The organism is Streptomyces sp. 5-10 (genome assembly GCF_014712245.1).
GTDB lineage: Bacteria > Actinomycetota > Actinomycetes > Streptomycetales > Streptomycetaceae > Streptomyces > Streptomyces violaceusniger.
This window is the reverse complement of the sequence record NZ_JACVYG010000006.1, coordinates 111,543-290,929: the sequence shown is the minus strand read 5'-3', so window position 1 is coordinate 290,929 and position 179,387 is coordinate 111,543. Positions and strand designations below refer to the sequence as shown.

Sequence of the window (179,387 nt, the reverse complement as noted above, 5' to 3'; positions counted from 1 at the left end):
CTCGCCCCGCCCGCCCCGGCCGGGCCGCCCGCGCCCGGACGCCGCCGCCCGCCGGACGACCGGGGCACGGACTCCGTACGGGGGTTACGACGGGGGTTGCGCGGGCCGATGACCGTGGGCGCCGTGTCGTTGTCGTTGTCGTCGTCGAAGGCGATCCGCGGCAGCACCTGCGTGGCGCCCACGTCCTCGGCGCCCTCGCCCGGCCGGGAACGGCCCAAACCATCGCTCAGGCCATCGGACAGATGGTCGGTCAGACCCTCGGAGGAGTACCGCACGGCCTGCAGCAGCCGGGTCGCCGCGGTGTCCCCGCCGGGGCGGGTGCGGCCGCTCCACACCACCGGCGGCCGACGCCGGCCGGGGGCCGGGACGCGGGCGAGCCGGGCCGTGTCCGTCAGCGTGCTGCTGACGACCGGAACGCTGAGCTGCACCCGGAAGCTCGGGGCATTGACGGCGACCTGCGCCGGATCGCACGGCACCTTGGCCATGGTCAGCTGTGGTTCGTCGTCGAATCCCCCCGCGCGTCCCGCCAGGGGCGAAGGCATGCGGGCTTTTCTGGTCTCCACGCCCAACTAACCGAGTGACGGACGGGAAAGACACTGCCGGGGACGTCCCGATCTGTCCGAGGCCCGTCAAGATCATCGGCCGGAGGGCACGTCACGGACCCGGACACGTCCAACCAACCCGGTCCACGCCCGACCCACCCCCGGGTCAGGCCCGGTCAGGCGCGGTCAGACCCGGTCAGGCCCGAGTCAAGCCCGCCCAACGGGCCCTACCGGGCCCGCATCCCGGCCGGATCAGGCCAGATCCCGGCCGGATCAGGCCCGCATCGCGGCGGCGCTACCGAGCCCGCACCACAGCCCCACCCGGCCCGCATCACGCCCGTGGCCAGCCCCGCCCACACCCGGCGACGAACCGCCCACACCCGTCGGCGTACCGCCCACACCCGATCCACGCCCGGCGACGAACCGCCCACGCCCGATCTACGCCCGGCGCCGAACCGCCCACACCCGGCGACGAACCGCCCACGCCCAGCGGCGTACCGCCCACGCCCGCCGACGAACCGCCTACGCCCGTCGGCGAGACGCCTCGTAGAGGACGACGCCCGCCGCCACGCCCGCGTTCAGCGACTCCGCGCCGCCCGGCATCGGAATCCGCACCCGCAGATCGCAGGTCTCGCCGACCAGCCGCGACAGCCCCTTGCCCTCGCTGCCGACGACGATCACGACCGGGCCGTCCAGCACCTCGAGGTCCTGCAGCTCGACGTCGCCGTCCGCCGCGAGCCCGACCACCGTCAGGCCCGCCTTCTGGTAGGCCTCCAGGGTCCGGGTGAGGTTGGTCGCGCGGGCGACCGGGGTGCGGGCGGCGGTGCCCGCGGAGGTCTTCCAGGCGCCCGCGGTCATCCCGGCCGCGCGCCGCTCCGGTACGACCACGCCATGGCCGCCGAAGGCCGACACCGAGCGGACCACCGCGCCCAGGTTGCGCGGATCCGTGACGCCGTCGAGGGCGACGATCAGCGGGTCCTCGCCCTCGTCGAAGGCGGCCGCGCTCAGGTCCTCGGGGTGGGCGTACTCGTACGGCGGCACCTGGAGCACCAGGCCCTGGTGGTTGAGCCCGTTCGTCATCCGGTCCAGCTCGGCCTTGGGCGCCTCCATGAGGTGGATGCCGCCGCGGTCGGCCGCGACCTTCAGCGCCTCGCGCACCCGGTCGTCGCTGTCGATGAACTGCTGCACATACAGCGTGTTCGCCGGAACGCCCTCGCGCAGCGCCTCGACCACCGGGTTACGGCCCACCACCAGCTCGTTCGTGCCCTTGCCGCCGCGCCGCGGCACGGGGCGCTTGGCGGCCTGGCGGGCGCGGGCGTTGGCGATCCGCTGCTTGGCGTGTCCCTTGCGCATCTCGGCGGGCGGGGTGGGTCCCTTGCCCTCGAGGGCGCGGCGCCGCTTACCGCCACTGCCGACCGTCGCGCCCTTCTTGTTGCTGGTACGGCGGTTCCTGCGCTGGCTGTTGCCGGCCATGAATGTCACCTGTCTCTTCACTGCTCAGCGCTGCTCGGCAAACGGCAACGGAAGAACGTCGAACGTCACATGCGTCTACGGTCGTACGTTCGTGTTCGTACGGTCGTATGTACGGTCACAAGTGTGCCGCCCGACCCGGCGGGTGGCACAAACAGCGAGGTCAGCGGGTGCCCAGCTCCCAGCGCGGCCCGGACGGGGTGTCCTCGATCACCAGACCCGACTGCTGGAGCTGGTCGCGGATCGCGTCCGCCGTCGCGTAGTCCTTACGGGCCCGCGCGGCCTGCCGCTGCTCCAGGACCAGCCGGACGAGGGAATCGACCACGCCGTGCAGATCCTCACCGCGGTCCGAACCGCCCGCCCAGTGCTCAGCGAGCGGATCGAGGCCCAGCACGCCCAGCATGGCCCGCACCTCGGCGAGCCGGGCGACCGCCGCCTCCTTGTCGTCGGCGGTCAGGGCGGAGTTCCCCTGGCGGACGGTGGTGTGGACGACCGCGAGCGCCTGCGGCACCCCGAGGTCGTCGTCCATCGCCTCGGCGAAGGCGGGCGGCACCTCGGCCGCGGGCTCCACGCTCCCGGCCTTCTCCACCACTCGCTGGACGAAGCCCTCGATCCGCGCGAACGCCGACTCGGCCTCGCGCAGGGCCTCCTCGCTGTACTCGATCATCGACCGGTAGTGCGGGGTGCCCAGGTAGTAGCGGAGCACGATCGGACGCCAGCGCTTGACCATCTCGGAGACCAGCACCGAGTTGCCGAGCGACTTGCTCATCTTCTCGCCGCTCATGGTCACCCAGGCGTTGTGCGCCCAGTAGGCGGCGAAGTCGTCGCCGAACGCCTTGGCCTGCGCGATCTCGTTCTCATGGTGCGGGAAGATCAGGTCGACGCCGCCGCCGTGGATGTCGAAGGCGCGCCCGAGGTACTTGTGGGCCATCGCCGAGCACTCCAGGTGCCAGCCCGGACGGCCGCGCCCCCACGGTGTCTCCCAGCTGGGCTCCCCCGGCTTCGCCGCCTTCCACATGGCGAAGTCGCGCGGGTCGCGCTTGCCGGTCTCGCCCTCGCCGGAGGGCTGGCGGAGTCCGTCCAGATCCTGGTTGGAGAGCTTCAGATACTCGGGGAACGAGCGCACGTCGAAGTAGACATTGCCCTCGGCGGCATACGCATGACCCCGGTCGATCAGCTCCCGCATCATCTCGATCATCTCGGGGACATGACCGGTCGCCCGCGGTTCATAGGTCACGGGCAGGCAGCCGAGGATGTCGTACGCCTGGTTGAAGGCGCGCTCGTTCTCGTACCCGATCGCCCACCAGGGGCGCTTCTGCTCCGCCGACTTCGCGATGATCTTGTCGTCGATGTCCGTGACATTGCGGATGAACGTCACGTCATAGCCGCGGTGGGCGAACCAGCGGCGCATGATGTCGAAGTTCAGCCCCGACCTGATGTGCCCGATGTGCGGGGCGGCCTGCACGGTCGCGCCACACAGGTAGATCGAGACGCGGCCCGGCCTGAGCGGGGTGAAGTCACGGATCTGCCGGGCGCTGGTGTCGTACAGGCGAATAGTCACGCGTCAAGGGTAGTGGGAAGCGAACGGTGCCTCGTGCGCCTTCCACCACGGGGACACAGAAGCGTGACACTCGGGACGCGGGTGACACTCCGGACGCGCCCGCGCGCCCCCGGACCACGCGCCACCGCCGGAGCACCGGAGCACCGAGGCCACCGCACGGAGCACCGGCGCGCCCCGCGCGGAGCACCGGTCGCCCCTACCGCCTACCCCCTACCGCCGGAACACCAGCGCCGTCGCGATCGCCGCGAGCCCCTCGGCGCGGCCGGTCAGGCCCAGCCCGTCCGTGGTGGTACCGGACACCGAGACGGGGGCGCCCACGGCCGCCGTCAGCGCCTTCGTCGCCTCGTCGCGCCGTTTGCCGATCTTCGGACGTACGCCGATCACCTGGATCGCCACATTGCCGATCTCGAACCCCGCGTCCCGGACGATCCGGGCCGCCTCGGCGAGCAGCGTGGTGCCGGCCGCGCCGGACCACTCGGGGCGGTCGGTGCCGAAGTGGGCGCCGAGATCGCCGAGCCCGGCGGCGGAGAACAGCGCGTCACAGGCGGCGTGCGCGGCCACATCCCCGTCGGAGTGCCCGGCGAGTCCGTACTCCTCGCCCTCCCACAGCAGCCCGGCGCACCACAGCTCACGGCCCTTCTCGAAGGCGTGCACATCCGTGCCGATGCCGACCAGGGGGAGCATCGCCGCGTCAGAAGCCATCGTTCGCCCTCCTGCGGGCCAGGACCGCCTCGGCCAGCACCAGGTCCAGCGGCCGGGTCACCTTGAACGCCTCCTCGTGGCCGGGGACGACCACGACCTCCACGCCGAGCCGCTCCACCATGCCCGCGTCGTCCGTGGCGCCCTCGCCCTCCAGGGCGATCTTCTCGTGGGCGGCCAGGAGCGTGGCGCGGTCGAAGCCCTGCGGGGTCTGGACGGCGCGCAGCAGGGCGCGCTCGGGAGTGCCGACCACCGGCTCGGGCTCCCCGGCCCGCTCGCCGGTGCGCGGCTCGACCTGCTTCACGGTGTCGGCCAGCGGCAGCGCCGGGACGACGGCGGGCGCCCCGTCCCGTACGGCGGCGGCGACCGCGTCCACCGTGTCCACGGGCACCAGCGGGCGCGCCGCGTCGTGCACCAGCACGGTGGTGACGGTCTCGGGGACGGCGGCCAGCCCCTTGCGCACCGACTCCTGGCGGGTCTCGCCGCCGGGCACGACGACCACCTCGGTGGTGTCGCCCAGACTGCCGCTCAGCGGATACGCGTCGAGCAGCCGCCGCACCTCGTCGGCGCCGTCCGGCGGGGCGACCACGACGACGAGGGAGACGGAGCGGGATCCGGCCATCGCCCGTACGGCGTGGACGAGCATGGGCGTGCCGCTCAGCGGGCGCAGCGCCTTGGGGGCGCCCGGGCCCAGCCGCACTCCGCGGCCCGCGGCGGGGATCACGGCGGCGGTGCGGACGGTTCGCCCGGACGCGCCGGAGCCGCCGTGATCCGGTGTTGCGGACATTGAGTTGGCGTTCAGGTTTGCTTCCTCAGCCGAGATGGGTATGGCCACAGCGTGCCGGGCGCGATGCCCCGACCGGCCCCTTCCGTGACGACTGGTCGAGCCAGCTGCCCGGGCCCGGCACACCTGAGACCGCGCACCGTGCGCGCGGTGGCGCATCGGCACCAGGTGCGGGGGACCGGGGGTTCGGAAGATCGCTCGGGGGATCAGCGAGATCGCTCAGATCAGCTGGATCGCTCGGGGGATCAACGACGTCCGGCGCGTACGCATGCCGCAGCGCCCGGCGACAGACGATTGAGCGGGAATTCACGTCTGAGTCACTCGGGCACCACGGCATTGATGTGTCAGGACGCGAGAACCTCGTCGAGCAGGGCCTCGGCCTTGTCCTCGTTGGTGCTCTCGGCGAGGGCGAGTTCGCTCACCAGGATCTGGCGGGCCTTGGCGAGCATGCGCTTCTCACCGGCGGAGAGTCCGCGCTCACGCTCTCGGCGCCACAGGTCACGCACGACCTCGGCAACCTTGATCACATCGCCGGAGGCGAGCTTCTCGAGATTTGCCTTGTAGCGACGGGACCAGTTCGTCGGCTCTTCGGCATACGGTGCACGCAGCACCTCGAAGACCCGGTCCAGCCCGTCCTGGCCGACCACATCACGCACACCGACGAACTCCGCATTGTCCGCCGGCACACGAACCGTCAGGTCACCCTGAGCGACCTTCAGCACCAAGTAGGTCTTGTCCACGCCTTTGATCTGACGAGTTTCGATGGCCTCGATCAGCGCGGCCCCGTGATGGGGATAGACCACGGTGTCGCCAACCTTGAACGTCATGTGACAGGTACCCCTTCCGTGGCTATCCAGGGTAACACGGGAACGCCTTCTTCTGAATGGCGTTTTCGCAGGTCAGGGCATATCTCGGGGCTTGACAAGTGCGGCAGGGACGTGCTGCACGAGGTCGACGGAACTGGGTATTCGCAGGTGGGAGCGGCTGTCCGGGCACCCCGAAACCCACCCGTTACGCGCCAGAAGAAGCCCGGACGAGTGGCCGTACGTCCCGTTTTGCCGGAGTCCAGTCGATGGACTTCCGCTACTCCGTTCGGATCAGGAGCGACGGATCCGGCCCCGATTCGCGAATTGATCACAGAGTTGATCACGCACAGCGGATCATCTCTGTGATCAATTCACGGACATGCATGGATTCCTTACCGATAATCTCCCGCGCGACCGGTCGAGCCGATATTCGGGACTTCGGGACGGCGCCGTACGGACCGCGTAACGCACGCCGTAACCGCGCCGGAACCACACCCGAACCGCGCCCGCACCGCGCCCGCACCGGCAGCGTACGGGCGTGCCGCCCCGGGGCCGATCGCCTTGGGGCGGGTCGGGTGCGGCCCGAAGAGGGTGGATCGGTAATCTAAGCGGGCTGATCCAACCTTTACCTCGTCCTAGGAGATGCCGCCGCCGTGAGCAGCAGCCTTCGACGCGGCGCCCTCGCCGCAGCCGCCATCGTGGTCTCGGTCGCCCCGCTCTCCGCCTGCGGAGCCGGGAACGACGCGCAGACGCTGGGGGTCAAGCCCGACAACGCCGCGACGTCCGTCGGGGACATCAAGATCCAGAACGCCACCGTGGTGACCCAGCCGGACCGCACGGCCGAGGGCCCGGCCGTCGTCACCGGCCGGATCTTCAACAACGGCAAGAACGACCAGACCGTCAAGGCCATCACCCTCCCCGGCACCAGCGCCCGGGTGAAGCTCTCCCCGGCCAAGGGCAAGGGCCCGGTCGTGGTCCCGCACGGCGGCTCGGTGGCCTTCGGCGGCGAGGGCAACGCCTCCGCCGTCATCAGCAACGGGCGCGAGGCCGCCCGGGACGGCAACGCGCAGCGGGTCGTCTTCGACCTCAGCTCGACCGGCAACGTCCCGATCACCGCGTTCGTGGTCCCGGCGAAGAGCTACTTCAAGGGCTGGGGCCCGTCCGAGCTGCCGACCGCCAAGCCGTCGGGCTCGGCGACGCCCAGCGGCAAGCCGAGCGGTACGCCCACCGGCACCGCCACCGGTAAGCCCAGCGGCACTCCGACCGGCACGGCGAGCGGCCAGCCCGGCGGCGAGGAGAGCAGCGGCACCCCGAACGGCATCGCCTCCGGCGAGCCCACCCCGAACGGCGGCGGTCACTGAGACGGTCACCGAGACCCGCACAAGCATGCGCGAGGGCGGCCCTGAACCTCTCCAGGGCCGCCCTCGCGCATGAGCCGGTTGCCTTGCTACGGCTCGTCTGAGCCGGTGGTTCACGGCTCACATGAGCCAGCCTTACGGCTCGAACTTGTACCCCAGACCCCGCACCGTCACCAAGTACCGAGGCGCGCCCGGGTCGGGCTCAATCTTGGCCCGGAGGCGCTTGACGTGGACGTCGAGGGTCTTGGTGTCGCCCACGTAGTCCGCGCCCCAGACGCGGTCGATCAGCTGCATACGGGTCAGCACCCGGCCCGCGTTGCGCAGCAACATCTCCAGCAGGTCGAACTCCTTCAGCGGGAGGTCCACCTTGCCGCCGCCGACCGTGACCACGTGCCGGTCGACGTCCATCCGGACCGGCCCGGCCTCCAGGGCGGCCGGGGTGACCTCCTCCGGCTCGCCGCGGCGGCGCAGCACGGCTCTGATCCGGGCGACCAGCTCGCGCGAGGAGAAGGGCTTGGTCACGTAGTCGTCGGCGCCTATTTCCAGCCCGACCACCTTGTCGATCTCGCTGTCCTTGGCGGTCACCATGATCACCGGGACATTGGACCGGCCGCGCAGCTGGCGGCAGACCTCCGTACCGGGCAGGCCCGGCAGCATCAGGTCGAGCAGCACCAGGTCGGCGCCGTTCCGCTCGAACTCATCGAGGCCCTCGGGGCCCGTAGTCGCGATGGCGACCTCGAATCCCTCCTTGCGAAGCATGTACGACAGCGCGTCGCTGAACGATTCCTCGTCCTCGACGACCAGAACTCGGGTCACGGAAGGACCTCCGGGGCAGAGAGTGGTTCATTGGTGAAGGTCTCGTACGGCCGGCCGTGGTCCTCGCCATCGAGGTCTCCGGTGTCGTACGACTCGCTCGATTCGCCCGTCTGGCTCCGCGAGCGGTCCCGGTCCCGCGCCGCACCGGCTTCCGGGAGTCTCAGGGTGAAGGTGGAGCCCTGTCCCTCGGCGCTCCACACGGTGACCTCCCCGCCGTGCGAGGCGGCCACATGTTTGACGATGGCGAGCCCGAGCCCGGTCCCGCCGGTCTGCCGCGAGCGGGCCGGGTCGACCCGGTAGAAGCGCTCGAAGATCCGCTCGCGGTCCTTCTCGGAGATGCCTATGCCCTGGTCGGTCACGGCGATCTCGATCAGGTCCCCGCCGGTCGCGGGGATGCGGCGGGCGGCGATGCCGACGCGGGTGCGGGCCGGGCTGTAGTTGACCGCGTTCTCGACGAGATTGCCGAGCGCGGCGGCCAGCTGGCCGCGGTTGCCCCAGACGTGCAGATCGGCGGTGCCGCCCGTGGCCATCGTGATCTGTTTGGTGCCCGCCTGGTGGCGGCACCGGTCGATGGCCTCGGCGACGAGCTCGTCCACCCGGACCGGCTCGGCGTCCTCCAGCGGGTCGTCGTTCTGCACCCGGGAGAGGTCGATGAGCTCCTGGACCAGGCTGGTCAGGCGGGTGGCCTCGACCTGCATCCGCCCGGCGAAGCGGGTGACCGCCTCGGGGTCGTCGGACGCGTCCATCACGGCCTCGGACAGCAGGGACAGCGCGCCGACCGGGGTCTTGAGCTCATGGCTGACGTTGGCGACGAAGTCGCGTCGTACGGCCTCGATCCGGCGGGCCTCGGTGAGGTCCTCCACGAGCAGCAGGACCAGCCGGGAGCCGAGCGGGGCCACTCTGGCGGAGACCGCGAGCGCGTCGCCGCCCCGGCCGGTGCCGCGGCGCGGCAGATCGAGCTCGATCTGCCGGATCTCGCCGTCCCGCCGGGTGTCACGGGCCATCGCCAGCATCGGCTCGACGGCCAGCTTGCCGCCGCGCACCAGGCCCAGCGCGTACGCGGCCGAGCTCGCCTTGACGACGGCGTCCGCTTCGTCGAGGACGACGGCCGAGGAACGCAGTACCGACAGCACTGTGTCCACGCCGGGCGGCAGCACGGCGTCGGTATGCAGCGAGGAGCGCGTAGGCTTCGCCTGTTCACGCTCGCTCCAGCGGAACGCCAGCATGGCGATGACGCCGGTGCACAACCCGGCGAGCGCCGCCACTGCGGCGATCGCCGCGTTCACGTTCATGCGTCCAGGTTATGCGGGCGGCGAGACCCCTCCACAGCCCCGTGACGATCCCCTCGGTCAGACGTTGCCGAGAGTTCACCGGGGAGTCGGTATCGGTTCACTCCGGACGTTTCGTCGAGCGGGTGTCACACGGGGTGGCCTGGGCCGCGTTGCCGAGAGTTCACCTGGGGCTCAGGTGTGATTAACGCCCGATGCCGGAAGCGGACGCGTTTCGGCCGGAGCGTGGAAGTGTGGGGCCCCGGGGCAAGAGCCACGGAGAACTGTCAGAAATCTGTCAGAGCCTGTCAAAGATCGTCACCAGAGTCGTGAAAGAGGTCAGTGATGCGGGACGCGTACCACGAGGAGCTTGATTCGATCGGGGACGGCCTGGTCGATATGGCCCGGCTCGTCGGTTCGGCCATCGGCCGTGCCACCACTGCCATTCTCGACGCGGACCTCAAGCTCGCCGAGAGCGTCATCGCCGCCGATGAGAAGGTCGATGATCTGCAGCGGGACCTGGAGGGACGGGCGATAGCCCTGCTCGCCCGGCAACAGCCGGTCGCCACCGATCTGCGGATCGTGGTGACCAGCCTCCGGATGAGCGCCGACCTGGAACGCTCCGGCGACCTCGCGCAGCACGTCGCCAAGCTGGCCCGGCTCCGCTTCCCGGGTACGGCCGTGCCGCACGACCTGCACGCCACGATCCTGGAGATGGGCCAGCTCGCCCAGCGGCTGATGGCGAAGGCCGCCGAGGTCATCATCACCAAGGACGTCGACCTCGCGCTCCAGCTGGAGCAGGACGACGACGCGATGGACCTGCTGCACCGCACCCTCTTCCAGCACCTGATGGACGACCGCTGGAAGCACGGCATCGAGACGGCCGTGGATGTCACGCTGCTGGGCCGCTACTACGAGCGGTTCGCGGACCACGCGGTCTCGGTCGCCAAGCGCGTGGTCTACCTGGTCACCGGTGAGCACGCCGACGAGATGTCCCCGCAGGAGGACGTCGAAGGGGCGTGACCGTCGAAGGGGCGTGACCGTCGAAGGGGCATGACCGCCGAGGGGGCGTGAGCGGTGACGGAGGCGTGAGCGGCGAGGAGGGGCGTGAGCGGCTACGCGATGTGAGCGTCTGCGGCGGTGTGCTTCGAAGCGCCGTCGACGCGCCCCTGCGCTCGGCCGCCGGGTCGTCGGCACCATGAGCAGCAGGTGACGTGACCCCTCCCGAGGAGGAGACGCATGGCGGACCTCTCCAAGCCCGAACCCGCTCCGACCCACCCCGTCGGCGCATGCGGCTGCGGCTCGGGCTGCGGCTGCGGCTGTCAGTCCGGCGGCCCGTGCCAGTGCGGCGGCAACTGCGGCTGACCGGCGCGACCCGTTCGAACGATACGACCCGTATGGCAGAGGGCCCGGGACCGGTGACCGGTCCCGGGCCCTCTCGCGTCGGCCACGGTGTCGTCGGCACGTCCCGCCCGAGGTGCGGTCGGCGCCGGAAGCGGCGAGCCTGGACCTATGGAGGACAAGACCCCGGCCCCGCCTCGCGTCGTGGTGGACGAACCGCTGGACGGCCGCCGCCGTGTGCTGATCGACGGCGCTGACGTCGGAGTGGTGGTGAGCCCGGACGAGCTCCGGCGGCTCCTGCACCGCGCGGGTGTGATGGAAGCGGACGCGCCCCTCGACAACCCCGAGCTGATCGAATGGAACGGCGGCGGCCCCGACGACTGGCCCGCCGCGCCCAGATGACGCACGCTGACCGGTTTGTGTACGCGCCATGCTGACGCACGCCGTCCGGCTTGCGTACGGGCCCTGCTGACGCACCCGCTCAGATGACGTAGCAGAGACGACGGAACCGCCACAACGTCCGGCGCCGGTCCCTCCCCTCGTGGGGACCGGTGCCGAACGCTGGAGCGGTGCCGATCCGCGTCCTACCGGGGCGGATCAGCGGGCCGGATCCGTGGTCGATGCGACCGCCGTCCCCGAGGGGACCGGCTTCACGAATCTCCGGGGCTCATGCGACGGGCTCACGCGACGCGCCCGTGACCACCGTCTCGTGACCGCGGTGAAAGCTGGCCGAGAACATGCGGTGCCATGGGGTTGTCTCTCCGTGCGCTGAGCTGATGGCCTGGCTGGACGGCTCGTGGTGGGTGCGCTAACGCGTCATGATCCTGCCAGCTGCGTCTCCCACCGAGGAGGTTCCGGTATCACGCCGCCGGTTTCTCCGCTGGTCAGGCGTATAAAGTGAGTTTTCCGGTCCGGATGTCCAGCGCGGGGGAAGTAAGGAGTAGAGACCTTGAGTTCCGACTCGGGGGCACGCATAGCCTTCGCGGAACGCCTCGCGCTGCTGTACAAGGAGGCCGGCAATCCTCCCCTCAAGAGCGTGGCCGAGGCGGTCGTCCGACTCCAACGGACCGATGAGCGGGGGCGTCCCGTACGGGTCTCCGCCCAGCGGATCAGCGACTGGCGACGAGCAAAGAACGTACCCGCCCAGTTCGCCGCCCTCGCCGCTGTCCTGCACGTCCTGATCCCCGACGCACGGCGCTCGCGGCCCGTACCGGTGTCCCCGGGCCTGTACGACATGGCCCGCTGGCAGCGGCTGTGGGAGCGCGCGGTGGCGGACCCGGTCGGCGAACGCCCCGCGCCGGCCGCGGAAGAGGAGGAAGGGCCCCCGGCCGAGGGCGGCCCGGCGGTCCCCGGTGGCGTATGCCCGTACCGGGGCCTGGCCTCGTACCGCCAGCAGGACGCCCGGTGGTTCTTCGGCCGGGAGCGGAGCACGGACGCCCTCGTCGCCCAGTTGCACGCGGCGGAGAAGACGGGCGGCCTGGTCGTGCTCGTGGGCGCCTCGGGGGCGGGGAAGTCCTCGCTGCTGAACGCCGGTCTGGTGCCCGCGCTGCGCACGGGGGCGCCGGGCGACGGGGACGGCCGGGCGAGGGGCGTAACTCAACTCGTGCCGGGCGCCGACCCGCTCGCGGAGCTGGCCCGCCACATCCCCGAACTCGCGCGCGTGATCCCCACGGCGGAGGAAACGGATGAACCGGAGCCGGACGTACCGGAGCCGGACGTACCGGAAGCGGACGCGGACGAACGCCCGGCTGACGGCCCACCAGCAGACGCGCCGACGGCGGACGCACCGACAGCGGCCATCCCCACACTGGACAAACCGACAGCACACCAACCAACCGCACACGAACCCGCGGCCGAGCCCGGCACCCCACAATTCGCCCACGCGGTCCGCGAGGCCATCAGCGCATGGGCGGACCGCGAGACGCCGTCCTCCGACGCCCGCCCCGTCGTGATCGTGGATCAGTTCGAGGAGGCGTTCACCCTCGGCTCCGACGAGGCCGACCGGCGCACCTTCATCCAGCTCCTCCACGCCGCCTGCACCCCCGCCGGCCCCGGCGAACCGCCCCCCGTGCTCGTCGTCCTCGGCATCCGCGCCGACTTCTACGAGCTGTGCCTGGGCTACCCCGAACTGGCCGACGCGCTCCAGCACCGGCACATGGTGCTCGGGCCGCTGACCACCGCCGAGTTGCGCGAGGCGGTGACCGGCCCGGCCAAGGCCGTGGGCCTGGAACTCGAACCGGGGCTCGCGGAGCTGATCGTCCGGGAGGTGAGCGCCGACGGCCCCCGAGGGTCCCATGACGCGGGCGTACTGCCGCTCCTCTCCCACGCCCTGCTCGCCACCTGGCAGCGGCGGAAGGCCGGACGGCTGACGCTGGCCGGTTACCGCGCGGCGGGCGGCATCCAGGGAGCGGTGGCGGCGACCGCCGAGCGGGCCTGGTCCAGCCTCGACTCCGAGGCGCGCACGGCGGCGAGGCTGCTGCTCCTCCGGCTGGTCCGGCTGGGCGAGGACACCCAGGCCACCCGCAGGCGGGGGACGCGGCACCAGCTGGCCAGGGAGTCGACGGATCCGGGCAAGACGGAGGAATCGCTCGAAACGCTGGTCCGTGCCCGCCTGGTGACGCTCGACGCCGAAACCGTGGAGATCACCCATGAGGCGCTGCTCCACGCCTGGCCACGGCTGCGCGACTGGATCGACGAGGACCGCAACGACCATCTGGTGCGCCAGCGGCTGGAGGAGGACGGCCGGTCCTGGGAGGGCTCGAACCGCGACTCGTCCCTGCTCTACCGGGGCTCCCGGCTGGAGCAGGCCCACACCTGGGCGAAGACCGCCGGCGGCACCTATCTGACCCGTAGCGCGGTGGAGTTCCTGGCCGCTTCGATGAGGCTGCGCAGGCGCACGGTGTGGCTCCGCCGTGGCGCGGTGTCGGCTCTGGTCGCCCTGGCGGTGCTGGCCGCCGGTACGGCGGTGGTCGCGTGGCAGCAGCGGGACGACGCGGTGTTCGAGCAGGTGGTCACCGAGGCCGATCGCTTCCAGAACACGGATCCGTCGCTGTCCGCCCAGCTCGCCCTGGTGGCGCACGACTTGCGGCCGCACGACGAGGGCGCGCGGAACCGGCTGCTCTCGATGGTGAACGCGCCGCTGGCCACGCCGCTGCACGGCCACACCGGCGCCGTCTACCTCACCTCGTTCAGCCCGAACGGGCGGCTGCTGGCCACCGCCAGCTACGACCGGACCGTCCGGCTGTGGGACGTGAAGGACCGGAGCCGCCCCAAACCGCTGGGCAAGCCCCTCACCGGCCATACGAGCTGGGTGAGCAGTGCGGTCTTCAGCCCGGACGGCCGCACCCTCGCCAGCGCGGGCGACGACGGCACGATCCGCCTGTGGGACGTACGCGATCCCCGCCATCCGCGCCCGCTCGGCGCCCCCCTCTCCCACCACGACGGCACGATCTATCTGGTCGCCTTCAGCCCGGACGGGCGCACCCTGGCCGCCGCCACGGAGGGTCGCGTGGTGCGCCTGTGGGACATGGGGCGCCCGGGCCGGCCGAAGGCGATCGGCGCGCTGACCGGCGCCACCGCCGCCGTGCGCTCCGTGGCGTTCAGCCCCGACGGGCGGACGCTGGCGGCCGGGGGCGACGACGCCTCGATCAGGCTGTGGAACATGGCAGAGCCGCGCCGTCCGAAACGGATCGGCAAGGCGCTGACCGGCCACAAGGATCTGATCCACTCCGTGGCGTTCAGCCCGGACGGCCGGACCCTCGCCAGCGGCAGCGCGGACAACACCATCCGGCTGTGGGACGTCGGCGATCCGCGTCGGGCGGAGCCGCTGGGCTCGCCGCTCACCGGCCATATCGGCCCCATATGGTCGGTGTCCTTCAGCCCGGACGGATCCATGCTCGCGGCCGCCAGCCAGGACAGTACGGCGAGCCTGTGGAACGTCAGCGATCCGGCGTATCCGTCCCAGGTCGGCGAGCCGCTCGCGGGGAGCAGCGGCGAGATGTACGCCCTGGGCTTCAGCCCCGACGGGCGGACCCTCGCCACCGGGAGCGGCGACAACACGGTCCGGCTGTGGTCGATCCCGACGTCGGACATGGTCGGCCGGATGGGGGTGTTCCGCCCGGACGGGCGGGTGCTCGCCACGGCCGGGCGCGACGAGAAGGTCCGGCTGTGGAACGTGGAGGATCCCCACCGGCCGGTGCCGCTGGGCAAGCCGTTCGTCCCCGGGAAGGGCTCGGTGCGGGAGCTGACGTTCGCCCCCGACGGCCACACCCTCGCGATGATGACCGGAGGCCGCCAGGTGCGGCTGTGGAACGTCACCGATCCGACCCGGCCCGTCCCGTACAAACCGCCCCTCCCCCTGCGGACCCGGTTCGCGGGCGCGCTGGCCTTCACGCCGGACGGGCGCATGATGGCGACCGCGTACAGCGACAACACCATCCAGCTGTGGAACGTCAGCGCCCCGTCGCATGTCCGCCGCCTCGGCAAACCGCTCACCGGCCACGGGGGCTACGTCAACAGCCTCGTCTTCAGCCCGGACGGCCGCACGCTGGCCAGCGGCAGCGCGGACAACACCATCCGGCTGTGGAAGGTGACCGACCCGCGCCACGCCACCCCGCGGGGCAGGCCGGTCACGGGCCACCTGGGCCCCATCAACGCGCTCGTCTTCACCCCGGACGGCCATACGCTGGCCAGCGGCGGCGACGACAACACGGTCCGGCTCTGGGACGTCACCGACCCCGGCAAGGTGACCCGGCTGCGGTCCCCGCTCACCGGCCACACCGACGCGATCGTGTCGCTGACCTTCAGCCAGGACGGCAGGACGCTCGCGAGCGGCGGCAACGACAACGCCGTCCGGCTGTGGGACGTCACCGTCCCGTCCAAGGCCACGTCCATCGGTCAGTCGCTCAGCCCCAACGCCAAGACCGGCAATTTCCTGTCGTTCAGCCCCCACAGCCGGATGCTCGGGGTGTCCAGCGGCGCGGACACGGTCCGGCTGTGGAGCCTGGACGTGGACGAGGCGGTGCGTCGCATCTGCTCGATGACGCGGGGCGTGCTGACCCCGGAGAAATGGGATGAATACCTCTCCCGGCTCTCGTATGCGCCCCCGTGCGGTCGGTGAGACGTTGCGCGAACGTTGCGTGATCGCGGTCACAACTGCTCACCAGGAGGGAGGAGTCGGCTCCTCCACCCCGGTGGCCGCGTTACTCTTAGGTACAGCCCGACCGCTGGTGCATCCCCCGTCGCCAGCGGTCGGGCGCTTCCATGTCCGGGGGCGTGTCCGGGAGACACTGGGCACCGGTGCGGCGCGACAGCGAACGACCCGCACGCCGTGCGCAAGACGACACCTCCCCCACCTGGAGACCCCGTGATCCGCAGGCTCGTCGACCAGGCCGCTCTCGACCTCGGCCGCGAGTACGTCCGCCACGCGCCCTGGAGCGCCGGAAAGCGGGCCCTGGTCGAGCGCCACCTCAACGCCGCCCTGCGGGACCGCCCCCTGCACCGCCTGGCCCGTACGCGCTTCGGCGCCACCTTCGCCGTCGACACCCAGGACCTCATCCAGCGGTACCTCTACCTCTTCGGCGTCTGGGAGCCCCATATGACGCGGTGGCTCCAGCGCCGGCTGAAGCCCGGGGACGTCTTCGTGGACGTCGGGGCCAACATCGGCTACTACAGCGTTCTCGCCTCCCGCCTGGTCGGGCGGAGTGGGACGGTGGTGGCGATCGAGGCCTCACCGACGTTCCACCAGCTCCTCCAGCGCCATGCCCGGCGCAACGACCGCACCAACATCCGCGCCCTCAACGCGGCCGTCTCCGACCGCGACGAGCTGCTGACCTTCATCCTCGCCAGCTCCCGCAACATGGGCGCCAACAGCGTCGTCCCCTACGACGGCCCCGCCGAGTCCACCTTCGAGATCGCGGCCCAGCCCCTGCCCGACCTGCTCACCGACGACGAGATCGCCAACGCCCGGGTCATCAAGATCGACGTGGAGGGCGCGGAGGGCAGCGTGGTCCGCGGCCTCCTCCCCCTCCTCGGCCAACTGCGCCCCGAGGCCGAACTGACCGTCGAGGTGACCCCCCAGCGCATGTCCGATCTGGGCGACTCCGTCGACGACCTGCTGACCGCCCTCAAGGACCACGGCTTCCACGTCTACCGCCTGCCCAACGACTACGCGGCGGGCAGCTACCCGGACGCCCTGCGGCGCCCGCCGGAGGTTCCGGTCCGCTGGCGGGGGCCGGTCACGGAGGAGAGCGACCTGGTCTTCTCGCGGGTCGACGCGGAGACGCTGCCGTGAGTGCTGGGGGCGGCTACTGGTCGTCCTGGGGCAGGTGGGTCTTGGCGTCCTCGTAGGTGGCGTCGGCGGCGGGCTCGGCCGGGGCGTAGACGAGGTGCAGCACACCGGTGCTGAAGGTGGCGGAGGAGAGCAGCTTCAGCGGGATCGTGGTCTCGCCCTCGTCGAACAGCCGCATGCCCCTGCGGACGGCGATCGGGTGGACCAGCAGGTGCAGCTCGTCCAGCAGGCCGTGCGCGATGAGCTGGCGGACGACGGAGACCGAGCCGCTGAGCGCGATATCCCCGCCCGGTTCGTTCTTCAGCGCGGTGACGGCTTCGGCGAAGTCGCCCTTGAGCTGCTCGGAGTTCCGCCAGGTGAAGCTGAGGTTCTGGCGGGACAGGACGATCTTGCGGGCGTCGCCGAGCTTCTTGGCGAAGTGGGCGTCCTCACCGCCCGCCGCCTCGCGGTCCGGCCAGGCTCCGGCGAAGCTGTCGTAGGTCTTGCGGCCGATGAGGAGGGTGTCGGCCGCGCCGAGGCTCGCGTCGACGGCGGCGCCCATCTCGTCGTTGAAGTAGGGGAAGTGCCACTGGTCGGGCGCCTCCACGACCCCGTCGAGCGAGATGAACAGGCTGGCGGTGATCTTCCTCATGATGCCCCTCCGGGGGATGCGGTCGGTGAGCGGTCGGTGCGCTCTTCCTCCTCTCAGACCGGGGAGGCCGCACAAACTCATCGGTGGCGGCGAGCGGGTTTTCAGCGGGTGTCTTCGTAGCGCCGGCCGCCGCACAAACCCATCGTGACGAACCGCCTCGGTTCTCAGCGTGTGCCGTAGCGCCAGCCGTCCATGGCGGCCAGGACCCGAGCCCGTGCCTCGACCACCGCGAACCGTGCCGCGCGCTCGGCCGCGTCGGTGTGCGCGGACTGGCTGGTGACCTGGCCGGGCCACTTGCGGTAGAGCAGACCGGTCTCGGCGGTGAACCAGCCGCGGCTGACCGCGTTGAGGGCCATGAGCAGGCCGGTGTCCTCGGAGGCGGGGAGGGCCATCCAGCCGCCGAGGGCGAGGAGCAGGTCCCGGCGTACGAAGAGGGTCGCGGGGTGGACCTGGGCGCGGTGGTCGTTCGCCCGCCAGAATTCGAGGACCGCGCCGCGTGCGAGGGGCCCCTGCGGCGGGTCGCCCTCGAAGCCGACGGTGGAGCCGTCGGGCAGCAGGTCCAGGGCGCGGGAGGTGGCCCAGCCGAGATCGGGGTGGTCCATGAGCGCGCGGAGGTCGCGGGCGAGGGCACCGGGGGTGAGCATGTCGTCGGCGTCCAGCACCTTGACGTACGCGCCCTCGGCGCGCGAGAGCCCCATCGTGCGCGCCATCGCGGCCCGGCCGGCCCGGCCCTGCCCGAAGCTGACGCGGGCGTCATCGGGGACGTAGGGGCGTACGGCGTCCGACTCGCCGTCCTCCTGGATGACCCACTGCCAGTCCCAGCCGTCCGGCAGCCGCTGCTCGCGCAGCGACTTGTAGGCGTCCGGGAGGTGCACGGCGCCCGGGGCGTGGACCGCCGTGATGACGGTGATGGTGTTCGGCATGGTCACCACCTCTTCAGGGGCGTGGTGAAGACGAGTTCCGTACGGTCGCCGCACAGCGTCACATCGGAGACCTCGACGACCCGATCGTCGGTGTCCGTGCAGATCTTCCGGAGAACGATCACCGAAACCCCCTTCTTGAGGCCGAGCGCTTCGGCCTCCTCCACCGTCGGCGGCCGGGCCGTGATCCGTTCCTCTATGCGGTCCAGCTCGACGCCGATCGTGTACAGCTGATTCTGCGTGCCGCCGGGCCAGGGCTCATGGGCGGCGTCGAGCAGGTCGGGGTTGGCGGCCACGACGTCGTGGACCAGGTAGGAGTGCACGAGCGCGAACGGCGCGTCCTCCTCGCGGCAGTTGGTGCGGTAGATCCGCTCCAGCAGCCGCGTGCCCACGGGGACCCCGAAGACGGACGCCAGGTCCTCATCGGCCTCGGCCTCGCGATACTCGGCGTGAAAGGCGAGGTCCGACGCCTCCAGCCCGGTGTCGTGCTCGGTCGACCCGGTCCGCGACCGCTCGGCCTCGGACCGCCGCACCCGGTCCTTCTCCCACTGGTGCCGCTCGTTGCTCCGCTCGACCCGCCGGCGCGGGGTCCGTACGAACGTCCCCACCCCGTGCCGCCTGTCGATCAGCCCCTCGGCCACCAGCTCCGACAGCGCCCGCTGCAACGTCGGCACGCTCGTCCGATACCGCGCCGCAAGCTTGTCCTCGGCCGGAAGCCGCTCCCCGGGCCCAAGCTGACCTGCGCGGATGCTCTGGCGCAGGGCATCCGCGATCTGCTCGTACTTGGCCATGCTCAGCTCACCCGTCCCAGGTTGCGCAGATACTTTCAGCCTAAGTCCTCAAGACCTCTTGACGTCTTAAGGACCGGAGCCGGGGCCGGGGCCGCCTGGGTCATCACCCGCACCCTCGGAGACGAGGCCGCGAAAAGCCCCCTACTCGCGGTGAGACCGCAGGTAGGGGGCTTGGACGCGTGGGGCCTACTTCTTCTTGCCCTGGTTCTTCACTGCCTCGATGGCGGCCTTCGCGGCGTCCGGGTCGAGGTAGGTGCCGCCCGGGTTGACCGGCTTGAAGTCGGTGTCCAGTTCGTAGGAGAGGGGGATGCCCGTCGGGATGTTCAGGCCCGCGATGTCGGCGTCGGAGATGCCGTCGAGGTGCTTGACCAGGGCGCGGAGGGAGTTGCCGTGGGCCGCGACCAGGACCGTCTTGCCCGTGAGCAGGTCCGGGACGATGCCGTCGAACCAGTACGGGAGCATGCGGACGACGACGTCCTTGAGGCACTCCGTCTGCGGGCGCAGCTCCGGCGGGAGGGTCGCGTAGCGCGGGTCCTCGAACTGGGAGTACTCGGCGTCGCGGTCCAGCGGGGGCGGCGGGGTGTCGTACGAGCGGCGCCAGAGCATGAACTGCTCCTCGCCGAACTCGGCGAGGGTCTGGGCCTTGTCCTTGCCCTGGAGCGCGCCGTAGTGGCGCTCGTTGAGGCGCCAGGAGCGGCGGACCGGGATCCAGAGGCGGTCGGCGGCCTCCAGCGCGAGCTGCGAGGTGCGGATGGCGCGCCTGAGGAGGGACGTGTGGAGCACGTCGGGGAGCAGGCCGGCGTCCCTCAGCAGCTCACCGCCGCGGACAGCCTCCTTCTCGCCCTTCTCGTTCAGGTTGACGTCCACCCAGCCGGTGAACAGGTTCTTCGCGTTCCACTCGCTCTCGCCGTGGCGGAGGAGGATCAGCTTGTACGGTGCGTCGGCCATGCCGTCGAGCCTACTGGACCGGTCTGAGGGGGTCGGTTGACGGACCCCGTCAATTGACTGGCGGGGCCACGTCAACATCGGTAAGTTGCGGATGCAGGTTGTGCCACTTACAGGGGGGGAGTCGTCCGGTGTCCGTCGTCCGACTGAGGCAGGCCGCGAAGGAGAGTGTCTCGGGGTTGCCCCGGGAGTTCTGGTGGCTGTGGACCTCCACGCTGGTCAATCGGCTGGGCGGGTTCGTGGCCACGTTTCTTGCCATGTACCTGACCGTGGACCGCGGCTATTCGGCGATGTTCGCCGGGCTGGTCGGCGCGCTGCACGGGCTGGGCGGGGCCGTGTCGGCGGTCGTCGCCGGGGTGCTGACCGACCGGCTGGGGCGGCGGCCCACACTGCTGGTCTCGCAGCTGTCGACCGCGGTCACCGTCGCCGTGCTGGGCTTCGTCCAGAACCCGGTCGCCATCGCCGTCGTGGCCTGTCTGGTGGGGATGACCAGCAACGCGTCACGGCCCGCGGTGCAAGCGATGATCGCCGACATCGTCGCGCCCGGGGATCGGGTGCGGGCCTTCGCGCTCAACTACTGGGCCATCAACCTCGGCTTCGCCGTCTCCGCGGCGGCGGCCGGGCTGATCGCGCGCCATGGCTATCTCACGCTCTTCCTGGCGGATGCCGGGATGACGCTGCTGTGTGCGGTCATTGTCTTCGGGAAGGTTCCGGAGTCGCGGCCCGAGCGGGAGCGTGCCGCCGAGGGCGTGGTGGCGGATGCGCCGGAGCGCGAGGTCGGGTTGGGTACGGTGCTGCGGGACGGGCGGTTCATGGCCGTGGTCGCGCTGTCGTTCCTGGTCGCGACCCTCATCCAGCAGGCGTTCGTGGCGCTGCCCGTGGCCATGGGGGCGGACGGGCTGTCCAGTACGGACTTCGGCGTCGCGATCGCGACGAACGGCGTACTGATCGTGGCCGTACAGATCCCGGTGACGCGGTTCCTCGAGCATCGCGACCCGGCGCCGCTGCTGACGGTGTCCGCGCTGCTGACCGGCGCCGGCTTCGGGCTGACCGCCTTCGCCGGGTCGGTCGGGATGTACGCGCTGGCCGTGATGGTCTGGACGGTCGGCGAGATCATCAACTCTCCGACGCAGATGGGGCTGGTCGCCCGGCTCTCCCCGACCCATGGGCGCGGCCGCTACCAGGGGATGTACACCCTGTCGTGGTCCCTCGCCTCGCTCATCGCCCCGCTCGCGGGCGGCGCCGTCATGGACCGCTTCGGCGCGGATGCCCTGTGGGCGGCCAGCGCCGTGGTGGGCCTCGTGGCGGCCGGGGGGTATGTGGCGCTGGGGCGCGCCCTGCGGAGCCGGCCTGCGGCCGGGGAGTCCGGGGGTGGAGTGGGTGTGGGTGTGGGTGTGGGTGCGGCTCCAGATGCGGCTGCGGCTGGTGGGGCTGGTGCCGCCTCGGGTGGTGGCGTGCCTGCGGTGGGGGCGGGCTCCTCGTAACGGGGCCGGGGGCCGCTCCAGTGGGGGCGGTGGACACCGGATTCCGGGGGATCAAGGTGTGGGTCTCGGGATGACCGGCTCGATGTGGATGGTCGGCTCGATGTGGAGGGTCGGCTCGATACGGAGGGTCGGCACTGGGCGCGGGGGCAGGCGGTACGCCGGGGGCGTCGGCCATGCCGGGAAGGTGGGCTGTTGGTAGGTCGGGTACGGACCGGGCTCCGTACCCGTGCCGCCGCCCGGCTGGTAGCGGTCGTTCCAGCGGGTCACCGGTGTTCCGGGGTAGCTCGGCTCGTCCCGGTTCGCCCATAGGACGAACGTCAGCCCCGTCATCCCCACCAGCACGGTGAGCGCCAGCGCCCGTACGGCGGTGATGCGCCGGCGTGCGGGACCGGTGGCCCCGGGGGCGATGCTGATCCGTCGCGCCCGCTCCCCCGGCGTCGGCCCGTCCGCCGTGCCCCCGGCCCTACCGGTGATGGGCAGCGGTGCGCGTTCGTCCACGCCAAGGGCGGCCAGGTGCAGCCCCAGCCGCTGGGTCTGGCCGGGGAGCCGTACGGCGGTGTCGGCCCAGGTGCGGATGGTCTCGGGGGCGATGCCGTCGGGCGGTACGAGGAGGCTGGGGCCGGTCCAGTTCATGGCCCAGTACGCGGTCCCCCGCGCGACCAGCTGCGCACCGATCAGTACGGCCAGGGCCTCGGCCAGGGGGGCGAGTGGGTCCTGTTCGGTCTGATCGCCACGGGGCGTTCGCTCGGCCTCGGGCAGCCGGGTGTTGAGTGCGCGCGCCAGTGGCATGCGACGACCGCCGTCCAGCAGTCGCAGCACTCGGTGGATGGTCAGCCGCTCCGGCTTCCCGTCCGGCTCCGCCTCCGGTCGGCCCAACCCCTCCGTCTCCTCCACCCCGCGCACCGCCTCCGCCAGCGGGATCAGGATCCGTGTCGCGCGGTGCTCCGCCAGCTCGGTGAGCCAGTCCCGCCAGGGCACCCTCGTGCCCGCGTCCGGGCCGGACAGCAGGACGCGGCCCAGCGCGACCGCGTACCGCGGCTGTACGGAGAGCTGTGCCGAGAGCTGTGCCGAGAGAGGTTCCAGGGTGGCGGAGGGTTCGGCTCCGGGCTGCTGCGCGGGCAGACGCGCCAGCCGTTCCAGCCGGACGGCCAGGGCCGGATGCGCGTCGTCGGGGGCGGCGGGCCGCTCGACGGCGCGGGCGCGCAACGCGGCCATCGGCTCCCGGAGTTCGGGCGCCTCGACCATATGGGCGAAGGCGCGGAACGGATCGTCGGGGACCCGGCCCGTCGCCCGGCGCATCGGGGCGAGGAAGTCCGCGAGGAACTCCTGCCACGCCGCCTCCAGCACCGCCGTGGAGCACAGCGCGTCGGCGACGGCGCCCGGACCGGCCACCCGCGCCGCCTCGCGATCGGCCTCCAGCTCCTGCCGCCGCCGGACCGGGCGGGTGAGCCAGCGGAAGACGTGGGTGTAGAGGCCGAGCAGCAGCAGCGGCACGCCCGCGTACAGCCGCACCAGGTCGTTCGCGGCCGACGCGTCCTGGATCGCCTGCCGGGCGGCGACCAGGCCCGCCGCGCCCCGGTGGGCGACCGCGCCGAAGCGGCTGTGGCGGCCGGAGAAGTGGCCCAGCTCATGCGCGAGGACGGCGCGCAGTTCGGCGGGCGACAGACCGGCCAGCAGGGGCAGTCCGAGGTAGAGGACGCGTCGGCCGGGGGCGAGCCCGAGGAGCGGAGCGTCCTCGGTGACGGAGGCGTTGACCTCGGCGGTCAGCTTGATGTGGCCGGGCGGCCGGGTGCCGACGTCGAGGGCCAGCTCCTCGACCGTGCGCCATAATTCCGGGGCCCCGCGCCGGGTCACCGTCACCGCGTCCTCGCGCGGGGCGGCGGGGCGGGCGGTGCGGATCACCGCCCACACCATGCCGAAGACGATCGGGGCGAACGCCGCGCAGGCGGTGACGACGGTGGTGGGCGGTGTCGTGGCCTCCGGCGTTCCCGCGGTCCATAAGGCCGCCGCGAGGAAGGCCGCCCAGAGCAGCACCATGGCCGCTACCAGCGCGTAGAAGACGGCGAGCAGCGCGAGGGCGAGGAGCGCGCGGGAAGTGGCGAGGAGTGCGCGGGCGGCGGCGATCATCGACGCCCCCGGATGCCGTCGCGGGCGCGGTTCGGGACGTCGTCGCGCACCGCATTCCGGGCGTCGCCGCGGGCGCGGTCCGGGGCGATGTTCCGGGCGCCGCCGCAGGCACGGTCCGCGTCACCGCCGCCGCAGGCACGGTCCGCGTCACCGCCGCCGCTGCGGGCAAGGTTCGCGTCGCCGTCTCGCGGCTTCGCTCGACGGACGCCGTCCCCCTGCGCGTCATGGCCGACGTCGCGGGCGTCACCCGAGACGTCGTCGCGGGCCCCGCCCCGAGCCTCGTCGCGAGCGGCGCTCCGCCCGGTGTCGCGGGCCCCGCCGCGGCCTCCGCCCCCGCCCCGCAACGCCCGGCCCTCGTCCCTGAACCCGGCCGACAGCCACTCCGCGGCCCCGTACAGGGCCACGCTCAGCGGGTCCTTCGGGGTGCGGGTCAGGAGGCGGTCGGTCGCGCGGCCCAGCTCCGGGGAGACGTCGAGCAGCAGGCTCAGCCGGGCGCGGGCCTTGTGGAGGTTGCTGCCGACGCTGCCGACGGAGATGCCCAGCTCAGCCGAGATCGCCTGATAGCTCATGCCCTCGAGCGAGTGCATGACGACCACCTGGCGCTGGCGCGGCGGCAGCGTGCCGAGGGCGCGCAGGGCGGCCAGTGCCTCGGCGGTCTCCTCCACGCTCGCGGTCGTGGCGGCCGGGACGCTCATCTCGACCGGCTTCCAGCGGAACCACCAACGCCGCCCGTCCCGCGAGAGCTTGCGCCGCATGGTGGTGGTCACCCATGCCTCGGGCGAGGCGCACGCCCTGACCTCGGGCCAGCGGCGCATCGCCTCGATGTACGCCTCCTGCACGGCGTCCTCGGCGTTCTGCCGGTTGTCGCTGAGCATCACCGCGCGGGCGGCCAGCCAGGGGTAGGTGCGGGCGTAGAAGGCGTCGAACTCCTCCTCGGGCCGCCCGCCGCGCGTGGTCTCCTCGACGGTGTCACTCACCTCGATCGCCCCCGCTCCGCCCGTCCCGGTCGCCCCGGTAGCCTGGCTCGCCCAGCCCGTTCCGCTCTCCCCGGTCGCCCCGCCCGTTCCGCTCGCCCCACTCCTCCCGATCCTCCGGCCGCCGCCGTATGGTCAGCGCCGCGCCGTCGGGGCGGCGGTCGGTGAGGACCGTGCCCGGCTCCGTTCTGTTCACCAACTCGGCCAGCGTGCGCGCCCGGAGCCGTTCGCCCGAGCGCGCCGCCAGCCAGCGGATGACGTCCCCCATCAGCCGTAGCACCCCCACCGTCACGACCGTTGCCACCGTGAGCCACGGATTGTCCATGAGCACCGTTGTGTCTCCTCTTCATGGTTCCCGGCCGCCGGAGCCGGTTCACCATGAAGAGCCCTCATGGACGGTATTTCTTCACCGCGTTCCTCACGATGTTTCAGGGGAGGTGTCAGCGAAGTGCGCGCTGCGCCTCGTACAGGTTGCGGGGGTGGACCGCCTCCGGGTGTCCGTAGGACTCGATACGGGAGTGGAGCGGACCGGTGAAGTCCGGGACGTCGATCTGGCCGAACTGCCGGACCTCGCTGATCCCGACCGTCGCGCTGTACGGCGCGATGTCGTCGATCTTGACGCACCCGGCCCGCTGATTGGTGACCGTGACGTTCCAGTGGGCGAACCGCGCACCGTAGAGCGGACCGGCGCTCGCGTCGCCGCCGTGCGACCCCGTGTTGTCCACGGTGATCTCCGTACGGACGTTGGCGAAGGGCATCCCGCGGTGGGTGTCGAAGGTGCCCATCTCCATCCGGCCGCGCGACCAGACGTTGTAGCTGGACAGCCCCTCCACGTTGATCCCGTGCAGCTGTGTCCCCGCCGGGGCCGGGACGGTGCGCTGGGCCAGGACGAAGTCCTCCACGAGGTTGTCGTGCGAGCCCTCGCGGCAGCAGTAAGGATGGTGGCTGCCACGGCCGGTCACCCGGGTGCGGCGCAGGGTGCACGCTTTGGCGGCGACGAGCAGGAAGCCGTTGTCGACGTTGTTGACGGTCACGTCGTCCACCCAGCAGTCCCACGCGCACTGCAGCGCGACGCCGTTGTACCCCTTGTCCAGCAGGTGCTGCGCCTGCGGGGTCTCGACGACGTCGAGGGTGATGCCCTCGACCCCGGAGCCGGTGACCGGGCGCACCAGCGTGGTGAACCGGGGCTTCCAGACGGACCGGGCGTCGAGCGGCAGCGGACGGTCGAGGGTCACCCGGCGGCGCCGCCGGTCGACGGCGACGACGCGGCACGGCCACTCGTAGGGGACGTACGAGGTGAGCTTGGTCTTGTCGGTCCAGACGTAGTCGGCGGCGCCCTCGACATCACCGGCCATATGGGCCAGCAGCGAGTGGCCGTCGTCGTCGGTGAGTTGGAGCAGCACGCGGTCGCCGCGGCGCAGGGCGGACGGGTCCCCGACGGTCACCGTCCAGTCGCCGCGGCGGGCGGGGGCGGCGAAGTCGGTGAGGGTGTGCCACTCGTCGCGCCGGTTGCCGGTCCAGCCCTCGAACGGCCACGCCTGGGCCCGGATCGCGTCGGTGAGGGAGCGCCAGCGGGCGTCCGGGCAGACCCAGATGAGCCCGCCGGCCCAGGACCAGGACGACTTGTTGCCGCCGTAGCGGCTGCCGTACGGGCCGATCAGCTCGGTGAGGTTACGGGTCGCGTGCAGGGTGGTGCGGCCGCTGCCGGCACCGCGCAGTACGACGTTGTCGTAGCCGAGGCGGATGACGTCGTCCACGCGGTACGTCCCGGGCGGCACCAGCACCGTGCCGCCGCCGCGGCGACCGGCGGCGGCGATGGCGCGGTTGATCGCGGGGGCGGCGTCCGCGGAGCCGTCGGGCCGGGCGCCGAAGGCGCGGACGTCCGCGACGACGGGCAGGCGGGGAAAGCTCGTGCGGCCACCGAGGTATCCGGCGCGGCCGACGTAGGGGATCTGGGGGTGGGTGTACGGCTGGGCGCGGAACTCACGCCAGAGGGCGGAGGTGCCCGGCCCGCCGGACGTGCCCGTCCCGCCCGGCGTACGGGTCCCGCCCGGCATACCCGGTGCGGCGGCCGCCGCCGCGTCCGTGGCGGTCAGGAGCGGGGCCCCCGCCCCCAGGAGCGTGGCGCCCGCCGCCAGGCCCATCGCACCGCCGAGCAACTGCCTTCTGCCGATCTCCGTGCCCATGAGCCAGCCCCGCCTTCCATGGATGTGAACGCAGTTCAGGTGAGAGACGGCGTGAGAATGCCATGGGGCAGGGGTGCGCGGAAGGGGTCGCGTCAGGATGGGCGAAGGTCAACAGGAGAAGTCGACAGGATGGGCGGAGGTCAAACAGAAAGGCGGGCGTCGGACGAAGACCGGGCCGGGGCCCGGTCGTTCACTTCGCCGCATCCCGAGTCAGATTGCTGAACGCCTCAAGATTCCGGGTCGATTCGCCCCGCGAGGTACGCCACGCGTACTCCTTGCGAATGGCCGTGGCGAACCCCATCTCCAGCAGCGTGTTGAAGCTGCCGTCCGCGTTCTCCAGCACCGTGCCGAGCAGCCGGTCCACCTCCTCCGGGGTGACGGCCACGAGCGGCAGCTTGCCAACCAGATAGATGTCGCCGAGCTGGTCGATCGCGTAACTCACCCCGTACAGCCGGGTGTTGCGCTCCAGCAGCCAGCGGTGGACCGCCTCGTGGTTCTCGTCCGGGTGGCGGACGACGAAGGCGTTGACCGAGAGGGAGTGCCGGCCGACCCGCAGCGAGCAGGTGGTCGACAGCTTGCGGGTGCCCGGGAGCGTGACGACATAGGTGCCGTCCTCCGGGCTCTCCCACTCCAGTTCGGCGTCGTTCAGCGTCCGCTCGATGACGGCCCGGGGGTCGGCCTCGCGGGCCGTGTCGGCCTTACGGTCGGCCTCGGGGGCCGCGTCGGCCTTACGGTCGGCCTCGGGGGCCGCGTCGGCCTTACGGTCGGCCTCGGCCACGGGGTCAGCCTTACGGTCGGCCTGGGGCTCGGCCATGGGGTCAGCCTTGGGGTCAGCCATGGGCCGATCGTAGGCGACGCCGCTCCCGCATCGCCTCCGTGTACACGTCCGCCGTGGCCGCGGCGGCCGTGTCCCACCCGAAGGACTGGGCGTGCCGGGCCGCCGCCGCACCCATCCGGTCCGCCCGCCCCGGGTCCTGGACGAAGGCGCTCAGGGCACGGGCGTAGTCGGCGGGGTCGTGGCCGTCGATCAGCGTGCCGCTGACCCCGTCCCGTACGGCCACCGGAAGGCCGCCCACCGAGGCCGCCACGACCGGGGTGCCGCACGCCTGCGCCTCGATGGCCACCAGCCCGAACGACTCGCTGTACGACGGCATGACCAGCACGGACGCCGCCCGGTACCAGTCCGCGAGCTCGTCCTGCGCACAGGGCGGCCGGAACCGGACCACATCGCAGATCCCCAGCCGCGCCGCCAGCTTGTGCAGCCCCTCGGGCTTGGCCAGGCCGCTGCCGCTGGGGCCGCCCACCACGGGCACGACCATGCGCTCGCGCAGCGAGGGGTCCTCCTCCAGGAGGTGGGCGACGGCGTGCAGCAGGATGTCGGGGGCCTTCAGCGGCTGTATGCGCCCGGCGAAGAGGGGTATGAGCGCGTCGGCCGGGAGCCCCAGCCGGGCCCGGGCGGCGGCCCGGCCGTCGGCGGGCCGGAAGCGGTCGAGGTTCACCCCGGGGTGGACGACCGCCACCAGCTCGCGCGCCGCCTCGTAGTGGCGCACCAGCTCCTCCGCCTCCTCGGCGGTGTTGGCGATCAGCCGGTCGGCGGCGCGGACGATCTGCTGCTCGCCGATGACGCGGGCCGCGGGCTCGGGAGTGTCGCCCGCCGCCAGCGCGGCGTTCTTGACCTTGGCCATGGTGTGCATGGCGTGCACCAGCGGCACTCCCCAGCGCTCGGCGGCCAGCCAGCCGACGTGGCCGGAGAGCCAGTAGTGGGAGTGGACGAGGTCGTAATGGCCCGGCCGGTGCCCGGCCCACGCCTGCATGACGCCGTGGGTGAACGCGCACAGCTGCGCCGGGAGGTCCTCCTTGGCCAGACCCTCGTAGGGCCCGGCGTCCACATGCCGGACGAGCACCCCGGGGGCGAGCTCGACGGCCGGGGGCAGCGCGGCGGTGGTGGCCCGGGTGAAGATCTCCACCTCAATGTCGATGGCGGCGAGGCGCCTGGCCAGCTCCACGATGTAGACGTTCATGCCGCCGGCGTCGCCGGTGCCGGGCTGGTGCAGCGGCGAGGTGTGGACGCTGAGCATCGCGATCCGCCGCGGCCGCCGTGACGTACGGCGAATCCGCTGGTGGGACGGGGCGCCGAACGGTATGTGGGACCGGCCTCGCAGGCCGCCGAGCCGGGACGCGTGCTGGCTCACCGCGCGTTACCTCCTTGCCGGGGCGGGCTCCCTCCAGGGCGTCAACACCGGAACGTGTAGTTCCCATTTCCGCTTTGCCAAAGCGTGACGTTCTGATGTCCGACGGCCACTCCCCGTCCGCCCCGCCATGGGCTCCTCCGCCGCCCCGGCATAGGCTCAGCGCCATGCCCGCCCGCGTTCCCCCGCCGTCCCGCCCGATCGGTTCGGCGACCCGCGGGACCACCAACCCCAACCGCCTGCGCCGCATGGACCGGTGGATCGCGGCGGCGCACGGGCCCACGCTGCGGCGGGCCGGGGAGGCGCCGGTGGCGGTGGACCTGGGGTACGGGGCGGCCCCGTGGACCGCCGTCGAGCTGCTGGACCGGCTGCGGACCGTACGGGCCGGGGCCCGCGTCGTGGGGGTCGAGATCGACCCCGGGCGCGTGCTCGCCGCCCGGCCCTACGAGCGCGAGGGGCTCACCTTCGCGCACGGCGGCTTCGAGGTGCCGCTGCCCGGCGGGGCCCGCCCGGCGCTCATCCGGGCGGCCAACGTGCTACGGCAGTACCAGGAGGGCGAGGTCGCCGCCGTGTGGCGGCGGCTGTGCGCCCGGCTGGCGCCCGGCGGGCTGCTGGTGGAGGGCACCTGCGATGAGATCGGGCGGCGGCACGTATGGGTCGCGCTCGACGCGTCGGGCCCGCGCACCGTGACCTTCGCGGCCCGCCTCGGCTCCTTGGAACGCCCCTCCGACCTGGCCGAACGGCTCCCCAAGGCGCTGATCCACCGCAATGTGCCGGGCGAGCCGGTGCACACCTTCCTGCGCGACTTCGACCGCGCCTGGGCTGCCGCCGCCCCGTACGCCCCGCTCAGCGCGCGTCAGCGCTGGATACGCAGCGCCCAGACGCTGCGCGCGGAGGGCTGGCCGCTCACCGACGGCCCGCGGCGCTGGCGCCAGGGCGAGGTCACGGTGCGGTGGGAGGCGGTGGCGCCCCGGGGCTGACGGCGCCGCCCGGGCCGTCTCCCGTGGTGCCCAGGGCGTTCGCCGCGTCCCCGCCCAGGGCGTTCGCCGCGTCCCCGCCCAGGGCGTTCGTCGCGTCCCCGGTGCCACCCGCCGTATCGGGGTCACCGCCCGCCGCGTACTCCTCGCTGATCTCCTTCGGGCCGAACGGCCACACCTTCTCCATCCGCGCCCACAGCACGAACGCCACGCACCCCGCCGCGACCCAGGCGAGCGACCACTCGATGGGGTGCCGCCCGGGGGAGTTCTTGTCCGCGTAGCCGTAGATCACCAGCCAGCCCACCAGCGCCACCACGCTCGGCAGCGGATAGAGCCACATCCGGTACGGCCGCCGCAGGCCGGGCTGGCGGCGGCGCAGCACCGTGACGGCGACGACCTGCGCCAGGGCCTGCACGATCACCATGACCGTGGTCAGCAGCTGGATGAGCGTGGCCAGATCGGTGTGGCGGCCGATGAGGAAGCCGACCGCCGTCACGACACCCATCGTGGCCAGGCCCAGCACGGGGAAGCGATGGCGCGGGTGGAGCGTGCCGTACGGCCGGAAGAAGACCCGGTCGCGGGCGGCGTCGTACGGCACCCGGGAGCCGCCCAGCAGCCCGGCGAAGACGGACGCGAAGGCCGTGATGAGGATGAGCACGGTGACGACGTCGGCCGCGCCCTTCCCCCAGGTCTCCTCCAGCACCGCCGAGGCGACGGACTGGGCGGCCACCGAGTCGGGGTCGGTCATCTCGTGCCAGTCGACGACGCCGAGGGTGCCGATCTGGAGCAGCAGGTAGATCCCCATGATCCCGGCGATCGAGGTGACGATCGCCCGCGGCAGGGTGCGCCCGGGGTCCTTGATCTCGGCGCCCATGTACGCGGCGGTGTTGTAGCCGAGGTAGTCGTAGATGCCGATGGTCAGGCCCGCGGCGAAACCGGTCCAGAAGTGACCGCTGGTCAGCTCGAAGGCGTGGTCCGGATAGGTGAACGCCTGCCCCGCGTCGAAGTGGCTGAAGGCCGCCACGATGACCAGGACCACGGAGGCGATCATCACGCACCACATGACGGCCGTGATCCGGGCGATGTGCTCGACGCCCCGCCACAGCAGCCCGATGACGAGGACGATGACGCCGAGGCCGACCAGATCGCCCTGAGTCTGGGTCATGTCCGGCCACAGATAGCCCAAATACTGCACCAGACCGACCACACCCGTGGACATGATCAGCGGGATGAACAGCATCGCCGTCCAGACGAACAGGAACGGCATCAGCTTGCCGCTGCGGTACTGGAACGCCTGGCGCAGATACACATAGCTGCCCCCGGCCCCGGGCAGTGAGGCGCCCAGTTCGGCCCAGATCAGCCCGTCGGCGAGCGCGAGCACCGCGCCCGCGACGAAGCCGATGACGGCCTGTGGCCCGCCGAAGGCGGCGACCATGAGGGGGATGGTGACGAACGGCCCGATGCCGCACATCTGGCTCATGTTGATGGCGGTCGACTGGAACAGGCCGATACGGCGGACGAATCCGCCCTCGGTGCCGGACATCCGGACCTCCATTGCCCTCTCGCGCCACTGGCGCCACCGTGGGAGGGAATGAAAGTAAGGAAAGTTTCCAGTCGCGTCAAGGAGGTGGGCCGCGGCAAAACGCGGCCCGGGGCATCAGGGAACCACCCGGCGCCCGGACCATCACAGGCACTACCCGGCGCCCGGCCGGGTCCGGGCGGTCAGGCCACCGCCGCCGCGCCCGCCAGCACCTTCAGCGCCTCCGCCGTCGCCGACCCCTCGTCGGCCGTGTACGTGCACAGCATCTGCCCGGGGTCCGCGGGCAGCACGAACGCCTCGAACCGCAGCACCAGCTCCCCCATCTCCGGATGGCGGAACCGCTTGACGCCCCGCGTCCGCTCCAGCACCGCCTGCGCCTCCCACCGCCGCCGGAACTCCTCGCTCCGCTCCAGCAGTTCATGGGTCACCCGGCACACCCGCGAACTGCCCGGGTGGCGCCCGACCTCCGCGCGCAGCCCGGCCACCGTGTCATCGGCGACCTCGTCCCAGTTCGGATGGATCTCCTTGAGCCGGGGGTCGAGGAAGACCAGCAGCGGGCCGTTGCGCCGCTCATCGGGGATCGCGGAGTAGTCGACGCAAATCCGGGTGCCGAGGGTGTTCCAGGCCAGGATGTCCATCGCCGGTCCGTAGACATAGGCCGGAACGGTGCCGTCCATCGCGTTCAGCAGCTGCTGGATCTCCGGCCGCACCCGGGGCCGCGGGTCGGGGTCGGGCTCACCGGCGCGCCGCCGGGGCAGCGTGATGTTGCGCAGATAGGTGTGCTCGGACGGGGTCAGCCGCAGCGCCCGCGCCAGTCCGTCGACCACCGAGTCCGAGACGGCCGGGGCCCGGCCCTGCTCGATACGGGTGTAGTAGTCGACGCTGATCCCGGCCCGCTGGGCGACCTCCTCACGGCGCAGCCCGCGCACCCGGCGCCGGGCGACCCCGTCCGGCAGCCCCAGCTCGGCCGGGTCGAGCGCGGCGCGGCGCGACGTGAGGAACCCCTTGATCTCCGGTTCGGATTGGCCCATTCGTTCATTATCCGCGCGCCGCCGGATTCCGGGCCGGAAAGGTGGTTCTGGCAGACCCAGGTTGAGCCGGGCCTGGTGAGGTCCCCGCCCGGAGCCGAGGCTGAAGGCGCAGGACGCCAGGGAAGCAAAGGCGAAGACACACGCAAAGGCCCGGGACACAAAGGCCCGGAACGCAAAGGCCCGGAAGGCAAAGGAAGGCAGCTGCCATGAAGCGCAGGATCCTGGGCGGGACCGGCATCTCGGTGAGCGAGTACGCCCTCGGCGCGATGATGTTCGGCGCCGTGGGCAACCCCGACCACGAGGACTCGGTACGGATCATCCACCGCGCCCTCGACGCGGGCATCAACGTCGTCGACACCGCCGACATCTACTCGGCGGGCGAGTCCGAGGAGATCGTCGGCAAGGCCCTCAAGGGCCGCCGCGACGACATCGTCCTCGCGACCAAGGCCCATTTCCCGATGGGCGACGACCCCAACCACGGCGGCAATTCACGGCGCTGGATCACCCATGAGGTGGAGAACAGCTTGCGCCGCCTGGACACGGATTACATCGACCTCTACCAGATCCACCGGCCGGACCCGACGACGGACGTCGACGAGACGCTGTCGGTCCTGTCCGACCTGGTCAGGGCGGGCAAGGTGCGCGCCGTCGGCTCCTCCACCTTCCCGGCCGAGCAGATCGTGGAGGCCCAGTGGGTCTCCGACCGGCGCGGCCACGTACGGTTCCGCAGCGAGCAGCCGCCGTACTCGATCCTGGCGCGCGGCGTGGAGGCGGCGGTGCTGCCGACCGCGCGGAAGTACGGGATGGGCGTGCTGAGCTGGGGTCCGCTCTCGGCGGGCTGGCTCACGGGCCGCTACACCAAGGCGTCCGACATCGATCTCTCCGGCGGCCGGGCGGCCGTGGAGAAGCACAAGTTCGACCCGTCGCTGCCGGACAACGCGCGCAAGCTGGAGGCGGTCGGCGCGCTGGCCGAGCTGGCCTCCGACGCCGGGCTCTCGCTGCCGCACATGGCCATCGCCTTCGTACGGGCGCATCCGGCCATCACCTCGGTGATCATCGGCCCGCGCACCATGGAGCAGTTGGAGGATCTGCTCGCCGGGTCCGAGGTGGAGCTGAGCGAGGACGTCCTGGACCGTATCGACGAGATCGTCCCGCCGGGCACCGACCTCAACCGGGCGGACAGCTACTACGTGCCGCCTGCGCTCGAGGACAAGAGCCTGCGCCGCCGCTGACGGTCAGCCACCCGTCAGCCGCTGACCAGATGCCGAGGGCGGTTCAGGACGGCCGCAGGGCGTGCAGCAGCGCGTCGATGAGGGTGCGGTCGTGGTCGTAGGTGAGGCGGCGGCGGGCCGCGTCCGGGGGCAGCCAGAGCAGACGGTCGACCTCGCGGTTGGGCACGAAGACCTCGTCGTGGTCGACCGCCTCCGCCGCCCAGTAGCGGACCTGTTTGGGGCGGCCCTTGGCGGTGTAGTGGAGGGTGGGCAGCACCGCCCCCGGGACGCAGCCCATACCGGTCTCCTCGGCGACCTCGCGCACCGCGCCGTGCAGCGCTTCCTCGCCGTGCTTCAGCTTGCCCTTGGGATGGGACCAGTCGTCGTAACGGGGGCGGTGGACGAGGGCGACCTCGAGCCCGCCGCCGCGCGGGGACCGCCGCCACAGCACACAGCCCGCCGCCAGGACCGTCCCGGTGTCCGTTCCGGTGTCCGTCCCGGTGTCCGTCCCGGCCAGCCCGTCATCACGGGAATTCCGCCGGTTCATCCGCCGTCTCTCCCTCCCTGGTGCTCCGCGTTCTGCCCCTCGGATCCGTCGTCCGGCGTCAGGAGGCTCTGGTGGCGGACAGGCGCCGCCAGATCCGGCCGAACGCGAAGCGGGCCGCCTCGACCTCATGCCGCTGATCGGCGTGGAGCACGCCCAGCGCGTACGCCGTCGCCGGGGCGATCCGGGGCGTACGGGCGGCCGCCGCCGCGGCGGCGGCCGCCTCGGCCGCGTCGCGGTGGCGCTCCAGCGCCTGCCCGGCGGCCAGCAGCCGCACCGACAGCGGCGGCTCGGCGTCCACGGGTCCGGAGCCGCCGGGCCCGGAACTCCCTGGCCCCGAACCGCCGGGCCCGGATCCGTTGGGCCCGCTCGCCCCGTCCGGCTGCTGCCACGCCTGGTCGAGCACCTCCAGCGCGTACCGCCGCAGCCGCAGCAGATGGCGCACCTGATGCCAGGGGGCGTCCTGACGCTCGCTGGCGGGCGGGGCGTCCGCCGCCGGGGTGGCCGCCAGGCCGTGGACCAGCGCCTCCGCGTTGTACGGATGCCCGGCGCGGACCAGCGGCAGCGCCTCCACCGCCTCGGCCAGCCGCCGGTTCGTCAGCTCGGCGAGCGGCGGCAGCACCTGCCCCGCGGGGCGGGCGGCGTTGGCCTCGTCGAGCGGGACGTCGGAGGCGAGCAGGGCGACGGTGTCGGCGACCGCGTGGAAGCGGGAGGAGCCGAGCGCCTCCAGGGCGGCGGTGTGGGACCGGGTCCGGGCCAGCGTGAGCTGGCGCTCCAGCAGCGCTCCGGCGCGGGCCGCGCCCACGGTCAGCGCCCCGCCGCGGGCCTCCTCCTCGGCGCCGGCCCGCTGATGGGTCGCGCCCGGCTGGCTGGACCGCTCGCCCTTCTCGCCCTTGGCGCCCCGGCCGCTCTTGTCGCCGCGCTCACCGCGCTCACCGCGTTCACCGCGCTCGCCACGGCGCCGTCCGGCCGCCCGGCCCTCGTCCCTCTCCCGGTCTCTGTCCCTGGCCGTCCCGGCCGCGCCCTCGGCGCCACCGCCCGCGTCGGCCGGACCGGGCCGCGCACCCTGCCCCCCGACAGGGTCCGCGGCCCCGCCTCCCGGCGCACCGGCGGCCAGGGAGACGCTGCGGCGGGAGGCACGGGTGGAGCGGATCGGGCCCGTTGTGCCGGAGGGACCGCCCGCGCCGTCGACCGCGACCGTGACCCCGCCGCGCGCGGTGCGCGCCGCGCTCGCGGCGTGCGCCGCGTTCACCGGCTGTGTGTCGGAGGAGCGCTCACCCGGGCTCGCGGCCTCGGCGGCCGTTCCCTCGCCCTGCGATGACCGGTCCGAGGGGACGCCCGCGCCCGAGAGCCGGTGCAGGGCGCCGCGCAGCCGGTCCAGCCGCTCCGCGTAGGCGTGCTCCCGCGCCAGCGTGCCGGACAGCCAGGCCAGCTCGGTCCGCAGTTCGTCGGACCAGGCCGTGTCGGTGATCGGGCGGTAGACGTAGAGCGCGCCGCTGATCCGCCGCGCGGCGCGGCGCAGCAGCCGGGCGGCCTCGGCCGCCTCCTGGACGTCGGAGCCGCTCTCGCGGTGCAGCCGCAGGCTGCGCAGGAAGTCCCCGGCCTGGGCGTGCAGATACGCCGACAGCACCTCCCCGGCCGTCGCCGCCTCCCACGAAGCCGCCGCCGGAGCCGCCGCGGAGGACGCCGAGGCCGCGGAGGACGCCGAAGCCGCCGAAGCCGCGGAGGGTGCCGCCGCGGCCTCCGCCGCCCGGTCCGTCACGCCGTCGGTCCCCCGGCGGGACGGGTCGGCGGCCGGGTCCGCGGCGTCCGTCATCCCGGCCGGCGGCAGGTCATGTCGTTGAACCACGCCGTCGCCTCCGGGCGTCGATGAGCATCTCCTGAACGTTCCGCAGCGGCTGGCCGTCCGCGTCCGTGGCATGCCGGGTCCACTCGCCGTCCGGGCCCAGGTGCCAGGAGGAGGTGGAGTCGGACATCCCGGTCTCCAGCAGCCGGTTGAGGGCGGCGCGGTGGCCGGGGTCGGTGACCCGCACCAGCGCCTCGATCCGGCGGTCGAGGTTGCGGTGCATCATGTCGGCGCTGCCGATCCACACCTCCGGCTCGCCGCCGTTCCCGAACGCGAACACGCGCGAATGCTCCAGGAACCGTCCGAGGACCGAGCGGACCCGGATGTGCTCCGAGAGCCCGGGGACGCCCGGCCGCAGCGCGCAGATGCCGCGCACCCACACATCCACCGGCACCCCGGCCTGCGAGGCCCGGTAGAGGGCGTCGACGACGGCCTCGTCGACCATCGAGTTGACCTTGATCTTGACGTAGGCCGGGCGCCCCGCCCGATGGTGGGTGATCTCCTTGTTGATCCGGGTGATCAGCCCGCCGCGCAGCGACTTGGGGGCGACCAGCAGCCGCCGGTAGTTCTCCCGCCGGGAGTAGCCGCTCAGCCGGTTGAAGAGGTCGGAGAGGTCCGCGCCGACCTGCGAGTTCGCCGTCAGCAACCCCAGGTCCTCGTACAGCCGGGCGGTCTTGGGGTGGTAGTTGCCGGTGCCCACGTGCGAGTAGCGGGTGAGGGTGTCGCCCTCCTGGCGGACCACCAGCGACAGCTTGCAGTGGGTCTTCAGGCCCAGCAGGCCGTAGACCACGTGGCAGCCGGCCTCCTCCAGCTTGCGCGCCCACTTGATGTTGGCGTGCTCGTCGAAGCGGGCCTTGATCTCGACCAGCACCAGCACCTGTTTGCCGGACTCGGCGGCGTCTATGAGCGCGTCGACGATCGGCGACTTGCCGGAGGTGCGGTACAGCGTCTGCTTGATCGCCAGCACGTCCGGATCGGCCGCCGCCTGCTCCAGGAACGCCTGCACGGAGGTGGAGAAGGAGTCGTACGGGTGGTGGAGCAGGACGTCCCGCTCGCGCAGTGCCGCGAAGATGTCCGGCGGGGAGGCGGACTCCACCTCGGCGAGGTCCCGGTGGGTGCCCGCCACGAACTTGGGGTACTTCAGCTCCGGCCGGTCCAGCGCGGCTATGCCGAAAAGGCCGGTGAGGTCGAGCGGTCCGGGCAGCGGGTAGACCTCGGCGTCCGAGACCTTCAGCTCGCGCACCAGCAGGTCCAGCACGTACGGGTCGATGGACTCCTCGACCTCCAGCCGCACCGGGGGCCCGAAGCGGCGGCGCAGCAGCTCCTTCTCCAGGGCCTGGAGGAGGTTCTCGGCGTCGTCCTCCTCGACCTCGAGGTCCTCGTTGCGGGTCACCCGGAACATGTGGTGCGCGAGCACCTCCATCCCCGGGAACAGCGCCTCCAGATGCGCCGCGATCACGTCCTCCAGCGGCACGTACCGCTGCGGCGACGCCTCCAGGAACCGGGAGAGCGACGGCGGGACCTTCACACGTGCGAAGTGATCATGCCCGCTCACGGGGTTGCGCACCACGACCGCGAGGTTGAGCGACAGCCCCGAGATGTACGGGAAGGGGTGTGCCGGGTCCACCGCGAGCGGCGTCAGCACGGGGAAGATCTGCTGCCGGAAGAGGGTGAAGAGGCGGGACTGCTCCTTCTCGGTGAGATCCGGCCAGCGGACCAGATGGATGCCCTCCTCCGCGAGCGCGGGGGCGACGTCCTGCTGGTAGCAGGCGGCGTGCCGGGCCATGAGCTCACGGGACCGGTTCCAGATCAGCTCCAGCACCTCGCGCGGCTGCAGCCCGGAGGCCGAGCGGGTGGCGACCCCGGTGGCGATGCGCCGCTTGAGGCCGGCGACCCGCACCATGAAGAACTCGTCCAGATTGCTGGCGAAGATCGCCAGGAAGTTGGCCCGCTCCAGCAGCGGGGTGGACGGGTCCTCGGCCAGCTCCAGCACCCGCTCGTTGAACGCGAGCCAGCTGCGCTCCCGATCCAGGAACCGCCCCTGCGGCAGCTCAGCGCCCTCCGTGCCGGGCCCGATGACCTCCTCGTACGAGTCCAGGTCGGCGTCGAGGTCGGGGTCGAGCGACCGCACCGGCGCGGCGACAGCATGCGGCCGGTGGGCCGCGATGGACCCGACCGAAGGCTGGGGGTGGGGCTGGGGCTGCGGGGAAACCGATGCCTGACCGCTTGTGTGGCTCATGAACTCATTGTTCCGCGCCGGAGGTGAATACGGCGTGGCGGAAGCGGGTGCGGAAACGGCACGGAGCCTCCGGTTCGACGAATTCGGCACAGCGGGCTGCATTCAGTGATGCTCGCAACCAAGGTTGAATCGCCGGTAACGGACACATGGCGCGTAGGAAATCGGGACCCATCCCCCAGGGGTCCCGCCCTCTTCACGCCCCCGGGGTCCCCTTCGCGCCCCCGGGCTCAGCTCCCGCTCAGGTCTCGGTCCGGTACATCAGATCCGTCTCATGGGTGACGAAGCCGAGCCGCTCGTAGACCGCGACCGCGGCGAAGTTGTCGGCGTCCACATAGAGCATCGCGGTCGGCATCCCCTGAGCCGCCAGATGCCGCAGCCCGATCGAGGTCAGCGCCTTGCCGAGGCCGCCACCCTGCGCGTCCGGCCGCACCCCCACGACATAGACCTCCCCCAGCCGCTCCTCGGCATGCACCTTCGTCCAGTGGAACCCGACGATCTCCCCGCCCCGCTCGGCCAGGAAGAACCCCTCCGGGTCGAACCACGGCTCACCCTTGCGGTCGTCCAGGTCACGCTGGGTGAGCGAGCCCTGCTCGGGGTGGTGGGCGAAGGCCGCCGCGTTCGCCGCCAGCCACGCGGCGTCGTCCTCACCCGGCCGGAAGGTCCGTACGGTCACGCCCTCCGGGAAGGTGGGCTCCGGCAGACCCAGCTCAGCGAGCGACCCCAGGGGCCGCCGCATCTGGCGCAGCTCCCGGAACAGGGTCAGCCCCAGCACCTGCGCGAGATGGCGCGCCGAGGCATGGCCCCCGTGCGCCCAGATCCGCAGCCGCTTGCCCGACTCCCTCAGCAGCCTCACCCCCAGCGCCCGGCCGTGCCCCTTGCCGCGGTGCCCCGGATGCACGACCAGCTCGGCGGCCGGCGCCTCCACCGGGTCGGTGTCCTCCAGCTGCGCGTACCCCACCAGCTCGCCGCTGGGCTCCCGCACCACCAGATGCCGCACCCCCTCCCGCCGCCCCCGCAGCTGCAGCCGCCCCTGCTCGGACACCGCCTGCTGCCCATCGGCCCGCGCGGACTCCGCGATCAGCCGCAGCACATCCTCCACCTCGGCCGCCGTCAACTCCTCCAGCACATCGAGCCGCCGGGCCCCGGATGTCTCGTTCACCACGTCATTCATAGGGCCGAGCCTACGGCGGCCCAATTGGCCAGCAAGCTGCTGGCCAATTTGTTACCGGCGAGTCACCCGGCTGCTCCATCCCCGTCGAGGATGTCGTCGGCGATACGCGAGAGATCCTCGGCGCTGGGCATCAGCTCCCGCACATGGGGCGGCAGCGCGGCATAGGTGCTCACGGCGAGCGGCGCGTTGTTGCTCCGCAGGGCGTACTCGATCGTCCCCTTGTCGCGGCTCTTCGCGATCAGGATCCCGAGGGTCGGATCGTCGCGCTCCTTGTCCCGGACCAGGTCGTCGACGACGGTGACGTAGAAGCCGAGCTGGCCGAGGTGGGCGGGGCGGGCCTTGTCGGTCTTCAGCTCGATGACGACGAAGCGGTGCAGCTTGTAGTGGTAGAAGAGCAGATCGATCCGGAACTCCTCGTCACCGACCTTGATGGGGTACTGACGCCCGACGAAGGCGAAGCCCACCCCGAGTTCGGTCAGGAATCGGACGAGCTGCTGCACCAGCGCGTCCTCAAGGTCGCGCTCCGCCACCTTGCCGGAGAGCCGAGTGAAGTCGACTCGGTACGGATCCCTGACAACCTCGTTGACGACATCGGAGTCCTCCGGGACCGTGGCGTGGAAGTTGTTGAGCGCGGCGCCCTGGGTGAGGTGCAGCTGGGCGTCGATCCAGTGGTCGAGCATGACGCGGGACCAGCCTTGCTGCACGGCCTGCTGGGCGTAGAAGTCCAGCTCAGGGCGAGTCTTGCAGCGGCCCATCAGCAGGGTGATGTGGCCCCAGGGCAATTGGGCAACAGCTTGTTGCCCAATTTGTTCGGGCCATGTTCGAGCCATCTGCTGCATGTACTTGAGATTCCGCGCACCGAAACTCCGCTGGTTCGGGAAGGCCGTACGCAACTCCGTCGCCACCCGCTCAAGGACCTTTGATCCCCACCTCTCCCGCTCTATCCGATCGAGGATCGTCCGGCCGATCTCCCAGTACATCTTGATCATCTCGGTGTTGACCTTGAGCTGAGCACGCACGCTCGCCTGCGTGACGATCGCCTTGAGGTCATCGACCAGTTCGAAGAAGCCCGGCGGGAGCTCGGACCCCTGTGCGGGGATGGGCGTCTGCTTCGCGAGTTCGTTCTGCATGATCCGCACGCTCACATAACGAACCACCACTCAAACCCCTCATCAGGACTTTTCCGCCGAACGGGCGAAGTCGTCCCGCACCGTTGACCACCGGCCATCAGCTCTTCACCTCACCCCCCTGCCCCGCTACGCGCGTTGACCGTAAGCTGCGCTCCACCATCCATCACGGGGCACACAAGGGGACGACATGCCAGCGAGACCTCAACGGCGCGGGGCGGGACGCCGGTTGGCCACGGGAGTCGCGGTGCTGGCCGCCGCGGCCGGGGTGCTGACCGCCGTGAGCCCGGCGGGTGCGGACACCGGCGCCACCGCCTCGGACCAGCACCGGCCCGGGCGCACCGTCGACGTGCAGCTGCTGTCCTTCAACGATCTGCACGGAAACCTGGAGCCCCCGCAGGGCTCCTCGGGCACCGTCACCGAGACCCAGGCGGACGGCACCACCAAGACCATTCCGGCGGGTGGCGCCGAATACCTCGCCACCTCCCTCCGTAACGCCCGTAAGGGCCACGAGTACTCGGTCACCGCCGCCGGCGGCGACATGATCGGCGCCAGCCCGCTGCTGTCCGGCCTCTTCCACGACGAGCCGACCATCGAGGCGCTCAACAAGCTGGACCTCGACGTCACCGCGGTCGGCAACCACGAGTTCGACGAGGGCCGGGCCGAGCTGAGCCGGATCCAGAACGGCGGCTGCCACCCCAAGGAGGGCTGCTACGAGAAGGGCAAGACCTTCCCGGGCGCCGACTTCCCCTACCTCGCCGCGAACGTGACCGACGAGAAGACCGGCAAGCCCATCCTCAAGCCCTACACCGTGTGGCAGCGCAACGGCGTGAAGATCGGCTTCATCGGGGTCACCCTCGAGGGCACCCCGGACATCGTCACCGCCGAGGGCGTCAAGGGCCTGAAGTTCCACGACGAGGTCGAGACGATCAACAAGTACGCCAAGGAGCTCCAGCGCAAGGGCGTGAAGTCGATCGTCGCGCTCATCCACGAGGGCGGGCTGCCCGCCTCCCCCTCGTACAACGACGACTGCGACAACGGCGGCGCGGGCAAGGGCATCTCCGGCCCCATCACCGACATCGCCAAGAACATCACGCCCCAGGTCGACGCCCTGGTCACCGGCCACACCCACCAGGCGTACACCTGCACCATCCCGGACCCGTCCGGCACCCCGCGCACGGTCACCTCCGCGGCCTCCTTCGGCCGCCTCTACACCGACACCACGCTCACCTACGACCGCCGCACCGGCGACATCGTGCGGACGAGCGTGAAGGGCGCCCACGCGGCGAACCACGTCGTGAACCGCGAGCAGCCCAAGGCCCCCGACATGACCTCGCTCATCGGGCGCTGGAACAAGCTGGCCGCCCCGATCGCCAACAAGCCGGTCGGCTACATCTCCGCCGACGTCAACGGCCGCGGCTCCACCGCCTACGAGACGCCCCTGGGCGACGTCATCGCCGACGGCCAGCTCGAAGGTCTCTCCCCGGCCGACAAGGGCGGCGCCCAGATCGCCTTCATGAATCCCGGCGGCATCCGCTCCGACCTCGCCTACAAGGCGTCGGGCAGCGAGGGGGACGGGGTCGTCACCTACGGCGAGGCGTTCACGGTCCAGCCGTTCACCAACATGATGAACGTGATCGACCTGACCGGCTCCCAGCTGATCACCGCACTCCAGCAGCAGGTCAGCGGCTCGAACGAGGCTTCCCCGAAGATCCTCCAGGTCTCCAAGGGCCTCACCTACACCCTGGATCTGACCAAGTCCGGCAAGGACCGGATCGTCACCGACTCGGTGAAGCTGAACGGTGAGGCGATCGACCCCGCCAAGACCTACCGCGTCGCGATGAACGAGTTCCTCGCGGGCGGCGGCGACGGCTTCCCCGCCTTCAAGGACGGCAAGAACAAGCTCGTCGGCGCCTCCGACCTGGACGCGTTCACGGCCTACCTGGGCGCGCACTCGTCGCAGTCCACGCCCCTGGACCCGCCGAAGGCGGACCGCATCACCGTCGTGAAGTAACCGCCCGACGCCCACCGATGGCCCGGCCGCCACAAGCGGCCGGGCCATCGTCGTGTCACCGCAGCGCTTCCTCGATCAGATCGGCGGCCCGCGCGGCGCCACCCTCCGCCCGGGCCTCGGCCTTCAGCCGCGCCGCCCGCCGTGCCACCTCCGGATCCGTGGTGAGTTCGATGAGCGCCGCCCGCAGCGCCCCGGCGGTGGCGTCCGCCGTGTCCAGACGACGGGCCACGCCCAGCTCCACGAGCCGGTCGGCGTTCATCGGCTGCTCGGCGCCCTGCGGTACGGCGATCATCGGCACCCCGCAGTACAGTCCCTCACTGCTGCCGCCCATCCCCGCATGGGTGATGAACGCGTCGGCCCGCTCCAGGATCGCCAGCTGCGGCACCCAGCTGTGCACCTCGACATTGGCCGGAATCTCCCCCAGCTCCCCCGGGTCGACGTACTTGCCGATCTGCAGCACCACATGCCATCCGGGCAGATCCCCGAAGGCCGCGACGCACTCGCGATAGAAGGCGGCCTGCCGGGTGTACGCCGAACCCAGCGAGACCAGCAGCACCTTCTCCGCCCCCGCGGGCCGTTCCCAGCCGCCCTGGCCGGCCCGGTCCCCGAGACACGGCCCGACGAACGTCACGACCTCGGTGTTCACCCGGTCGGCGTTCGGCTGCATCGCGCGGGGAATGAGCGCGACACAGCGCGGCGGCAGGCCGGAGAAGGCGTTCGGATCCGTGGTGGCGGCACCGGACTCCACGAGCCAGGTCGCGAACTTCTCCTGATACGCGTCCGCCCCGGGCAGACTCATGATCTGCGCCCCGACCTCGTCGTGGTAGCCCTCCCAGCCCACGATCGTCGGCGACAGCTGGACCAGCGGGCGCCCCTGCGTCTCGGCGAGCACCCGGGCGGGGTACGCGCCGATGTCGTACAGATACAGATCGGCCGGGTCGCGGTCGTACACGGCGCGCAGCTGCGGCAGGACGTGGACGGCGTCGTCCAGGAACACGGTCATCGCACCGATCGGATCCTCCGGCCAGTCGTTGTCGGCGACCGGCAGGGTGGAGCGGTACGGCACCAGCTGGGCCCCGGTCGACTTGATGACGTCCGCCATGCGGGGATCGTTGGCGTACGTCACCCGGTGCCCCCGGGCCACGACTTCGCGGATGATCTCGAGGCTGGGCAGGGTGTGGCTGATGGCGGGGATGCCGACCATGGCGATATGGGCACGGCGACGGGACAAGAGGAATCACTCGTTTCAGGTCTACGGCGAGATGGACACGACGGCCCGGCGCAGCGGCGGTGTCGCCGGTGCGCGGGGCGGAACGGCGTGTCAGCCGTAGATCTGAAGGAACGAATCCATGTGGGGACGGTACCCCGGTCGGCAACCGGTCCGCCTCCCGATTTTCCGGCCTCAGCAATCGGTAAGCGACGGCTCAGCGCGTCGGCCTAGGGTCGCGAACGCGACGGGCCGTCTGTTCTCCCTCCCTCTCCCGACGGACCGTCGCGCCTAACCTTCCTGGATGCGGTCGAAGTCCCCGGCCTTGGCCCCACGTATGAAGGCGCGCAGGACTGCGGGTGTGGTGGTCAGGACGACGTCGGGGTCGTCGCTCTCGCGCATTGCGATGACGCCGTTAGCGGCGGCGACGTTCACGCAGTTGGATGCGTCCGCGCTGTAGGAAGACTTACGCCACTGATACGTGGGCACGTTTCTCACCTTTCACATGCTGCGCATGATGCCGTGGATGAAGTCCCGCGACTGAGCCGGCTTGAGGGCGGTCGCCTCCATCCGTTCGAGGAGGGCTCGGTACTTGGCCAACTCAGCCACCGCGTCAATGAACTGACACCCGTGAGCTGAGTCGAGCTGTACCGTGTCGAGCTGCGGCACAGGGCCAGACACATAATCGAACGATTGCCCTGTCCCAGGGAAGGTCCCACCGCCACTGAACGGGATTACCCGAACATTGATGTTGTCCAGCTCGCCCATCGCGATGACGTGTTCGAGCTGTGCGCGGACCGTACGCACCCCGCCGAACTCCATCCGCAGGGCAGCCTCATGGATGATCGCGGTGTACGACACCGATCTGCCCTCATGGAGAATCGCCTGGCGCTTCATGCGGTGCGACAGCCGGTGCTCCACCTCGTAAGCCCTCAGCGGCGGAGCCGCTTCCCGCAACACTGCCCGGGCGTGATCGACGGTCTGCAACAGCGCGGGGATATGGATGACCACCGCGACGCGGATCTCCCGGGCATGGTGCTCCAGCTCCGCCAGATCGGCGAAACTGGCTGGTAGATGCTCCCGGCACTCGTCCCACCAGCCTCGTGTGCGCCCGCCTGTCATCTCCGCCATCGCGTCCACCAGATCGTCCTCCGCGCAGCTGTAGTTGCGTGCGAAGAGCCGCACACGATCCGCGCTCACCGGATATCGACCGGCCTCGATACTGCTCAGACGAGCCTGAATGATCCCGTGCCTCGCGGCGGCAGCGGTTGAGGACAAGCCCGCTCGTTCACGAAGCTTCCGCAGCTCCGCGCCAAGGCGGCGCTGCGTCAACGTCGGAGTACTACTCGGCGGCATCGGCTCTCCCTTGTCACCCACACGAAGTCATTTAGCAGCGCTGCTGCCGATTTCGTAGCAGGTCTACCACTCGCTGCTCTACGGTGTGGGCCGAACCCACTGAACTCCACCCGACCGAGGGAGACTCCATGGCCAACGTACCGCCGTCCTCTGAACCCTGGACGTACTCCCTCCGCCTCCCCAACGACCCACGAGCCGCACGCATCTCACGCGCCACCCTCCGGGCGGTCCTCGCCTCCCACGGCATGGCCGAGCTGACCGACACGGCGGAACTCCTGACCTGCGAGCTGGTCACCAATGCCGTCCGCCACTCCGACGGCCCGGCCCAACTCCGCATCCGCCACCTCTGCGAGAACCGCCTCCGCGTCAGCATCTGGGACACCAACCCCACCATCCCCGCGCCCTTCGACGCCCCGCCCAGCCCCCTCGACCGCTTCACCGCCCTCACCGAAGCCGCCGCCAACATGGACGCCACGTCCGGCCGTGGCCTGCTCATCGTCCGGCTGTGCGCCGACAACTGGGGCGGCTACCCCCTCGCCGACGACCTCTTCGGCATCAGCGGCAAGCTCCTCTGGTTCGAGCTCACCCCTCAGCAGAACGCCTACGAGATCGCAGCCTGACCGGCTTCCCCTCAGCCCTGACTCATGGGCACGACCCAACCACTCCGGCCGCGCTGAAGGCCCTGGCCCCTGCCATCGGAGCGGCCGACCCGCGGCTTGCCCGCTACTACTCGGAATTGCTGGACATCGGCTTGGGGGAGACCCCAGCGAGAGACATTTGGAGGAACGAGATGAGTGTGGGCACCTACTTCCCCGGCCGGGGAACCCTCATCGAGCAGACCTTCCTCAAGGGCCAGGCTCACGGGGAGGCAGCAGGGCTTGCCGAGGGAGTCCTGCGCATCCTCGAACATCGGGGGATCGCCGTCCGGTCCGAGACACGCCGCCGCATCAGCGAATGCACCTACCGCGACACCCTGCGGCACTGGCTCGACCGCGCTTTCACCGTCTCCCAGGCGGACGAGCTCCTGGACGAGCTCTTCGCGGTGGAGGAGCCGGACCGTTAGTCACCGCGCGAGGGCCCCGGGGCCGGACCGGAAGCCGTGCCACCGGGGCACGGTCGCCGACGCGGCGGGAGGGGGCGGGGTCGGAGGGGTGGTGTCCTGGACGCTCACGCATATTTGTGGCGCCAATCCCCGGCCCACCCCACGCCCCCGGGCACCGGCGCCGTAAATATGCGGTCCAGGGCGCCGCCCCGGAGGCCCCGCCCCCGGCACCCACCACCCAACCGACCGCGCACCCCACCGCGCACCCCAGCAACCACCGCCCACCGCACCGCGCCCCCGCCCCGTGCCACCGGCCGCCCCCGGAACCCACGCCGAACCCCCACCCATCCGGCACAGACCGTGCCTACCCTGGTGGCTTCTGAACGGCGAACAACAGTCACCGGGGGGACGGGGCCTCATGGATCCCGCAGACGCAGCCGCAGCCGCAGACGCAGCCGCACCCATAGCCACACTGGTCCAGGAACTCTTCGTCGCCGACGGACCGGTGGACCGACCCGTCCGCATCGCCTCCCTCGTCGCCTTCCAGGGCGACCACCGCACGCTCACCGAACGCGACCTGCCCCGGATCGCCTCCGCGCTCGTCGAAGACATCGCCGAAGAGACAGCCGATGAGATCAGCGATCAGTCGCGCCCCGCGCTCACCGACGCGCTCGCCCGCACCCTCCACTCCCTCGGCACCGTCGACCTGGACGACCTACGGGCCGTCCGCCTCGGCCCCGAAGCCTTCGCCCGCCACCTCGCCATCGCCGCCCCCGACGCCGACGAGGAACTGGACCCGGCGGACGCCCATACGCACGCCTCCCTGCGGGAGGCCGTCTGCGCGCACATCCTGCGCTTCCTCACCCTCCGCTCCCCCTTCGTCGCGGCCGCCGAGGACGCCGCGTTCGAGGAGCGCTACGCCCAGGACATCATCGCCGCCCACGACCACCTCACCATCTACGGCATCGATCTGGCCCACTCCCCCGACAGCTGGCCGCTGGACGCCGCCTATCTCAGCCTGGAGACCGAGACCGACGGCGGCGGCCCCAGCGCCCCCGCCGAGCAGGCCCTCGCCGGGCGCACCCGGGTGCTGCTGTGGGGCGTGGCGGGGTCGGGCAAGACCACGCTGGTGCAGCGGCTCGCGGTGTCCGTGGCGCGCGGCGACCTCCCGGCCCCGCTGGAGGGGCTGCGCGGACGGGTGCCGTTCGTGCTCCCGGTGCGCCGGTTCCGCCGCGCCGAGCCGAACCGCGACGGCTTCCCGGGACCGGGCGCTTCCCCGGAACCGGGCGCTTCCCCGGAACCGGGCGCCTTCCCGGAGCCGGACGCCTTCCTGTCCGCCGTCCGCTATCCGCACGCCGCCGCACAGCCCCCCGGCTGGGCCGAACGGGTGCTGTCGCACGGGCGCGGGCTGCTGCTCGTGGACGGCGTGGACGAGGCCCCGGAGGAGGAGCGCGAACGGCTCCGCGAAGCGCTCCGCGAGCTCCCCACCCGCTATCCGGGAAATGTCTGGCTGGTCACCTCGCGCCCCTCGGCCGTACGGGAGAACTGGCTCGCCTCGGAGCGCTTCACCGAGCTGAAACTCTCCCCGCTCAGCCGCGAGGGCGTCACCGCGTTCATCCGGCGCTGGCATGCGGCGGCCCGCCAGGACATCACCGACCGGGCCGATCTGGACCGGCTCAGCGGTTACGAGGAAACGCTGCTGGACGCCGTAAGGATTACCCGGGACCTCGGGCGGCTGGCCACCAATCCACTGATGTGCGGTCTGCTGTGCGCACTCCACCGGGACCGCCGCGGCTATCTGCCGCGCGGCCGGAAAGCCCTCTATGACGCGGCCCTTTCCATGCTCCTGGAACGGCGCGACCGCGAGCGCGCCATGCTGCCGCCGGATGGAATCGACCTCCCCCAGGAACCGAAGATCCAGCTGCTGCAGAAGCTGGCGCACTGGATGCTCGTCAACGGCCGGTCCGAAATGGACCGGGCCACCGCCCTCGAGACGCTCGGCCGGCACCTCCCCGCCATTCCGCACGCGGCGCTGCAGGGCGGGCCGGAGGAGATCTACCGCCATCTGCTCAACCGGACCGGTCTATTGCGCGAGCCCACACCCGGTTCGGTCGATTTCGTGCACCGAACGTTCCAGGACTATCTCAGCGCGAGAGCGGTCGTCGAACGGCACGATTTTGACTTCCTGATCGACCACGCACACCTGGACGACTGGGAAGAAGTGATCAGAATGTCCGTGGCTCTCGCCCGTCCCGATGAATGCGCCTACCTCCTCGAGGGGCTGCTGGCGGCCCGTAAAGACGCCCGCCCGGTCCATGCCCGCCATCGCAAACTCCTGGCGGCCGCATGTCTGGAACACGCGACGGAGCTGGACCCCGAGGTGCGTTCCCGGGTGCATCGCTATACCCGTGATCTGGTACGCCCGACCTCGCTGGAAGGGGCCCGAGCGCTGGGCTGGATCGGGCCTATCGTGCTGGAAATGCTGCCCGATCCCACGGGGGTATCCGATGAGGAAGCCCACCGGCTGGCCGTCACCGCCACCTCGATAGCCGACGACCGCGCGATCGACTATCTGGTCCGGCTGCGGGACCGCGCCTCCTGGGCGGTACGGGCGCAGCTCGCGGGCGCCTGGCGGCGATATGACACCGACCGTTACGCCGAGGAAATCATCGCCCATCTCGATGAGCGGGAACTCGACTTTCCGGTGTCGGACCTGGAGGAGCTGCGGGCGCTGCGCCGGCTCGGCGGCCGGCCCTGCGTCCAGGTGGCCGGGGCGTTGACCCCGGAGCAGCTGGCCGAGGGCCTGGTGGCCGAGCGGCTGACCGAGCTGTGGCTCGCGTACGACCTGGGCGCGGATCTGGACCTGAGCTGGCTGGCCGTCTTCCCGCGGCTGGAGATCCTGCGGCTGAGCCACCGCAACGCGGAGGTGACCGGCGTCCCGGAGGGCGTCCAGGTCATCGTGGCGGGCCCGTAAGGCGAGCGCCGGAGGGCCGCCGGAGGGAAGGATCGCCGTACCGGCCTCCTGGGACTTCAGAGGGCGTCACAGGGCCTCCCAGGGGCGCCTGCCCAGCCCCTGGGCAGCCGCGCCAGCGCAGCCCCTACGCAGCCCGCGCCTGCCCAGCCCTTAGGCAGCTGCGCCTGCCCAGCCCCTAGGCAGCCACGCCAGCGCAGCCCCTACGCAGCCCCCACACAAAAGGCAGCCCCCGCAGGCCCCACACAAAAGGGCCCCGCAGCCCCGCACAAAAGGGGGCCGCCCCGGACCGGGAAACGGTCCGGGGCGGCCCCAAGGCGATCGGCGAAGCTCAAGCTCCGCGTCACGCCTCCTTGCTCAGGTTCGGGCCCGCGCCACCGGCGGCGGACTCGATCGGCGGGGTGTCCGGCAGCGCCGACTTCTCCTCGCCGCGGAAGGTGAACTTCTTCTCCTCACCCTCGCCCTCGGTGTCCACGACCACGATGTGGCCCGGACGCAGCTCGCCGAAGAGGATCTTCTCCGAGAGCACGTCCTCGACCTCGCGCTGGATCGTCCGGCGCAGCGGCCGGGCGCCCAGGACCGGGTCGTAGCCCCGCTTGGCCAGCAGCTTCTTGGCGTCACCGCTGAGCTCGATGCCCATGTCGCGGTCCTTCAGCCGCTCGTCCACCTTGGCGATCATGAGGTCGACGATCTGGATGATGTCGTCCTCGGTGAGCTGGTGGAAGACCACGGTGTCATCGACACGGTTCAGGAACTCGGGGCGGAAGTGCTGCTTCAGCTCCTCGTTGACCTTGGCCTTCATCCGCTCGTAGCCGGTCTTCACATCGCCCTGGGCGGCGAAGCCCAGGTTGAAGCCCTTGGAGATGTCCCGGGTGCCGAGGTTGGTGGTCATGATGATCACCGTGTTCTTGAAGTCCACGACCCGGCCCTGGGAGTCGGTCAGCCGACCGTCCTCCAGGATCTGCAGCAGCGAGTTGAAGATGTCCGGGTGGGCCTTCTCGACCTCGTCGAAGAGGACCACGGAGAACGGCTTGCGGCGCACCTTCTCGGTGAGCTGGCCGCCCTCCTCGTAGCCCACGTATCCGGGCGGGGAGCCGAAGAGCCGCGAGACGGTGTGCTTCTCGCTGAACTCCGACATGTCGAGCGAGATCATCGCGTCCTCGTCGCCGAAGAGGAACTCGGCGAGGGTCTTGCTGAGCTCGGTCTTACCGACACCGGACGGGCCCGCGAAGATGAACGAGCCACCGGGGCGCTTGGGGTCCTTGAGGCCCGCACGCGTGCGCCGGATGGCCTGGGAGAGCGCCTTGATGGCGTCCTTCTGGCCGATGACGCGCTTGTGCAGCTCGTCCTCCATGCGCAGCAGCCGGGAGGACTCCTCCTCGGTGAGCTTGAAGACCGGGATGCCGGTGGCCGTGGCCAGGACCTCGGCGATCAGCTCCTCGTCGACCTCGGCGACGACGTCCATGTCGCCGGCCTTCCACTCCTTCTCCCGCTTCGCCTTGGCGGCCAGGAGCTGCTTCTCCTTGTCGCGCAGGCCCGCGGCCATCTCGAAGTCCTGCGAGTCGATCGCGGACTCCTTCTCCCGGCGCACATCGGCGATCTTCTCGTCGAATTCGCGCAGGTCCGGCGGTGCGGTCATCCGGCGGATCCGCATCCGGGAACCGGCCTCGTCGATCAGGTCGATCGCCTTGTCCGGTAGGAAGCGGTCCGAGATGTAGCGGTCGGCCAGGGTGGCGGCCGCGACCAGGGCCGAGTCCGTGATCGAGACGCGGTGGTGCGCCTCGTAGCGGTCCCGCAGGCCCTTGAGGATCTCGATGGTGTGCGGCAGCGACGGCTCGGCGACCTGGATGGGCTGGAAGCGGCGCTCCAGGGCCGCGTCCTTCTCCAGGTACTTGCGGTACTCGTCGAGCGTGGTCGCGCCGATGGTCTGGAGCTCGCCCCGCGCCAGCATCGGCTTCAGGATGCTCGCGGCGTCGATCGCGCCCTCGGCGGCACCCGCACCCACCAGGGTGTGGAGCTCGTCGATGAACAGGATGATGTCGCCGCGGGTGCGGATCTCCTTGAGCACCTTCTTCAGGCGCTCCTCGAAGTCACCGCGGTAGCGGGAGCCGGCGACCAGGGCGCCCAGGTCCAGGGTGTAGAGGTGCTTGTCCTTGAGGGTCTCGGGCACCTCGCCCTTGACGATGGCCTGGGCCAGTCCCTCGACGACCGCCGTCTTGCCGACGCCGGGCTCGCCGATGAGGACCGGGTTGTTCTTGGTGCGGCGCGAGAGCACCTGCATGACCCGCTCGATCTCCTTCTCGCGCCCGATGACCGGGTCGAGCTTGGATTCGCGGGCGGCCTGGGTGAGATTGCGGCCGAACTGGTCCAGGACGAGCGAGGTGGAGGGAGTGCCCTCCGCCGGGCCGCCGGCGGTGGCGGCCTCCTTGCCCTGGTAGCCGGAGAGCAGCTGGATGACCTGCTGCCGGACCCGGTTCAGATCGGCGCCCAGCTTCACGAGGACCTGGGCGGCGACGCCCTCGCCCTCGCGGATCAGGCCGAGCAGGATGTGCTCCGTACCGATGTAGTTGTGGCCGAGCTGAAGGGCCTCGCGGAGCGACAGCTCCAGGACCTTCTTGGCACGGGGGGTGAAGGGGATGTGCCCGGACGGGGCCTGCTGCCCCTGCCCGATGATCTCCTCCACCTGCTGGCGGACCGCCTCGAGCGAAATCCCGAGGCTCTCCAGGGCCTTAGCGGCGACACCCTCACCCTCGTGGATCAGGCCCAGGAGGATGTGTTCGGTGCCGATGTAGTTGTGGTTGAGCATCCGGGCCTCTTCCTGAGCCAGGACGACAACCCGCCGCGCGCGGTCGGTGAACCTCTCGAACATCGTTAATCGCTCCTCAGAGCGGTCAGAAAGATCGGGGACGATCCCCTCCCTGTCCTTCCGCATGCTAGTCCCGCAACCCGGGACAGCTCATTCCAACTGCCGACAACCGTCCGGATCACCCCCGCTCGCACGGGGCAAAAAGCTACTTGCCTCCTGCCCGAACAGCCGACAACTGCTTCAACCCGATGGTGCGAGACGATGTTCCCGCAGGCCAGGCATCTACGCCCACCGCCAGTACGCCGATGGCGAACGCCGCTTCCTCCTGACATGCGGACCGCCCCTCCCCACTAGGGATGTCTTACCCGCAAGCACAGATACTCCATGCCGTGAGGGCCGGTTCCATCCGCTACGGGCGAACAACCTTGCGCCCGTTCACCGGCCCTGCGGGGGCCCTTTTGGGTACGGAGCGCACACGGATCGATACGGAGCGTCATCGCGTACGGAGATCGTCGCGTCCGAACGTCACCGCCCGCGTAACCAAGCGGGCGGGCCGGGAGTTCTGCTGGGCATGATCCTCAGGGCCCACGGCGCGGAGCCGTCCGCACCGGCCGCCCGGTCACGCTGGTACGAGCGGGAGCTGGGCTGGCCGACGGCCGGCAGCGATCCCGTCGAATTGCTCACGGGGGTGGCCTTCGACGTCATCGAACTGCCGGCCGTGGCCGGTTTCGCGATGCTGCGGCGCGTACCGCGGACCGGTCCGGTCGCGGTGGAGGGCGCCTGGATGCGGCTCCTGGTGGCCGCTGGTAGCGCGGACGAGCTTCCGGGGCTGCTCGACTGGCTGGAGTGGGGCGGTGTGGCCCTGGACCTGGGCGCGATCGGCGCCGGAGGCCGGATCACCGCGCCATGCCCCGCCCGCTCCTGGCCACCGTCCCTGGGCGCCGGGACGCCCGGTGAGCGGTGCCCGCAGGAGGCCGCCGTATGGCTGCGACCTCCCGACGCGAAGGGCGGGGTGGAGCCGACGCTGCCGAGGGCAGGCTTCGGGGGCGATGGGGGCGCCCCCGATCTCGTGCGGCTCGTGAGCGCGGCGGCCACGGAGTGCCACCGAGCCCGGTTGGTGCGCGCCCTGCCGCTGCCCAGGCAGCGGCGAGCCGGGGAAGGGTGACGCGCTCAGCCGTTGGCCTTCTCGTACGCCTCACGGACGGTCGCCGGAACACGGCCGCGGTCGTTGACCTCGTAGCCGTTCTCCTTCGCCCAGGCGCGGATCTTCGCGGTGTCCTGACCGCCGCCACCCGCCGCCGCGCGCGCCTTGCCCCGGCCGCCGGAGGCCCGGCCACCGGTGCGCCGGCCGCCCTTGGTGTACGGCTCCAGGGCGTCACGGAGCTTGTCCGCGTTGGCAGTGGTGAGGTCGATCTCGTAGCTCTTGCCGTCCAGAGCGAACGTCACGGTCTCGTCCGCCTCGCCGCCGTCGAGGTCGTCGACAAGAAGGACCTGAACCTTCTGTGCCATGGGGTTCCTTTCAGGGAAAACCGGGGGGCTCGGGGGCGCGGCGTTAGCCGCTGATGACTCACCCCCCAGGTAATTACACTACGAGAGAATAGGAAACCGCTTTTCCCGGAAAAACACAAACCCCCCGGGAAGGTTCGAGCGATCGGCCAAGCGGGAAGCCTCGTGGAAGGCGATGTTCCGGAGCTATGTGATAGGGGAGCGATTCGGACATAGGGCCCGCGATCACAGTTGCAGAAGCATCCGGCTGTTGCCAAGGGTGTTCGGCTTCACCCGTTCGAGACCAAGGAACTCGGCGACGCCCTCGTCATAGGAACGCAGGAGCTCGCTGTACACATCGCCGTCGACCGGCGTCTCGCCGATCTCCACGAAGCCGTGCTTGGTGAAGAAGTCGACTTCGAAGGTGAGGCAGAAAATGCGCCGCACGCCCAGCCAGCGCGCGGTCTGCAGCAGCTTGTCAAGCACCAGATGCCCTACACCGGTGCCCTTGAGAGTCCGATCGACGGCGAGAGTGCGGACCTCCGCGAGGTCTTCCCACATGACGTGCAGCGCTCCGCAGCCAATGACCTCAGCGTCCTCGTCGCGCTCGGCGACCCAGAACTCCTGGATGTCCTCGTAAAGCGTCACGGTGGCTTTGTCGAGCAGGATGCGATCGTCCACGTACGAGTCGATGAGGCGACGCACCGCCCGAACATCGCTGGTCCGGGCACGGCGGACGGTGACTACTTTTGATAGTGGGGAGGACATGAGCGGACGCTATCGCCCCGGGTCATCGCCCCGACTCACCGGGGCTCTCCCCCGGCTCCCCCAGTTGTGCGACGCGCATGGCATCCCGTAGTGCGTCGCGCTGCTCTTCGGACATCATCCCGAAGAACGCGACGAGTGCCGCCGCCGGGTTGTCACTGGTCGACCACGCTTCGTTCATCAGTGCGGCCGAGTAGGCGGCGCGCGTGGAGACCGCGGCATATCGATAGGCGCGGCCTTCCACCTCACGGCGCAGCCAGCCCTTGTGATGCAGGTTGTCCATTACGGTCATGACCGTGGTGTAGGCGATCGAGCGTTCCCGCTGAAGGTCTTCCAGGACTTCCCGGACCGTGACCGGGCGGTTCCACTTCCACACCCGCGTCATGACCGCGTCTTCGAGATCTCCCAATGGCCGAGGCACACCGAGAATAATAGTGGGAGATGTCTCGAATGTCCGGAGGGTGGGGATCGAAAAGCCACACGCCCCGGGACGCGACGCGTCCGCGGGGCGTGGTCCGGCGTGATCGATCCGCTCAGGAGGTCTCGCGCTCCGGCGCCGGGCGCTCGGCCTCGGCGCGGGCCGCCAGCGCGGCATCCACCGCGGCGTCCTCCTTGGACTTGTTGGCGCCGCCCTGGCTCTTCACCATCGTCACGATGAGCGCGGTGAAGGCCACGGCCATCACGACGGGCGGGACCAGCGCGGAGACGTAATCCATGGCTCTCGGCCTCCTTGTTGCTCGAGACCACCAGATTACGCGGCGCGCCGCGGCCGCCCGGAGCCGGGCACCGGAGCCGGGCACCGGTCCCGGGCGGGGCGCCATGGGGGGCGGCCGGGTCAGGCGGAGCGGGCCCCGGCGCCGGGCGCGAGCCCTCCGGCACCGGTCCCGGACGGGGCGGGGCACCCCCGAAGGCAGCCCGTCAGGCGGAGCGGGCCCCGGCGCCGGGCGCGAGCCTCGACTCGTGCTCCGGGGGCGGCGAGGGGCGGCGGCGCTTGGGTGGGAAGACCTCCGCCGGCGTGGGCACCGGGCGCCCCGGGCGCGGCGCCCGGCGGCCCGGCTCCCTCCGCTTCGGCTCCTCGCGGTCGCCATGCTCCGGCGGCGTGGGCTTCTTATGGGGCTCACGCTTGGGCTCGTCGGCCTTCTGCACGGCCTCCCGCGCGGTCTCGGGCCCCCTCCGGGCGGCCCCCCGCGCGGCCGTCCCGGAGCCCGCCGAGACCCCGCCGGGCAGGGCGCGCAGCCGGGGCGCCACGGGGCGCGTACGGGGCTCCACGACGGCGCCGGCGCGCTCCGCGAGCCGGGCGCGTACGCCCCGCTCGGCGAGGTATTCACACTGGCTCAGCAGCGCGCGCCGGCGCGTGGCCTCATCGCCCCCGGCGGCCGACCCGCACAGCGCGCGGAGCGCGGCCAGATCCTCGGCCAGCGGCTCGTAACCGGCCGCCAGGGCGCCCTGGAGCTGCTCGAGATAGCCGACGGCGGCGCCGGGCAGGGCGGCGCGGTAGCGGGCGAGCTCGTCGAGCAGGAACGCTCGCAGCCGCCCGCCCTCGCGGACCGCTTCGTCCACGGCCTCGGCGAGCCGGAGACAGTCCTGGACCTCCTCCGCCCGGTCCGGGCCGAGGGGGCCGGCGGAGGGGGTGACGGGGTCGGGTTGGAGGGCGATGGCGAGGGCGCGTCGGAGCACACGCAGCTCATCCGCACTGAACGCCATTCCGCCGCGGGATCCATATGGCGTGGGCATGGGGCGACTTTAAGTGCTAAGCGGACAAATTTCGCTGAGCGCCGGACGGTGCGGCGCGTTGCGGACGCCGAGCGGCCATACGGGGGAAGCGCCGGACGGGACCGCGCCGAGGCGGTCCCGTCCGGACCCGGCACCCGGGGGCGGACCGTCGCATCCGGGTGCCGGTGCACATGGTCGACGGCCGTTCCGCTTGTCAATACGGAATTCGATGTGCCGTCTTTCCCTCGACCGCCCCTTGACCCATTGGCGAAGAGCGATCAGTTGCGCATGACGAATCCCGAGTGCGGGAATTCGTTTCGGAATGCCGTCAATGCGGTCGAGCGCCCGGGTGAAGAGCAGGTGAAGAGCCGATCGCCGGTGCTCAGCCGCGCGAGACGTTCCGTTCGTAGACCAGTCTGAGGCCGATCAGGGTCAACCAGGGCTCATGCTCATCGATCACTGAGGATTCTCCTAGCACCATGGGCGCCAGCCCGCCGGTGGCGATCACGGTGACGTCCTCCGGGTCCTGGGCGAGCTCGCGCGCCATACGGCGGACGATTCCGTCCACCTGGCCCGCGAAGCCGTAGAGGATGCCGGACTGCATGGCCTCCACCGTGTTCTTCCCGATCACGCTGCGTGGGCGGGCCAGTTCGATCTTGCGCAATTGCGCCCCGCGTACGCCCAGCGCCTCGACCGAGATCTCGATGCCCGGCGCGATCACCCCACCCACGTACTCCCCGCGCGCGCTGACCGCGTCGAAGGTCGTCGCGGTGCCGAAGTCGACCACCACGCACGGACCCTCGTAGAGCTCCACGGCGGCCAGCGCGTTGATGATCCGGTCGGCGCCGACCTCCTTGGGGTTGTCCACCAGGATCGGGACACCGGTCTTCACGCCGGGCTCGACCAGGACGGACGGCACATCGCCGTAGTAGCGGCGGGTCACCTCGCGCAGCTCGTGGAGGACGGAGGGGACGGTGGAGCAGATGGAGATGCCCGCGATGCCGTCGCCCAGCTCCTCGCCGAGCAGCGGATGCATGCCCATCAGGCCCTGGAGGAGGACGGCGAGTTCATCGGCGGTGCGGCGGGCGTCGGTGGAGATCCGCCAGTGCTCGACGATCTCGTCGCCGTCGAAGAGGCCGAGCACGGTATGGGTGTTGCCGACGTCGATGGTCAGGAGCATGGGCGGCACCGCTTCCGGTCGGGCTCACGGCCGGGGGCGAGCCCTGGGGTGGGGGGTGGGGCGACGGGCGGGCGGGTGTTGCCGACGTCGATGGTCAGGAGCATCGCTTACTTCTCCTCGGCCTCGCGCAGGTCCAAGCCGATGTCCAGGATCGGGGAGGAGTGGGTGAGCGCGCCGACCGCCAGATAGTCGACGCCCGTCTCGGCGTACGTACGGGCGTTGGCCAGCGTCAGCCGTCCCGAGGACTCCAGCGCGGCGCGCCCGGCGACCAGCTCGACGGCCTCGCGGGTCCGCTCCGGGGTGAAGTTGTCCAGCAGGATGAGATCCGCGCCCGCCTCCAGGACCGGCGGGATCTGCTCCAGGGTGTCGACCTCCACCTCGATCGGCACATCCGGGAACTCGGCCCGTACGGCGCCGAACGCCTCCGCGACACCGCCCGCCGCGATCACGTGGTTGTCCTTGACCAGCGCGGCGTCCGAGAGCGACATCCGGTGGTTGACCCCGCCGCCGCAGCGCACCGCGTACTTCTCCAGGGCGCGCAGCCCCGGAGTGGTCTTACGGGTGTCACGGACCTTGGTCTTCGTCCCCTCGAGGGCGTCGGCCCACGCACGGGTCGCCGTCGCGATGCCGGAGAGCCGGCACAGCAGGTTGAGCGCGCTGCGCTCGCCGGTGAGCAGGTCGCGGGTGCGGGTGCGGACGCTGAGCAGCTTCTGGCCGGGCTCCACCCGGTCGCCGTCCTCCACATGCCGCTCGACCTCGAACTCGTCCGTGCAGACCACGGACAGGATCGCCTCGGCGATCCGCAGCCCCGCGACGGTGCCCGTCTCACGGGCCGTGAAGTCGCCGGTGGCGAAGGCGTCCTCGGGGACGGTGGCCACCGTGGTGACGTCCACGCCCTGGTCGAGGTCCTCCTCGATGGCCATGTGGGCGATGTCCTCGACCTGGATGGGGTCGAGTCCCGCGCGGATCAGCAGCTCGGCGAGATCGGGGTCCAGACCGCACTCCATCGGGTCGAGTGCACCGTCGTCACCGCCGCAGCCGCAGCCATCGCCGCAGCCGCCCCCCTCACCGGGGCCGCCGATCTGCAGCAGCGGCAGGGACACGGGTGGCCGGCGGTCTTCGGATGTGCTGCTGCTCACGGGCGGGACTCCGTCTCGGCTCGGGGGGTGGTCGTTGGGGGGAACGCTTCGGAGTCCGTGGAACGGACATCGAGGGTGCCGTCCGGGCGGAGGGTGACCAGCAGGTGGCGGCGCCAGGCGGCGTCGTCCCGCTCGGGGCGGTCCTCGCGCCAGTGGCAGCCGCGGGTCTCCTCGCGGCGGAGCGCGGCGGCCACCAGGACCCGGGCCACGAGATGGAGGTTGGTGGCCTCCCAGGTCTCGACCCCGGGCTCGGCCGTCTTGCCGTCCCGCCGCAGCTGCGCCGCGGCCTCGTCCTGGACGCGCTCCAGCCGGTCGGCGGCGCGGGCCAGGCTCTCGGCGGAGCGGAGCACCCCGGCGCCGTGGGTCATGATGTGCTGGATCTCGTAGCGGGCCTCGGAGGCGAGCAGGGGCGCGTCGCCGGAAGCGGCGGGAGCCGATGGCCTGGTCCGCTCCGCGCGGCGCTCGCGTCCCGCGGACTCCGCCCGGGCGGTGATGTCCTCCGCGATGCGCTCCGCGAAGACCAGGCCCTCCAGAAGGGAGTTGGAGGCCAGTCGGTTGGCGCCGTGGACGCCGGTGCAGGCGACCTCCCCACAGGCGTAGAGGCCGGGGACGGTGGTGCGGCCGCGCAGGTCGGTGCGGACCCCGCCGCTCGCGTAGTGCGCGGCCGGGGCGACCGGGATGGGCTCGGTCACCGGGTCGATGCCGTGGGCGCGGCAGGCGGCGAGGATGGTCGGGAAGCGCCGCGCCCACATCTCGGCCCCGAAGTGGCGGGCGTCCAGGTACATGTGCTCGGCGCCGCGCTCCCGCATCCGCCGCATGATGCCCTTGGCGACGATGTCACGGGGCGCCAGCTCGGCCAGTTCGTGCTGCCCCCGCATGAACCGCACCCCGTCGGCGTCCACGAGATGGGCGCCCTCGCCACGCACCGCCTCCGAGACCAGCGGCTGCTGGCCCTCCGCCTCCGGGCCCAGCCACAGCACCGTGGGATGGAACTGCACGAACTCCAGATCGCTGACCTGGGCCCCGGCGCGCAGCGCGAGCGCGACCCCGTCGCCGGTGGAGACGGCGGGGTTGGTGGTGGCGGAGTAGATCTGGCCCATGCCGCCCGTGGCGAGCACGACCGCGTCCGCAAGCACCGCGCCCACGCCGTCCCGCCGGCCCTCGCCCATGACGTGCAGGGTGACCCCGGCCGCCCGGCCGGAGCCGTCCTTGAGCAGGTCGAGCACCAGGGCGTTCTCCACGGTGTCGATACCGGCCGCGCGGACCGCCTCGACCAGGGCCCGGGAGATCTCCGCGCCGGTCGCGTCGCCGCCCGCGTGGGCGATCCGGCGGCGGTGGTGGCCGCCCTCGCGGGTCAGCAGGATCTCGCCCGTGGCGTCGTCGGCGTCGAAGCGGGCGCCGGTGTCGATGAGCCGGCGCACCGCGTCGGGCCCCTCGGTGACCAGCGCCCGCACCGCCCGCTCGTCGCAGAGCCCGGCACCGGCCACCAGGGTGTCGTCCAGGTGCTGCCCGGGGGTGTCGCCCTCGCCGAGGGCGGCGGCTATGCCGCCCTGGGCCCAGCGCGTGGAGCCGTCGTCCAGCCGGGCCTTGGTGACCACGGTGACCTTGGCCCCGGCCGCGGCGCAGCGCAGCGCCGCCGTCAGCCCGGCGACCCCGGAGCCGACGACCACGACATCGGCCTCGGTGGCCCAGCCGGGGGCGGGGGCGCGCAGGGCGGTGGCGGGGACGGCGGTCTCGGCCGCCGGGCGCCCGGTCGGACGGGTCATCGGGCGGCTCCGATCCGCAGGCGGATGTTGTCTATCAGGCGGGTGGCGCCGACCTTGGCGGCCACGGCCAGCACGGCCTCGCCCGTGTGTCCGTCGGGGACCTCGGTGAAGTCGGCGGGGTCGACCAGGGCCAGATAGTCCAGGACGAGCGGCGGCTCGAGACCCGCCGCCTCGTCGAGCACCGCCCGCGCCGCGGACCGCACCGCGGCGGGCGACGCGACCCGTATGAGCTCGTGCTCCTCGGACCCGGCCGGGCCCTCACCGGCCGCCAGCAGCCCCGCGTCGCGCCCCGCGAACAGCGCCCGGGACAGGGCCAGCGCGGTGTCCCGCTCCTGGGCGCTCAGATAGCGGTTACGGCTGGAGAGGGCGAGCCCGTCACCCTCCCGGACGGTGGGGACGCCGACGATCTCCACGGGGAAGTTCAGGTCGCGGACCATCCGGCGGACCAGCGACAGCTGCTGGGCGTCCTTCTCGCCGAAGAAGGCGATGTCGGGGCGGGTGAGGTGGAGCAGCTTGGCGACGACGGTGAGCATCCCGTCGAAGTGGCCGGGGCGCGAGGCGCCCTCATAGCGCTCGCCCAGGGTCCCGGCGGTCATCCGGACGCCCGGCTCGCCGCCCGGATAGACCTCCTCGGCGGTGGGGGCGAAGACGATGTCCGCGCCCGCCGCGGCCGCGACCTTGAGGTCGGCGTCGAGGGTGCGCGGATAGCGGTCGAGGTCCTCGCCCGCGCCGAACTGCAGCGGATTGACGAAGACGGTGACGGTCACCAGGCCCTTGGCGCCCACCCGGGCGCGGGCGGCGCGGATGAGCGAGGCGTGCCCGTCGTGCAGCGCGCCCATGGTCATCACGACGGCCGTGCGCCCCGGCACGGCGAAGTGGGCGAGCGCCGCGTCCAGCTCCGGGCGATGACGGAACAGCTCCACATCCGGCTCCCCAGGAAGCGCCTTGGTCCACAGCTTCGGGCTCATCCCTCACTACCTCCCCGGCCCCGCGCGTCGGTCACGTCCGAGAGCACGCCCAGCAGGTCCTCGGCGAGCTCCGGCTTGAGCAGGCCGTGAGCGAGCGCCCGGTCCGCGGTCGTACGGGCCATGGCCAGATAGCCGGCGACGGCATGCGGGGCGTGCCGCCGCAACTCGGCGACATGGGCGGCGACCGTGCCCGCGTCGCCGCGCGCGACCGGACCGGTGAGCGCGGCGTCGCCGCTGCGCAGCGCGTTGTCCAGCGCGGCGCCGAGGAGGGGGCCGAGCATCCGGTCGGGGGCCTCGACCCCGGACGCGCGCAGCAGCTCCAGGGACTGGGCGACCAGCGTGGTGAGGTGGTTGGCGCCGATGGCGAGGGCGGCGTGATAGAGCGGACGGGACTCCTCCGCGATCCACTCGGGCTCCCCGCCCATCTCGATGACCAGCGCCTCGGCCGCAAGCCGCAGCTCCTCGGGCGCGGTGACGCCGAAGGAGCAGCCGGCCAGCCGCTGGATGTCCACCGAAGTGCCGGTGAAGGTCATGACGGGGTGCAGCGCGAGCGGCAGCGCACCGGCCCGCAGCGCGGGCTCCAGCACGCTGACGCCGTACCGCCCGGAGGTGTGCACCAGCAGCTGGCCGGGGCGCACCGCGCCGGTCTCGGCCAGGCCGGCGACCAGCTCGGGCAGCGCGTCGTCGGGGACGGTGAGCAGCACCAGCTCGGCCCGCGCCAGCACCTCGGAGGGCGGCACGACGGGGACTTCGGGAAGCAGGGCGGCGGCCCGGCGCACGGAGGCGTCGGAGACACCGGACGCGGCGACCGGGCGGTGCCCGGCCAGCCTCAGCGAGGCAGCGAGGGCCGGGCCGACGCGGCCGGCGCCGACGACCCCGACGGTGAGCCGGGCAGGTCGGTCCTGCGGCTCAGGCAGTGGTTGAGCATTCACGCGGCAACGGCCTTCCGTTCCAGTCCTCAGGGGGTACCGGACGATTCCCCGCCATGCTACGCGAGTGTTTCCGGGGGGTTTGGCCGCACGCCCGAGCCCTGTGGACAACTCTGTGGTCCGATGGACAGGCGTGCGACATGATCAACCCATGACGGACGGGACGGACGGGACGGACGAGGCAGCCGAGGCAGCCGAGATGGACGGCACGGGCGGCGGGACGGAGCGGGCCGCGCGGGCGCGCCGCCTCGCGGCCTGGCACGGCGCCGAACGAACGCTCGCGCGCGGGCCCGCGGAGGTGCGGATCGCCGAGCGGCTGGCCGCCCTCACGACCGCCCTTGACGCCGACACCGCGCCGTACGACGGGGACGGCTGGGTGGACATCTACGGCGACGGCATCGTCGAGGAGCTCGAGCGGCGGGTCGCCGAACTGCTCGGCATGGAGGCCGCGGCGTTCTTCCCCACCGGCACCATGGCGCAGCAGGTCGCGCTGCGCTGCTGGGCGGGGCGCACCGGCAGTCCGGTGGTGGCGCTGCACCCGCTGGCCCATCTGGACATGCACGAACGGGACGCGTATCTGACGGTCAGCGGGCTGCGCGCGGTGCGTCCGACGAGCGAGCCGCGGCCGCCCACGGCCGAGGAGATCCGGGGCCTGGACGAGCCGTTCGGCACCCTCGCCCTCGAACTCCCGCTGCGCGACGCCGGATTCGTGCTGCCCGAGTGGGACGAGCTGGTCGCGGCCGTGTAGGCGGCCCGGGAGCGGGACGCGGTGGTGCACTTCGACGGGGCGCGGCTGTGGGAGTGCACGGCGCACTTCGGCCGGGAGCTGCCGGAGATCGCCGCCCTGGCGGACTCCGTCTACGTGTCGTTCTACAAGTCGCTCGGCGGCCTCTCGGGAGCGGCGCTGGCCGGGCCCGAGACCCTGGTGACCGAGGCCAGGGCGTGGCGCCACCGGTACGGCGGGCAGCTCTTCCAGCAGTGGCCGGCGGCGCTGGCCGCGCTGGACGGCCTGGACCGCGAGCTGCCGAGGCTGCCGTCGTACGTGGCGCACGCGCGGGTCGTGGCCACGGCGCTGCGGACGGCGTTCACGGCCGCGGGGGTGGGCTGGTCCCGGGTGCACCCGGAGGTGCCGCACACCCACCAGTTCCAGGTGTGGCTGCCGTATCCGGCGGCGGTGCTGGACGAGGCGGGGGTGCGGCTGGCGGAGGAGACCCGGACGGTGCTGTTCCGTCGCTGGCGGGAGCCGGGGCCGCCCGGTCTGGCCATGACCGAGCTGACGGTCGCCTCATCCGCACTCGAGTGGACGGCCGACGACGTCACGGCCGCGGCCGACGCCTTCCTCGCCCGGATCCGGGAGCTCACGGAGGCCCGGGGACTCACGGAGGCCCGGGGACTCACGGAGGCCCGGGAGCTCACGGAGGGCCGGGAGCCTACGGAGGGCTGAGCGGCGCCGCGCGAACACCTCCCCGACCGCCCTTACGGCGCGCACGGCGTCCATAAGGCGGCCACGGCGGCCGCGGCGGCGGACCGGGCGCCCGGCCATCACGGCCCGGAAGTCGCGGTACTCCCGCAGCTCCCGCAGGGTGCGCCAGTCGTGCGGGCCCGGTGCGGGCGGGGTGGGCTCGCCGCGCTGGGCGGCCCGGTACAGATCGAGTGCGTACTGCTCGGTGAGGGACATGGCTCGACGGTCCGCCCGGCCCCGGGCGCCGGTCACGCCGTTTGACGATCGGTGTCAAACGAGGGCGGCGCCGGGTCCGGGCTCCCGCACCATGGGTTCATGGCCAATGTCATCGACATCGCCGGGCTGCCGCCCGAGCGCATCGTCTTCAGCCCGTCCCCGCTCGCCGAGCTGGGCGCCGCGCTCCATGTGCTGTCCGAGCCCGGCCACCACCCCGGGCTGCACGGCTGGGCCACCGCCACCGCCTCGGCGCTCAAACCGGACCTCGCGGACCGGCTCTGCGAGGCGGACTTCCTGTGGCGCACCGCCCGCTCCGACCTGCTGCTCCCGGCCGTCCCCGGGGCGACGCTCGCCGAGGAGCTGGACGCGCTGGACCGGATCGACGACGAGACGCTCGTGGCGGCCGCCTTCGAGATCGCCTGCTCCCCCTCGTACACCCGGCACACCCCCTCGCCGCTGGTCGACGCGGACGAGCGGGCCCGGGTCCGCGAGATGGCCGCCGCCCGGGGACCGCGGCAGGCGGCCTTCACCGACCGCATGCTGGAGGACCCGGACGGGCTGCGGGTCTGGCTGCGGCGGCTGCTGGAGGACTGCGACCAGGCGTTCTTCGCCGACACCTGGCGGCGGACGCGGATCCAGCTGGCCGCCGACGCCCGCCACAAGGCGGAGCTGCTGCGGCACAAGGGGCTCGCGGAGGCGCTGGCGTCGACCTCGACCGCGCTGTCGCTGTCCGAGGACGGGCACAGCATCGTGGTCGACAAGCTGGCGGGCGGCCGTACGACGGCGGTCGGCGACGGCATCACCTTCATCCCGACCGCCTTCGGCTGGCCGCATCTCGTCGTCCTCCACGCCCCCGGCTGGCGCCCGGTGATCCAGTACCCGGTCGCCACCCCCGAGCTCCCCCCGCCCGCCGCCCTGGAGCTCGTCCAGCGCCGCCTCGAGGCCCTGGCCCACCCGATGCGGATGCGGCTGTGCCGCACCCTGGCCCGCGGCCCGCACACCACCGGTGAGCTCTCCGAGTCGTACGGCATCACGCCCCCGGAGGTCTCCCGCCACATCGCCGTGCTGAAGAAGGCCGGTCTGCTCACCACCCGCCGCCGCGGCCGCTATGTGCTGCACCAGCTCGACCTGCCGTCGGTGGCCCGGCTGGGCAGCGACTTCCTGGAGAGCGTTCTGCGGTAGGGGGCCGGGCCCGCCTAAAATGTTCACCGCACGGTGAACGCGGTCGGAACGGCGAGCGGCGGAGGAGCGGCGATGAGCAACCGAAGCCACCGGTCCGCACCGCACCACACCCACCCCGACGACGTCCCCGTGCGGACCGCGCTCGCGGCGCTCGCCGACCCCGTGCGGCTCCAGCTGGTCCGCGAGCTCGCCACGGCGGCCGACTGGGAGCACACCTGCGGCACCTTCGACGTCCCCGTGGGCAAGGCGGCCCTCAGCCACCACTTCTCGGTGCTGCGCGCGGCCGGGCTGATCGAGCAGCGCGACCTGGGCCCCAAGCGGGTCAACCGGCTGCGCCGCCCCGAGTTCGACCAGCGCTTCCCCGGACTGCTCGACCTGGTGCTCCGCGAGCGGCCGTACGAGCCATAAGGACGCCGTGCCAACCGTAAGGACGCCACCTCAACCGTAAGGACGCCACCTCAGCCGTAAGGCCGTCGCCCCAACCGTAAGGCCGCCGCCTCAGCGGGCCGGTCCGGCCGACCCCCCGGCCCGGACCAGCCCGGTCTCGTAGGCCATCACCACCACCTGCACCCGGTCCCGCAGCTCCAACTTGGTGAGAATGCGGCCGACATGGGTCTTCACGGTCGCCTCGGACAGCACCAGCCGCGCCGCGATCTCGCCGTTCGACAGCCCCTGCGCGACCAGCAGCACCACCTCGCGCTCCCGGTCGGTGAGCCGGTCCAGCTCCGGACGGGCCCGGCCCCCGGGGCCACCGGCTCCGCCGCCCGGCAGCATCGGCGCGAACCGGTCCAGCAGCCGGCGCGTCGTGCTGGGCGCGACCACCGCGTCGCCGCTGTGCACCGCGCGGATCGCCGCGAGCAGCTCGCCCGGCGGCACGTCCTTGAGCATGAAGCCGCCCGCCCCGGCCTTGAGCGCGGAGAAGGCGTACTCGTCCAGGTCGAACGTGGTCAGGATGATGACCTTCGGCGCCCCGTCCCGCTCACATATCCGCCGGGTCGCCTCCACCCCGTCCAGCTTGGGCATCCGGACGTCCATGAGGACGACATCCACCTCCGTGGAGCGCAGCACCTGGAGCGCCTCCACCCCGTCGCCCGCCTCGGCGACGACCTCCATATCGGGCTGGGCCGCGAGCACCATCCGGAAGCCGGTGCGCAGCAGCACTTGGTCATCGACGAGCATGACGCGGATCGACATCCCGGACGGGTCCCTTCCCTCAGGCCTGACAGCCGGCCTACGCACCTATCGGATGGCTCAACGAACCGGCTTCAGCGGCAGCAGCGCGCTGATCCGGAAGCCGCCGCCCGGCCGAGGGCCCGCGTCGAGCGTGCCGCCCACCATGCCGACGCGCTCCCGCATCCCGATCAGACCATGGCCGCTGCCGTCGGCGCCGCCGTCCTCGTACATCTCGTGCTGCGCGCCCCGCCCGTCGTCCTCGACCAGCAGCCCGAGCCCGTCGTCGAAGTAGGTGAGGCGGACGCTCGCGCCCACGTCCGGGCCGCCGTGCTTACGGGTGTTGGTGAGCGCTTCCTGCACGATGCGGTAGGCGGTCAGCTCGACCCCGCTGGGGAGCTGGCGCGGGCTGCCCACGACCTTGAAGTCCACCGGGAGCCCGGCGCCGCGCACCTGCTCCACGAGCTCGTCGATCTGCTCGACGTCCGGCTGCGGGACATAAGTGTTCTCCTCGCCCGGCTCGCCGGTGCGCAACACGCCCAGCAGCCGCCGCATCTCGGCGAGCGCCTGGCGGCCGGTGCCGGAGATCGTCTCCAGCGCCTGCCGGGTCTGTTCGGGCGAGGAGTCCAGGACGTACGCGGCGCCGTCCGCCTGCACCACCATCACCGACACGTTGTGCGCCACGACGTCGTGCAGTTCCCGTGCGATCCGGGCGCGCTCGGCGGCCACCGCGACCTTCGACTGCGCCTCGCGCTCCTTCTCCAGCCGGGCGGCCCGCTCCTCCAGCTGCGCGTAGTAGGCGCGGCGGGTGCGGATCGAGTCGCCGAGCACCCAGGCCAGAACGAAGGGGATGGAGACGAAGACCGCCGAGACCACGTCCTCCCACCAGCCCTGCTGGGTGGGCTGCCAGCGGAGCGCCCCGAGGGGGGACGCGCTGATCGCCACGCCCAGCGCGAAGCGGGAGGCCGGGCGCGAGGAGCTGACCGCCACCGTGTAGACGATCACCAGCATGGCGAAGTCGGTCGGATTGGGCCTGATGTCCGTGGCCATCTGGGCGAGACCGCACAGAATGGCCAGCACCAGCATCTTCTCGGGGGCGCGGCGGCGCAGCGCGATCGTCGTGCCCAGCGCCAGGGCGATCGGGACGCCCGCGATGTGGGCGTCCCGGCCCACCGGCTCCTCCACCAGCCACAGGAACCCGAAACCGACGAGGAGGACGGCCCAGAAGGTGTCCACCCCTGTCGGATGCCTGCGGAGAAATTCGTAGAGGCGCTGCACGTCACCCAGCGTAGGCATCGTCAGACCCCTCCCGGGTCAGCCCGAGGGGCGATCCGCGACGCCCGGCCCTACTCCCCAAGGTGGAGACCACTCCGCATAGCGTGGCGGTGTGGCGAGTGAGAAGCATGAGTGGAGCGGATGGCGTACGGCGGCCGAACGCGCGCTGTACGGAACGGGCGGCTTCTTCCGGCGCCCGGAGGGCCCGGCAGGGCACTTCCGCACGTCGGTGCATGCCTCACCGCTGTTCGCACGGGCGGTCGCGGAGCTGCTGTCCCGGGTGGACGGGGCGCTGGGGCGCCCGGCCGAGGTGGCGCTGGTGGACCTGGGCGCCGGGCGCGGCGAGCTGCTCACGCGGGTGCTCGCCCTGGCCCCCGGCCTGCCGCACGGGCTGGGCCGGCGGCTGCGTCCGTACGCGGTGGAGCGGGCGGAACGGCCGACGGGCCTGGACGGGCGGATCGCCTGGCTCGACGCCCCGCCGGAGGGGTGCACGGGGCTGCTGTTCGCCAATGAGTGGCTCGACAACGTGCCCGTGGACGTGGCCGAGACCGACGCGGACGGCGTGCCCCGCCGGGTCGAGGTGGACCTCGCCTCGCCGGACGGCACCGAGCGGCTGGGCGACCCGGTGGACGGCGAGGACGCCGCGTGGCTGGACCGCTGGTGGCCCCTGGCGGGCGCCGAACCGGGGCTGCGCGCCGAGATCGGCCATCCGCGCGAGGCGGCCTGGGCGCGGGCCGTCGGCTCCCTGCGGGCGGGCCTCGCGGTCGCCGTCGACTACGCCCACGAACGCGCTGCCCGGCCCCCGTTCGGCACCCTGACCGGCTTCCGCGAGGGGCGCGAGGTCCGGCCCGTCCCCGACGGCACCTGCGATCTGACGGCGCATGTCGCGATGGACGCGTGCGCCGCCGCGATGGACGCGTCCGGGCCTGCGATGGACGCGTCCGGCACCGCGCCGACCGCGTCCAGTCCCGCGATGGACGCGTCCGGCACCGCGATGGACCCGTCCGCCACCGCGCCCGGGCCCGGCTCCCGGCTGTTGACCCAGCGCGAGGCGCTGCGCGCCCTGGGCCTCGACACCCGCCGTCCCCCGCTCGCCCTGGCCTCCACCGACCCCACCGCCTACGTCCGCGCCCTGAGCGCGGTGGGCGAGGCCGCGGAGCTGACCGACCCCGCGGGGCTCGGCGCCTTCACCTGGCTCCTGCACCCGGTGAACCTGCCCCAGGACGTGCTCCGGCCGTAGGGGGTGTCCGGCGAAGCTTGGCGCCTGCGGCGGGCTGCTTTCCCCTCCCCGCCCCTTCCCACAACTGGGGCTCCGCCCCAGCCCCCGGCCCCGCCACGCAGCGCATCGATACGCGGCTCCGCACCGGACGCGGCACCCCCACCGGACGCGGCACCGCCACCGGACGGGACACCACCACCAGGCGCGGCACCCCCACCGGACGCGGCACCCCCACCGGACGCGGCACCCCCACCGGACGCGGCACCCCCACCGGACGCGGCACCCCCACCGGACGCGGCACCCCCACCGGACGCGGCACCCCCACCGGACGCGGCACCCCCACCGGACGCGGCACCCCCACCGGACGCGGCACCCCCACCGGACGCGGCACCGCCACCGGACGGGGCACCACCACCAGGCGCGGCACCCCCACCGGACGCGACTCCACCGCCAGGCGCGGCACCCCCACCGGACGGGACACCACCACCGGGCACGGCACCACCACCGGACGCGGCACCACCACCGGACGGGACACCACCACCAGGCGCGACACCCCCACCGGACGGGACACCACCACCAGGCGCGGCACCCCCACCGGACGCGACTCCACCGCCAGGCGCGGCACCCCCACCGGACGGGACACCACCACCGGGCACGGCACCACCACCGGACGCGGCACCACCACCGGACGGGACACCACCACCAGGCGCGGCACCCCCACCGGACGCGGCACCACCGCCAGGCGCGGCACCACCCCCGGACGGGACACCACCCCCGGGCACGGCACCACCACCAGGCGCGACACCACCACCAGGCACGGCACCACCACCGGACGGGACCCCACCCCCAGGCGCGGCACCACCACCGGGCACGGCTCCACCACCGGGCACGGCTCCACCACCAGGCGCGACTCCACCCCCGGACGGGACACCACCCCCGGACGGGACACCACCCCCGGACGGGGCACCGCCCCCAGGCCCCAGGGGCCAGGGGTGGAGTCCCTGGTACGGGAAGGGGCGGGTAGGGGGAAGTGTCGATATGCGGCTCCGCCGCGTGGCCCGCCGGGCAGCTGAGAGACTGGTACGCATGACGGAGACGACAGTCGGCATCGGCGGCGCCGCCGAGAGCACGGACATGGTGCTCAACATCGGCCCACAGCACCCCTCCACCCATGGAGTGCTTCGACTGCGGCTGGTCCTCGACGGGGAGCGGATCCAGAGCGCCGAGCCGGTGATCGGCTATATGCACCGGGGCGCGGAGAAGCTGTTCGAGGCGCGCGACTACCGCCAGATCATCATGCTCGCCAACCGCCACGACTGGCTCTCCGCCTTCTCCAACGAACTCGGCGTCGTGCTCGCCGTCGAGCGGATGCTGGGCATGGAGGTCCCGGAGCGCGCGGTGTGGACCCGTACGCTGCTCGCCGAGCTCAACCGGGTCCTGAACCACCTGATGTTCCTCGGCTCCTACCCCCTGGAGCTGGGCGGGATCACGCCGATCTTCTACGCGTTCCGGGAGCGCGAGGACCTTCAGCACGTCATGGAGGAGATCTCCGGCGGCCGGATGCACTACATGTTCAACCGGGTCGGCGGCCTCAAGGAGGACCTCCCGGCGGGCTGGCTGGGCCGGGCCCGGCAGGCCGTGGCCGAGGTGCGCTCGCGGATGGGCGTGTACGACGACCTGGTGCTCGGCAACGAGATCTTCCGGGGCCGCACCCGCGGCGTCGGCGTCCTGGCCCGCGAGACGGTGCACGCGTACGGGGTCAGCGGCCCCATCGCCCGGGCCTCGGGCGTCGACTTCGATCTGCGGCGCGACGAGCCGTATCTGGCCTATCCGGAACTCCAGGACGTCCTTGAGGTCGCCGTCCGCCAGGAGGGCGACTGCCTCGCCCGGTTCGAATGCCTGCTGGAGCAGACGCACGCCTCGCTGGCGCTGGCCGACGCCTGCCTGGACCGGCTGGACGAGCTCCCGCCGGGGCCGATCAACCAGCGGCTGCCGAAGGTGCTCAAGGCGCCCGAGGGCCACACCTACGCCTGGACCGAGAACCCGCTCGGCCTCAACGGCTACTACCTCGTCTCCAAGGGCGAGAAGACGCCGTACCGGCTGAAGCTCCGCTCGGCGTCGTACAACAACATCCAGGCGCTCACCGAGCTGCTGCCGGGCACGCTCGTCGCCGACATGGTGGCGATCCTGGGGTCGCTCTTCTTCGTCGTCGGCGACATCGACAAGTAGTGCAACGACAAGGAGGCCAACGAGGCCGGCGAGCGGGCGAGCCGCACGGGCGATCCCTCACGAGATCGCGCTGCGCAGCTCCCCGAGGTCGATCTGCTCCGTCTCGTCGTGCGCGGTCAGGTCGATGACCTCGCCCACCGCGCCCTTCTGGGACTCCGCCTTCTGGGACTCCGCCTTCTTGGTCTCCGCCAGGGTCTCGTCGCCGATCACATCGGCGAGGTCCTCCTCGGCGGCCGGTTCGGGCTCCCGCTTCTGCTTCTTCGACTGCTTCTTCTGGGTGCCGAAGTAGTCGAAGCCGCTCTCCGAACGGGAGGCGGCCCGGCGCGCCGCGGCATACGGCACCACCGCCGAGGCGGCCGTACGGGCGTGGGCGCGCGGCTCCTGCGGGCCGTCGCCGTCCTGCCCGCCGGCCGCCGGGGGCTTCCCCAGCGTGGCGGCACCGTCCTTGCCCCGGCTCTCGCGCGGGCCCTCACGGTCGTCGTGCTCCGCGTCCTGCTCCGCGTCCTGCTCCGGGGCCTGCTCCGAAGCCTCGGCCTTGGCGGCCGCGGCGGCGGCCTGCTCCCGCCGCTCCTTCTGCCGCCGGGCGCTCTCCCTGAGCCGGCTCAGCGCCTCGTCGGCCTTGGCGTACGCGGCGGCCGACGGCAGCCCGGTGGGGAGCTCGTCCGGCTCGTCCCCGGAGTCGACGGCTTCGGCGGACCCGGCGGCCTCCAGCGCCTTCGCCGGGGACGCGGCCTCCAGCGCGAGCCGGCGGCGGCCCTCCAGGGCGCTGGCCCGCTCGGTCTCGGCCGTGGCGTAGCGGCGCAGCAGCTCGGCGTGTTCGTTGCGGAGCCGGGCGAGTTCGGCGCGCTTGGCGCGCAGCCGGGTGTTGAGCGCGGCGCGGAGCTCGCTCGCCTTGTCGGCGTCCGCCTCGAGCTCCGCGATCCGCTCCTCGTACTTCATCTCCTGGCGCGCGGTCTCGCTCGTGGCCTCCGCGACCCGGCGGCCGGCCGAGCGGTCCCAACGGCGCATCAGGACGGCGCCGACGACGGCGGCGCCGGCCGCGGTCGCGGCAAGCCCACGGATCACGACCGTGTCGCCGACCAGCCAGGCACCGGCGGCGCAGGTTATTGACGCGACTGCGACCGAAGCGGAAGGGAGGAGCCTGTGCAGGGGTGGGGATTGGCGGTGGCGTCCACGTGGCATGGCCCGAAACTTACCGTGCTAAGGGGTCGCTTGGGTGCCCGCCGGGCCAGATCTGTTGTCAATCCGTTGGCAAATGCGGCGATCGCGCGGCCGGGATCCCTTGCCGAGCCCTTGCCAAGTCCTCCCGAGCGGGGATTTGATCCTACTTCACCAGCCCCTTGTCCCGCAGGTAGTCGTCGGCGACATCCCCCGGCTTGAGCCGCTCGGCGTCAACTTTCTTGTTGAGTTCCCTCAGATCGGCGGTCGTCAGCACCTTGGTGAGCTTGTTCAGCGAGTCCGCGATCTTCTGCGAGCCGGCGGACTTCGCATTCACCACGGGAAGTACGTTGTCGGCATTCTGCAGATTTTTGTCGTCGCGGAGCAGCACGAGCCCGAACTGGTCCAGCGTGCTGTCCGTGGTCGTGGTCAGGACCATCTGGTCCTTGCCGTCCTTGACCGCCTGCTTGGCCTGGACGCTGCCGATGTCCAGCGGGTCGATCCCGGCGATGTCGATGCCGTACTTCTTCTCCAGACCCGGCTGGCAGAAGGGCCGCTTGGGGCATTCGTCGCCCGCCGCCAGGGTGATCTTCTGCTTCGACTTCCCGAGGTCGGAGAGCGTCTTGAGGCCGTGTTTCTTCGCGAAGTCGGCGCTGACCGCGAAGGCGTTCTGGTCCACGGCCTTGCCGGGCTCCAGCACCTTCAGCCCGCGCGGTTCGGCGAGCTTCTTCAGCGCCGCGACCGTCTTGGTCACGTCCGAGGAGGCCACCGGGGCGGCATTCGACCCGTTCTTCTTCTGGTTGAGGAATTCGGCCAGCGTCGCCGCGTACTCCGGCACGACATCCATCTGGCCCTTCTCCAGGGCCGGTTCATACAGCTCACGGGCGTCCACCGTCTTGATCGAGGTGGAATAGCCGGCGTCCTTCAGAACCCCCGCGTACAGCTCCGCGAGGATCTTCGACTCGGAGAAGGAGGCGGATCCGATCACCAGCGAGCCCTTGCCCGGTTCACCTGAGCTGTCGCCGCCGTTCGACTTCTCCAGGCTGTCTCCGCCGCAGGCGGTCAGCCCGACCGCCAGCGCCGCGACCCCCGCCACGGCGGCCGCCGCCCGATTGATCTTGTCCATGGTTCCCCATCCTTCGTTGTGGCCGCGGTTGTGTGGCCGCGTTGTCGGCGCATTCCGCTTCCTCCGCGCTTCCCGCGTCATCCGCGCTTTCCGCGTCGTCCGCGATCTATGCGTCATCCGCGCTCTCCGCGCTCTCCGCGCTGTCCGCCCTGGGTGTCCGCACGCCTTCGCGCCCGGTCGCGGGAGGGCTCGGCCCGCGGGTTCTACGTCGTGAGCGCCGGTGAGGCCGGCGCCTGGTCGGCGGGCGGGCGCCGGGCCGCGGTCGACCGCCGCCCCGTCCTGCGCCGCATCGGGTCGAGCGCCAGGCCCAGCAGCACGAAGACGCCCTCGACCACCAGCGCGAGGGCCGCGACCAGCACCGCACCGGCCACCACCTGCGGGGTGTCGGTGAGCCGGAAGCCCGCCGTGATGATCCGCCCGAGACCGCCGCCGCCCGGCAGCGCGGCCAGCGTCGCGGTGGCCACGACCTGCACCGCGGCCGTCCGTACGCCCGTCATGATGAGCGGGAACGCCAGCGGCAGCTCGACCCGGCGGATCAGCTGGCCACCGGTCATCCCCATGCCGCGGGCCGCCTCCACGACCTCCCGGTCCGCCTCGTGCACCCCGACATAGGCGTTGGTGAGCAGCGGCGGGATGGCGAACAGCACCAGCGCGATGATCGTGGGCCACTGGCCGTGCGTCCCCAGCGGGCTGAGCAGCAGCAGCACCAGTACGGCGAAGGTGGGCACGGCGCGCCCCGCGTTGGAGATGTTCACCGCGAGCGCGCCGCCCCTGCCGATGTGGCCGAGGGCCACGGCGATCGGCAGCGCCACCGCGCAGGAGATCGCCAGGCAGACGAAGGTCAGGAACAGATGCTGGCCCAGCCGGTGCCACACCCCGTCGGGGCCCGCCCAGTGCGCCCCGGTGGCCAGCCAGGTCCACGCCTTGGCGACGACGTCCATCAGGTGGTGCCCTTCCGACTCTTGCGTGCCCACGGCGTCAGCAGCCGCTGGAGGCCGAGCAGCAGCAGATCCGCCACCACCGCCAGCGCCACGCACAGCACCGAGGCGGTGAGCACCTCGGCCTTGAAGAAGCTGCGCATGCCCTCGTAGATGAGGTTGCCGAGACCGCCGTATCCGATGATCGCGCCCACCGTGGTGAGCGAGACCGTGGAGACGGTGGTGATCCGCAGCCCGGCCATCAGCGCGGGCAGCGCGAGGGGCAGCTCCACGCCGAAGAGCAGCCGCAGCGGGCCGTACCCCATGCCCCGGGCCGCCTCCCGCGCCTCCTCGGGCACCGAGGCGAGACCGGCCATGATGTTGCGCACCAGGATCGTGAGCGAATAGAGCACCAGACCGGTGATCACCACCGCGGCCGACACTCCGAACACGGGCAGCAGCAGCGAGAACATCGCCAGCGACGGCACCGTGTAGAGGATCGTGGTCAGCCCCAGCACCGGCCCCGCCACCGACCGCCAGCGGCGGGCCAGCAGCGCCAGCGGAAAGGCGACCAGAAGGCCGATCGCCACCGAGGCGAGCGTGATCCCTACGTGCTCGAGCGTCGCGTCCGTCAGCTCTTGACCGCGTGTGCGTACATACTCACCGCATATCCACTCGTTACTGATCAGACAGTTTCCGTCGGCCATACGCTCACCTCCCCCGTCGGGTCGCGGGCCGGTTGCTCATCACAATTCCAGGTGACCCTAACCCCGGGAGATGACAATCTCGTCCGATCGCCACACAACAGCAACAATGTCTGCCACGAATGCGGCAACAATGGGGAGCCATGATCCGTTTCGAGCATGTCACCAAGCGCTACGCCGATGGCACGACGGCCGTGGACGACCTCTCCTTCGAGGTGTCGGAGGGCGAGCTGGTCACCCTCGTCGGCCCCTCGGGCTGCGGCAAGACGACGACGATGAAGATGGTGAACCGGCTCATCGAGCCGACATCGGGGCGGATCCTGGTGGACGGCGAGGACATCGCCGAGGCGGATCCGGTCGCGCTGCGCCGCCGTATCGGCTATGTCATCCAGCAGGTCGGGCTCTTCCCGCACAAGACCGTGCTGGAGAACACCTCCACCGTGCCGCATCTGCTGGGCTGGCAGCGGAAGAAGGGGCGGGAGCGCGCCGCCGAGCTGCTGGACCTGGTCGGCCTCGACCCGTCCGTCTACGGCGACCGCTACCCCGACCAGCTCTCCGGCGGTCAGCGGCAGCGCGTCGGCGTGGCCCGCGCGCTGGCCGCGGATCCGCCGGTGCTGCTGATGGACGAGCCGTTCGGCGCGGTCGACCCGGTCGTCCGCGAACATCTGCAGACCGAATTCCTGCGACTTCAGTCACAGGTGCGCAAGACCGTGCTCTTCGTCACCCATGACATCGAGGAGGCGGTCCGGCTCGGGGACCGCATCGCGGTCTACGGCTCGGGGCGGATCGAGCAGTTCGACACCCCGGCCACGGTGCTGGGCGCACCCGCCACCCCGTACGTGGCCGACTTCGTCGGCGCGGACCGCGGGCTGAAGCGGCTGTCGGTCACCCCCATCGAGCCCGGCGACCTGACCCAGCCGCCCGTGGTCCACCTGGACGACCCGCTCCCCAAGGCGGCCGCCAAGCTGGCCGCGGACGGGGCGCGCTGGGCCGTCGTCCTGGACGACGCGGAGCGGCTGCACGGCTGGATCCCGGCGGAGGCGGCCGACGGCGCGCGGGGGACCGTACGGGACCACGCGCGCCGGATGGAGGCGTGGCTGCCGGTGGGGGCGCCGCTCAAGCAGGCGTTCAGCACGATGCTCCAGCACGACGCGGGCTGGATCGCGGTGCTGGACGAGGACCGCTTCCTCGGCGTCCTCACCCCGGCCCGGCTCCACGAGGCCCTTCGCCGCTCGATCGACGCCGACGCGGGCGGCATCGCCCGCGGCGAGGTCCAGCTCCAGACCGTCGCCGACGCGTAGGGGGCTTCGCCCCCATTGACCGGGGCCCGCTCCTCGGCCGTCCCCCCGATCAGGAGGCGCCCCGAAGGGGCGCGGGGCCGTGTCGATGTGCGGCTCCGCCGCGTGGGCGCGACCAGCCACGACGGCGCCGCAGCCGATCGACGGCGGCAGCTCAGCGCACCTTCCAGCGGAACGCTCAGCGGTCGGCGAGACGGCCGCCGAGCCATTCCAGCGCGGCGGGGACCTCCCGCTTCCAGGTGTTGAAGTTGTGGCCGCCGGTGTTCAGGATGATCGACGAGATCCGGGTCGGCTCCCCGCGCCGGTTGAGCCGCTTCACCTTGTTCACGAACCGCACGGTGTCCCGGTAGTTCCGCTCCCCGTGCTCGCTGCTGGACACCAGCAGCGAGACCGGCGGCGCCGGCTTGTGGTCCAGCCGCCACATCAGGTCGTTCTCCCGCTCCAGCCGCTCGCTGCCGCCGAAGAGATCGCCCGTGGTCGCGTCGATCGGGGCCTTGTACGAGGGGGAGAGCCCGGCCGCCGCCGAGAACGCGTCCGGGTGGCGCATCGCCATCTTCAGCGCGCAGTAGCCGCCGGTGGAATTTCCGATGACGCCCCAGTTACGGGCCCGCTTGCCCACGCGGTAGTGGTCGGCCACCGCCTTCGGCAGGTCCTTGGTGAAGAACGTCTCGGTCCGCGGCCCGCCGGGCACGTCCACGCACTCGGTGTCGCGCGGCGGCGCGACCGTCGGCCGCATCATCACCAGGACGAGGGGCTGCATCCGCCCCGCCTTGACCAGCTTGTGCGAGTGCTGTGGATATCTCAGGCCATTGATGAGCGCCTCGGTGGTACCCGGATACCCGGTCAGCACCAGCGCGGCGGGGAAGGTCCGCCGGGCGTACTCGGGCCGGAAGTACTCCGGCGGCAGATAGATGTACGCCGGGCTCGCGATCCCGGAGACCGGCCCCTGGATGTTCACCTTCTCGACGCGCCCGGCGACCCTGGGCGAGGAGCCGCCGTCCATGGCCAGGTGGCGGGTCTCGGTGACCCGCACCCGGGTACCCGGGATGTCGTGGTCCACCACGACACCCGGCTCGTCCTGCGTACCGAAGAGGTCGGACCAGGATCCGTAGAATCCGAAGGACTGGTTGGCGAACAGTCCGAACGCCATGAAGACGGTCAGCTGCGTCCCCAGTAGCATGCCGACCCGGCCGAGCACGGGAGCCACGCCGCGCCCGGCCAGCCGGGGCCACAGCCATATCGTGGCCGCGAACAGCAGCAACGCCGCGACGGCTGCCGCGATCACGATGTTGTTGCTCGTGAGACCCATCACTATCTTTCTGCCGGGCGGCCGGCCCCCCCGTGCCGCCGGGGGAACCTCCCAGCCGTTGGCTGGGGAGTGAACCCCGCTCCTTCAAACGCCGTCTTACTGGGCGCAAATCGTGCGGATGGCGCGCAACAGAACCGAAGATCCTCTTGACCGAAGCGACGGGAATACAGATGTCTGACAGTCAAGATGCCGAAACATCCGGGAAGGTTCCCACCCGGATACGGCGCCTGCCACGCGGCCCCAGGCCTGAGGCGGTACCCACCGCCGTCGGTACCGCGTGCACGCTGATCGGGCTGATGGACATCGTCTTCCCCCGGCTGCGGCACAGCAGGGTGCACGCGCTGGCCGAGCTGCTGCCGGGCGCCGTCAGCTCCCTGGCGGCCGCCGCCTCGATCGTGGTCGGTCTGCTGCTGCTGATGCTGGCCCACGGCCTCAAACGGCGTAAGCGGCGGGCCTGGGTCGCGGCCGTGGGGCTGCTGCCGGTCGGCGCGGCCGCACAGCTGCTCTACCGGCACTCGGTCATCGGCATGGTCCTCTCCCTCGTCCTGATGGGGGTGCTGATCCGCTACCGCGCCGAGTTCGCGGCGCTGCCGGATCCGCGCAGCCGCTGGATGGCGCTGGCCAACTTCGTGGCCATGGGCGCGGTCAGCGTCACCGTGGGACTGCTCATCGTCCGGTCCCATCCGGACGCCATCGAAGGAGCGCCGTCGCTCGGCGAGCAGCTGGAGCACGTGCTGTGGGGTCTGTTCGGCTTCGAGGGGCCGGTGGGCTACCGCCACGGCGCGGACTACACCGTCGGCTACTCCCTCGGCGCGCTGGGCCTGCTGACCGTGGCCACCACGGCCTATCTCGCCTTCCGCCCCGAGCACCCCGCCGCCCGCCTCACCGCCGAGGACGAGGAGCGGCTGCGGGGCCTGCTCACCGCCCACGGGCACCGCGACTCGCTCGGCCACTTCGCGCTCCGCCGCGACAAGGCCGTGGTCTTCTCCCCCAGCGGCAAGGCCGCGGTCTGCTACCGCGTGGTCTCCGGGGTGATGCTCGCCAGCGGCGACCCGGTCGGCGACGTGGAGGCGTGGCCCGGTGCGATCGCCCGCTTCATGGAGGAGGCCCGGGCCCACTCCTGGACCCCGGCGGTGATGGGCTGCAGCGAGACCGGCGGCGAGGTGTGGACCCGCGAGACCGGCCTGGACGCGCTGGAGCTCGGCGACGAGGCCATCGTCGATGTGGCGGACTTCACCCTCTCCGGGCGCGCCATGCGCAATGTGCGCCAGATGGTCAAGCGGATCGAGCGGGCGGGCTACCGGACCCGGGTGCGGCGCGCCGACGAGCTGAGCCCCGAGGAGCTGGAGGCCATCCGGCGCGCCGCCGCCGACTGGCGGGGCACCGACACCGAGCGCGGCTTCTCGATGGCGCTGGGCCGGATCGGTGACCCGGCGGACGGGGACGCGGTCATCGCCACCGCCCACAAGGCCGCCGACGAGGGCGCCGAGGAGGGCCCGTACGGGGACCTCAAGGCCGTGCTGCACTTCGTGCCGTGGGGCCGGGACGGGATGTCGCTGGAGCTGATGCGGCGCGACCGGAGCGCCGACCCGGGCATGAACGAGCTGCTGATCGTGGCCGCGCTGCGGGCCGCCCCCGAGCTGGGCGTGGAGCGGGTGTCGCTGAACTTCGCGATGTTCCGCTCGGCGCTGGCGCGCGGCGAGAAGCTGGGCGCGGGTCCGGTGCTGCGCGGCTGGCGGGCGCTGCTGGTGTTCCTCTCCCGCTGGTTCCAGATCGAGTCGCTGTACAAGTTCAACGCGAAGTTCCAGCCGCGCTGGGAGCCGCGCTTCGTGGTCTTCCGCAACACCCGCGACCTGCCCCGGATCGGCCTGGCCGCGATGCAGGCCGAGGGGTTCGTCTCGCTCGCCCTGCCCCGGCTGCTGCGCCGCGGCCGCCGCCCCGAGCCCCGGCCCTGCGCCCATCGGCAGCGAAGCGAGAGCCGGGAGCTCCAGCAGGCGGCCTGATCCAGAACGCACCCCCAGGCCCTGTCGGGCGGATCTTCGCGGGCCCGCGTAGATCCGCCCGACAGGGCCTACGCCTAGGCTGGGCACATGAGCACGTTGCGTGGGCGGGGCCGGGTGGCCGGACTGCCGGAGTGGGACCGGTGCGCGGTGATGGGCGTGGTGAACGTCACACCCGACTCCTTCTCCGACGGCGGGAAGTGGTTCGACACCGATCTGGCCGTCAAGCACGGCCTCGATCTGGTCGCGGCCGGGGCGGACCTGGTGGACGTCGGCGGCGAGTCGACCCGGCCCGGCGCGGCGCGCGTCGACGAGGCCGAGGAGCTGCGCCGGGTGATCCCCGTGGTCCGGGAGCTGGCCGCCGCCGGGGCCCTGATCAGCGTGGACACCATGCGGGCCGCGGTGGCCGAGCGGGCCGTGGCGGCCGGGGCCCGGCTGGTCAACGACGTCAGCGGCGGCGGCGCCGACCCCGCGATGGTGCCCATGGTGGCCGCGGCGGGAGTGCCGTTCGTGGTGATGCACTGGCGCGGCCAGTCGATCGACATGAACAACCGAGCGGTGTACGCGGACGTGGTCGGCGAGGTCGTCGCCGAGCTGCGCGCCGGCCTGGAGCGGGCGGTCGCGGGCGGTATCGACCCGGAGCGGATCGTGGTCGACCCGGGCCTGGGCTTCGCCAAGGACGCCGGGCACGACCTGGCGCTGGTGGCCCGTCTGTCCGCGCTGCGGGAGCTGGGCCGGCCGCTGCTGGTGGCGGCCTCCCGCAAGCGGTTCCTGGGGCGCGTCCTGGCCGGTGACGGGGGCAGCCCGCCGCCCGCCCGGGAGCGGGACGCCGCCACGGCGGCGGTCACCGCGATCGCGGCGCGCGAGGGCGCCTGGGCCGTCCGGGTGCACGAGGTACGGGCCAGCGCGGACGCGGTACGCGTGGCGCGGGCCATCGAAGCGGCCGAGACCACGGCGGGAGCGCTGTGACTTCCCTTACGGACAGCGAGCGTGTGGCGCTGGTGAACACCGCGCTGTACGACGCCATGGAGCAGGGCGACCACGCCACGCTGCAGCGGCTCTGGCTGGACTCCCCCGACACCGAGGTGTCCTGTGTCCACCCGGGCTGGCCGGTGCTGCGCGGCCGGGGCGAGGTGCTCCGCTCCTACGCGCTGATCATGGCCAACACGGACTACATCCAGTTCTTCCTGACGGATGTCGAGGTGTCGGTGATGGCCGACACCGCCCTGGTGACCTGCACCGAGAACATCCTCAGCGGCGCCCCGGCGGAGGAGGAGGGCCAGCTCGGCCCGCTGGTGGGCCAGCTGGTCGTGGCCACGAACGTGTTCCGCCGGACGGAGGACGGCTGGAAGGTCTGGGCGCACCACGGCTCCCCGGTGCTGGCGGAGAGCGACGACGAGGAGCCGGGCGGCCCCGAAGGGCCCGCCGACGACGGACTGCTGCCGGGCTGAGTTCATCCCGTTCGAGCCCCGCGAGGTGGGGGTAGGAGGCTGTGGCGCGGAGCGTCGGCAGCGTGCGCCGCCCACCCCATGGGCGGGTGCCGCCGGAGCTCGCAGGTAGATTCGAGGCAGGTACCCCCGCATACGGCAGGGGACGGGTGGTGCGTTCCGGCTGGGACGTGCCCGCGTACCGACGACCAGCAGGAGTGGTTCAGGTGGATCGTGTCGCGCTGCGCGGCCTGAGGGCTCGCGGGCACCACGGTGTGCTGCCCCATGAGCGCGAGGAGGGCCAGGACTTCGTCGTGGACCTCGTGCTCGGCCTGGACACTCGGCCGGCCGCGGCCGACGACGACCTTGGCAAGACCGTCCACTACGGCGTGGTGGCGGAGGAGGTCGTGGACGTGGTACGGGGTGAGCCGGTCGATCTGATCGAGACGCTGGCCGAACGGATCGCGGACCGGTGCCTCGAGCACGACGTGGTGCGGGAGGTCGAGGTCGTGGTGCACAAGCCGCAGGCCCCGATCACCGTGCCCTTCGACGACGTGACCATCACCATCACCCGGAGCCGAGTATGAGCAGCAGCGACCCGACCGTGCAGCCCGTTCCCACCTCCGTGGTGGAGCAGGTGGACGCCGCCGACGTGACGTTGAGCAACCCCAAACGGGCGGTGATCTCGCTCGGCAGCAACCTGGGCAACCGCCTGGAGACCCTCCAGGGCGCGATCGACGCGCTGGAGGACACCCCGGGCCTGCGGGTCAAGGCCGTGTCGCCGGTGTACGAGACGGATCCGTGGGGCGTGGAGCCCGGCACCCAGGCCACGTACTTCAACGCGGTGGTGCTGATCAAGACGACGCTGCCGCCGTCCTCGCTGCTGGAGCGCGGCCACGCCATCGAGGAGGCGTTCGAGCGGGTGCGGGACGAGCGCTGGGGCCCGCGCACCATCGACGTGGACATCGTGGCGTACCAGGACGTGGTCTCCGACGACCCGCAGCTGACCCTGCCGCATCCGCGCGCCCATGAGCGCGCCTTCGTCCTGGTGCCGTGGAACGACGTGGATCCGCAGGCCGAGGTCCCCGGGCGCGGGACGGTCGCGGGGCTGCTGGCGACGGTGGGCCGGGGCGGGGTCCGGGTCCGCGCCGATCTGGAACTGCGACTGCCCGAGTAGACGTTGATCCGGATAGGTTCCGGGAGACGCTGGTACGTACTGGATTGAGGGGCGACCGCTCGGTGAAGCAACTTCGGATCGGCGTGCTGGTCGGGCTGTTCGCCGTGGCCGGTGTGGTGTCGTGGGCGGGGGCCCGGCTGTGGGACACCTTCGGGTCGCTGCCGAGCGTCCCGGTGGCCGCGCCGATCGTGCTGGCCCTGATCGCGGTCGTGCTGGCCGCCACCGCGCTGTCGCTGCGGTCCCGGCTGCGCGCCCAGCGGGAGCGGCAGCCCGACGCCAAGGGCGTGGACCCGATGGTGGCCGCCCGTGCGGTGGTCTTCGGGCAGGCCAGCGCGCTGGTGGCGGCGCTGGTCGCGGGGATGTACGGCGGAGTGGGCGTCTTCCTGGCCATGGAGCAGCTCGATGTGCCCGCCCGCCGCGATCAGGCGCTCTACGCCGGGGGCTCGGTCCTGGCGGGCGCGGGGGTGGTGGCGGCCGCGTTCTTCCTGGAGCGGGTGCTCAAGCTCCCCGAGGACGACGACAACGACGGCAACGGCCCGAGCGCGGCGGCCCGCGCCTGAGGGGCCCGCTCAGCGGGCCATGATGAGGCTCATCGCCTCCGCCCGGGTGGCCGGGTCGCGCAGCTGGCCGCGGACGGCCGAGGTGAGGGTCTTGGCGCCGGGCTTGCGCACCCCGCGCATGGTCATGCACATGTGCTCGCACTCGACCACCACGATCACCCCGCGCGGCTCCAGTATCCGCATCAGGGAGTCGGCGATCTGGGTGGTCAGCCGCTCCTGGACCTGGGGGCGGCGGGCGTAGACATCGACCAGCCGGGCCAGCTTGGACAGCCCGGTGATCTTGCCGTCGTGGGACGGGATATAGCCCACATGGGCCACGCCCACGAAGGGCACCAGGTGGTGCTCGCAGGAGGACATCACCTCGATGTCCTTCACCAGCACCATCTCGTCGTGGCCCAGGTCGAAGGTGGTGGTCAGGACGTCCTCGGGCACCTGGCGCAGCCCCGCGAAGATCTCCTTGTACGCGCGGGCCACCCGGCCCGGGGTCTCGCGCAGCCCCTCCCGGTCGGGGTCCTCACCGACGGCGATCAGCAGCTCGCGGATCGCGTTCTCGGCGCGCTTCTCGTCGAACACGCCAATGGGGCTCTCGCCGTCCAGCGTCACCGGGTCGGTCATGGAGCTGCCTCGTTCCTCACATACGCACACGAACGCGAAAATGCCGCGTCCAACAGGCTAGAACCTGATGGACGCGGCATTCATTCCGGGTCACCGGGAGCGGAGGCCGCCCCCGGTGGCGGGGATCAGTTCTCCGAGCCGGAGCCCGAGCCCTCAGGACGCTCGACGCTGTCCTCCGGGGCGGTGCTCTTGGTCAGCGAGGCCGCCGAGGTGGGCTGGGCGCCGTTGGCCGGGGCCAGCTCCTTGGGGGAGAGCACCGGCGGACGGGTGGAGGGCGTACGCCGCGAGGAGCCGGTCCACGCCGGGCGGGCCGGCCGCTTGACGACCGGGGCGAAGATCTCGGCGATCTCCTCCTTGTTCAGCGTCTCCTTCTCCAGCAGCGCCAGCACCAGGTTGTCCAGGACGTCCCGGTTCTCGACGAGGATCTCCCACGCCTCGTTGTGCGCGGCCTCGATGAGCTTCTTGACCTCCTCGTCCACCAGCGCGGCGACCTCTTCGGAGTAGTCGCGCTGGTGAGCCATCTCACGGCCGAGGAACGGCTCGGAGTTGTCGGAGCCGAACTTGATCGCGCCGAGCCGCTCGGTCATGCCGTACTGCGTGACCATCGCGCGGGCCGTGGCGGTGGCCTTCTCGATGTCGTTGGACGCGCCCGTGGTCGGGTCGTGGAAGACGAGCTCCTCCGCCGCCCGGCCGCCCATCATGTAGGCGAGCTGGTCCAGCATCTCGTTGCGCGTGGTCGAGTACTTGTCCTCGTCGGGCAGGACCATGGTGTAGCCCAGGGCCCGGCCTCTGGAGAGGATCGTGACCTTGTGCACCGGATCGCTGTTCGGAGACGCCGCCGCGACCAGGGCGTGACCGCCCTCGTGGTACGCGGTGATCTTCTTCTCCTTGTCGCTCATGATCCGGGTCCGCTTCTGCGGACCAGCCACGACGCGGTCGATCGCCTCGTCCAGGAAGTGGTTGTCGATCAGCTTCTTGTCACTGCGGGCCGTCAGCAGGGCGGCCTCGTTCAGCACGTTCGACAGATCGGCACCGGTGAAGCCGGGGGTGCGGCGGGCGACGGCCGACAGGTCGACGTCCGGGGCGACCGGCTTGCCCTTCTGGTGGACCTTGAGGATCTCCAGCCGGCCCTGCATGTCCGGGCGGTCGACGGCGATCTGCCGGTCGAAGCGGCCCGGGCGCAGCAGCGCCGGGTCGAGGATGTCGGGCCGGTTGGTGGCGGCGATCAGGATGACCCCGCCCTTCACATCGAAACCGTCCATCTCGACGAGCAGCTGGTTCAGCGTCTGCTCGCGCTCGTCGTGGCCGCCGCCCATGCCCGCGCCGCGGTGCCGGCCGACGGCGTCGATCTCGTCGACGAAGACGATGGCCGGGGCGTTGGCCTTGGCCTGCTCGAACAGGTCGCGGACCCGGGAGGCACCCACACCCACGAACATCTCGACGAAGTCGGAGCCGGAGATCGAGTAGAAGGGGACACCCGCCTCGCCCGCGACGGCGCGCGCGAGCAGCGTCTTACCCGTACCGGGCGGGCCGTAGAGCAGCACACCCTTGGGGATCTTGGCGCCCACGGCCTGGAACTTCGCCGGCTCCTGGAGGAACTCCTTGATCTCCTGGAGCTCCTCGACCGCCTCGTCGGCCCCCGCCACATCGGTGAAGGTCGTCTTCGGCGTGTCCTTGGTGATGAGCTTGGCCTTCGACTTGCCGAAGTTCATCACCCGGGAGCCGCCGCCCTGCATCTGGTTCATCAGGAACAGGAAGACCACGACGATCAGCACGAACGGGAGCAGCGAGAGCAGGATCCCGACGAAGGGGTTCTGCTTCGACGTCGAGACGTTGTACCCATCGGGGATCCCATTGGGCTTCTGAGCGTTGGCCTGCAGAGTCTTGGCGAGATCAACGCCCTGGTCACCGATGTAGGTGGCCTGGAGCTTGTTGCTGCCCGAGATCTTGGCGACGTTGTCCTTGAGCTCGATCTTTACCTTGTGCTCGTCGCCGGTCGTCAGTTCGGCGGACTGGACCTGGTTCTGGTTGATCGCCTTGACGACCTGACTGGTGTCCACCGACTTGTAGCCGCCGGACGAGCCGACGACCTGCATCAACACGACCACGGCGAGGACGGCCAGCACGATCCACATGACCGGCCCACGGAAGTAGCGCTTCACGTCCATCCATACGGGGCGAAGTCGCCCCGTCCCTCCTGCCACAGTGAGGCACGGCAGCCCTGGAGGGGCGCCTGTGCGTGCGGTGTATTGCGGTGTATTTGCGGTGTATGAGCTGTGTAATCCTCAGTCTCGAAAAAGACTGACCTTCGGACGGTACCCCAGCATTGTCACCCGACGCCGCCGTGGACTGTTAACGAAACCGCCTTCCCCTGCTCCAACGGCGGAAAACCCCGCCGGGTTCCCAGGGGGCGGCCGCGCCCGTCAGCCGCCGTAGACGTGAGGGGCCAGGGTGCCGACGAACCGCAGGTTCCGGTACTTCTCGGCGTAGTCCAGGCCGTAGCCGACGACGAACTCATTGGGGATGTCGAAGCCGACCCACTTCACCTCGATGGCGACCTTGGCCGCCTCCGGCTTGCGCAGCAGGGTGCAGACGTTCAGCGAGGCCGGCTCGCGCGAGCCCAGGTTCGACAGCAGCCACGACAGCGTCAGTCCGGAGTCGATGATGTCCTCGACGATCAGGACGTGCTTGCCCTTGATGTCGGTGTCCAAGTCCTTCAGGATACGCACCACGCCGGAGGACTGGGTGCCCGCGCCGTAGGACGATACGGCCATCCAGTCCATGGTGACGGGCGTGGAGAGGGCACGCGCCAGATCCGCCATCACCATGACCGCGCCCTTGAGCACGCCGATGATCAGCAGATCCTTGCCCGCGTACTCCTCGTCGATGGCGGCGGCCAGCTCGGCCAGCTTCGCGTTGATCTCTTGCTCGGTGATGAGGACCGACTTGAGGTCGGTGCCCATGTCCTTGTCGTCCACCCGCGCCACTCTCGTTCGACTACCGGCTCGTCTGGCTCGGGCGGATCAGCCCTGCCGGATGACCAGTCTGCCACCCTCCCGGCGGACCTCGACGCGGCCGGGGAGGTTGATGGCCCGCTGCCCGCGCCAGCCGGTGATCAGCCGGTCCACCTCTTCGATGTGGCGGGCGAAGAGCGAACCGGCGGGCGCGCCCGCGGCGATGGCGGCCCGGCGCAGCACCCGGCGGCGGACGGCGGTGGGCAGTCCGTGCAGGCCGACGGTGTCGAGGTGCACGGCCTGCGCGCCACCGGCCGCCGCCGGTGCGGTGGTCATCACATCGGCCTCGGCGCGCGCGGCCCAGGCGTCGAGGGCGTCGGCGTCGTCACGGGAGAGCTGGGCGGTGCGGGCGAGCGCCTCGACGACGCCCTTGCCCAGCGCCTTCTCCAGGATGGGCAGCGCCTCGTGGCGGACCCGGGAGCGGGTGTAGGAGGGGTCCACGTTGTGCGGGTCGTCCCAGACGGGCAGCGACTGGGCCAGGCACGCCTCGCGCACGGTGTGCCGGTCCAGCTGGAGGAAGGGGCGGCGGTAGCGGCCGCCGGTGCCGGAGACCCAGGCCATGCCGGACAGCGAGCGGGTGCCGGAGCCGCGGGCGAGGCCCAGCAGAACCGTCTCGGCCTGGTCGTCACGGGTGTGGCCGAGCAGCACCGCGGCGGCGCCGTGGCGCTCGGCGGCGGCGTCCAGCGCGGCATAGCGGGCGTCCCGCGCGGCGGCCTCGGGGCCGCCGCTCCGGCCGACGGACACGGCGATCGCCTCGACCGGCGCCAGGCCCAGGGCCCGCATCCGGTCGGCGACCTCGGCGGCGCGGGCGTCGGACCCCTGCTGGAGGCCGTGGTCGACGGTGACCCCGCCGGCGCGCAGCCCGGCCCGCGGGGCCTCGAAGGCGAGGGCGGAGGCGAGCGCCATGGAGTCGGCGCCGCCCGAGCAGGCGGCGAGCACGAGCGGTGCGTCGTCCCGCGGGGCGGAGCCGCGGGGGCCGGGGGCCGGAGCCGACGAGGAGGGAGAGGAGGGAGCGGAGGGCGACGAGGCGGCCGGGGGCGCGGCCGATTGGGCGACGAGGATGTCGTGGAGGACGCGGCGGACCGCGAGGCGTATCGCGGCGACCGCTGGATGGGGACCCATGTCCGTTTCCCATCTGTCATTCGAGGGGGTGCCTCGGGGGGTGCGAGGAGTACGAGCGGTACGAGCTTTTCGTCACGCTGCGTATGTCGATGGTGACAGAAGCGAGCTGTTCCCCGAGCATCGCACGCCTACCCGTCGCCAACGGTCCCTCGGACGAGTGATTAAAGGGGGCGTTCGTCCGTTTCCGTGTGTGCCGGGTGTGTGCCGGTTCTAGGACTCCGCCTTGCGGTGCACCCGCGCGACCCACTCGGCGGGTTTGCTGATCTCCGCCTTGGTCGGCAGCGTGTTGGGCGAGGTCCAGACCCGGTTGAAGCCGTCCATGCCGACCTGGTTCACCACCGCCCGTACGAACCGCTCCCCGTCACGGTACTGCCGCAGCTTGGCGTCGAGCCCCAGCAGCTTGCGCAGCGCCTGGTCCAGCCGGCCCGCGCCGCTCGCCCGGCGCTTCTGGAACTTCTCCCGGATCTCCGCGACGGACGGCACGACCTCCGGCCCCACCCCGTCCATGACGTAGTCGGCGTGCCCCTCCAGCAGCGACATCACCGCGGTCAGACGGGCCAGGATCTCCCGCTGGACCGGGGTCTGGACCAGCTCGATGATGCTGGGCGCGCCGCGCCCGTCCGCCTCGTCCCCCTCGTCGGCGGGACGGCCGCCGCTCAGCGACTGGACGGCCTCGCGGACCCGCTCCAGCAGGGTGGCCGGGTCCACGTCGGTCTCGCCGAGGAACGCCTGGATCTCGGACTCGATGTGGTCACGCAGCCAGGGCACGGCGGTGAACTGGGTGCGGTGGGTCTCCTCGTGCAGCGCGACCCACAGCCGGAAGTCGTGCGGGGCCACGTCGAGTTCGCGCTCCACGTGGACGATGTTGGGCGCCACCAGCAGCAGCCGGCCGCCGCCCGGGGAGCCGGGCAGCTCGCGGGTCGCGGGCGCGAACGTCTCGTATTGGCCGAGCACCCGGGAGGCCAGGAAGGACAGCAGCATCCCCAGCTCGACCCCGGTCACCTTGCCGCCGACCGCGCCCAGCACGGCCCCGCCGGGCAGTCCGCCGCGCCGGTCCTGCACCTTGCCGAGCAGCGGTTTGAGGATCTGCCGGAAGCCCGCCACGTTCGCCCTGATCCAGCCCGCGCGGTCCACCACGAGGACGGGGGTGTCGGAGGCCGGGCCGCCGGAGACGGCCATCCGGGTGAAGGCGCGGACGTGCTCCTCCGAGGACTTGGCGTGCCGGCGCAGCTCCGCGACGACCGCGCGCGCCTCCTCGCGGCTCACCTCGGGCCCTGGGCGCACCAGCCGGGTCGCGGTCGCGACCGCGAGGTTCCAGTCGACCATCTCCACACCACCGATGCTCGTCATGGCTTCACGGTACGTGGCCCGCGCCCCATCCGGGAGGACACCGGGGGTCCGCACAGGCGGCCACCCCGCGTCCTGGGCACCCCTCGGCTCAGCGGCAGCCGCAGTTGGCGAGGGCCGAGGCCATCCGGTCCAGGGCGCGCTGGGCGCCGGTGGCATCGGTGGTGCCGTTGGTCAGATACGCGAAGACCAGCAGCCGGCCGTCCGCGTCCACGACCGAGCCCGCGAGGCTGTTGACCCCGGTGAGGGTGCCGGTCTTGGCGCGGACCACGCCCCGGCCGACCGCGTCCTGGGCGTAGCGGGTGCGCAGGGTGCCGGTGAATCCGGCCACCGGCAGCCCGGTGAGCAGCGGCCGCAACTCGGGGTGGTCGCGGTCGGCGGCGCGCACCAGCACCTGGGCGAGCAGCCCGGCGGAGACGTGGTCGGCGCGGTCGAGCCCGCTGCCGTCCGCGATCCGGGCACCGCCCAGCGGCAGCTCGAGCTTGCGCAGCCGCTGGGTCACGGCCTTCGCGCCGCCCGCGAAGCTGGCGGGCTCGCCCGCGGCGAGGGCGGTCTGCCGGGAAAGGGCCTCGGCGATGTCGTTGTCGCTGGTGGTCAGCATCCGCTCGACGAGCGAGGACAGCGGCTGGGAGCGGACGGAGGCCACCGTACGGGCGCCCTTGGCGGCCCCGCGGGCCCGGGGCTCGCCCTTCACCTCGACCCCGCGGTCGCGCAGCATCGCGGCGAAGGCGCCGGCCGCGTCGGCGGCCGGGTCCTCGCCGCGCGGGGCCGGGCCGTGGTCGCTGTCGTCCTTACGGCCCTCATCGGCCATCAGGGGGACGACGGGCGAGAGGTTCTCGTTGGGGCCGATGGGGTGGAGCTTCGGCCCGGAGTAGAGCGAGGTGTCGTAGCCGAGCCGGTAGGGGCCCGCGCCGCGCTTCTTCAGGGCGCGGGCGGTGGCATCGGCCAACTGGCGGAGCGCGGCGGGGTGGTCGTTCCCCTTGACGGCCCGCGCGGTGAGCGTGGGGTCGCCGCCGCCGACCAGCACGATGTCGTCCCGGCCCGCGCCCGCCACGACGCTGGTCCTGATGCGGTGGTCCGGGCCGAGGGCGGAGAGGGCCGCGGCGCCGGTCGCGAGCTTGATCGTGGAGGCGGGGACGATGGCCGTGCCCGCCTTGGCGCCGAACACCTGCTGACCGGTGGTCACGTCCATCACCGCCACCGAGCGCTCACCGCCCAACGCGGAGTCCTTCAGCAGCGGTTCGAGCGTGTCGGCGAGCCCCGCCCCGGTGGGCGGCGGCACGGCGTCGCCGCCGCTGTCCGACGACCGGGGCGCGGGCTGCGCGCCGAGCGCCGCCAGGACGGGCGGGGCGCTGGGCGCGGGCCGCCCCGGGCCGCCGTGCCGCTCGCCCGGGACGCCGTCCTCGGTGGCGCGGGCGCGTTCGGCCGTCCGCTGACCGCCGTCCCAGGGCCCGGCCACCAGCACCGACACCACGGCGACCACCAGGCCGGTCGCGGCGGAGACCGCGACCAGTTGCCATGTCCGCTGCTGTTCGCGGGGCGTATGACGCCATTCGCGCCGAACACGGGCGCGCACGCGGTGCCACTCGCGCAGCCCACGCCCGCGCATCCGGTCCAACTCGCGCAGCCCACGCCCGCGCATCCGGTCCAACTCGCGTCGCCCACGGCTCAGCCGGTGGCTCAGCCACTCCCTGACCTGCCACGATCGGGCTTCAGGCACGACCGACCAGCCCCTTTCGCCACCACACACCTGCGTGGGGGACACTTAATCACCAGACGTATGTGTTGATCATGGAGGAGCCACCCGTGGAGTTCGACGTCACCATCGAGATCCCGAAGGGTTCGCGGAACAAGTACGAGGTGGACCACGAGACGGGTCGCATCCGCCTTGACCGGCGACTCTTCACGTCGACCAGCTACCCCGCGGACTACGGCTTCGTCGAGAACACCCTCGGCGAGGACGGTGACCCGCTGGACGCACTGGTCATTCTCGACGAGCCGACGTTCCCCGGCTGCCTGATCAAGTGCCGCGCCATCGGCATGTTCAGGATGACCGACGAGGCGGGCGGCGATGACAAGCTGCTTTGCGTACCGGCCTCGGACCCCCGGGTGGAGCATCTGCGTGATATTCACCACGTTTCAGAGTTCGACCGCCTGGAAATCCAGCACTTCTTCGAGGTCTACAAGGACCTGGAGCCGGGGAAGTCGGTCGAGGGGGCCAACTGGGTGGGCCGCGCCGAGGCCGAGGCCGAGGTGGAGGCGTCCATCAAGCGTCTCGAGGCCGCCGGCGGCCACTGAGTTCTGATCACTCTGATCACGCCGGGAGGGCGGGGCACCGTGCGGGTGCCCCGCCCTCCCGCGTTTCCGGGTCCTGAGGCCCGGGACGGCGGCGGTCTCCGGGACCGGGGTGGCGGTGGTCTCCGGGGCCGGGCCGACAGCGGTCCCCCGGCCCGGGACGACGGCCCGGGGTCCCGGTCAGAAGCCCCGCGTGCGCTTGGCGGCGCGACGGCCGGAGGGGTCGGTGTCCCCGCCGGGGATCTTCAGGAAGAGGCGCGCGGCCTCGCCTCCCAGGTTCACCCCTATGGCGATCGCCAGGGCCAGTGCCGCCGCCTGGGTGAGGTGCGGAATGCCGCGGTCCAGGTTGCCCTGGGCCAGCGCGAGCAGCCCGAAGTAGGTCGCGCTACCGGGCAGTAGGGGCCCTATCGCCGCCGTGACGTACGGCAGCGCCGAGGCGTATCGATACCGCGAGAGCAGCTGACCGAAGAGGCCGACCAGCCCGGCGGCCACGGTCGTGGCGGCCACCGGCGGGACGTTGGCGGTGTCGGCCAGCGCGCCGTAGACCACCCAGGCGACCCCGCCGTTGAGCGTGGCGAACAGCACGGTGTGGCGTTCCTGCTGGAGCAGGATGCAGAAGGTCAGCGCGAGCAGCATCGCCGCCAGGATCTGGATGTACGGCCGCTCCACATGGCGCAGCGCCGCCTCCGGGTTGAGCTTGGCGTCGAGCTGGAGACCCCCGTAGAGCACCGTGAGCACCCCGCAGACGATGCCGACGATCAGATAGCCGACCTCCAGCAGGCGCGCCGCCGCGGTGATGTAGTAGCCGGTCAGCCCGTCCTGGACGCCCGCGACCAGCGCCCGCCCGGGGATCAGCGCGAACAGCCCACCGGTGATCACGGCGGACGCCTGGAGCCCGGAGTTGGCGAGGCTGAGCGCCACCCCGATCGCGGCGGGCGGCATCGCCGCGGCCACGAACTGGTAGAACTCCGGAAGCCCGCGCCCGGAGGCCAGCCACGCCAGCCGGTCGCCGAGCATCGCGCCGAGGGCCGCCGCGAAGAAGACCGGCCAGTCACCGCCGACCAGCATGCTCGCCGCGCCGGCCAGCCCGCCGCCGGCCACGGTGAGCGCCCAGCCGGGGTAGGGGTGGCGGTTACGGCGTATCTCGGCGAGCCGCCGGTACGCCTCCTCCAGCGTGAAGTCGTCCCGCGAGGTGATGTCGTCCACGAGCCGGAAGACCGCGGACAGCCGGGTGTAGTCGGTGCCCCGGCGCCGTACGGTCCGGCTGGCGGTGACCGGGTCGTCGACCAGCGAGGGCTGGTAGCTGACCGACAGCAGGGTGAAGGTGACGGTCGGCTCGCAGCGGTCGAGCCCGTACGCGTGCGCCACGCCGAGCATCGCCGCCTCGACGTCCTCGGCCCCCTCGCCGCCCGCGAGCAGCAGCTCGGCGATGCGGAGGGTGAGGTCGAGCACACGCGGCACGGCCGGGCCCGTCTCGTCCTGCCGCTCGACGCGCTCGGGCGTCGGCCGCTCGCTGATCGGCATGCGCAGCATCGTGCGCATCCGGTCCTGCCAGGGGGCGTCCTTGGTCAGCCGGACGATGGGCACGCCGTTCGGCGGGGTGATGACGGGGAAGCCGCCGGTGGTCTGGTTGCTCGAGGGGGTCTTCACCCCGGGGGGCGGTACGAACGCCGAACCCTCGGGCTCGGCGGGGGCCTCCGCCGTCAGCCCGTCGGGGACGGCGAACTCCGACGTCGGGTGCTCGTCCTCGGGCGGCGGCGGCAGGGGTATGCCCAGGGGCGGGGTGAAGGCGCTGTGCGCCTCGTCGGACAGCGGCTTCTGCTGCTCCCCCGTGTCCGTCTCCGCCGCGCTCACGGCACGCGGCGTCTGCTGACGGTCCGACCTCACGTGTCCTCGCTCCTCACCAGCCCTCCCCGTACGGTTCCCAGCAGCCAAGGATGCAACATCGGCGGCCACCGGAGCCCATTGTGCGGTGCGGTGACCGCCGCAGGGGAGGTGGGGCGGTGTGTAACGCGTGTGACGCCCGGCGAAAGAGGTGGAGGAGAGGCGAGGGGAAGAACGGAGGAAACGGGGGAGGCGAGGGAAACAGGGGGCGGGGGAAACGGGGGGCGGGGGAAACGGGGGGCGGGGGATCACCGAGGGCGGCCGACGCCCGCCCCGCGGCTCAGCGCTTGGCGTGGCGCCCGCGCGGCCCCTGGGAGGGCGGCCCCGCGGCCGGTCCCTGCGGCTCCGGCCGCGCGGCGGCCTCCTTCTTCGCCTTGCCGCGGGCCCGCAGGTACTCGATCACGATCGGGATGATCGACAGCAGCACGATCGCGATCAGTATCAGCTCGATGTGCTGATGCACGAAGTCGACCTTGCCGAGCGCCGAGCCGAGCAGGGTGACGCCGGTGCCCCACAACACACCGCCGATGATGTTGAAGATGATGAACGAGCGGTAGTTCATCCGGCTCACGCCCGCGATGATCGGCGTGAACGTCCGCACGATGGGCACGAAGCGGGCGAGGATCAGCGACTTCGGCCCGTGCTTCTCGAAGAACTCATGCGCCTTCTCCACGTTCTCCTGTTTGAAGAGCTTGGAGTCGGGGCGCCGGAACAGCGACGGACCCACCTTCCGGCCGAAGAGATATCCGGCCTGGTCACCGAGGATCGCGGCGACCGCAACGGCGACGCACACCAGCCACAGATCCTGCTTGATCACATTGGTGGTCACCAGCAGGCCGGTGGTGAACAGCAGCGAGTCGCCCGGCAGGAAGAAGCCGATGAGCAGGCCGGACTCCGCGAAAACGATGGCCAGAACGCCGAGCAGACCGAAGGTCTGGATCAGATAGTCCGGGTCCAGCCACTGAGGGCCGAGCGCGAGGGTGGTCACGGGTGAGGCTCCTGGGTCGAGGAATGCAGGCTCGTGCGAGGCCCGGCCGCAGGGTTGGGGCGGACTGAGTGTTCTTCGCAGTGTGCCGCCCAAAGCTATCAACGCCGTGTGCGTCCCCTTGGTTCCCACCGCAAAACCCCGGGGTTGAGGGGCGGAGCCCCGCACGCGGCGGAGCCGCATATCGTCAGGTGCTGGGAAGGGGCGGGGAGGGGGAACGAGCCCGCCGCAGGCGTCACGATCCCTCGGCCCCCCAGCCGTGCCGCTCCGCGTTCGCGAGGATCGCGTCCCGGAGGTAGCCGGCCAGCCCCGGCCTCACCGTGTCGAAGTTCTCCGTGAAGCGGTGGTCCGAGACGTACATCCGGCCCAGGCAGGTGTGCATCTCATGGCCGCACTCGTAGTGGTTGCGGCTGATCCACTGCCGGTGCTCCTCGGCGAGGTCCATCGCCGCCTCGGACTCCGGCGGGGTGCCCGCGCCCATCAGCGCGACGAAGCGGTTGTTGATGTCGTCCCCCTCCTCCAGGATCCGCTTCCAGTCCTCCTTGGTGTACGTGGCCGCCCTGCGCTGGGACTCCTTGTACGCCTCGGTGTTCCCCCAGCGCTGCTCGACCTCCTCCTGGTACTGGTCCGGGTCGACGTCCCCGAAGACCTCGAACTTCTCCTCGGGGGTCAGGTTGATGCCCATCTTCCGCGCCTCCATGGCTCGTTCGACGGCGGCGGCCATCTTCCGCAGCCGCTCGATCCCTTCGGTCAGCAGCTGGTGCTGACGCCGCAGGTGGGCCTGCGGATCGATGTCCGGGTCGTCGAGCAGCACCGCCACCTCCTCGAGCGGAAAGCCGAGCTCCCGGTAGAACAGGATCCGCTGCAGCCGGTCGAGGTCGGCGTCGTCGTAACGCCGGTGTCCCGCCGCGCTGCGGGCGCCGGGGCGCAGCAGCCCGATCTCGTCGTAGTGGTGCAGCGTGCGCACCGTGACGCCGGCGAAGCCCGCCACCTGTCCCACGGAATAGCTCATGGCCGAATCCGCTCTCCTTCTGTTCGGTACGGGTTCCACGGTGCTCCCTCACGTCGCGTGAGGTGCAAGTCCGGATGGCGAAATCGACTGGGCGGCGCGGCGGACCACTGTCATCCTGCCGATCGTGCTGGGGATAACCGATCTTTCGACGTATCTGGCCGGTCTGGCGCTGATCATCCTGCTGCCGGGCCCCAATTCGCTGTATGTGGTGTCGGTCGCGGCCCGCCGTGGCCCCCGTACCGGCTATCGGGCGGCGGCCGGGGTGCTGTGCGGCGACGCCGTGCTGATGGCGCTGTCGGCGGGCGGGGTGGCCTCGCTGCTGCACGCCAGCCCGGTGCTCTTCGCGGTGGTCAAGTTCGCGGGCGCGGGCTATCTGACCTGGCTCGCGGTGGGCATGCTGCGCGGGGCGCGGGCCGTGTGGCGCCGCCGCCCGGGGACCGCGGAGGCGGCCCGGAGCGCGGCGGAGGCGCGGGGCGCGGCCGGGGCCGGGGCCGGGGCCGGGGCCGGGGCAGCCGAGGATACGGCCATGGGGTCCGCCGAGGGCGAGCGTCCGTACCGCCGAGCGCTGGTCATCAGCCTGCTGAACCCGAAGGCGATCCTCTTCTTCATCTCCTTCTTCGTGCAGTTCGTGGATCCGGACTACGCCCATCCCGCGCTGTCCTTCGTGGCGCTGGGCGCCTGGGCGCAGCTGTTCAGCATCACCTATCTGTCGGTGCTGATCTTCAGCGGTACGTATCTGGCGGCCACCTTCCGGCGGCGCCGGCGGCTGCGGGCGGGGCTCTCGGCGGCCGCGGGCACGGCGTTCCTCGGCTTCGCGGCGAAGCTGTCGCTCAGCAGCGCGGGGTAGCCGTGACGCGGTAGCCGCTCCTCAGCGGGCAGGGCGCGGGACGCGGCGCGGGATCGGGGTTTATCTCCGATATGCGCCTAATTTAACGAAGATGGCACTTCACCAAGGCACTCCCGGACGACGCGCCCTCGACGAACGCCCCGAGTTCTCCGTCAATCCGCTCTACGGCGAGGCCAATCCGGCCAGCGGAATGGCCGGCAGGCCCCCGCGCCACCGCCTCCCGGACGAGCCGATGGCGCCCACGACGGCGTATCAGTTCGTCCATGACGAGCTGATGCTGGACGGCAACGCCCGCCAGAATCTCGCCACGTTCGTCACCACGTGGATGGAGCCGCAGGCGGGCACGCTGATGTCCGACTGCCTCGCCAAGAACATGATCGACAAGGATGAGTACCCGCGCACCGCCGAACTGGAGCGGCGGTGCGTGGCGATGCTCGGCCATCTGTGGCACGCGCCCGATCCGGACGCGGTCGTGGGCTGCTCCACCACGGGGTCGAGCGAGGCGTGCATGCTGGCCGGAATGGCCTTCAAACGGCGCTGGGCCAAGCGGAACCCGGTGAGCTATCCGGCCACCGCCCGCCCCAATCTGGTCATGGGCACCAATGTCCAGGTGTGCTGGGAGAAGTTCTGCGCCTTCTGGGAGGTGGAGGCGCGGCAGGTGCCCATGGAGGGCGACCGGTTCCACCTCGATCCCCAGGCCGCCGCCGGGCTGTGCGACGAGAACACCATCGGGGTCGTCGCGGTCCTCGGCTCCACCTTCGACGGCTCCTACGAACCCGTCGCCGAGGTGTGCCGGGCGCTGGACGACCTCCAGGAGCGCACGGGCCTGGACATCCCGGTGCACGTGGACGGCGCCTCGGGCGCGATGGTCGCGCCGTTCCTCGACCCGGACCTGGTGTGGGACTTCCAGCTGCCGCGGGTCGCCTCCATCAACACCTCGGGCCACAAGTACGGCCTGGTCTACCCCGGGGTGGGGTGGGCGCTGTGGCGTTCGCCGGACGCGCTGCCCGAGGAGCTGGTCTTCCGCGTCGACTACCTCGGTGGCGACATGCCCACGTTCTCGCTCAACTTCTCCCGGCCCGGCTCGCAGGTGGCCGCCCAGTACTACACCTTCGTCCGGCTGGGCCGGGAGGGCTATCGCGCCGTTCAGCAGCGGACCCGCGATGTGGCGCGCTCGCTCGCCGAGCGGATCGAGGCGTTCGGGGACTTCACCATGCTCAGCCGCGGCGATCAGCTGCCGGTGTTCGCGTTCACCACGGCGGAGGGGATCCGCGACTTCGACGTCTACGACGTCTCCCGGCGGCTGCGCGAACGCGGCTGGCTGGTGCCCGCGTACACCTTCCCGCCCAACTGGGAGGACCTGTCCGTCCTGCGGGTGGTGTGCCGCAACGGCTTCTCGGAGGACCTCGCCGATCTCTTCCTGGACGACCTGGGCTCGCTGCTGCCCGAGCTGCGATCACAGCCCGCGCCCACGGGGAAGGCCGTCAAGGCGTTCCACCACTGAGCCCGGTGTCTCCGGTCCCGGGGGCGACGGCGGTCGGGACGTCCGGGCCGGGGGTGACCGTGGTCAGAACGTCCGGGCCGGGGGCGACGGCGGTCGGGACGTCCGGGCCGGGGGTGACCGTGGTCAGAACGTCCGGGCCGGGGGCGACGGCGGTCAGAACGTCCGGGCCGGAGGCGACCGTGGTCAGCACGTCCGGGCCGGAGGTGACCGTGGTCAGCACGTCCGGGCCGGAGGTGACCGTGGTCAGCACGTCCGGGCCGGAGGTGACCGTGGTCAGCACGTCCGGGCCGGAGGTGACCGTGGTCAGCACGTCCGGGCCGGAGGTGACCGTGGTCAGCACGTCCGGGCCGGAGGTGACCGTGGTCAGCACGTCCGGGCCGGAGGTGACCGTGGTCAGCACGTCCGGGCCGGAGGTGACCGTGGTCAGCACGTCCGGGCCGGAGGTGACCGTGGTCAGCACGTCCGGGCCGGAGGTGACCGTGGTCAGCACGTCCGGGCCGGAGGTGACCGTGGTCAGCACGTCCGGGCCGGAGGTGACCGTGGTCAGCACGTCCGGGCCGGAGGTGACCGTGGTCAGCACGTCCGGGCCGGAGGTGACCGTGGTCAGCACGTCCGGGCCGGAGGTGACCGTGGTCAGCACGTCCGGGCCGGAGGTGACCGTGGTCAGCACGTCCGGGCCGGAGGTGACCGTGGTCAGCACGTCCGGGCCGGAGGTGACCGTGGTCAGCACGTCCGGGCCGGAGGTGACCGTGGTCAGCACGTCCGGGCCGGGGCCCGGAGCAGCTCGGCCCGGCGCCGGACCGCCTCCAGCGCACCGGGTCTGCGGCCGGGCACCCGGCCCCGCAGCTCGATCAACAGCGGCGCGAGGGCACCGGCCCTGGCCCGGTCCGCCACGAACTGCCACTGGTGGTGCGCCCGGTCCACGGCCCCCTCGACCTCGGGGTGCTCGGCCGGTTCCCCGTTGCCCAGCCGCGCGTCGGCCACCGCGAGCCACAGCTCGCAGGCGCGGGCCGGGTCTCCGGCGATACGGGAGAGATCGGCGCGGACCTCCAGCCAGTGGATCGCCTCGTCGGACCGGGGACCGGCCGTCCGGAGCGCCTCCTGCTCCCAGGCGGCCGCCATCGAGGCCGCCTCGCTGTGCCGCCCCGCGTTGGCCGCCTCGAATATCGCCGCGTGCGTCGAGGCGAGCGGATCGGCCACGGGCGCCCACCCGGGCGGCGGGGGCGCGGGGGCGTGCGTCGGCTGGGGCGGGTGCAGTGATGGGGGCGCCGGTAGGGGGTCGGCGGGGCGGAACGATTCGGGAGGGCCCGGCGGCATGGGCGGCGGCGTAACCGCCACCGGCCCGGCCGCCCCGGCCTCCCCAGCCCATACGGCCTGCCCGGCCTGCCCACTCGATCCGGTCGCCCCGGTCGCCCCGGCCTGCTCGATCGGTCCGCTCAGTCCGGCTGCCCCGGTCGGCCCGGGATGCCCGGCTGCCCGAGTCTGCCCCGTTGCCCCGACTTGCCCGGCTGCCCCGGTCGGCCGGATCTCTCCAGTCTGCCCAGCCGATATGGCCCGCCCACTCGATCCGGCTGCCCCGGTCACCCCGGCCTGCTCGATCGGTCCGCTCAGTCCGGCTGCCCCGGTCGGCCCGGTCGGCCGGATCTCCCCGGCCTGCCCAGCCAATATGGCCCGCCCACTCGCCCCGGCCTGCTCGGGCGGCCCACTCGGTCCGGCTGCCCCGGCCGGCCCCGCCTGCCCAACCGGCCCCGCCTGCCTAGCCAGCCCCGCCTGCTCAACCGGCCCCGCCTGCCCAGTCAGCCCAGCCGGTTCGGCCGCTGGCCCCGCCTGCCAGGTCGCCCCGCGCGGTGTGCTCTGCCCGGGCCATGGGGTGGCCTCCGGGCCAGGAGCGGCGTCCGGGGTTGGGTATGGCTCGCCCGACTCGGCGCCGTCCAGGAGCAGTTCGGGGCCGGTGCCCAGCCCGGCCTCCAGCACGGCGCGCTGGTGCAGTAGCACGAGTGGCGGGCGTTCGGCGACGGCCCGCAGCAGTCCGGCGAACGCGCGGCTGTAGTCCGGCGTGGCCGTCTGCCGCTTGGGCGGGGCGGGTGCCACCGTGCCGTAGAGGGTCAGCCCCGCCGCGAGGGCGGACGGGCCGGCGGTTCGCAGCGGTGGCCAGGCCGTCTCGTCGGCCACCAGGTCGGCGACCACGACGGTGCTGCCCGGCGGGCGCCGGCCGAGCTCGGCGGCCAGCCAGTGCCAGGGCAGCGCCGTGTAGCGGGCGGTCCTCGGCGTCGTACGGGCCAACGCCAGGTGCGGCAGCCGCTGTTTGGCGTCGAGGGTGAGCTGACCCGCGAGATGGACCAGCACCGGGCCCGGGTGCGCGGCGGCGGTCCGCAGATGCGTCAGCACGGTCTGCGGGTCGACCGGGTCCACGAGTTGGACGACGCTGGCGCCGCCGGGCGTGCCCAGCAGCGCCGCCGGTGGCACGGCGGCGAGCTGGGGCAACGCGGCGGCCGCGTCCATCAGTCGCTGTTTGCCGGCCGGACCGGCGGCGAGCAGCAGGGCGTATCCGGGCCCGCTCACCGTCTCCGCCCCCGTGCCCGACCTGTCGTTCCCCATACCTGCACCGTATCCGCAACCGGCGACGACCGGTGGAGGTGTGACCGGTGCGGCATGTGGAGGTGTGACCGGCGCGGCATCCGGATCCGGGGGCCGCCGTCAGCGGCTGAGCCTCCCGTAACGCCGCACCGCGATCGGAAGGAAGACCGCGATCAGCGCCAGCGGCCAGCAGACGGCGAGAAGTTGGGCGTGGTCCGCGGCCCAGGAGTCGCCACCGCCGCCGGGACCGCCGAACAGCTCGCGGATCGCGGTGGCCGTCGCCGACATCGGGTTCCAGACCGCGAGGGCGCCGAGCCAGCCGGGCATGGTCTCGGGCGAGGAGAAGACGTTGGAGAGGAAGCCCACCGGCCAGACCAGGATCTGTACGGCCTGCACCATCTCCGGGCGTCCGGCGGCCATGCCCAGGAAGATGCCGAGCCACAGCATCGCGAAGCGCAGCCACAGCAGCAGCCCGACGGCGAGCAGCGCGTCGCCGGGCCCGCCGTGCCAGCGCCAGCCCATCGCGAGTCCGGCCCCGAGGAGGACGAGCAGCCCGAGCGCCGACTGGAGCATGTCCAGCACACTGCGCCCGACCAGGACCGCCGAGCGGGCCATCGGCATCGAGCGGAAGCGGTCGATGACGCCCTTGTTGAGGTCCTGGGTGATGGCGAGCATCGTCCCCTCGAGCCCGAACACCATGGTGAGCGCGAACGTGCCCGGCACCAGGTACTCCTTGTAGTCGCCGCCGCCCGGGACGGTCATCCCGCCGCCGAGGAAGTAGGCGAACATCACCAGCATCATCACCGGGAAGACCAGCTGGACGGCCACCTGGACGGGCTGCCGGGCCCAGTGCGCGAGTCCGCGGCGGGTCATGGTCCAGGAGTCGATGAGGGTCGCGGTCGTCATACGAGGGTCTCCTCCTCGGCCGTGTCAGCCGACGCCGTATCCGCCGACGCCGTGTCCGCCGACGCCGGTTCCCCGGTGAGGTGTAGAAAGACCTCGTCGAGCGTGGGGCGGCGCAGCACGATGTCCTCCGCCTCGATCCCGGCCGCCGCCAGCGCCCGTACGGTCTCCGTCAGCGCGGCCACCCGGTCGGTGACCCGCGCGCCGAGCCGCCGCCGGTCGGGGTCGGTCTCGACCTCGGCGGCGCCGGTCGCCCTGCCCACGACCGAGGCGGCGGCGGTCAGTTGGCCCGCGTCGCGCAGCACCACCTCGATACGGTCCCCGCCGAGCCGGGCCTTGAGCTCGTCGGCGGTCCCGTCGGCGATGGCCCGCCCTTCGTCGATCACGCAGACGCGGTCCGCGAGTTGGTCCGCCTCCTCCAGGTACTGCGTGGTGAGCAGCACGGTCGTACCGCCGTCCACCAGCGAGCGGACCGCGTTCCACACCTCCGTACGGCCCCGGGGGTCGAGCCCGGTGGTCGGCTCGTCCAGGAAGAGGATCCGCGGCCGCATGATGAGGCTGGCCGCGAGGTCCAGCCTGCGCCGCATGCCGCCGCTGTACCCGCTGACGGCCTTGGTGCCGGTGCCGGCGAGGCCGAACCGCTCCAGCAGCTCGTCCGCGCGGGCCGCCGCCCGGCGTCCGCCCAGGTGGTAGAGGCGGCCGAACATCTCCAGGTTCTGCCGTCCGCTCAGCTCCTCGTCCACCGCGGCGTGCTGGCCGACGAGGCCGATGCGGTAGCGGACCTCGTCGGGTTCGCGCAGCACGTCGTACCCGGCGACCTCGGCCCGGCCGCCGTCGTGCCGCAGCAGGGTGGCCAGAATCCGTACGCAGGTGGTCTTGCCCGCGCCGTTGGGGCCGAGCACGGCGTGCACGGTGCCCTGCGGGACGGTCAGGTCGAGTCCGGCGAGCGCCGGTTTGTCCCGGTAGGTCTTCCGCAGCCCCTCGACGACGATCGCGGGATCGCTGTCGGCCAAGGTCTTCCCCTCTCCCTCGTGACTCTTCTCCGCACCACGTAGTCAAGTTTGACTACGCACGCGGAAACGTACTGCCCGAACCCCAGCTAGTCAAACTTGATTAACGCAGCCGCCCGCCGTCAGCCGTCCTCAGTCGGCAGGGTGGTGGCTCAGTCCGCGCCGGGCGCGGCGTACGGATTGGTGACGCCTTCCGGCAGCACATCCACCGAGCGCTCCCCCTCGCCCGCCATCACATACGCCCCGCCCTCGAGCCGCTCGATCAGCCCACGGGTCCACTCCGCCCCGCTGTCCGCGGAGTGCACCCAGAACTTCATGATCTCGCCGATATGGCCCCACTCCTCGGGGGTGCCGTCCGGTGGCGTCCAGTGCCGGGTCACCTCGGCCCGCCACTCCTCCAGCGCCGCCACCCGCCGCTTGAGCAGGGCGATCGCCTCGTCCCGTGGCAGGTCCACGATGAAACCCACCCCGGCCGTCAGCTCGTCGATCTTCTGGTCATGGCGCAGCAGCGCCTCCCGCAGCAGCCGGAAGTACTCCTCCTCGCCCGCCTCGGTCAGCTCGTACTCGGTCCGCGGCGGCCCGCCGACCGTGCTCGGCGCGACGTCGTGAGCGCGCATCAGCCCCTGCTTCGCCATCTGCTTGAGCGCGTGGTAGATGGACCCGGGTTTGGCGTTGGACCACTCGTGCGCGCCCCAGAACTCCAGGTCGTTACGGACCTGATAGCCGTGCGCCCGCCCGTGCTGGCGCACGGCCCCCAACACCAGCAGCCGGATCGCTGACATCGCCCGCTCGTCTCCATCCTGGTCCCGCACCCCGCGATGACCAGGCTAGGGGGTCGGCGGGCCGGGCGGATCACCGCTCCAGGACCGACCAGTCGGGCTCCGGCATCGCCCCCGTCTCGAAGACGAGGTCGAAGGCGCCCTTGCCGTCGATCGTCTCGCGGATGACGTCGGCGTGGCCGGCGTGCCGGGCGACTTCCTCGATCAGGTGGAGGACCGCCCAGCGCCAGGTGCGGGTACCGCCCTCGTCCCAGGGGAGCCGGAGCGCCTCGAACGTCTCGTCCAGCGACGGCAGGGCCCGTACGGCTTCCTCGGTCTCGCGCGCCACCTCGTCGTACAGGGCGAGCAGCGCCTCCACCGTCTCGTCCTCGGTGGGCTCGAAGGTGTGCTCCCACTCGGCCATCTGGTCCTTGGGGTTCCCCGCCTTGCCCTGGAGGACGCGCAGCCAGCCACGCTCGCCCGTGACCACGTGCTTGAGCACCCCGGCCAGCGAGAGCGCGCTCGCGCTGGGAGCGGAGCGGGCCTGCTCCTCGGTGAGGCCGTACACGGCACGCCGGATGGCGCCGCGCTGCGCGTCCATGTACGCGAGCAGCGCGTCGCGCTCGGTGCCGCACGCTTCGGGGTTCACGACTACGGGCATGGCCGCCACCTCTCATCTGGAGGGCGCCCGGGTCCGGCGCCCTTCGATGAACCCCACGCTAGGAAGGCTTGCGGTCAGCTTCTGTCCGCGAGCCCGCCGGGCGACGCATCAGCCCGCCGGACGGCGCATCAGCCCGCCGGGCGACGCATCAGAACGGGAACTGGCTCCGGCCGTGCTGGATGGAGATCCACTTGGTGGTGGTGAAGTCCTCGATCATCGACTCCCCGTTGAGCCGCCCGAGGCCGGAGTGCTTCTCCCCGCCGAACGGCACGATCGGCTCGTCGTGGACCGTGCTGTCGTTCACATGGATCATGCCGGTGTGGATCCGCCGGGCGAACCGCACCCCGCGCTCGATGTCGGCGGTGTGCACGGCCCCGCTGAGCCCGTAGTCGGTGTCATTGGCGATCCGTACGGCCTCGTCGTCGCCGTCGAACGGAATCAGCGTCACCACCGGGCCGAAGACCTCCTGGCCGAGGATCGCCGAGCCCTCCGGGACCCCGGTGAGCACGGTCGGCCCCATCAGGGTGCCCTCGGTCCGCCCGCGCACCAGCGCGGTGGCGCCATCGGCGATCGTCTGGTCGACGAGCTGGGTGATCGCCTCGGCCTGGCCCTCGTTGATCAGCGGGCCGATGTGGGTGGTGGGGTCGACCGGATCGCCCACCTTCAGCGTCTCCACCTTGGCCACGAACTTCCTCGTGAACTCCCGCTCGACCGCCCGGTCCACCAGCACCCGGTTGGCCGCCATGCAGACCTGCCCCTGGTGGACGAAGCGGCTGAAGACGGCCGCGTCCACCGCGTAGTCCAGGTCGGCGTCGTCCAGCACGACCAGCGCGCTGTTGCCGCCCAGCTCCAGGACCGTGCGCTTGAAGTGGGAGGCGGCCACGGTGGCGACGTGCCGGCCGACCTTGTCCGAGCCGGTGAAGGAGATCACCTTCGGTATGGGGTGCTCGATCAGGGCGTCGCCGATCTCCGCGATGTCGGTGACCACGACATTGAGCAGCCCGGCGGGCAGCCCCGCCTCCTCGAAGATCTTGGCGACCAGACCGCCGCCGCAGACCGGGGTGTTCTGGTGCGGCTTGAGGACGACGGCGTTGCCGAGGGCCAGCGCGGGGGCGACCGACTTCAGCGACAGCAGGAAGGGGAAGTTGAACGGGCTGATGACGCCGACCACGCCCACCGGCAGCCGGTAGAGGCGGTTCTCCTTGCCGTCCACCGGCGACGGCAGGATGCGGCCCTCGGGCCGCAGCGCCAGCTGGATCGCCTCGCGCAGGAACTCCTTGGCGAGGTGCAGCTCGAAGCCCGCCTTCACATGGGTGCCGCCGCACTCCGCGATGATCGTCTCGGTGAGCTCCTTCTCGCGGTCCTCGATGATCCGCAGCGCCCGCTCGAACACCGCCCGCCGGGCGTAGGGGTTGGTGGCGCCCCACTCCGGCTGCGCCCGCTCGGCCGCCCGGTAGGCCAGGTCCACCTCCTCGACGGTCGCCACGGTGATGGAGGCCAGCTTCTCCCCGTTGTAGGGGTTGAAGTCGACGATGTCCCAGGAACCGCTTCCGCCGCGCCACTCACCGTCGATGAACTGAAGGGCCAATTCGGAGAAGTAGGACATGCCATCCCTATCTGCAGGACGCGGTGCCGGTCCCCGACAGCCGCGCACGTGTGGGGGGTATCCCTGACAGAACGTCATCCTACTGACGGGTCAGGCATCGCGGAGGAGGCCCCGGAGCAGATCCCGGCTCCCCTCGGGGGAGAGGCTGTCCGCGCCGAGCCGCTCCAACACCCGCTCGTAGTGGGAGACTTCATCACGCTTGTCCAGGTAGAGCGCGCTGGTGAGCTGCTCCAGGTAGACGATGTCGGGGAGGTCCGACTCCGGGAAGCGCAGCCGGGTGAACGCCCCGCTCTCCCCCGCGTGCCCGCCGAAGGAGAATGGCATCACCTGCAGCGTCACGTGTCGATACTCGGAGACCGTGATCAGATGGCGCAGCTGGGCGGTCATCACGCCGCGCCCGCCGTACGGGCGGTGCAGCGCGGCCTCGTCCAGGATCACGTGGAATTCCGGGGCGCGCTCGGAGACCAGCAGCTTCTGCCGCTCCAGCCGCAGCGCCACCCTCCGGTCCACCTCGTCGGAGCAGGCCTGCGGCTGACCGCGGGTGACCACGGCGTGGGCGTAGCCCTCGGTCTGGAGCAGACCGTGGATGAACTGGACCTCGTAGCAGGCGATATCGGAGGCGGCGCCCTCCAGCCCGACATAGGTCTGGAACCAGCCGGGAAGCACATCGCCGTAGCTGTGCCACCACCCGGCGACATTGGCCTCGCGGGCGAGCCCGAGCAGTGCCGCGCGCTCCGCGTCGTCGGTGACTCCGTACAGCGTCAGCAGATCCTCGATGTCCCGCGCCTTGAAGCTCACCCGGCCCAACTCCATCCGGCTGATCTTGGATTCGGAGGCCCGGATCGAATAGCCCGCCGCCTCGCGGGTGATGCCGCGGTCCTCGCGCAACCGCCTGAGTTGAGAGCCCAGGAGGATGCGGCGTACCACCGATCCACTCGACTCGCCTGCGGCCATTTCCGCGATCCTCCCTGTACGGAAAGCATCCTTGCGAACGGCGCCCCCGCAGCCCCTGAGGGCGAAGTCTGCCACTGTTCGGGCTTCACGCCGTAGGCGCGTCGTTACTCAACCCGATGATGTACGCCAGTGTACGGAGTCAGAAATCACAGTAAAACCGACCGGATCGGACCAACTGGTCCGCGTGCACGTGCATTTGCCCTTGCATCTGACGTGCGCATTCGGAACCATAGGGTGTGCGCACGTGCTAGCTCGTACGAAATCTGGCCAGAGTTCGTCACGGCCACGGATGCAGGAGTGCTCGCATGGGGAGCGAAGGTTCGACCCTGCTGGAACCCTTGTGGCAAGGGCTTGCCGCGATCGATCCCTCCGCCGTCTCCGGAGCCGTCTCCTGCGCCCTGCCCGCCCGCTATGAAGCGGTCAAGGGGGCCCGGCAGTTCACCGGCTCCACCCTGCGGCAGTGGAACATCCCCGAACTCCTCGACGAAGTGGCGCTCGTCGTCTCCGAACTGGTCACCAACGCCCTCCGGCACGCCCTGTCCGGCACCGGTGCGGCCGGTGAGCCGGAGCGGCCGGTGCGGCTCCATCTGATGCGCGGCCCCTCACGGCTGGTGTGCGCCGTACGCGACCCCAGCGAGGTGGGGCCGGTGGCCGGCGAGGCGGGCTGCGGCGAGGAGTCCGGGCGCGGGCTCCATCTGGTGGAGTCCTTCACGGACGGCTGGGGCTGGCAGCCGCTGGTGGGCACCCCGCGCGGCAAGATCGTCTGGGCCGTCTTCCGTCTCCCCGAGGCGTAGGGATACGACACGACGCGTAGAGGTACGCCACGACGCGTCGGGATCCGCCACCACCGTCACAGGGATACCGCCACGACGCATCGGGGATACGCCACCATCGTCACGGGGATACGCCACCGCCGTCACGGGCGGGTGGACTCCGGCGGGGCCGTGGTGATGCCCAGGCCGTGCAGCTGGAAGAGCCGGTTCACATCGTGCATCGTGACGATCCCCTCCAGCCGCCCGTGGTCCACCACCAGCACCGGCAGCCCGCCGCCACCCGGACGCGCCCGCTCCAGCACCTCGCTCAGCAGCTCATGCGGTTCGGCCACCGTGCACCGCGCCAGCGGTACCGCCACATCGCGCACCCGCCGCTCCTCCCGGGCCTCGGCCGGCACCGCCGCGAGCGCGCGCAGCTGGACGATCCCGCTGGGCCGTCCCTCGAAGTCCAGCAGCGGCATCACCGAATGCCGGGCGTGGGCCGCCACCTCGTCGATGAACCGCTCCACGGTCAGCCAGTCGGCCCCGGCGGCCACCGGCGCCGACATCGCGTCCACCACCCGCACCCCGCGCAGCGCCGTGTTGACCCCGGCCCGCTGCCGCTCCGCGTTGGCGATGATCACCATGAAGAGACCGATGAGCGAGAGCCACAGCCCGCCGTTGTTCCCGCGCAGGAAGGAGATCCAGCCGGCGGCGATGAGCACCACACCGAGGATCTGGCCGCTGCGCCCCGCCGCCCGCTCGGCGCGGTCCCGGTCCCCGGTGCGCCACCAGATCACCGCCTGCACCACCCGTCCGCCGTCCAGCGGCGCGGCGGGCAGCAGGTTGAAGACGCCCAGCAGCAGATTGGCCCAGCCCAGCCAGATCAGCACGGCCGTGGGCACTCCCCATCCGGTGAGCGCGTGCACCCCGACCCCGACGCCGACCGCGATACCGCCGATGACCAGGCTGGTGAGCGGCCCGATGACGGCCACCCAGAACGCGACCCCGGCGGTGCGGGGCCGTCCCATCTTGGTCATGCCGCCAAGCGCCCACAGCGTCACGTCCTCCACCGAGACGCCCCTTCTGCGGGCAGCGACCGCGTGCGCGGTCTCGTGCAGCAGCAGGCTGCCCATCAGCAGCACGGCGCCGACGACGCTGGCGGCGGCGTAGACGGCACCGGTCCGGCCGGGGGTCCACGCGGGCAGCGTCTCGTGGCCGAGCCCGTAAGCGAGCAGCACGATCAGCACCGGGACGCTCCAGTGCATCCGCAGTGGTACCCCGAGTACACGTCCGACGCGGACCGAGCCGTTCATCGCCGTCTCACATGGGTCGGGTCCCCCCGCTCGCCACTACCAGTGTCGCGCGTCCGCGGCGATCAGCCCAGACCTGCCGGATCGTGCGCCAGGTGGTCGAACTCGCCGTCCTTGGCCCCGCGCAGCATCGCCTCGACCTCGGCCGGGGTGTAGATCAGCGCCGGTCCGTCGGGGAACCGGGAGTTGCGGACGGCCACGTTCCCACCGGGCAGCTTGGCGAACTCGACACACGACCCCTGGGAGTTGCTGTGTCTGCTCTTCTGCCAGACGACTCCCCGGAGGTCCGCGGCCGCCATGCCGTTGTAGGGGTGGTCGCGCACAGGGCTTCTCCACTGTTCGTGCATACGTGCAGCTGTCAACTGTCCGGGATCATAGCTGCGTTCCTTTGCGAATGCATGGGAAAATGCACCTGCGTATGTGCATGCAGATGCACAAGCAGATGCACGTGCACCATGCGTATCGGCATGATCACCCGACACTCGGGATCTTCTGCCCTGAGTGAAGAAGAGCAGTCGTCATGAATGACGTCCGGGTCCCCCTCCGGGTTGAGCGGGCCTCGGACACCGGAGCGTTGTCAGACCCCCCTGCCAGAATCCCGGGCATGAGATGGGCGGCGGCGGAGACGGACCACGGGGGTGTTCGTCTCTGCCCGCTCGACCCCGGGGGAAAGGCGGCCGGACCGGTCGTCGAGGTCACGGCGGAGCAGGGCGGGATGGCCGAGGCCGTGCGGTCCCGCCCCGAGGCCGACCGGTGGGTGTGGCGGTCCACCGCCGAGGTCTATCCACGGCTGTTGGCCGCCGGGGTCCGGGTCGAGCGGGCCTATGACATCGAGGCGGCCGAGGCGCTGCTCCTCGGCCATGAGGGGCGTTCGGGCGCACCGCGTTCGCTCGCCGCCGCCTGGGCGCGGCTGCGCGGGCTGCCCGTCCCCGAGGACCCGCCGCCCCGGGCGGCCGGGGACCAGCCGTCGCTGTTCGAGCCCGGTCCGCCGCCGCTGCCGCCGGGCGCCGATCCGCTGGAGGCGCTGCTCGAGGTGTACGCGGGCCAGCTGGTCCGTACGGACGCGGCCGAGCACCCGGACCGGATGCGGCTGCTGACCACCGCCGAGTCGGCCGGGATGCTGATCGCCGCCGAGATGCGGCGCGCCGGGGTGCCCTGGCGCGCCGACCGCCACCGGGAGCTGCTGGACGAGCTGCTCGGCGAGCGCTATCCGGGCGGTCTGGAGCCGCGGCGCCTGGCCGAGCTGGCCGACGAGGTCTCGCGCGCCTTCGGCACCCGGGTGCGGCCCGATCTGCCCGCCGAGGTCGTCAAGGCGTTCGCCCGCGCGGGCATCGCGCTCGGCTCCACCCGCGCCTGGGAGCTGGAGCGGATCGACCACCCCGCCGTGGAGCCCCTGCTGCGCTACAAGAAGCTCTACCGGCTGCACACCGCCCACGGCTGGGCCTGGCTCCAGTCCTGGGTACGCGAGGGCCGCTTCCGCCCCGAGTACCTGCCCGGCGGCACCGTCTCCGGCCGCTGGACCACCAACGGCGGCGGGGCGCTGCAGATCCCCAAGGTGGTGCGGCGCGCGGTGGTGGCCGATCCGGGGTGGCGGCTGGTGGTGGCCGACGCCGACCAGATGGAGCCCCGGGTGCTCGCCGCGATCTCCCGCGACCCCGGGCTGATGGAGGTCGCGGGCAGCGGCCGGGACCTGTACGCGACGCTGTCCGACCGCGCCTTCTCCGGCCGGCGCGACCAGGCCAAGCTGGCGCTGCTGGGCGCGGTCTACGGCCAGACCTCCGGCGACGGCCTGAAGCACCTCGCGGCCCTGCGGCGGCGCTTCCCGGCGGCGGTGGCGTATGTGGACGAGGCGGCCCGCGCGGGCGAGGAGGGCCGGCTGGTGCGCACCTGGCTGGGCCGCACCTGCCCGCCCGCGGGCGGCGCCGCCGAGGAGACGGCCGACGAGGCGGGGCTGCCGCGGGACCAGGAGGAGCCGTCGTACGGCAGCACGGCGAGCGCCCGCGCCCGGGGCCGCTTCACTCGGAACTTCGTGGTGCAGGGCAGCGCCGCCGACTGGGCCCTGCTGATGCTCGCCGCGCTGCGGCGGTCGCTGACCGGGGCGGGGCTGCGCGCGGAGATCGTCTTCTTCCAGCACGACGAGGTGATCGTGCACTGCCCCGAGGCGGAGGCCGACGCGGTCCGGGAGGCGATCGCCGAGGCGGGCGAGACGGCCGGCCGGATCGCCTTCGGACCGACCCCGGTGCGGTTCCCCTTCACCATGGCGTCGGTGGAGTGCTACGCGGACGCGAAGTAGGCGGCCCAGGTCCGGTCCGGTGGACCGTCGCGCCCGCGACATCGGCGGATGACGCCCGGAGCCCAGGGGACAGCCCCTCCCCCGACCGGCTCAGCCCCACGGGCAGCGGGCCTGATGGTCCCCACACGATGAGAGCGGAGGGCCGCCGGGCGGCGGCCCGCCACGCCGCCCACAGGGAGACCTGCCATGACCATCAGCCTCGAGGCACTGCGCCGCTGCTCCATCGCCGTCGACCTCGGCGCGGCCAGGACGCGCGTCTACCTCAGGCGCACCGGGCTCATCGTCGACGAGCCGACCGTGGCCGCCGTGAACACCCACACCGGCGGGCTGATCGCGGTCGGCACGCTGGCGCAGCGGATGACCGGGCGGACGCCCGCGCACATCCGCGTCGTCCGACCGGTCTCCAACGGCACCGTCGTCGACATCGAGATGGCCCAGCGAATGCTGCGGCTGCTGCTGGGCAACAAGCTGCGCCGCGCCTGGCGGCGCCGCCCGCTGGTGAGCGCCGCCGTCTGCGTCCAGCACGACGCCGACCCGCTCGCCCAGCGCGCCGCCGTGGAGACGCTCACCGGGATCGGCGCCAAGCGGGTCGAGCTGGTGGACACCCTCATCGCCGCCGCCGTGGGCTGCGGTCTGCCGGTGGAACGGCCCGAGGCGACGATGATCGTGGTGTGCGGCGCGGCCACCACCCAGGTCGCGGTCCTGTCGCTGGGCTCGATCGTGGCCGCCGAGCGGGTGCCGGTGGGCGGCGAGACCGTGGACCACGCCGTCATCCAGCACCTGCGCAACGAGCACGCGCTGATGCTGCCCAGCCAGGCCGTCCACCCGCTGCACCTGATGGTCAAGGACAGCGCGGGCGGCGCCGACGGCGCCCAGGCCGTACAGAGCGCCGAGGTGCACGGCCGGGACGTGGCCACGGGGCTCGCCCGGACCGTACGGATCGATGTCGAGGGCGTACGGACCGCCATCCGCACCCCGCTCACCGGGGTGCTGGACGCCATCGGCACGGTGCTGCGCCGCTGTCCGCCCGATCTGGTGGCCGACCTCGCCGACCGCGGCATCATGCTGGCGGGCGGCAGCGCGGTGCTGCCCGGGTTCGACACGATGCTGCGCGAGGCCACCGGTATGCCGCTGACCATCGCCGACCACCCCGACGTCTGCGCGGTCGAGGGGCTCGGCGCGATGCTCGACGGCAAGGTGCAGCCCCTGCTGCTGGACGCGATGGTCTCCTGACCCCTTCCGCGCCCGCACCTCGCTTCTGACACCTGATCGGAAATTCTTCGCGACGCGTTGAGCGGCCGCCTCCCCCCGTGCGTAGTGAAGGGGGAAGAGGCCGACATGGCCGCCGATCCCCCCCGGGGCTCAGACCGGGAGTCGTCCGTTGATGTTGTCCAACTCAGGTCAGGTCCTGGAGGTTCAGGTGCACGACGACGCCGCCGTGGCCGATGAGCGTCCGTCAAGATCCGGGCGTGGTACGCCGGACGAGCGACTCATGCGCGCGCTCTACGAGGAGCACGCCGGGCCGTTGCTCGCGTTCGTGCTGCGCCTGGTCGCGGGCGACCGGCACCGCGCGGAGGACGTCGTCCAGGAGACCCTGGTGCGGGCCTGGCGGAACGCCGATCAGCTGTCCCGGGCCACCGGCTCCATCCGGCCCTGGCTGGTCACCGTCGCCCGGCGGATCGTGATCGACGGACACCGCAGCCGGCAGGCCCGGCCGCAGGAGGTCGACCCCTCCCCGTTGGAACTCATGCCCGCGGAGGACGAGATCGACCGTGCACTGCGGCTCATGACCCTGACCGACGCGATGCAGGACCTCAGCGACGCCCATCGCGAGGTGCTGGTCGAGACCTACTTCAAGGGGCGGACCGTCAACGAGGCGGCCCAGACCCTCGGCATACCCAGCGGGACGGTACGGTCCCGGGTCTTCTACGCGCTGCGCTCGATGAAGCTCGCGCTCGAGGAGAGAGGAGTGACGGCATGACAGCGCAGACGCACCACCCGGGACATGACGCCGTTGGCGCGTATGTGCTCGGCGTGCTCGACGAGGCGGACGCCACCTATTTCGAGGAGCATCTGGCCGGCTGCGACCAGTGCGGACGGCAGCTGGACGAGCTGACCGGACTGGAACCGCTGCTGGCCGATCTGGCCGCCGACGTCCCCGGGATCCACGGCGCCCCCGGGCGGACCCAGCTCACGGGCCACACTCCGCATGCCTTCAGCGCGACTCCCAACGCCATCGAAACCCTCACCGCGCGCCCCGGTCCGGCCCTGCTCACCCGCATGGTCGGCGAGGTCGCCGCGTCCCGCGCCAAGCGGCGGCGGCGCGGTCTCTACCTGGTCGCGGCGGCGGCCGTGCTGATCGTCGGCGGCCCGGTCGGCACGATCGCGGTCACCTCCGGCGGCTCGGACAGCTCCGTCACGGCCAGCCCCACGGAGAGCCAGCTCTTCAAGGGGATGCCGAACAAGGTGGAAGGTACCGACCCGGACACCAAGGTGAACGCGGCGGTCGCGATGGAGGACAAGATGTGGGGCACCGACACCCTCCTCCGGCTGAAGAACGTCAAGGGCCCCCTGGACTGCAGCCTGATCGCGGTCTCCAAGGACGGTCATGAGCAGACGCTGATGACCTGGTCCGTGCCCGAGTGGGGCTACGGCATCGCGGACAGCCCCAAGGCGGAGGCGAGAGATCCGCTGTGGGCGCACGGCGGCGCCGGCATGAAGCGCTCCGACATCGAACGCTTCGAGGTCCGTACGGCCGACGGAAAGCGCCTGGTCTCCCTGAACGTCTGACCTGCCACCGAGACGGCCGACCTGCCACCGAGACGTCTGACCTGCCACTCGGATCGCCGATCAACCCATGCGGCGTGGTGAGCGAGATGTTACACAGAGTGTGATATGTCGTGCTCCGCGTCCCGGGGGGTCCGGATCCGAGGAGGCACCCCGTGGCTGACCCGGACGCCCATCAGCAGCGCATGTTCGCTCAGTATGTGCTGCCCGAGGTCGAGGTGCTGCTGCGCGTGGCCATGTCACTGACCACCCAGCGAGCCGACGCCGAGGATCTCGTGCAGGACACGTTACTACGGGCGTACCGGGCAGTCGGCCGTTTTGACGGGAGACATCCACGGGCCTGGCTGCTGACGATCATGCGGCATGCGGAGGTCAGCCGGCGCCGCCAGCGCCGGCCCCGGCTGCTCGACGATCCGGACACGGAGCTGGAGCGGCTGGTCCCGGCCCGGGACGCGACGCCGGAGGAGCTGGTGGTGGACACGACGTTCGACGAGGCCGTGGACGCCGCGTTCACGGCGCTTCCGCTGCGGGACCAGCAGGTGGTGCGGCTGGTGCACGTGGACGGGCTGTCGTACGCGGAGGCCGCACAGGTGCTGGACGTCCCCAAGGGGACGGTGATGAGCAGGCTGCACCGGGCCCGCAAGCGGATCCGGAACCAGCTGCTGGCCGCGGGAGTGGAATCGGAGCGAGGTGGCGCATGAGCAGATGGACATGGTGGCGGACCACGCGCACCACGGGGACCACGCAGACCACCGGACGGCTCCTGACCACACGATGTCCCCTGGGCGCGCCGATGCTCCAGTCGTATCTGGACGGGGAGCTGGACGCCCCGGCCGCGGCCCGGGTGCGCACCCATGTGGCCGAGTGCCACCGCTGCGCCCGTGAGCTCGCCGTCTATCAGCGGATCAGCGAGGCGCTGGCCGCCCGCGGGACGGTCGACGAGGCGGTGCTGGACCGGCTCAGGGACTTCGCGGAGTCCCTCGCGGAGCGGGAGAGCCGGGAGCCGGGGACGGAGGGGGCGCCGCAGGAGCCGATCCCGGGGACGGAGACGGTGCCGCCGGAGGCGATGCCGAACGAGGCGATGCCGACCGAGGCGATGCCGTCGGACGCGATGCCGAACGAGGTGATGCCGAACGGGGCGATGCCGTCGGACGCCATGCCGGACGAGACGATGCCGACCGAGGCGATGCCGACGGAGACGGTTCCCGGGACGGCGCCGGGGGCGGATCGGGACGCCGATCAGGGCGCGGTGCACAAGGCGGGAGGCTGACGGCCACCGGATCGGGCCCCGCGCCCGGTCCGCCCGGTCCGCCTGGTCCGCCCGGTCCGCCCGGTCCGCTCGCGCCCGGTCCGCCCGCGCTCGGGCCGCCCGCGCTCGGGCCACTCATGCCCGGTCCGCTCGTACCCAAGCCGCTCGCGCCCGGGCCGGGCAGCGCGACGGCCCGCTCGCGTGCCCGCGCGGGTCTGCGCAGCAGCAGGGCCGCGGTGAGCAGGGTCCCGCTGATCAGGGCCACATCGGCGAGGTTGAAGACCGGCCCGCGGGCGTCCAGCGTGATCCAGTCGATGACGGCGCCGCGCAGCGGGCCCGGCGACCGGATCATCCGGTCGGCGCCGTTGCCCATCGCTCCCCCGGCGATCAGCCCCAGGCCCAGCGCCGCGCCCCGGCCGCGGACCCGCAGCCCGGCACCGGCCGCGCCCAGCGTGGCCACCGCGCCCGCGAGCGTGATCACCACGATCAGCGCGGGGCGGCTCTGGCCCAGGCCGAAGGCCACCCCGGTGTTGCGCACCAGCAGCGCGCAGAACGGCCCGAACCGGGCCTGCGGCCCCGCGGTGCCGCTCCAGGCGGCCAGCGCCATCGCCTTGCTCAGCTGATCGGCCACGATCACGGCGAGCGCGACCAGGGGGAAGAGCAGCCGGCCGGTCGCCGGGTGGGGCTTCATCATCGGCCTCCCTGGGGGTGGGGGGGCCGGTCCGCGGGCGCGGTCCGCGGCCCGGGAAGGAAACCCGCCGGGCGGCCGCCCCGCTTCCCTTCCGGCGAAAAACTCCCTTCCGGCGAAAAACCCAAGACGAGGGCCCGCAGGCGGCACTGCCTGCGGGCCCTCGCTGCTTGCCAACGCCGTGATCAGCTATGTGGTCATCGGCGGTGTACCGAAGGGGTTACTCCGACTTACTTCCCCTTCTTCGCCTCCAGGAGCGGCGTCTGGTACTTGGCCAGCATCTTCATCTTGTTCTTGTCGATCGTCTTCCAGTCGTTCTTCAGCACACCGCCGGTGTCACCCGAGTCCGGGTTCCAGGTCCAGTAGGTGTAGCTGATCTGGTGCTTCTTGAGGTAGTCCATCAGGGCGTTCTGCCAGACGGCCTCGGAGCTCTTACCGGCGGTCTTCTTACCGCCGAACTCACCGAGCAGCAGCGGGGCGATGTTCTGCTTCTTGATGTACGCCCAGTGCTTCTCCCAGATGGCCGGCATGTTCTTCGGGAAGTCCTTCGCCATGAACCAGTTCTGGTTGTAGACGCCCGGACCGTAGTCGTGGGCCGAGTAGACGACCTTGTTCGGCTCCTTGAGCTTCACCGGGTGCTTCTTCACACCCTGCAGGTCACCGCCCCACCAGAACTGCTCGTTCTTGTGGCGGTCCGTACCCTCGACGAAGATCAGCCAGTTCTTGTTGACCTTGTGGATGGCGTCACCGGCCTTGGTGGCGGCCAGCTGCCAGTCGGTCTTCGGGTTGCCGTCGCCCCACGTGGCCTGGCCACGCGGCTCATTGTGCAGGTCGGCGCCGATCACCCGGTCGTTGTTCTTGTAGCGCTTGGCCAGCTTGACCCAGTCGTCCATCCACTGCTTCTCGGTGAGGCTCTGGGAGTACCACAGCTCACTCTGGCCGTACTGGTCCGGACGGTGCTGGTCCAGGATCACCCGGATACCACGGTCGGTGGCACCCTTGACGATCTTGTCCATGATCTGCTGGGGGGTGAGGCCCTTCAGATCGGGGTTCTTGTGCCAGTCGATGCCGTTGGGCTTGGCCGACGACTTGAACATGTCGTTCGCGTACGGCAGGCGCAGGGTGTTGAAGCCCTGCTTGGCCATCTGGTCCAGCATCGACTCCCAGTTACGGGTCCACAGGCCGTGCGGCGCGTAGGTGCCGGTCTCGAAACCGAACCAGTTCACACCGGTCAGGACGACCTTCTTACCGTCGGCGTCGACGATGTCGCCCTTCTTGGTGGACAGGGGACCCTCGGCACCCGCGCCGGTGGCCTTGGCGCCGGCGGCGGCGGAGGTCGTGGTGGTGGCCGACTGGCCATCGGTGTTGTTCACCGCGAAGGCGGTGACGGTGCCACCCACGGCAGCAGCAGCGACGACGGCCGCGGCGATACCGAAGCGGAGACGCTGCGAGCGCGGCGCACGCTTGGTCTCGGTGGTCGGGGCGTTGTTCTGGTCCATGGGGGAATTCATTCGGTGAGGCTCCTGAGCAATTCGGGTACTGCGGTTTTCAGGACGCTGGGGTTGTTCGTCGGAGATTCCAGACATTCCATCTGCGGGTCGGAGACTGCGGTCAGCCGGACAATCCGCGCGGACGGTAGGAGTTCGCCGATCAGGCGGACCAACCGCTGCGTTTGCCAGCTGGGCTCATCCACGTCGATCAGCACCACATCCGGCTGCACGTGATGGACCAGAGAAATTGCTTCTCGGGCCGATCCTGCAATTCCGGATAGCTCCAGTCCGGGCTCCTCGACAACGAGATCGGCGAGAGCACTCAACACCAGTGGGTGGTGCTCCACGACGAGAACTCTGTGCATCGATGGGAGCTCCTTCGGGGCTTGTCCTTTCGCTGCACGACATTAGGGAGTGACCGCAGCGGGAATCGCCGTACGCCTGGCTGAAATCTGCGTACCTCAATTGCAGGAATTCCGGACACACCAAACGGCCGAATTCCGCCTACCTCAATTGAGGTAGAGGAATTCGGCCGCTTTATACGGGTTATGTCCGATTTGAGGGGTGGTTTGGGAGGCTCAGGAGGAGCTCAGGAGGGGCTCAAGTGGTGCTCGGAGGCCGCCCAGGGACCCTCCGGACATGCAAAAGGCGCCGGTCACGGGGTGACCGGCGCCTATGGATCTTTCCCCTCCCCGCCCCTTCCCGATCCAGGGGCTTCGCCCCTGGACCCCTGGGTCTGGGGCGGAGCCCGGATCCGGGGCCTGGGGCGGAGCCCGGGGCAGAGCCCCGAACCAGGGCCCGGGGCAGAACCCGGAACAGGGCCTGGGGCGGAGCCCCGAACGGGGCCTGGGGCAGAGCCCGGAACAGGGCCCGGGGCGCACCCCGGATCCGGGGCCCAGGGCAGAACCCGGAACAGGGCCCGGGGCACACCCCGGATCCGGGGCCCAGGGCAGAACCCGGAACCGGAGCCCGGAGCGGAGCCCCGAACCGGGGCCCGGAACAGGGCCCGGGGCGCAGCCCGGAACCGGGGCCCACGGCAGAACCCGGAACCGGAGCCCTGGGCAGAGCCCCAACCGGAGCCCGGAACAGGGCCTGCGGCCAGCCCCGAAAGGGGTCTGGGGCGCAGCCCCGGAACGGGGTCTGGGGCGCAGCCCAGAACAGGGCCCGGGCCACAGCCCCGAACAGGGCCCAGGGCAGAACCCGGAACAGGGCCCGGGGCACACCCCGGATCCGGGGCCCAGGGCAGAACCCGGAACAGGGCCCGGGGCACACCCCGGATCCGGGGCCCAGGGCAGAACCCGGAACAGGGCCCGGGGCACACCCCGGATCCGGGGCCCAGGGCAGAACCCGGAACCGGAGCCCGGAGCGGAGCCCCGAACCGGGGCCCGGAACAGGGCCCGGGGCGCAGCCCGGAACCGGGGCCCACGGCAGAACCCGGAACCGGAGCCCTGGGCAGAGCCCCAACCGGAGCCCGGAACAGGGCCTGCGGCCAGCCCCGAAAGGGGTCTGGGGCGCAGCCCCGGAACGGGGTCTGGGGCGCAGCCCAGAACAGGGCCCGGGCCACAGCCCCGAACAGGGCCCAGGGCGCAGCCCCGAAAGGGGTCTGGGGCGGGGCCCCGGGCCGGGGGCTGGGGCGGGGCCCCAGTTTCGGGGAGGGGCGGGGTGGGGAACGGCACGCCGCAGGCGCCGAGCTCGGCCGCGTACGCCCCAGGACGAGGCCGGAGGACGCCGGAGCGTCAGCGCGTCAGCCGATACGCGTAGCCGGGGACGAACATCCCCGCACCGGCGGCACAGCCGTCCGCCTGGCCCGGCTGCTTGACCCACAGGAAGGCATCGACCCCAGGGATGCCCGTGGCGGCGGTGGGAGGCCTGCCCAGCTTGCGGCCCGGCGGATCGCAGAAGCGGTGACGACGCGTGGGCCCCGCCCCGTTACGGCTGGTGTCCACCACCACCCCCAGCCGGGGCCGGCGCAGCTCCCGGATCACGGACAGCCCGTAGCGCACCTCGTCGGCGGTGGCGTTGAAGTTGGAGACGTTGACCGCTATCCCGTCCCCGTACCGCTCGATACCGGCGCGCCGCAGCCGCTCGGCCATGGTCCGCGCGGGCTGCCATCCGGAGTTCCCGGCGTCGTAGTAGACCCGGGCGCGGGGCGCGCCCCGCTGGAGCGCCCGCGCCGCGTACGCCAGCGCCGCGAACCGATCCGCCTGCTGCCGCCGCTTGAGACAGCTCATATGGGCCAGCGCGTCCGGTTCGAGGATGACGATGGCGCGCCCGTCCCCTATCCCCCGGGTGAGGGCGTCGCTCCAGCGCCGGTAGGCGGCCGTGTCCCCGGCGCCGCCGGAGCTCAGCTGCTGGCAGTCGCGCTGGGGGATGGTATAGGTGACCAGCACCGGCAGCCGTCGCTGGGCTGCGGCGGTGCGGACGAGGTCGCGGGCCCGCTGCTCGATCAGGGACTCATTGGTCTCGGTGAGCCAGGCGGCCTGGGGCTCGGCGGCGATCCGCCGGGCGATGGCCGCCGCCCGCCGGTCGTGCGGATGGTCCCGCACCCAGGTCGCGGCCGGGTTGTGGGGGTCGACGTAGAAGCGGGTCGTGGCCGGGAAGAACGGCTTGGCCACGGGGAGCGACGGCCTGGTGGCGGGCGCCCGCACCGGGCCCACGAACAGGGCCTGGACGGTGGTCGCCGCCATCACCACCTCGACCACCAGCACCATCACGATCAGCTGGGCGATGCCCCGCCCCGCCCACCGGGAGGTGCGGGCGCGCACCGGCGGGCGGGGGCGGCGGTCGCGGCCGCACAGTTTCGTGATCATGACGACTCCTGCCCGGCCTCAGCCGCGGTGGGAGTTGTCGGGCGGCCTGCGGCGGCTGATGAGGACCACCGCCAGGATCGCGAGCACCACCAGGACTCCGGCCACCACACCTATCGTGACCAGGGCGGATTCATCATCCTCGGTTCTGGGGGCGGCGGCGTCCGGGGTGGCGGACGGATGGCGGCGGGGCGCGGAGAGCTCGGCGGAGGCGGGGGGCGCGGCCCGGTCCGCCAGCGCCTTGGCCGGGGCGATCACCCCGTACCCATAGCGCGGGTCATGGCCCGCCGAGCCCTTGCGGTCGGCGGTGTCGATCAGTTTCTGGACCACCTGGTTGGCGTTCCAGCGTGGGTGCTCCGAGCGCAGCAGCGCGGCGCCCGCCGCGACCCAGGGCGCCGCGAAGCCGGTGCCGTCGCCGGTCCAGTAGTCGTTGTTGCCGGAGGTGGTGAGGATGGCGACGCCGGGGGCGGCCAGGAGGGTCTTCCCGCCGTGGTGGGAGGAGGTCCAGACGGCGCCCTTCTTGTCGGTGGCCACCACGGCGACCACTCCGGGGAGGGCGGCCGGGTAGGTGGGCCGGTTGCCGATCTTGCCGTTGTCGCCCGCGCCGGCCACGATCACGGCGTCCTTGCCGACGGCGTACTTCACCGCGGACCGCAGTGCGGGGGTCGGCCGCAGAGAGGTGACGGCCAGGTCGATGACGCGCGCGCCATGGGCCACCGCGTGCCGGATGGCCTTCGCGGTGGGGTCGGCCAGGGGCTTTCCGTCGCGGTAGACGCCGAGCGGCATCACCTTGGCCTTGGGCGCGAGGCCGTACACCCCGTCGCCTCGGTAATTGCGGCCGGTGCCGACGATGATTCCGGCGGCATGGGTGGACTGCTCGGCCGCCTTGCCGCCGTCCCGGGTGCCGTAGCCGCCGGTGCCGCCCGCGAAATCCTTTCCGCGGACCACGCGGCCGCGCAGATCCGGATGGGAGGCGTCGACCCCGGTGCCGATGACCGCCACGGTCACTCCGGCGCCTTTGCTGAATTTCCAGGCGCGCTCCGCCTTGAGGGCCGTCAGCGCCCATTCGGAATCGTGCAGCCCTCCGGAATCGCGCAGCCCACTGGAATCGCGCAGCCGTCCGGAATCGAAATCACTTGCCGCGGCCGGCGTGGCCAGTGCGAGTGTCATCACGGCGATGACCGCTCCGGCCCGGCCGGCGAATGGATGGCGTGACATCACGTGACCTGACATTACGTCACCTACTCTCCTCGCACGGGACGCAAGGCCGTCCGGCCCATTTCATCTTTGGGCATCCCCCGCAGGTACTGGCACCCGCGAGAGGGTGAGCGTCCCGTCCCTTCTTTGGGGGACCGGTCCGGATACCCGGGCCCTGGCTCTCCCCAATACGGGGGAGAGGAGGGATCCGCCGAAGGTGTACCACCCGCTCCCCCGGGCGCGGGTACTACCTCCTTTTCGGGTGACGCACTCTTGGGTCAACGGCGATAAGAGCCTCCTGCCGAGGGAGTCGCGATGCAGCGTTTCCGAACGTTCAGCGAGCGCACCGGAGAGCCGGGCGAAGAGGCGGACAGCACCGACCGCAATGCCCGCAGGCGGGCCGGAATACTGTCCCGAGCCCGCCGGATCCGGAACCCGATGGCGGGCATGCCCGGTCTGGCACTGCGTTTCGCGGTGGTCGGCGGGGGCGGTGTGGTCGTGAACACGGTGGTCCTCTTCGTCCTCTATCACTGGGTCGGACTGCCGCTGCTGGCGGCCTCGTCGATAGCGGTGGAAATCGCCGTCGTTCACAACTACCTGCTGAACGACCGGTGGACCTTCGCGGTGGCCACTCCTTCCCTCGGACGATTCCTCAAGTTCAATGTCTCGGTCCTGGGCGGACTCGGGGTCAATGTGCTCATCGTCTGGTCACTGGTCCGCACCGGAATGCATCTGCTGCTGGCGAATTGCCTCGGCATCGCGGCGGCTTTCGCGGTCAACTTCGCGTCGAGTACCGGCTGGGTCTGGGGGAGGCGGAGCCGATGATTGTCGCCATCATCTACCTGGTGCTGATCGTGGTCTCGATCCTGCTCACCGTGCAGTCGGCCCATGTCCTCTATCTCATGCTCTACACCTGGGACCGGGCGGATGCCGAACGGCAGGCCCGGGCGCCGGATGAATTCCTGCCGCCCCAGATCTCCTTCAGTGTCCTGCTGCCCGCCCGGCATGAGGAAGACGTCATCCAGAGCACCATCGAGCGCGTGGTCCGGGCCAACTATCCGGCCGAACTGCTGGAGGTCTTCGTGATCTGCTCACAGGACGACGACGGCACGATCAAAAAGGCCGAGGAGAAGATCGACGACCTGAAGCGGAAAGGGCTGCACAACGTGCGGGTCGTGGTGTTCGACGACAAGCCGATCAACAAGCCGCACGGCCTCAACACGGCCCTTCCGCACACCGCCAACCAAGTGGTGACGATCTTCGACGCGGAGGACGACATCCACCCGGAGATCTTCTCCCTGGTGAACACCGTGATGGTCCAGGAGAAGGTCAAGGTGGTCCAGGCCGGGGTGCAGCTGATGAACTTCGAGTCCAACTGGTACTCGACGCTCAACGTCCTGGAGTACTTCTTCTGGTTCAAGAGCCGGCTGCACTACCACGCCCACTACGGCTCGATCCCGCTCGGCGGCAACACCGTCTTCTTCGCCCGTGAGCTGCTGCTGCGGCTCGGCGGCTGGGACGACCGCAACCTCACCGAGGACGCCGACATGGGGCTGCGGATATCCGCCATGGGCGAGCGGGTGCGGGTGGTCTACGACGACCGGTATGTGACCAAGGAGGAGACCCCGCCGACCCTCGGCCACTTCATCCGCCAGCGCACCCGCTGGAGCCAGGGCTTCATGCAGACCCTGAAGAAGGGCACGTGGAAGAAGATGCCGACGCGCAAACAGCGCTGGCTGGCCTTCTACGTCCTGGCGTTCCCGCGCGGACAGGCGCTGTTGGGCATCTATCTGCCGATCTCGCTCGGCATGATCCTGATCCTCAAGGTGCCGGTGCTGATCGCACTCTGCTCCTATCTGCCCGTTCTGCTGCTGGCCGCGCACTTTCTGGTCCAGGCGGTCGGCCTGTACGAGTTCACCGGCGCCCACGGCCTCGAAGCCTCGCCGAAGGCCATCGCGCGCATGGCCATCGCCTGGTTCCCCTTCCAGATGGTGCTGGCGTACGCCGCGCTGCGGGCCATGCGGCGGGAGATGCTCGGCCGCCACGACTGGGAGAAGACACAGCACGTAGGCGCCCACCGGGCCACCACCGAGGAGGCGGAGTCGCGTGTCGGATAACCCCACGCCCTCGCGGCCGGCGGCCGTCGACGCGGAAGGCCGGAACACCCCGGCGGACAAGAACACCGCCGCGGGCAAGGGCACCGCGCCCGACAACGGCACCACGGCCGAGAACGGCACCACGGCCGAGAACGGCATCGCGCCCGACAACGGCACCGCGGCCGGCAACGGCACCGCCGCGGGCAAGGGCACCGAGGCCCCCGCCCGGCGTCCGCGCCGCCGCCGCCCGCGGTTCTCCGTGGAGCGCGGCTGGTTCCCGCCGCTGGGGACCAAGGGCAAGATCGCCCTGGTCGTCTCCCTGCTGACCGGGCTGCTCACCCACGGCTACCACCTGTTCCGCTACCCCCTCTACCTCACCGACGAGGGCATCTACATGCAGCGGGCGTGGTCGCTGGTGCGGGAGACCAGCCTGTCCCCGTACACCTACGACTACGACCACGCCCCGCTGGGCTGGATCACCCTGGCCGGATGGGTCTACCCGCTGCCGAAGCAGTTCGAGACCTTCGGGAACGCGATCAACACCGGACGGTTCCTGATGCTGCTGGTGCACGTCGCCAGCGTCTATCTGCTGTTCGAGATCGCCCGGCGGCTGTCCGGCAGCGTGCTGGCCGCCACCGTCACCTCGTTCCTCTTCAACGTCTCGCCGATCGCGGTCTACTTCCAGCGGCAGGTCCTGCTGGACAACCTGATGATCCTCTGGCTGCTGCTGAGCCTGTTCATGCTGCTCAGACGGGAAATCACGATCAGATCCGTGTTCGGCGGCGGACTGGCGCTGGGGATCGCCCTGATCACCAAGGAGAACGCGATCTTCTTCGTGCCCAGCTTCATGTATCTGCTCTACCGAAGGGTCAAGGGGTCGGCCAGCAGCCGGTTCACCAGCACCCTCTGGCCGTTCGCCGCGGCCACCCCGATCGGCGCCTATGTGACCTACGCACTGCTCAAGAACGAGCTGCTGCCGAGCGGTTTCGACTTCGACCTGAACAACCCGCCCGCGGACCACGTCTCGCTGCTCTACACCCTGTGGTGGCAGCTCAACCGCAACCAGGGCACCCTCTTCAGCCACACCGGTCTGCTGCAGACCAGCTGGCTGGTCCGGGACAAGTTCCTGCTGATCGCCGGGGTGTGCGCGATGGTGATGTGCCTGTGGATCGGCACCCGGGACCGCAGGCGCAATCTGGGCTTCCTGATCGCCGGGACGCTGGCCTTCGGATACGCCTTCTACCTGGTGCGCGGCAGCGTGGTGCTGGACTTCTACGTCACCCCGCTGATCCCGATGTTCGCGCTCAATATCGGCATGATCACCGACCGGCTGCTCAAGGGCTCGTTCGCCAATCGGTTCATGCGCGGCGCGCATTCCCTGACCCGGGTCGCCGTACCGTCGTTCGTCGCGATTCTGCTCCTGGTGTCACCGGCCTCCGGATATCTCGTCCACACCAATACCGAGGGCCGTACGCAGATCGCCGACCAATACCAGTCCAAGATCAATCTCACCGGAATGCAGCATGCCCAGATCGCCTGGGTGCGCAAGCACGTACCGCCGAATTCGCGCATCATCATGGACGACGACCTGTGGGGTGAACTGCACGATGTGCGCCCGTTCTACCCGTACGCGCATTCCCACTGGAACGCCTCGTCCGACCCGGATGTGCGCGACAAGCTCTTCAGGAAGAGATGGCAGAACGTCGACTACATCATCATGTCGAACAAGATGCGCAAATCGATGATGACCAACAATTCCGACGGCCGGGAGAACTGGATTCTCCAGGCGCTGCGTAATTCCACCCGCGTCTGGTCGGATACCCAGGGCAATATCAAGCTGGAAATCTACCGTGTGCAGTAGCCATGGGAAGAGGAGGTGAAGGCCATGCCTGAGTACGACGACGACTGGGATGTTCCGGAGGACAGGGATGATCCCGAGAACGAGGAGCACACCCCCGACGGTGAGAAGAAGAAAAAGCTCACCTGGAAGACCGTCCTGCTCGCACTCGTGGTCTTCGCGATCGTCGGATCGCTCGTCCAGGTGGTCGCGCGCGGCGGCTTCGGAGGCGCCCTGAACACCACCGGCAGCGGAGGCGGCGGCGCCCCGAAGAAGGAGCACCACTCCCGGCAGGAGCAGGAGATACGCCCGCCCAAGCAGCCCAAGACCATCAAGCTGGGCAACCAGCGGGTCCCCCAGGCATCCGGCCCGATCATCGTGATCAACCCGGGCCTGGTCACCCCCGGCGGCAGCGCCGCGGTCGAGGGCGGCGGCTTCGACAAGAAGGCCACGGTGGACATCCTGCTCAAGGCCCGGAAGACGGACACCAAGGGCCGCGCCATCGGCAGCGTGCGCTCGGACCGGTTCGGGTCGATCTACGCCCGGTTCACCATGCCCGAGACCGCGGGCAACCGGCCCGCCACCCTGGTCGCCCAGCAGCGCGGCAGCAGCAAGGCGGCGGAGGCCAAGGTGATCACCGGTGGCGCCGTCGGCACCGCCAAGATCAACAAGATGGTGGGCCGGCCCGGCGACGTGGTGACGGTCACCGCCCGCGGCTTCCGCCCGGGTGAGCCGATCGACGTCTTCTGGGGCCGGACCACCGGCATCCCCGTCACCACGCTGCACACCGACAGCAGCGGTGGCGTGGGCCAGGCGGCGATCAAGGTGGGCGTGGCCCCGACCGGCTCCAGCACCCTGGTCCTGGTGGGCAAGCGCAGCAAGACCACGGCCACCGCGCCCTTCCAGATGCTGGCCATGTACCCCTCGATGAAGTCCAAGCCGTACGCGCTCAAGGCCGGTCAGCGGATCACGCTGTCCGCCAACAAGTTCGCGCCCGGCGAGCGGGTGCTGGTCTACATCAACTCCACCGGCGGTCTGCCGGCCTTCACCGCCCAGGCGAACGGCATGGGCCAGATCCGCGACGTGGCGTTCAACGTGCCGTTCGGCCTCAAGGGGCGGCAGACGCTGATGGCGATCGGCGACCAGAGCCGGGCCGTGGTCCGCTCGGGCTTCACCGTGCTGCCGTACACCCCGTCCGCCGAGCCCAGCGCCTTCGGCGGCAGGGCGGGCACCACCCTCAGCTTCTACGTCGCGGGGTTCGCCCCGGGCGAGACGGTGGACGCCTATGCCGGTTCGGGCTCGAAGGGCCAGCGCAAGATCGGGACCTTCCAGGTGGACAGCCGGGGCAAGGCGTCGGCCGTGGGCTCGTACAAGATCACGAAGGCGGATGAGAGCGGTGTGTCCTTCCAGCTCATCGGCCAGAAGAGCGGTGGCGTCGCCAGGGCCAGCATCAACATGTCCCAGGGCCGTGGGGATTAGGGACCGCGCGTGGCGCCGAGGGAGAGCGTGGGCCGGGTCGTGCCGTCCGCCGGGAAGCGCCGAGAGGCGGCGGGAAGCGGCGGGAAGCGCCGAGAGGCGGCGGAAAGCGCCGGGAAGCGCCGGGAAGCCGCGGACACGGCGGGGAAACAGGCCCACGTTCCAGGGAGCGACCGGCCGCCGGCGGCCATGGGGCGGCTCACCCGGGCGGCTCACCAGTTCCGTAGATGTACCATGCGTCCTGGAGTGTCCTATGAGCGTAATTTTCGGCCCTAACTCACGAAGAGTCCTACAATTCCTGACCCATATCGAAGACCTCTCCCCGGAGGAAATCGACCGGGTGGCCGATCTGTGGAAGCAGACGTCCAGCCAGACCCGCGCCGAGGGCTGGGCGGTGGTCCACCGCACCACCACGCCCGAGGAGCGGTACCGGATCCTGGTCGCCGCCTCGGTGGCGCGCCGGGCCGCCCTGGACGCCGCGCGGAACCACCACCGACACGACTGGGCCTTCTGGGCCGCGGTCTGGGACGCCGCGACCGCGGTGGCCGTCTGCGACCGCATCGGAGGCCACTACAACGTGCTGGTCGCGCCGCTGGCCGCGGTCATGCCGTCGCTGGCGCACTGCCGGCGCGATGAACTCGAACCCCGCGAGCTGCGGGGTGCCGTCCTCAAGGGAGGTGGGTAGCGATGGGCGACAACCGGATCGGCGTTGTGGTGGCCGATGACGACCCGGCCGTCCGTGAGGCGCTCGCCGACCTCATCGACTCCCACCCGGACCTGGAGCTGGTGGGCCTGGCCATCAACCATGAGCAGGCCGTGCGCGCGGCGGTGGACCACCGCCCCCAGGTCGTGATCATGGATGTGCACATGCCCCGGGGCGACGCCCCCGGCAGCGTCCGGGCCATCCGCGACCAGGTCCCCGAGGCCCGGGTGGTGGCCCTGTCCGCCCACGGCGAACGCGAGACGGTGCTGAACATGCTCGCCGTCGGGGCCAGCGGCTATCTGGTCAAGGGCACCCCCGCCGAGGAGATCCTCGAGGCGATCATCCGGGCCGCCCGCGATCAGTTCAGCATGTCAGCGGAGCTGCTCGCCGACTGCGCCGAGCCGCTGCGCCGGGCCGAGCGCGCCTCCTGGCGGTTCGAGGACCTGGTCGGCAACCGCCTGGAGGACTCGTACCTGGAGCTGCTCGGCCACGCGCCCTGCGGAGTGCTCGTGGTCGGCCCGCGCGGCCGGATCGAGTACGCCAACGCCCACGTCCGGCACATGTTCGGCTACAGCTCGGCCGAGCTGCGCGACAAGCGGCTGCGGGACCTCGTCCCCGAGCGCTACCGCACCGCCTCCGAGCAGCTGATCGGCCGGGTCTTGACCACGCCGTCCGCGATGAGCGGCCGCCGCCGCGACGGCAGCGAGTTCCCCGCCCAGTTCAGCGGCGGCCATCTGCAGGGCCGGCAGCCCCGCGGGGTGGTCTTCGTCGCCGACCTCAGCCAGCTGCGGGCGGCCGAGAGCCGGTTCCGCCAGCTCATCGAGTCCTCCCCGGACGCGATGCTGATCGTGGACACCAGCGGCCGGATCCAGGCGGCCAACCACCGCACCGAGGCGCTCTTCGGCTACGACCGCGACCATCTGATCGGCCGGGCCGTGGAGGCGCTGCTGCCCGACCAGCCGCTCACCATCTCGCTGCGCGAATGGGACGACAGCCTGGAGGAGCCGGTCGGCCACAGCATGGAGCTGGTCGGGCGGCGCAGCGACGCCAAGCAGTTCCCCGCCGACGTCAGCATCAGCCCGCTGCGTACGGAGGAGGGCCTGCTCACCGTCCTGACCATCCGCGACATCACCGAGGTGCAGCGCGCCCAGTTCGTCCTGGAGCGCAGCCTGGAGCTGCTGGAGGTCACCGACCGCGACCGCCAGGCGCTGCTCAGCCATCTGGTCCACGCCCAGGAGGCCGAGCGCGGCCGGATAGCCGCCGACATCCATGACGACACCATCCAGGTGATCACCGCCGCCAGCCTCCGCCTCCAGCAGCTGCGCCGGCGGCTGCGGGACCCGGACGAGCAGCGGGTGATGGACAAGCTGGACGAGACCCTGAAGCTCTCGCTCAGCCGGCTGCGCCAGCTGATCTTCGACCTGCGGCCGTCCAGCCTGGAGCACGGCTGCCTGGCCGGGGCGCTGCGCGGCCTGCTGGAGCAGATGCGCACCGAGACCGGCGTCACCTACCGGCTGGAGGACCGGCTCACCGCCCATCCCCCGGCCGAGACGATGGCGCTGATCTACCGGACCGCCCAGGAAGCGCTGGTGAACGTGCGCAAGCACGCCCACGCCAAGACGGTCCATGTGCAGCTGCTCGGGCTCGACGACGGCTGCCTGGTGCGGATCGTCGACGACGGCGAGGGCTACAACCCGCTCGAGGTGGAGTCCCGCCCCGGCCACCTCGGGCTCTCCCTGATCCAGGAGCGGGCCCAGATCGCGGGCGGCTGGTGCCGGATCGAGAGCGAACCCGGCTCCGGCACCACCGTGGAGTTCTGGGTGCCGCTGGGCACTCCCCCGGACGCGCCGCTCGCCACCCCCGACTCCACCGACTCCACCGACTCCCCCGAAGGGGACCCGCAGCCGTGACCGCACCTCCCGAACTGACGAAGGTGCTGATCGTCGAGGACCACCGGGTGGTGGCCGAGGGGCTGTGGGCCCTGCTGGCCGAGTACGCGGACCTGACGGTGGTCGGCTGGGCCGACTCGGTCGCCGAGACCGTGCCCATGGCCAAGGAGCTGAAGCCCGATGTGGCGCTGGTCGACTTCCGGCTGCCCGACGGCACCGGGGCCGACGCGGCCGGCGGCATCCGGGCCCATGACCCGTCCGTCGCCATCGTGATCCTCAGCGCCGACGCCAGCGACTCGGCCCTGCTGGCCGCCGTGGAGGCGGGCGCCTGCGGCTATCTGCTGAAGTCGGCGAGCGGCGACGAGATCGCGTCGGCCATCCGCTCGGCCGCCGAGGGCGAGACCCTCATCCCGGCCAGCACGCTGGTGGAGGTGCTGGCACGGCACCGCGAGGACGCGCGGTCCACCGCCGAGCAGACCGAGCGCCTGGAGAGCCTGACCCCACGCGAGCAGGAGATCCTCACGCTGATGAGCCAGGGCCTGGACAACCGGGCCGTCGCGGAGCGGCTGAGCATCAGCTACGCCACCGTGCGCACGCATGTGCGCAGGATCCTGGAGAAGCTGGAGGCGCGCTCGCAGCTGGAGGCGGTCGCGAAGGCCGCCGAATTCGGCTTCAAGCCCGCGCAGCCGGAGGGGCCGGAGGAGTGAGTGACGGGCTGATCCGGCCCGTGTCCTGCCTCGTGCCCTGACCCGTGTCCTGACCCGTGTCCTGACCCGTGCCCGCCGTCGGTGTGCGGCGGTGGCCCCCTCTGGTGCGGGGGGCCGTTTGGCGTTTCGCCGTACGGGTTCACCCGGATGAGCCCGTACGGATGGGGACGGGACCACCTGGCGGGGGCGGGGTGACAGGGGGCGAGACCACCTGGGGCGGGGCGACCGGGGCCACATGGGGCAAAAAGTCCCCCTTCGGATGGAATCGCGGAGCTACCGGGACGGGTTCCCTCCTCATGCGAGTCCCTGGACGGATCCGATGCCCGCTGAGCCGCGGGCACGCGATCGCCCTCCTGGTGGCCGCCGCCTGCTACGCGGCGGTCCTCACGGCCGTCCTCACCGGCTCGCAGCTGGTCCGGCTCGACTGGCAGGTGGCCCTGTTCAAGCCGTACGCACAGTGGCCGCGGCTCCGGCCGGTGCTGGACGCCTTCGTCATCGCGGGCCAGCGCGGGCCCACCGCCGTGGCCGCCCTGGCCTGGGCCGTCTGGCGCGGCGGCCGGACCCGAAGCCCGCGTCCGCCGCTGGTCCTGGGCGTGGCGCTGGTGCTGCTCAACGCGAGCGTCGGCGCCGTCAAGATCCTCACCGGTCGGCTGGGCCCGTACGACGCCCGGACCCCCGGATCCGCCGAGCTCTTCCACGGCGGCATGGTCTTCCCCTCCGGTCACACCGCCAACGCCGTCGTCGTCTGGGGCACCCTCGCCTATCTCGCCGGTCACCACCGGCGGACGGGCGCGCTGGCCGCCTGCGTGATGGCCGTCGGCGTCGGTCTGACCACCGTCTATCTGGGCACCCACTGGGTGAGTGACGTCCTGGGCGGATGGGCGACGGGCGTCCTCGTCCTGCTGGCACTCCCCCTCTTCGAACCGCTGATCGCGACCGTTTCCGCGTATGTCTCCGCCCGTGCGGCGGGGTACTCCATGGGCAGGTGAACCAAGTGGCGCTTCGCGTGCTGATCGCAGACGACCATGCGGTGGTCCGGCAGGGCCTGCGCATGATCCTTGGCCTCGACAACGACATCAAGGTGGTCGGCGAGACGACCAACGGCCGGGAAGCCGTGCGGCTGGCCCGGGAGCTGTGCCCCGACGTCGTCCTGATGGACCTGCTGATGCCGGTGATGGACGGCGTATCCGCCACGGCGGAGATCCGCCAGGACCTCCCCGAGGTCGAGGTGGTGGCGCTGACCAGCTCACTCGACGACGCCATGGTCATGGGCGCGGTCCGGGCGGGGGCCATCGGCTTCCTGCTGAAGAACGCCGAGGCCGACGACCTGCGCAACGCGGTGAAGGCCGCGGCCGCGGGCCAGATCCATGTCTCCCCCGCCGCGATCTCCCGGCTGATGGGCCAGGTCAGGGAGCCCAGCGGCCCGGAGCAGCTCACCGAGCGGGAGACCGAGGTGCTGACCATGCTCGCGCGCGGCAAGGCCAACAAGGAGATCGCCCACGATCTGCGGATCGGCCAGCAGACGGTGAAGACGTATGTGAGCCACATCCTGACCAAGCTGGGGGTGCACAGCCGGACCCAGGCGGCGATCTACGCGGTGCAGTCCGGCCTGGTGCCCGCGGGTGAGCTCACCCCTCCGGAAGCAGCGGAGTCGACGACGAGGGAGCAGTGGTGGTCGGCGTGATCAGTAGACGGTGGACCCCGACCCGGCGGAGGCGGAGCGCCACCGCGCTCGCCGAGGTCACCCAGCACATCCTGGCGGGCGAGACCGCCGACGCCACGCTCCGGCTGATCGCCCGCCGGGTGCGGGAGCTCCTGGGCGCCGACATGGCCCGGGTGATGGTGCTGGAGCCGGGCGACGTCCTGACGATACGGGCCACCGACGGCGCCCCGTGGACCGCGCCGAGCGGACCGCTGACGCCCGGCGGCTCCTCCCCCGCCCGCCAGGCGATCCGCGCCGGACGGCCCACGGTCTCCGGCGGCGAACGGCCCACGGTCTCCGGCGGCGAACGGCGGCCGCGCCGGCGCGGCCGGGAGCCCCGGCACGCGGTCCCGGCCTCGGTGCTGGACGCGCCGCTGCTGGTGCGCGGCCACCCCGTGGGGGTGATCGAGGTGGCGAACCGCGGCGGCGGGCGCCGGCTCACCCACGCCGATGTGAGCACCGTGGGGCTGTTCGCGGCGGCCGCGGGCCACGCGGTCGCCCAGATCCGGCACCGGGAGCATCTGCGGCGGCTGGCGTCGGCGGCGGCCGGGCCGGGCACCAACGGTTCCGGTGGCTCGTCCGACCCCTCGGTGTCCCCCCGTTCCTCCGGCCCCTGCGTACGGCGGACCCTGGACTCCCTGGCCGCGGGCGCGGTGGCCCGTACCGGCGCCGCGAGCTGCACCGTCTATCTGCTGGAGCCCGGACCGTCGGCGAATCTGCGCCTGGTCGGCGGCGGCCACGGCCACACCCCGCCGTCGCGCAAACCGGCGCTGGAGGCGATCGGCGGGGCCGCGCCCGTCATCCACGGCGGCGGCCGTACCGGCGCGGACGGCGAGGGCCCGGCGCGGGGCGCGGTGGCCGCCTGGCCGCTGCTGCGCGAATCCACCGCGATCGGCGCGATGTGCTGCCACTTCCCGCCCGGACGCGACCCCGGCGAGGCGGACATCACCCTCCTGGAAGTGATCGCGGGACATGCGTCCTGCGCGGTGGAGAACGACCGGCAGCGGGCGGCCACCCAGGAGAAGGCCGTCCATGAGGAGCGGCATCGCATCTCGCGCGAGCTGCACGACTCGGTCTCACAGGCTCTCTACGGCATCGCGCTGGGCGCCCGTACGGCCCGCGAGATGCTGGAGCGCGACATCGACAGTGCGGAGCCGGTGGAAGGCCGGACCGGGACGGCGAGCCGAGGGGAAGGCCGGACCGAGCCGGCGAGCGGAGGGGAAGCGCCGGGCCGCCGGGCCGGGCCGGCGGCGGGGCACGAGACCGCCGGGGAGGTCGTGGACCTCGCCGAGCTGGCCGAACTCGCCGAGCCCATCGAGTACATACGGCGGCTCGCGGACGCCGCGATCGCCGAGACCCGGACCCTGCTGTGCCGGCTGCGGCCCGAATCACTGGAGGCCGAGGGCCTGGTCGCCGCGCTCACCCAGCACGTCGAGGCGCTCCGCGCCCGGTACGGGATCGCCACCGAGGCGGAGCTGGACGCCGAACCGGAGACCACACCGGAGGCCAAGCACGCCCTGTACCGGATCGCCCAGGAGTCGCTGCACAACGTCGCCAAGCATGCGCGGGCCCGGAACGTACGGCTCCATCTGCTCAACGAACCGGGCGCGGTGACCCTGACGGTCGCCGACGACGGTGTGGGCTTCGACTGCAAGGGCTCCTTCCCCGGCCATCTCGGGCTGCTCTCCATGCGGGAGCGGGCCCGCGAGGTGGGCGGCACGCTCAACGTGGACAGCCGCCCCGGGCAGGGAAGTCGCATCCGGGCCAGGGTCCCGGCCGCGCCGGACTCCTGATCCGCCGCCCCGGGACCACTGACCGACGACGTACTGAACCAGCCGCCGATGACACGCCCTCACGCCCGCCACTGACGACATATGAGACATTTCTGTCCATGCAGCCGACCGTGCGGGACCACGCGCTGGTGGACGGCCTCCGGGCCGGTCAAGCGGCGGTGGAAGAGGGGCTGATGCGGGCCACCAAGAGCGATGTGCCGTTCATCACCGAGGCCGCGCGGGAGCTGACGCGCACGGCAGGGCGACGGCTCCGGCCGCTGCTGGTGCTGCTGGCGGCGCGGTTCGGCGACCCCGGTGCCCCGGGTGTGGTGCCCGCCGCCGTGGTCGTCGAGCTGACCCATCTGGCCACCCACTACCACGACGACGTCCGGGACGAGGCGGCCGTACGGCGTGACGCCCCGCGCCCGGACGCCAACTGGGACAACACGGTGGCGGTGCTCACCGGCGACTTCCTCTTCGCCCGCGCCTCGCACATCCTGGCCGACCTGGGGCCGCGGGCCGTACGGATCCAGGCGCAGGCGTTCCGGCGGCAGGTCACCGGCCAGATCCTGGAGACGACCGGACCGCGCGAGGGCCACGACCCCGTCGAGCACCACCTGGACGTGCTGGCGAGCCGGACCGGCTCGCTGACCGCCGTCTCCGGACGGCTGGGCGCGCTGGCCTCGGGCGCGGACCCGAGCGTCGCGGACGCCCTCGCGCGGTACGGCGAACGGCTGGGCGTGGCCGGCCACCTCGCCGACGAGGTGGCGACCCCCACCGCCCGCCGCCCCACTCTGCCCGCCCTGCTGCTGGCGCGGGCCGCGGACCCCGCGGACCGGGAGCTGTACGAACTACTCACCGGGGCCGCCGAGCGTGCGGGGCAGGCGGAGGCGGTGGCGCGGCTGCGCGCCCATCCGGTGCTGGACCTGGCCCGCGAGGAGACCGCCCGTCAGGCCGACGCCGCCCGCGCGGCCCTGTCGGCGCTGCCCGACTGCCCGGCCCGGGACGCCCTGGAGTCGCTGTGCGAGACGGTGGTCGCGCCTACGGACACCGGGCGGCCACCCAGGAGTTGTGACTGACCGCCGGCATCGACGGGAGCCGCACCCCCGCCGCGTAGGCGCGGAAGGCGGCGGGGACGCGGGCCTCGGCGCGTCCCGTCATCGCACCCGGTGCCGCCGGGACCTCCGCACCAGCCGCACCAGGCCGAGGACGATGTCGACCACCAGCACCACCACGCCGATGATCAGCAGATAGCCCAGCCCGTGCACCACCCAGCCGATGAGGCCGAGCACGATGGCCACGATCACCAGGAACAGGAAGAGCGCCACGGCCGACACCTCTCCTCGATCGTCAAGCGTCCTCGGCCATCAGCGGCGCGCGAGCTGCCGCCCGCCGCCCGGGCCCGACCGGTACGTCTTCCCGTAGTGCTGGAAGATCGCCCCCTCCTGCTCCGCGGGCAGCACATCGTCCATGCCGAGCGAGGGTGCCTTCTTCACCAGCGACCGCGTGTAGGAGACCTTCACATAGCCCGGCCCGACCACCGCGTCGTCCACGGGGACGAACACCAGACGGTGGCGGGTGGGCAGCCCGGTGCGGACGGTGGCCATGGCGGGTTCGTCGGTGGACGTGGCCACGTAGATCGCCTCGAGCACCCCGATCTTGCGGCCCTGCTCATCGACGACATCCTGGTCGCGCCACTCACGGATATCGGCTGGCTGGATCATGACGTATCACCCTCTGACCTCTGCCCTTCCAGCCTGCCTCCGCTCACCGTGGGACGCCACGCCACCCGGCCACCAGGGGTAACGGAGTGTTCGAAAGAGCATGAATTGATCAGGTGTGCCGGATTCCCGAAGGGGTACCCGCCGCGGCGAGGAGGTTGGTATTCATGGTCCCCCTGCTTGTCGTTCTTCTTCTCGCCCTGCTGCTCTTCGGCGCCGGATTCGCGCTGAAGGCCCTGTGGTGGATCGCGGTCATCGTGCTCGCCGTCTGGCTGATCGGCTTCATCGCCCGGCCGACAGTCGGCGGGCGGCGAGGACGGTGGTACCGCTGGTAGCCCGAAGACGGCACAGATAAACCGCGACGCGAGACCGAAGGGGCCCGGCCGGAGATTTCTCCGGCCGGGCCCCTTCGGTCGTGTTCCGCTGTGACCGTTGTGGTCAGCAGCGCGGCGGTAGCACCCCGTCGTACCCGGGCCTACTCCTCGGTGAGCATTCCGCGCCGCAGCCTGCCGAGCGAACGGCTGAGCAGCCGGGAGACATGCATCTGGGAGACGCCCAGCTCGGCGCCGATCTCCGACTGCGTCATCTCCTCGCCGAACCGCATCTGCAGAATGCGGCGGTCCCGCTCGCCGAGCTGCTCCACCAGCGGCTTGAGCGCGTGCAGGTTCTCCACGGCCTCCATGGCCGGGTCGACGTCGCCGAACCGGTCCGCGTACGTGGTCACGCGCGTGGCACCGCTCTCCTGGTCCGCGGGCGCGTCCAGCGAGGTGGTGAGATAGCCGTTGCTGGCCACCAGTCCGTCGACGACCTCGTCCTCGCTCAGCCGCAGATGCTCCGCGAGCTCGGCCGTGGTGGGCGACCGGTCCAGCCGCTGGAACAGCTCCTCGTTGGCCTTGGCGAGGTCGATCCGCAACTCCTGGAGCCGGCGGGGGACATGCACCGCCCAGCTGGTGTCGCGGAAGAACCGCTTGATCTCGCCGACGATGTACGGAACGGCGAAGGTCGTGAACTCCACCTCACGGCTCAGGTCGAACCGGTCGATCGCCTTGATCAGCCCGATGGTGCCGACCTGGACGATGTCCTCCATCTCCACCGAGCGGTTGTGGAACCGCCGGGCGGCGTACCGGACCAGCGACAGATTGAGCTCGATGAGGGTGTTCCGCACGTACTGGTACTCGTGCGTCCCCTCCTCCAGCTCCGTCAGCCGGTCCAGGAACGTCTTGGTCAGCGCCCGCGCGTCCTTGGGCGCCACCTTCGCCGGATCGTCCACCGTGGGCAGATCGACGGGGTCGGCGGTCTCAACTCCATTCAGTGCTATGTCACTTACCCGAACGTCCTGTGCCTGCTCAGCTTCCGCTGCTGTCAGCATCGACATCGTCGCGGGTGCCGTGTGATTCACCGTCGCACTCCCTGTATCGGCTGCATGCATAGGCTGATTGGGGTCCCGTCTACCCACCCTCCATGCCCTCATGCCTCTTTCCTTCGGGCGCGCGGCGGGCCGGCGAGGACCACCGGGCCCCGCCCGACTGGACCTCGCCGGAGCGGTGACGGCGGGCGTTAGCCGGGCGTTAGCGGATCGGCAGCGACCGTTAAGGGAACGCCAGCGGCGGCCGACACCATGGATGGTGCGTGAGCAGGAACCGCACAAACCAGAAGCCCATGGGGGTCGTCATGTCGCACCACATCCTCAACCGCCGTATCCGTAAGGCCGGTGCGGCCGCGCTGATCGCCGCCGCCTCGGCCGTCGCCCTCACCGCCTGCGGGAGCAACGACTCGTCCTCCGACGCCAAGGGGAGCTCCTCCTCCCACGCGTCGTCCGCGGCGAAGTCGCCGCGGTCGGACGCCTCGATCCACAACCAGGCGGGCAACCAGACCGGCAAGCGGGCAGCGGCCCTGGGCTCGGGCACCAACAAGGCCCAGGCGACCTCCGAATGCCAGCCGGGCACGCTGCGGGCGACCCTGGACTCCGCCGGCACCTCCCAGGCCGAGATGAACCACCGGGGCACCTTCCTGCGGGTGACGAACACCGGCGACGAGACCTGCGTGATCAGCGGCTACGCCGGGGTCGCCCTGGAGGGCGCCGGCCACACCGCCATCAAGACCACCGCCCGCCACGGCAGCACCTACTTCGCCACCGACCCGGGCACCCACCCGATCACCCTCGCCCCGGGCAGGAGCGCCTGGGCCGACCTCGTGTGGACCACCACCGGCGCCGGGACCGCACACGCGAAGTACCTGCAGATCTCCCCGACGGGCAGCAACTCCCACAGCACGGTCGCCTTCAACCACGACCTCGACAACAGCACGCTGTCCCTGACCGCCTGGTCCGCCAAGCCCCCCATCAACGGCTGACCCCCCCCGAAAACCCGAAGAACCCCAGCTCGGACATGGTCCGGGCTGGGGTTCTCACTGAGCCGCCTAAGGGAATCGAACCCTTGACCTACGCATTACGAGTGCGTCGCTCTGGCCGACTGAGCTAAGGCGGCATGCTGCGGAGCCAGATTGGCAGCAGCAGCGTCGCCAAGTCTACACAGTTTCGAGGGGTGCTCCGTACGGGGCCGGGCGGGGCCGGGTGGGGCCTGGGCTGGGGCGGGGCGGGGCCCGGGCCGGTCAGTGGCAGCGGGTGTGGGGGGCGGGTGGGCGGCCGGTGAGGAGGTAGGTGTTGATCGCCTTGTCGATGCAGCCGCTGCCGCGGCCGTAGGCCGTATGGCCGTCGCCGTCGTAGGTGAGGAGGGTGGCGGAGGAGAGCTGGGTGGCGAGGGCGCGGGCCCAGGGGTAGGGGGTGGCGGGGTCGCGGGTGGTGCCGACGACGACGATGGGGGCGGCGCCCTTGGCGTGCAGGGCGTGGGCCGTGCCGGTCGGGCGGACGGGCCAGTAGGCGCAGTTCAGGGCCGCCCAGGCGAGGGCCTTGCCGAAGACGGGGGATGCCTGTCGGAAGTCGGGGACGGACTTCCTGACCTCGGCGGGGGTGCGGAAGGCGGGTGGCAGGTCGAGGCAGTTGACGGCGGGGTTGGCGTACATGAGGTTGGCGTACGAGCCGTCGGCGTCGCGTTCGTAGTAGAGGTCGGCCAGGTTGAGCAGACCTCCGCCGTGACCGCGCATCGCGGAGCGGAGGGCGGTGCGCAGCTGGGGCCAGGCGGTCTCGTCGTACATGGCGGAGATCACGCCGATCGTGGCGAGGGACTCGCTCAGGGCGCGGGACTCGCCGGTGCGGACCGGGTGGGAGTCGAGGCGGGCGAAGAAGGCGCCGAGCCGGTCCCGGGCGGTGGCCACGGAGCCGGTGCCGAGGGGGCAGCCGGTGCGGCGCACGCAGTCCCTGGCGAAGGCGGTGAAGGCGGTTTCGAAACCGGCGGTCTGGTCGCGGTTGACGCGCCGGGCGGACAGCGTCGGGTCGAGCGCGCCGTCGAGGACGAGACGGCCGACGCGGTGGGGGTAGAGGTCGGCGTAGGTCGCGCCGAGGAAGGTGCCGTAGGAGGCGCCGACGTACGTCAGCTTCCGGTCGCCCAGCGCGGCGCGCAGCACATCCATGTCCCGGGCCGCCTCGACCGTCGAGACATGGCCGAGGATGCGGCCGGAGCGGGTCGCGCAGCCGCGGGCGAACTTCTTGTAGGCGGCGACGAGGCGGTCGGTCTCGCCGCGGCCGTCGGGCGTCTGGTCGGTCTGGGTGAAGGCGTCCATCTGCTTGTCGCTCAGACAGGTGACGGGCTCGCTGGCGGCCACGCCGCGCGGGTCCATCGCCACCATGTCGTAGCGGGCGCGCACCCGGGCCGGGTAGCCGACCGCCGCGAAGCTCTGCAGATAGCCGATCGCGGAGCCGCCGGGGCCGCCGGGGTTCACCAGGAGCGAACCGAGGCGGCGGCCGGTGCCGGTGGCCTTCTTACGGGAGACCGCGAGTTTCAGGTCCCGGCCGGTGCCGGGTCTCGCGTAGTCGAGCGGGGCCTTGAGCGTGGCGCATTCGAAGTCCGCGCCGCCGCAGGGGCGCCAGCTCAGCGTCTGCGCGTAGTACGGCTTGAGGGCGGCGGGAACGGCCTTCTTCGACAGCGACGCGGCGCGCGGAGCGGAGGCGTCGGCCGAGCAGCCGGAGGACAGCAGGGCGGCGGTCGTGAGGGCGACGCCGAGGGTCCGGAGCGGGCGGCTGCTGAGTCGGGTGTGCATGGGCTGATCCCTCGGTTCGCGGTCGAGTCGCGGGATCGCGCCGGCCGGATCACATGGATCGCCCTGTACTGGTTCCTCCGGGACAGGACCGGTTCGCCCCCTTACGGAGAGTATCCACTCGGACACGCTCCATGCGTCCAGCGGCTAACCCGTATGGGTGACTCAGCCCGCCCGCAGCGCCATGGTCATCGCCTCGACCGCCAGCAGCGGCGCCACATTGCTGTCCAGCGCCTGGCGGCAGGCCGTGATCGCCTCTATCCGGCGCAGCGTCCGCTCGGGCTTCGAGCCCGACGCGATCCGCTCCAGCGCGTCCCGTACGTCGGTGTTGGCGAGCGCGACCTGGGAGCCGAGCTGGAGGGCCAGCACATCCCGGTAGAAGGCGGTCAGATCGGTGAGCGCGAGGTCGAGGCTGTCGCGCTGGGTCCGGGTGGCGCGGCGCTTCTGGCGGTCCTGGAGATCCTTCATGGCCCCGGCCGTGCCGCGCGGCAGCCGCCCGCCCGTACCGGCGGCGGCGCCCAGGGCGGCGCGCAACTCCTCGGTCTCCTTGGCGTCGATCTCCTCCGCCACCTGCTTGGCGTCCTCGGCCGCCGCGTCGATCAGCTCCTGGGCCGCCTTGAGGCAGCCGCCCACGTCGTCGACGCGCAGCGGGAGCTTCAGGACGGCGGCGCGGCGGGCGCGGGCCCGCTCGTCGGTGGCCAGGCGGCGGGCACGGCCGATGTGGCCCTGGGTAGCGCGGGCGGCGGAGGCGGCGAGCTCGGGTTCGATGCCGTCGCGCCGGACGAGGATGTCCGCCACGGCGTCCACCGGGGGCGTGCGGAGGGTGAGGAGGCGGCAGCGGGAGCGGATCGTGGGCAGCACGTCCTCCAGCGAGGGCGCGCACAGCAGCCATACGGTGCGCGGCGCGGGCTCCTCGACGGCCTTGAGGAGCACGTTGCCCGCGCCCTCGGTCAGACGGTCGGCGTCCTCCATGACGATCACCTGCCACCGGCCTCCGGCGGGCGAGAGCTGGGCGCGGCGGACGAGCTCACGGGTCTCCTTGACGCCGATGGTGAGCATGTCCGTACGGACCACCTCCACATCGGCGTGGGTGCCGACCAGGGCGGTGTGACAGCCCTCGCAGAAGCCGCAGCCGGGAGCGCCGCCGAGCGCCCGGTCCGGGCTGACGCACTGCAGCGCGGCGGCGAAGGCGCGGGCGGCGGTGGCCCGGCCGGAACCGGGCGGGCCGGTGAACAGCCAGGCGTGGGTCATCTTGGACGACGCCATGGGCTCCTCAACGGGGCCGTCGGCCGCCTCACCGGCGGCCGTGACCAGGGCGTCCGCATCCCGCGCGGCAGCCGACAGCTGGGCCGCCACTCGGTCCTGCCCGACCAGGTCGTCCCACACCGCCATGGCTGCCTCCACCACTCGTCCCTACGGCACCCCATTGTGGTCCACCCCACCGACAGCCGAACGCGTCACCCACCGCTGACGCCGCCCGGCACCGGCGGGCCTCCGGCGGTCACCCGCCGTCGGCGCCCTGACACCGCCGTCCCGCCGACGGCCGGACACGGCCATCGGCCGCGACGCGGGGACGGTCGGTCCTTCCCACCCCGCCCCTTCCCGAACCGGGGCGCCGCCCCGGCCCCCCGCCGGAGCTCCGCCCCTGGCCCCGCTCCTCGAACTCCCCCAGCTACCGCGGGGAGGTGCCCCTGGAGGGGCCGGAGGGTGCCGCTCCGCTCCGGGGCTCCTCAGACGCCGAAGGGCACGGCTGCCCCAAGGACTCCACCGAACGCTGGAAGGCACCGCCGACGTCCCCTTCGCCGTCCCGCCGACAGCCGGGCGCGGCCGACGGCGGCGACGCCCGCTCCATCAGCGAGCCTGCGCCAGCGCACTGCCACCTGCCGGACACGGCCATCAACGGCGGGACCGAGCCGAACGATCAGGGAGCCTCCATCCCCCGCTCACCGCAGCGGCCCACCGCCTGCAGGACGCGGCCGTCGCCGACGGCACCCAGTCGGACCATGAGCGGCCGTTCGCCGACTCACCGCCGTCAGTGGCCCACCGTCGGCGCCCCGCCCGACAGCCGGGGGCGGCCATCCGCGACGGCACCCCGCCATACCGTCAGCGGCGGCGGCCGTCCTCGTCGTCGCGGGGGCCGAGCAGTTCGTCGGCCAGGGACGGGAGGTCGTCCAGGGGGGTCTCCTCGGCCCACTCGGGGCGGCGACGTCGGCGCGGCGGTTCGGCGCCGCCCCGCGCCTGGCTCTGGTCATAGCCGTGGCCCTGGCCCTGGTCATAGCCGTGACCCTGGCCCTGGTCCTGGCCGTACCGCGGCATCTCGCGCGTGCGCTCGTTGCCCTGGCCGTGCTCCTGACCCTGGCCCTGGCCCTCGTCCGGGCGGAACAGCCACGGCGGGACCCGATCCGCCGGGTCGGCGGAGCGCTCGTCCCGTACGGGCGGCAGGACGGCCGTCTCGTCGGCCGCGTTCGTGGGCGGCTCGGCGGGCGGCTGGGGCAGGACGGCCGTCTCCTCGGCGTCCGGGCCGCCCCGGCGCTCCGGGCCGTCCTGGGGCCGTACGGGCGGCAGCACGGCGGTCTCGTCGGCGTCCGGGCCGCTCTGGGGCGGTACGGGCGGCGCGGGCGGCACCGGTGGCAGCACCGTGGTCTCATCGGCCGCCGGCCCCGTACCGGACTCGCCGCCGTACCCCGCTCGCGGGTCGAACCGCGGCGTCTGGACGGTCTCCGTCGTATCCGGGTGCGGGTCGTCCGGGCTGTCCGCGCCGGAGCCCGCGGCGCCCCGGGCGCCGCCGGTGCCCCGGGGGCCGTCCTCGTCCTCGGGCGGCGGGGTCGGGGCCTCGGTCTCCACGGTCGGCGCGTCCGCCCCGGAGGACGCCGCGTCCGCCGCCAGCCGTGCCTGCTCCGCCCGCAGCAGCGCCTCTTCGGCCTTGCGCTGCTCCTCCTGGCGGCGCGCCTCGGCCTCGGCCTGCCGCAGCGCCTCCGCCTCCGCCTGGAGGCGGCGCCGCTCCTCCTCGGCGGCGCGGGCGCGGTCCTCGGCCTCGATGCGCTTGCGGTCCTCCTCGGCCCTGCGGCGCGCGTCCTCGGCCCGCTGACGGGCCGCCTCCGCCTGCCGCTCGGCCTCGCGCTGGCGGGCCTCCTCCAGCTCGCGCCGCTTGCGCTCCTCCTCCTCGGCGCGCGCCTTGGCGAGCGCCTCCTGGCGCTCGCGCTCCAGCCGCTCCTCCTCGGCCTTGCGGGCGGCCTCTTCCTCCGCGCGCCGACGGGCCTCCTCCTCGGCGGCCTTACGGGCCTCCTCCTGGGCCTTCACCTCCGCCTCGGACAGCGGCAGCATCTGGTCCAGGCGGTGGCGCACCACGGAGGTGACCGCCTCCGGCAGCTGCCCGGCGTCGACGACGATGTAGCGGGCCGGGTCGGCGGCGGCAAGGGCCAGGAATCCGGCCCGTACGCGCTGGTGGAACTCGGCGGGCTCGGACTCCAGCCGGTCCGGGGCCTCGGTGAAGCGTTCGCGCGCGGTCTCCGGCGAGACGTCCAGGAGCACCGTCAGATGCGGCACCAGGCCGTTCGTCGCCCAGCGCGAGATCCGGGCGATCTCGGTCGCGGCGAGGTCGCGCCCCGCGCCCTGGTAGGCGACGGACGAGTCGATGTAGCGGTCGGAGATGACGACCGCGCCGCGCTCGAGCGCCGGGCGGACGACGGTGTCGACGTGCTCGGCGCGGTCCGCCGCGTACAGCAGCGCCTCGGCGCGGTGCGAGATCCCGGCGGACGAGACGTCGAGCAGGATCGAGCGCAGCCGCTTGCCGATCGCGGTCGCGCCCGGCTCACGGGTCACCACGACCTCGTGCCCCTTGGCCCTGATCCACTCGGCCAGCGCCTCCACCTGCGTGGACTTGCCCGAGCCATCGCCGCCCTCGACGGCGATGAAGAAGCCGGTGGCGGCCGGGCCCTCGTCCGTGCCGCCCCCGCCGAGCAGCGCCTCGCGCAGATCGCGCCGCAGCGGCACGCCCTGCCGGTCGTCGGTCCGGCCGAGGACCAGCGCGGCGACGGGCAGCAGCAGCGCGCCCACCAGCATCAGGGTGAAGGCCGCGCCGCCGTGGGCGAAGACGAAGTCGCCGCTGCCGAGCCGGTGCGGTCCGATGACGGCGGCGAGCAGCGGCGCGGCGACCGCGCCGAGCCCGACGCCGACCCGGACGACGGCCTGCAAGTGCTCGGTCATCCGGGGCCGGCGGGTCTCCTCGGACTCCTGGTCCAGGAGGGAGTGGCCGGTGTGGGCGGCGACGCCCGCCGACACGCCCGCGATCAGGGCGATCAGCACGACGGTGGTGGTGTCGTGCACCAGGCCCACCGCGAGCAGCGCGAGCCCGGTCAGCGCGACGGACAGCGCCAGCAGCCGGCGCCGCGACAGACCCGGGAGGACCTTCGGGGCCCAGCGGATGCCCATCGCCGGACCGCCGGTCAGGACGAGGACGAGCAGCGCGAAGCCGACCGGCCCGCCACCGAGGTCCATGGCCTGCAGCGGGGCGACGCCCACGGCCGCGGCGATCGCGCCCGCCACCCCGGCGCAGGCGAGCACCATCAGCGGAACGGCTCCGGTGCGGCCCTTGTCGGCGCCGGTCCCGGAGGCGGCGCGGGGGCGGCGCAGCCCCTCCAGGGGGGAGCGGGTGCGGCTGGTCTGCGCGCCGGGCAGTTCGATGAAGGCGAGGATCGAGATCGACGCGGCGAAGAGCCCGGCGCCGACGTACGAGCCGAGGGCGGCCTGGTGGGTGTGGAACCACTCCACGCCGGTGCCCAGCAGCCTGCCGATGAGCGTGACGACGAGCAGCGCGGCGGCCGCGATCGGCAGCGTCAGGAAGTTCGTACGGAGCGAGAGCCGGCGCAGCGCGTCCAGGTGGTCGGGCAGCGGCCGCACGGCGGCGCCCTCGGCGGGCGGTGCCGGGAGCAGCGAGGGGGCCGCGCCGTCCTTGGCGACGGTCCAGAAGCGCTCCACGACGCCGACGACGAAGGTCGTGATGAGCAGCCAGGCGACGGCGTCGGCCGGGGCCCAGTCGATCCACAGCGGCGCGATGAGGAGCAGCGCCAGCCGCAGACCGTCCGCGCCGACCATGGTCCAGCGGCGGTCCAGCGGCCCGGAGGGGCCGATCAGCGCGGCGAGCGGCCCGAGGAGCACCGCGCCGAACAGCACGGTCGCGAAGAGCCGTACGCCGAGCACCACCGCCACCGAGAAGGCCGCGCCGCGATACCCGCCGCCGAAGGAGCCGGCCGCCACGGACGCCTGGAGCGTCAGCAGCACCAGCACCAGCACGGCGAGCACGTCCCCGGCACCGCCGACGAGTTGAGCGCTCCACAGCCGTCGCAGCGGCTGATAGCGCAGCAGGGCTCGTACGGCCCGCTCGCGGGAGTCCGCGGCAAGGGCACCGGAAGTGGCGGTCACGTCCGTTGGCTGCTCTCGCGTCATCCCGCCAGCCTATCCGGATCACGTGAATCCACGGCCCCCCGGCCGAACAAACGGGCGGTGAGCCGTGGATGGCGTGCGAATTGCTCCGCCTTGCTCCGCTTCCCGCCGGCCGCCCGCCGTCGGCCGGCTCCTCCGGTTACTCGGCGTTGGCCGACGACCTCTCGGCCGCCGTCTTCTTGGCCGCGGTCTTCGCGGTCGTCTTCTTGGCGGCCGTCTTCTTCGTGGTCGTCTTCTTCGCGGTCGTCTTCGCCGCCGCGGTCTTCTTGGCGGCCGTCTTCTTCGTGGTCGTCTTCTTCGCGGTCGTCTTCGCCGCCGCGGTCTTCTTGGCGGCCGTCTTCTTCGTGGTCGTCTTCTTCGCGGTCGTCTTCGCCGCCGCGGTCTTCTTGGCGGCCGTCTTCTTCGTGGTCGTCTTCTTCGCGGTCGTCTTCGCCGCCGCGGTCTTCTTGGCGGCCGCCTTCTTGGCGGTCTTCTTGGCCGGGCCCTTGGCCCGCTTCTCGGCGAGCAGCTCGTAGCCGCGCTCGGGCGTGATGGTCTCCACGTCGTCGTCGCGGCGCAGCGTCGCGTTGGTCTCGCCGTCCGTGACGTACGGACCGAAGCGACCGTCCTTGACCACCACGGGCCGCTCGCTGACCGGGTCGGTGCCCAGCTCCTTCAGCGGCGGCTTGGCCGCGGCCCGGCCCCGCTGCTTGGGCTGGGCGTAGATCGCCAACGCCTGCTCGAGCGTGATGGTGAAGATCTGCTCCTCGGTCTCGAGCGACCGCGAGTCCGTGCCCTTCTTCAGGTACGGGCCGTAGCGGCCGTTCTGCGCGGTGATCTCCACGCCCTCGGGGTCGGTGCCGACCACACGCGGCAGCGACATCAGCTTGAGCGCGTCCTCCAGGGTCACCGTGTCCAGGGACATCGACTTCAGCAGGGAGGCCGTGCGCGGCTTGATGGCGTTCTTACCGCTCTTGGGGGTGTCCTCGGGAAGCACCTCGGTGACGTACGGGCCGTAGCGGCCGTCCTTGGCGACGATCATGCGACCGGTCTCGGGGTCAGGACCCAGCTCGAACTCACCGCTCGGCTTGGCGAGCAGTTCCTCCGCGAGCTCCACGGTCAGCTCGTCCGGCGGCAGGTCGTCGGGGACATCGGCGCGGCGGCCGGTGCCGCCCTCGACCTCCGTCGGGCGCTCGACGTACGGCCCGTAGCGGCCGACGCGCAGCACGATGCCGTCGCCCACGGGGAAGGACGAGATCTCCCGGGCGTCGATCGCGCCCAGGTCGGTGACCAGCTCCTTGAGGCCGCCGAGGTGGTCGCCGTCGCCGTTCCCGGCCTCGGCGGCGCCGGCCTGCGCGCCCTCGCCGAAGTAGAAGCGCTTCAGCCACGGCACGGCCTCGGCCTCACCGCGCGCGATGCGGTCGAGGTCGTCCTCCATCTTGGCGGTGAAGTCGTAGTCGACCAGCCGGCCGAAGTGCTTCTCCAGCAGGTTGACCACGGCGAAGCTCAGGAAGGAGGGCACGAGCGCGGTGCCCTTCTTGAAGACGTAGCCGCGGTCGAGGATGGTGCCCAGGATCGTGGCGTAGGTCGACGGGCGGCCGATCTCGCGCTCTTCGAGCTCCTTGACCAGCGACGCCTCGGTGTAGCGGGCCGGGGGCTTGGTCGCGTGGCCGTCGGCGGTGATCTCCTCGGCGGTGAGCCGGTCGCCCTCGGCGACCTGCGGCAGCCGGCGCTCGCGGTCGTCGAGCTCGGCGTTCGGGTCGTCGGCGCCTTCCACGTACGCCTTCATGAAGCCGTGGAAGGTGATCGTCTTACCGGAGGCGGAGAACTCGGCGTCCCGGCCGTCGCTCGCCTGCCCGCCGATCTTGACGGTGACCGAGTTGCCGACCGCGTCCTTCATCTGGGAGGCGACGGTCCGCTTCCAGATCAGCTCGTAGAGCCGGAACTGGTCGCCCGTGAGGCCGGTCTCCGCCGGGGTGCGGAAACGGTCTCCCGAGGGGCGGATGGCCTCGTGCGCCTCCTGGGCGTTCTTGACCTTGCCCGCGTAGGTGCGCGGCTTGTCGGGCAGGTAGTCGGCCCCGTACAGCTGGGTGACCTGCGCCCGGGCCGCCGTCACCGCCGTGTCCGACAGGACGGTGGAGTCCGTACGCATATAGGTGATGTAGCCGTTTTCGTACAGCTTCTGCGCGATCTGCATGGTGGCCTTGGCACCGAAGCCCAGCTTGCGGCTGGCCTCCTGCTGCAGCGTCGTCGTGCGGAACGGCGCGTACGGCGAGCGGCGGTACGGCTTGGACTCGACCGAGCGCACCGTGAAGGCGGTGCCGACGAGGGCCGTGGCCAGCGAGCGGGCGCCCGCCTCGTCCAGGTGGAGGACGTTGAGGCCGTCCTTGAGTAGCCCGAGCGACGTGAAATCGCGCCCCTGGGCGACCCGGAGGCCGTCGACGGCCGTAAGGCGGGCACCGAAGGTGCCGGGGTCGCTGATGTCACCGGCCCGGCCGGTGGAAAAGGTGCCGGTGAGGTCCCAGTACTCGGCGGAGCGGAAGGCGATGCGATCGCGCTCGCGCTCGACGACGAGACGGGTGGCGACCGACTGGACCCGGCCCGCGGACAGGCCGCGCATGACCTTCTTCCACAGGACCGGCGAGACCTCGTAGCCGTAGAGGCGGTCGAGGATGCGGCGGGTCTCCTGGGCGTCGACGAGGCGCTGGTTCAGCTCGCGCGGATTGGCCACGGCGGCCCGGATGGCGTCCTTGGTGATCTCGTGGAAGACCATCCGGCGGACCGGGACCTTGGGCTTGAGGACCTCCTGGAGGTGCCAGGCGATGGCCTCGCCCTCGCGGTCCTCATCGGTGGCCAGGAAGAGCTCGTCGGAGTCGGCGAGCAGCTCCTTGAGCTTCTTGACCTGGCTCTTCTTATCAGCGTTGACCACATAGACGGGCTGGAAGTCGTGCTCGACGTCCACGCCGAGGCGCCGGACCTCGCCGGTGTACTTGTCGGGGACCTCGGCCGCACCGTTCGGCAGGTCCCGGATGTGCCCGACGCTGGCCTCGACCACGTATCCCGGACCGAGGTAGCCCTTGATCGTCTTCGCCTTGGCAGGCGACTCGACGATGACGAGTCGGCGGCCGCCCTGTGCGGTCTCGCTGGTGGTCGGGGACAACTTGGCTCTTCTCTCCGGTCGACTCTCGGTGAACGGGCAGTGCCGCGCGGGTAACGCTCACGGCCTCCCTCTACGGTGACGCTGCGGAGTGTGACGGTACATCCCGCCCCCGTGTCAAACGGAAAAAGCCCGCAACGCCACTCGAACGGTAACCCGACAACCGTCCTGTCTGCCGCCCGGACCGGCACGAGGCAGCGCGGAAGGCCCTGTCAGGCGTAACCCAGGCACCAGATTCCGCCGCCGAGCGCGGCGACGCCGAAGAGAAGGGAGAGCACCGCGGAAGCGACAGGACTCACACCGTGCGCGACCGGCACACGCAGCCTCAGGCGCGCCGCCGTCCACAGCAGCAGCGCGGCGCCGAACAACACGAATGCCGTTCCGGCGAAGATCGCAGGTCCGCTCTCCATGGCGGGAGCGTGGCACGCACGGGAGGCGTGAGCGCGAACCCCGGGTGAACAGCGCGCGTCGCCTCACCGGGCCCCGTCCGTACCCGCCCCGGGGCGGCCCCTTCGGCGCCCCGGCGGCAGCTTCCTGCCATACGGGGGCGCGTTCCAGAGCGCTGTACCACCGGCGCACGCCCCCCGGCGCACATGCGGCGCGTTTCGTGTTGTGGCGTTCCTATGCCGTCATGCCTGCGCCGTCATGCCCTGTGCCGTCATGACATCTCCATGCCGTCGTCGGCCGGCCGCAGAAAGCCCTGCTCGACCAGGAGCCGGATGGACTCCGGGGTGCGGTCGCGCAGCACCACCGGATCCTCCCCGAGCAGCTGGGCGATGGCGTCCAGGATCCGGCCGGCGCTGAGTGTGCCGTCGCACACCCCCGCGAAGCCCGCCCCGACCGTGTCCACCTTCGTCGCGCGCCGCATCCCCCGGTGCTGCCTGAGCACCACATGCTCGGGGTCCTCGGCCCCGGGCGGGCCCACCTGCTCCTGGACGACCTCGTCGGCCAGCCGGAAGCGGGTGGTCAGCAGCGCGGCGTCGTCATGCGTGCGCAGGAAGTCCTGCCGGTCGAAGTGGGCCATGACCTCGGCACCCAGCGGCTGCTCGACCGGATGGGGCCACTCCTCCACGGTCACCGAGGGCCGGTCGGCGCCGGACTTGCGCAGGGTGATCCAGCCGAAGCCGACGGCCGTGGTCTTCCGCGCCTCGAACTCGTCCAGCCACGCCTCGTAGCGCGCCGCGTACGCCTCGGGACCGGCCAGGTGCTCACCGGCGTCGCGCAGCCACAGCTCGGCGTACTGGGTGACGTCCTGCACCTCGCGCTGCACGATCCACGCGTCACAGCCGGGCGGGACCCAGGAGGCCAGCCGCTCGCGCCAGTCCTCCCCCTCGACGTGCTGCCAGTTCGCCAGCAGCTGACACCAGCCGCCGTCGGCGAGGTGCCCGGCGGACCGCTGGACGAGGGTGCGGCACAGGTCGTCCCCGGACATCCCGCCCTCCCGGTAGACCAGCTCCCCGCCCTCCGGGGCGCGCGGGGAGATCACGAAGGGCGGGTTGGAGACGATCAGGTCGTACGTCTCGTCCCGGACCGGCTCGAACAGCGACCCCTCCCGCAGATCCGGCTCCGGCGCCCCGGACAGGGCGAGGGTCAGCCGGGCGATGGCCAGGGCGCGCGGATTGCGGTCCGTGGCGGTCACGCGGGCGGCGTGGCGGCCCGCGTGCAGCGCCTGGATGCCGGAGCCGGTGCCGAGGTCGAGGACCCGGTCCACCGGCGCGGGCACGGTGAGACCGGCGAGCGTGGTGGACGCGCCGCCGACCCCGAGCACGAGCCGGGAGCGGTCCTCACGGCCACGGGCGCCGCCCGGGCCACCGATCCCTGCCGCGCCGCCGACCGCGCAGCCCAGGTCGGAGACGATCCACCAGTCCTGGCCCTCGGGCCCGCCGTAAGGCCGCACGTCCACGCTCGCGCGCACCTCGTCGCCCTCGCGCACCAGCCAGCCGTCGGCGAGGCAGTCCTCGACGGGAAGGGCCGCGGCCGCCCGCCCGTACGCCACCGGGCGCTGCAGCAGGAAGAGCCGCACCAGGGTCTCCAGCGGGCCGCTCCCGCCCCGGGTGGCGCGCAGCGCCGGGACGGTCTCCCCGCGCGCCAGGGCCGCGTACGCGGACGGGCCGAACAGGTCCAGCAGACCGTCGGCGGTGAAGGAGGCGGCCGACAGCGCCTCGCGAAGGCGGGCGGTGCGCTCGGGGTCGGCGGTGGGGAGGCGGGACGAGGGCTGGTGCGTACTCACGCCCCCATTGTCGGGGCAACCACCGACAGCGGGCGACGGCAGTCGGCATCGGGACGACGTCGCCCGCGCCGACCGGGGTGACAGGCCGACAAAGGGCGCGCCGGAGGGCGGCGTTGCCCCTGGCGGCAGAACTTCCCCGGCGGTCCGCGTAAGGGGCTACGGGGACCGCTGGGAGGAGTACGAGGGCTCTGAGGGCCGGCGAGGACCGGCTAGGACTGCGTCGTGGCGCCGCCGGCCGTCTTCGGCTTCTGGCAGCCGGGCTGCTTGGCCATCGCCGAGCCGACCTTGCCCTCCTGGAGCTTCTGCAGGGCCTGGTCACCCGACTTGCTGAGCTTGTCGAGCTCATCGGCGACGCCCTTGAGCCCCTGGGCGAACTTGGACTTGTCCGAGGTGTCCAGCTTGTCGACGGCCGACTTCAGCTTCGTGTACGACGCCGAGGTGGCGTTGAGCTCCTTGACCGCCTGCTTCTGGGTCTTGTCGCCGTTGTCCACGGGCGGCGGGCCCGCCTTGTTCACGGCCTTGGCGAGTGCCCCGTAGGACTCGGAGATCTCCTGGAACGCCTTGGAGTCGGTCTGCTGCAGTTTCTTGGAGTCCTGCTCGTCGGCGGCGCCCTGGATCGCGGTGTTGGCACCCTGGATCTTCGTCAGCTGAGGCTGCACCTCGTCACAGACCGACTTGGCCCAGTCGTTGACCTTCTTGTCCTCGTCGCCGCCCCCGCAGCCGGTCAGCGCCAGTACGAGTGCCGCACCGCCGGACAGTGCAGCCACAAGCTTCTTGTTCACCGGATTGGTCCCTTCCATGGCTCTCGGCCCCGGAACATACACGTCCATCCGGCGAAGCCCACGGGGAGAGCGTCCCGTATGGATATCTTTAGGATCATTTGCACCACGCTCATTGTGGACATGGCCTCATCGAGCGGATGGCGCACCGCGGACAGGGAAGCGGGCGGACGATGTGCCGTCGCACACCGCCCGCCCGCATGTCGCGGGGGCATTCCCGGCCCCCCGGCCCCTTCCGGGGCTAGGACACCACCGCCGCGTCGGCTGACTTCGCCACGTGCTCGGAGTTGCCTTCGTCACCTACGGCGATTCCGCGCCGCTTGGAGATGTAGACGGCGGTCACGATGATCACGACGGCGATCACCGCGACGACCGCGCGCAGCCCCGGGCTGGCGTTGTCCCCGTAGGAGAACTTGACCACCGCGGGGGCGATCAGCAGCGCCACCAGGTTCATCACCTTCAACAGCGGGTTGATCGCGGGACCGGCGGTGTCCTTGAAGGGATCACCGACCGTGTCGCCGATCACCGTCGCGGCATGGGCCTCGCTCCCCTTGCCGCCGTGGTGACCGTCCTCGACCAGCTTCTTGGCGTTGTCCCAGGCGCCGCCGGAGTTGGCGAGGAAGACGGCCATCAGCGTGCCGGTACCGATCGCGCCCGCCAGGAAGGAGCCGAGCGCGCCGACTCCGAAGGTGAAGCCGACGGCGATCGGCGCCATGACGGCGAGCAGACCCGGGGTGGCCAGCTCGCGCAGGGCGTCCTTGGTGCAGATGTCGACGACCCGGCCGTATTCGGGCTTCTCGCTGTAGTTCATGATCCCGGGCTTCTCGCGGAACTGCCGCCGCACCTCGAAGACCACCGCACCGGCCGACCGCGACACCGCGTTGATCGCCAGCCCGGAGAAGAGGAAGACGACGGCGGCGCCGAGGACGAGGCCCACGAGGTTGTTGGGCTGCGAGATATCCAGGTTCAGGTTCATCTCCCCGGACACGGAGGTGTGCACGTCCTTCACCGCCTCGGCGATGGCATCGCGGTACGAGCCGAAGAGCGCGGCCGCGGCGAGCACCGCCGTCGCGATGGCGATGCCCTTGGTGATCGCCTTGGTGGTGTTGCCGACCGCGTCCAGGTCGGTGAGCACCTGCGCGCCCGCGCCCTCGACGTCGCCGGACATCTCGGCGATGCCCTGGGCGTTGTCGGAGACCGGGCCGAAGGTGTCCATGGCGACGATCACGCCGACCGTGGTGAGCAGACCGGTACCGGCGAGCGCCACGGCGAACAGCGCCAGCATGATCGAACTGCCGCCGAGCAGGAAGGCGCCGTAGACGCTCAGCCCGATCAGCGCCGCCGAGTAGACGGCGGACTCCAGACCCAGCGAGATACCGGAGAGCACCACCGTGGCCGGGCCGGTCAGCGAGGTCTTGCCGACGTCCCGCACGGGACGCCGGGTGGTCTCGGTGAAGTAGCCCGTGAGCTGCTGGATGAGCGCGGCCAGCACGATGCCGACGGCGACGGCGACGAGCGCGAGCACCCGCGGGTCACCGCTGTGGCCGAGGATCTCGCGGTTGGTGACGCCGTCGAGATCCGCGTAGCTGGACGGCAGATAGGCGAAGACCGCGATCGCCACCAGCGCCATCGAGATCAGGGCGGAGATGAAGAAGCCCCGGTTGATGGCGCTCATCCCGCTGCGGTCGGCGCGGCGCGGGGCCACGGCGAAGATCCCGATCATGGCGGTGACCACGCCGATGGCCGGGACGAGCAGCGGGAAGGCCAGCCCGGAGTCGCCGAAGGCCGCCTTGCCGAGGATCAGCGCGGCCACCAGGGTGACGGCGTACGACTCGAAGAGGTCGGCGGCCATCCCGGCGCAGTCCCCGACGTTGTCGCCGACGTTGTCCGCGATGGTCGCGGCGTTGCGCGGGTCGTCCTCGGGGATGCCCTTCTCGACCTTGCCGACGAGGTCGGCGCCGACGTCGGCGGCCTTGGTGAAGATGCCGCCGCCGACCCTCATGAACATCGCGATCAGCGCGGCGCCCAGCCCGAAGCCTTCGAGCACCTTGGGCGCGTCGGCCGCGTAGACCAGCACCACGCAGGAGGCGCCCAGCAGTCCGAGGCCCACGGTGAACATGCCCACCACACCGCCAGTACGGAATGCGATCTTCATTGCCTTGTGCGAGACGGCCGTGAGATCCACGCTCGGCTTACCGGGCGCGGAAGCGGCCGAATCGCCATTGACGGGTGTGGTGGGGGGCTCGGGGGTGGCCTCACGAGCGGCGGCGGCGACGCGCACATTGCTGCGCACCGCGAGCCACATCCCGATATAGCCGGTGGCCGCCGAGAATGCCGCACCGATCAGAAAGAACACCGAACGCCCGATGCGCTGCGCCCAGTCGTCCGCCGGCAACAGCATGAGCAGGAAGAACACCACCACGGCGAATCCGCCGAGGGTGCGCAACTGCCGGGCCAGATAGGCATTGGCGCCTTCCTGAACGGCTTCGGCGATCTTCTTCATACTGTCCGTGCCCTCGCCGGCCGCGAGGACTTGTCGTACCAGCACCACCGCGACCGCGAGCGCCGCGATCGCGACGGCGGCGATCGCCAGCACGATCACACGGTTGTCATCGGTCAGCTCTGCGGCGGCCAGGGTTGGGGTGAGGTCCAGCTGATGAGGGGTGAGAGGCCCCGCCATTCGTCCTCCTTGACGTTTGGCACATGGGCGCGCAGCAGTTCTGCGACCGCAGAAGAGCCGCCACGCTCAGGCGTCCTGAGCTCGAGATGTGGACGGATTGTAGGGAGCGTCACACGATCAAAACAGGGCGCCGGAATGGGAATTCCCCCGCACCAGCGAAGATCAATAGGTTTGGCGGTACGAATTCCTTCGGAAGAAGGAAGGTCGACAATTCGATGACGGATGTAAAGTGATCTCTATAAATGATCTATATAGATGATCTCAATGGCGATCTTGCAGCGGTTGCGCCGCACTGAGAAAAGCGCTGTTCAAAGCGTACGCCCGAGATCGAAAAAGCGCGCGCCGAATGATGCGCCGGGGGTGCGCCCGGGATGCGCCGGGACGATGCCGCCGAGCGGGCGCGGGCACGCCGACGGCCGGACCGGCGATCTTGAAACACCCGGCCCGGTGGTCCGGAAGATCGGGCGAGGGATGACGGGCAGATGCCCCTCGGGGGGCCCGAATTGGCGGATTCGGCGGCCAGGGCAGCTCAGACCCGCGCTGGGGGCCTCGGGGCTCAGGCCCGCGCCGGGCCTCGGGGCGAGGCAAGAGGCCCGGCCCGCCGGGGCACGGCCCGAACCGGCGATGACAGGGCCCCACCCAATACGGGCGGAACCCGAACCGGCGAGGACAGGCCCAACCCGGTACCGGCGGAACACGAACCGGTGGATCAGGACTTCAGAAGCTCCGGCTTGGGCTAGGACACCAGAGCCTGGGGCGAGGTCGGCCAGCTCATCCGGATCACTCCACCGGTCTCGCTGGTCGTCACCTCGACGTCGTCGACGAGCCCGCTGATGACGGCGAGACCCATCTCGTCCTCGCCCTCGGCCTCGTCGTCCACCTCCGGATGGGAACCTGGCGCCAGGGCGGCCGAGGTCGGGGATTCGTCACCGACCTCGATGGAGAACTTCTTCTCCTCCTCGGTCAGGATCACCCGCACCGGTGCCTCCACCCCATTGCTCAGGTGGAGCCCGACCGCACGTGTGCAGGCTTCGCCGACCGCGAGCCGCACTTCGTCGAGCACGGCCTCATCCACCCCCGCCCGGCGCGCCACGGCCGCCGCGACAAGACGAGCGGTCCTGACGTGCTCGGGCAGCGCGCTGAAGCGGAGTTCGACGGTGGCCATGCCATCCCCCTCGGGCGTATGGGCGTGCGTATGGGGAGGGCCGGGCGAGCGCCGCCCGGAACCCCCTTCTGTGTCTTCCTTCGGCGATCTTGTCAGTCGGTCGCCGCGACAGCGTCCTCGACCGAGGTGTGGATCGGGAACACCTTGGTCAGGCCGGTGATGCGGAAGATCTTCAGAATGCGCTCCTGGTTGCAGACCAGGCGCAGCGAGCCCTCGTGGGCCCGCACTCGCTTGAGCCCGCCGACGAGCACGCCGAGTCCGGTGGAGTCGAGAAAGTCGACGCCCTCCATGTCGACGACCAGGTGGTAGTTGCCGTCGTTGACAAGCTCGACCAGCTGCTCGCGCAGCTTGGGCGCGGTGTATACATCAATCTCGCCACCGACCTCGACGACCGTGCGGTCATCGACGGTCCGAGTCGACAGGGACAGGTCCACGGATCCTCCAGCACCTTGCATCGAGCGGTCGCCCCCCATGGATCGGCAGCCGCGATGGCATTCAATCACTTACCAGCAGGCGTGCACGACGCCTTGAGACCATTGTCCGTCAGACCAGTGACACACTCGGTGTCGATGGCCGACAACCAAATCCCGCGGCAGGCGGGCATACGCCCCTCACCCCGGGCCGTCCTCGGTCGGCTGAGCACCGGGGCGAGCCGGAGCACGCGCATCACTCATACGGAGCACTTGCCCCCACGCCCGGGAACCCATGCCGACTGGCCCTCGGCGATCCGGCCAGAGGTGATCAACGCCATTCGCGCGGTCGGCATCGAGCGCCCCTGGGCCCACCAGGCGCGCACGGCCGAACACGCGCTGCGCGGCGAATCCGTGGTCGTGGCCACCGGAACCGCCTCCGGCAAGTCCCTCGCCTATCTGGCCCCCGTCCTCAGCACCCTGCTGGACGGCTCGGAGGAGCCCAGCGGCCGGGGGGCGACCGCCCTGTACCTCTCCCCCACCAAGGCGCTGGCGGCCGACCAGCGCCGCGCGGTGGCCGGCCTCACCGCCCCGCTGGGCACCGGCATCCGGGCGGCGGTCTACGACGGCGACACGCCCGTCGAGGAGCGCGAGTGGGTCCGGCAGTACGCGAACTACGTGCTCACCAACCCCGACATGCTCCACCGGGGCATCCTCCCCGGCCACCCCAGGTGGTCCTCCTTCCTGCGCGCGCTGCGCTATGTGGTGATCGACGAGTGCCACACCTACCGGGGTGTCTTCGGCTCTCATGTGGCCCAGGTGCTGCGCAGGCTGCGCCGCGTCTGCGCCCGCTACGGCTCCTCGCCGGTGTTCCTGCTCGCCTCGGCCACCGCCTCCGATCCGGCGGTCGCCGCGTGCCGACTGACCGGCGTGCCCGTGGTGGAGATCACCGAGGACGGCTCGCCCCGCGGCGAGGTCGTCTTCGCCCTCTGGGAGCCGCCGCTGACCGAGCTCCACGGCGAGCAGGGCGCCCCGGTGCGCCGCACGGCCACGGCCGAGTCCGCCGACCTGCTCACCGACCTGGCCGTCCAGGGGGTCCGTACGGTCACCTTCGTGCGCTCCCGGCGGGGCGCGGAGCTCATCGCGCTCATCGCCCAGGAGCGGCTCGCGGAAGTGGACCGCTCGCTGCCGGACCGGATCGCCGCCTATCGGGGCGGCTATCTCCCCGAGGAGCGCCGCGCCCTGGAGAAGGCCTTGCACTCCGGTGAGTTGCTGGGGCTCGCCGCCACCACCGCCCTCGAGCTGGGGATGGACATCGCCGGGCTGGACGCCGTGGTCGTGGCGGGCTATCCCGGCACCCGCGCCTCCCTGTGGCAGCAGGCGGGGCGGGCCGGGCGCACCGGCGAAGGGGCCCTCGCGATCCTGGTCGCCCGGGACGACCCGCTGGACACCTATCTCGTCCACCACCCGGACGCCCTCTTCCGGCAGCCGGTGGAGTCCACCGTCCTGGACCCGGACAACCCGTACGTCCTCGCGCCCCACCTGTGCGCGGCCGCGGCCGAGCTTCCGCTCACCGAGCCCGACCTGGAGCTCTTCGGGCCCGCCACCGAGGAGCTGATGCCGCAGCTGGAGCAGCGCAAGCTGCTGCGCCGCCGGGCGAGGGCCTGGCACTGGACCCGCCGCGAGCGCGCCGCCGACCTCACCGACATCCGTGGGACGGGCGGCAGTCCGGTCCAGGTCGTGGAGGCGGCGACCGGGCGGCTGCTGGGCACCGTGGACGCCGCGGCGGCCCACACCACCGTCCACGAGGGCGCCGTCCACCTCCACCAGGGCCGGAGCTATCTCGTCAAGCAGCTCGACCTCGACGATTCGGTCGCCCTGGTGGAGGAGGCCACTCCGCCCTACTCGACCACGGCCCGCGACACCACGGCGATCTCCATCCTGGAGACCACCACCGAGATCCCCTGGGGGGACGCGCGGCTGTGCTTCGGCTCGGTCGAGGTCACCAACCAGGTGGTCTCCTTCCTGCGCCGCAAGCTGATCACCGGTGAGGTCCTCGGCGAGTCCAAGCTGGACCTTCCGCCGCGCACCCTGCGCACCCGGGCGGTGTGGTGGACGGTGACCGACGACCAGCTGGAGGAGGCCCGGGTGCACCCCCAGGCCCTCGGTGGCGCCCTGCACGCCGCCGAGCACGCCTCGATCGGCATCCTGCCGCTCTTCGCCACCTGTGACCGCTGGGACATCGGCGGGGTGTCCATCCCGCTGCACCCCGACACGCTGCTGCCGACCGTCTTCGTCTACGACGGACACCCGGGCGGTGCGGGCTTCGCCGAGCGCGCCTTCCACACCGCCGCCCGCTGGCTGGCGGCCACCCGCGAGGCGATCGCGGTCTGCGAGTGCGAGGCGGGATGCCCGTCCTGCATCCAATCGCCCAAGTGCGGGAACGGCAACGACCCGCTGGACAAGAAGGCCGCCATCCGCCTGCTGACGACTCTGCTCGCCGGCGCCCCCGAGCAGCCGCCGACCGCCGAGTGACCGCTCCCCGCCGTCCGGTGGGGACGGCGGTCGGGTGACCGGAGTGTCCCCGGGCCCCGCCCGCGCCCGGGCCCGGAGGGTGAACGGGCCGGTGCGCACCTCCACGGTGAGATCCGCGATCTCACTGCTCAGAGCGCACCGCACCACGCGCGCCCCCTGGGCGGAGGCCACCCGCCGGGCCAGACCGCACGCCGTACGAGCCCCCTCCAGCCCGTGGTCCGCCGCCGCGAGCGCCGCCAGGTCGGCGGCTCCGCCCGCCCGATGTCGCGCCACCATGGCCTGTCCGGCCGCCAGCACGGCCGCGAACACCACGCACAGCGCCGTCGCGGCCAGCGCGGTCCAGACGGTGGCCGACCCCCGGTCGTCCGCACTTCTCACGGGACCGCCTCCCGGGCCGCACCGCCCGCACCGCCCGCACCGCCCGCACCGCCCGCGCGGACCCCGCCCATCGCGTCGTCCGCGCCCACCGTGTCCTCGGCGAGCGCGGCGGCCTCGCCGCGCAGATTCACCGCCAGCGGACCGGGACCGGCGGCATGGGTCCGGACCCGCACCCGCACCAGGTCCCCCTCCCGCCACAGCTCGACCCGAGCCCCATCAGGGGCGGCCGAGCGGGCGGCGGCCATCGCGTCCGCCTTCGGCTCCGAACGCGCCGCCGCCCTCGCCCCCGCTCTGGCCGCGTCCACGCACTGAAGCTGGGCGCACGCGGCCATCAGCCCCCAGATCAGCATCAGAGCGAACAGCGCCAGCACCGGCAGCGCGACGGCCGCCTCCGCCGTGACGTAGCCGCTGTCCCGCGCAGGGCCCCGGCGGGCCCCCGGGGCGCCCGTCCTGGGCACGCTGCGGGCCCTCGGGACGCCGCCGCGGCCCGTCCGGGCGCCACTGGCCCTCCGGCCGTCACTGGGCCCCGGAACGCCCCACACACCGCTCCTGGCGCGCGAACTCGTCCGCTCCCCCGTCACCGGCGATTCAGAAATGCGCATCGAGCGCCCGTCCGATGACCGACTGCAGCGCACCGCTGACGGTCCCGCTGGTCACCACCTTGTAGAGCACCGCGGCGAAACCGCATGCCGCGATCGTTCCCATCGCGTACTCGGCGGTGGTCATGCCTGCCTCGGCCTTCGCCCGCGCCGCCGCGTACCGCCGTACCCACCACTGCTTCACCATCTCGGCCCCCTTGTCCCGTCCGCGGTGCCACCGACCGCGGTGTCGTCGTTCGTCGTGCTGCCGCTCGTGCGGCTGCCGCTCGTGCCGGTGCCGTTGGCGCCGGTGCCGTTGCCGTGCTGTCGTCGTGGTCCCGCCCGTGCTCAGGGGCCGTCGCCCGCCAGGCCGCGGGCCAGCCCGATCATCACCGGGACCAGACCGACCAGCAGGAACGCGGGGAGAAAGCAGCCCGCGAGCGGTGCGTTGACCAGCACACCGGTGCGGTCGGCCCGTCGCAGCGCATCCCGCCCCTGCTCGGCCCGGCATTCGGCCGCCAGCCGGGACACCGACTCCACCGCCGGAGCCCCCGTCGTCCCGGCGCGTTCCATGGCGCGCGCCAGCCCCTGCGCTCCGGGCAGGGCGCCGATGCGCCCCCAGGCGTGGGCCGGTTCGCCGCCCAGCCGCAGCTCTGCCGCGGTCTGGGCAAGCCGCTCGCCGACCGGGCCGCCGAGCGAACCTCCCACCGCCTCCGCCGCCTTCCGCGGGCCCGCGCCGGCCGCCAGGCAGGCGGTCAGCAGATCGGCGGCCAGCGGGATCTGGCCCGCGGCGAGGGCCTCCAGCTGCCGGTCACGGCCGCGCCGCCCGGCCGTGACCCGGCGGTGCCGCTGCCACCGCCAGAGGCCGCAGGCCGCGGCGAGCCCCAGCGCCCACCCCGGCGGCCCTCCGACGAGGACGACGGCGATCGTCAGCGCGCCGCCCGGCGCGGCCCAGGCGGGCAGAGCGCCCGCACCGGACCCGGCGCGCCACCGCCGCCACGGCCGGGCCCGCCTCGGTCGCCCGTCCTCCGTGCCCGGAAGCAGCGCCGCCAGCCGTCGTCGGGCGCATCGCTCCCGCCGGGCCTCGACCATCGCCATCGCCGTACACAGGACCGCCGCCAGGAAGGACAGCGAAATCCCCAGGCTGTGGACAACCTCGGCGCTCTCGGCGCTCATCGGCCACCCCGGCGATCCACAGGGCCTCGACCCAGGTGCGGATCCCCTCGCCGCCGCCCCGGCTCACGCGCGGCACGCACCATCCGGCCGGTCCAGACCAGGCCCGCCCACTCCAGCAGGCCGCCCACCAGCAGACAGCTCAACCCGGCCGGGGTGTGCAGCAGCACATGCAGCGGATCGGAGCCCAACAGGCCGCCCAGCACCAGCCCGACGACGGGCAGCACGGCCAGCCCGAGGGCGGTGGCCTTGGCTCCCGCCAGCTTGGCGTCCAAGCTCTCCCGCTGGTCCCGCTCGGCGCGCAGCGCCGCCGCCACCCGGTCGAGACCCGCCGCCAGCCCCGCCCCCTCGTCGACCGCCACCTGCCAGCAGGCGGCGACCCCGGTCAGCCCCTCGGCGCCCGGTAGCCGGGCCACCCTCCGCAGCGCGTCCGGCACATCCCCACCGAACCGCGCCGCGGCCGTCACCAACCCCCAACGCTCCCTCAGATGCCCCGGATCCACCGCCAGCAGCGCCTCGCCGGGATGCCGCCCGGCCCGCAGCTCACCCGCCACGGTGGCACAGAGCTCGATCACCCCGGTGGCGCGCCGCACACGGTCCCGCTCGCCCCGCCGGGACCGCAGCCAGCGGCCGACGACCGGTGTGGCCAACACCGCCCCGAGCAGCGGCAGAACCGACGCGCCCAGCATCGCGATCGCACATCCGACCGGCAGGCACAGCAGCTCACGACCCATCCGCCCGCCGTACTTGACCCGCCAGCGCTCCCGCAGCCAGGCGGTGGTCTCGGACAGCCGCCGCGCCGGGTCGGCCCCCGCGGGCTCGACGGGTCCGCCGCCGGCCAACAGCAGCCTGGCCCGGCGCAGCTCCCGGTTCCGCCCGGTGAGCAGCCATAAGGCCGCCCCCACGCACAGCGTGGCCGCGCAGAGCGTCAGCGCTCCCGGATCCGCTCCCGCGCCCGTCATGCCGCACCTCCGCCCCGTGCGCACAGCCGCTGGAGCCGCTGCCAGCCCGCCGCCCGCTCGAAGCCCTCGGGGCCCCAGACGGCCGCGGGGACGGTCGTGACGAAGCCCGCCCGGTCCCGGTCCAGCACATGCAGTTCGGCGATCCTGCGCCGCCCTGCGCGGTCCCGCACCAGATGGACCACGACCGACAGCGCCGCCGCCAGCTGGCTGTGGAGCGCGGCCCGGTCCAGACCGGCGGTCGAGCCGAGCGCCTCCAGCCGCGCGGGCACGTCGGCCGCCGTATTGGCGTGGACAGTGCCGCAGCCGCCCTCATGGCCGGTGTTCAGGGCCCCCAGCAGGTCGGTGACCTCGGCGCCCCTCACCTCCCCGACCACCAGCCGGTCGGGGCGCATCCGCAGCGCCTGCCGCACCAGATCCCGCAGGGTGACCTGACCCCGTCCCTCCTGGTTGGCGGGGCGGGTCTCCAGCCGGACCACATGCGGGTGGTCGGGCCGCAGCTCGGCCGAGTCCTCGGCGAGGACGATCCGCTCCCGCGGGCCGACCAGCCCCAGCAGGGTGCTCAGCAGCGTTGTCTTGCCCGAGCCCGTGCCGCCGCTGATCAGGTAGGACAGCCGGGCGTCCAGCATGGCCCGCAGCAGCCGCGCGCCGTCCGGCGGCACCGTCCCGGCCGTTTCCAGCTCCGCGAGGGAGAACGCCCGGGGACGCACCACCCGCAGCGACAAACAGGTCGAGCCGACCGCGACCGGAGGGAGCACCGCATGCAGCCGGGTCCCGTCCGGCAGCCGGGCGTCCACCCATGGCCGGGCGTCGTCCAGCCGCCGCCCGGCCACCGCGGCGAGCCGCTGCGCGAGCCTGCGCACGGCGGCCGCGTCCGCGAAGGTGACATCCGTGCGCTCCAGCCCCGAGCCGCGGTCCACCCACACCTCATCGGGGGCGGTGACAAGGACGTCCGTGACATCGGGGGCGGCCAGCAGCGGCTCCAGGGGGCCGGTGCCGACCAGCTCCGAGCGCAGCGCCTCCACGACCCCGAGCACCTCGGTGTCGCCGAGCAGCCGCCCCTCCTCGCGCAGGGCAGACGCCACCCGCGCGGGCGTGGGCTCCGCGCCGCTCCCGGCCAGCCGCAGCCGCACCGCGTCCAGCAGATCCGGCGATACGACGCTCATGCGGTGACACCCCCTTCGTCGGCGAGAGCGCGCGCCCAGAACTCGGCGCAGAATCGGCCGAGTGGGCCACGAGGGCTGCCGCCCGGGGGCTCGCCGCCCTCGAACGCGTCCGCCAGACCGGGCTCCGGTGGCAGCTGACCGGCCAGCGGCAGCCCGAGCAGCTCCGCGATCTCCTCGTCGCCGAGCTCCGGCCCACACGGGCCCCGCACCACGGCGCGCAGATCCCGCAGCACCATGCCCACCGTGGACGCCACCCGGTGGGCGGCCGCGACCGCTCGCAGCTCCGACGGGACGACCAGCAGCCCGAGGTCGATCTGGGACAGCGCCTCGGCCGCGGCGTCGTCGACGCGGCGTGGCAGATCCACCACCACGACCCCGCCGCGCCGTCTGGCGGCGGCCAGCACCGCCCGCATCGCGGACGGCGGGATGACGACCGAATCGCCGCGGTCCCAGCTCAGCACCCGCAGCGCGTGCAGTTCGGGCAGCGACTCCTCCAGGGCGCTTCCGGCGACCCGCCCGCGCGACTCGGCGAAGGCCGGCCATCTCAGCCCCTGGGCGCCCTCGCCGCCGAGCAGCACATCGAGCCCGCCGCCCAGGGGATCGGCATCGATCAGCATGGTGCGCCGGCCGGAGCGGGCCGCGGTGACCGCCAGGGCGCAGGCGAGAGTGGAGGCGCCCGCGCCGCCGCGGCCGCCGATGACCCCGACCGTCAGGGCCTGTCGCCCCACGCCTTCGGCGACATCGGCGATCCGGTCCACCAGCCAGGTCTCGGCATCGGGCAGGAACGCCACATTGTCCGCGCCGAGCGCCACCGCCCGCCGCCAGATGCCGTGGTCGTCCAGATCGCGCCCGATCAGCAGCACCCCTTGTCTGCGGGCTCGGTCGGACAGCCGGGCGGCCGAGTCGTCGCCGACCAGAATCAGCGGTGCGGCCTCCCAGCTGCCCCGGCGGGTGAGCACGCCATGCGCCACTTCCGGTTCCGCTCCGGCCGCCGCGCACAGCCGCAGCAGATCGTCGAGAAGCGCCTCGTCCTCGGTGACGATGAGCGGTCTGCTTCGCTGTCCTTCGGTCGCCGAAGGGCGTTCCGGTGTGATGGATGCAGTCACGATCCCCTCCCATATCCGTTACGCGCTCTCACCCCCGCGAACAGCGAGTGCGAGCACCGCGGAGAATCACCGTGCTGCGATCCAGAAAATCTTGGGGATCTTGGTCCAAAACCGTGGACAACTCATCAGTTGTGAATATCCCAGTCACCTAAACCGGTGACTTCCGGAGAGCAGCCTAGCGATTACGTACGGTTACCGCTCAAGCTGTGGAGAGGCCGGGCCACACGGGCCCGAGGGAGGGGAGCAAGATCTCATGAGAGCGCCGAAAAAGCGTCCGGACATGCGACGACCCCCGCCGGGGGGGAGAGCGGGGGTCGTCCCCACGGCCGACTCGGGGGGGGAGGAGTCGGGCCGGGTTAGCACGGTCGCGAACGATCCGTGACTTCCATGGTGTACCCGAGAGCCTTCTCAGGCAAACCCACGCGCCTGAGCTTACGCCGAATGGTGGGCCCTATGCTCGGCGTCGTGGAAAACCACTCCTTGCCTCGGACAGCTGCCTTCTTTGACCTGGACAAGACGGTCATTGCGAAGTCAAGCACTCTCACCTTCAGCAAGTCCTTCTACCGGGGTGGGCTGATCAACCGCCGGGCCGCACTGCGTACCGCCTATGCACAGTTTGTCTTCCTCGCCGGCCGCGCCGATCACGATCAGATGGAGCGGATGCGGGAGTACCTCTCAGCGCTCTGCCGAGGATGGAATGTCCAGCAGGTCAAGGAGATCGTCGCGGAGACCCTGCACGACCTCATCGACCCCATCATCTACGACGAGGCCGCCTCGCTCATCGAGGAGCACCACGCGGCCGGCCGCGACGTGGTGATCGTCAGCACCTCCGGGGCGGAGGTGGTCGAGCCGATCGGCGAGCTCCTGGGCGCGGACCGCGTGGTGGCCACTCGCATGGTCGTCGAGGACGGAGTGTTCACCGGAGAGGTGGAGTACTACGCCTATGGCCCGACGAAGGCGGAGGCGATCGCCGAGTTGGCGGAGTCGGAGGGCTACGACTTGTCGCGCTGTTACGCCTACAGCGATTCGGTGACCGATCTCCCGATGCTGGAGGCGGTCGGACACCCCCATGCGGTCAACCCGGACCGGGCGCTGCGGCGCGAGGCGGCGGCCCGCGGCTGGCCGGTGCTCTCCTTCAACCGCCCGGTGCGCCTGAAGCAGCGCAGGCCCTCGCTCTCCATGCCACCGCGCCCGGTTCTCGCCGTGGTGGCGGCCGTCGGCGCGGTGGCCGCCACCGCCGGACTGCTGTGGTACACCAATCGACGACGCGCCCTTTATGCCCGCATTTAGGGGTAACAGCAAAGATCTGCGGTGAGGGGTTCCGATTGGCCTCTCGCAGGAGTACAAAGGAATCGACGGCCCGCGAGACCAGGGGTATCCGGGAGGAAACCCCCAGACGCCAAGGCCCCACGGACCGAGCACAGATGCTGAGCACCCACGCGACGTCGACCCGTCGATTACGGGCCAGCCGCACCAGGTGACGGGCAGAAGTTCCCGACCTGATGGGCGAATGAGATTGCACGCATGGTAACCCGGCAGCTGTGCCAGCGGCGGTGCCCATGTGGTACCGCCGCAACTCTTGTCCGGGGCCAGCCCGCCGTGTCCGGCGTCAGACCGCACCCGTCCCGCATCGGCCCGCGCCTCTCCGACATCGGGCCACACCCATCCGCGTCAGGCCGCCCCGCGCTGCAACGCCTCGCAGACCGCCGTGGACTCCCGGACCCCGAGCTCAACCGCCCGTCCGCAGTGCGCGATCCACACCGCCATCCCCTCCGGCGTCCCGGACGCATAGCCCTCCAGCGCGGCCATGTACGGCGCGGCGCCCAACTCCGCGTACCCCACCTCGGCCGGGCAGATGGACTTCGGATCGAGACCGCTGCCGACCAGCACGATCCGTTCGGCCGCGCGCGCCACCAGACCATTGCGGGAGACGAAGGGCCGCAGGGCGAGCAGTTCGCCATGCACTACCGCCGCCGTCACCAGCGCCGGAGCCTCGCTGCCCGCGAGCAGCAGCCGGGCCAGCCCATCGAGCCGCCCCGCCACCTCGTCCGCGTCCGGCAGCGGCAGATCGGACCCGATCAGCGGCTCGTCCACCGGCTCACCCGACTGCCGCGGGCGGCCGATCCCCTCGTCGCCCTCCGCCCCGCCCGCCGCGACCAGATGCAGCCGGGCCAGCACCCGCAGCGGCGACTGCCGCCAGATGCTCAGCAGCTGCCCCGCCTCGGCGGTCAGCCGCAGCGCCGCCCCCACCGTGCGCGGTTCGCCCTCGGCCCCGAAGTCTGTGCGGCGGCGCACCTCTTCCAGTGCCCAGTCCGCACCGGCCAGCGCGGCAGAACCCCGCGCCCCGCGCAACGCCGCCTCGGAGGTGACCTCATTGCTGCGGCGGCGCATCACCCGGTGCCCATAGACCCGGTCCACGGCGGTCCGTACGGCGTTCACGGACTCGGTCACGCCGGGCAGCGCGGCCAGGGTGGCGAGCGGATCAGCTGACGTACTCATGAGTACGACACTACGCACCTCACACCGGTCGCCCTCGTTGGAGTGGTGTTCTTCACGTAAATCCCGCATGGTCCGGGATCACTCACCTACGCTAGGTGAACATGAAGATCGCTTTCGTAGGCAAGGGTGGAAGCGGCAAGACCACGCTGTCGTCGCTGTTCATCCGGCATCTCGCCGCCACCCACGCCCCGGTCGTCGCCGTCGACGCCGATATCAATCAGCATCTGGGTGTGGCGCTCGGACTCGACGAGGCGGAGGCCGCCGCACTGCCCGCGATGGGCGCCCATCTCCCGCTGATCAAGGACTACTTGCGCGGCACGAACCCCCGGATCGCCTCCGCCGAGACCATGATCAAGACCACCCCGCCGGGTGAGGGCTCACGGCTGCTGCGAATCGGTGAGGACAACCCCGTCTACCAGGCATGCGCCCGCACACTGCCGCTCGACAACGGGTCGGTGCGGCTGATGGCGACCGGCCCCTTCACCGAAGCCGACCTCGGTGTCGCCTGCTACCACTCCAAGGTCGGCGCGATCGAGCTGTGTCTGAACCATCTGGTCGACGGGCGCGGCGAGTTCATCGTCGTCGATATGACGGCGGGCAGCGACTCCTTCGCCTCCGGCCTCTTCACCCGATTCGACATGACGTTCCTGGTGGCCGAGCCCACGCGCAAGGGCGTCTCCGTCTACCGCCAGTACAAGGAGTACGCCCGCGACTTCGATGTGGCGCTCCAGGTGGTCGGCAACAAGGTGCAGGGCCAGGACGATCTGGACTTCCTCCGGGCGGAGGTGGGCGATGACCTGCTGGTCGCGTTCGGCCACTCCGACTGGGTCCGGGCCATGGAGAAGGGCCGTGCACCCCGGTTCGAGGAGTTGGAGGAGACGAACCGCGACGCGCTGCGGACACTTCAGGACGCGGTGGACGCGTCGTACGAGCGGCGCGACTGGCAGCGGTACACCCGTCAGATGGTGCACTTCCACCTGAAGAACGCACAGAGCTGGGGGAACGCGAAGACGGGTGCCGACCTTGCCGCCCAGGTCGACCCCGCCTTCGGGCTACGGGAGTTCGTACCAGGGGAGAGCCCGGCGGCAACTCCCGCTCCCGCATAGCCGTCTGCGCGTGGTGCCCGGACGTCCACTCATGCGCCGTTTCACGATCGGACGTCCGGCCCCGGCTCGGCGGCCAGGTAGCAGCTTCCAGCCACCCGGCGACCACATCCCAACGTACCGGTACCGGGATCTGCTGCAGCGAGAAGTCCCAGATGCCGTGGATCCTGTGGGGCCAGCACGGGCGCGGAAAAGAACAGAGGGCAACAAGGCGTTTTAAACGACTATTCACCCTATAGGTGGAATACCGGCTCACTCACTCACAAAAGACTTCCCAGCGACTTTACTCGGCATTACGATTCATTTACCAACGCTTGGAAGTCAGTACCGCAGTACGCCGTGACCCACGGCCGCGCTCCTATCCGCGACCGAAGCCCCGGAGGAGACGGGAATGTTGAAGCTCTTGGACCGGATCCACCCGGTCTCCCGCCCCAGGCGCGGAGATCTCTCCGCCTCGGCCGCCCTCTTCCGGTTCGCCGTTCCTCTCTCACTGGGCATCGCCTCCGTCTCGCTGGGCATCGCGTCGGCCTGCGGTGCCTCGCTCCAGGCCGGACTCATGGCCGCCACCGTGGCCCTCGCGATCACCCTCCTCACAGTGCTCGTCCGGCCCTCGGGCACCCTCCGCCCCTCGGACTCCCAGCGGGCAGCGGGCTCTCGACGGCCCTCGGGCACCCTCCGGCCCTCGGCCTCCCGGCGATCCCCGGGCTCCGGGCGGGGAGCAGCCGATGGACCGGCGGTGCGGCGGGTCGCGGAGATGGGCGGCGCCCGGGCCTGCCGACCGTGGACGCCGTGGCGCGATCACCACTGCACCCGTCCGGCCCCGAAGACTGCGGGCGCCGGGGCGAGCGTCGCTGCCGGCGGGGACGCGGGCGGTCAGCTGCTCGGCGGGGTGAGCGCGTTCCAGCGCCATACGGCACCGCTGGTCCGCGATGAGCTGGCCCGGCTGGCGCGGGAGGGGCAGCGACCCAGCCAGCTGTTCCTCACCTGCGCCGACTCCCGCCTGGTGACCAGCATGATCACCTCCAGCGGGCCCGGCGATCTGTTCACCGTGCGCAATGTCGGCAATCTGGTGCCACCACCGGGCTCCGATGACTCCTGCGACTCGGTGGGAGCAGCGATCGAGTACGCGGTGGAGGTGCTGAAGATCAGCAGCATCACGGTGTGCGGTCATTCGGGATGCGGTGCGATGCAAGCGCTGCTCGACTCATCCGCGCCGGTCCGCACACCGTCCCGGCCCGGGGCGTCCGGCGGCGGGGCCGAGGCATCGGGCGGACCTGGGGCGTCCATCGGCAGACCCGGGGCATCCCCCGACGGGGAGCGCACGCCGCTGGAGCGCTGGCTGCGCCACGGTAGACCGGCGCTGGCACGGATGGAGCGGATCGGCCGACTGGGGCGCGGTGAGGTCGCCCTGTCGAGCCGGGCGATCGCCGACGAGGTGGAGCGGCTGGCGCTGGTCAATGTGAGACAGCAGCTCGACCATCTGATGGAGCACGCCTGTGTGGCACAGCGGGTGGCGGAGGGCGGGCTGGCGCTGCACGGCATGTATTTCCAGGTGGCGGAGGCCCAGGCGTATGTTCTGGACACGGGTACGGGGAGGTTTCTGCCCGTCCGCCCGGACCATGGCGCGCCGACGCCCGTCTGCCTCGCCGCCACGGCGGCCCCCACCCGGCTCGGAAGAGGCCATTCCGGCGTGGCGGAGCGGGGCGGCGACCCCGCACAGGGCGCCCTGGAGCTGGGGCGGTGACGTGCACAGTGACAGGTCTAAACCAATTTTCGGCGACAGCCCTTGTCAGGGTGTGCCGTTGGCTGATGAGCTATGGCCCGGGACACAACGGACACCCTGGGAATGGGAGATGTCGTGAGTAACGAGAGCCTGGCCAACCTTCTTCGGGAGGAGCGTCGCTTCGCGCCGCCCGCCGAGCTGACCGCGAACGCCAATGTCACTGCCGAGGCGTATGAGCGGGCGAAGGCGGACCGCCTGGGCTTCTGGGCCGATCAGGCCCGTCGGCTGTCCTGGGCGACCGCGCCGACCGAGACACTCGACTGGTCGAACCCGCCATTCGCGAAGTGGTTCGCCGACGGCAAGCTCAATGTGGCGTACAACTGCGTCGACCGGCATGTCGAGAACGGCCTGGGCGACCGGGTGGCGCTCCACTTCGAGGGCGAGCCCGGCGACACCCGCTCCCTCACCTACGCCGAGCTGCAGCGGGAGGTCTCCCAAGCGGCCCACGCACTGACCGAGTTGGGGGTCCAGTCCGGCGACCGCGTCGCCATCTATATGCCGATGATCCCGGAGACCGTGGTCGCGATGCTGGCCTGCGCCCGTATCGGCGCCCCGCATTCGGTGGTCTTCGGCGGCTTCTCGGCCGACGCTCTCGCCACCCGTATCCAGGACGCCGACGCCCGGGTCATCATCACGGCCGACGGCGGCTACCGCCGTGGCAAGCCGTCCGCGCTCAAGCCCGCCGTCGACGAGGCGCTCACCCGGCCCGGCACCGAGAACGTGCGCAATGTGCTGGTCGTCCGCCGCACCGGCCAGGAGGTGGACTGGAGCGAGGGTCGCGACGTCTGGTGGCACGAGATCGTGGAGCGCCAGCCGGAGCAGCACACCCCCGAGGCGTTCGACGCCGAGCACCCGCTGTTCATCCTCTACACCTCGGGTACGACCGGTAAGCCCAAGGGCATCCTGCACACCTCAGGCGGCTTCCTCACCCAGGTCTCCTACACCCACCACGCCGTCTTCGACCTCAAGCCGGAGACCGATGTCTTCTGGTGCACGGCGGACGTCGGCTGGGTCACCGGCCACTCGTACATCGTCTACGGCCCGCTCTCCAACGGCGCCACCGAGGTGCTCTACGAGGGCACCCCGGACACCCCGCACCAGGGCCGCTGGTGGGAGATCATCCAGAAGTACGGCGTCACCATCCTGTACACCGCCCCGACCGCGATCCGCGCCTGCATGAAGTGGGGCGACGACATCCCGGCCAAGTTCGACCTCTCCTCGCTGCGGATCCTCGGCTCCGTCGGCGAGCCCATCAACCCCGAGGCATGGGTCTGGTACCGCAAGCACATCGGCGCGGACACCACGCCGGTCGTCGACACCTGGTGGCAGACCGAGACCGGCGGCATCATGATCAGCCCGCTGCCGGGCGTCACCGCCACCAAGCCCGGTTCGGCCCAGGTAGCGCTGCCGGGCATCGCCGCCACCGTCGTGGACGACGAGGCCAATGAGGTGCCGAACGGCCATGGCGGCTATCTGGTGCTCACCGAACCGTGGCCGTCCATGCTCCGCACCATCTGGGGCGACGACCAGCGCTACCTGGACACCTACTGGTCCCGCTTCGACAAGCGCTACTTCGCGGGCGACGGCGCCAAGAAGGACGACGACGGCGACATCTGGCTGCTCGGCCGGGTCGACGATGTGATGCTGGTCTCCGGCCACAACATCTCCACGACCGAGGTCGAGTCGGCGCTCGTCTCGCACCCCAAGGTCGCCGAGGCGGCGGTCGTCGGCGCCACCGACCCGCAGACCACCCAGGCCATCTGCGCGTTCGTCATCCTGCGCGGCGGTGCGGCCGAGGACGAGGGTCTGGTCGAGGAGTTGCGGGCCCATGTGGCCAAGCAGCTCGGCCCGATCGCCAAGCCCAAGCGGATCCTGCCGGTGGCCGAGCTGCCCAAGACCCGCTCCGGCAAGATCATGCGCCGTCTGCTGCGCGATGTCGCCGAAAACCGGGCGCTGGGCGATGTCACCACGCTCACCGACTCCTCCGTCATGGAGCTGATCCAGAGCAAGCTGCCCTCCGCCCCCAGCGAGGACTGATCCCAGCACCTGCGCCGAACAGACGAGGGGCGCTCCCGCCTGGCGGGGGCGCCCCTGCGTCGTGGCCACTGCGGATCGCCGCACCGGCTGACCGCCGCCGGTAGCTGTCGCAGGCGGCGGTGCGGCTGCCGCCGGTAGCCGGCCCTGGCGGCGGGCGGCTTTCGCAGGTGGCTGTCGCGTAAAAATTACGACAAGATGATGGGCAGGAGCGCCGGGAAGTCTGGTCGGCATACGCCATACGTGTATCCGCACCTCGACCCACCCAGGAGGCCCGCCCGTGGCCGCGCCCACCAGCCGCAAGTTCCTCGGACGCCCGTCGCTGCCCGAGCGGACGTTCGTCATCAACGCGCTGCGCACCGAGACCGTCGGCGGTGTGATCCTCCTGGTGGCCGCCATCGTGGCGCTGGTCCTCGCCAACACCCCCCTCAGCGGCGTCTACGGAGACATCAGGGACTTCTCCTTCGGCCCCCAGGCGCTGCATCTGCGTCTCTCGGTCGCCTCCTGGGCCACCGACGGCCTGCTGACGATCTTCTTCTTCGTCGCCGGTATCGAGCTCAAGCGTGAGCTGGTCGCGGGCGAGCTGCGCGACCCCAAGGCCGCCGCGCTGCCCGTGATCGCCGCCGTCTGCGGCATGGTCGTGCCCTCGCTCGTCTATGTCACCGTCAGCGCGAGCGGCGGCGGCAGCCTCAAGGGCTGGGCCGTGCCGACCGCCACCGATATCGCCTTCGCGCTCGCCGTCCTCGCCGTGATCGGCACCGCGCTGCCCGCCGCGTTGCGCGCCTTCCTGCTCACCCTCGCGGTCGTCGACGACCTCGGCGCGATCCTCATCATCGCGATCTTCTTCACCCAGCACATCAACTTCGTCGCCCTGATCCTGTCCGTCGCCGCGCTCGCCCTCTTCTGGCTGCTGCACCGCAAGGGCGTCCGGACGGCCTGGATATACCTCCCGCTCGCCGTGGTGATCTGGGCGCTGATGCACGCCAGCGGGGTGCATGCCACCATCTCCGGCGTCGCGATGGGCCTGATCATGCGCTGCACCGTGCGGGAGGGCGAGGAGCGCTCCCCCGCCGAGCGCGTCGAGCACCGGGTGCGCCCGGTGTCGGCGGGGGTGGCAGTGCCGCTGTTCGCGCTGTTCGCGGCCGGGGTGCCGCTCTCCGGCGGCGCCGTGGCGGATGTCTTCACCCGCCCGGAGACCCTCGGCGTCGTCCTCGGCCTCGTCGTGGGCAAGGCCGTCGGCGTCTTCGGCGGCTCCTGGTGCGCCGCCCGCTTCACCAGGGCCGAGCTGAACGAAGACCTGGCCTGGGCCGATGTCTTCGCCGTGGCCACCCTCGCCGGAATCGGCTTCACCGTCTCCCTCCTCATCGACGAACTCGCCTTCCCCGGCGATCCCACGCTCGCCGAGGAGGTCAAGGCGGCGGTCCTCATCGGCTCGCTGACCGCGGCCCTGTTCGCCGGGATCCTCCTCAAACTGCGCAACACCAAGTACCAGCGGCTGTGTCAGGAGGAGGAGCGGGACGAGGACATGGACGGCATCCCGGATGTCTACGAACTCGACAGTCCCGCGTACCACCTGCGGATGGCCGCCATTCACGAGGCAAAGGCCGCCGAGCACCGGCGGCTTGCCGAAGTGGCTGCCGCAAACGACTCCGGCGACGATGGTCCGGCATGATCTGAGAGGCTTGACAGCCGCAGAAATGCGCAGAAGACGTAGCAAGCACTGACGACGTACCAAGCGTGGACGACACAGCACGAGCAGCACGACGCACAACACGCACAAGACACGAGCGTAAGACGCACAAGAGCAGAGGGAGATGGCGATGAGCGCAGCCGACGACGGCGGCAACCGCAGCCTCGGCCAGCTGGTGGCGACGGCGACCACCGAGCTGTCGGCGCTGGTGCACGACGAGATCGCGCTGGCCAAGGCCGAGCTCCGGGTGGGGGCCAAGAAGGCCGCGGTCGGCAGCGGCGCGGGGATGGCGGCCGGGGTGCTGCTGCTGTTCTCGCTGCCGGTGCTGAGTTTCGCCCTCGCCTACGGGATGCGCTCGTGGACCGGCCTCGGCCTCGCCTGGTGCTTCCTGATCGTGGGCGGGATCTACTGGCTGTTCGCCGGGATCCTGGGACTGCTGGCGCTGCTGAAGTTCAAGAAGGTCAAGGCCCCGAAGCGGTCGATTTCCTCGTCCAAGGAGACGGCCGCCGTACTGGGGAGCGTCAAGCCGCATCCGCGTGCCGAGAGCAATGGCGGACGCCCGGCGCGGGATGTGACACGCTCGTCGGCATGACCGTCCCTGATACCTCCGCGTCGGTCGTACGGCTCGACGGCCCCTGGACCCACCGGGATGTCGCGGCCAACGGCGCACGCTTCCACATCGCCGAGCTGGGTGACGGCCCGCTGGTGCTGCTGCTGCACGGCTTTCCGCAGTTCTGGTGGACCTGGCGGCACCAGCTGCCCGCGCTCGCCGACGCCGGTTATCGCGCGGTCGCGATGGATCTGCGCGGGGTGGGCGGCAGCGACCGTACGCCGCGGGGCTACGACCCGGCCAACCTCGCCCTCGACATCACCGGTGTGATCCGCTCGCTGGGTGAGCCGGACGCCGCGCTCGTCGGCCATGACCTGGGCGGATACCTTGCGTGGACGGCCGCCGTGATGCGGCCGAAGCTGGTGCGGCGGCTCGCGGTGGCCTCGATGCCGCATCCCCGTCGCTGGCGCTCGGCGATGCTCGCGGACGTCAAGCAGAGCGCCGCCAGTTCCCATATCTGGGGCTTCCAGCGACCCTGGCTGCCCGAGCGCCAACTGGTCGCGGACGACGCGGCGGCCGTGGGGCGGCTGATCCGGGACTGGTCCGGACCGCGGCTGCCCGAGGACGAGGCGGTGGAGATCTACCGGCGGGCGATGCGCATCCCCTCGACCGCGCACTGTTCGATCGAGCCGTACCGCTGGATGGTGCGGTCGCTGGCACGGCCGGACGGTTTCCAGTTCAACCGGCGGATGAAGCGACCGGTGCGGGTGCCCACCCTGCATCTGCACGGGTCACTCGACCCGGTGATGCGCACCCGCAGCGCGGCGGGCTCCGGTGAGTATGTGGAGGCCCCCTACCGCTGGCGGCTCTTCGACGGGCTCGGCCACTTCCCGCACGAGGAGGACCCGCGGGCCTTCAGCACCGAACTGATCAACTGGCTGAAGGATCCCGAACCCGACCGCTGAGCGTCGTCGGACGTACGCATTCCGACCACGTCCCCGCGCACGGGCGAACATCTGTTTTTCGAACAGCCAATTGCCTGGAGCATAGGCCAATTGCCGCAGCCAGCGGCGATTACGGACCTTGGGTCAGGGGCACACACCGAGGTATGGGCTGGACGCACGACTACCGTGACGCACCAAACAGCCGCGGCCCCGAGGCCGCCGCTACTGCCAATGCCGCGCTGAGCGTTTCCGAGCGGGGCGGCTCCGGGCCTACCCAAGGCCATGACCCGAACATCGGGATTCCCCGCATCATCCGCCGCCGGGCCCGGTGGGTCTCGGCGCGACTGCGCCATCCACGCAGCCGCTAGCAGTATCCCGGGCGCGGCCCGGGGCCACGGCGACACCGGAAACTAGAGGGCACACCCCTGGCTGTCCACCGGCTGGTCGGCCGTGCGCCCCTTCTGGATGTCCTCGCTCACCTCGTCCGCCGTCAGCGCATACCCCGTGTTGGCGTCGTCGAGGGACTTGGCGAAGACCACGCCGTACACCCGCCCCTGCGGGGTGAGCAGCGGACCTCCGGAGTTGCCCTGCCGCACCGTCGCGTACAGCGAGTACACATCGCGGTGCACGGTGGAGCGGCGGTAGATGTCGGGGCCATTGGCCTCGATACGGCCGCGGACGCGGGCCGCGCGCACATCGAAGGCGCCGTTCTCCGGGAAGCCGGCGACGATCGCGCCATCACCGGTGCGCGCGTCTCCCTGCGCGAACTGCAGCGCCGGGGCCTGCAGCGAGGGCACATCGAGGACCGCGATGTCGCGCTTCCAGTCGTAGAGCACGACCTTGGCGTCATAGAGCCGGCCCTCGCCGCCTATCTGCACGGTCGGGTCGCTGACGCCGCCGACGACGTGGGCGTTGGTCATGACCCGGTTCGGGGCGAAGACGAAGCCGCTGCCCTCGAGGACCTTGCCGCAGCTGGGGGCGGTGCCGACGACCTTGACGATGCTCTCCTGTGCCCGCGTGGCCACCGGCGACTGGGCGAGCGCGGGGTCGGGCTGCGGCACCGAGGTGATCGGCTCGTTGGCGAAGGGCGAGAAGACCTGCGGGAAGCCGTTCTGCGCGAGCACCGAGGAGAAGTCGGTGAACCAGGTGTTCGCCTCGTCGGGAACGACGCGGGACACCCCGAGCAGCACCTTGGAGTCGCGGACCTCCCTGCCCAGGGTGGGGAGCGAGGTCTGCGCCACCAGGGAGCCGATCAGCCAGGCCACCAGCAGCATCGCCAGGACGTTCACCAGCGCGCCGCCGGTCGCGTCCAGGGCGCGCGCCGGTGACCAGGTGATGTACCGCCGCAGCTTGTTTCCCAGGTGGGTGGTGGCCGCCTGGCCGACCGAGGCGCACACGATCACCAGGACGATCGCCACCACGGCACCGACGGTGCCCGGGGACGCCTTGTCGTCGGTGGTGCCGTCCCATATGAGCGGCAGCAGATAGACCGCGATCAGCCCGCCTCCGATGAACCCCGTCACCGACAGCACGCCGACGACGAAACCCTGGCGGTAGCCGACGATCGCGAACCACACGGCGGCGAGCAGCAGCAGGATGTCCAGCACATTCACCGGAACACCGTCTCACGCGCGCCAGTCGAGTGGGACGTGCTTGGCTCGGTCCCACGGTCGCTCCCAGCCCGCGTAATGCAGGATGCGATCGATCACTCCGGCGGTGAAACCCCAGACCAGAGCGGATCCCACCAGGAAGGCGGGCCCCCGGTGGCCGCTGGGGTGGACGGTGGTGGCCCGGTTCGCCGGGTCCGTGAGATCCGCCACGGGGACCGTGAAGACCCGGGCCGTCTCCGCCGGGTCCACCGGCCCGACCGGGGTGGGCCGGCGCCACCAGCCCAGCACCGGGGTGACGACGAAGCCGCTCACCGGGATGTAGAGCCGCGGCAGCACCGCGAAGACCTGCACCCCCGAGGGGTCGAGCCCGGTCTCCTCCTCGGCCTCGCGCAGCGCCGCGCGCAGCGGGCCCTCCTCCTCCGGATCGCCGTCCTCCGGGTCGAGGGCACCGCCGGGGAAGGAGGGCTGGCCGGCGTGCGAGCGCAGCGAGCCGGAGCGCTCCATGAGCAGCAGCTCGGGGCCGCCGGGGCCCTCGCCGAAGAGCACCAGCACGGCGGAGGGGCGGCCTCCGCCCTGCGCGGGCGGCAGATACCGGCTCAGCTGGCGCGGCTCGATCGTCTCGGCCAGCCGGGCCACCGGGAGCAGCCACTCGGGCAGCCCCTGGGCGCTGACCTCCACATCCCCGTACGTGCTCGTCACTCGGCGGCTCCCAGGGGGGCGGCGGGACGGCCGGGGTAGTCGGACGGCGGGCGCAGGCGCTGGCCCGGCTGGCCGCCCATCTCGTACTTCAGCAGCTTCTTCGCCTTGTCCGGGTCGGTCTCGCCCTCCCCGTACGCCGGGCAGAGCGGGGCGATCGGGCAGGCGCCGCACGCGGGCTTGCGGGCGTGGCAGACGCGGCGGCCGTGGAAGATGATGCGGTGCGAGAGCATCGTCCACTCGCTCTTGGGGAAGAGCGCGGCGATCTCCGCCTCGACCTTCTCGGGGTCCTCCTGGGCGGTCCACTTCCAGCGCCGCACCAGCCGCCCGAAGTGCGTGTCCACGGTCAGGCCCGGCACCCCGAAGGCGTTGCCGAGCACCACATTGGCCGTCTTACGGCCGACACCGGGCAGGGTGACCAGGTCCTCGAGCCGGCCCGGGACCTCGCCGCCGAAGCGGTCGCGGAGGGCGGCGGACAGGCCGAGCAGCGATTTGGCCTTGGCGCGGAAGAAGCCGGTGGGCCGGATCAGCTGCTCCAGGGCCTCCGGGTCCGCGGCCGCCATGTCCTCGGGCGTCGGATAGGCGGCGAAGAGCGCGGGAGTGGTCTGGTTGACCCGCAGATCGGTGGTCTGGGCCGAGAGGACCGTGGCCACCAGCAGCTGGAACGAGTTCTCGAAGTCCAGCTCGGGATGGGCGTACGGATACACCTCGGCGAGCTCGCGGTTGATGCGCCGGGCGCGGCGGACGAGGGCGAGCCGGGACTCGGGACGGGCGCTCTTCGAGCCCTTGACCGATTTATGTGGTTTCGAGGCTTCTGTCGAATCGGCGGACCCTTGTTCGCCCACGGCGGAATTACGAGGTGCGGTCACCCGTCCGGCCCCCTTGCCCTGTGCTCTCACCGGCGTATTGGACACCCGGCCAGCCTAAGCCCACCCACTGACATCCGGCCCGGCCACCGTGAAGAGGCTCCCAATCGGACCCCTGCCGCACAGCTCGGCAGGCCAGTGCGTCAAACTTGTGATTGATCGCACTGTTTTACCGTCCGGCATCATGGGGACGTCGGTCCCCTGTGCATGTCGACAAGGAGAGACTCGTGGACGACGTTCTGCGGCGCGCCCCGCTCTTCGCGGCGCTCGATGACGAGCAGGCCGCTGAGCTGCGCGCCTCCATGGGAGAGGTCACCCTCGCGCGGGGTGACGCGCTCTTCCACGAAGGGGACCCCGGCGATCGCCTGTACGTGGTCACCGAGGGCAAGGTGAAGCTCCACCGCACCTCTCCCGACGGCCGCGAGAACATGCTGGCCGTGCTCGGCCCCGGCGAGCTGATCGGCGAGCTGTCGCTCTTCGACCCGGGCCCGCGCACCGCCACCGCCACCGCCCTCACCGAGGTCAAGCTGCTCGGCCTCGGCCACGGCGATCTCCAGCCGTGGCTGAACGCCCGCCCCGAGGTCGCCTCCGCGCTGCTGCGCGCGGTCGCCCGGCGCCTGCGCAAGACCAACGACCAGATGTCCGACCTGGTCTTCTCCGACGTCCCCGGCCGGGTCGCCAGGGCCCTGCTGGACCTGTCGCGCCGCTTCGGCGTGCAGTCGGAGGAAGGCATCCACGTCGTCCACGACCTGACCCAGGAGGAGCTGGCCCAGCTGGTCGGCGCCTCCCGCGAGACCGTCAACAAGGCGCTCGCCGACTTCGCGGGCCGCGGCTGGCTGCGGCTGGAGGCGCGCGCGGTGATCCTGCTGGACGTCGAGCGGCTGGCCAAGCGCTCCCGCTGACGCCGGACGGAACACGAAAACCGACCGTAAGGGGCCCGCCGGATTCCGGCGGGCCCCTTACGGCGCTCATGAACGGCCGGCCCTACAGGCCACAGGTCCACAGGCTCTGGAAAAGCAGAACTGCCTCAGAGCAGCCCGTGCTCGCGCGGTCAGATCAGCCCGTGCTCGCGCAGATAGTCCAGCTGGGCCCGGACCGACAGCTCCGCCGCCGGCCACAGGGACCGGTCCACGTCCGCGTACACGTGGGCCACGACCTCCGAGGGGGTCCGGTAGCCGTCCTCGACCGCCGTCTCCACCTGCGCGAGCCGGTTGGCGCGATGCGCGAGGTAGTACTCCACGGCACCCCGCGCGTCGTTCAGCACCGGCCCGTGGCCCGGCAGGACGGTGTCCACTCCGTCGTCCACCGACAGCGAGCGCAGCCGCCGCAGCGAGTCCAGATAGTCGCCGAGCCGCCCGTCCGGATGCGCCACGACGGTCGTGCCCCGCCCGAGCACCGTGTCGCCCGTAAGGACCGCGCCATCGGCCGGAAGGTGGAAGGACAGCGAGTCGGCGGTGTGGCCGGGCGTGGGCACCACCCGCAGCTCCAGACCGCCGGTGGTTATGACGTCGCCCAGCTCCAGTCCCTCGTCCCCCAGCCGCAGCGCCGGATCCAGCGCCCTTACCGACGTCCGCGTCAGCTCGGCGAAGCGCGCCGCGCCCTCCGCGTGGTCCGGGTGGCCATGGGTGAGCAGCGTCAGCGCGACGCGCCTGCCCGCCCGCTCGGCGGTCGCGATGACCTCCTTGAGGTGGGCGTCGTCCAGCGGCCCGGGGTCGATGACGACGGCCAGGTCGGAGTCGGGCTCGGCGACGATCCAGGTGTTGGTGCCGTCCAGGGTCATGGGCGAGGCGTTCGGCGCCAGGACGCAGACGGCCCGGTCGGTGGCCGGGCCGCCGATGGTGCCCCCGCGCGGCTGGCCGGGCAGAGCGGATGCGTACGTCATGCGGAAGGTCCCCCCGTGGCTCCCGGGATGTGCTTGGTGAACTCCTCATGGCCCGGCCAGCTCAGCACCAGCTCCCCGTTCTCCACCCGCGCCCGGGCCAGGACCGGCGTCAGATCCCGGTCCGCCGCGGCGGCCAGCGCGTCGGCGACCGAGCCGTAGGCCGCGAGCTGGCGCAGCGTCGCGATCGTGGGCGGCATCATCAGCAGCTCGCCCCGGTCGTAGCCGTCGGCCGCGTCACCCGGACGGATCCACACGGTCCGGTCGGCCTCCGTGGAGGCATTACGGGTGCGCTGCCCCCGCGGCAGCGCAGCCACGAAGAACCAGGTGTCGTAGCGGCGCGGTTCGAACTCCGGGGTGATCCAGCGCGCCCAGCAGCTCAGCAGGTCCGAGCGGAGTACGAGCCCCCGGCGGTCCAGGAACTCCGCGAAGGACAGGTCCCGGGCGACCAGCGCCGCGCGGTCCGCCTCCCAGTCGTCCCCCGTCGTGTCCGCGACCACGGTGTGCGGCGTCGGGCCCGCCAGCAGCACCCCCGCCTCCTCGAAGGTCTCCCGGACCGCCGCGCACACGATGGCCTGTGCCTGCGTCCCCTCGCTCGGGTCCAGGCCCAGCCGCCGCGCCCACTGGGCGCGTGAGGGACCGGCCCAGGTGACCATCCGCTCGTCGCGCGGGTCCACCGAGCCGCCCGGATAGGCGTACGCGCCTCCGGCGAAGGCCATGGAGGCGCGTCTGCGCAGCATGTAGACGGCGGGACCGGCGGCCCCTCCCGCCGCGTCCTGCGTGCCCTCTGGGGGCGTCTCAGGGCCTTCAGCGGCCCCCGCGGGCTCCGGCGCCCCCGCGGGCTCCGGCGCCCCTGCGGTCCCCCGCGCCGCGTCGGGCTGCTCCGCCGCGTCGAGCCCGTCCGGTGTGTGCTCCCCGTCCCCGCCCTGAGCGTCCTGTGGTGCGTCCTGCCCGGGCGTTCCGTACGGGCCGTCCCGCAGCAGCAGGACGGTGGCGGCCCGGCGCGGTGTCACCGGTGTGAGCTCACCGGCCGACAGGAGCCGGATCCGCTCTGGCCACTCGGGTGGGTACCACTGGCCATTCGTAGTGGACATGGCCGGATGCTATGCGCTTACGGGCTGATGTTCGAGTGGCCCCCGCGGCGCCACGCCGGGGCCGCTTCGCGCACCGGCCGTCACACCCGGTCCGCGTCCGTGTACGCCCGCAGTGCGCCCACCAGCCCGCCCGCGCGTGCGCCCACCGGCCCGCCGGCGGTACCGCCCACGGACCGCTCGCCGATTCGCAGACCCGGCGCCCGCTGGTTCGCTAGTCCGACCTCTAGTCCGCTAGTCCGCGACCTCGACCTGGATCTCGACCTCGACCGGCGCGTCCAAGGGCAGCACCGCCACGCCCACCGCGCTGCGCGCGTGCACGCCCGCGTCGCCCAGGGCCTCGCCCAGCAACTCGCTCGCGCCGTTGATGACACCCGGCTGGCCGGTGAAGTCCGGCGCCGAGGCGACGAAGCCGACGACCTTCACGACCCGCACGATCCGGTCCAGGTCGCCGACGACCGACTTCACGGCGGCCAGCGCGTTCAGCGCACAGGTGCGCGCCAGGTCCTTGGCCTCCTCCGGGGTGACCTCCGCGCCGACCTT

General features: G+C 71.8%; 151 protein-coding genes, 1 tRNA gene and 5 pseudogenes (1 of these 157 only partly in view). 59 read left to right on the top strand and 98 right to left on the bottom strand.

The window, feature by feature from the left end:
- The 6 genes and pseudogenes from IEJ02_RS10430 to IEJ02_RS10405 all read right to left on the bottom strand — a co-directional run.
- Window positions 1-542 (bottom strand): annotated as a pseudogene (locus IEJ02_RS10430) (hypothetical protein); the annotation flags it as partial.
- A 522-nt stretch (window positions 543-1,064) separates the two neighbouring features.
- Entirely contained in the window at window positions 1,065-2,015 is a 951-nt protein-coding gene (rlmB, locus tag IEJ02_RS10425) for a 23S rRNA (guanosine(2251)-2'-O)-methyltransferase RlmB (protein WP_137978491.1), read from the bottom strand.
- A 160-nt stretch (window positions 2,016-2,175) separates the two neighbouring features.
- Window positions 2,176-3,573, bottom strand: a complete 1,398-nt coding sequence (cysS, locus tag IEJ02_RS10420; RefSeq protein WP_191064474.1) for a cysteine--tRNA ligase — start codon at window positions 3,571-3,573, stop codon at window positions 2,176-2,178.
- Between the two features lie 210 nt (window positions 3,574-3,783).
- A complete protein-coding gene (gene ispF / locus IEJ02_RS10415; RefSeq protein ID WP_137978493.1) occupies window positions 3,784-4,275 on the bottom strand; it encodes a 2-C-methyl-D-erythritol 2,4-cyclodiphosphate synthase in 492 nt (163 codons plus the stop codon).
- Window positions 4,265-5,059: a 2-C-methyl-D-erythritol 4-phosphate cytidylyltransferase gene (ispD, locus tag IEJ02_RS10410; protein ID WP_137978494.1), complete on the bottom strand. Its 795-nt coding sequence runs from the start codon at window positions 5,057-5,059 to the stop codon at window positions 4,265-4,267. Before ispD ends, ispF begins: the two co-directional genes overlap by 11 nt.
- Before the next feature lie 341 nt (window positions 5,060-5,400).
- On the bottom strand, window positions 5,401-5,883 hold the full coding sequence (locus IEJ02_RS10405) for a CarD family transcriptional regulator (protein ID WP_009716930.1): 483 nt from the start codon (window positions 5,881-5,883) through the stop codon (window positions 5,401-5,403).
- Window positions 5,884-6,515: 632 nt separating this feature from the next.
- Here IEJ02_RS10405 and IEJ02_RS10400 point away from each other — a divergent pair.
- Window positions 6,516-7,223: a DUF461 domain-containing protein gene (locus IEJ02_RS10400; RefSeq protein WP_191064473.1), complete on the top strand. Its 708-nt coding sequence runs from the start codon at window positions 6,516-6,518 to the stop codon at window positions 7,221-7,223.
- A gap of 132 nt (window positions 7,224-7,355) precedes the next feature.
- Here IEJ02_RS10400 and phoP read toward each other — a convergent pair whose 3' ends face one another.
- Window positions 7,356-8,036 carry a two-component system response regulator PhoP gene (gene phoP / locus IEJ02_RS10395; RefSeq protein ID WP_037960596.1) on the bottom strand — a complete coding sequence of 227 codons (681 nt, stop codon included), beginning with the start codon at window positions 8,034-8,036 and terminating at the stop codon, window positions 7,356-7,358.
- Window positions 8,033-9,328 (bottom strand): two-component system sensor histidine kinase PhoR, encoded by a 1,296-nt coding sequence (gene phoR, locus IEJ02_RS10390; protein ID WP_191064472.1) that lies wholly within the window; start codon window positions 9,326-9,328, stop codon window positions 8,033-8,035. Before phoR ends, phoP begins: the two co-directional genes overlap by 4 nt.
- Before the next feature lie 321 nt (window positions 9,329-9,649).
- On the opposite strand from phoR, the gene phoU reads away from it, so the two are divergent.
- The 4 genes from phoU (at window position 9,650) to IEJ02_RS10370 (ending at window position 16,937) form a co-directional block, all read left to right on the top strand.
- Window positions 9,650-10,327, top strand: a complete 678-nt coding sequence (gene phoU / locus IEJ02_RS10385) for a phosphate signaling complex protein PhoU (RefSeq protein WP_137978497.1) — start codon at window positions 9,650-9,652, stop codon at window positions 10,325-10,327.
- A 489-nt stretch (window positions 10,328-10,816) separates the two neighbouring features.
- Window positions 10,817-11,047 (top strand): hypothetical protein, encoded by a 231-nt coding sequence (locus tag IEJ02_RS10380; RefSeq protein ID WP_137978498.1) that lies wholly within the window; start codon window positions 10,817-10,819, stop codon window positions 11,045-11,047.
- A gap of 547 nt (window positions 11,048-11,594) precedes the next feature.
- On the top strand, window positions 11,595-15,764 hold the full coding sequence (locus IEJ02_RS10375; protein WP_191064471.1) for a WD40 repeat domain-containing protein: 4,170 nt from the start codon (window positions 11,595-11,597) through the stop codon (window positions 15,762-15,764).
- Window positions 15,765-16,013: 249 nt separating this feature from the next.
- Complete coding sequence (locus IEJ02_RS10370; protein WP_191064494.1) at window positions 16,014-16,937, top strand: FkbM family methyltransferase; 924 nt, start codon at window positions 16,014-16,016, stop codon at window positions 16,935-16,937.
- A 13-nt stretch (window positions 16,938-16,950) separates the two neighbouring features.
- Here the strand turns inward: IEJ02_RS10370 and IEJ02_RS10365 are convergent, their stop codons facing one another.
- The 4 genes from IEJ02_RS10365 to IEJ02_RS10350 all read right to left on the bottom strand — a co-directional run bounded on the left by IEJ02_RS10365 (window position 16,951) and on the right by IEJ02_RS10350 (window position 20,224).
- Complete coding sequence (locus IEJ02_RS10365; protein ID WP_191064470.1) at window positions 16,951-17,565, bottom strand: dihydrofolate reductase family protein; 615 nt, start codon at window positions 17,563-17,565, stop codon at window positions 16,951-16,953.
- Window positions 17,566-17,729: 164 nt separating this feature from the next.
- The gene (locus tag IEJ02_RS10360; RefSeq protein WP_191064469.1) at window positions 17,730-18,488 is read right to left on the bottom strand and encodes a glycosyltransferase family 2 protein; all 759 of its coding nucleotides are present in this window, start codon (window positions 18,486-18,488) and stop codon (window positions 17,730-17,732) included.
- Window positions 18,489-18,490: 2 nt separating this feature from the next.
- Window positions 18,491-19,276 carry a GntR family transcriptional regulator gene (locus IEJ02_RS10355; protein ID WP_137978501.1) on the bottom strand — a complete coding sequence of 262 codons (786 nt, stop codon included), beginning with the start codon at window positions 19,274-19,276 and terminating at the stop codon, window positions 18,491-18,493.
- 186 nt (window positions 19,277-19,462) lie between these two features.
- Window positions 19,463-20,224, bottom strand: coding sequence for a phosphoglyceromutase (locus tag IEJ02_RS10350; protein ID WP_191064468.1), 762 nt, complete (start codon window positions 20,222-20,224; stop codon window positions 19,463-19,465).
- A 128-nt stretch (window positions 20,225-20,352) separates the two neighbouring features.
- Here IEJ02_RS10350 and IEJ02_RS10345 point away from each other — a divergent pair, with 128 nt between their 5' ends.
- Window positions 20,353-21,705 (top strand): MDR family MFS transporter, encoded by a 1,353-nt coding sequence (locus IEJ02_RS10345; RefSeq protein WP_191064467.1) that lies wholly within the window; start codon window positions 20,353-20,355, stop codon window positions 21,703-21,705.
- Window positions 21,706-21,756: 51 nt separating this feature from the next.
- On the opposite strand, the gene IEJ02_RS10340 is transcribed toward IEJ02_RS10345, so the two are convergent.
- The 6 genes from IEJ02_RS10340 to mshA form a co-directional block, all read right to left on the bottom strand.
- Window positions 21,757-23,832 (bottom strand): M48 family metalloprotease, encoded by a 2,076-nt coding sequence (locus tag IEJ02_RS10340; protein ID WP_191064466.1) that lies wholly within the window; start codon window positions 23,830-23,832, stop codon window positions 21,757-21,759.
- A complete protein-coding gene (locus IEJ02_RS48430) occupies window positions 23,829-24,809 on the bottom strand; it encodes an RNA polymerase sigma factor (protein ID WP_317985773.1) in 981 nt (326 codons plus the stop codon). The genes IEJ02_RS10340 and IEJ02_RS48430 overlap by 4 nt, the downstream gene beginning before the upstream one ends.
- Window positions 24,802-25,131, bottom strand: coding sequence for a hypothetical protein (locus tag IEJ02_RS10330; RefSeq protein WP_191064465.1), 330 nt, complete (start codon window positions 25,129-25,131; stop codon window positions 24,802-24,804). Before IEJ02_RS10330 ends, IEJ02_RS48430 begins: the two co-directional genes overlap by 8 nt.
- 115 nt (window positions 25,132-25,246) lie before the next feature.
- Window positions 25,247-26,992: a glycoside hydrolase family 55 protein gene (locus IEJ02_RS10325; protein WP_191064464.1), complete on the bottom strand. Its 1,746-nt coding sequence runs from the start codon at window positions 26,990-26,992 to the stop codon at window positions 25,247-25,249.
- Between the two features lie 190 nt (window positions 26,993-27,182).
- The gene (locus tag IEJ02_RS10320; protein WP_191064493.1) at window positions 27,183-27,653 is read right to left on the bottom strand and encodes a type III secretion system chaperone family protein; all 471 of its coding nucleotides are present in this window, start codon (window positions 27,651-27,653) and stop codon (window positions 27,183-27,185) included.
- A 169-nt stretch (window positions 27,654-27,822) separates the two neighbouring features.
- Window positions 27,823-29,184, bottom strand: coding sequence for a D-inositol-3-phosphate glycosyltransferase (gene mshA, locus IEJ02_RS10315; RefSeq protein ID WP_191064463.1), 1,362 nt, complete (start codon window positions 29,182-29,184; stop codon window positions 27,823-27,825).
- 164 nt (window positions 29,185-29,348) lie between these two features.
- On the opposite strand from mshA, the gene IEJ02_RS10310 reads away from it, so the two are divergent.
- Entirely contained in the window at window positions 29,349-30,161 is an 813-nt protein-coding gene (locus IEJ02_RS10310) for a class I SAM-dependent methyltransferase (protein ID WP_191064462.1), read from the top strand.
- Here IEJ02_RS10310 and IEJ02_RS10305 read toward each other — a convergent pair.
- On the bottom strand, window positions 30,124-31,701 hold the full coding sequence (locus IEJ02_RS10305) for an APC family permease (protein WP_191064461.1): 1,578 nt from the start codon (window positions 31,699-31,701) through the stop codon (window positions 30,124-30,126). The two genes, IEJ02_RS10310 and IEJ02_RS10305, sit on opposite strands and share 38 nt — an antisense overlap.
- A 179-nt stretch (window positions 31,702-31,880) precedes the next feature.
- Window positions 31,881-32,729 carry a helix-turn-helix transcriptional regulator gene (locus tag IEJ02_RS10300; protein ID WP_191064460.1) on the bottom strand — a complete coding sequence of 283 codons (849 nt, stop codon included), beginning with the start codon at window positions 32,727-32,729 and terminating at the stop codon, window positions 31,881-31,883.
- Window positions 32,730-32,935: 206 nt separating this feature from the next.
- Here IEJ02_RS10300 and IEJ02_RS10295 point away from each other — a divergent pair, with 206 nt between their 5' ends.
- On the top strand, window positions 32,936-33,961 hold the full coding sequence (locus tag IEJ02_RS10295) for an aldo/keto reductase (protein ID WP_191064459.1): 1,026 nt from the start codon (window positions 32,936-32,938) through the stop codon (window positions 33,959-33,961).
- 43 nt (window positions 33,962-34,004) lie between these two features.
- Here IEJ02_RS10295 and IEJ02_RS10290 read toward each other — a convergent pair whose 3' ends face one another.
- The 5 genes from IEJ02_RS10290 to IEJ02_RS10265 all read right to left on the bottom strand — a co-directional run bounded on the left by IEJ02_RS10290 (window position 34,005) and on the right by IEJ02_RS10265 (window position 40,870).
- Window positions 34,005-34,487 (bottom strand): NUDIX hydrolase, encoded by a 483-nt coding sequence (locus tag IEJ02_RS10290; RefSeq protein ID WP_223863645.1) that lies wholly within the window; start codon window positions 34,485-34,487, stop codon window positions 34,005-34,007.
- 58 nt (window positions 34,488-34,545) lie between these two features.
- Window positions 34,546-35,637 carry a CHAD domain-containing protein gene (locus tag IEJ02_RS51060; RefSeq protein ID WP_370467017.1) on the bottom strand — a complete coding sequence of 364 codons (1,092 nt, stop codon included), beginning with the start codon at window positions 35,635-35,637 and terminating at the stop codon, window positions 34,546-34,548.
- Window positions 35,638-36,316: 679 nt separating this feature from the next.
- A complete protein-coding gene (locus tag IEJ02_RS10275) occupies window positions 36,317-38,569 on the bottom strand; it encodes an RNA degradosome polyphosphate kinase (RefSeq protein ID WP_191064458.1) in 2,253 nt (750 codons plus the stop codon).
- Window positions 38,570-38,807: 238 nt separating this feature from the next.
- Window positions 38,808-39,740 (bottom strand): mycothiol synthase, encoded by a 933-nt coding sequence (gene mshD / locus IEJ02_RS10270; RefSeq protein WP_191064457.1) that lies wholly within the window; start codon window positions 39,738-39,740, stop codon window positions 38,808-38,810.
- Between the two features lie 62 nt (window positions 39,741-39,802).
- Entirely contained in the window at window positions 39,803-40,870 is a 1,068-nt protein-coding gene (locus IEJ02_RS10265; protein WP_191064456.1) for a PDDEXK nuclease domain-containing protein, read from the bottom strand.
- Window positions 40,871-41,057: 187 nt separating this feature from the next.
- On the opposite strand from IEJ02_RS10265, the gene IEJ02_RS10260 reads away from it, so the two are divergent.
- Window positions 41,058-42,881 (top strand): bifunctional metallophosphatase/5'-nucleotidase, encoded by a 1,824-nt coding sequence (locus tag IEJ02_RS10260; RefSeq protein WP_191064455.1) that lies wholly within the window; start codon window positions 41,058-41,060, stop codon window positions 42,879-42,881.
- Between the two features lie 55 nt (window positions 42,882-42,936).
- Here IEJ02_RS10260 and IEJ02_RS10255 read toward each other — a convergent pair whose 3' ends face one another.
- The 3 genes from IEJ02_RS10255 to IEJ02_RS10245 all read right to left on the bottom strand — a co-directional run bounded on the left by IEJ02_RS10255 (window position 42,937) and on the right by IEJ02_RS10245 (window position 45,444).
- Window positions 42,937-44,085 (bottom strand): macrolide family glycosyltransferase, encoded by a 1,149-nt coding sequence (locus IEJ02_RS10255; protein ID WP_191064491.1) that lies wholly within the window; start codon window positions 44,083-44,085, stop codon window positions 42,937-42,939.
- A gap of 294 nt (window positions 44,086-44,379) precedes the next feature.
- A complete protein-coding gene (locus IEJ02_RS10250) occupies window positions 44,380-44,577 on the bottom strand; it encodes a DUF397 domain-containing protein (protein WP_191064454.1) in 198 nt (65 codons plus the stop codon).
- A gap of 12 nt (window positions 44,578-44,589) precedes the next feature.
- Window positions 44,590-45,444, bottom strand: a complete 855-nt coding sequence (locus tag IEJ02_RS10245; RefSeq protein ID WP_191064490.1) for a helix-turn-helix domain-containing protein — start codon at window positions 45,442-45,444, stop codon at window positions 44,590-44,592.
- Window positions 45,445-45,572: 128 nt separating this feature from the next.
- Between IEJ02_RS10245 and IEJ02_RS10240 the strand changes: the two genes are divergently transcribed.
- The 3 genes from IEJ02_RS10240 to IEJ02_RS10230 all read left to right on the top strand — a co-directional run bounded on the left by IEJ02_RS10240 (window position 45,573) and on the right by IEJ02_RS10230 (window position 49,460).
- Entirely contained in the window at window positions 45,573-46,064 is a 492-nt protein-coding gene (locus IEJ02_RS10240; RefSeq protein WP_191064453.1) for an ATP-binding protein, read from the top strand.
- 170 nt (window positions 46,065-46,234) lie between these two features.
- The gene (locus IEJ02_RS10235; RefSeq protein WP_191064452.1) at window positions 46,235-46,507 is read left to right on the top strand and encodes a hypothetical protein; all 273 of its coding nucleotides are present in this window, start codon (window positions 46,235-46,237) and stop codon (window positions 46,505-46,507) included.
- Window positions 46,508-46,904: 397 nt separating this feature from the next.
- Window positions 46,905-49,460 carry an NACHT domain-containing protein gene (locus IEJ02_RS10230; protein ID WP_191064451.1) on the top strand — a complete coding sequence of 852 codons (2,556 nt, stop codon included), beginning with the start codon at window positions 46,905-46,907 and terminating at the stop codon, window positions 49,458-49,460.
- Between the two features lie 340 nt (window positions 49,461-49,800).
- On the opposite strand, the gene IEJ02_RS10225 is transcribed toward IEJ02_RS10230, so the two are convergent.
- A complete protein-coding gene (locus IEJ02_RS10225; protein ID WP_137978521.1) occupies window positions 49,801-52,326 on the bottom strand; it encodes an ATP-dependent Clp protease ATP-binding subunit in 2,526 nt (841 codons plus the stop codon).
- A gap of 508 nt (window positions 52,327-52,834) precedes the next feature.
- Between IEJ02_RS10225 and IEJ02_RS10220 the strand changes: the two genes are divergently transcribed.
- Entirely contained in the window at window positions 52,835-53,428 is a 594-nt protein-coding gene (locus IEJ02_RS10220; protein WP_191064450.1) for an SCO3374 family protein, read from the top strand.
- 5 nt (window positions 53,429-53,433) lie between these two features.
- On the opposite strand, the gene IEJ02_RS10215 is transcribed toward IEJ02_RS10220, so the two are convergent.
- The 10 genes from IEJ02_RS10215 to IEJ02_RS10170 form a co-directional block, all read right to left on the bottom strand.
- On the bottom strand, window positions 53,434-53,772 hold the full coding sequence (locus IEJ02_RS10215; RefSeq protein WP_137978524.1) for a histone-like nucleoid-structuring protein Lsr2: 339 nt from the start codon (window positions 53,770-53,772) through the stop codon (window positions 53,434-53,436).
- A 222-nt stretch (window positions 53,773-53,994) separates the two neighbouring features.
- Window positions 53,995-54,516 carry an amino-acid N-acetyltransferase gene (locus tag IEJ02_RS10210; RefSeq protein WP_191064449.1) on the bottom strand — a complete coding sequence of 174 codons (522 nt, stop codon included), beginning with the start codon at window positions 54,514-54,516 and terminating at the stop codon, window positions 53,995-53,997.
- Between the two features lie 22 nt (window positions 54,517-54,538).
- The gene (locus IEJ02_RS10205; protein ID WP_075200364.1) at window positions 54,539-54,934 is read right to left on the bottom strand and encodes a BlaI/MecI/CopY family transcriptional regulator; all 396 of its coding nucleotides are present in this window, start codon (window positions 54,932-54,934) and stop codon (window positions 54,539-54,541) included.
- Window positions 54,935-55,046: 112 nt separating this feature from the next.
- Window positions 55,047-55,229, bottom strand: coding sequence for a hypothetical protein (locus IEJ02_RS10200; protein WP_044573347.1), 183 nt, complete (start codon window positions 55,227-55,229; stop codon window positions 55,047-55,049).
- A gap of 202 nt (window positions 55,230-55,431) precedes the next feature.
- Complete coding sequence (locus tag IEJ02_RS10195) at window positions 55,432-56,247, bottom strand: hypothetical protein (RefSeq protein ID WP_191064448.1); 816 nt, start codon at window positions 56,245-56,247, stop codon at window positions 55,432-55,434.
- Between the two features lie 361 nt (window positions 56,248-56,608).
- Window positions 56,609-57,406, bottom strand: a complete 798-nt coding sequence (locus IEJ02_RS10190) for a type III pantothenate kinase (protein ID WP_020870373.1) — start codon at window positions 57,404-57,406, stop codon at window positions 56,609-56,611.
- A 107-nt stretch (window positions 57,407-57,513) separates the two neighbouring features.
- A complete protein-coding gene (gene nadC, locus IEJ02_RS10185) occupies window positions 57,514-58,545 on the bottom strand; it encodes a carboxylating nicotinate-nucleotide diphosphorylase (protein WP_317985772.1) in 1,032 nt (343 codons plus the stop codon).
- Window positions 58,542-60,311, bottom strand: a complete 1,770-nt coding sequence (locus IEJ02_RS10180) for an L-aspartate oxidase (protein WP_191064447.1) — start codon at window positions 60,309-60,311, stop codon at window positions 58,542-58,544. Before IEJ02_RS10180 ends, nadC begins: the two co-directional genes overlap by 4 nt.
- Window positions 60,308-61,279, bottom strand: coding sequence for a pantoate--beta-alanine ligase (panC, locus tag IEJ02_RS10175; RefSeq protein ID WP_191064446.1), 972 nt, complete (start codon window positions 61,277-61,279; stop codon window positions 60,308-60,310). The genes IEJ02_RS10180 and panC overlap by 4 nt, the downstream gene beginning before the upstream one ends.
- On the bottom strand, window positions 61,276-62,211 hold the full coding sequence (locus IEJ02_RS10170) for a Rossmann-like and DUF2520 domain-containing protein (protein WP_191064445.1): 936 nt from the start codon (window positions 62,209-62,211) through the stop codon (window positions 61,276-61,278). Before IEJ02_RS10170 ends, panC begins: the two co-directional genes overlap by 4 nt.
- Before the next feature lie 148 nt (window positions 62,212-62,359).
- Between IEJ02_RS10170 and IEJ02_RS10165 the strand changes: the two are divergent.
- The 3 genes and pseudogenes from IEJ02_RS10165 (at window position 62,360) to IEJ02_RS10155 (ending at window position 65,476) form a co-directional block, all read left to right on the top strand.
- Window positions 62,360-63,652 (top strand): annotated as a pseudogene (locus IEJ02_RS10165) (threonine aldolase family protein).
- A gap of 333 nt (window positions 63,653-63,985) precedes the next feature.
- Window positions 63,986-65,068, top strand: a complete 1,083-nt coding sequence (locus IEJ02_RS10160) for a DUF5937 family protein (RefSeq protein WP_191064444.1) — start codon at window positions 63,986-63,988, stop codon at window positions 65,066-65,068.
- Between the two features lie 72 nt (window positions 65,069-65,140).
- A complete protein-coding gene (locus IEJ02_RS10155) occupies window positions 65,141-65,476 on the top strand; it encodes an ArsR/SmtB family transcription factor (protein WP_191064443.1) in 336 nt (111 codons plus the stop codon).
- 90 nt (window positions 65,477-65,566) lie between these two features.
- Here the strand turns inward: IEJ02_RS10155 and IEJ02_RS10150 are convergent, their stop codons facing one another.
- Both IEJ02_RS10150 and IEJ02_RS10145 read right to left on the bottom strand, forming a co-directional pair.
- Entirely contained in the window at window positions 65,567-66,262 is a 696-nt protein-coding gene (locus IEJ02_RS10150; protein WP_191064442.1) for a response regulator transcription factor, read from the bottom strand.
- 57 nt (window positions 66,263-66,319) lie between these two features.
- Window positions 66,320-67,516 carry a sensor histidine kinase gene (locus IEJ02_RS10145; RefSeq protein WP_191064488.1) on the bottom strand — a complete coding sequence of 399 codons (1,197 nt, stop codon included), beginning with the start codon at window positions 67,514-67,516 and terminating at the stop codon, window positions 66,320-66,322.
- Window positions 67,517-67,625: 109 nt separating this feature from the next.
- On the opposite strand from IEJ02_RS10145, the gene IEJ02_RS10140 reads away from it, so the two are divergent.
- Genes IEJ02_RS10140 through IEJ02_RS10130 form a run of 3 tightly spaced genes read left to right on the top strand, consistent with a single transcriptional unit; the run spans window position 67,626 to window position 70,961 of the window.
- Window positions 67,626-68,753, top strand: coding sequence for an SAM-dependent methyltransferase (locus IEJ02_RS10140; RefSeq protein WP_191064441.1), 1,128 nt, complete (start codon window positions 67,626-67,628; stop codon window positions 68,751-68,753).
- Between the two features lie 17 nt (window positions 68,754-68,770).
- Window positions 68,771-69,805 carry a hypothetical protein gene (locus tag IEJ02_RS49820; protein ID WP_191064440.1) on the top strand — a complete coding sequence of 345 codons (1,035 nt, stop codon included), beginning with the start codon at window positions 68,771-68,773 and terminating at the stop codon, window positions 69,803-69,805.
- 13 nt (window positions 69,806-69,818) lie between these two features.
- The gene (locus tag IEJ02_RS10130) at window positions 69,819-70,961 is read left to right on the top strand and encodes an NADH-quinone oxidoreductase subunit D (RefSeq protein WP_191064439.1); all 1,143 of its coding nucleotides are present in this window, start codon (window positions 69,819-69,821) and stop codon (window positions 70,959-70,961) included.
- A gap of 57 nt (window positions 70,962-71,018) precedes the next feature.
- Here IEJ02_RS10130 and IEJ02_RS10125 read toward each other — a convergent pair whose 3' ends face one another.
- The 4 genes from IEJ02_RS10125 to IEJ02_RS10110 form a co-directional block, all read right to left on the bottom strand.
- Window positions 71,019-72,026 (bottom strand): hypothetical protein, encoded by a 1,008-nt coding sequence (locus IEJ02_RS10125; protein ID WP_317985771.1) that lies wholly within the window; start codon window positions 72,024-72,026, stop codon window positions 71,019-71,021.
- Between the two features lie 259 nt (window positions 72,027-72,285).
- A complete protein-coding gene (locus IEJ02_RS10120; protein ID WP_191064437.1) occupies window positions 72,286-73,245 on the bottom strand; it encodes an ABC transporter substrate-binding protein in 960 nt (319 codons plus the stop codon).
- Between the two features lie 203 nt (window positions 73,246-73,448).
- Entirely contained in the window at window positions 73,449-74,186 is a 738-nt protein-coding gene (locus tag IEJ02_RS10115; protein ID WP_137978537.1) for an ABC transporter permease, read from the bottom strand.
- The gene (locus tag IEJ02_RS10110; protein ID WP_138915007.1) at window positions 74,186-74,869 is read right to left on the bottom strand and encodes an ABC transporter permease; all 684 of its coding nucleotides are present in this window, start codon (window positions 74,867-74,869) and stop codon (window positions 74,186-74,188) included. Before IEJ02_RS10110 ends, IEJ02_RS10115 begins: the two co-directional genes overlap by 1 nt.
- A gap of 140 nt (window positions 74,870-75,009) precedes the next feature.
- On the opposite strand from IEJ02_RS10110, the gene IEJ02_RS10105 reads away from it, so the two are divergent.
- Window positions 75,010-76,167, top strand: a complete 1,158-nt coding sequence (locus tag IEJ02_RS10105) for a betaine/proline/choline family ABC transporter ATP-binding protein (protein ID WP_191064436.1) — start codon at window positions 75,010-75,012, stop codon at window positions 76,165-76,167.
- A 175-nt stretch (window positions 76,168-76,342) separates the two neighbouring features.
- Here the strand turns inward: IEJ02_RS10105 and IEJ02_RS10100 are convergent, their stop codons facing one another.
- Window positions 76,343-77,473 (bottom strand): alpha/beta hydrolase, encoded by a 1,131-nt coding sequence (locus IEJ02_RS10100; RefSeq protein WP_191064435.1) that lies wholly within the window; start codon window positions 77,471-77,473, stop codon window positions 76,343-76,345.
- Between the two features lie 170 nt (window positions 77,474-77,643).
- Between IEJ02_RS10100 and IEJ02_RS10095 the strand changes: the two genes are divergently transcribed.
- The 6 genes from IEJ02_RS10095 (at window position 77,644) to IEJ02_RS10070 (ending at window position 82,637) form a co-directional block, all read left to right on the top strand.
- Window positions 77,644-79,476, top strand: coding sequence for a phosphatidylglycerol lysyltransferase domain-containing protein (locus IEJ02_RS10095; RefSeq protein WP_191064434.1), 1,833 nt, complete (start codon window positions 77,644-77,646; stop codon window positions 79,474-79,476).
- Between the two features lie 87 nt (window positions 79,477-79,563).
- The gene (gene folP / locus IEJ02_RS10090; protein WP_191064433.1) at window positions 79,564-80,442 is read left to right on the top strand and encodes a dihydropteroate synthase; all 879 of its coding nucleotides are present in this window, start codon (window positions 79,564-79,566) and stop codon (window positions 80,440-80,442) included.
- The gene (locus tag IEJ02_RS10085) at window positions 80,439-80,924 is read left to right on the top strand and encodes a nuclear transport factor 2 family protein (protein ID WP_191064432.1); all 486 of its coding nucleotides are present in this window, start codon (window positions 80,439-80,441) and stop codon (window positions 80,922-80,924) included. Before folP ends, IEJ02_RS10085 begins: the two co-directional genes overlap by 4 nt.
- 203 nt (window positions 80,925-81,127) lie before the next feature.
- A complete protein-coding gene (gene folB / locus IEJ02_RS10080; protein ID WP_369075643.1) occupies window positions 81,128-81,487 on the top strand; it encodes a dihydroneopterin aldolase in 360 nt (119 codons plus the stop codon).
- On the top strand, window positions 81,484-82,077 hold the full coding sequence (gene folK, locus IEJ02_RS10075) for a 2-amino-4-hydroxy-6-hydroxymethyldihydropteridine diphosphokinase (protein WP_191064431.1): 594 nt from the start codon (window positions 81,484-81,486) through the stop codon (window positions 82,075-82,077). The genes folB and folK overlap by 4 nt, the downstream gene beginning before the upstream one ends.
- A 62-nt stretch (window positions 82,078-82,139) precedes the next feature.
- Window positions 82,140-82,637 carry a DUF3180 domain-containing protein gene (locus IEJ02_RS10070; protein WP_191064430.1) on the top strand — a complete coding sequence of 166 codons (498 nt, stop codon included), beginning with the start codon at window positions 82,140-82,142 and terminating at the stop codon, window positions 82,635-82,637.
- Window positions 82,638-82,646: 9 nt separating this feature from the next.
- Here the strand turns inward: IEJ02_RS10070 and folE are convergent, their stop codons facing one another.
- The 6 genes from folE to dacB form a co-directional block, all read right to left on the bottom strand.
- Window positions 82,647-83,252, bottom strand: a complete 606-nt coding sequence (gene folE, locus IEJ02_RS10065) for a GTP cyclohydrolase I FolE (protein ID WP_137978541.1) — start codon at window positions 83,250-83,252, stop codon at window positions 82,647-82,649.
- 125 nt (window positions 83,253-83,377) lie between these two features.
- Complete coding sequence (gene ftsH, locus IEJ02_RS10060; protein WP_137978542.1) at window positions 83,378-85,420, bottom strand: ATP-dependent zinc metalloprotease FtsH; 2,043 nt, start codon at window positions 85,418-85,420, stop codon at window positions 83,378-83,380.
- 255 nt (window positions 85,421-85,675) lie between these two features.
- Window positions 85,676-86,215 carry a hypoxanthine phosphoribosyltransferase gene (hpt, locus tag IEJ02_RS10055; RefSeq protein WP_137980823.1) on the bottom strand — a complete coding sequence of 180 codons (540 nt, stop codon included), beginning with the start codon at window positions 86,213-86,215 and terminating at the stop codon, window positions 85,676-85,678.
- Between the two features lie 60 nt (window positions 86,216-86,275).
- Window positions 86,276-87,388 carry a tRNA lysidine(34) synthetase TilS gene (gene tilS, locus IEJ02_RS10050; protein WP_191064429.1) on the bottom strand — a complete coding sequence of 371 codons (1,113 nt, stop codon included), beginning with the start codon at window positions 87,386-87,388 and terminating at the stop codon, window positions 86,276-86,278.
- 210 nt (window positions 87,389-87,598) lie between these two features.
- Entirely contained in the window at window positions 87,599-88,738 is a 1,140-nt protein-coding gene (locus IEJ02_RS10045; protein ID WP_191064428.1) for a zinc-dependent metalloprotease, read from the bottom strand.
- Window positions 88,739-88,826: 88 nt separating this feature from the next.
- Entirely contained in the window at window positions 88,827-90,455 is a 1,629-nt protein-coding gene (dacB, locus tag IEJ02_RS10040; RefSeq protein ID WP_191064427.1) for a D-alanyl-D-alanine carboxypeptidase/D-alanyl-D-alanine endopeptidase, read from the bottom strand.
- 86 nt (window positions 90,456-90,541) lie between these two features.
- Here dacB and IEJ02_RS10035 point away from each other — a divergent pair, with 86 nt between their 5' ends.
- Complete coding sequence (locus IEJ02_RS10035; RefSeq protein ID WP_014061662.1) at window positions 90,542-91,033, top strand: inorganic diphosphatase; 492 nt, start codon at window positions 90,542-90,544, stop codon at window positions 91,031-91,033.
- Between the two features lie 177 nt (window positions 91,034-91,210).
- On the opposite strand, the gene IEJ02_RS10030 is transcribed toward IEJ02_RS10035, so the two are convergent.
- The 3 genes from IEJ02_RS10030 to IEJ02_RS10020 form a co-directional block, all read right to left on the bottom strand.
- The gene (locus tag IEJ02_RS10030; RefSeq protein ID WP_191064426.1) at window positions 91,211-92,917 is read right to left on the bottom strand and encodes a threonine/serine exporter family protein; all 1,707 of its coding nucleotides are present in this window, start codon (window positions 92,915-92,917) and stop codon (window positions 91,211-91,213) included.
- Between the two features lie 277 nt (window positions 92,918-93,194).
- The gene (locus IEJ02_RS10025; RefSeq protein ID WP_191064425.1) at window positions 93,195-93,902 is read right to left on the bottom strand and encodes a DedA family protein; all 708 of its coding nucleotides are present in this window, start codon (window positions 93,900-93,902) and stop codon (window positions 93,195-93,197) included.
- A gap of 232 nt (window positions 93,903-94,134) precedes the next feature.
- Entirely contained in the window at window positions 94,135-94,911 is a 777-nt protein-coding gene (locus tag IEJ02_RS10020; protein ID WP_191064424.1) for a MerR family transcriptional regulator, read from the bottom strand.
- 124 nt (window positions 94,912-95,035) lie between these two features.
- On the opposite strand from IEJ02_RS10020, the gene leuE reads away from it, so the two are divergent.
- On the top strand, window positions 95,036-95,758 hold the full coding sequence (leuE, locus tag IEJ02_RS10015; RefSeq protein WP_191064423.1) for a leucine efflux protein LeuE: 723 nt from the start codon (window positions 95,036-95,038) through the stop codon (window positions 95,756-95,758).
- A 91-nt stretch (window positions 95,759-95,849) separates the two neighbouring features.
- Window positions 95,850-97,262: a glutamate decarboxylase gene (gad, locus tag IEJ02_RS10010; protein WP_191064422.1), complete on the top strand. Its 1,413-nt coding sequence runs from the start codon at window positions 95,850-95,852 to the stop codon at window positions 97,260-97,262.
- Here gad and IEJ02_RS10005 read toward each other — a convergent pair.
- From IEJ02_RS10005 to IEJ02_RS09970, 8 genes are all read right to left on the bottom strand, one after another.
- On the bottom strand, window positions 97,243-98,022 hold the full coding sequence (locus IEJ02_RS10005; protein ID WP_191064421.1) for a hypothetical protein: 780 nt from the start codon (window positions 98,020-98,022) through the stop codon (window positions 97,243-97,245). The genes gad and IEJ02_RS10005 overlap by 20 nt on opposite strands.
- The gene (locus IEJ02_RS10000; RefSeq protein ID WP_191064420.1) at window positions 98,016-99,860 is read right to left on the bottom strand and encodes a collagen-like domain-containing protein; all 1,845 of its coding nucleotides are present in this window, start codon (window positions 99,858-99,860) and stop codon (window positions 98,016-98,018) included. The genes IEJ02_RS10005 and IEJ02_RS10000 overlap by 7 nt, the downstream gene beginning before the upstream one ends.
- Before the next feature lie 99 nt (window positions 99,861-99,959).
- Window positions 99,960-100,745, bottom strand: a complete 786-nt coding sequence (locus IEJ02_RS09995) for an ABC transporter permease (protein ID WP_191064419.1) — start codon at window positions 100,743-100,745, stop codon at window positions 99,960-99,962.
- The gene (locus IEJ02_RS09990) at window positions 100,742-101,755 is read right to left on the bottom strand and encodes an ATP-binding cassette domain-containing protein (RefSeq protein ID WP_191064418.1); all 1,014 of its coding nucleotides are present in this window, start codon (window positions 101,753-101,755) and stop codon (window positions 100,742-100,744) included. Before IEJ02_RS09990 ends, IEJ02_RS09995 begins: the two co-directional genes overlap by 4 nt.
- 149 nt (window positions 101,756-101,904) lie before the next feature.
- Window positions 101,905-102,534 carry a PadR family transcriptional regulator gene (locus IEJ02_RS09985; RefSeq protein ID WP_191064417.1) on the bottom strand — a complete coding sequence of 210 codons (630 nt, stop codon included), beginning with the start codon at window positions 102,532-102,534 and terminating at the stop codon, window positions 101,905-101,907.
- Window positions 102,535-102,604: 70 nt separating this feature from the next.
- Window positions 102,605-103,171, bottom strand: a complete 567-nt coding sequence (locus IEJ02_RS09980; RefSeq protein WP_191064416.1) for a DinB family protein — start codon at window positions 103,169-103,171, stop codon at window positions 102,605-102,607.
- A gap of 148 nt (window positions 103,172-103,319) precedes the next feature.
- On the bottom strand, window positions 103,320-104,777 hold the full coding sequence (locus IEJ02_RS09975; RefSeq protein ID WP_191064415.1) for an aldehyde dehydrogenase family protein: 1,458 nt from the start codon (window positions 104,775-104,777) through the stop codon (window positions 103,320-103,322).
- Between the two features lie 90 nt (window positions 104,778-104,867).
- The gene (locus IEJ02_RS09970; RefSeq protein ID WP_191064414.1) at window positions 104,868-105,731 is read right to left on the bottom strand and encodes a Sco1979 family transcriptional regulator; all 864 of its coding nucleotides are present in this window, start codon (window positions 105,729-105,731) and stop codon (window positions 104,868-104,870) included.
- Between the two features lie 305 nt (window positions 105,732-106,036).
- On the opposite strand from IEJ02_RS09970, the gene IEJ02_RS09965 reads away from it, so the two are divergent.
- The gene (locus IEJ02_RS09965; RefSeq protein ID WP_191064413.1) at window positions 106,037-106,525 is read left to right on the top strand and encodes an ATP-binding protein; all 489 of its coding nucleotides are present in this window, start codon (window positions 106,037-106,039) and stop codon (window positions 106,523-106,525) included.
- A gap of 122 nt (window positions 106,526-106,647) precedes the next feature.
- Here the strand turns inward: IEJ02_RS09965 and IEJ02_RS09960 are convergent, their stop codons facing one another.
- Window positions 106,648-107,799 (bottom strand): site-2 protease family protein, encoded by a 1,152-nt coding sequence (locus IEJ02_RS09960; protein WP_191064412.1) that lies wholly within the window; start codon window positions 107,797-107,799, stop codon window positions 106,648-106,650.
- A 62-nt stretch (window positions 107,800-107,861) separates the two neighbouring features.
- The gene (locus IEJ02_RS09955) at window positions 107,862-108,143 is read right to left on the bottom strand and encodes a DUF397 domain-containing protein (RefSeq protein WP_137978554.1); all 282 of its coding nucleotides are present in this window, start codon (window positions 108,141-108,143) and stop codon (window positions 107,862-107,864) included.
- A gap of 257 nt (window positions 108,144-108,400) precedes the next feature.
- On the opposite strand from IEJ02_RS09955, the gene IEJ02_RS09950 reads away from it, so the two are divergent.
- The 6 genes from IEJ02_RS09950 to IEJ02_RS48415 all read left to right on the top strand — a co-directional run bounded on the left by IEJ02_RS09950 (window position 108,401) and on the right by IEJ02_RS48415 (window position 114,146).
- Window positions 108,401-110,089: a bifunctional 3'-5' exonuclease/DNA polymerase gene (locus tag IEJ02_RS09950; RefSeq protein WP_191064411.1), complete on the top strand. Its 1,689-nt coding sequence runs from the start codon at window positions 108,401-108,403 to the stop codon at window positions 110,087-110,089.
- Between the two features lie 186 nt (window positions 110,090-110,275).
- Complete coding sequence (locus IEJ02_RS09945) at window positions 110,276-111,322, top strand: rod shape-determining protein (RefSeq protein WP_191064410.1); 1,047 nt, start codon at window positions 110,276-110,278, stop codon at window positions 111,320-111,322.
- A 151-nt stretch (window positions 111,323-111,473) separates the two neighbouring features.
- Window positions 111,474-112,070, top strand: coding sequence for a sigma-70 family RNA polymerase sigma factor (locus IEJ02_RS09940; RefSeq protein ID WP_191064409.1), 597 nt, complete (start codon window positions 111,474-111,476; stop codon window positions 112,068-112,070).
- The gene (locus tag IEJ02_RS09935; RefSeq protein WP_137978557.1) at window positions 112,067-112,879 is read left to right on the top strand and encodes a zf-HC2 domain-containing protein; all 813 of its coding nucleotides are present in this window, start codon (window positions 112,067-112,069) and stop codon (window positions 112,877-112,879) included. The genes IEJ02_RS09940 and IEJ02_RS09935 overlap by 4 nt, the downstream gene beginning before the upstream one ends.
- A 152-nt stretch (window positions 112,880-113,031) precedes the next feature.
- Window positions 113,032-113,577, top strand: a complete 546-nt coding sequence (locus IEJ02_RS09930; RefSeq protein ID WP_037955421.1) for an RNA polymerase sigma factor — start codon at window positions 113,032-113,034, stop codon at window positions 113,575-113,577.
- On the top strand, window positions 113,574-114,146 hold the full coding sequence (locus tag IEJ02_RS48415; RefSeq protein ID WP_223863642.1) for an anti-sigma factor family protein: 573 nt from the start codon (window positions 113,574-113,576) through the stop codon (window positions 114,144-114,146). Before IEJ02_RS09930 ends, IEJ02_RS48415 begins: the two co-directional genes overlap by 4 nt.
- A 265-nt stretch (window positions 114,147-114,411) precedes the next feature.
- Here the strand turns inward: IEJ02_RS48415 and IEJ02_RS50735 are convergent.
- From IEJ02_RS50735 to IEJ02_RS09900, 5 genes and pseudogenes are all read right to left on the bottom strand, one after another.
- Window positions 114,412-114,732, bottom strand: a pseudogene (locus IEJ02_RS50735) (signal peptidase II); the annotation flags it as partial.
- Between the two features lie 311 nt (window positions 114,733-115,043).
- Entirely contained in the window at window positions 115,044-116,312 is a 1,269-nt protein-coding gene (locus IEJ02_RS09915; RefSeq protein ID WP_223863641.1) for a glycoside hydrolase family 5 protein, read from the bottom strand.
- Window positions 116,313-116,320: 8 nt separating this feature from the next.
- Entirely contained in the window at window positions 116,321-116,668 is a 348-nt protein-coding gene (locus IEJ02_RS09910; RefSeq protein ID WP_191064407.1) for a response regulator, read from the bottom strand.
- A gap of 1,371 nt (window positions 116,669-118,039) precedes the next feature.
- Window positions 118,040-119,113: a glycoside hydrolase family 6 protein gene (locus IEJ02_RS09905; RefSeq protein WP_191064406.1), complete on the bottom strand. Its 1,074-nt coding sequence runs from the start codon at window positions 119,111-119,113 to the stop codon at window positions 118,040-118,042.
- An 18-nt stretch (window positions 119,114-119,131) separates the two neighbouring features.
- Window positions 119,132-120,328 (bottom strand): S8 family serine peptidase, encoded by a 1,197-nt coding sequence (locus IEJ02_RS09900; protein ID WP_223863640.1) that lies wholly within the window; start codon window positions 120,326-120,328, stop codon window positions 119,132-119,134.
- A gap of 294 nt (window positions 120,329-120,622) precedes the next feature.
- Between IEJ02_RS09900 and IEJ02_RS09895 the strand changes: the two genes are divergently transcribed.
- The 11 genes from IEJ02_RS09895 (at window position 120,623) to IEJ02_RS09845 (ending at window position 133,568) form a co-directional block, all read left to right on the top strand.
- On the top strand, window positions 120,623-121,132 hold the full coding sequence (locus tag IEJ02_RS09895; RefSeq protein ID WP_191064404.1) for a GtrA family protein: 510 nt from the start codon (window positions 120,623-120,625) through the stop codon (window positions 121,130-121,132).
- Window positions 121,129-122,424: a glycosyltransferase gene (locus IEJ02_RS09890; protein WP_191064403.1), complete on the top strand. Its 1,296-nt coding sequence runs from the start codon at window positions 121,129-121,131 to the stop codon at window positions 122,422-122,424. Before IEJ02_RS09895 ends, IEJ02_RS09890 begins: the two co-directional genes overlap by 4 nt.
- Window positions 122,414-124,264 carry a glycosyltransferase family 39 protein gene (locus IEJ02_RS09885; protein ID WP_317985770.1) on the top strand — a complete coding sequence of 617 codons (1,851 nt, stop codon included), beginning with the start codon at window positions 122,414-122,416 and terminating at the stop codon, window positions 124,262-124,264. The genes IEJ02_RS09890 and IEJ02_RS09885 overlap by 11 nt, the downstream gene beginning before the upstream one ends.
- A gap of 24 nt (window positions 124,265-124,288) precedes the next feature.
- Window positions 124,289-125,719, top strand: a complete 1,431-nt coding sequence (locus IEJ02_RS09880; protein WP_137978563.1) for a hypothetical protein — start codon at window positions 124,289-124,291, stop codon at window positions 125,717-125,719.
- Between the two features lie 250 nt (window positions 125,720-125,969).
- Window positions 125,970-126,401, top strand: coding sequence for a hypothetical protein (locus tag IEJ02_RS09875; RefSeq protein ID WP_137978564.1), 432 nt, complete (start codon window positions 125,970-125,972; stop codon window positions 126,399-126,401).
- A 2-nt stretch (window positions 126,402-126,403) separates the two neighbouring features.
- Window positions 126,404-128,329, top strand: coding sequence for a PAS domain S-box protein (locus IEJ02_RS09870; RefSeq protein ID WP_191064402.1), 1,926 nt, complete (start codon window positions 126,404-126,406; stop codon window positions 128,327-128,329).
- Window positions 128,326-129,015: a response regulator gene (locus IEJ02_RS09865; protein WP_191064401.1), complete on the top strand. Its 690-nt coding sequence runs from the start codon at window positions 128,326-128,328 to the stop codon at window positions 129,013-129,015. The genes IEJ02_RS09870 and IEJ02_RS09865 overlap by 4 nt, the downstream gene beginning before the upstream one ends.
- 296 nt (window positions 129,016-129,311) lie before the next feature.
- Window positions 129,312-130,004: a phosphatase PAP2 family protein gene (locus IEJ02_RS09860; RefSeq protein ID WP_191064400.1), complete on the top strand. Its 693-nt coding sequence runs from the start codon at window positions 129,312-129,314 to the stop codon at window positions 130,002-130,004.
- A gap of 5 nt (window positions 130,005-130,009) precedes the next feature.
- Window positions 130,010-130,699 (top strand): response regulator, encoded by a 690-nt coding sequence (locus IEJ02_RS09855; protein WP_191064399.1) that lies wholly within the window; start codon window positions 130,010-130,012, stop codon window positions 130,697-130,699.
- The gene (locus IEJ02_RS49810; RefSeq protein WP_191064398.1) at window positions 130,696-132,510 is read left to right on the top strand and encodes a sensor histidine kinase; all 1,815 of its coding nucleotides are present in this window, start codon (window positions 130,696-130,698) and stop codon (window positions 132,508-132,510) included. The genes IEJ02_RS09855 and IEJ02_RS49810 overlap by 4 nt, the downstream gene beginning before the upstream one ends.
- Window positions 132,511-132,608: 98 nt before the next feature.
- Window positions 132,609-133,568 carry a polyprenyl synthetase family protein gene (locus tag IEJ02_RS09845; protein ID WP_191064397.1) on the top strand — a complete coding sequence of 320 codons (960 nt, stop codon included), beginning with the start codon at window positions 132,609-132,611 and terminating at the stop codon, window positions 133,566-133,568.
- A 78-nt stretch (window positions 133,569-133,646) separates the two neighbouring features.
- Here the strand turns inward: IEJ02_RS09845 and IEJ02_RS09840 are convergent, their stop codons facing one another.
- Together IEJ02_RS09840 and IEJ02_RS09835 are read right to left on the bottom strand one after the other, a co-directional pair.
- A complete protein-coding gene (locus IEJ02_RS09840; RefSeq protein ID WP_165556251.1) occupies window positions 133,647-133,817 on the bottom strand; it encodes a hypothetical protein in 171 nt (56 codons plus the stop codon).
- Between the two features lie 39 nt (window positions 133,818-133,856).
- Window positions 133,857-134,213, bottom strand: a complete 357-nt coding sequence (locus IEJ02_RS09835; protein WP_137978571.1) for a PRC-barrel domain-containing protein — start codon at window positions 134,211-134,213, stop codon at window positions 133,857-133,859.
- 164 nt (window positions 134,214-134,377) lie between these two features.
- Here IEJ02_RS09835 and IEJ02_RS09830 point away from each other — a divergent pair, with 164 nt between their 5' ends.
- On the top strand, window positions 134,378-134,545 hold the full coding sequence (locus IEJ02_RS09830; RefSeq protein ID WP_020870302.1) for a hypothetical protein: 168 nt from the start codon (window positions 134,378-134,380) through the stop codon (window positions 134,543-134,545).
- A gap of 140 nt (window positions 134,546-134,685) precedes the next feature.
- Here the strand turns inward: IEJ02_RS09830 and IEJ02_RS09825 are convergent, their stop codons facing one another.
- Window positions 134,686-135,585, bottom strand: coding sequence for an RNA polymerase sigma factor SigF (locus IEJ02_RS09825; RefSeq protein WP_370467016.1), 900 nt, complete (start codon window positions 135,583-135,585; stop codon window positions 134,686-134,688).
- 296 nt (window positions 135,586-135,881) lie between these two features.
- Between IEJ02_RS09825 and IEJ02_RS09820 the strand changes: the two genes are divergently transcribed.
- On the top strand, window positions 135,882-136,562 hold the full coding sequence (locus IEJ02_RS09820) for a DUF4232 domain-containing protein (protein WP_191064395.1): 681 nt from the start codon (window positions 135,882-135,884) through the stop codon (window positions 136,560-136,562).
- Between the two features lie 60 nt (window positions 136,563-136,622).
- On the opposite strand, the gene IEJ02_RS09815 is transcribed toward IEJ02_RS09820, so the two are convergent.
- From IEJ02_RS09815 to bldG, 11 genes are all read right to left on the bottom strand, one after another.
- Window positions 136,623-136,696: transfer RNA gene (locus tag IEJ02_RS09815), tRNA-Thr, on the bottom strand.
- A gap of 124 nt (window positions 136,697-136,820) precedes the next feature.
- Window positions 136,821-138,365, bottom strand: a complete 1,545-nt coding sequence (locus IEJ02_RS09810; protein ID WP_191064394.1) for an alpha/beta hydrolase — start codon at window positions 138,363-138,365, stop codon at window positions 136,821-136,823.
- Window positions 138,366-138,527: 162 nt separating this feature from the next.
- The gene (locus IEJ02_RS09805; protein WP_191064393.1) at window positions 138,528-139,754 is read right to left on the bottom strand and encodes a DNA polymerase III subunit delta'; all 1,227 of its coding nucleotides are present in this window, start codon (window positions 139,752-139,754) and stop codon (window positions 138,528-138,530) included.
- Between the two features lie 711 nt (window positions 139,755-140,465).
- A complete protein-coding gene (gene tmk, locus IEJ02_RS09800) occupies window positions 140,466-143,807 on the bottom strand; it encodes a dTMP kinase (RefSeq protein WP_191064392.1) in 3,342 nt (1,113 codons plus the stop codon).
- A gap of 136 nt (window positions 143,808-143,943) precedes the next feature.
- Complete coding sequence (gene topA / locus IEJ02_RS09795; protein WP_191064391.1) at window positions 143,944-146,943, bottom strand: type I DNA topoisomerase; 3,000 nt, start codon at window positions 146,941-146,943, stop codon at window positions 143,944-143,946.
- Between the two features lie 209 nt (window positions 146,944-147,152).
- Window positions 147,153-147,350 (bottom strand): hypothetical protein, encoded by a 198-nt coding sequence (locus IEJ02_RS09790; protein WP_137978576.1) that lies wholly within the window; start codon window positions 147,348-147,350, stop codon window positions 147,153-147,155.
- A gap of 248 nt (window positions 147,351-147,598) precedes the next feature.
- The gene (locus IEJ02_RS09785) at window positions 147,599-149,170 is read right to left on the bottom strand and encodes a DUF7059 domain-containing protein (protein ID WP_191064390.1); all 1,572 of its coding nucleotides are present in this window, start codon (window positions 149,168-149,170) and stop codon (window positions 147,599-147,601) included.
- Window positions 149,171-149,379: 209 nt separating this feature from the next.
- On the bottom strand, window positions 149,380-149,952 hold the full coding sequence (locus IEJ02_RS09780; RefSeq protein ID WP_275558872.1) for a small secreted protein: 573 nt from the start codon (window positions 149,950-149,952) through the stop codon (window positions 149,380-149,382).
- 238 nt (window positions 149,953-150,190) lie between these two features.
- The gene (locus IEJ02_RS09775) at window positions 150,191-152,629 is read right to left on the bottom strand and encodes a sodium-translocating pyrophosphatase (RefSeq protein ID WP_191064389.1); all 2,439 of its coding nucleotides are present in this window, start codon (window positions 152,627-152,629) and stop codon (window positions 150,191-150,193) included.
- A gap of 736 nt (window positions 152,630-153,365) precedes the next feature.
- Complete coding sequence (locus IEJ02_RS09770) at window positions 153,366-153,794, bottom strand: ATP-binding protein (RefSeq protein ID WP_191064388.1); 429 nt, start codon at window positions 153,792-153,794, stop codon at window positions 153,366-153,368.
- 92 nt (window positions 153,795-153,886) lie between these two features.
- The gene (gene bldG, locus IEJ02_RS09765) at window positions 153,887-154,228 is read right to left on the bottom strand and encodes an anti-sigma factor antagonist BldG (RefSeq protein ID WP_014061729.1); all 342 of its coding nucleotides are present in this window, start codon (window positions 154,226-154,228) and stop codon (window positions 153,887-153,889) included.
- Window positions 154,229-154,282: 54 nt separating this feature from the next.
- On the opposite strand from bldG, the gene IEJ02_RS09760 reads away from it, so the two are divergent.
- Window positions 154,283-156,739: a DEAD/DEAH box helicase gene (locus IEJ02_RS09760; protein WP_191064387.1), complete on the top strand. Its 2,457-nt coding sequence runs from the start codon at window positions 154,283-154,285 to the stop codon at window positions 156,737-156,739.
- A gap of 111 nt (window positions 156,740-156,850) precedes the next feature.
- Here the strand turns inward: IEJ02_RS09760 and IEJ02_RS09755 are convergent.
- From IEJ02_RS09755 to ssd, 7 genes and pseudogenes are all read right to left on the bottom strand, one after another.
- Window positions 156,851-157,048, bottom strand: a pseudogene (locus IEJ02_RS09755) (Rv3654c family TadE-like protein); the annotation flags it as partial.
- Window positions 157,049-157,113: 65 nt separating this feature from the next.
- Window positions 157,114-157,575 (bottom strand): TadE family type IV pilus minor pilin, encoded by a 462-nt coding sequence (locus IEJ02_RS09750; protein ID WP_317985769.1) that lies wholly within the window; start codon window positions 157,573-157,575, stop codon window positions 157,114-157,116.
- Between the two features lie 130 nt (window positions 157,576-157,705).
- The gene (locus IEJ02_RS09745) at window positions 157,706-157,903 is read right to left on the bottom strand and encodes a DUF4244 domain-containing protein (RefSeq protein WP_137978583.1); all 198 of its coding nucleotides are present in this window, start codon (window positions 157,901-157,903) and stop codon (window positions 157,706-157,708) included.
- Window positions 157,904-158,043: 140 nt separating this feature from the next.
- Window positions 158,044-158,871, bottom strand: coding sequence for a type II secretion system F family protein (locus IEJ02_RS09740; RefSeq protein ID WP_191064386.1), 828 nt, complete (start codon window positions 158,869-158,871; stop codon window positions 158,044-158,046).
- Window positions 158,868-159,830: a type II secretion system F family protein gene (locus IEJ02_RS09735; RefSeq protein WP_191064385.1), complete on the bottom strand. Its 963-nt coding sequence runs from the start codon at window positions 159,828-159,830 to the stop codon at window positions 158,868-158,870. The genes IEJ02_RS09740 and IEJ02_RS09735 overlap by 4 nt, the downstream gene beginning before the upstream one ends.
- Window positions 159,827-160,993 (bottom strand): TadA family conjugal transfer-associated ATPase, encoded by a 1,167-nt coding sequence (locus IEJ02_RS09730; RefSeq protein ID WP_191064384.1) that lies wholly within the window; start codon window positions 160,991-160,993, stop codon window positions 159,827-159,829. Before IEJ02_RS09730 ends, IEJ02_RS09735 begins: the two co-directional genes overlap by 4 nt.
- The gene (gene ssd, locus IEJ02_RS09725; RefSeq protein WP_191064383.1) at window positions 160,990-162,099 is read right to left on the bottom strand and encodes a septum site-determining protein Ssd; all 1,110 of its coding nucleotides are present in this window, start codon (window positions 162,097-162,099) and stop codon (window positions 160,990-160,992) included. The genes IEJ02_RS09730 and ssd overlap by 4 nt, the downstream gene beginning before the upstream one ends.
- A 453-nt stretch (window positions 162,100-162,552) precedes the next feature.
- Between ssd and IEJ02_RS09720 the strand changes: the two genes are divergently transcribed.
- The gene (locus IEJ02_RS09720) at window positions 162,553-163,389 is read left to right on the top strand and encodes an HAD family hydrolase (RefSeq protein ID WP_191064382.1); all 837 of its coding nucleotides are present in this window, start codon (window positions 162,553-162,555) and stop codon (window positions 163,387-163,389) included.
- 381 nt (window positions 163,390-163,770) lie between these two features.
- On the opposite strand, the gene IEJ02_RS09715 is transcribed toward IEJ02_RS09720, so the two are convergent.
- Entirely contained in the window at window positions 163,771-164,598 is an 828-nt protein-coding gene (locus IEJ02_RS09715; RefSeq protein ID WP_191064381.1) for a Fic family protein, read from the bottom strand.
- Between the two features lie 101 nt (window positions 164,599-164,699).
- Here IEJ02_RS09715 and IEJ02_RS09710 point away from each other — a divergent pair, with 101 nt between their 5' ends.
- The 7 genes and pseudogenes from IEJ02_RS09710 to IEJ02_RS48405 all read left to right on the top strand — a co-directional run bounded on the left by IEJ02_RS09710 (window position 164,700) and on the right by IEJ02_RS48405 (window position 173,070).
- On the top strand, window positions 164,700-165,704 hold the full coding sequence (locus IEJ02_RS09710; RefSeq protein WP_191064380.1) for an ATP-binding protein: 1,005 nt from the start codon (window positions 164,700-164,702) through the stop codon (window positions 165,702-165,704).
- A 715-nt stretch (window positions 165,705-166,419) separates the two neighbouring features.
- Window positions 166,420-167,445, top strand: a pseudogene (locus IEJ02_RS09705) (carbonic anhydrase); the annotation flags it as partial.
- Window positions 167,446-167,559: 114 nt separating this feature from the next.
- The gene (acs, locus tag IEJ02_RS09700; protein WP_191064378.1) at window positions 167,560-169,521 is read left to right on the top strand and encodes an acetate--CoA ligase; all 1,962 of its coding nucleotides are present in this window, start codon (window positions 167,560-167,562) and stop codon (window positions 169,519-169,521) included.
- Window positions 169,522-169,798: 277 nt separating this feature from the next.
- The gene (nhaA, locus tag IEJ02_RS09695) at window positions 169,799-171,190 is read left to right on the top strand and encodes a Na+/H+ antiporter NhaA (RefSeq protein ID WP_191064377.1); all 1,392 of its coding nucleotides are present in this window, start codon (window positions 169,799-169,801) and stop codon (window positions 171,188-171,190) included.
- Window positions 171,191-171,338: 148 nt separating this feature from the next.
- Entirely contained in the window at window positions 171,339-171,800 is a 462-nt protein-coding gene (locus IEJ02_RS09690; protein WP_191064376.1) for a phage holin family protein, read from the top strand.
- Window positions 171,797-172,723: an alpha/beta fold hydrolase gene (locus IEJ02_RS09685; RefSeq protein WP_191064375.1), complete on the top strand. Its 927-nt coding sequence runs from the start codon at window positions 171,797-171,799 to the stop codon at window positions 172,721-172,723. Before IEJ02_RS09690 ends, IEJ02_RS09685 begins: the two co-directional genes overlap by 4 nt.
- A 143-nt stretch (window positions 172,724-172,866) precedes the next feature.
- A complete protein-coding gene (locus IEJ02_RS48405; protein WP_075200444.1) occupies window positions 172,867-173,070 on the top strand; it encodes a hypothetical protein in 204 nt (67 codons plus the stop codon).
- A 42-nt stretch (window positions 173,071-173,112) separates the two neighbouring features.
- On the opposite strand, the gene IEJ02_RS09680 is transcribed toward IEJ02_RS48405, so the two are convergent.
- From IEJ02_RS09680 to nth, 3 genes are read right to left on the bottom strand one after another with little or no spacing between them, the layout of a single operon-like run.
- Window positions 173,113-174,315, bottom strand: a complete 1,203-nt coding sequence (locus IEJ02_RS09680; protein ID WP_191064374.1) for a MarP family serine protease — start codon at window positions 174,313-174,315, stop codon at window positions 173,113-173,115.
- A 12-nt stretch (window positions 174,316-174,327) separates the two neighbouring features.
- Window positions 174,328-175,011, bottom strand: a complete 684-nt coding sequence (locus IEJ02_RS09675) for an NUDIX hydrolase (RefSeq protein WP_191064373.1) — start codon at window positions 175,009-175,011, stop codon at window positions 174,328-174,330.
- Window positions 175,008-175,877, bottom strand: a complete 870-nt coding sequence (gene nth / locus IEJ02_RS09670; protein ID WP_191064485.1) for an endonuclease III — start codon at window positions 175,875-175,877, stop codon at window positions 175,008-175,010. Before nth ends, IEJ02_RS09675 begins: the two co-directional genes overlap by 4 nt.
- Before the next feature lie 224 nt (window positions 175,878-176,101).
- On the opposite strand from nth, the gene IEJ02_RS09665 reads away from it, so the two are divergent.
- Window positions 176,102-176,776, top strand: a complete 675-nt coding sequence (locus IEJ02_RS09665; protein ID WP_014061749.1) for a Crp/Fnr family transcriptional regulator — start codon at window positions 176,102-176,104, stop codon at window positions 176,774-176,776.
- 149 nt (window positions 176,777-176,925) lie between these two features.
- Here IEJ02_RS09665 and IEJ02_RS09660 read toward each other — a convergent pair whose 3' ends face one another.
- The 3 genes from IEJ02_RS09660 to IEJ02_RS09650 form a co-directional block, all read right to left on the bottom strand.
- Window positions 176,926-177,756 carry an MBL fold metallo-hydrolase gene (locus tag IEJ02_RS09660; protein WP_137978593.1) on the bottom strand — a complete coding sequence of 277 codons (831 nt, stop codon included), beginning with the start codon at window positions 177,754-177,756 and terminating at the stop codon, window positions 176,926-176,928.
- The gene (locus IEJ02_RS09655; RefSeq protein WP_191064372.1) at window positions 177,753-178,847 is read right to left on the bottom strand and encodes an NUDIX hydrolase; all 1,095 of its coding nucleotides are present in this window, start codon (window positions 178,845-178,847) and stop codon (window positions 177,753-177,755) included. Before IEJ02_RS09655 ends, IEJ02_RS09660 begins: the two co-directional genes overlap by 4 nt.
- Window positions 178,848-179,078: 231 nt before the next feature.
- Window positions 179,079-179,387: the 3' portion of a RidA family protein gene (locus tag IEJ02_RS09650; protein ID WP_137978594.1), read on the bottom strand. 162 nt of this gene lie beyond the right edge of the window; 309 of the gene's 471 nt are visible here — the last part of the coding sequence; the start codon falls outside the window, past its right edge; its stop codon occupies window positions 179,079-179,081.

Bases quoted from the DNA above. Each gene is read 5' to 3' on its own strand.
- rlmB (WP_137978491.1), bottom strand. From the start codon at position 2,015: ATGGCCGGCAACAGCCAGCGCAGGAACCGCCGTACCAGCAACAAGAAG.
- ispF (WP_137978493.1), bottom strand. From the start codon at position 4,275: ATGGCTTCTGACGCGGCGATGCTCCCCCTGGTCGGCATCGGCACGGAT.
- ispD (WP_137978494.1), bottom strand. From the start codon at position 5,059: ATGTCCGCAACACCGGATCACGGCGGCTCCGGCGCGTCCGGGCGAACC.
- IEJ02_RS10405 (WP_009716930.1), bottom strand. From the start codon at position 5,883: ATGACGTTCAAGGTTGGCGACACCGTGGTCTATCCCCATCACGGGGCC.
- phoR (WP_191064472.1), bottom strand. From the start codon at position 9,328: ATGAACGTGAACGCGGCGATCGCCGCAGTGGCGGCGCTCGCCGGGTTG.
- phoU (WP_137978497.1), top strand. From the start codon at position 9,650: ATGCGGGACGCGTACCACGAGGAGCTTGATTCGATCGGGGACGGCCTG.
- IEJ02_RS10380 (WP_137978498.1), top strand. From the start codon at position 10,817: ATGGAGGACAAGACCCCGGCCCCGCCTCGCGTCGTGGTGGACGAACCG.
- IEJ02_RS10365 (WP_191064470.1), bottom strand. From the start codon at position 17,565: ATGAGGAAGATCACCGCCAGCCTGTTCATCTCGCTCGACGGGGTCGTG.
- IEJ02_RS10360 (WP_191064469.1), bottom strand. From the start codon at position 18,488: ATGCCGAACACCATCACCGTCATCACGGCGGTCCACGCCCCGGGCGCC.
- IEJ02_RS10355 (WP_137978501.1), bottom strand. From the start codon at position 19,276: ATGGCCAAGTACGAGCAGATCGCGGATGCCCTGCGCCAGAGCATCCGC.
- IEJ02_RS10350 (WP_191064468.1), bottom strand. From the start codon at position 20,224: ATGGCCGACGCACCGTACAAGCTGATCCTCCTCCGCCACGGCGAGAGC.
- IEJ02_RS10340 (WP_191064466.1), bottom strand. From the start codon at position 23,832: ATGATCGCCGCCGCCCGCGCACTCCTCGCCACTTCCCGCGCGCTCCTC.
- IEJ02_RS10330 (WP_191064465.1), bottom strand. From the start codon at position 25,131: ATGGACAATCCGTGGCTCACGGTGGCAACGGTCGTGACGGTGGGGGTG.
- IEJ02_RS10325 (WP_191064464.1), bottom strand. From the start codon at position 26,992: ATGGGCACGGAGATCGGCAGAAGGCAGTTGCTCGGCGGTGCGATGGGC.
- IEJ02_RS10310 (WP_191064462.1), top strand. From the start codon at position 29,349: ATGCCCGCCCGCGTTCCCCCGCCGTCCCGCCCGATCGGTTCGGCGACC.
- IEJ02_RS10305 (WP_191064461.1), bottom strand. From the start codon at position 31,701: ATGTCCGGCACCGAGGGCGGATTCGTCCGCCGTATCGGCCTGTTCCAG.
- IEJ02_RS10300 (WP_191064460.1), bottom strand. From the start codon at position 32,729: ATGGGCCAATCCGAACCGGAGATCAAGGGGTTCCTCACGTCGCGCCGC.
- IEJ02_RS10295 (WP_191064459.1), top strand. From the start codon at position 32,936: ATGAAGCGCAGGATCCTGGGCGGGACCGGCATCTCGGTGAGCGAGTAC.
- IEJ02_RS10290 (WP_223863645.1), bottom strand. From the start codon at position 34,487: ATGAACCGGCGGAATTCCCGTGATGACGGGCTGGCCGGGACGGACACC.
- IEJ02_RS10275 (WP_191064458.1), bottom strand. From the start codon at position 38,569: ATGAGCCACACAAGCGGTCAGGCATCGGTTTCCCCGCAGCCCCAGCCC.
- mshD (WP_191064457.1), bottom strand. From the start codon at position 39,740: ATGAATGACGTGGTGAACGAGACATCCGGGGCCCGGCGGCTCGATGTG.
- IEJ02_RS10265 (WP_191064456.1), bottom strand. From the start codon at position 40,870: ATGCAGAACGAACTCGCGAAGCAGACGCCCATCCCCGCACAGGGGTCC.
- IEJ02_RS10260 (WP_191064455.1), top strand. From the start codon at position 41,058: ATGCCAGCGAGACCTCAACGGCGCGGGGCGGGACGCCGGTTGGCCACG.
- IEJ02_RS10255 (WP_191064491.1), bottom strand. From the start codon at position 44,085: ATGGTCGGCATCCCCGCCATCAGCCACACCCTGCCCAGCCTCGAGATC.
- IEJ02_RS10245 (WP_191064490.1), bottom strand. From the start codon at position 45,444: ATGCCGCCGAGTAGTACTCCGACGTTGACGCAGCGCCGCCTTGGCGCG.
- IEJ02_RS10240 (WP_191064453.1), top strand. From the start codon at position 45,573: ATGGCCAACGTACCGCCGTCCTCTGAACCCTGGACGTACTCCCTCCGC.
- IEJ02_RS10235 (WP_191064452.1), top strand. From the start codon at position 46,235: ATGAGTGTGGGCACCTACTTCCCCGGCCGGGGAACCCTCATCGAGCAG.
- IEJ02_RS10230 (WP_191064451.1), top strand. From the start codon at position 46,905: ATGGATCCCGCAGACGCAGCCGCAGCCGCAGACGCAGCCGCACCCATA.
- IEJ02_RS10225 (WP_137978521.1), bottom strand. From the start codon at position 52,326: ATGTTCGAGAGGTTCACCGACCGCGCGCGGCGGGTTGTCGTCCTGGCT.
- IEJ02_RS10220 (WP_191064450.1), top strand. From the start codon at position 52,835: ATGATCCTCAGGGCCCACGGCGCGGAGCCGTCCGCACCGGCCGCCCGG.
- IEJ02_RS10215 (WP_137978524.1), bottom strand. From the start codon at position 53,772: ATGGCACAGAAGGTTCAGGTCCTTCTTGTCGACGACCTCGACGGCGGC.
- IEJ02_RS10210 (WP_191064449.1), bottom strand. From the start codon at position 54,516: ATGTCCTCCCCACTATCAAAAGTAGTCACCGTCCGCCGTGCCCGGACC.
- IEJ02_RS10200 (WP_044573347.1), bottom strand. From the start codon at position 55,229: ATGGATTACGTCTCCGCGCTGGTCCCGCCCGTCGTGATGGCCGTGGCC.
- IEJ02_RS10195 (WP_191064448.1), bottom strand. From the start codon at position 56,247: ATGCCCACGCCATATGGATCCCGCGGCGGAATGGCGTTCAGTGCGGAT.
- IEJ02_RS10190 (WP_020870373.1), bottom strand. From the start codon at position 57,406: ATGCTCCTGACCATCGACGTCGGCAACACCCATACCGTGCTCGGCCTC.
- IEJ02_RS10180 (WP_191064447.1), bottom strand. From the start codon at position 60,311: ATGACCCGTCCGACCGGGCGCCCGGCGGCCGAGACCGCCGTCCCCGCC.
- panC (WP_191064446.1), bottom strand. From the start codon at position 61,279: ATGAGCCCGAAGCTGTGGACCAAGGCGCTTCCTGGGGAGCCGGATGTG.
- IEJ02_RS10160 (WP_191064444.1), top strand. From the start codon at position 63,986: ATGGCCAATGTCATCGACATCGCCGGGCTGCCGCCCGAGCGCATCGTC.
- IEJ02_RS10155 (WP_191064443.1), top strand. From the start codon at position 65,141: ATGAGCAACCGAAGCCACCGGTCCGCACCGCACCACACCCACCCCGAC.
- IEJ02_RS10150 (WP_191064442.1), bottom strand. From the start codon at position 66,262: ATGTCGATCCGCGTCATGCTCGTCGATGACCAAGTGCTGCTGCGCACC.
- IEJ02_RS10130 (WP_191064439.1), top strand. From the start codon at position 69,819: ATGACGGAGACGACAGTCGGCATCGGCGGCGCCGCCGAGAGCACGGAC.
- IEJ02_RS10120 (WP_191064437.1), bottom strand. From the start codon at position 73,245: ATGGACAAGATCAATCGGGCGGCGGCCGCCGTGGCGGGGGTCGCGGCG.
- IEJ02_RS10115 (WP_137978537.1), bottom strand. From the start codon at position 74,186: ATGGACGTCGTCGCCAAGGCGTGGACCTGGCTGGCCACCGGGGCGCAC.
- IEJ02_RS10110 (WP_138915007.1), bottom strand. From the start codon at position 74,869: ATGGCCGACGGAAACTGTCTGATCAGTAACGAGTGGATATGCGGTGAG.
- IEJ02_RS10105 (WP_191064436.1), top strand. From the start codon at position 75,010: ATGATCCGTTTCGAGCATGTCACCAAGCGCTACGCCGATGGCACGACG.
- IEJ02_RS10100 (WP_191064435.1), bottom strand. From the start codon at position 77,473: ATGGGTCTCACGAGCAACAACATCGTGATCGCGGCAGCCGTCGCGGCG.
- IEJ02_RS10095 (WP_191064434.1), top strand. From the start codon at position 77,644: ATGTCTGACAGTCAAGATGCCGAAACATCCGGGAAGGTTCCCACCCGG.
- folP (WP_191064433.1), top strand. From the start codon at position 79,564: ATGAGCACGTTGCGTGGGCGGGGCCGGGTGGCCGGACTGCCGGAGTGG.
- folK (WP_191064431.1), top strand. From the start codon at position 81,484: ATGAGCAGCAGCGACCCGACCGTGCAGCCCGTTCCCACCTCCGTGGTG.
- folE (WP_137978541.1), bottom strand. From the start codon at position 83,252: ATGACCGACCCGGTGACGCTGGACGGCGAGAGCCCCATTGGCGTGTTC.
- ftsH (WP_137978542.1), bottom strand. From the start codon at position 85,420: ATGGACGTGAAGCGCTACTTCCGTGGGCCGGTCATGTGGATCGTGCTG.
- hpt (WP_137980823.1), bottom strand. From the start codon at position 86,215: ATGGGCACCGACCTCAAGTCGGTCCTCATCACCGAGCAAGAGATCAAC.
- tilS (WP_191064429.1), bottom strand. From the start codon at position 87,388: ATGGGTCCCCATCCAGCGGTCGCCGCGATACGCCTCGCGGTCCGCCGC.
- IEJ02_RS10045 (WP_191064428.1), bottom strand. From the start codon at position 88,738: ATGACGAGCATCGGTGGTGTGGAGATGGTCGACTGGAACCTCGCGGTC.
- IEJ02_RS10020 (WP_191064424.1), bottom strand. From the start codon at position 94,911: ATGAGCTATTCCGTGGGACAGGTGGCGGGCTTCGCCGGCGTCACGGTG.
- gad (WP_191064422.1), top strand. From the start codon at position 95,850: ATGGCACTTCACCAAGGCACTCCCGGACGACGCGCCCTCGACGAACGC.
- IEJ02_RS10000 (WP_191064420.1), bottom strand. From the start codon at position 99,860: ATGGGGAACGACAGGTCGGGCACGGGGGCGGAGACGGTGAGCGGGCCC.
- IEJ02_RS09995 (WP_191064419.1), bottom strand. From the start codon at position 100,745: ATGACGACCGCGACCCTCATCGACTCCTGGACCATGACCCGCCGCGGA.
- IEJ02_RS09985 (WP_191064417.1), bottom strand. From the start codon at position 102,534: ATGTCAGCGATCCGGCTGCTGGTGTTGGGGGCCGTGCGCCAGCACGGG.
- IEJ02_RS09980 (WP_191064416.1), bottom strand. From the start codon at position 103,171: ATGCCCGTAGTCGTGAACCCCGAAGCGTGCGGCACCGAGCGCGACGCG.
- IEJ02_RS09975 (WP_191064415.1), bottom strand. From the start codon at position 104,777: ATGTCCTACTTCTCCGAATTGGCCCTTCAGTTCATCGACGGTGAGTGG.
- IEJ02_RS09970 (WP_191064414.1), bottom strand. From the start codon at position 105,731: ATGGCCGCAGGCGAGTCGAGTGGATCGGTGGTACGCCGCATCCTCCTG.
- IEJ02_RS09965 (WP_191064413.1), top strand. From the start codon at position 106,037: ATGGGGAGCGAAGGTTCGACCCTGCTGGAACCCTTGTGGCAAGGGCTT.
- IEJ02_RS09960 (WP_191064412.1), bottom strand. From the start codon at position 107,799: ATGAACGGCTCGGTCCGCGTCGGACGTGTACTCGGGGTACCACTGCGG.
- IEJ02_RS09955 (WP_137978554.1), bottom strand. From the start codon at position 108,143: ATGCACGAACAGTGGAGAAGCCCTGTGCGCGACCACCCCTACAACGGC.
- IEJ02_RS09950 (WP_191064411.1), top strand. From the start codon at position 108,401: ATGAGATGGGCGGCGGCGGAGACGGACCACGGGGGTGTTCGTCTCTGC.
- IEJ02_RS09945 (WP_191064410.1), top strand. From the start codon at position 110,276: ATGACCATCAGCCTCGAGGCACTGCGCCGCTGCTCCATCGCCGTCGAC.
- IEJ02_RS09940 (WP_191064409.1), top strand. From the start codon at position 111,474: ATGTTGTCCAACTCAGGTCAGGTCCTGGAGGTTCAGGTGCACGACGAC.
- IEJ02_RS09935 (WP_137978557.1), top strand. From the start codon at position 112,067: ATGACAGCGCAGACGCACCACCCGGGACATGACGCCGTTGGCGCGTAT.
- IEJ02_RS48415 (WP_223863642.1), top strand. From the start codon at position 113,574: ATGAGCAGATGGACATGGTGGCGGACCACGCGCACCACGGGGACCACG.
- IEJ02_RS09915 (WP_223863641.1), bottom strand. From the start codon at position 116,312: ATGGACCAGAACAACGCCCCGACCACCGAGACCAAGCGTGCGCCGCGC.
- IEJ02_RS09910 (WP_191064407.1), bottom strand. From the start codon at position 116,668: ATGCACAGAGTTCTCGTCGTGGAGCACCACCCACTGGTGTTGAGTGCT.
- IEJ02_RS09905 (WP_191064406.1), bottom strand. From the start codon at position 119,113: ATGATCACGAAACTGTGCGGCCGCGACCGCCGCCCCCGCCCGCCGGTG.
- IEJ02_RS09900 (WP_223863640.1), bottom strand. From the start codon at position 120,328: ATGTCACGCCATCCATTCGCCGGCCGGGCCGGAGCGGTCATCGCCGTG.
- IEJ02_RS09895 (WP_191064404.1), top strand. From the start codon at position 120,623: ATGCAGCGTTTCCGAACGTTCAGCGAGCGCACCGGAGAGCCGGGCGAA.
- IEJ02_RS09890 (WP_191064403.1), top strand. From the start codon at position 121,129: ATGATTGTCGCCATCATCTACCTGGTGCTGATCGTGGTCTCGATCCTG.
- IEJ02_RS09880 (WP_137978563.1), top strand. From the start codon at position 124,289: ATGCCTGAGTACGACGACGACTGGGATGTTCCGGAGGACAGGGATGAT.
- IEJ02_RS09875 (WP_137978564.1), top strand. From the start codon at position 125,970: ATGAGCGTAATTTTCGGCCCTAACTCACGAAGAGTCCTACAATTCCTG.
- IEJ02_RS09870 (WP_191064402.1), top strand. From the start codon at position 126,404: ATGGGCGACAACCGGATCGGCGTTGTGGTGGCCGATGACGACCCGGCC.
- IEJ02_RS09860 (WP_191064400.1), top strand. From the start codon at position 129,312: ATGCGAGTCCCTGGACGGATCCGATGCCCGCTGAGCCGCGGGCACGCG.
- IEJ02_RS09845 (WP_191064397.1), top strand. From the start codon at position 132,609: ATGCAGCCGACCGTGCGGGACCACGCGCTGGTGGACGGCCTCCGGGCC.
- IEJ02_RS09835 (WP_137978571.1), bottom strand. From the start codon at position 134,213: ATGATCCAGCCAGCCGATATCCGTGAGTGGCGCGACCAGGATGTCGTC.
- IEJ02_RS09830 (WP_020870302.1), top strand. From the start codon at position 134,378: ATGGTCCCCCTGCTTGTCGTTCTTCTTCTCGCCCTGCTGCTCTTCGGC.
- IEJ02_RS09825 (WP_370467016.1), bottom strand. From the start codon at position 135,585: ATGTCGATGCTGACAGCAGCGGAAGCTGAGCAGGCACAGGACGTTCGG.
- IEJ02_RS09820 (WP_191064395.1), top strand. From the start codon at position 135,882: ATGTCGCACCACATCCTCAACCGCCGTATCCGTAAGGCCGGTGCGGCC.
- IEJ02_RS09810 (WP_191064394.1), bottom strand. From the start codon at position 138,365: ATGCACACCCGACTCAGCAGCCGCCCGCTCCGGACCCTCGGCGTCGCC.
- IEJ02_RS09805 (WP_191064393.1), bottom strand. From the start codon at position 139,754: ATGGCGGTGTGGGACGACCTGGTCGGGCAGGACCGAGTGGCGGCCCAG.
- tmk (WP_191064392.1), bottom strand. From the start codon at position 143,807: ATGACGCGAGAGCAGCCAACGGACGTGACCGCCACTTCCGGTGCCCTT.
- IEJ02_RS09790 (WP_137978576.1), bottom strand. From the start codon at position 147,350: ATGGAGAGCGGACCTGCGATCTTCGCCGGAACGGCATTCGTGTTGTTC.
- IEJ02_RS09775 (WP_191064389.1), bottom strand. From the start codon at position 152,629: ATGGCGGGGCCTCTCACCCCTCATCAGCTGGACCTCACCCCAACCCTG.
- IEJ02_RS09770 (WP_191064388.1), bottom strand. From the start codon at position 153,794: ATGGCCACCGTCGAACTCCGCTTCAGCGCGCTGCCCGAGCACGTCAGG.
- IEJ02_RS09760 (WP_191064387.1), top strand. From the start codon at position 154,283: ATGGCATTCAATCACTTACCAGCAGGCGTGCACGACGCCTTGAGACCA.
- IEJ02_RS09745 (WP_137978583.1), bottom strand. From the start codon at position 157,903: ATGGTGAAGCAGTGGTGGGTACGGCGGTACGCGGCGGCGCGGGCGAAG.
- IEJ02_RS09740 (WP_191064386.1), bottom strand. From the start codon at position 158,871: ATGAGCGCCGAGAGCGCCGAGGTTGTCCACAGCCTGGGGATTTCGCTG.
- IEJ02_RS09735 (WP_191064385.1), bottom strand. From the start codon at position 159,830: ATGACGGGCGCGGGAGCGGATCCGGGAGCGCTGACGCTCTGCGCGGCC.
- IEJ02_RS09730 (WP_191064384.1), bottom strand. From the start codon at position 160,993: ATGAGCGTCGTATCGCCGGATCTGCTGGACGCGGTGCGGCTGCGGCTG.
- IEJ02_RS09720 (WP_191064382.1), top strand. From the start codon at position 162,553: ATGCTCGGCGTCGTGGAAAACCACTCCTTGCCTCGGACAGCTGCCTTC.
- IEJ02_RS09715 (WP_191064381.1), bottom strand. From the start codon at position 164,598: ATGAGTACGTCAGCTGATCCGCTCGCCACCCTGGCCGCGCTGCCCGGC.
- IEJ02_RS09710 (WP_191064380.1), top strand. From the start codon at position 164,700: ATGAAGATCGCTTTCGTAGGCAAGGGTGGAAGCGGCAAGACCACGCTG.
- IEJ02_RS09690 (WP_191064376.1), top strand. From the start codon at position 171,339: ATGAGCGCAGCCGACGACGGCGGCAACCGCAGCCTCGGCCAGCTGGTG.
- IEJ02_RS09685 (WP_191064375.1), top strand. From the start codon at position 171,797: ATGACCGTCCCTGATACCTCCGCGTCGGTCGTACGGCTCGACGGCCCC.
- IEJ02_RS48405 (WP_075200444.1), top strand. From the start codon at position 172,867: ATGGGCTGGACGCACGACTACCGTGACGCACCAAACAGCCGCGGCCCC.
- IEJ02_RS09660 (WP_137978593.1), bottom strand. From the start codon at position 177,756: ATGACGTACGCATCCGCTCTGCCCGGCCAGCCGCGCGGGGGCACCATC.
- IEJ02_RS09655 (WP_191064372.1), bottom strand. From the start codon at position 178,847: ATGTCCACTACGAATGGCCAGTGGTACCCACCCGAGTGGCCAGAGCGG.